Origin of the sequence: Paracoccus sp. 08 (genome assembly GCF_024105395.1) — a bacterium.
In the GTDB taxonomy this organism is placed as follows: domain Bacteria; phylum Pseudomonadota; class Alphaproteobacteria; order Rhodobacterales; family Rhodobacteraceae; genus Paracoccus; species Paracoccus marcusii.
This window is the reverse complement of the sequence record NZ_WEKR01000005.1, coordinates 1-176,128: the sequence shown is the minus strand read 5'-3', so window position 1 is coordinate 176,128 and position 176,128 is coordinate 1. Positions and strand designations below refer to the sequence as shown.

The following is a 176,128-nucleotide window of genomic DNA, read 5'->3' as shown; positions in this document are numbered from 1 at the left end:
TCCGACGCTGAGCGTTTCTTTCCTGGTCTGGTGGCCCTAGCGCGAGCAAAACACCCGATCCCATCCCGAACTCGGCCGTTAAGTGCCGCTGCGCCGATGGTACTGCGTCTTAAGACGTGGGAGAGTAGGTCACCGCCAGACCTGGTAAGAAACGCAATATCTCTCTGATACGATGAAACAAACCCGATCAGGACAACCTTGGCGCGGGGTAGAGCAGCCCGGTAGCTCGTCAGGCTCATAACCTGAAGGCCGCAGGTTCAAATCCTGCCCCCGCAACCAGATTCCTTAAATATATCAGACGCTTAGAGCCCGACTTAAACAGTCGGTTTTTGCGTTGCTAATTCTTGTCAACACCTGGTCAACGTTTTACGAGGCCCCCTTCGACGGTGCGGATAATCGTCGCCCGAGCCAACCTTCACTTCGGAAGATCCTCCCGAAACCGGTCCATCTGGTGCATCCGCTCGTGCAGGATCGTCACGATGCCGACGTCCCCGTTCGACAGTCGCCGCCAGTACACGAAATGATGGACATGCCGGAAGTAGAAGCCTTCGACCCCGAACTCGGCCGGGATGGGGCGTGACGCGACGCCATGGCTTTCTATCTGGTCAAACGCCGCGAAGAGGTCGGTGAGGTACCGATCCGCTTGCTCGATCCCCCAACGTTCGCGGGTGTAACGGTAGATCTCGTCAAGCCGCAGCGATGCGGCCTCCTGGACGCGAACGACCACGTCGTCAGCCCCGGTTCCGGGCGATCACCTCGGCGGCGGTCAACGGGCGATAGCTTTCCTCTGGCGCTGCAAAAGCACGCGACAGCTCAGCCTTCAGACGATCAAACGCCTCCCGCTCCGCCCTCTCTTTGTCGCGGCGGATTAGGTCGCGCACGTACTCGCTGATGTTCTCGTAGGAACCGTTCTCGCCGACGTTCGACGCCACGAACTCGCTCAGCGCACCGCTGATGCGGACAGTCATCGTCGTGGTCTGGGACATAGTGGCCTCCGTCTAGTTGTATTCAATATAAGCAATAATGAAGACGGTAGCAAGATGCAGTCCGAACCGAAGCAGGGAACCAGCCCGTCCGGGAAAGCCTGGCCGTCAAGATGCTATGACGGTGGAATATTTTCGCCACCCACGCAAAAGTAGTAAGCTCTGCGTCCGAAGTTGCTTCCGTAGAAGTTCCTGGAAGCGCTCGTTTGTGGCGCGATGCGAAAAAATCCGATATCTAGGGGCTATCAGGGCGGACGCAGCGAAGTGCCATCGAAAGTCCGTCCAGGTTGGCGGCAATGCCCTTGTCAGTTCGGCTTCTGCTTCAAAGGTAGGTAAAGCATGGTTCCGGAGCTGAAGCTCTTTTTCACAGATTACCCTCGGCAGATCCTCGAAATGCAGGGGATGAGTCCAGCCGAGTTGCCTGCGGGCCTGATGGATCAGTTATTGGACTATCGGGAGCGCTCTCTCGCCATCCTTGATGACGCCCAGGTCTTCCGGATCGATATCGATGCCTACTGGATGATGAGCGAGCTTGTGAACGAGATGAAGCGGGAAGGGCTGGACGAGCTATTCTCTCAGGTTCAGCTGCCATTTCCGACCATGATTATCATGCCACCTCTCCTGGGGACGGATGGGATCATGCGACAGAATGACGGCTCGGTCTTCGGGCTCGTCGCGCAGGTCGGGGAAGAGATCTACACTCAGCGTTTCGCCATTCGCCAAAACACCGTCGGCCCAAGCGCCTGCTGCATGATCACCAAGGGCATGGGCGCCTCGGCCGTACCGACGCCCACCCAAAAGCTGTTCCAAGCTGTGGGCATGCCGGTTTCGGATGGCATGATCGATGATGAACTCGCCATGAATCGAAGCTTCCTTGGCTCGGCCGTAGCGATAGCCACCCTGCTGCGCCATGATGGCATGCTTGATGCGCAGCAGGTGTCGCTCCACCCACGGCATGAGAGACGCCAGGCTGAGCGGTCCGGCAAGGCGCTACCTGACACGCTCATCACGAAAATCAGCCTCGGCAAGGCGGGGCGCGGCCAAGTCGAGGCCATGAAGTACGAAACGTCTACTGTTGGCCGTAAAGGCATCCCTCGAAGGACCCATTGGGTCAGGGGTCACTATATGAAAAGCAGGTCTGGCAAGCTCGTCTGGCGCATGCCCCATCTTCGCGGAGCCGGACCGCTGGTCCCCCAGCTGCGGCATGTGACTAGCCCAGTCTTAGCCGGAAGCTTAACGACAACTCCCCAAGGCAATGATACTGAGTGAGATGTTTGAGAGGCTTCGCACCAATGACATATCTTGTGGAATGTGATCAGGGACTTAACGATTTGGCGACGGGGCTTTTCCGTGTCTTCGCCCAGTTTGAATATTGTCTGAAGGTAACAGGCCACTGCGTGGCTAGCAGTGGCGACGCCGCTAATCCCGACTGGACGCGCTTTGCCCGTGAACTGCCTCCCCTGACAGGATCGGCCGATCCGGGCGTTGCGGAAGCCATTTCCTACGTGCTTGGCAATCCTCCGAAAAAGCAGGTCTACGCGAACAATGTCCTTCAATGGCGCGTTGTTGCTCCACAGGCGGAGAACGAAAACGACCTCATACTACTGTACGTAAGACGCTTCCGAAACAACCTGTTTCACGGGGGCAAGTTCAACGGGCGCTTCTTCGATCCCGAGCGGAGCACCGAATTGCTGAAGCATTCCATCACGGTTCTGATGGCGGCGATTATAATGTCGCCCGTTATGTTGGAAGCCTACGAGAACAGAACCGACTAATGACCTGAGGGCGCTGCAGGCACCTTGCCTTACCAGCCGCCTATTTCGTTATTCAGCATCCGCACCTGTGCTTCGCGGAGTTCTTCCATCGTCTGGATCGTCGGATTGATCTGGAGCTCATACATTGGGAGCTGCCATCGCTCATGCAGGGTGCCCACGTCCCTATCCTCTGCGCTATCGGGGATCAGACCTGCAGCCTCCATCTGCTCCAGCGTTGCCTGAGTCAGTGCTTTGGCTATGCGCGGGGTTTGTTCGTCGGAGAACCGAGTCCCGCTCCATACGGATGCGATAACTCGCAGACCGGCGAGGCTAAGCATCCCGAGCCGATGCATGGCATTGATAACGCGCAGCGCATCCGATTCTTCGGGCCCGAACAGCGACGGACGGGTTCGCGGTTCATGCCAAGCGAGTTCGCCATCGTCATGTAACTGAATATCCGCGTACAGTGCGCTTTCGCGTTCGTGCACCGGACCGCCCGGCAGAATATACTCCCCGGCGAAGCCCTCCAGGGTGTGCTCCTCACATTCTGTTTGCACATAGCGCTAGAGTTGGCCAACGTTCATAGGCTTCCAACTCGTCGCCTTCGCGTAGACGAGCCGCGCTAGGTGATCATAGAACCATCGCATCAGCTTCCCGATGTGCTGATTTACTTGGGCAGGGGGGCAGCGGACAATGTCCAATAAGATCAGAATCTTTGCTGCTTCTTCATCCGCGAAGCTGACCATCACATCTTCTTCCCGAGGACGGTCGCGGAGGTGGGCGGCAGCATCCTGAAACCCCTGCGAACTGGCCAACAGGATAGGAAGGCCTTCAGCGATGAACGCTAGCCGGTCCTCGTGCCGCATCTGACACAATCTTCGCCCCTGTCTGAGGCCAATGTCGGGTCTTTTTGCCATCCTTCCTGCATAACAGGAAGCTGACTCAACCTGCGAGAAGGAATCGTGCCGAAATCACGCAGGGCTGTGAGACCTCCTCAATAGAGGCGCAGATAGATCTTCTTTCTGCGCATAGCTGTCTTTCATGTTCGCTGCAGCGAACGTCCGTGTCGTGCCCTTAGCTGCACGTTCGCGCCTGGTCGCGTAGCACAGCGTAGTCGCCGAGCATCCTGACGATTACGGCCCCTTCCGGCAGTGCATCGACCTCGTCTGCGGCCCGTGCCTGATCTTCAGCCGTGTAGCCGACTACCGGCGGGCAGGGCGCGCGGGTGTCAGAACCTGCCATCGCGCAACCGGTCAGCCAGAGCGTCACGATCAGCAGGGCGACGGGCGGCGGCTTCGAGCATCTGGCGGTGGACGGCATCGTTTCGCTCTCTTGCATCAAGCAGTTCGGCGGCACGCCCGGCGCGCTCGCCTGCGCGGCGGAGGTTCAGCAGGAACAACAGGATCGCTGCTGCGGTGAGGATGAGGCCCAGCGCTCTTCGCGCCGGGCCATGGGTCAGAAGCCAGCCGATCACCGCTGGCCCCGTTTCCAGTCGTCGAGCCGGGCGTGGATGGTGACGGCGATGCCGATCAGCGCGATGGCGATCAGCACCCAGCGCAGCGTGTCGAGGTAGGGCACCAGCGGCTGGATCGTTGACTGGGTTTCCGCAAGGACGTCCTGCAGCACTTCCACCCCGGCCGCGCCGACGGTGGCCGCCCCAGCCGCGCCGCCACCGCGCAGCGTGCGGCTTTCCGACAGGATTTCGCGCGCGGGCGGCAGTTCCGGGGCGAAGGGCACCGCGCGCGTCGCAAAAGGATCGCCCCAAGACCGGGCAGGACCAAGGTCGATGTGCATGAAGCCCGAGCGGGGGTAATAGCCGAACCCCAGGAACCCGACCGCCCGCGCCGCCGCCTCGAAGGCTGCGGGATCGTGGTTCGACATGGCGATGTCGAAGGCCGTGCCCTGCATGTGTTTCGAGGCAGGGGCCCCGCCGACGGCTCGGTTGTGTTCCGGGCTGCGATAGGCCGAGCGCACGATCAGCGGTTTGCCCAGCCGGTCTCGCAGGGCCTGCAGTTTGTCCATGGCCTCGGTGTTGATCTTGATCGCGCCGGTACCGCGACAGGCAATCTCGGCGGCCGAGAAGTTCGGCCAGCGCCAGGCAGTCGCGGGCACATCGCGCCAGTGGGGGTAAGTCAGGGTCGGCATGGTGGATCCTCCAGATGAAAAAACCCGCCCCCGCGCGGCAAGGCCGCGCAGACCTTAGGTTCTGGCGGGCATTGCCCGCCGGGGGCGGGGGATGTGGTCGTGGTGGTGTGGTCGCCAGGCGGTCAGTCGGATCGGCCGCGCTGGAAGGCGTCGAAGAGCATGTCCCGCATCGAGCGGATGTCGGTCTCGATCCGGTCGAGGCGGTCGCCATCGACCTTGCGATCTTCGCTGCGCTGCTTGTCGGTGCGGTCTCGTTCGGTAATGAGTTCCCGGTCGAGCCGGTCCAGCAGGGCCTCGTTGGTGAAGGCCTTGCGCGTGATCGCCGCGATCAAGGCCATGGTGCCGCCGATCAGGGCAGTCAGCGCGGCGGTGATCCCGTGGTCCCGAAAGGCCCGCGCGACCTCCCCGGCAAGAGTGGTCTGGTCGTTCATGATGGTCCTTTCATTGCGGCAGGCCGCGGTTGGTCAGAAGTCGGTTTCCAGGTAGACCCCGGCGCAGTCGTAGGCGACGGCGGCGGCCGTCGCCCCGGTGTTCATGAACAGCCGCGGCGACAGGAATTGCGTTGCGGCGGGCAGATCGGCGGTGATCTCCTGCTCGAAGACCGCGCCGGAGACCTCGTCCACCACCCGCACCCAGACTGAACTGCCGTTTGGCGGCGCAGCGATGAACAGCGTCAGCACACCGCCAGTCGCGATGGCGAAACTCGCACCCATGTCGGTCAGTGTCGGTGCGCCAGTGCCGTCGTTGGCCACGAGTTGCCAGCGTGTGTGGGTTCCGCGCTGGAAGCCGATACCGATGCAATTGATGGCTGCGGCCAGCGTCAGGGTGGCGGCCAGCGCGGCGGTCGATCCATAGAGGCCGAAGAAGCTCATGCCGGTCGCCTGCAGGGTCGTGAGCGAAATCCGCGTGACGAAGGTCCAGCCGCCTAAGCCCGCCGCGTTCCCGCGCCAGCAGGCCCAGCCTGCGGATCGCTGGTCGGCGACCGAGTCCACGACCGCCGCCGAGGTCAGACGCCAGCGGCGCATGCTGGCGGCAAGGTTCGTGGCTGCGAGGGTCGGGTGGGAGACCGTGCCGACCGAGGTGATCGGCAAGCCTTCGGTCGTGATCGTGGTGCTGACGGAGGGGGACCAGTTGGCGATGCGGTTCACCCCAAAATGCGGCTGGAGTGGAAAGTCCCGGCCGGAAGGGCGCATCACGTCGATCCATGGCGCGCCTGCGCGGTTGCGGGCGTAGACCGATGCCTTGCCGGTGGGCGGCGGCGATGGCGCAGCGCTGAGACCGGGCAGGACCGTCGGCTGCTGCAGTTCCACCTGACCACTGGTCCGGTCGATCCGGATCGCATCGAAGAAGGCCGACCCGTCCGGGCTGACCTTGAAGCTGAAATCGTCATTGCCCAAGAGACCGATCAGGGCACGGGCCGAGAAGCCGGTCTTGAAGGCGAAGGCAGCGTCACTCCCGGCGGCAGCCTTGTTCACAGTGGCTTCGATGCCCGCGCCTGCGTTATTCAACAGCATGGCCGGTGTGTTCACAGACAGCCGGTTGTAGCTATCGGCCGTCGCCCCGCCGAGGCCCAGAAGCTGCGCTGTCAGGTTCGCCTGCGGCATGCCGACCTGCGTGACCGCATTGGCGAAGGKCACGGTCGGCGTGTTGATGACAGTCGTACCGCCCGCCCCGGCGGTGGCCGAGCCGATGTTGACGACCGTGGTCGATCCGGACGCGCCGCCGGTGCCGAGGTTCACGGTCTTGGTCACGCCCGTGGTCGTGGCCCCGGTGCCAATCCCATAGGTGGCAGTCGTCGTTGCCGTGCCGATCGAGGCGCTGGCCGCCGAGACAGTGACGGTCCCGGACACCGTCAGAGTCCCCGAAAACGTCTTGTTGCCGGTGAAGGTCTGGGTGCCCGCCAGGATCGCCAGTTCCGAAGACGTGTTCGGCAGCGTGTAGCTGCGGGTCGTGCCGGTGCTGATGCCGGACAGCGAGAACACCGCCTTCTTCGTGGGATCGGCGTCGTTCACGAGGCWGAAGACRGCATCCGAGATGTCGCTCGGCTCGCCCATGACCTCCCAGGCGCTGCCGGTCCAGACAAGGAAGAGGCCCTCGGCCGCGACCCACACGAGCCAGCCGGTGCGCGGCACCAGCCGGATCCATGCGCCGTCGATCCAGAAGGCGATGTTCAGATCCCACCCGGCCCAGGGGCCTGTTGCGCCCGAGGCCACCAGATGGCGGTTCCCGTCGGCCGGGCTGGCGGGGGGCGCGGTGCGTGTGCGGTCGAGGACAGAGAGCTGCACCATGGCATCGAGCAGTCGCAGCGCCTCGTTGTGGGTGACATGCTTCTGGGCTTGGGCGGCCAGAAGATACGGCAGGCCCAGATGGGTTGTGGTGTCGGACATGGGAAATCCCGTCAAAACTGGAGGGTCACGGTCGCAGGCGTGCCGCGGCCGAGGCGGTTCGAGAGCTGGAAGTTGCGGATCGCCAGCGACTGGCCGGGGCCGAGTAACGCGCCCCAGTCGGCGGTCTGTTGCGCGGCGGTGTAGAGGACGGAGGTCGTGCTGCTGGTCAGGGTGCGCTTGACGGCGGCCCCGTCGAGGATCTGGACCTCGTAGCTTTCCACGTCCTCGGCCAGCGGCACCTCGACCTGCTCCCAGGCATCGGCCACGAGCGCCCGGGACCGCCGCGTCCAACGGATGGTCAGATCGCCCGGGTTGCGTGCTGTCCGCCATGGCTGCTCGACATGGACCGGGGCGAAGGGAACAAGCCCCCGGCCAGTGGGGGTGAAGCCCAGCGCGGCATAGCTTGCGTCACTGACAGAACGCGCGGCCGAGCCGACCCGCCAGTTCCAAGGCAAGCCAAGGTCAGCCTCGGCGACGGGCAGCGAGGCCAGCGTGGCGTCCAGGACCACAACCCGCGCTCCTGCCGGGGCCGGGTTGCCCATCGCATGTTCCGTCCCGCGCTGGCCGCGCAGGAGGCGGGTCAGGCGATAGCGGCCGGGCGCGATCAGTTCGACCGCGCCCGCCTGGACGATCTCCCACTGGCCAGCGGCACTCTCGACCGCAAGCGCATTGGCCCCGCCGAACAGGGCAACGTCCGTTACGCTTTCCAGCGTCCCGGACAGCAGATCGACGACCAGCGCGTTGCCGAGATCAAAGCGCGAGGTCGGCCCCGGAAAGAAGTCGAAGGCCAGCCTGCCGATCCGCGCGCGACTGCCGAAGATGGTCAGCAACGCGAACCCGTCGGTGGATGCGCTGCGGAACACGGCGATCTCGCCAGGCCATGGGCTGGCATGGGCGGCGATCAGGGGCCGATGTGCGGGCTGGTCTTCGCTGATCTGCGGCAGGTCCAGCATCACCACCTCGGGCGTGCCGAAGACGACGGGGCTGGCGAGCGAGGCCGGGCGCGGATCGCCGGGCGGCAGATCATAGGCGGCGCGGTCCTGGCGCACCGCCTCGATGCCCCGCGCCTCGGCATCGGCGACGGAGACCAGCCGGAACTCGACCTCCCGGCCATCATGCGCGAGCCGGATGACATCGGCAGGGTCCAGCGCCAACCGCGAGGGCGGCAGGCGGAAGGTGGCGCTTTCCCGGCCGATCCAGGCTTCCATCAGCGCGCGGCGGCAGCGGCGTTCCGCCTCCTCGGGCGGGATCGCCATCGGGAAGCTCTCCGAGGCGACCCGCGTCGTGTCGACGGTGATGCGGCGGGCTTCGACGAGGGCGGCATCATAGTCCTCGTCCGCCCGCGCGACCTGCCACTTCAGCGCCTGCGGCAGTTCGGTCTCCTGGCCCCTGGTCAGCTCGAAGGCCTCGCTTTCCCGGCTGGCCGCCAGATCATCCACCGCAAGCCTGAGGCTGGGCGCCCGCCCGCGCATCACGAAGCGGATCACGCCTTCGGTCTCGATGGCATCGAAGCCGAAGTGCCGTGCCAGCGTGGAGATCGAGGCGCGGGGGCTTTCCAGCGCGCCGATGACATAGCCTTCGACCGCGCCCCAGAGGCCGGAGACGTCGATCAACGCCTCATCAAGCCCAGCGCGAAGGCAGAGGTGGCGTACGAGCGCAGCCAATGACACGGCACCCAGCCGTCCGGTCAGCCAGTGACCCAGCCGCCAGTTCGGCCCATCCGTCCAGATGCCGGTGAGTTCGGGAAAGAAAGGATAGGGGCGCGCATCCCATGTCCAGGCGGCGCATTCGGGGACGTGGACCATCCGGCCGCCGTAGACCAACGACGTCGGGTTGTTCGCGCCCTGACCCCACCAGAGGTAGCTCGCCTCGAGATAGGCGCGCTGGATCGCATCGTCGCGCCAGCCGCGCGAGAAGTAGGGCGTGAAGCTCTCGGACGATTTCGGGTCGAAGAAGACGTTCGGCTGGTTTGTGCCCCGGTCGATGGAGGGGCAGCCCAGTTCCGTGAACCACACGGGCTTGGACTGCGGCACCCATGATGTGGCCAAGCCGATTTCCACCCCGCCCGGACGGTTGACATGCGGGTTCGACCACCAGGCGCGCAGATCCTTGTAGCGGAACACCCACGGTTTGCCCGCAGCGCCATCCGTGATCGGCGTCCGGATCTGGGCCGACCTGTCGGCGGCGGATGCATAAAACCAGTCGAAGCCCTCGCCCCCTGCGATGTTCGCCTGCAGGTAGCCTCGGTCATGGATCGCCGCCCAGCCTGCCAGCGCATCCGCATGGTCGAAGCCGTCGCGCCAGTCGGAGAGCGGCATGTAGTTGTCGATGCCGATGAAATCGACGTTCGCGTCCGACCAGAGCGGGTCGAGGTGGAAGAACACGTCCCCGGTCCCGTCCCCGGGTTGGTGGCCAAAATACTCCGACCAGTCCGAGGCGTAGCCCACCTTGGTGCCCGGCCCGAGGATCGACTTCACGTCCGCCGCCAGCGCCTTGAAGGCGGTCACGGCCGGATAGGCGCTGGCCCCCGACCGGATCGTGGTCAGTCCCCGCATCTCGGTGCCGATCAGGAAGGCATCGACACCGCCCGCGACGGCGCAGAGATGGGCGTAGTGCAGGATCATCCGGCGCAGGCCCCAATCGCCTGTGGGGCCGGTCCAGGTCACGTTGCCGCCCGCAATGGCGAACTGAGCCGGTGTGGCCGCGCCGAAGAAGCTGGAGACCTGCGTGGCCGCGGCGGCGGTCTTGTCGGCGGTCCCCGCAAAGCCTGCAGCCGGGGAACAGGTGATCCGCCCGCGCCACGGGAAGCTCGGCTGACCTGGCGTGGCGGCATTCGCACTGTAGGGGTTCGGCAGAGTGTTCCCGGGCGGGACGTCCATCAGCAGGAAGGGATAGAACGTCACTCGCAGCCCGCGCGCCCTCATCTCGCGGATGGCCTGCACCACCGCGAAATCCGCAGGCGTGCCGCCATAGACCGGGCGGTCCTCGGCGTCACGGCTGACCAGATGCGCACTCGCCCGCGCCACGCCATTCACGGACCAGACCTTCGGGCTGGTGACCTTGGTCGCCACCTCCACGCCCGGCTTGATCGTGCAGTTGCCCGCGCGCAGGTCGTTCCCGAACCAGGCGACAACGAGGCTGACACTCTCGACGGCCGGAGCCATGGCCTGCAGCCGATCGAGGGCCACAACGATGTCGGCCTCATCGGGCAGCGCGTTGCGGTTCTCGGCCGAGGTTGTGCCGCCGATGGTCTGGCCGAAGACCGTGGTGGATGCGCCTACCGTCTTGCGAACAGCCTCCGTCGCGTAGGTGAACTCGCCTGAGGCGGGGATCATGGTCACGGCCTTGACCAGCCCTTCGGCGGTGTCGGGATCGGCGAGCGGCCGAAACACCTCGAAGCTGAGCTGCGGCAGGCGGTTGCCGTAGGTGGCAAGCGCCAGTTCCTCGAAGACGACATAGGCGGTGCCGTGGTAGGCGGGCGTATTGGCCGCGCCCATCTTCGCCGCGATGAAGGGATCGGCCGCTTGCGCCTCGTCGCCGAGATACAAGCGCCAGGTGATCCCGGTCATGTCGAGCGGCTTGCCATCGGCCCAGATGCGGCCGATGCCGGTGATCGGGCCTTCGCACAAGGCGACCGCGAAGGACGCATAGTAGAGGTATTCCGTCGTCTGGACCCTCCCGCCGCCCCCGCCCTTGCCGCCGCCCTGCGTGGTGGTCCTCGTTTCCTCGCGGAAATCTGTGGCCCAGATGATGTTGCCGCCGATTCGCATGCGGCCGTAGAGGCGCGGGATGATCGCCCCCTCGGTCGCGGACGTGATCCGTAGGGAATCCAGCCGCTGGCCCTCGATCTTCTGCGCGGGCGCGAGCGAGGACACGATCCAGCTGTCCACCACCGAACCGATGGTGGAGCCGATGAAGCCACCGATGGCAGCCCCGGAAAAGCCGAGGATCGCGCCGCCAAAAGCCCCGCCGATGGCGGAACCGACGGCACCAAGGACAAGGGTGGCCATGGGAAAATCTCAGCGTGCGGGGAACAGGAAGGCGAAGGCGATGCGCCGCCGCCAAGTTGGGGTCAGCGGTTCCTCGATCACGCCGAGGCGTTCATAGGCGTGGAGGAAGGTGTCGGGGCCGGTGAGAATGCCGACATGCTTGGCGATGGCGCGGGGCGTCATGCGGAAGAGGACCAGCGCGCCGGGTGGGGCGTCGGCCGGTGCGATTTCCGGCATCATCGCCCGCGTGCCGTCAGCCAGCACCTCGCGCGGGCCGGTCTCGCCCCAATCCCGGCTGTAGGGCGGGATGGGAAATGGCTCCGGGCCGACGACCTCGCGCCAGACACCCCGCGCGAGGCCGAGGCAGTCGCAGCCAACCCCGCGCAGGCTGGCCTGGTCGTGATAGGGTGTGCCGAGCCAGGATCGAGCGGTGGCGATGACGCGGGCTGGATCGGCGGTCGGTGTTTGCGCGGTCACAGCACCGCCCCCTCATGGCCGCCATCCTTGGTGGCGTAGCGCAATACGGCGTCCTGGCCCGGGATGTGCGGGAAGCCCCGGAAGTTTGCGACATTGGCGAACTTCGTCCCGCAGGTCGCGATCCGCTTGTCGCAGCCCGCCCGGACCACGAAGGCATCCGTCGCCGCGATCGGTCGCACCGGCGCTTCCAGCAGCGTCAGGATCGCCACCGCGTCGACGAGGTCATGCGACAGCACCTCGACCCGCCGCCCGGCATTCGCGCCGGTCGACCATTCGACCAGCCCGAAGGCGAACCAGCCCGCCGCGAAACTGCCGAGGCCGGAGGCTGTAAAGGCACGGTCGCGCAGCACATCGATGATCGCGCCGCTGCCCTTGAAGGCCGGGGCGTCAAGGTTCACGCCGCAGCGCGCATCGCCCAGCGCGGCGTCGCAACTGGCCTGGAACGTCCGCCCGACGGTCTGGCCGAGGACATGGGCAAGGCTTCGCACCTCGGCCACGAAGGCCAACCGCCCGCGCCGGATCTGGCCGATGGCCCCGCGACGCAGAAGCACGCGCTGCGCCGGGACCGACCAGTTCACCCGCCAGACCTCGACCGCTGCATTATCCCATCGGCCATCGAGGATGTCGGTCTCGGTGATCCGGTCCGACGACAGCACGCCTTGCGCGTCCTGCGCATCGACCGAGAGGTCGGAGCCGGATCGCATCTCTGACGCCGTCAGACCGCTTTCCGGTTCGAACTCGGTGCCGTCGAACGACAGCGTTCGGTCATGGTCGGTGAAACCGAAAGTCACGCCATCGGCCCGGGTGATGCGCCAGCACCAGGCAAGCGTTGTCGTGCCGTCGTCGAGATGCGCCTGCAGCGCTTGGGTCAGGGCTTTCATGTGCGGATTTCCACGAGTGGGATCGAGGTGATCGACCCGAGGCGTTCGAGATCGAGGGTGACGTCGAGGGCATCTGTGTCGAAACGGACGGGAACGTCGAATTCGAACCCGGCGGTGATGGCCACGCCTGCGGCGGGGGCCGTGGTGAAGGTGATGAGGCCGGTGGTCGTGGAGACCGACCAGCCGGAGGCTTGGGGCGTGCCGTTCAGGGCGATGGTGACGGTGCCCGCGACAGGCTTGGTGATGGTCCGCGTCCAGGACTGCGCGCCGGAGGTGTAGCGTTTGGTCAGCTGAAACAGCGTGGCCGCCCCGTTGCCGATGCCGATCGGCTGGTTGGTCGGGCCTGGCGTTTGCGACGGCAGGCAGGACTTGAAGTCGGCCCAGTCCTTGAAGCGGAAGCCGTGGAGGCGGCCGTTGCGGGCCTCGAAGAAGGCGACGACTGCTGCCAGATCGTCAGCGCGGCGGATGCCGTAGGCCACATCATAGCGGCGGCGGCTGTTGGCCCAGCTGGCGTTGCGTTCCTCGGCCCCGCTTGCCAGCTCGACGATCTGGGTGCGCCGCTCCGGGCCGCCGCGCGCCCCGCGGCTGATGGCATCGGGGAAACGAACCTCATGAAACGCCATCACATCCCCCTCCGACCTAGCGACACAGCGCGTGCGATGTCGCTGGCAACCTGCGTCCGAGACTGGCGGAAGCTCTCTGCGTCGCGGGCGTTGATCGTGACGTTAACGGTGGAGGCAACCGACTGGCCGTATCCCGCAGCTTCCTTGCGCGAGAGGACGCGCTCCCCACGCTGCAGGATCGCGGGCACCTCGTCGGGCCGCAGACCGGCCCAGCCGCCGGAGTGCATGCGCGGCGCACCGACAAACGCCATGGCCGGGACCATCCGGCCGGGACCGGGGGCGCCGACCGTGCCGCCCGCATGCAGGATGTTGGCGAAGATCCCGCCCGCTCCGCCCAGCACGCCGGAAAGGACGTTCGCGATAGGGCCGAGGATGAAGCGGCGGGCCGCGAGCTTGGCAAGATCGGCGATCATAGACGTGACCAGGTCGCGGGAGTCGAGTTTGCCGGTCTTCACGAAGTCACCGATGGCATTCTCGGCGCTCTGGAAGGCCCCGACAAGCGCGCTGCCGATATCGCCACCGATGTCGCGCGCCTTGGCGGCATAGTCGGCGAGCGCCGCCGTGACGGCTTGCCAGCCGGAAAGGGACGTGTCCGCACCCTCGGCCGCCGCAGCTCCGGCGTCGCGTGCCGCGCCGCCTGCACCATCGGCGGCGGTGGCCGTGTCGTTCAGCCCGGAAGTCAGGGCATCCGCCGAGGCGGCGGCATCTGCCAGGGCGGTCTCGGCCTCGGTGCCCGTGCCGGTCACGGCATCCTTCAGCGCTTGCCAGCTGGCGAGCGGCCGACCGGCGGCATCGGCCAGCATCCCGGCCGCCTCGCGATAGCCGTCTGCCCGAGCGCGGGCATCGTCGGCCATCGCGCCGAGGCCAAGATCAGGCGGCTCGAGGTAGGTTCGCGACAAGGCTGCCGTGAAGGCATCCGCCGCCGCAGCCCCTGCGGCCGTTGCCGCACCTTCGAAGGGATTGCCGATGCGCCCCAGTTCCACCGGGTCGAGGATGCCGATGCGCACGCCTCCTTCGCCTGTCGCCCATTCCGGCAGCAGCGCAAGGGCAGCGTTCAGGGTCTCGATGAAGCTGTTGATGCGGGTGACGACGCCGTTCAGCATCGCCTCAACGCCGGAGATCAGCCCGTTCGCCGCCTGGAAGGCGAAGTCGCCGATGGCACCGGGCAGACTGCCCCAGATGGCGACGGCAGCGTCATAAGCCCCCTGGAAGATCGCCGCAGTCCGATCTCCGAAGCTGATGACGCCTGCGATGGTGCCTTCCAGCGCCGACAGCCCCGCCGCCTTCAGCCCCTCCCATCCGGCCGCCATCCGCGCGAGGGCCGCGTCCATGGACAGGCCGACGCGCGACCACACTTCGCGGGCCAGATCGCCGAGCAGGCGAAACGCCTCGCCCACGCCGCCGACCCGGGCGACCAGCTGCGAGAACTGGTAGACCAGCTCGCCTGCACCGACGATCAGCGCGCCGATGCCGGTCCGGATGAGGGCGCCACGCAGGAAGACCAAGGCCGTCGCGAGTCCGCGCACGGAGAGGGCCGCAGCAGCAAGGCCCGCCACCCAGCGCCCGGCCATGACAGCGGCGAAAGTGGCGGCATAGGACGCCAGCCTTCCAAGGTTGCCGATCAGCCCGTCGATGGCCGAGCGCAGGATGCCACCGTCGGAGGCGAGCGCCACGAAGGCATTGGCCAGCGCCTCGACGGTCGGGGCTACGGCGACGGCGATCCGGTTGCGCAGACCCTCGAAGACGAGGGAAACGGTGCCCAGCGCCAGTTGCGTGCGGCGCAGCGCCTCCAGCGCATCCCTGTCCAGAACCGCGCCAAGGTCGGATGCCTGGTCGCTAAGTCGGGCCATCTCGGCCCCGCCGTTCCGCAGAAGCGGCAAAAGGCGGGTGGCGTCCGAGGCCATGGCCTCGAGATAGAAGGTCATCTCCTGCTGGCTAAGCCCAGCGCGTTCCAGCGTGTCGACGTAAAGCTGCAGTGCCTCGGGGCCGGAGAGGCGCGCGAACTGGTCGGCCGTGACGCCAACGCGCGGGGCGACATTCTCGAAGAAGTCGGCCATCGGTCCGCCGCCGGTCTGCAGGAAATCACCGACCCGGTCGTTCACGTCCTTCAGGATATCGGCCAGCTTCTCCTGCTCGATCCCGACCGTCCGCGCCCCCGCCGACCAGCGCTGCAGGGCCTCCGGCGTCGCATTGGCGACCTGCGCGAACTGGCGGATCTGCGCGGCACTCTCGGCGGTGGATCGGACGATCAGCCCGAGCGAGGCTGTGGCGGCGGCAGCGGCGGCCCCAAGGGCAAGGCCAGCCCGGCGCGCAAAGGCCGCAAGCCGGGTGTTGGCCAGTTCCATCTCGCGCGAGAGGCGGCCGAAGCCACGGGCGCCAGCCTCGCCTACGCCCTCCAGTTCGGCGCGCACGCGGCGTCCGCCCTCCGCGACGAGGCGGACGGAGACCTTCCTTTCAGCCATTGCGGCGTCCTTCCATCTGCTCGTTGAATTTGCGCACCATCACCACCTCGATCTCGGGCAGCAGTTCGGCGGCGATCAGGGCATTGACGCCCAGCGCCTGCGCCAGTGCGAGGGCGGCGCCCATGTCCCATCCGATGACGGCGCCCGGCGCGATGCGCAGCTGGCCGCCAAGGCGCTGGGTCAGGTCCCAGACCTGCCAGCCCTCGACCGTCAGCGGCCGGTTCAGTCTTGCCGGGCAGTCCGGGCAGGGGCCTGCGCAGGCCGCGCAATAGCCGTCGCCCCCGCCGAAGGACCAGTCGGCAAGGGCGCGGAGGCGTTTTTTTCCTGATCCAGCATCAGGCCTCGGGCGACGTATTGCGCCTGGAAGGCCTCGAAGACGGGCCAGATTTCGAGAAGGGCGTCGATCCCGGCCGGGCTGACGGGCACGAGGTTGCCGTCATCGTCGCCGACGCCTTCCCAATCCAGCAGCGCGCGGCGGGCGACGGCCTTGGCCATCGCCAGTGCCATGTCCTCTTGGCTTGACGCCTCCGACAGGCCATCGATGGCGGGATCGGCGCGGGCGGAGACCATCAGCGCGGTAGTCAGAGGGGCCACGAGGACGCGCAGGCCGGGCAGCAGGTCCAGCCATTCGGGCCGGTTCGAAAGGTTCAGACGGATCATGGTCAGTATCCCGTGACGGTGTTGACGAGGACGGCGGTGCACATGCGGGCGGGGCTCGTGGCTTTCGCGGCCTGCCAGTCGAAGGTGGCCTGGATGCCTTGGGGCCCGGGGATCTCGATCCGCGGGACGGGCAGGTAGACGGCGTGGGCCGTGAAGGTGAAACTGGCATTCGCCCCGAGGCTCCAGGCGAACTCGAGCTCGCAGGGCGTGCCATCGATGGCTTGGGTCACCAGCGCCGAGTCTGCGAAACGCACCTCGATCCGGCCGGTTAGCGCCGCCATGCCGGGATCGGCGCCCTCGATCTTGCCGTCGTTTCGGATGGTCTCGATCCGGTCGAGGCCGTTGGCATAGGTGATCTCGGCTGAGACGACGTTGCCCAAGGCCGTGCCGTTGCGCTTCACCACCCCGTTGAAATGGCCGAAGCGTTGGAGGCCCAGCGAGGTCGGCGTGCCCGCGGCCGTGGTGGCAGCGATGGCCTCGCCCTGCGCGATCAGGCGGGCAGTCGCCGTCAGCAGCCCCGAACGGCTCATCTGCCAGCTGAGCTGGTCCATCACGCAGCCCGCATACATCGCGAACCGCGGCACCTCGGGCATTGCCACTTCGATGGCCATGGAGGGCAGCGTCCAGTTCCCCGACTGGAAGGTGTGGGTCTTGGGCGTGGTCCCCGTCGTGGTAGGGGTGCCGAAGGCGGCTTTCAGCCAGAAGCCGAAGGCCTCCACATCGATCGGCACCACCACCTCGCCATCGGCTGTGACCGCGTCCTTGATCGGGGCCAGGGGATCGCGGCCGTAGCCCAGCAGTTCGCTGTTCAGCAGCGGCTGTTCTGCACCGAGCGTGGTGCGGGCAAAGGGCATCAGCCGATAGCCGCTGGCGGGCGGGGTGCCGTAGACGGTTTCGAACGCAAGCGCCATCTGCGCCCGCGCGCCGTGTGCGCGTGCCATGTGGGTCTCCTATGTGGGGGTGTCAGGCCAGAGGGCCGGTGGTGGTGTAGTGCAGGACGACGGTGATCACCGCAGCCTTCAGGGCTGCGGCGCCCTCGACGGGCAGGTCGACCGAGGCCGGGGCCTCGGGTTCGACCCAGTCGCAGAGGCCCCCGAGGGTGCGATCAGCCTCCAGCGCCGCGCCGATGGCGCCGATCAGGTCGTCGAAGGCGCTGGCCCGGCCGCTGCCCGCCTGGACAACGACCTCCAGCTCGGCCCGGTGCTGGTAGTGATAGCGCAGCGGCGACAGCGTCACCTCTGGCTCGCCGGGCTGGCCGTCGCGCAGGATGATCAGCCCGGCCGCCGGGATCCGCTCGGGCAAGACCTCGTCACGCAGGGTGCGGGCGGCAAGCAGATGCAGGCGCGCGTGCAGCGCGGCGAGGATGGTTTCGCGGGTACTTGTCATTCTTGTTTCCGACACGTGCAGCTGCGGCATTTTTTGACTGGTACCCAAAGCAAGCTTGAGCCCGAAGGTTCGCACTCCAGCGCATCGCTCCGTGAGAGTAGAAACTTCAAGATATGCTAACGCTAAATGTGGGATATACTACGGGGCGTTAGCGACCGCCCTTGCCAAGCAGTGGCGTACCTTTGATTCGCAAGAGCGAGGTCCAAGTGTTATGAAACTGACCGAGGATACTACTTTAGCGCTGCCTGTCTCCTCATATTTTTTGCCACTCGCCGTCCTTGCTTCAGTCTTTCTTGTTTCTGGTCAAGAGGTCGCTGCGCAAGGCCTAACCACAGAGGAGGTGCAGGCTGCATTAACGCTATGCGCCGCTGGCTCGGACATTAGTTTTGACGCAGATTTGGCCGGTTCGATAGCTGGCATTTATCAGAATAGTGGTGGCCAAGTTGAGGGTACTGCTGATCTTGAAGTAGTGGCGACTTTTCTGAGCTCTCTGCCTGAGTCTGATCGTATTCAGGGTTATCAGCTTTACTTATCGTGCATCAAAGATGAAATGGCCAGAAGATCAGGCCAATATAGTGACCAAATGAATGAGATAATTTTTGCCGAGTGGGAAAGCTTTTCGGCCTATATTCCTGTTTCGACCGAATGTGGCTGTGTTGCAAGTTACCCATTTCCAAATACTCTCTATCCGGATTTGCCCGAAGGCCATGTCGCATTCAAGAATGAATGCGATGGAAATGTTTCCCTATCAGGAGAAAGGCCTTCTGGTGATCGCGTACCAAACCCAGAGTTCTCGGCGATTCCGGCTTTACCGTCTCCAGGTGAGGCTTCACCAAGAGTAGTTCCTTCACATATCTATTCTGACACTCAGTATCTGAATGTATCACTCGCTCCAGGGCAAGTTGCGTACGTTAACTTTGAGCCCGTTGCTTACCTGGCGCCGCCTTCGCGAGTGTTTATAGCAAGCTGTGGGAGCTAAAGATGACGAAGTCGCAGCAGCGGATTATCATGTTCTATTTCGCATTGATGGCAATATGTGTCTTGCTGGTGATAGTGGGACTTTTTGCAGGACCAACCGCACGGAGTGACCTTCTTCCGGTTGCGTCTGATGCCTTCAAGACGATCTTGGGCGCAACTATCGGAGCGTTGTCAGCGATACTTGGCACGACTACCAAAAAAGAGGAATGAGCCGCTCTTTTCGCGAATTTCAAAGCGGGGGACCATTTCATTCGCGGTCACCTAGGTTTAGAAATTCAACCGTGCCACTGCGCCACGATCAATCTTGGTACGCCGTCCACCGCCCGTTCCGCATCCCGCGCCAGATCCAGCCGCTTGCGAAGCTTGACCTGTGGGACCAGGAGGAAGATCGGCACGGTGGTCAGTCCTCGACCGCTCTTCGCGCGGGATGCCACAGCACGCCCCTTGCTGTTGAGCCGCCCTTCCGACACTAACAGGCTCGGACCGCGTCTCCGGTAGACGAAGCGCAAGCGCAGTCCCGTGCGGCGTTCCCATTCGCCAGGGGTGATGCGGCCGCCGCGGGTGGATTTGCCCGCGGCGGCGGTGGGGATCGCCAGCCAGAACCCGTTGCGCGACCGGATCAGCGGCCCGGTGTCATGCGCGCCGACGATCACCGGGGCGTTCGACCAGACCAGCGCCGCGGCGTTCAGGCTTTCGCCGCCCTTGGGATAGGCGGCGAGCCGGATCGAGTTTCCGAGCCGGGTGCCGAGCCCCGCGCCGGTGATCTGGCCGCGCCAGGCGGATTTGAGGCCCGTGCCTGCCTCGCGCATGGCGTTGGTGACGGCCTTCTCGCCCGCAGCGATTTCCGCCTGCATCAGGGCGGCGAGGTCGGGGCTGATTTCCAGCTTCAGCTTCATGCGGGCCTCAAATCGAGGGTCCAGATCAGCCGTTCGCGGTCGCGCAGCGGCTCCCCCTGGATCACATGGCTGTCCACGCCGATGACGATCACATCGCCCGGGCGCGGGGCGGGCAGGTCTGCCACGCGCACATCCACCACCGTGGCGTCGCTGACGAACCGCCCCGCGCCGAAATCGGTGACGCGGTCGGGCGCGCGGCGGATGATGCGGATCGGGCGTTCCTCGGAGGTGGCGGCCGAGATCCAGAGGGCCTGGGCCGCCATGGAGGCATGGGTGAAGATGCGGTCCATGGCGGCGGCGAAGACGGACATGGCGAACCCGTCAGTTTGACGTGTGCAGCCGGATCGCCAGCCGCGGCCGCTTGTTGACCGGCAGGATCGATGCCTCGGTCATCACGTCGATCCAGCGGCCCTTCTCGTCGAGATGCTGGCGGGCGTAGAGCGGCAGGCCGATGGTGTTGGCGGTTTCCAGGAGGTTCGCCGGGCCGCCGTAGGTCGTGAAGGTGTCCATCGTCCCGAGCGGGAAGGCGATGCCCTCGTTCGCCGGGACCAGCCGTTCGGTGGCCTTGGTGGAGAGGGTCACCGTACCGGAGTATTCCTCGAAGAGAATGCCGCCGAAGGGGAAGTTGCGCCGCACATCCTCGCGCAGCGGCTGGGCGCCGGTCGAGGCGTAGAACTTGTAGGCCTCCTCGGTCTTCGGATGCGCGATCAGCTTGTCGAAGAACTCGCGGCTGACCAGCGCATGGACGGAGGTCATCGCCTCGCCGAGCAAGTTGTCCTCGATCGCGCGCAGCACCTCGCGGACCTTGCCCTGCACGTTGGTGCCTGCGGTGCCGAGAACGAAGTCGACCGAGATTTGCGCCAGGCCGAATTCGGTGAAGTAGTTGTAGAGGGTGGTCCCGGCGCCGTCCTTCACGATGCCGCGGAGCGCGTTCATCTCCATGTACTCGCGGGTCTGGGCGTGCTTGCGCCGCATGAGGAGGAGCTTGCGGTTCATCACCTCGACGAGGGGATCGGCCGCATCGAACGCGCCGCCCAGCGCGGGCTGTCCCTGGATGTCGGCAGGCAGGACCACGTCGTCATGCGGGATCCACGGCAGGGCGAAGCTGCGCATCGACCGGCCTTCCCGGGTGCCGACCGTGGCGGGGCCGCCGAGGGGGACGGAGGGCAAGAGGCTCAGGACGCCCTCGTACTGTTCGATGATGACGGACCGTTGGCTGACCCCTTCGAAGCGGAAGAGGCCGATCTGGGCGAGGCGGGTGTAGAGGTTGGGCAGGATGTTGATGGCCTGCGTCATCTCGGCCAGCGAATAGCCGCCAGCGTCGAAGGGATTGCGGACAAGGGTCATGGTGGTGCTCCGGGGGATGAAGGTATGGGCGTGGCCGAGAGGGCAGCGTCAGACGCCGTCGCGGGCGACGATGCCTGCGGCGGCCAGCTGGCCGATCTTGGTGGTGATCTTGGCCGCGTCATCGACAGTGGCGTCGTAGGCGAGCTCTGCGCGCGAGACGATCGCGGGGCCGCGGACGATGACAATGCCTTCTGCGTCTGCCAGCGTTGAATCGACGGCATAGAGCAGGACGGCCGAGGCGGTTTGCGCGCCATCTGTGCCGCCGCTGGTCGCCAGCTTGTATTTGCCACTTGCCGTGATGCGGCCGAGGACGGCACCCATGGGGTATGGCATCCCTGCCGCCAGGGTGATCACCTCGCGGGTGTAGTTCGGGTTGACCTCATATTTGAGGACATCGCCCATGCTGGGCTGTTCCGTCAGGACGGGCATGGTTCAGTCTCCGGGATGTTGGGGGATGGGAAGGCGGGGCGAGGGCGCAGCAACAAATGCCGCCGGTGGCCAGCGCCAATGTCAGCGCGAGGCGGCGGCCGACTTTTTCGCGGCCGCGACGATGGGGCTTTCCTTCGCGCCTGCGGCCGGGGCGGTGGCGATGATGCCCGCGGCATCGCTGCGCGCGGCAAGATCGGCCAGGACCTTGGCGCGCAATGCTTCCGGCTTCACGCCCTTGGCGACCGCGTCTGCGGCGTCGATCTGGATGCCAAGGCGCGCGGCCTGCGCACAGACCTGCGCGACCTCGGCCGCCTCGGCGCGGATCGCCTCGGGCGACATGGCGGCCGCCGCCGTCTGCGGCGGCGCGCTTGCCGCGGGCGGGGCCGGTTCCGGCGGGGTGCTGGCGGCAGGCGCAGTCGCAGGCTGCGCATCGTCTTCGGGGGCAGTGGTCATCATCGGGCCCTTTCCCTTGGGGTTGGATTTGAGGGTGGATGTGCCGCGGGGTGCGGCGGCGAAAGCGCGGAAGGCGGTGACCGGATCGGCCACCTCGTCGGCGAGACCGGCGAAGACCGCCGCCTCTCCGCGGAACACGGCGGCCTCGGTGCCAAGCGCCCGAAGGGTGTCGAGGCGGCGGCCGCGCCCTTCGGCGACGGTTTCGGCGAAGAGCTGGCGGAGGTCTTCCAGTTCCCCTGCGATCCGGGCGCGGACGGCCTCGGGCAGGGGCTGGTAGGGGTTCGCATCGACCTTGCGGGCCCCGGCATGGATCAGCGTGACGGCGATCCCCTTCTGGTCGAGCGCCCCGCTCATGTCGCTGTGCATCGCCACGACACCGATGCTGCCGACAGCGCCGGTGCGGGGCAGGATGATCCGGTCGGCCTGGGAGGCCAGCGCATAGGCGGCCGAGAGGGCGTGATCGGCGACGAAGGCATGGACTGGCTTGACCTGACGCGCCGCGCGGATGCGGTCGGCGAGATCAAAGGCCCCGGCCACCTCGCCGCCGAAGCTGTCGATGTCGAGGGCGATGCCGCGGATCGCCGGGTCGGCGATGGCCGCCTGCAGCTGGGCCGCGATCCCTTCATAGGAGGTCAGGCCGGAGGATTGCCCGATCCAGGCGCCGCGATGCACCAGCGTGCCTGCGATTTCGATGACCGCGATCCCATCGACGACTGCGAAGGGCTGACCGCCATTCCGTGCCTGGCGGTTGGTCAGGTCGTCGCCGAAAAGAGAGGAGCGGGCAGGGAGGTTGGCGGGATCCCGGTCTTCGGCCGAGATTTCCAAACCTTCAACACTGACTTCCCGCCCGACGATCCGAGGACCAAGCCCGGTCAGGAAAGCCAGCGCCTTGACGGGATCGACCATCAGGGGTGTGTTGAAGACGCGCTGGGCGATCTGGGTGTGGTGCATCATCCGTCCTCCGCGGGCCGGGGTTCCCGGTCCTCGCCATCCTCTTCCTGATTGCTGTCCTCCTGCTGATCCTGTCGCTGGCCCTCGGCATCGACCGGCGCAGCGCCGCCACCCGCCGCCTGCGCGGGCGACCCCGGCCGCCGGAAGTCGAGACCAAGCTCGGCCTCGCGTTTGCGTTCCGCAGCGATTTCCCGGTCGACCTGCTCGGCGTCGTAGCCGCGCTCGGCGATAGCCTGCGTGCGGGATTTCAGGCCAGCCTCGATCTGCAGGATCTCCGCCGCCGCATCCTTTGCCGGATCGATCCAGTCCCATTTCGTCGGGAGCCAGTCACAGGCGAGGTATGCGCGCCGGTCGGTGGCAAAGCCCGGCAGGTCGATGGCGCCCGCAAGCACCGCCATGTCCATCCAGCGAGTCCAGACTGCGCGGCAGAGCTGATAGACCATCACCGAATGCTGGAAGGCCGAGATGCGGCGGCGGAAATCGACGAGCGCGATCCGCGTGTTTGAGAAGTTCCCCTTCGCTGTGTCACCAGTCAAATAGCCATAGGGCACGCCCAGCGCGGCCCCGATCTGTAGCAGTGTCCGGTACTGGAAGGGCTCATAGGTGCTGCCAGAGTCGGGGGTGGATGGGGTGGTGACGTCCTCACCGGGATCGAGCCGCACCACTTGACCGGGTTCGACCTCGAGATCATCCTCGGCGGGATCGAGGGCGGTTTCCGGGGCGGGGGAGGTGATGAACATCGCGAACATCGCCGCGGTTTTCTTTCGCTCCAGCTCCGCATCGTCGTAGAGATCGAGGGTGAAGAGCTTCACAACGGCGGCGGCAAAGCGCGACACGCCGCGCAGCTGCCCCGCCTCGACGGGGTCGAGGATGTGGATCACCTCCGAGGCTGGAACCCTGACGGTTTCGCCGATGAGCCCCGGATCGGTCATGTCGCCCGGATGGCGGCGCAGGAAGTGATAGGCCGCGCGGCGGCCGATCCCGTCGAACTCGATGCCCTGCCGGATCGATCCCGAGCCGGGCAGAACGCGGGTCATGTCCTGGGGCAGCATTTCCGAGGGGAGCATCTGCAGCTGCATAGGCACCGTCAGGCCGTCTTCCGGCCGCCGTGCGCGGATGCGCAGGAAGACCTCGCCTGCAAGAAACACCTCGCGGGCCGCCCGGCGCTGCAGGCCGAAGAAGTCGGTCAGCCCCTCGGCATCGGCCTCGTCGGTCCAGGCGAGCCAGAGCTTCTGAAGTTCCTCTTTCCGGGCCGCATCTGCGATCTTCGAGGACGGCTTGATCCCGTCGCCGACGACATGGTTGGCAAAGGCGTCGACCGCGTTGGCCGCGTAGCCGTTGTTCCGGACCAGCCAGCGGGCGCGGGCGGTGATGGTTTCGCCGGAAGCCGCGATCAGCGTGTTCACATGGGCGCGGGTCGCGCGGAAGCCGCGCATGCGGCGGTGAGATTGCGCCGCGTCAAACCCGCCGATGATGGACCCGAGCCGCGCGCGGAAGGCGTCGAGCACCATGGTCACAGACCCTTCGTGGCCACGGTGCCCCAGCGGCGACGCCGCGGCGTGGCAGAGGCGGTCGCGATCCGGCCTTCAAGATCCCTGATCGCCGTCGCCAGTTCGGCGTCCGAGCCATAGGTCACGGTCTTGCCGTCGTAGCTGACGCTGCGCAGCCCGGCGAAGCGGGCTTCCTGCAGTGCCGTGAGCAGGGCCTGCATGCGTTCCAGGTCCATCAGTCCCTCATGAAGTTCGGGGTGTAGGCCCGCCGTTTCCGGCGTGGCGTGGTCAGGGTTCCGGCCTTGGGTTGGGCCGGGTCTTGTGTGGCGATGTCGGTTGCGGTCGCCTTGGGCATGCGCGTTTCCACGCCCGCCTGCGCCTCAAGCCGCCGCCAGGTCGCCTCGTCCCATCGGTCTGCGCCGAGGATCCATGCCGTGGCACGGGCATAGACCCGGCAGTCCAGCGCCTCGTTCCGCTCGCGCATCTTTTGCCATTCCTGATGGGCATAGCCGCGCTTGTTGCGGATGGTGACCAATTGCTCGGCCACCAGCTGCTTCAGCCATTCGGTGTCGGCCCAGCCGGGCAGGTGGATCCTGCCGGGGGCGTCAAGTGTCCCGGTGGCTCGGTCCTCATCCGAGGGCCGTTCGATCCGCAGGAACCGGTAGGTCTCCGCCTTGAACGTCGCCGTTGCCACCGACCAGAGTCGCGCGCCGCGGCGCAGGCGTTTCCCGCCGATGGTGGTATCGACATAGGTTGGGCCAGAAACTGGGGCGGCGCGGTTGAAGCCCTCAAGCCCCTTCAGCGGGGCCACTTGCTCGAACCCGACCTTGCGCGACCAGGCATAGACCGCCGCGGCCTCGTAGCCGGTATCGACGCCAAGCCGTGCCACGGTCATGAAGGCGCCGTTGGCATGCTGCCACGACCGGCCGAGAAGGGCGGTCAGCTTGTCCCAGGCTGCCGGATCGTCAGGCCCGCCCGGAATGACGATGTGATCGACAAGCCAGGACTCGAGACCCCGTCCCCAAGCCCAGATGTCGACCTCGATCCGGTCCCTCTGCACATCGGCGCCCGCGGTCAGGAACAGACCCGCCACGGGCACCGTGCCCGGTTTCCAGGTTTCGCGCCTATCCGCCAGACGCTGCCATTCCGGCGCGTCGCCCGACTCGACCCATGTCTCGCCTAGAAGCGTGTTGCGCGCCGCGCGCAGCGTCTCGTCCGACCCTTGGGCCGCCAGCCATTCCCGTGCGACGTCGGACCAGCTTTTCCACCCGAGCGGCGAATAGAGCGCCGAGAGGTGGAAGCCGATGGCCTTCGGATCCCTGGAAACCGCTGTCGGTCGCCATTCGCCGCGGGCCAGCATCTCGGTCTTGTGATGCTCGGCGATGGTACGTTCGCAGCCTTCGCAGTGATAGGCCGCCGTTTCCGGCTTTCCCTTCGCCCAGCGCAGTCGGTCGAACTGAAGCCATTGCATCGCCCCGCAATGCGGGCAGGGGACGAAGTAGCGCCTCTGGTCCGATGCCTCGAACTCGCGCTCGATCCGGCTCAGCCCCCGGATCGTCGGGGTCGAGACCATGAACACCTTGCGCCGGTGCGAGAAGGTGGTGGTGCGGGCCTCGGCCAGCGTGACCGGATCGCCCTCTTCATCGGCCGAGGCCGGATAGGCGTCGACCTCGTCGAGGAAGACATAGCGCGCGGGCATCGACCGCAGGCCAGTGGCGCTGTTTGCCCCGGTCAGCACCAGGATGCCGCCGGGAAATTCCTTCGACAGCATCGAATTGCCCGCATCGCGGGATCGAGCCGGGTTCACCCGTTCGCGGAGCGCCGGGCTATCCGCGATCAGCGGGTCCAAACGCCCCCGTGAGGTGCGCTTCGCCAGTTCCAGGCTCGGCAGCACTGCCAGCATCGGCCCCGGCGCATGATGGATGACGAAGCCGATCCAGTTGTTCCCGGCCTCGGTCGCGCCAACCTGCGCCGCCTTCATGAAGGTGATGCGCTGCGCCGGATGGCTTGGCGACAGCGCATCCATGATCTCGCGCAGATAGGGCGCGCGGGCGGTGCGGTACCGCCCCGGTTCGGCCGCGCCGCGCGAGGACAGCCAGCGATGCTGATCCGCCCATTCCGACACCGTCAGGTTCGGATCGGGGCGCATCCCCTGTTGCCAGACCCGCAGCAGGTCTTCAGCGCCGTCGAAGCCAAGGTCGAGACCCGTGGTCAGGTCGTTGTCGTCATCCTCATCATGCAAGCGAGACCCGGAGGTCGGCGAGGGCGTCGAGCTGTTCGCGGACATGGGCTTCCAGCACCCTCTGCATGATCGCGGTCTCGATCGTCACCGATGCCCCGGATTGCCGTTCCACCTCCGCCATGATCTGTGCCGCCATAAGTGCTGCCACCCGTCCGGGCCAGGTCACCCAGACATCCCGTTCCTGCCGCGCCAGGCGAAACACCAGCGTTTCCGCCCGCGCGCGGTCGACCAGCGCGCCCTTCTTCTTCTGGACGGCCAGCTGACGTTCCTGCGCCGCGTAGACCGTCAGCGCTGTGCGCGCTTTGATATAGGACGTCGTCTCGCCCGGGCCGCTGGTCAGCCCGTCACCACCAAGAGACCGACGTTGCTGGTCGGGGTCGGTCATCTCGGCCCGCCGCACGTCCGAGGCCGCGGCATTGATCGACCCGTCGTCATGGACCACCAGCCGCCCGTTCTTCCGCGCCTTCTGCACCCCGCCGCGCGACAGCCCGGAATGCGCCGCGTACTCCCGCTCGCTCATGCCCTTCATGGCGCTGTGAAGCCTTTCAAGATATTGAGAATAAACAGGAAAGGACGATCATTCCCGTTGATTGTCTCCCCCTTCGGCGCGATTCTCTAGTCCATCAACAGGCTGCATCGCGCCGATCCCAGGAGGGCTTCATCATGACCACGACCACCATCCGCATCGACTATTCCACCCTTCCCGAGGGCTTCGACCTGAGCCGCCCGGATGCCATTGCTGAGGTCATCGAGCAGGCACTGCGCGAGAGCGGGATTCGGGCCGAGGCCTCCGATGTCCTGTCGCACCTGAAGATCGAACTGCCGACCGCCCAGCTTGGCGCTGCCAGTCGCACGCTGGCGGAGATGCGGCTGGTTTGAGCGGAATGATCAGAAAGCACTGATATTGCTCCGATTTGCCTACGATCATCCGCCCGACAGAACGATGGTGTTCGCACCAGAACGATGCAACTCACCGAAGGATGCCCCGCCATGACCACCCGCCGCGCTGCCCCGAACGACAAGGCCCTCGACGCCTTCATCACCGCCAAGGCCGAGATCGACACGATGCTGGAACGCCTGAAGGCCCTCAGCGACGACCACTTCGAGACCCACCCCGACGAGATCCATTGGGGGCACGTCGGGACGCTGAAGCACTACGCGGGCCTGCTGCGCCAGATCACCGACAGCGCCTTCAAGGAAGGCGAACACGCCGCCTGACGCGCCCATACGGCGCGACGGCCGCCCCGTCCGATGACGGGGCTTGCCTTCGTAGAAGGCGCGCACAGCGCGCGCCACAGCGCCCGGAGGCCCCGATGACCACCCCGTCCGACACCCAGTCCCTGATCCTGTCCCGCGCCGCGACGCGGCCGGGCAACCTCGCCCTGCCACTGCCCGAGGGGCTGGTCGGCGCCGCCGCCAAGATGGTGGTCGGCAAGATGATTGCCCGCGGCTGGCTCGAGGAGGTCGAGGCCAACCTGCGCCGCCATGAGCCGATGTGGCGCGAGACCGGTGACGGCCACGGCACCACGCTGATCGCGACCGAGGCCGGGCTGGAGGCCATCGGGATCGAGCCGGTGGTGGCCATCGCTGTCGCCAGCGCGCGGAAGGCGAAGCCGAAGCAAGAGGCAGAGCGCACGCCCGACGACACCGACAACGCGACGCCTGTCGCCATCCGCGCTGGCACCAAGCAGGCGCAGATCATCGCCATGCTCCAGCGCCCCGAGGGCGCGACGGTCGCCGAGATGGTCGAGGCCACCGGATGGCTGGCCCATACCGTCCGCGGCTCGATCTCGGGAGCCTTGAAGAAGAGGCTGAGCCTGCCCATCAGCGCCGAGAAAGACAAGGGCAGGGGAACCGTATATCGCCTCGTCAAAGAGGCAATTTCTTAGGCGGGAACCAAATGGGTTTCAGTGGGGCCCGCCTAGGTGCATAGGCCAGCCCAAGGGCGAACATGCCGCCACCACTCCAAAGGAGTGAGAACCCTGATCGGCAATAGCCTCAACTGGTCGCGCTTCTTGATAATTGTCCGCCGATCTCTTGTGCAAAAGACGTCACATTCGAGGCCGACGGCATTTCCAATCAGTTCCCGATCCGCTTTGTCGGGCAATCGGCGGGTGAAAGGAGCATCGATCATGCGCCGCCCGACCACGGAAGCGTAAGCGTTCGCTTCGTCTTCAGGCGAAATCAACTCTACAGCGAAGTCTCGCAGCCGCTGGCGGTGTTCGGGATCGGGCGTATTGTCAACCTCATCAAGCGTCTTTCGGGATGCCATGATCGCCCAGTTTGCCCGCCTGCCAACGTAGAAGATGTGCATAAGCGCTTCGAGGTCCTCTGCAAGTAACGCGTCCTCGATACTCGGTAGCGGCTGCTGCTCGAAAATCTGGTCTGGGTAATTCACGAGCAGGTTCACAACATTCGTGTCGAGAAAAATCCGCCCGGGTACGGCGTCATAGGGATAGGCCCTGCAATCCGCACTATGTTCGGCCTCACTGCGATAAAGGATCCAGCGCTGTCTGGTTTCATCCCAATGTTCGATTCCCAAGGATCCACCATCTCATCCGGAAGCTGATGACAGGGAGAATAGACTTGGTTTGAGGTTGATCCAAGCCTCCAAAGGCCCGCCAAAATGGCGCTACTCCACCGCCAATACAGCCTTCCGCCCAGTCGCCAGTTCCCACCGCCGCACCGCGACGTCGCAGTAGACCGGGTCCAGTTCCACAGCACAGCAGCGCCGCCCGGTGCGTTCCGCGGCGATCAGCTGGGTGCCGGAACCGCAGAAGGGCTCGAACACCAGGTCGCCGGGATCGGTGAAGGCTTCCAGCACCGCCTCGACCAGCGCCACGGGGAACACGGCCGGGTGCGATCCGGCGGCACCCAGCCCGCCCTTGTGGCGCATGATCCGGAACACGCTGTCCGGGATGCGATGGCTCTGAATGGCGTTTCCGAAGCCAGTCTTGCGATGGACCGTGCCGTCGGCCCCGCGCAACCCGCCGCCGCCCAGTGTTTCGCCCGCGTGCTTGCTCTCGACCGTCTTGTTCGGCTTTCGCGGCTGGCGGTTGAAGTGGAAGATGAACTCGTGCGACGGCGCCAGCCGCCCGTTCCAGTCGCCTGGCAGGCCCGGACCCTGGTCCCAGACATACCAGCCGAACCGCCGCCAGCCCTGCGCGCGCATCCAGTCGACCCAGCCCTCCCAATAGGGAATCCACTCACCGTCCCGGTGGACGAGGCCGAGATTGACCAGCAGTTGCGCATCGGCGGTGACGGGCGCTGCGGCGAAGACGCCCTGCATCAGCGCGTCCCAATCACCGACCTTTTCCTTCGCCGCCCCATAGTCGCGCTGCTTGGCATAGGGCGGGGAGGTGAACATCAGCGAGGCCTGCGCCCCGTCCATCAGCCGCACCACCACGGCCGGATCGGTCGCATCGCCGCAGATCAGCCGGTGATGCCCGAGCCGCCAGATGTCGCCTGGCTTGGTGATTGGTTCGACCGGGGCCTCGGGGATCGTATCCGCGGTGTCATCGTCGATGGGCGCGCGGTCGTCGGCGTCATGCAGCAGCGCGTCCAGCTCGTCCTCGGGAATTCCGATCAGCCCGAGGTCGAAGTCCTCGGCCATCAGCCCGCGCAATTCCTCGAGCAGCAGCGTCTCGTCCCACCCGCCCAGTTCGGTCAGCTTGTTGTCGGCGATCCGGTAAGCCCGACGCTGCGCCTCGGTCAGATGGCCCAACACGATGACCGGCGCCTCGGCCAGACCCAGCCGGGCAGCGGCCAGGACCCGGCCGTGCCCTGCAATCAACTCGCCGTCGGCGGCAACCAGGCAGGGGACGGTCCAGCCGAATTCGGCCATGCTGGCGGCGATCTTCGCCACCTGGTCGGCGTCGTGGGTCTTGGCATTCCGGGCGTATGGCCGGAGACGGGCCAGCGGCCAGTGTTCGATCCGGCCGGGCAGGAGGGGCACGTTCATGCCGCGAGCCGCTTCGCCTTGAGGGCGGCGAAGGTCTCGCCGGTTTCTGCCAGCACAGCCTCTTGGCCGGTGAAGGACTGCCAGCGCTCGATGGCGACATCGACATAGGCCGGGTTCAGCTCGACACCGAAGCAGATCCGGCCAGTCGTCTCGGCCGCGATCAGTGTTGTGCCGGATCCCATGAAGGGCTCATAGACCGCCTGGCCGGGGCTCGAGTTGTTCAGGATCGGGCGGCGCATGCATTCGACCGGCTTCTGGGTGCCGTGGACCGTGTCGGCGTCCTGATCCCGGTTGGCGATCTGCCACAGCGTCGTCTGTTTCCTATCCCCGGCCCAGTGACCCTTGCCCTTGGCGCGTACCGCATACCAGCAAGGTTCGTGCTGCCAGTGATAGTCCCCGCGGCTGAGGACCAGCCGGTCCTTGGCCCAGATGATCTGCGATCGGATGGCGAAACCTGCTGCGGTCAGGCTCTCGGCCACTGTCCCCGCATGCAGCGCGCCATGCCAGACATAGGCGACGTCGCCGGGGAACAGCGTCCATGCCTCGCGCCAGTCGGCCCGGTCGTCGTTCAGCACCTTGCCGGTGCGTTTCGTCTTGGCCGCGCCAGCCTGATTGCGCCAGGAGGGATCGTATTCGACGCCATAGGGCGGGTCGGTCACCATCAGCAGGGGGCGGACATCACCGAGCAGCCGCCCAACGACATCGGCCGCAGTGCTGTCGCCGCAGATCAGACGATGCGCGCGCAGCTGCCAGAGGTCGCCCGGCACCGACACTGGCGTGACCGGAAGTTCGGGCACATCGTCCTCGCCCTCGACCGGACCATCGTCGCCCAGCGCGTCGGGATCCCGCAGCAGCGCGTCAAGCTCATCGTCGCTGATGCCAAGCAGCGTCAGGTCGAAATCCTCGGCCAGCAGCCCCGCAATCTCGTCGCGCAGCAGGGCTTCGTCCCATTCGCCCAGTTCCGTCAGCTTGTTGTCGGCGATCCGGTAGGCCCGGCGCTCGGCCTCGTCGAGATGGCTGAGCCGGATCACCGGCACCTCGGTTAGGCCGAGCATGGTCGCGGCCAGCACCCGGCCGTGCCCCGCGATCAGTTCGCCGTCGTCGGCCACCATGCAGGGCACGGTCCAGCCGAACTTGGCCATGCTGGCGGCGATCTTGGCCACCTGATCGTCGCCATGCATCTTGGCATTGCGGGCATAGGGGCGCAGCCGGGCAATCGGCCAAGACTCTACCTGGCTCGGCGCGAAGACGAGGTCCATGGGATGGGGCTCGGGATGTGGGGGAGGAAAATGAAAAGCGCCCGCGAGGGGGTTACTCCGGGCGCAATTCTTCGATGATCAAGGGGTAGGTCAATGGGGGCAGGTCTGTCAACCCGAAAAGTGAAGCGGATTCAACGGCTTCTAATGAATTGGCTTTTCGGGGTGGCTTCTGCCCACCTGGCTTCCCCGAAGGTGGCTTCCCTGGCTTCCCGCCGGGAATCCACCCCGGCCAGATCGTGATTCCGCAAGCCGCTGATCTGACTCAAGATTTTCGGCTCCGGGTCGCAAGGTGGCTTCCGCCTGGCTTCCCCGGTGAAAATGCCCCCCGCTACCGAACCGCCGCGCTGCGCCCCCCCGCATACGTTCAGGGTCGGCGAGGAACCAGAGGAGGGGGGTCTTCGACCGCCTCGATCATCTCCCCTTGAGGAAGTCGTCGACGAACTCCGATACCGGTGTGACGCCCGTGACCAGCAGATGATCCCTCGCCCTCGTGCAAGCGACGTAGAGCAGGTGCCGTTCGGTATTGTAGACTTCCTCAAGGTCCGCGTCGTCGGCCACGGACTCGATACGTTCTGATTGCGGGATCACCTCGTCGTCGCAGGCCATGACCACCACCGACCGGAACTCCAGCCCCTTCGCGAAGTGCATCGTGCTGATGGCAACGGCGCCGTCCTCCACTTCGACCTTTTCGCTCAGTTCGACCGAACGAACGCCTGCAGCTTTCGCGGCAGCACGCGCACGTTTGAGTTCCGCGTCAGACCTGACGAAGATACCGACCTCGCGCGGTGCGCAGCCCTCCTTCAATCGATCCGTGATCCATCCTGCCACCGTGCGGCATTCGTAATCACTGTCGCTGCAGGCCATCACCATGGGCGGGGGGCCGTCGAACATCGACACCGTGCCGCGCCGCCCTTCGGTATTGCCGTCCACATCCGAAACGGTTGACGGCAGGAGCCGATCGGCATGGGTGCGGATCTGATGTGACGTGCGGTAGTTGATGCGAAGTGTGAAAGAGCGGCCGCGGACATCAAGGCCAAGCGCCTTCCACGAGAAGGGCTGCTGAAAGATGCGCTGGCCAAGATCACCGGCGAAGAAGAGGCCATCGCTGCGCCCCGCAGCCAAGGCGGCGAAGAACCGTGCCTCAGCCACGCCAAGATCCTGCGCCTCATCGATCACTGCAAAATCGTAAGGCCGAGTGCCACCCTGGGTGAAAGCATCCGCCAGCCGACCGAAGACATCCGACCACGTCACAGCGCCGCGGTCTCTCAACCCCGCACGGACACGTTCGAAGATGGCCCAAAGGGTCTCGCGCTGCTTGCCGCCGATCCGGGTTTTTCGCCCGAGGCGCGACACGTCGCGGTAATCCTCCCACGACCGAAGTTGCCAAGCGTCCACGACGTCGTTCCATTCTCCGATCAGGAACTGAGGCGAGAACCGGTGCCCCTCGACCTCGGCCGCTGCCTTATCGATCAGCGACTTGACCAGCGCGCTTGGGGCGATCTGGGGCTGTCCGAAACGCTCGGAATGAAGATCATACCCTACGGCCGAGACCGCCCTGACGATGATCCGCGCCGAAACCGTGGGCTCGTTGCCCACGAGGCTGGCCAATTTGGCTCGGAGGGCATTCGCCAGAGGTTTCGAGAATGTTGTCAGCAAGACCTTGGCAGAAGGATTAGCGCGGGCAAGATGGACCGCTCGATGCAGCGCCACGATGGTCTTTCCCGTCCCGGCCGAACCCGAAACCCGAGTCGGGCCGGAGAACGACCGTTCGACGAGGTCGGCTTGGGCCGGATGCAGGAACACCGCCCACTTGTCCCAGGGATAGTCGAGCGCCTGTTTCAGTTCTTCTGCGTTGGCCAGAACGCGGAAGCGGCGCTGAGCGTCCGGGTGAGCAAACGGATCGGCCTCGGCGGGCACAGGCTCTGGCGGTTGTGGTTTCTCGCCAACGGCGAGTTTCAGCAATGCTTCCTGCGCCTCTTGCGGCAAGTGCTCGATGATGTCGAACAGCGTGTCTTCGGTGGCTGTGCGAACGTCGTTAACCCATTCTTCGGGCACGCCAAAGGCCATCAGTTCGAACTTGCGCAGGTTGTCGAACAGGCGGGCCGCAGGTTTGGCAGCAGGGGCGGGTGTGGCGGCCACCTCGCGCGGTTTGAAGATTTCCACCTCTTCAACCCGCTCGCGTACCTCGACCAGCTGCATGGCACCGGTCGTCGGGTGGCGTTCGATCTTGCGCCGTTCGGCCCATTTGTAGGCGTCGTCGTGGTGATCGACATAGACGAGCAGGATGCTGGCGGCCGTGCGGTGGACGATGATCCGGATGTCGGCATTCACCCGCACCGACCAGAAATTCGAGTCCTTGGCGCGGTCCAGCTTGTGGAAGGACAATCCGTTCGAGGTCGGGTCCAGTTGCAGGTCGAAGGCGGTGGTTTTGGCCGCCTTCTGCTCCTGCGCCGTCAGGCGGCCAAGACTGTCGGTGAAGGTGTCGGCGATCCGAAATTCCATGTGTTCGCCAACCCCTATACCCAGTTGCCTGAATGCGGATGCCTGGTGCCCAGCATGTATACGCCCGAGTGCACGTCGGTCAGGCTCCAGTCCGCAAGCTGAGCGCAGAGCTCAGCAAACAGCCCATTGTTTTCATAGATTGCGCCAGGCTCGAATGATGCGTCGTCCAGCTCGCTGCCAGCCGGAGATTTGCTGAGGATACCGGTATTGTGAAGCAACTTGAGCCCGGCAAAAATTGGCCCCCCGGGCGGCAACATCGGCGGTGGTGATTTTTGCGAGATCGCTAGGGCAGGCTGACCGAACAAGGCAGTCATGAACATTGCCGTCGCGTTCCACGCGCCGATGTACGGCGGTCGTTCCTTGGGATTCAGTATGGGGCTGAGCCACCGCTCTTGCGCCCTGCCGAGTTTATCCAGCGTATCAGGCAGGGTCTTGGGAAGAGTGACCTTTCCGAACAGCATGTGTGCGCCCGTCAGCGACTGTTCGATGGGCGTCGGGCCCCGCTCGAGGTGGAAGCTCTTGGCGGTGTTAAGGTCAGCTGTGTTCCAGTCGGAGAGCACGTTGCAGACAGCTTCCGTGAACGCGAGGTCCAGTTGAGCCAGGTGGCCCCAGGACAGGCCAACGGCGAAGCAGACATGCCAGGGGTTGGCAGCGGGAAAGGCCGCCAGATGAGAGGTCATCTCGGAAGTGGCCATCTTGTTGAGAGACTGGCCCGACTCCTTCAGCAAAGCCAATACCTTGCCGCGGGCAGGGCCACCTTTCACCCCACCGCCCTTTTCGCAGAGCTCGTTGAACGCGCGCTGAGTGTCGTTGACCGGCTTGCTAATTGGCGCCTTCATTGAATCACTCCACCGCAAATACCTTCATCACCTCATCCCCAAGGTGATTGATGACCTTGACCGCGATCCGCCCTGACTTCGGCTTAACGAACGGCCGTGATGTGTCCGAATACAGGCTCTCCCAGGCTTCTTCGTCGATCTCGGCCTTCAGCGTGGTTTTCAGCGCCTTGTAGGGGTCGTTCGCCCCCAGGAAATAGGCGTGGCGAACGAAGAACGACTCCTCGTTGTAGTCGGTGTCCAGCATCCACAAGGCGATGCCGTCGGTGCCTTCGCTTTGCACCTCGCCGGTCTGGGGTTTGAACACGTCCACACCGAAGACCTGGACCTGAACCATATCGTCGCCTGCATCGGTGATGCGAATATCCGGCTCGCCGAAGATCACGAACAGGTTGCCCGCGCCGGTGGTTTTCAGGTCGGCGCCCATATGCAGGTCGGGGTTCATCCGGGCTTTCAGGATGCGGATGCGGCCCAGCTTGTCGAACTCGGAACTGTGGGCGTCGTAGTTGAAGGCACAGGCGATCAGCACGTCGAAACCGGCGTCGCCTGCCTCGCGCGCCGCGGCCACCAGGTCGGGGCGCGACACCGTGCCGAACTCTGGCCCGATGAACACGCCCGCGCGGCGCTGGGTGTCGCCTTCCATAAAGGTGCCCTCGGCAGCGATCCAGTTGCCGGGCCAGCCCTTGAGGCTGGTGAAGGTGATCCGGTCCTCCTTGTGCGCCTGCTGCACGCCCGCGGCTTTCAGGTTTTCCAGGATCATGTGGGCGAAGTCGGTGAAGTCGCGCGGACCCTCGGCCGCCTTGCGCTTGCCCTCGGCGGCCTCGTAGGTGTCGATCAGCTCGTCATCCCAATCGACGGCGAGGGTGCGGTGAGGCGAAAGGCTTTCCACGGTGAAGGGGCCGGCGACGCGAACCTTGGAATTGTCGGTGAAGGGCTTGTCGTAGAGGTATTCGAACTCGGCCTTGGCCGCGATGCTGGCGTCGATTTCGCGCTGGCGGGCGATGCGGGCATCCCAGAACCGCTTCAGGGCGGATTGCGCGGTGGCGGGCCAGCCAGAGGGAGCCTCGCGCGGGATTTCCCATTCCATCAGGCCGTTCGCCGGGGCCATCTCGCCAGAGGGGAGCTTGACCTCACCCCTCGCGGTGAAGTCGATCTTTGCGCCCGCGCGGCCGCCGGTTTCCACCTTGAAGGGGGTGGAGTGGCCTGCAAGTGCGGCGTTCAGGGCGGCGAGGGCATCCTCGACGGCGGGCTGGAGCCTGTCCCAGATCACGTCGATTTCGGCGTTGTTGGCGATGGATTTCAGCGTGATGTGCGGCACGCGGTCATAGACGAAGCCCTGACGGATGCTGCCGTGGGTGGGGGCGGATTTGGGCGGGGTGCGGGTGATCTCGCCTTCCTTTTGCTGCCCTTCCTTGCTGTCGGCCAACAGGTAATAGGGATAGCGCGCGCCCATCAGGCGGGAGCGGGCGAGGGCCACGGCGACGCGACTGGTGTCGATGGTGATCCAGCGCCGCCCCCATTGTTCGGCGACATAGGCCGTGGTGCCCGAGCCGCAGGTGGGATCGAGCACCAGATCGCCGGGGTCAGTGGTCATCAGGATGCAGCGAGCGATGACCTTCTGCGCCGTTTGAACAACATAGACTTTGTCTTCGGTGAAATTGCCAGTTTGCGTATCCGTCCACACGTTTGAAATTGGGATGGCGTCAAAGTCATCCAAGAACCGAACATACTGAACACTGTTCTTTGCAACCCAGATGCGGCCTCCTTTGGCCAGCCTCTTCAGGCCATTTTCATCACTTTTGAATGTCCCCTTCCCGGGTGGAAAGTTACGCCCTTGATGCTTAAACTGGCGAAGATCGCCGTCTCCAGCTGGACGGGAGCTTGTAATGTTATCTGGGCGAAATACCCGTTCATCTTGGCGCAAAGAAGCATCACGCAACCCACCGGACAAGCGTCGAGACACTCCATCTGGCAACATTGCCATTCTGTAAACTTGCTCCGTGGATGCGCCTGCTTCCTTGGGCTGGAGCGTTGCGCGAAACTTTAGGTTTTTTGAATCTTTTGCAAACCAAAGAATGTAGTTTGACGCGGAGGCCAGATTTGTGTTCGCGCGCCCAGTCGTGGTCTGGTAAGCAATCTGACTAACGCAATTCTCGTCCCCAAACACCTCATCCATCAGCGCCCGCACGCGGTGGACGTTCTCATCCCCGATCTGCACGAAGATGCTGCCGCTCTCGGCCAACAGATCGCGCGCCACGGTCAGCCTGTCGCGCAGGTAGGTCAGGTAGGAATGGATGCCGTCCTTCCAGGTGTCGCGAAAGGCGCGGACCTGTTCGGGCTCTCGCGTCACATGGGTCTTGTCGCCGTCCTTCACGTCGCGGCTGGTGGTGGACCACTGGAAGTTCGAGTTGAACTTGATGCCATAGGGCGGGTCGAAATAGATGCACTGCACCTGCCCGCGCAAGCCTTCACGCTCGGCCAGCGAGGCCATCACCGACAGGCTGTCGCCCGAAATCATCCGGTTCGACCAGTGCTGGTCGTGCTGATAGAACTCGGTCGCGGCCTCGGCATCCGGCAGGCCGTTGAAATCGGCGAACATGTCGAACTGCGGCGCGTCCTTGGCCGCCTTGGCGCGGTTCGCGCTTTCACGCTTCAGGTCGTCGATGATGACCTTGGGGTGGACCTTTTCCTGAATGTACAGCGGCGGCGCCTGAACGATCAGGTCAGACCAGTCCTGCTCATCCTTGCCGCGCCAGACAAGCTGCGGGTCAAGATCGCGGTTGCGGCGTTCGTAGGCCAGCTGGATCGGCGTCTTGTCCTGATCGCGCATCAGGCTTTCGAACTCGGCCGTCGGGATGTTCTTGCGCGTGGCGTCGTGGGTGAGGGTTTCGACCTCAATGGGTTTCTTGGCCATGGGTCAGGTATCCTTCTTGGGCGAGACCAGCTTGTGCGGGACCTCAAGCTGTTTTGCCAGTTCGTTCAAATAGCCGGGCAGCTTTTGCTCGGTGACCAATACGGCCGAAATGTCAGCGTCAGCGCGCGGGTCCATAGATTGCATTACGGCTCGATACTTGACGCACTGGTAGATGCCGCGGGTCAGGTCTGCCTCGTTCGAGTCCTTCGACTTCACTTCCAAGGCGATGGTGCGTTCTGTGGCATAGTAGACGACGTCAACGCGGTCGCCCGATAGCAGATCGACCTCCGTTTCCGTACGAGTGACCTTCAGCCTTGGGAAAACGGCAGTTGGATTGGCTTGCACCCACAGGCGAAGCGCCTTGTGGTTGGGGCCTTCTCCGCCTCGCCCCCTGGCAATGCCATCCTTCTCAGTGCCACCGGTCGGATTCGACGGTGACATGTTACTGGTGTCCGGCTGATATGGCCTTCCATAAACCGTTTGATAGACCTTCGGCCAATCTGGGAAGGCATAGACTTCCTCTGCTGCGCTCTCAAAGTATTCACGCCAGATCTTGGGTTTGCTGTCCCGAAAGCCGTCCTTCGCAAGCTTTGGCTCGCTGAAATGGGCGGCCATGAATCCGCCCGCACCGGTACTTGGCATATGATCGTCTTGCAGTACCAGCAGCGTATTCAAAAGCGGCGCATCAGGAAAATCGGCATGGATATTGTGCATAATTTGACCCGCGCAGTACCCTAGGCGTGTTGCGCGACCGATGCTTGAGAATCCCACCTGTTGCTCGAGGCGCAGCATCGCCTCCCCGTAAGTAAGATCTGTTCGGTTCATTGCGGCCTCGACAAGCCATCTGGCCAAGACTGGTTCGGCATGCTTGTCAAAGTTCTCGTTGGTTGGCTTGATAAGGCTGCTCGTCACTTCACAGGATCTCCACACAACCGAAGTTGCCGATCAGCTTTGCGAACTCCGCTTCCATCTCGTAAACCGCCGTGAACTCGGCGAACTCCCAGCGCCCGAACTTGCCGAGGTTGTTCACGCCAGGCACCCAGTAGGCGCGCATGGTGTTTGCCTTGTCCTTGGCATCCTCGCCGCGGTAGCCCTTGATCTCGACGATCAGGTTCAGTGGGTCGGGCTTGCCGTCCTCGGTGCGGCGGCCGTCATCGACCTGGACGATGAAGTCGGGCAGGTATTTGTGCGGGGTCGAGCCGGAGAGGTAGGGCACCTCGAGGCCAAGCCCCTGGTTCTTGACGTAGGACAGCACCCGCGGGTGGCCTTCGGCGACGCGGGCAAACTCGGCCTCCCAATCGCTGTCGCAGACCACCCAGTTGACATGGGATTTGTCAGGGCGGGTCTGCCAGCGCAGCGCCTTGGACGTGGTGAAGTTGACGTAGGCAGTCGTGCCGGTGGGATTGTAGGCGTCGAGGATCGCTTTGATCTGGTTTTCGCCCTTCAACGTTTCGGTGATGGCCGCCTTGATCCGCTCGGCTGCCATGTCGGCGATTTCCTTGTAGACCAGCTGCGCAGGATAGGTGCCGCCGGAGCATTTCAGGTAGCCGCCGTCCAGCCACTGGCGGGTGATACGTTTTAGCTGGCCGAAGAGATGCAGTTTCGGTTCCTCGCCGGGGTCGCGATACTTGGTGTAGAGAAGGTGCCGCGCCAGGTGGAACAGGATGGTGGACGAGCGCATGTCGTCCAGATGCTCCAGCGTCAGATCAACGCCTTCGCCGATGATGCCCTGGTTGGTGGTGGTGGAAGGGCCCAGAAGCTGGGGCGTCAGTTCCAGAACGTGATCGGGACCGAAATTGGCCTCAAGCCGTTCATCCGGCAGTTCGACCCGATAGCCTTCGACCCGGGGGAAGGTGATTTCCAGCGCGTCGCGGTCGGGCTTGACCGCGTGGACGCGGACAGTTTCACGCGGGGCGGCCGGGGGGGAGATCACCGGTTTCGCGGTGAAGTCAAAGGGGATGCCGAGGACGTCGGCATATTCGACGTTGAAGCGCCCCTCGTCGTTCAGGTCGTAGGACTGGCGGCGCAGCGCGCGACCGATCACCTGCTCGCACAAGAGCTGGGTGCCGAAGGCGCGCACGCCAAGCACATGGGTGACGGTGTTCGCGTCCCACCCTTCGGTCAGCATGGAGACCGAGACCACGCAGCGGATCTGTTCCCCAAGGCGGCCCTTCTTGCCGACGGTGTTCATGACCTCGCGCAGAAGGGTCGACTCGTCGATCTTGTCGCCTGCGGTTATGTCGCCGGTGCGTTCGATCATCTCGCGCTTGAACTGCTCGATCTCGACAGCCGCCATCTCGCGGAAATCCTTGTCGAGCGCCTCGCCGGACTCCAGCTGGGCGCTGTCGATCAGTATCGTGTTCGGCCGCGGCATCCGGTTGCCGAAGTCGTCGTAGTTCCGGAAGAGGGCAAGACGGCCGTTTTCAAGGGTGGTCTCGATGCCGTCGTCGCTGACCCGATCAAAGCCCGAAATGTACTTGTAGATCAGTTCCGACGTCGCCGTGTTGTTGCAGACGACGATGAACACCGGCGGAACGCCGATCCCCTTGTCCTGCCAAAGCAGGAAGGTCTTTTCGTAGTGACCATAAAGGGCTTCCAATGCGGTCAGCAGCTCGACCGGAAGGCTGAACGGATCGAGCGCCTTGCCCGCGGCGCGGCCCTTCTTGGGGAGCTTCTTGCCGATGTGGTCCCAGAGGTTGCGGAACTTCGGCGTATCGCCGCCCGGCACATTGTCGGCAATCGGCACGCGCGGCAGTTTCACGATGCCGCATTCAATGGCGTCCATCAGCGAAAAGTCGGACATCGTCCAAGGGAACAGCGTGCCCTCGATGTACCCTGACCCACGCAGGAAGAACGGCGTGGCCGACAGGTCGTAGACGAGGCTGATGCCGAGCTTCCGTCTGACCGCTTCCAGACCGGATATCCACATCCGGGCGGCCTCATTGTTCTCTTTCGCCTCGCTTTTCTCGTCGCCCTTCAGGTCTTCCTCGGTTTCGCCGACGGCGTCCTTCACCCGCTCGCGATAGCAGTGATGCGCCTCGTCGTTCAGAACGACGATGTTCTTCTGGCCCATCAGGTCGCCCATGACCCGCTGGATCATCTCGCCTTCGGTCTCCAGCGTCTGGACCTTGTCACCGCGCCAGCCCTCAAGCGCCTGCCTCGTGCCTTTGGCGATCACCAGTTTTTCGCGCAGCTTGAAAGCGTGATAGTTGGTGATGACGATCTTGGCGGCCTGGATGTCACGCAGCATGTCGGGCGGCGTGATCTCGCGTGAGCGATAGTAGCTTTCAGGGTCGTTCGGCAGCAGGACGCGCAACCGATCCCGGATCGTGATGCCCGGCGAGACGATAAGGAACCGGCTGGAGAACTGCTTGCTGTTCGGGTGGCGCACGGCGTTCACCGTCTGCCAGGCGATCAGCATCGCCATGACGGTGGTCTTGCCCGCCCCGGTCGCGAGCTTCAGCGCCAGGCGCATCAGTTCGGGATTGGCCTGCTCGTTGGCGCCCTTTATGTGCGCCCAGAACTTGGCAACGCGCGGCCCCATCTTCGGCGCGACCTCGGTCAACCAGATCGCGGTCTCGACGGCCTCGATCTGGCAGAAGAAGGGTCGAACGCCCTCGAACTTGTGGTGCCGCCAATGTTGCAGCAGGCGGGCCGTTTCCGGCGTAACCAGCCACTGGTCCGGGTTCGGAAGGTTGCGCCACGTTTCGACATATCCCCGGACTTCGTTGATGATCGGAGTGGGGTTGTATTCCTGATCTGCCGTTGAAAGTTCGTCATCCGCACCAAGCAGCAGAGCGCCCTGCTTCTGACTTTGCCGCTGCTTCTTCGTCTTGGGGACGGGCGTGATCAGGTCTGAGCGGCGCCTAGACTCGACAATGCGGTTCGTTGGCTGGCCATCATCGTCCAGTTCCCAATGGCGGCCAGGATATTCGTAAGGAGAGTTGAGGATCGGCTGTTCAAAGAACTGCTCAGACATTGGGGGCGTCCTTCCCGAGGTTCCCCTTTACGGCTGCCTTCTGTTCGTCGATCCACCGTTCGATGTCGTCGCGTTTGAATCGCCACTGGCCCCGGACCTTGAATGCCGGAATCTGGCCGGTTTGTGCCATCGTGTAGACAGTCTTCTCTGCAACCTTCAACAAAACGGCGACCTCTGGCAAAGTGAGAATGGGGTCCTCCATGGACCTGCTCCCCCTCAAATGTGATGCGGATGAAGTTGCCAAACTTTGCCAGACATTACTAGGGTATCATTGCTGCGGGTTGTAGGCAGCCTGATCATGCTCTTCAAATCCAAGGTGCGCTCTATCTCAGCCACGGCCGGGCTTTCGGCATCGCCGCCGTCACCTCGACCTCCCGCAGCATCCCGCCCTCGATCAGCCCCTCGCGGACCCAGCCCAGGGCCTGCCACCAGTCGTCATAGCCGCGCCGGGCGGAAGCGATCTGATGGGGATGGGGAGAGAAGGTGACGGGGCAGGCCAGGATGTCGATGGTCTTCCATGTGGCACGCACGCTCGGGCCACGCACCCGGACGCGCTCGGTGCCTACGACGATGGTCCCCGCATGCGTGCCGTGCTGGTTCTGTTTCACGATGGTCGGCACGCAGCGCGGGACGGCGCCGGGCATCCAGTCCGGGGTCAGCCCGGCGCGGGCCAATTCGGCAACGCGGATCGCCATGCGCTTGCCGCCGAGGCTGTCGGGGATCCCGGCGACCGCGGCGGCGATGACCTCGGCGTCCTCGTGGGTGTAGCCGCCGATCTTGTGCTGGCCGCCGTCGATCTTGCAGCCCAGCACGGCGCGCTGGAGGAGGACGTATTCCAGGCCGAAGCCGAAGCCTTCCTCGGTGACGTCTGGGGGGAGGGGTAGTTCCAGTTGCGCCTGTTCGATCCGGAACGCCCATTCCAGCGCCGCCTGCACGCCCAGCGCGCGCTTGATCCTGGTGCCGCTGACGCGGCCGTGGAAACTCATGGCTGCAATCCTTCAAGGAAATCCATCTGCGCCGGGCGCTGGGCAGCGTCCGTCGGCCGCCAGATCCACGGGCCCGAGGCCATGGGCAGCTGCGAGAGCGCGCCACGCATGTGCTGCTGCCAGAGGGTGAACTCCGTTCCCGAGCAGGCGCAGAGCGCGTGCCCGATGGGCCAACCCATCAGCCATCCGACGAAGAGTGGGTTCAGCCGCCGCCGCGACCGGCCCTTCAGGATCCGCCGCGAGACGGCGCGCCCATGCAAGGCAATCATCGAAGCCCAGAGCGGGCGCGAGATCGGGGCGTGTGGCAAGGACCGCGGACCACCCAGCAAGGTCGCCGGGGCCGGGCGGGTGAAGCCCTGCTCGGCTCGGTAGTGCAGCAGGTCCATCCGGGATTTGCCGTCGGTCCGGGTGATGCTGGCCTGGCTCGACCCCTTCCAGTTCTGGGCGGCCGGTGTCGGCCAGTGGTTCGGCAGGGCCTTCGCGATGCCCAGCGCCAGCGCCTCGGCCTTCCGGGTAAAGTCGCTGTTCCCGGCCGGGTTGTAGCGGCCAGTGCCGGGATGCAGGCTCATCGGTGTGGGCCAGGATGAAGATACGCAGCCGTTCATGCGGCGCGCCGACCTCTGCCGCCGAGAACAGGCCCGCCGCAGGCGTGTAGCCCAATCCCCAAAGCTCTCGCAGGACGGTTTCGAGGCCGAGGGTGACGTGACCGGCGACATTTTCGAGGAACACCCATTCGGGACGGCATGCCCCGATGACGCGGGCGACATCGGGCCACAGGTGGCGGGGATCGTCGGCGCCGCCGCGCCTTCCTGCCGCGCTGAAGGGCTGACAAGGGTATCCGGCCAGGACGGCATCGAAGGCGCCGCGGAAGGGCCGGGCATCGAAGCTGCGCAGGTCGGTCCAGATCGGGGCCGGGGCGAAGTATCCGGCTGCTTGCGCCGCGATGAGCACCGTCCTTGGCCAGTCCTCCCATTCGACGAAGGCGCGGGTGTGATAGCCGGGTTCGGCGAGCATGAGGCCCAGATCAAGGCCTCCGCCGCCTGCGCAGAGGGACAATCCGTGCCGGGGACGTGACACCATGCCATTCACCGCACCCCGCGCTCGCGCAGGCGTTCGGCCGTGACCAGTCCCCTCGCCAGCATGGCGTCGCGCATGGTGTTGGAAATCATGCTGGCTGGCAGGAAACGGTCGGAATTCACCAGATCGGCGTAGAAGGCGGGCAGGTCGGTGATCGGCTTTGCCGCCGGGGCGGGGGACGCTTTGGGCTTCCGGCGCTTGCGACCGGCATCCTCGACCTTGCGCTGGGCGGCGCGTTGCATCGCCCGGTCCAGCGCCTTGGGCCCATCGGGTGGTTCGGGATGCTCCTCGCGGGAGGCCTCGGCGGCAGCGATGATCTCCGCCTCGGTCAGGCCAAGTTCGTCTCGCCAGCGCTGGACGTGCAGGCGGGGCGGCCAGCCTTGCCACCAGCCGGGCAGGGCGTCGGGGTCGAGGCCCAGCGCGTCCAGCAGGTCTCCGAAAACCTCATCGGAAATCGCTGCGCGCGCCTTCGCGCCCTCCTCCTCCTTTACTGGTTTACTTAGAGGTTCCCTTACAGGGTTAGTGTCCGAATTCCGGACACGGCTTTCGGCATTTTCCGGACACGGGTTCCCCGGAAAATCGGACACGGCTTCCCGGCCATCCCCGTGTCCGAAATCCGGACACGGCAGGGTGTCGGCCGCGGTATCGAGGGGCGAACCCTCGGCCAAGTCAGCGATTTCCGCGCCCTCGTCCTCCCCGTGTCCGATTTCCGGACACGGCACCACAGCCACGGGTGTGAACCCCGGCTCGAACCCCAGGATGTAGCGGGTGGGCAGCTGGCGCTTGGTCACAGGATCGAGCCGCGGCACGCGCCGCAGCAGGCCCACGGCCTCCAGCTGGCCAAGGTGATCGTTCAGCGTCGACCGGCTGATCTCGCAGTCATGCGCAAGCCGATCCTGCGAGGGAAAGCAGCCATAATCCGGGTTGAACCGGTCGCAGAGGTGCCAAAGCACGATCTTCGTCGTCGGCTTCAGCCCGCGCTGCTTGATGGCCCAGTTGGTGGCCTCGTGGCTCATGGCGCGGGCCTCCGCGGGGCAGGGGCGATGCGCGAGGTGAAGCCATGATCGGCGAGCGCGCCCAGCGCGTCGTCGAGACTGCGCACCAGCGCCCAGCCGAACCCCTGCGCCAGAACGGCATCGCGGAACACCTCCTGCTCCGGCCGCAGCCGCCCCTTCGGCGCTTTCAATTCGAGGAACAGGACGCGGCCCTCGCACAGGACCATTAGATCGGCGAACCCGGCATGGACGCCCATGCCGACGAGGATCGCCTGGCGCTTGGCACCGCGGGGCCCGGCTTCGGTGACCTCGTTTGCGCAGTGATGGATGATGGCAGAGCGGGGGAGGGCGATGCGCAGCGCCTGCACCACGGCACGCTGAAGATCAGCCTCGGGGGTGCCACGGCGCTTCATCGCGCGGCCCTCCCCTGGTCTTCGCGCTGGGCACGCAGCACTGGCCGCCGTGCATCGACCACCACCAGCAATCGCTGCGCGTCCGCGCGTTCGGCCGAGGTCTCGCCATGCTGGACGAGCACGTTGCAGGCGAGCCGGATCAGGAGATCGCTGTGATGCGCGACGTCGGCGATCACGGCGCGGGCCTCGGCTACGCGGTCGGCGGGCCAAGTGGAACTGCGGGTGTGGATGGTCATGACCGCCCCCGTGTCTTGCGCACCGGGTGGGCCTGTTCTTGCGCCCTGATCCATTCCTGAATGGCCACGCGGCGATAGAAGGTCTTACGACCTATGCGTGTGCATGGCGGCCCCTGACGGCGGGCCTCCCACCGCGACAAAGTATCTGTGGTCAAGCCCAGCGCGCGGGCCAGCTGCTCGCGGCTGATCCAGTCGGCCAGGAGGTCAGGGACCTCCTCCACCGGGTCATCTTGCATGTCTTTCATGGGCTGCTCCGTTCGCCTCGCGCCCCTCTGCCGGGGGCGGTTTCAGCGAAGCAGAGCGCGAGGAGCGGAAGACAGGCGGAAGGTGGAATTGGCCGCTACCTCCCAATTCCACCCCTTGCTTTATTGGACTTTCAGCGGATAGCGCGCGACGCGACAAGCGTTGCCGCAGCCCTCGCAGCGCATCCCAAGCGCCGGTTCCTGGCGACAATCCGCACTTCGTCGCCATCGCTTCGTCAGCTTGGGGCTGATTGGGCGGCGCTGAGGCGGTTTCGCCGGTTTCTCAGGGACCGGAATTGTCGGAATGGACCGTTCCGGTCGGGTTCCGACGGTTCTGGATGATATCCACAAGTTCTTTTTTTGTTCCGGTGCGCCAGTGCAGGATTCTGGTTGATCGTTCGCCTTCCGGATGCGTAGATTCGTGGTTGAGCAGAACATAAGAATCGACAAGGCAACCGAAGCCAGGTGCCGCCCCTCTTGGGGTGGGGTGCCCAATTACAGGCAGTTTTCCTCGACGACGTGGGCTGCAGCCAGTCCACCCGCGTGCCTGGCACGGCGGGTTTTTGTATCCCGCAATCCAACGGCTTTGGCCGAAGGATGCCGTATGTCTGAGAGGAGTTCGTTCATGCCTTTGCCGCCCGTCGCCTTCTATTCCATCTACGAAATTGCCGTGCGCTGGGGATGTCCCCCGGCCGATGTCGCGGGCTGGGCCGCGGCAGGACACCTTCAGGTGTTGGCAGGCATTCCGCCGGTCAGCTGTGGAGACGAGACTGTCGCCGGTCTGGTCGAAGTGCCGATCGCCGAACTGATGCCGATGTTTAGAAGGATTGGCCCGAGCGACGAACAGGCACGGCTGCGGCGGGTGATGCCGCCCGGGTCCAAGACCTGGCTGAAGGTGACCGACCCTCCCGACGGCGTGCCGATCCGGTCATCGGACCTTCTCTTGTCGGCGGGATCCCTGCAGCAGTTCGAGGAAGAACGCGATCTGCTGCGACGACCGGCGTCCACCATCGGCGCCAGTCCTCGTTACGATTGGGATTCCATGTATGCATGGCTGACCGTTCTCCTGTTCGAGAAAGGCGTGCCCGACACCCAGACCGCGCTGGTTTCGCTGGTTCAAGACTGGTTCGTCCAGAATTCGAAGTCGGGCGAAGTGCCGGATGAAAGCACCATCCGCAAGAGACTGATGTCCCTCTGGCGCAAGTTGCGCGGCGAGGAGGCCGTGTGAGGGTCAGGCCGATTTCGGCAGGTCGGCCCCGTCCTGCGCCGCGCCATGCACGAGGCGCGGCCGCGGCCGCAGGAGGCTGGCCACCGTGTCGACGCCTGCGCGCAGGGGGGAATCCATCAGGTGCGCATAGCGCTGGGTGGTCTGCATCTGACTGTGGCCCAAGAGCTTGCCGATCATTTCCAGTGATGCGCCGCCGCTGACCAGAAGCGAGGCGAAGGTGTGGCGCAGGTCATGGATCCGGACGTCGGCCAGCCCGGCATTTTTCTGAGCCTTGGCCCAGAAGCGGCGGATTTCCCGCACCGGTTGCCCGACCGTGTCGCCGGGGAAGAGCCACGGGTTTCCCCGCGGTACCGCGTGCTGGCGCAGGCGCACGATGGCCGCTACGTCCTGCGAAATCGGGACGCGATGGATCTTTCGCTGCTTGGTGGTCGAGGCGGGTTTCGACCAGATCGCATAGTCGAGGTTGAACTGTTCGAACCGGGCCGTCCGGACCTCGCCCACCCGGGCGCCGGTCAACATGCACATGCGGATGATCGCCGCGGCGCGCTGATCCTCGGCCGCATCCAGCACAGCCGCCAGCCGGGTCAGTTCCTCGGGCGACAGGAAGCGTTCGCGGGCATGTTCGATGCGCCGATGGAACCCCTGCGCCGGGTTGTCCGTCCGCCATTCCCATTCCATCGCCAGCGTGAACATCTTGCGCAGCACCTCGCCCATGCGGTTGGCGCGGATCGGGGTGGGCTTGTGACCCTGCAGCCTGCGCGCCCGGTTGTTTGGTTTCGCCTTACAGGGACGGGGGCGCCCCTCGGCCACGAAATCGAGGAACTTCGCGACATCGGACTTGGTGATCTCCGTCACCAGCCGGTTGCCCCAGGCCGGTTCCACCATTTTCTTCAGCATCGAAACCTGGTCGCCCGCGTTGGTCTTGGCGAGTTTCGGCAGATGCTCGGCGATGTAGCGGTCGATCATGTCCGTGACGCGCGGGGCTCCGCGCCACTCGTCCCGCGCTGCCAGAGGATCCTGCCCCTCGTCGATGGCGCGCCGCAGTTCCTTGGCGCGTTCGCGCGCGGCCGTGACACTCCACTCCGGCCAGCGTCCGATGGTCATCCGCCGCTGCCGCCCTGCATGGCGGTAGTCGATGGTGAAGGTCCGCGCGCCCGAGGCCTGCACCCGGGCGGCGAAGCCGATCACTTCCGTGTCGAAGATCTGATAGCTGACGCCGGGCTTCGGCTCCGCCTCACGCAGGGTTTTCTCATTCAGTTTCAGTCTCTTGACCATCCATCCCGTCTCCTTGCCCGACGACACAGGCGTAGACCCGCGCCACTATCAAGTCGGACCACGGGGCCGGGACCGGAATACAGGCAGAAGGTGGAACTGGGGTGGGGAGGGGCGTTCCGGACAAGGGGATCAATGGGTTAGACGGTCGCGCCCTCGATCTCAGGAGTGGCTGGAACAGCCGACCGGTGTCGAATTTTTATCGACGTTCGCCTCATTCCGCGTCATCACTTGTAGAGGGTTACGGTTCAGGAGTTTTGAAAGCATAATGTTGGAGAATCTACGCGTAAGTGACATCGTCGTTCATGAAGTCTTCCAGAGGGGACAGGATCGCCGGATCCTACAGCCCGACTTTGGCACGCGCTTAGAGAATCTATCTGCCGAGGCGATGACCGCCTTTCGCCTTCGGGTTACCGACGCCTTGTCGGCAAAGTCCAAAGCGATAGAGATGCGGATAGTAAGAGCCGGAGCAGGATCGTTCCATGGTGATGCGGAGACGCTCGTGGCCTGCGCCACGCCTGAGGACTTCTTGGCAGAATCCAAAAGGATACCTACACGTCTTTCAGAAGCGCAAACATCCCAACAGATCCCTGGCGGGATCGTCATTGTGTTCCGAGGGGTGACCGGAAACCAGAATCTACCTTTTGTCGGAGCAATCAAAGCCGAGGTACAGGCCGGGTTCCGTCGTCGGCGGGATGGTGCAGCTATCATCACAGAGTTCGTGAACGACCTCTTTTTGACGCAGGCAACTCGTCTATACAAGATCGGTTTTATGGTTGCACCAGCTGTCCGCCAGGCCGATGCTTCAGGTTGGCGGGCTATCGTGTTTGACCACAAGATCGTCCCAAGCAATCGCGAAGCTGCGGCGATATATTTTTACGAATCCTTCCTTGGCTGTGGTTTTATGGAAGATAGCGCCTACGAGACGGCTAGATTCTTTAACCTTACTCAAGACTTTGCCAAGAGCAGAATTACAGATCGAGCGACGCGGCATGCTGTGCAAGATTCTTTGTACACCTACGTAAAGAACGATCAAGCGCCCACCTTCACGGTGGAAGAGTTCGCGGATCGACATGTGCCGCTGGAAATCAGAGACAACTATCGCGGCTTCATGGTCAGCAAGCAGTTTCCAGAACGGGCTATTCGAAGGGATACCGCCGAGCTCACTACTCGCCTCCGCCGCCGTAAGTTCAAATATGGGACCGATATAGAGTTTTCCGCGTCACCTGAAGCTATTGCTGATGGAAGAGTGACCATCGACACTTTGCCACCAGAAGACGGCTCAGCTGGAGCAGAAAAAACAGTGATCACGATTAGCGAGCCATTCGTCAGAGAGACATGACGAGCAGGGAACAAGACTTTATGGATCTCTGGCAGGCTGCAAAGCCTGCCTACCGCCGCTGGGGAGATTTGGTTCTCCAGCGGCTGCATCAACTTATTGCGTCACGCGTCCCGGCGTCCCAAGCAGGGCATTTTTCGCGCATCCCTACACAGCCACGTTTGAAGGACGATCAGTCCCTTCTCCAAAAGGCATTCTTTCGACCTGAGAAAAACTATCTCGATCCTTTCAATGACATAGAAGATAAGGTCGGTGTCAGGCTGGTTCTCCTCCTTGACGAAGATGTGCGGATGATGGCGCAGGCCATTGAAACTGAGACTGAGTTTTGGACCGCAGTTCGTGCGAGAGATCACGAGGCCGAGCGAGAGCTTCATCCGTATGAGTTCGTCTATCAGTCTGTTCACTTCGTCGTGCGATCGAAGCTAGGACTGTTTTTTGAGGATGGTACTGAACTCCCGGAGAATATCCCCTGCGAAGTGCAAGTGCGGACGCTTTTACAGCATGCCCACAGTGAGATCACTCACGACACACTGTACAAGCCGTCGATCAAAACGACTTCAAGTATGAAGCGCGCAGCCGCCAAGAGCATGGCGTTAATCGAAGCAACGGCGGACTATTTCAGCCAACTGAATAAGCTTATCGCTGAGCAAGTCGATCCGCTGAAGAATACAGTGCGGCATCTGTCAGAACAGTACATTGATATTGTTGCTCATCACCCTGGAAATGGCAACACGCCGCTCGATGGGCTAATTCTGGACCGGTACGCTGCCGACGTTGCGCTCGAAGATCTTACCACATGGCTTTCGGACAAGCGATGGATCGGCAGCCGGATTGCTGAGCATATGGAACTGCATCCGATATTCAAACTTCCGACAATCCTCTTGGTCTACTTCAAGGTTGGTATCGAGCCGATGACTGCTTCCGTAAACTGTCCAATCCCAGATCAGGATTTGCAGCTCATATACAGCGACCTCGGCATGTCGATGTACGGTTAGGCTGTTAGTGCGCTGTGCTCTGGCTGCTATCCCGAACTGATGATCGCGCGACCTTGTCAACGTCTGGTCAACCCGCGAGCGCTGCCTTGGCAACAGTTGAAGTCGTCGAATGACGGCGACGCGCGCTGGTTCCCCTCGAAGTAATTCGCCATTTCAAAGGCTTGTGTGGTAAGTCTCTGAAATCAAAGAAAGCTCGTTAAGCTGCTGCAGGTGGCTCATAACCTGAAGGTCGTAGGTTCAAATCCTACCCCCGCAACCAAAATCATACGCGTTATCAAACGCTTGAACGCCGCCCTCCGGGGCGGCGTTTGCGTTTCCAACACCCGTGGAAGCACTGTGGAAGCAAGAGGGCGCGAAGTCCTTCATATCGCCTCGAAAACCAAAAGCGGCGATTCGGGTGCGCTTCCATGCGCCCCCTTCGCGAATACCTCAAAGATCGAACACATCGCGTACCTGCTGCCGGATCTGTGCGGAGTCGATTGCGCCGTCCATGCGGTTCTCCGAGGTCACGAGCCGCTCACCCTTCTTGTTCTCGGGACCGTTCGGTTCGAGTTTCATCACCTCGTTGTACCACTTGAGCTTCTTCTCCCACCTGTTCGCGTACGTCGGGTCTGACAGCATCCCAAGATGCTCCCAGTATACCGTTACACCTGACGCCGGGTCTTCCGCCGTGAAGTCGGGATAGCGCTCGACACCGTCTGCACCGCGTAAACCCTTCTCGTAGTGATAGTCGATGCCCTCGGCATTAAGCGCATCGGCGACGACCACCTCGGAGATTGAGCGGACCAACTCGCCTCTGGCTGTCCGGTGAATTAGGCGACGTTCGAGGAATGTGCCGCTCGGATCGGCGAGCATGTCAGGGTCAGCGAACAGGTTCGTGTAGCGCCGCGCCACCTCCGAGTACTTCGCTGAAGTGTAGGCCCGAAGATCGGACGGTTGACCCTGAACGAAAAGCACAACCCGGTCGACTTGGCGCGTCAGAGCCGTGTAGATCAACTCTCTCCCCAAAATGAAGCACGGCTGCGGGATGACGACGAACACCTGTTTGAACTGGCTCCCTTGGCTCTTGTGCACGGTGAGTGCGTAGGCGAGCTCCAGTACGACCGTTCCGTCGTCGCCGAAGTCGCCGGGCCAATAGACGAACGTGTTGCCTGGCTGGGTGCGAAATTCGACTTCCAGTCTCTCAGGCGTGTTGTATTGTTGTTTCTTGAATTCGGTTCGACCAACGACAATTCCTACTTCTCCGTTTGAAACCAGCTCTCTCCGACCGCCGAGGACGCTGCGCTTCTTGTTGGTAGTTGAAATGACCTTGTCGCCGTAGATTATCCGCTCCGCGCCGTTCGGGCGCGGCGTGCGGGGCCGACGGCCTTCCGCAAACCTAAGCGCTTGCTTCCGAAAACGTTCGTGCAGGAAACGATTGAGTTCTTCAACGCCGTACCCCTTTCCACGAACAGGCGTAAGGAGCTGCCAGCTTTCGCATCGCGCAGCGGAACCGCTCCTGTTCCGTTCAGCCCATGTCGAGTTGAAAAAAACGCCCTTGTCGGTTCCTTCGCCTCCCAACGAGATACCAAAGCCGCGTTCATCTTCGTGATGTTCTATCTCGGGGACGTGTCGGACGAGCGCCTCCAGGAGCGCATCCTTCAGTTCTTCATCTGTCTGCCAGCGGCGAACTTCGACATGTCCGTCGGTCTTGCCGAGGGCCATGCGCGCCCAGATCTCGTCCGCTCCGGGATCTGGCGCTTCGTCGGTGAACCACGATGCCAAGAGTAGATCGTCGCGACCCGCTTTGCCTTTGCCGGTCTGTCGGCGATGCACAGTCAACTCTGTGTAGCTTGGCCCCACACGGGGGAAAGGGGGCTCCCGATCCTCGTCCCACGGCCTAAATTCTCTCGCCAGATCTACCAGAGGCCGACCGGCACCGATAGGTGGGAGCTGTCGATGGTCCCCTACGAGGATGATCCGCTTCGGGCCCTTGAGCGCGTCGAAGACTGCGGCAAGCATGTCCTCCGTGACCATCGAGGCTTCGTCGATGACCACGGTCCCAGCGCTCTCGACCTTTGGGGCGTCCGCGAGTCGATACTGCTGTGTTTCCGGGTTGAAGCGAGCTGGCAACAGGAACTGTGCGATGGTCAGAGCTTTCAGCCCTTCAATGTTCCTCTGCATCTGCACTCGCGCCTTGCCTGTCGGTGCCAAGAGGAGGATTCCGTCGCCGCGCACCTCCGGTAGGTCACAAAGCATCTGGAGTAGCCGGGTCTTTCCTGTTCCAGCAGGGCCCAGCAGCAGCGAGAACCGCGCCGAGAAAAGTTCTTGGAGCGCGGCTGCCTTTTCGGTCCTCGCAAGCTCCTCGATCGCGGCCTCGTCGTGGTCTTCGGGCATGTCGCCTAGAGATTTATCGACAAGGTGTCGCCATGCGTGTCCGGTGTCATGGCGCCGGCCCTTCCTCCGTCGGCTCACCTGCTGCCGCAAGAGATCGTCGATCCTGCGTCTCTCGCCAAACTGCCAAGCGCGCGTTCCGTTCGACAACGATGCATCGACGATCTCAGGCGCCATGACTGGGTTCAACAGCGGCAGTAAGTCCGTGCTCGGCCGGCAAGGCGGGTCGAGCTCGAGTTCACGGATGCTTTCGAGAACCTGGTCGACCGGTAGCAGAGTATGGCCTGTCGCCTCCGCACCTGAGAGGACGTGGACCGCCAGCGCCCTAACTCTCCTCGGGTCCTGGTCGCCTTCGAGGCGGCTGATTTCCGGCAATGGGAACGCCTCGCGCACCGACTGATCGGGAAACATGCCGCGGTCGATGGTTCCGATCGTTACCGCATCGAGCCTGTGTCTGTCGGTCTCGAAAAGCCGGTAAGGGTTCCGGAGGATATCCTCGTCGGTTAGACGCTCTCTGCTCTCGGTGTTGAAGAAGCGAGACGCCTGTTCGATCGTCAGGCCGAATCTGGACAAGAGCTTCAAGAGCTCCAATCGCTCTTGGGGCAGGGCAGATAGCCGCTTCCCGTCGAACGGCTGTATGTGGGAGGCGACCTGAGGAGACAGAACCGCGGTCGGATCCGCGAATGCGCGCGAAACAAGCGCCCACGGATCTTCCGTCCATCGTCCGTCGACGGAGTATCTCTGGGCGAGGTCCATCGCGAGCAACGTCCCATAGCGGATTTCAAACGCGTGCAGCGCGCTGCCGAGCCCCGGAAACGCCCCACGTAGCTGCCACAGCTCCGAAAGACGTTCGGAGATCCATTCGAGGTGACGGTCCCATGCGCCTGGAATGTGCTTGGCGATGACGCGCACCTTGTCTGCTAGCGAAAGAAGGCTCGCTATGGCAAGGTCGTGGTCGACGTGCTCTGCAACATTGCTGAACGCCTCGAAGCCTTCGTCAGGCGCGAAAGCGACGAATTCTGATGGGTCGATATTCCCATCGCGCTCTGCCAAAGCCAAGAGTTGCTGGTAGGGAAGCACGAAGCCGTCGAAGCCGTCAGGACGGATCGAGTGAGAAACCGGTCGTTCCCACATAAGGCCGCGCAATTTTCCACCCGCGTCGCCGCTGTAAGCATGCTCTTGCGCGGGCCCAACTGAGGTGATGCGTCCGACGCCGACCAGTACGCGGCGGGGGTCATCGGTCAATGGTGTGCGTTTGGTGTATAGAAAGACGAGCGACCTCTCAGGTGCCAGCGCACTGAAGAACGTGTCCAGAATTATCTGCTGATTGACAAAATCGTTGACCCAGACCGTCTCGAACGCCAGCTGCGGTTCGCGCGCAAGGTCGAAGGGTAGGGCGAGCTCGTCGGCGATGGCTTGTGCGTCTTCCTTGCGAGTCCAACGAAATGGAATGGTCTGCACGCTGTATGGAGGCAGGCGAAACTCGTTCTCGGCGAAATGGCCGTGGGTCGTGGCCGAGGAGCCGGCGAACGGATGGCGGCTGCGAAGGGAATAGGCCATGGCGTTCAGAGGTGCCCCGCGCTCCGCGAGGCATGCCGGTAGTTCAGCCTCGCTAAGATCAGCCCAAGCTCGGCCCGCGACTGCTTCCTCGGCAACTACCTCGCGCTCTTCTCGGATCCGCTTGAGGATCATGCACCAACTGTTCTTGGATGGCGCATTGCAGATGGTTCCAGTCCAGCCGCTGTCGTGCCAAGGCAGTCGAACCGAGAGGTGGCGTATTGGCAGTTGTCGCGCGCTGCTATGCATTCTGTCCCTCAATCGACACCAGGCCCAGCAGAGAATGCGGACCGTGACCAAATTTTCTCATGATAAAGAGGGGCATATTGGAGACGCTGATGTCCATAGCCTGGATAAAGATTGACAACCCAGCCCCTCTTGACGCATGTTCAAATCATCGCAGAGTTGCGCCCGGAGAGAAATCTCGCGGGCGTTTTTTCGTTTCAGGGGCCGGCACTGCGGAAGCAAGAGGGCACGAATGCCTGAGTAATCAAGCACATGGCAGATAAGCGTTTTCCATCACGCCGTGCCCAGGCTTGGTGTGCGCAACAGATCGGCGATCTGACGCAGGCATTCGAGGTCGCTGGTGTCGGCACCGAGGATCTCCATATCGGCATCGTCGACGTCGTGCGTCTTTTCGACGAGCCGCACCTCGAGGGTCTCAAGATACGATGCCATCGCGTCGCCTGAGAACAACTGTCTGACCCCTGCGACAAATGCGGGAAGCTGGGCCGCGAACTCCGGACGATCCTTTGCGGCGGAGACGAAGTTCAGAAGCTTCTCGCCCACCAGGTAATCGAAAGCTGCCTGCTCCCCATAGCGGGTCTTGACCGTTTCCGCAGCCTCGCACTGTTCGCGCCAGAGGTGTTCGAATTTCGACATGCTTTCGCCCTTGGGAGGTGAGAGCGCGGCCGGGCGCGCTCAGGCACGATATCCCGATGTCAGCCATTCCGCCAGCTTCGACCAGCGCCGGCGACCCGAGACGTTCTTCACGGCAATTGCGACGGCCTTCTTCTGGCCGACCAGCACGACCAGCTTCTTGCCGCGCGTGACGCCGGTATAGATCAGGTTGCGCTGCAGCATGGCGTAGTGCTGCGTCATGACCGGGATGACTACGGCCGGGTATTCCGATCCCTGGCTCTTGTGGATGGTTGCCGCATAGCCTGGCACCATCGTGTCAAGCTCGCCAAAGGCGAAGGTCACTGAGCGACCGTCAAAATTCACGGAGAGTTCGCCCTCGTCGAGGTCGACATCGTCGATCATGCCGATGTCCCCGTTGTAGACGTCCTTGTCGTAGTCGTTCTCGATCTGCATGACCTTGTCGCCCGGCGCGAAGGTCCAGCCAAATCGCTCGACGCGCTTGTCACCAGCCGGGTTAAGGGCCGCCTGCAACTCGATGTTGAGGGAACGGGCGCCCACGCCACCACGGTTCATGGGGCACAGGACCTGGATATCCCTGATCGGATCGAAGCCGAAGCGGCGCGGGATGCGCCTGGCGACGAGCTCGACGATCCGGGCCACCGCCTCTTCCGGATCCGCCGCTGGGACGAAATAGAAATCCGCCGCATCACTGGGGGGTGACAGATCCGGAATGTGCCCGGCATTGATGGCATGCGCCGTCGTGATGATCTTGCTCTGGGCCGCCTGGCGGAACACATCGGTCAGCCGCACCACCGGCACCGCGCCTGAGGCGATGATATCCGCCAGGACCTGGCCGGGGCCGACGGAGGGCAGCTGGTCGATGTCGCCCACGATCAGAAGCGCGGCATTGCTCGGCACAGCCTTCAGGAGCGATTGCATCAGCATCACATCCACCATCGAGCTTTCGTCAATCACCAACAGATCGCAGTCGAGCGGGTTGTCCTGGTCCCGCTTGAAGCCGAACGCCTTGGGGTCGAACTCGAGCAGCCGATGGATGGTCCTGGCCTCCATGCCGGTGGCTTCCGTCATGCGCTTGGCGGCTCGGCCTGTAGGCGCGCAGAGCAGGAGCCTGACGCCTTTGGCCGCCAGAATGCGCAGGATGGAATTCACGATGGTCGTCTTGCCGACGCCGGGACCGCCGGTGATTACCATCGACTTGGACCGAAGCGCCAGCCGGATCGCCTCGGCCTGGCTGGCTGCGAGCGTGAGACCCGTCTTCTGTTCGATCCACGGAAGCGCCTTGTTGGCATCGATTTCGGTCCAGGGCAAGTTGCCGGCGCGGATGCGCTTCAGCTGCTCGGCAATCCCACGTTCGGCGAGGTAGAGCCTCGTCAGGAAGATGCAGTCCGCTTCCCCGACACTGTCGGCCGTGACCGTCTCTTCGGCGAGTTCCTCGAGCAGGGCGCTCTCGATCAGCGGCGCGGGGACTTCGAGAAGTTTCTCTGCCAGGCCGATCAGCTCTGCGCGGGGCAAGCCGCAATGGCCGTCTCCCATGGCCTCGGTCAGCGCGTAGGAAATCCCGGCGCGCACCCGGATCATCGCGGTCTTTTCGATCCCGAGCTTGTCGGCGATCGTGTCAGCCGTCCGAAACCCGATGCCGCGGATGTCTTTGGCCAGCCGGTAGGGATTCTCGCTCATGACCTGCACGGCATCCGTGCCATAGGTCTTGAAGATCCGCACGGCGCGCGCGGTACCCACTCCATGCTGATGGAGGAAGACCATGATCTCCCGGATGGTCTTCTGGTCCGCCCACCCTGACGTGATCTTGGCAGCGCGGACGGGGCCAATGCCCTCGACTTCGCGCAGGCGCTCGGGGGTCGCCTCGATGATGTCGAATACGTCTGTCCCGAACTGCTTCACCAGTCGCCGCGCATAGACGGGTCCGATCCCGCGGATCATGCCCGAGCCGAGGTACTTCTCGATGCCCTCGATGGTCGACGGTGCCGATGTCTTCAGGAAATGCGCCTTGAACTGCAGGCCGTGATTGCGGTCGTTCAGCCAGCTCCCGGAGGCGGTGATCCACTCGCCGGCCGAGATCATCGCGGCGTGTCCGACCGTCGTGACCAGATCCCGATGCCCCCGTGCCTTCACGCGCAGCACGCAGAATCCGGTCTCGCTGTTGTGGTAGGTCACCCGCTCCACGAGGCCGGCGAGCACCTCGGTCGGGTTCTCGGCCTGTGACTTCATTCACCGCCTCCGGCGGCGGATGTCCGTGGGCGCTCAGATTTCCCGGCCATACCAGCGAACCCGTCCGATGATGTTGACCTCTTCGGAGGTGCGTTCATAGGGGCTGTAGTGAGGGTTGTCGGAGATGATGCGCACGCCGGGCGGGTCGCTATTCGGGATGTGCTCGAGCCGCTTGGCGACCAGCCCCATGCCGTCGTCCAGCACGAAGATGCCCGGTGGGTTGGGGGCACGGCGCGTCATGTCTACCAGCACCGTGTCGCCGCTCAGCAGCGTCGGCGCCATGCTGTCGCCCTGCACATGCATGATGCGCAACTGGGACGGGGTGGATTTCAGGTTGTGCCGGATCCAGGATCGTCGGAAGTGATAGGCCCGGCCGGGCGTGTCGCTGTCATCGGTCACGACCGCACCGCCCCCCATCGACGGCCGCGGCGTGGCATGCGCGATCGCCACGAATGTATCGTCCGGGTTCTCGACGAACGGTGAGGCGCCCTCCACCTCGCCGATGCCGTGGATCAGCCAGTCCCGATCCACCTTCAGCACACGGGCGATCCCGGCGAGACGGTCGAGACCGGGACGGGCCGAGCGTCCGCGCAGGATGTCGTAGACGAAGGAGCGGTTCACCCCAGCCAGCTCCGCGACATGAGCGGGAGCGAGGCCCAGCTGCGAGGCGCGCGCCCTGAGGCGGTCGGCGAGCGTATGGTGCTCGGGCATCGTGTCTCACCTGCCTGAGGATCTTGTTGGATCAAACAGGATTGATGAGGACACGTCAAGCAAGTTAGAACACAACCGGAACATGTGGTGCAAGGACCGAAGGGGAGCAGATGCACATCGACAAGCTCTATTTCACGCTCTCCGAGATTCTCGAGCGCTGGTCCATCTCCGAGTCCGACCTCATCTACCTTGCGGAGAACGACAAACTCCGTCTCTCGATCCGGATCCTCAACCTGCCGATCGAGTTCGGCGATTACGAGGAAACCGACGATGGCCGCTGCTTCGCGATTCCCTGCGAGCGGTCCTTGTTCAACGGTCTGCTCGACCTGCATGTTAGGGACGTCTTCCAGCTCTTCCGGGTCGGCGAAGTCAGCGTCTGCCACTTTCGCAGCGGGGCGCGGGCTATGCCTGCTTCTGGGGATCGCGCGAGCAGCTGATGATCCACAAGCTGGACCTGGTGCTGAGGCGTGAGGAACGCGACCGGCTCGAAGCGGAAATTGGGTTTGGCGCGGCGGCCGGCGTCGGGCGAAACGGTGGTTTTCACGCTTCCGCCGACTACCAGATCGTCCGCTGCAACGGTCGGGAGTTCCGGCTGGGACCGATCCAGGCGCAGGTGGTGCGGATCCTGCACGCAGCGGCGTCACGGGGCGAGCCCTGGCAGAGCGGGAAGGTCGTGCTTGCGGCGGCGGGATCGCGCAGTCTGAAGATGTCCGACATCTTCAAGTCGAAGCAGAACTGGTCGCTGCTGATCGAGTCGAATGGCCGGGGTGCCTATCGCCTCGCTGAGTCCTGATTCGAATCATCGTCCGCGCCGGCCTTCCCCTTCCGGACCCCCGCCGTGGGACGAGCTGGGGGATGGGGAGGGGGATGGAAGGGGATGACGATCGTCCCGACCGGTTTTTCCCCCGTCATCTGTTGGCTTCACTCATCCCCCTCCGCATCCCACGCTGATCCCGACGACATCCACCCATGGTGTCGTGCATCTCTCTCCCAACGGAACACCGGGAGAAAGCGATGCAGACCAAAACCCGCCTGAACCAGACCGAACTCGCCGCGCGCTGGACCATATCGGCGCGCACGCTCGAACGCTGGCGCTGGACCGGGGAGGGGCCAGCCTTCCTGAAAATCGGCGGCCGAGTGGTCTACCGTCTCGAGGATGTGCTGACCTATGAGCAGGCCCGCCAGCGCCACAGCACCACCGAGCAGGGCGCGGAATGATGGCCCGTCATTTCGCAATCCCCGTGACCGACGCCGTCTCGATCTTCGGCGCCGGCGGTCCCCCGCTCGACGAGGTGAGCTTTGCAGCCTGGATTGCGCAGGCCGCTCCGGGTGAGGCGCTGGTCTATCACCGCGGCTTTCTGGCCGTCGACACAATCGGCTCCGGCCTGAAGCTCGGCGTCAAACGCCAGGCGGAGCTGCGCAAACTCGCTGCCGCCGCTCTGCGGGCGGCCGAGAGCGACCTCGTCCATCTCGTGCAGGCCCGGCTCGGTCCCGACCACTTTGCCTACGTCGCGGTCGCCCGCCCGAGGCCGGAGCCTCCCGGCGTCGCCGTCCCGATGCGCCTGCTCAAGGCCGCCTGACATCATTCCCATCACGGAGACCCACATGTCTTTCCCGCAGAACACGCCTGGCATCGACGAACTGATCAACCTGACGGCAGGCGAGATCGCCCAGCTTCCGGTCGAGCTGCTCGCCGCCATGCAGCACGAGATCGATGCTGCAGCCAGGCACGTGAAAACCCTCACCGCGCGCTTCGCCACCGCCCTGGAGGTGCGCTACGCCGCCTCCGCCGCCGAGGACCGCCATGGTCTCGGCAAGGACACCGGCACCGTTCGGCTGCAGGACGGCCCGATCACCGTGGTCGCGGAGCTCCCCAAGCGCGTCGATTGGGACCAATCGTTGCTCGCCGCACTGGTCGGGCGGATTCTGGCTGATGGCGCTGATCCCGGCGAGTATGTCGACCTCGCGCTCAGCGTCTCCGAACGCAAGTACACCGCCTGGCCCAGGGACATCCGCGACGAGTTCGCGCCTGCGCGCACGGTTCGTACCGGCAAGCCGAAGTTCCGGCTGCTGCTCGGCGAGGAGGTGCGCTGATGGCCATCTCGCTCGCTTCCCTGCGCACCTCGACGATGCTTCGCCCGCCACGCGTGCTGGTCCACGGCGTTGCCGGCATCGGCAAATCCACTTTTGCCGCCTCTGCAGACAGGCCCGTGTTCGTCCTTACCGAGGACGGTCTCGGCAAGCTGCAGGTGCCGCATTTCCCGCTGGCGACGAGCTATGCCGAGGTCGCCGAGGCGCTCGACGCCCTGCTGGGCGAGGACCACGACCATGCGACGGTGGTTGTCGACAGCGTGGACTGGCTGGAACCGCTGATCTGGGCCGAGGCCTGCAAGCGCAACGGCTGGCAATCGATCGAAAGCCCCGGCTTCGGGAAGGGCTACGCCGAGGCGCTGAACATCTGGCGCGAATACATCGACAAGCTGAATGCGCTGCGCGACCGGAAGGGCATGGCGGTCATCCAGATCGCCCACACCGACATCAAGCGCTTCGACAGCCCCGAGCACGAACCCTACGACCGGTATGTGATCAAGCTGCAGGCCCGCGCGTCTGCGCTGCTGCAGGAGCACTCGGACGTGGTGCTCTTCGCCAACTACCGGATCTCGGTCAGCAAGTCCGACGTGGGTTTCAACAAGAAGGTCACCCGGGCGCTCGGGTCCGGTGCTCGCGTCATGCACACCGAGGAGCGCCCCGCCTTCCTCGCCAAGAACCGCTACGGCCTGCCGGAAACCCTGCCGCTCCAATGGTCGGAGTTCCTCGGCGCCATGACCCAATCCGCCTGATCAAGACTGAAAGGACAGCACGATGGCACGTTTCGACACCGCCTTTGACGCCGCCGGCATCGAGCCCACCACCGCCTACGAGATCCTGCCCGCGGGCAAGTACCGCGCCCAGATCGTCGAGAGCGAGATGCGCGTTACGAAGAACGGGATGGGGAAGTATCTCTGGCTTATGCTCGACATCCTCGAGGGGCCGCAGCAGGGCCGCAAGGTCTTCGACCAGCTGAACCTGGTGAACGCCAACCCGACCACGGTGGAAATCGCGCAGCGCACGCTGTCGGCGATCTGCCACGCCACGGGCAAGCTGCAGGTGAACGACAGCGAGGAGCTGCACCTGATCCCGATGACGATCCAGGTCGGGGTGAAGCCCCCGAAGGACGGCTACGGCGAGCGCAACACGATCCGCTACCTGGTGCCGGAGGCCCCGGTGCAGGCGATCCCGCCCAAGCCCGCCGCGACGCAGTCGGCCAGCGCGCCCGCCCGCCCGGCCACCGCGCCCTGGAACCGCAAGAGCTGACGCAATCGGCCGCGGCGGGCTGAAACTCGCTGCGGCCCGGACATCGCGAGACCCGAGAGACCGATCATGACAAACACCATCGACGCGGCCTGCGTGGCCGCGAACGCCCCCGGCTTGCCTGACGACACCCGCCGCCTGATCGAGATCGAGGACGCCATCGCGAAGATCCGCACGCAGATCGCGACCGCCGATCTCACGCGGCAGCGGACGGCCAAGCCGATCGACCCCGACTGGTTTCACCGCGCGCGCACGGCGCTGCGCCACCTCAACCGCGAGCGCGCCGAGATCGTCGCTCGTCAGGGTGGCCGCCGCCGGCGCGAACGGCTCAAGGACATGATCATCGCCGTCCTGCGCGAACGCCATGACAGTGCCGCCTGGACCGCGGTGCTGGCGGAGGCGCGGGCGCGGCTCGAGCGGGAGGAGGCGTGCTGATGGCCGAGCTTCCCGAGCCCCCGACGCCGACCCTGTCCGCGATCTACGCCTCCTACGAGGCGCGGCAGGGCGACGGCTTCCGCGACCACCTCGGCGGCTCGCTGATCGGCAAGTCCTGCGCCCGCGCGCTCTGGTACGACTTCCGCTGGGCGACGCCCGCGCGGCACACGGGCCGCATCCTGCGGCTGTTCGAGACCGGCCAGCTGGAGGAGGCCCGGCTCGTTCGCGACCTGCGCGCCACCGGCGCGACGGTGCTGGAGGTCGACCCCGAGAGCGGGCGGCAGTTCCGCGTCGAGGCCCATGGCGGGCACTTCGGCGGCTCGCTCGACGCCGTCGCCCTCGGGCTCCTGGAGGCGCCGAAGACCTGGCACGTTGTCGAGTTCAAGACGCATTCCGCGAAGAGCTTTGCCGAGCTGATCGCCAAGGGCGTTGCGCTCGCCAAGCCCCAGCACGCCGCGCAGATGCAGGTGTACATGCACCTGACGGGCATCACGCGGGCGCTCTACGTCGCGGTCTGCAAGGACACGGACGCGCTGCACATCGAGCGCGTCCCGGCCGACCCCGAGACGGGCGAGCGCCTGCTGGAAAAGGCGCGCCGGATCATCTTCGCCCAGCACCCGCCCGAGCGGATCAGCGCGGATCCCGCCTGGTTTGAGTGCCGATTCTGCGACCACCACGGGCTCTGCCACGGTGAGGACGCCGCGGCTGTCACCTGCCGGTCCTGCCTGCATTCGACGCCCACCGAAGGCGGCTGGCACTGCGCGCGCCACGACCGGCTGCTCGATCCTTCCGACCAGCGCCGAGCCTGCCCCCGGCACCTGTTCATCCCCGATCTCGTCCCCGGCGAGGTGAGCGACGCAGGCGAGGACTTCGTCTCCTACCGCATGCGCGACGGCGCGGCCTGGACCAACGACGCCCGCAAAGAGGAGGCCGCCGCATGCTGACCCTGCGCCCGTACCAGCAGGCCGCGATCGCCTCGATCTACGGCTATTTCGAGAAGGAGAGCGGCAACCCGCTCGTCGTGATCCCCACGGCCGGCGGCAAGAGCCTCGTCATGGCCGCCTTCATCCACGGCGTGCTGAAGGCCTGGCCCGACCAGCGCGTGCTCGTCGTCACCCATGTCCGCGAGCTGATCGCGCAGAACCATGCCGAAATGCTGGGGCTCTGGCCCGAGGCGCCGGCGGGCATCTACTCGGCCGGACTCGGCCGCCGCGATGCGCGGGCCCGGATTCTCTTCGCCGGCATCCAGTCCATCCACGACAAGGCGCCGCGCATCGGCCATGCCGATCTGGTGCTGATCGACGAGGCCCATCTGATCCCCGGCCGGTCGAACACGATGTATCGCCGCTTCCTCAATGACCTGCAGGCGATCAACCCCGCGCTGAAGGTGATCGGGCTGACGGCGACGCCGTTCCGGCTCGACAGCGGCATGCTGCACGAGGGCGAGAATGCGCTGTTCACCGACATCGCCCACGAGGTCTCGGTCCGCGACCTGATCGATCAGGGCTATCTCTCCCCGCTCATCTCGAAACAGACGAAGACCCGCCTCGACGTGACGGGCGTGGGATCGCGGGGCGGCGAGTTCATCGCGCGCGATCTCGAGGACGCGGTCGACCAGGACGCCATCACGCGCGCGGCCGTGGCCGAGGTGATCGCGCATGGCGAGACGCGCCGGTCCTGGCTCGCCTTCTGCTCGGGCGTCCGCCACGCCACCCATGTCGCCGAGGAGTTCCGCCGCCGCGGGGTCAGCTGCGCCATCATCTTCGGCAAGACGCCGAAGGACGAGCGTGACGCGATCATCGCCGCCTTCAAGCGCGGCGAGATCAGGGCGCTGGCCTCAATGGGCGTGCTGACGACGGGCTTCAACGCGCCGGCCGTGGACCTGATCGCGATGCTGCGGCCCACCAAGTCGGCCGGGCTGTACGTCCAGATGGCCGGTCGGGGCACTCGGCTTGCCGAGGGCAAGGAGAACTGCCTCGTTCTCGATTTCGCGGGGAATGTCCGCCGGCATGGCCCCATCGATCTGGTGCGGCCGAAACGGCCGGGTGGTCCGGGCGACGGGCCGCCACCCACCAAGATCTGCCCCGAATGCGGGACCATCGTGGCCATCGCCGCCCTCGAATGCCCCGGCTGCGGCTTCGAGTTCCCCGGTCGCGAGGTGAAGCTCGAGCCGACCGCCTCGACGCTGGAGGTGCTGTCGACCGGCAAGCCGCAATGGGTCGCCGTCACGGACGTGACCTACAGCCGTCACGAGAAGCGGAGCGGGCGGGTCTCGCTGAAGGTCACCTATCGCTGCGGTCTCGCCTTCCACACGGAATGGGTCTGCTTCGAACACGAGGGCTATCCGCGCCGGAAGGCCGCGAGCTGGTGGCGCGAGCGGGCGCCAGAGCTGGAAGTGCCCGAGTCCGTCCACGAGGCGCTCCTGCTGGCGGACCGGCTGCGTCGCCCGACCGAGATCGCCGTCCGCTCCGCGGGCCGCTTCACCGAAATCACCGCCTACAGGTTCGCCCCATGTCTTACAGCCGTGCCGGGCTCTGCGCCGTCTGCCATCGAGAACCCCGCGGCTGGGGCTGGTTCGACGCGCGCTTCCGCGTCTCCGACCCACGGCGCGACACGAGCCGCAGAGACCTCTGCAGCCGGGCTTGCCAGGACCTCTGCCACCGGAGGTCGGGCATGATCGATCCGACCCCCAATGAGACGGCGGCCATGGTCGAGGGCGGCAAGGCCGGTGGCGCCTATCTCGACAGCCTCGGCCGGACTGATCTTGCCCTGCTCAGCGAGGAGGAGTGGGACAGCTTCGTCGAGGTGATCGTCACCGGCTACTGCGATGCCTTGCGTGAGATGGCGGCGAAGGACCGCGCGCGGCTCGACGGTATGATCCCGGAGGTGCCCTTCTGATGGCGGACACCTCGTGGATGGCGCGCGTGGGCGCGCGCCTCGTGACCAACGGCTACGCGATCCTGCCGATCGCGCCCGGCACCAAGAAACCAGGCCAGTTCGCCCGCGCGGTCTGGCACGACTACCCGCAATGGAACCGGCATGGGAGCCGCGCCACGACCGAACTCGAGGTCACGACCTGGTCCAGCTGGCCCGACTGCGGCGTCGGGATCGTCGGCGGCGCGGTCGCCGCGCTCGACATCGACATCGCGGAGGATGGTGATCTGGCGCTGGACATCGAGCGGCTGGCCCGCGAGCGGCTGGGCGACACGCCCGCGCTCAGGATCGGCAAGGCACCGAAGCGGCTGCTGGTCTATCGCACGCGAGAGCCCTTCGCCGGGATCCGGCGCGCGCCGCTCGAGATGCTCTGCCTCGGACAGCAGTTCGTGGCCTATGCCAAGCATCCCGATACCGGCCAGCCCTATGCCTGGCCGGACGAGGGGCTCGCGGATCTCGACATCGAGAGCCTGCCCGAAATCGACGCCGGCCGGGCGGCAGCGTTCCTCGACGAGGCGCTGGCGCTGATTCCGCCCGAGATGCGCCCGAAGAGCCTCGGGCCGAAGGGGGTGAACCGGGCCGGGCACCCTTGTCTGCCGGCCCACGCACAGGCCGGCACGCTGGCGGCGATCCGGAGCGCGCTCGTCTGGCTGCCGAACGCCGAGCTCGACTATGACAGCTGGATGCGCATCGGCATGGCGCTGAAGGGCGCCCTGGTCGAGGAGGGCGCGACGCTCTTCGCCGACTGGTCGGCGCAGGCGGCCAAGAACGACCCGGCCGCGACGGCGAAGGCATGGACGAGCTTCAAGCCCGCGCGGATCGGCGCCGGCACGATCTATCACCTCGCCATGGAGAAGGGCTGGCGCCCCGATCCCAACCTCCTGCTCGACGGCAGTCAGAAGGTTTGCGCGAGCGACGAGCATCCCGCAGCCGGCCTCCTTGCGCGGCTCGCCCAACCCGAAGCCCCGATGCCGATCCTCCCGCCTGCGCCGTCGTTCACGCTGACGATCCCGGGCGGGCTGGTCGGCGATCTCGCGCGCTACATGATCGACACGGCGCGCAGACCGCAGCCGCTTCTCGCGGTGGGCGCCAGCCTCTGCGCCCTCGGCGCGCTGATGGGGCGGCGCTACCGCACGACGACCGACCTGCGCACGAACCTCTACATCGTCGGCATCGCGGACAGCGGGTCGGGCAAGAACCACGCCCGCGAGGTCGTCAACGAGCTGTTCTTCGCGGCGGGGCTGGCGCACCACCTGGGCGGCAACAAGATCGCCTCCGGCGCGGGGCTCCTGACCGCGCTGCACCGGCAGCCCGCGATCCTGTTCCAGATCGACGAGTTCGGGATGTTCCTCTCGGCGGCGGCCGACCGGAAGCGCAGCCCGCGCCACATCACCGAGATCCTCGACAACATGACCGAGCTCTACACCGCGGCCAACGGAATCTTCCTCGGTGCGGAATACGCGAACCGGGACGGCTCGAACGAGCGGCGCGACATCGTCCAGCCCTGCCTCTGCGTCTACGGCACGACGACGCCGCTGCATTTCTGGGGGGCGTTGCAGGGCGCCAACGTGGTGGACGGCTCGCTCGCCCGGCTCATCATCCTGCCGAGTGAAGAGGACTATCCGGACGAGAACCGTAGCGCCGGGCTCCGGAGATCGCCCCGGCCGCTGATCGAGGGGCTGCAGCGGCTCGCCGAAGGCGGCGGCCAGGCCAGCGGCAACCTCGCCGGCCGGACATCCGGACCAGAGACCGCGGTCGATCCGATGACCGTGCCGATGGACGACGAGGCGCAGCTTCGCTTCGACGCGCTCCGCGACGAGATCACCGCCGAGCTCAGGGCCGCGGCCGGCACATTTCAGACGCCGATGCTCGCCCGGATCGCGGAAAACGCGGCCAAGGTCGCGCTCGTCCTGGCCGTGGGGCAGGATGCGGTCCATCCCGTCATCCGGCTCGAGGATGCTGTCTGGGCGATCGATTTCGTGCGCCATTTCGCCCGGCGCACCATCGACGCCGTCGAGCGCCACGTCGCCGACACCGAGACAGAGGCGCATCTGAAGCGGGTGCGCGAGATCATTCGCAAGGCGGGGTCGGCAGGCGTCACCAAGTCCGAGCTGACCCGCGCCTCGCAATGGCTTCGGGCGCGCGACCGCGACGACATCCTGCTCACGCTGGTCGAGAGCGGAGACATCGTCACGGTCGAGCAGGAGACCGGGGGTCGGAAGGCCATGCGCTTCCGGGCGCTGCGGTGAGGGCCGGGACGATGCTTCCTTCAACAGCCCCCATCCTTCATTTGAAGGAAGTTTCCACCCAAACCCTCGTCCTGCAACGGAAATTCGGCGCGGCGGACTTCTTTCAATATTTCACGCAGAGACCCTCGCGCGCGTGGATGGGAAGGGGTGCCACACCCATACCCCATGAAATAACTGAAATATTGAAAGAAGAGATTTATACCCATTCTGCCAATGGCTTGCGGCCCCACTTCCTTCAAGCGGACGGGGTGAAGCCATTGAAGGAAGTGCCGGGCGCTCCCGGCATCGACAACGTGACCGTGACCAGACCTCGCGATCCCGGTCCGGGCGCGCGTGCTGCCCTCACCAGGCAGCCGTGCCGCCCCGGCCTCTCAATCGAAGAGGAGGTCGTCATGGACCGCTCCCCACACATCGCCGCGGTGCCCCGCATGGCTACCGCCACTCTCCACCGCTGCATTCTCGCGCTCGATCTCGGCACCTGCACCGGCTGGGCGTTGCGCGCGCCGGACGGACTGATCACCAGCGGGACTGCGAGCTTCAGGTCCGGCCGCTATGACGGTGGCGGCATGCGCTACCTGCGCTTCACCAACTGGCTCACCGAGATCGACCGCCTGTCGGGGCCGGTCGCCGCGATCTGGTTCGAGGAGGTGCGCCGCCACGCCGGAACAGACGCGGCCCATGTCTATGGCGGGCTCATGGCCACGCTGACCGCATGGGCGGAACTGCGTGGCGTGCCCTATGCCGGCGTTCCCGTCGGCACGATCAAGCGTCATGCCACCGGCAAGGGCAACGCGCCGAAGGAGGTGATGATCGCGTCCGCGCGGGCCCGGGGCTTCAGCCCCGCCGACGACAATGAGGCCGACGCCATCGCGCTCCTGCTCTGGGCGGTCGAGACGAACGGGGGTGTCGCATGAGGTTGCACCCCAAGGGCTACGGCGGCCATCGTCGGGATCCGGAACAGGTGAAACGCGAAGGCTGGCGCGAGCAGGGTCTGCTCGCCGTCTCGCTCGAGGACGCGCGGCTGACCTGGCCGGAACGCGAACTCGTTCGCCAGCTGGGCGAAAAGCTCTACGGGCCGCGCCCCTGCGACGAGGGAGGGCGCCATGGATAAGTGGACCCCGTCTCTCGTCGAAGCCCGTCTTGCCGAAGCGGCCTTCGTGCTCAAGCGCCTGCCCGAGCCGCGACGGCAGGGCTACTTCAGCACCTGGCCCGAGATCATCCACTCCTTCGCCGACAAGGTGGGCCAGGAGCCGAAGCCCATGCGGGTGCTGCCCTCGCCGCAGGCGATCAGCCGGATGGAGGAGACGCTGACCTGGACCGCCTGCCTCGACCCCGTCGACGGCAAGATCGTCTGGATGCGCGCCCACGGCGAGCGGTGGAAGACCATCTGCTGGACGGTCGGACTGCAGCGCTCGGCCGCCCACCAGCACTGGCTCTATGGGCTCTGCGTCATCGCGCTGAGGCTCAACCGGCGGCGGTTCAACCGCAACCTGTCGAAGCGGAAGGTGATCGAGCTGGCCGGTGGCGCGTAGCTCTGCGCGCCAGCGAAGAAGGTGTGCGGCGGACAGTTTTCGACGGGACAGAAAAGCGGCTCAGGGGCTAGGTTCGGGATAAGCTCGGGGGAGGCGCGCGCGGCGCTGCCCCGAACAAAACCATCCTTTCGTTGGCGAGAGTCGTTGGAAAAGGAAAGGCGCTGATCCTTTCCTTGCGGGCCGCTGTCCGCCCCCGCCAAGCCCCCTCAGCCGACTTCGCGGTTCCTTCTGCGCGACCTTCGTATGCTGGCGGGCGAAGCGCGGGACATCGCCAGCGACAGGGCCGGATTTTTGGGAACCCACCCGGAAGCCAGACCCATCAGTGCCCCGCGCAAACACCAATGAACGCTGGCCTTCCGACCGGACACCGCTGGTGGCCGCTGGACCCCATGTGGAGTCCGGCGCGGCATCCGGAGTCCGGAAGCCACCGGCATCCACCCGATCGAGGAACCTTGCCCACCATGACGCTGAGCTTCGCCCCGGACGCGATCGAGATGTGGCCGCTGTCGCGCCTCCAGCCCTACGCGAAGAACGCAAAGGCGCATGGCGCAGACCAGGTCGCGAAGATCGCCGCCAGCATGGCCGAGTTCGGCTGGACCGTGCCCTGCCTCGTCGGCGAGGACGGCGAACTGATCGCAGGCCACGGGCGCGTACTTGCCGCGACGCAGCTAGGGCTCACCGAGGCGCCGGTCATCGTGCTGGGCCATCTGACCGAGGCGCAGCGGCGGGCGTACCGGATCGCGGACAACAAGCTGACCGAACTCGGCACCTGGGACGAGGCGCTGCTGTCGGCAGAACTGAACGACCTGCTGGCCGAGGATTTCGACCTGTCGTTGGTCGGGTTTTCCGATGGCGAGTTGGACAAGCTGCTGGCCTTCGTACCGGAGGGGGACGGGGAAGAAGGTGGCGCCGGGGGCTCCGTGCCGCCGGTGACAATCCCCGAGCCCCCGCGCAACCCGGCCTCGCGCACGGGCGATCTCTGGATCCTAGGCGACCACCGCCTGCTCTGCGGTGACAGCACCAGCGCGACCGACGTGCGCCGTCTGATGAACGGCGAGCGGGCGATCCTGTTTGCGACAGACCCGCCGTATCTGGTGGACTACGACGGCTCGAACCATCCGACCCGCAACAAGGATTGGTCTGCCTCCTACGGCACGACCTGGGACGACAGCTCGCAGGGGGCCGAGCTTTACGACGGCTTCATCGCCGCGGCCGTGGCCGAGGCGATCACCGAGGATGCCGCCTGGTACTGCTGGCACGCCTCTCGCCGGCAAGGGATGCTGGAAGCCTGCTGGGAAAAGGCGGGCGCCTTCGTGCACCAGCAGATCATCTGGGTGAAGGACCGCGGGGTTCTGACCCGGTCGCATTACCTGTGGAAGCACGAGCCCTGCTTCATGGGTTGGCGCCGCCCGAACCGCCCGCCGAAGGTCGCCGAGCAGACGCTGCCCTCGACGTGGGAAATGCCGTCCTTCGCCAAGGACGAGCGCCCCGACCACCCGACGCCCAAGCCGCTGGACGCCTTCGGCATCCCGATGCGCCAGCACGTCGCGCGCGGTGGGCTTTGCTACGAGCCGTTCTCGGGCTCCGGTTCGCAGATCATGGCGGGCGAGGCCAACGGCCGCCGTGTGTACGCGATGGAAATCAGCCCGGCCTATGTCGATGTCGCCGTCGAGCGCTGGCAGGCCGATACGGGGCGTGAGGCGATCCTCGACAGCGACGGCCGGACCTTCGCGCAGGTGAGAATCGAGCGGCTGGGCGACGACACCGATACTCCGGACACGGACGCCGAACCCGAACCCGCGCGAAAGCGCCAGACCGCCGCGTGACATGCATGACCTGGCTTTACCTTCCTCCGGAGACGCTTCCGGGGCCGGAGACGCATGCCTCTTCGGCCTCTCTCTCTGCTCCGGCGCTGGCGGACTCGACCTCGGGCTCGCCATTGCCATCCCCGGATATCGTGCTGTGGGCCATGTCGAACGGGAAACCTACGCCGCAGCCACTCTCGTGGCGCGGATGGAAGACGCGTCCCTGGATCCGGCTGTTGTCTGGGACGATGTTGCAACCTTCGACGGCCGCCCGTGGCGCGGCGCGGTGGACATCGTCACTGCGGGCTATCCGTGCCAGCCATTCTCCGTCGCCGGAAAGCGCCGGGGCGTCGAGGACCCACGCCACCTCTGGCCGCACGTCGCCCGCATCATCGGCGAGGTCGAACCGCCCTTCGTGTTCCTCGAGAATGTCGCCCATCATCTCCGCCTCGGCTTCCCCGAAGTCGCCAGCGGACTGGTCGGCATGGGCTACAGCCTTGCGGCAGGCCTCTTCACGGCGGCGGAGGTCGGCGCGCCCCACAAGCGCGAGCGGCTGTTCATCCTCGGCATCCGCGAGGGGGACGAGCTGGCCGACCCCACGCGCCTGCTCTGGCACCCGGTCGAGTGGCGGGAACCGGACGGAACTTCTGCGGCTGTGGCCGACGCCTCGCGCCAGCGCCAACGAGAACCGGCAGACGAAGCCGACGCCGTCGCAGACAGCGGGCCAGCACGGCATGAACCTCGCGACTACGGCAGCACTTTGGCCGACGCCGCAGATCGACAGTTTCCGCAGCCGGGGTGGAGAGCGGAAGGACGAGAAGGGTCTGGACCGGATGGCGCGGGACTGGCCGACGCCGATGGCGAACGATGGCTGCAAGCCGAGCGCGGGCAACCGGCGGACAGCCGACCTGACCCATGCGGCCGGGATGTGGATGACGCCGACGGCGCGCGATCACAAGGACGGGGCGATGAGCCTCGCCAACACGCCGGTGAACGGCCTGCTTGGCCGCCAGGTCCTGGTGACGCCGACGGCTGGCAGCGATACCTCCGAGCCGCGCCGGACCTTGAACCCGCTGTTCGTCGAGGCGCTGATGGGCTGGCCCACCGGGTGGACCGGCTTCGCCTCTGTGGCAACGGCGTGGTCCCCTTGGTTGCGGCGCATGCGCTGCGAACTCTGGCGGCTGAACTGCTGGCCGATGGATGAGGCGGCATGAGAACGTGGACGATCCATGAGATCGCCGACGCCTGCGCCATGACGACGGGCGAACTGAGCCAATGGATCTCGCGTGGTCATTTCCGACCTTCCGTGGCTGTGCGGCCCGGTCAGCGTCGGCGGTTCGATTGGCGCGATCTCGCATGCCTTGCAGTCATGAGAATGCTGAGGAAGCACTCACTATCGTTAGACGGGATGGCGCTGATCGTCTCGGACCTGCGCGACGACCTCGCCGGGATGAACGACATCTCCGACATCTCGGGCAGGTCCTTCTTCTGCGCGGACTGGGGCAAGCAACAACCCTGTCCGACCGTGGGGCTCGTCACCGAAACGGATCTCTTCGCGGTGCTGAAACGGCGACCCGAGACCGTGATCATCGTGGACGTTGCGACCGTGTACCGTGATGCTGCTGGTGCAATCCCCGTCGTGACGGCCGCGGGAGGTACCGCGCAGTGAAGCAGAGCCGGATCATGTCGATGGTCGAGGCCGCGACGAATGTCGTCGTCGGCTATGTGCTGGCCATCGCCACGCAGATCGTCGTGTTCCCGTGGTTCGGGATCGAGACGGGGCTTGCGGAGCATCTGACCATCGGCCTCGCCTTCGTTGGCGTCTCGCTGGCGCGCGGCTACCTGCTGCGTCGGTTGTTCGAGGCGATCCGGGTCCGAAGCGCAGAATGAGACACCGCCGCCCAGAATGCGGGGCGGCGGCTCATGGGCATTGGCTGACCGATCTACGCGTCCCCTTGGCGGAGCGTGGCGTGGACCGCGCGCCAATCCACCCCTGCGTCCCTGAGGGCCTCGCGCAGCTCCTTGATGAGGCGCCATGGCACGCGGGCCTCGTAGGAATGCTCGTGCTTGCGGAGCGGGGGATATGCCGCCAGCTGCAGCGCGATCCCGAGGATGCGGTGCTGCGGGTCCGGGCGGTCGGCGGGGCTCAACGCCCCGCCCCCTCGGGCATGTCGCAGATGCGGTAGCGACGTGCGCCGCCATCGACCTTCTCGGAGGTGATGGTCAGCCCGAGCTTCTTTTTCAGGGCGCCGGACATCGCTCCTCTGACTGTATGACTCAGCCAGCCCGTTTCGGCGACGATCTCGTCGATGGTCGCGCCGCCCTCGGCGCGGAGCATCTCGATCAGGGTCTCCTGCTTGGTGCCCTTCCGGCGCTGGACCGGGGCGGTTGGCGTTTCGGCCTGCGTCGTTTCAGTCTGCTCGTCCGTGATCCCGAGGGTGCTGTAGGCCAGAGGGGTGGCGCGCAGCGTGATCGGGCCGCGCTCCTCGTCGTGCCGCCAGACCGTGTTGAGGTCCGTGGCGCCGATTTCCTCGATCAGGCCCTGCTTCAGAAGGCTCTTGCAGACGTTGCCGACGGCGCCGCCCTTAAGGCTGGCGGTGACGGGAAAGACCGCCCCGTCCTCGCGCGCGCAGGCGGTGGACAGGATGACGGCTTGGGCGTCGGAAAGCTGAATCTGAGTCATGGGGTCGTCTCCTTGCTCGAGGCCCGCGTCATGCGGCGCCTCCTACGACCCCGAGCCGCGCAGGGCGCGCGGCGGGAGTTCCGGCAGTGCCGGAGATCAGCGGGCGTGCTCGCCCTCGCCGAAGGCGCTGTCGGTGATGCGCTTCAGGAGGCTGGCGTAGTGTTCGAGGGTGCCGACATGGCCCCAGTTGATCTCGTCGGGGTGGGCGTTGAAGTGGTCGTCGCTCAGCGTCTGCAGCCGGGCGAGCATCTCGTCGATCTCGGCCTTCTTGCCGATGAAGGCCGCGAGCGCGGCTTCCTTATTCCGGCGCGCCTTCTCGGCGCGGAGTTCGTGGCGCGGGGTGGTGATCGGGTTCAGGCGCGTGGTCATCGTGATGGCTCCTTGGTGAGTTGCATCGTCCTTCTGAACGGACGTTCGCTCCGGTCGCGCTGCTTATCAACTCGATAAGAACATGATTTCGATAGATAATCGGAGCCGTCGATGCAGGGCATGAGCGAGCGCCAGTACGCCGCGCATGTCGGGCTGTCGCGGGGCGCGATCCAGAAGGCCAAGGCCGCCGAGCGGCTGGTCCTCTATCCCGACGGCAGCATCAACGCGGCCGCCAGCGACGCCAGACGTGCCGAGACGACCGACCCGTCCAAGACCCGCAAGCCGCCCACGCCGAAGCTGAAGCCCGTCCCCGAGGCGGCCGTGGCCGCTGTTGGCGACACGCTGCGTGAACAGGGGCTGGCAGTCCCGGCCGTCGGCGGCGGCACGACCTTCCTGCAGGCGAAGACCGCGAACGAGGTGCTGAAAGCGCAGGAGCGGCGCATCCGGCTCCAGAAGCTGAAGGGGGAGTTGATCGAGCGGGCCCGCGCGCTGGCGCTGGTGTTCCGGCTGGCGCGGGAGGAACGGGACGCGTGGGTGAACTGGCCTGCACGCGCGGCGGCGCTGATGGCGGCCGAACTGTCAGCCTCGTGCGCCGACGTGACCGGCCAGCAGATCACCGTGGAGCCAGCCGCGATGCAGAAGGTCCTGGAGAAACATGTACGCGCCCACCTCGACGAACTCGCCGAGGTCCGGCCCGACTTCCGGTGACGATGATGGCCTGATCGACTTCGACGGCGCGGGCGAGATCCTCCGCGCCTGGGGCAACGGGTTGCGGCCCGACCCGGACCTGACCGTTTCGGAATGGGCGGACCGGCACCGGATGCTCTCGGGGCGGGCTTCAGCCGAACCGGGGCGGTATCGCACCGTGCGCACGCCCTACATGCGCGAGATCATGGACCGGCTGTCGCCGGGGGATCCCACGCAGCGGATCGTGTTCATGAAGGCGGCGCAGGTCGGCGCGACCGAGGCGGGCAACAACTGGATCGGGTTCGCGATCCACCAGGCGCCGGGTCCGATGCTGGCGGTCCAGCCGACCGTGGAACTGGCCAAGCGCAACTCGCGCCAGCGCATCGACCCGCTGATCGATGAAAGCCCAGAGCTGCGGGAGCGGGTGAAGCCCGCGCGATCCCGCGATGCGGGCAACACGATGCTCTCGAAGGAGTTCGCGGGCGGCATCCTGATCATGACGGGCGCGAACTCGGCGGTCGGGCTTCGGTCCACCCCGGCGCGCTACATCTTCCTCGACGAGGTCGACGCCTATCCCGCCTCGGCCGACGAGGAAGGCGATCCGGTCACGCTCGCCGAGGCGCGCTCCCTGACCTTCGCCCACCGGCGCAAGGTGCTGCTGGTCTCGACGCCCACGATCCGGGGGCTGTCGCGCATCGAGCGCGAGTACGAGGCCAGCGACCAGCGTCGGTTCTTCGTGCCGTGCCCACAATGCGGCCACGCACAATGGCTGAAGTTCGACCGGCTGCGCTGGCAAAAGGGCCGCCCGGAGACGGCCGAGTATCACTGCGAGGGCTGCGACGCGGCAATCGCGGAACACCACAAGACGGCGATGCTGGAGGGCGGCGAATGGCGGGCGACCGCCACGGCCGCCGATCCGACCACGGTCGGGTATCACCTTTCGGCGCTCTATTCGCCGATCGGCTGGCTGAGCTGGGAGCGGATCGTGCGGTCATGGGAAGCAGCCCAAGGGTCGGACGAGGCGATCAAGGCGTTCCGCAACACGATCCTCGGCGAGACATGGGTCGAGACCGGGGAAGCGCCCGACTGGCAGCGGCTCTACGACCGGCGCGAACGCTGGAAATCCGGCACGGTGCCAGCAGGCGGGTTGTTCCTGACAGCCGGAGCCGACGTGCAGAAGGACCGGATCGAGGTCGATGTCTGGGCCTGGGGTCGCGGCTTGGAAAGCTGGCTCGTCGATCACGTCGTCATCGAGGGCGGGCCCGACCGGCACGACGCCTGGTCGGAGCTGACCGCGCTGCTGGACAGGTCCTGGCCGCATGAACGCCGCGCGCATCTCAGGATCGCGCGGCTCGCCATCGACACCGGCTACGAGGCCCCGGCGGTCTATTCCTGGTCGCGGGCGCAAGGCTTCGCGCAGGTGTCGCCGGTCAAGGGCGTCGAGGGGTTCAACCGCTCGAGCCCGGTGTCGGGGCCGACCTTTGTCGACGCGACCGAGGGCGGCAAACGCCTGCGGCGCGGGGCGCGGCTCTGGACCGTGGCGGTCTCGACCTTCAAGGCCGAAACCTACCGCTTCCTGCGGCTGGCACGCCCGACCGAGGAGGAGATGGCCGACGGGGCGGCGTTCCCGCCCGGCTCGGTGCACCTGCCGCACTGGGTCGAGAACGAATGGCTGAAGCAGTTCGTGGCCGAGCAGCTGGTGACGGTGCGCACCAAGCGCGGCTTCGCCCGGCTGGAATGGCAGAAGCTGCGCGAGCGCAACGAGGCGCTGGATTGCCGGGTCTACGCCCGCGCAGCCGCCTGGATCGCGGGCGCGGACCGCTGGCCCGACGAGAAATGGCGCGACCTCGAGGATCAGCTCGGGGCCGCCCCCACCGACACCGATCCCGCCGGGCAGATCAACCGGCCGGGACAGGCCCCGCAGGGCAAGCGCCGCTCCGACTGGCTCGGGCGGCGGGAGGGATGGTTCTGAACATGATCGACTGGACGGAAACCGAGCTTTCGGCGCTGCGCCGGGCCTATGCCAGCGGCACGACGCGCGTCAGCTATGACGGCAAGTCGGTGGATTACGGCTCGGCCGAGGATCTGCTCGCCCGCATCCGGACCATCGAGCGCGCCATCGCGGGCTTCAGCCGCCCGCTGCCCGTGGCGGGGCTCGCTGGCTTCTCGCGCGGGGATCGCTGATGTCGGCGACCTGGTTCGACCACGCCATCGCCACGGTGGCGCCGCGCATGGCGGCTCGGCGCGTGATGGCGCGTCAGGCATTCGAGACGCTGACGCGTGGCTATGACGGCGCGGCGCGCGGGCGACGGACGGACGGCTGGCGCGCGCCGGGATCCTCGGCCGACACCGAAATCGGCGTCGCCGGGGCGCTGCTGCGCGACCGCATGCGCGATCTGGTGCGCAACAACCCGCATGCGGCCAAGGCCGTGGCGGTGCTGGTCAACAACATCATCGGCGCGGGCATCATGCCCCGCGCCGCTAGCGGCGACGACAAGCTGGACCGGAAGGTCGATGCGCTCTTCGAACGCTGGACGGCGGACTGCGACGCCGATGGCCAGCTTGACTTCTATGGCCTGCAGACGCTGATCTGCCGGGAGATGGTCGAGGCGGGCGAGGTTCTGGTGCGCCGCCGCCTGCGGCGCGCGAGCGACGGCCTGCCGGTGCCGCTGCAATTGCAGGTGCTGGAAGCCGACTTCCTCGACGCCACCAAGTCCGGAGCCCTCGGCGCAGGGCGCCTCGTGCAGGGGATCGAGTTCGACCCGGTCGGGAAGCGCCGGGCTTACTGGCTGCATGCCGAGCATCCGGGCGACGCCTACGGGGCCTTGCAGAACGGGTTGCAGAGCCGCCCGGTCCCCGCGACCGAGATCGCCCATGTCTACGAGAAGCAGCGCACGCAAGCGCGCGGCGTCCCCTGGGGCGCGCCGGTGATCCGGTCGTTGCGTGATCTCGACGACTATGAAGTGGCCGAACTGGTTCGCAAGAAGACCGAGGCCTGCGTCACCGCCATCGTCTTCGGCGACGACGAGGCGCAACAGGGCATCGCGCCCTCCGTGGTCGATGCCGACGGCAACCGGGTGGAACAGTTCGAGCCGGGGCTGATCGCCTATGCCCGCGGCGGCAAGGACATCCGCTTCAACCAGCCCTCGGCGACGGGCGGCTACGGCGAATACAAGCGCGCGAGCCTGCACACGATCTCGGCAGGCTTCCGCGTGCCCTACGAGCTGCTGACGGGGGACCTGTCCCAAGTGAACTACTCCTCGATCCGGGCGGGTCTCGTGGAGTTCCGCCGCCAGATCGACGCCGTCCAATGGCAGCTGTTCATCCCGATGTTCTGCGCCCCGGTGTGGCGGTGGTTCACGGAAGCCGCATGGGCGGCGGGGCAGATCCCGTCGCCGATCGTGCCTGTGGAATGGTCGCCGCCGAAGTTCGAGGCGGTCGATCCGCAGAAGGACGCGATGGCGAACCTGCTGTCCATCCGCTCGGGCACCATGACGCTGGCCGAGGTGATCGCCCGGCAGGGCCGCAACCCCGACGCCGTGCTGGCCGAGATCGCGGCGACCAACGCCAAGCTCGACGCGCTGGGGTTGGTCCTCGACAGCGACCCTCGCCGCGTCACCAAGACCGGCAGCGCACAATCCAAAGACGGGGCCAGCGATCCGGCGAACGATCCGGCCGCCGACGAACCAGACGCCGACGACCCCTCCGCCGACGCGGATACAGACCCGGCGCAGGCCGACCAACAGGACTGACCTTCATGGACACGATGATCGAACTGCCGGCCATGCGCCGGTCGGCGGAGCTTGCGCCGAACACGGCCGATGCCGACAACCGCACCGTCGAGGTGGTCTGGTCGGCGGGCGCTCGCGTCCGGCGCGCGACCTTCTTCGGCGAGCCCTATGACGAGGAACTGAGCCTCGACCCGGCCCATGTCCGCCTCGACCGGCTGAACGCGGGCGCGCCGTTCCTGAAGGTGCACGAGCTCGACACGCTCGACGCGGTGATCGGCTCGGTCGTGCCGGGCTCGGCCCGGATCGAGAACGGACGGGGGATCGCGCTGGTGCGGATCAGCGAGCGGGCCGATGTCGAGCCGATCTGGCGCGACATCCAGGCCGGGCACATCCGCGCGGTCTCCATCGGCTACCAGGTCCACCGCTTCGAGGTCTCAAAACCCGAGGCCGCGCGCGAGCTTTGGCGGGCGGTGGACTGGACACCGTTCGAGGTCTCCGCCGTCGCGGTCGGCGCCGMCCCCGCCGCGGGCTTCCGAGCCCAGCACCCCCTTCACGACTGCGTCCTTCACCGCCGGGACGCCCGCACAGAGCAAGGAGCATCCCCGATGACGGACAAGACCCAGACCCCGGCGAGCGACGCCGCAACCCCCACCACCACCCAGCCGACCGAGCCGGTCGAAACCGAGGCCCCCCCCATGACCGAGCCAAAAGTGGCTGCGCCCGACCCGAAGGTCGCCGCCAGCGAGACCCGCAGCCAGCCGAAGACGCAGGCAGCTCCCGCGCCCGACACCGAGGCGGTCGCCACCCGCGCCCGCGAGGCCGAGCGCGACCGCGTCTCGACCATCTACGATCTGGCCGGGCGGCTGAACCTCGAGCGCGGCTTCGCCGAGGATCTGGTGAAACGCGGCGTCAGCGTGGACGAGTCCCGCCGCCTGATCCTCGACCAGGTCGCCGCGAAGTCGGACGAGACCCGGACCTTCCCGCATGTCTCCGTCCCCCTCGGCGGCCGGGACGAGCGCATCACCCGCCGCGATGCCGTGGCGAATGCGCTCCTGCACCGCTACAGCCCGACGCTGTTCCAGCTGGAGGACGTCGCCCGCCAGTATCGCGGCATGACGCTGCTGGAATTGGCCCGCGAGAGCCTCGGCAACGCCGGGGTCAACACGCGCGGCCTGTCGCGCGACGAGGTGGCGACGCGAGCCCTGCACTCGACCTCGGACTTTCCCGAGATCCTGTCGGCGGTCACCAACAAGACCCTCCGTCAAGCCTACGAGGCCTATCCGCGCACCTTCATGCTGTTCTGCCGCCAGGTGCTTGCCACCGACTTCAAGGCCATGCACCGGGTGCAACTCGGCGAAGCGCCGCAACTGCTCGAGGTCGGTGAGAGCGGCGAGTTCAAGCGCGGGACGCTCGGCGAGAGCAAGGAGAGCTACAAGGTCAAGACCTATGGCCGGGTCGTCGCGATCACCCGCCAGACGCTGATCAACGACGATCTCGACGCCTTCACCCGGATCCCGGCGATGTATGGCAATTCCATCGCCCAGCTGGAGTCGGACGTGGTCTGGGGCATCCTCACCGCCAACCCGGCGATGGCCGACGGCAACGCGCTGTTCCACACCACGCACAAGAACCTCGCGGGGACGGGTGCGGCGCTCGACGTGAGCAGCGTCGGCGCGGCCCGCGCGGCGATGGCCAAGCAGACCGGCCTCGACAAGAAGACGGTGCTGAACGTCCGCCCCGCCTTCCTGATCGTGCCGGCCTCGCTGGAGCTGAAGGCCGAGCAGCTGGTCGCGCAGAACCTGGTGCCCGCAGCGACGTCCAGCGTCGTGCCGCAGTCGATCCGCACGCTTGCGCCGATCAGCGAGCCGCGGCTCGACGCCGCCAGCGAGACCGCCTGGTATCTGGCCGCGAGCCCGAACCAGATCGACACCATCGAGTACGCCTATCTCGAGGGTCAGCAGGGCGCCTATATCGAGACGCGCAACGGCTTCGACGTCGACGGCGTCGAGATCAAGTGCCGCCTCGACTTCGGCGCCAAGGCCATCGACTGGCGCGGCCTCTACAAGAACCCGGGCGCATAACCAGCACCCATGCCGAACCCTGACATGCGGGCGGTCCTGACGGGCCGCCCGTCGTCTTTCCACGAGGATCACCCCCATGAAAAACTACGTCCAGCCCGGCAACACCATCACCCTGACCGCGCCCTATGCCGTCGCCTCCGGCGATGGCCTGCTCGTCGGCTCCATCTTCGGCATCGCCGCGGGTGCCGCCGCCATTGGCGAGCCCGTCGAGACCGCGCTCGTCGGCGTGTTCGACATCACCAAGGTCGGCTCCCAGGCGTGGACGGTTGGCGCCAAGGTCTATTGGGACGACACCAACAAGCGCACCACGACCGTCGCGACCGACAACACCCTCATCGGCGCGGCCGTCGAGGCGGTGGCGAGCGGCGCCGGCGACACCATCGGCCGGGTGCGCCTGAACGCGACGTTCTGATGTCGGCCTTCGCCGCCGCCATCGGCGCGCTCTTCGCCGATCCGAACATCGGCCGGGACGCGGTCTACATCGCCGACGGCGGTACACCCGTGCTGGTGCGTGCCGTCGCCCGTCGCGCCGACGCGGTCACCGACTTCGGCGACGCGCGGCTCTGGTCCGAAACCACCCGGATCGACCTGCGCGTGGCCGAGGTGGCGAACCCGCGTCCCGGCGACCGCATCGAGATCGACGGCGACGCCTTCCTCATACAGGGCGAGCCGGTCCGCGACCGCGAGCGGCTGGTCTGGACCGTCGACCTCGGGGCGGGTGAATGGGCCGTCACCGCCGCCATTCGCGAGGCCGGGACTGGGCTGAAGACGGCGTGGCGGTTGCAGATCACCGGCGCGGGGCTTGGTACACGGCTCGCCAACTCGATCCGGAGCCAGAACTTCCCGAGGTCGGGCGAGAGCCTTGAGGCTGCGGCGCTGGTCTGGTCGAAGGCGCCGGTAATCGTCGGTGCGCATGACACCGGGCCGCTGATCCGATCGAAGAACGGGTTCTGGCTGGCGATCCCGCTGCCCGCGGCGGGCAAATCCCTGCGCGGCGGCCGGATCACCCCCGGTGAATGGGAGCGGCGACGCGGCCTCCGCCTGCGTTTCGTCTATCGCCGGACGGGCCCCAGCCTGCTGGTCGCCGAGGGGCGGCTGAACACGAAAGGCCAGGCGGTGGTGTCGCGGTCGAAGACCGGGCGCGGAAAGGTCACTGCGCCGATCTTCCTGCTGGTGCCACAGGTCAAGCTGCCGAAGCGGCTGGATCTGGCGCGGGATGCAGACCGGGCGTTGGACAGCGTGCCGGGGCTGATCGTGGCGAACTGGGTGGGGGGTAGGTTGTGATCGCATCGATGCGCAATCTTGCTCGGCAGCCACGAAACCGACGGCTCGGGTCACCCCGCGCAGCACGACAGCTTCGCGACATCCTTGTCGAAGGTCTGCGCGGCGAGCTTCAGGCCCTCGACCGTGGTGAGATAGGGGAAGATCGTCTCGCCGAGCGCCTTTGTCGTCATGCCGAACTTCAACGCCAGGACAAGCGTCTGGACACTGTCGGCGCCCTCCGGCGCCATGATCACGCCGCCCAGCAGGCGGTCGGTCGCCCGGTCCGCGACCAGCTTGATCAGGCCGCGCGTGTCGCGGGCGGCGAGCGCGCGGGGTACGTTGTCGAGGGTCAGCACGCTGGTCTTGACGTCATGACCCGCCGCGCGCGCCTGCGCCTCGGTCAGGCCGACGCCGGCGACCTGCGGATCGGTGAACACCACCCAGGGCATCGCGGCGTTGTCGTAGCGCTCGGCCCCGCCCAGCACGGCGTTGCGGGACGCGAGCTTGGCGCCATAGGCGGCCATGTAGACGAACTGGTCCCGGTCCGTCACATCGCCCGCCGCATAGATGCCGGGGCGTGTCGTGGCCATGTCGTCGCCAACCTTGATCGCGCCGCGTCGATCGGTCTCGATGCCCATTTCGGCCAGACCCAGCCCTTCGGTGTTGGGCGCGCGCCCGGTGGTCAGGACAAGGTGATCCGCGGTCAGATCGCGTACGTTGCCGTCAACCGTTACCGTCAGAACGGCGCGGTCGCCGTCGCGCCGCGCGGCGTCATAGGTCACGCCGTCGAGGATCGTGAGACCTTCGGCACGCAAGACCTCGGCGAGTGCCCTAGAGACCTCCGGCTCTGCCCGCGGCAGCAGGCGCGAGCGGCAGACGATGGTGACGCGTGTGCTCATCCGCGCCATCATTTGCGCGAGTTCCACGCCGATATAGCCGCCGCCGAGGAGAATCAGGCTCTCGGGCAGCCGCTCCAGCTCCAGGAGCGACGTGCTGTCGAGCGTCGGGACGTCCAGGATACCGGGGATGTCGGGCACGGCGGGCCGCCCGCCGGTGGCGACGATGACTTTGGGGGCTGTGATCTTGCGCCCGCCGATTTCGACGCCGCCTTCGACCAGACGTGCCGGACCCTCGTCGAGATAAGTCACGCCATCGTAGCCCGGCAGCAGGTCGGCATATTTCTTCTGGCGCAGCGTCGAGACGAGATCGTCCTTGGCCGCGACCAGCGCCGCCCAGTCGGCGACCTGCGCCTCGCCCCTGAGGCCCGGGAACCGATGCGCCGACTGCGCGCCGTGGACAGCCTCGGCGGCACGGATCATCGTCTTGGACGGCACGCAGCCCACGTTCACGCAGGTCCCGCCGATGGTGCCATGACCGATCAGGGCAATCCGCTTGCCTCCTTCGGCGGCGGTGATCGCGGCCGAGAACCCGGCCGAGCCGGCACCGATCACGGCAAGGTCGAAATCGTCTTTCGGGGCGCAGTCGTCTTTCATGGGGTCATCCGTCCGTTCGAGTGTTCAGTCGCCGCTGCCGCCGTCAGACAGCCTAGACCTGTAAAAGGCGCCCAACAGGCACCCGCTGCGAGCCATCCCTTTCGGGCCGGGCGATCCGCGGTCGGGCTGTCCGTTCGGTCGTCTGCAAGCTCCCCGTCGCGTACCTCTCGTCTGCTATTGATGAGAGGTGTAAGGTCTGTAGCAACTACAGGCTCAAGGGGAAACTGGCCGATGACCGATCACGAGAGCGAGAGCGGCCTTACACGCGGAGACCTAGCTCGGACGACCGACTGCAACATCGAGACGATTCGCTATTACGAGAAGACTGGCCTGCTGCCCGACCCGCCCAGGACGGGCGCAGGCTACCGCATCTACTCCTCTGTGCATGCCACGCGCCTGCGCTTCATCCTGCGCGCGCGCGAACTCGGGTTCTCGATGGAGGACATCCGCGGATTCATGGGGCTCGAAGACGGTGCCGCGCCAACTTGCGCAGAGGTCAAGGAGCGGACCGAGCGCCACCTTGCCGATGTCCGCGCGAGGATCGCGGATCTCAGGCGCATCGAAATCGTCCTCACCGAGACCGCATCCAAGTGTTCGGGCGCCGAGGTTCCGGACTGTCCGGTGCTCGACGCAATTTCCAGGTCCGCCAATCCATGACCCCTCGCGAAACCATCCTCGCCGCGCTGCACACGCGGCTCTCGGCGCTGCCTGCCACCGCCCTGCGCGGAGAGGTGCTGCCCGAGCGCGTACCGACCAATGGCTTGCTGATCCTGCGCGATGGCGAGCCGGGAGAGCCCGAAGTGACGCTGTCGCCGCTCGCCTACCACTATCAGCACCGCGCCGAGATCGAGGCGGTCGTGCAGGGCACCGACCGTGACGCTGACTTCGACACGCTGATCGCCAGCATCGGGGCTGCGCTCTCGATCGACCGCACACTCGGCGGCCTCTGCGACTGGGTCGAGGCGGAAGCGCCGCGCCCGGTCGATCTGCCGGTCGAGGGCGCGGCCAGCCTGAAGGCTGCCGTCATCCCGGTGGTGCTGCATTATTCCACGGCCGACCAGCTGGCCTGACCCAACCGATCATAGGAGACGAACATGGCACGAGCCCAGGGGGCGCGGGCGCTGATGGCGCTTGCGTTCGAGACCACCTATGGAACGCCGCCCGCCAGCGGCTTCACCCGCATGCCCTTCGCCAGCACCTCGCTCGGCGCGGAGCAGCCGCTGCTGAACTCGGAACTGCTCGGCTACGGACGCGATCCGCTGGCGCCGATCAAGGACGCGGTGACGGCCGACGGCGATGTCGTGTTGCCGCTCGACGCAGAGGCCTTCGGCTTCTGGCTGAAGGCGGCCTTCGGCACGCCGACGACCACCGGCGCGGAAGCCCCATACAGCCACGAGTTCCAGTCGGGGTCCTGGACGCTGCCCTCGATGTCGATCGAGACGGGCATGCCCGAGGTGCCGCGCTACGCGATGTATTCGGGCTGCGTCCTCGACCAGATCACCTGGCAGATGCAGCGCTCGGGGTTGCTGACCGCGACGGCGCGGCTGGTCGCGCAGGGCGAGACGGTGGGCACGACCACCAGCGCGGGAACTCCTGCCGCGCTCGAACTGAAACGCTTTGGGCATTTCAACGGCGCGATGACCCGGAATGGCTCCCCGCTTGGCAATGTGGTCTCGGCCGACATCACCTACGCGAACAACCTCGACCGGATCGAGACCATCCGGAACGACGGTCGCATCGACGGCGCGGACCCGTCCATCGCGGCACTGACCGGCTCCATTGAGGTGCGCTTCGCCGACAGCACGCTGGTGACGCAGGCCATCAACGGCGAGGCCTGCGAACTCGAGTTCGGTTATTCGCTACCCTCCGGAGAGAGTTTCACCTTCACCGTGCACGCCGTCTACCTGCCGCGCCCGCGCATCGAGATCTCGGGGCCGCAGGGCGTTCAGGCCACCTTCGACTGGCAGGCGGCGCGCGACAGCGTCGTTGGCCGGATGTGCACCGCAACCCTGATCAATGACATTGAGGTGTACTGATGCTCACGCTCGACCTGACCAACGCGCCCCGCTGGCACGACCTTGCCCCGGGCGTGCGGGTGCAGCTGCGCCCGCTGACCACCGCCCTGATGGTCGCGACCCGGAGCGATCCGGCCGTCGAGGCCATGCCGGACAATGCCTCCGACGAGGAACGCGCCGTCGCCTTCGCCAAGGCGCTGGCGCGGCGGGCGGTGCTCGCCTGGGAGGGCATCGGCAACGCCGACAGCAAGCCTATCGACCCGAGCCCGGAGGCCATCGACGCGCTGCTCGACATCTGGCCGATCTTCGAGGCGTTCCAGCTGACCTACGTCTCGAAGGGCCTGCTTCTGGAGCAGGAAAAAAACGCCTCCGCGCCCTCGCCGAATGGTCCTTCGGCGGGGGCGAGCGCTACTGCGAAGCCTGCGCGCAAACCTGCCCGGACTGCCCGACGCGGCTGAACCGTCCGGAAACGCCGGAGGGTTGGCAGGTCTGGGACCTGGTCGGCCGTCTCGGCGGCCAGCTGCGTGTGCTGCCCGGCGCTGTGATCGGCTGGGACATGTCGGCGGCGCTGGCGCTCGGTGACGCGCTCGGCGTGCCGCCGCTCGCCATGGCCGAACTGCTGCCCGTCCTCGAAGCGGTGATGGTCGGCAAGCTCAACGAACAGATGGATCACTCCCATGGCGGAAAAACGAGTTAGCGTCCGCCTCGCGGCCGTGGGCGGACGGCAGGTGCGCGCCGAACTGGAGGGTGTCGGCGAGGCCGGATCGCGTGGCTTCGGGCGGCTCAGCCGCGAGATGGAGGCGGCGAACGCCCGGCTCGCGGCTTTCTCACGGCGGGTGCGTGTGGCCGCCGCTGCCGCAGTTGCCCCCGCGACCGCCGCTGGCGTGGCGATGATCCGGTCCGGCCTGCAGACGGTGGATGCGCAGGCCAAGCTCGCCCAGTCGCTCGGCACTACCGTCGCCTCGATCCAGACGCTGGAGCGCGCGGGCGAGCTGGCGGGCGTGTCGATGTCCGGCATCGAACAGGCCACGAAGGATCTGACGCGCCGTCTCAGCCAGGCGGCCGCCGGGACAGGCCCCGCCGCCGATGCGCTGGACCGGCTGGGGCTCTCGGCCAACGAACTGATCGCGCTGCCGCTGGACCAGCGGGTCGGAGCGATCAACGCAGCCATCGAAAGCTTCGTGCCTGCCGCCGAGCGCGCGGCAGTTGCGGGCCAGCTCTTCGGCGAGGAAGGCTCCATCGCCATGTCGCGGATCGACACCGCAACGCTGCGCCAGGCGACCGAGGACGTCCTCGCCTTCGGTGTTGTCGTCTCCGAGCAGGATGCCGACCAGATCGAGCGGACGAACGATGCGATCTCGCGGCTCGGGCTGATCTGGCGCGGGCTGTCGAACCAGCTGGCGGTCGCCGCAGCGCCGGCGTTGGAAGCCGTCGCCAACGCCATGGCGGCGGTCGCCAGTCGCACGGGCCCGCTCGGCATCGCGATCCGGGGGCTCTTCGACAATATCGGCCGCCTGACCACCTACGCCGCGACCTTCGCGGCCTTCCTCGCGGGCCGCTGGGTGGCTGGCATGGCCGCTGCGGCGCTCTCCGTCCGTGGCCTCGCCACGGCGCTGGTCGTCCTGCGCGGGGCGCTCATCCGCACCGGCATCGGGGCGCTGATCGTCGGCGCGGGCGAGCTCGTCTACCAGTTCACCCGTCTCGTCTCCGGTGCGGGCGGTTTCGGCGAGGCCATGTCGCTCCTGAAGGACCTCGCCGTCGAGGTCTGGGAGCGGATCAGGATGGGAGCTGCCGCGGCGGGCGCAGCCGCCACTGCGATGTTCTTCGATCTGAAGGCCGACGCCGCCTCGGGCATGCAGAGCGCCATCGAGAGCGTCGTCGGTTTCGGCAACACGGCGGCGAATACGTTCGAAGGCGCCTACGAGGCGATCAAGGCGATCTGGGGTCTGCTGCCCGCCGCCATCGGCGATCTCGCGTTCCAGGCGGCGAACAGCCTCGTCGACGGCGTCGAGGCGATGCTGAACGGCGTGGTCTCGCGCATCAACGGCTTCATCGGCGGCATCAACCAGGGGCTCGAAGCGCTCGGGTCGGACCGCCGCATCGCGGTGATCCCCGATCTCGACCTTGGGCAGATCGAGAACCGCTTCGAGGGTGCTGCGACAGCCGCGACCACCGCGGCGCAGGCGGCCTTCGACCGGGCCTTCGAGGACAATCCGCTGACCGCGCCCGATCTCGGCCTGACCGAGGCGGCGAACCGGGCGCTCGAGTCCGCGAACCTCTACCGTGGCGCGGCCCGCGATCTGGCCGAGAGCGCCCGCGCCCCTCTGGAAAGTTGGCAGGCGTTGCGCGATGCCGTGCGCGGCACCGACGAGGCGAGCGCGGATGCCCTGACCGAGGCCACAGGCGCGGCCGAGCGGCTGGAGACGGCGCTTGGTGAAGCCGGACGCGCTGCGACAGGTGCGGGCGCAGCCGCCGGAGCTGCTGCCGCTGCGGCAGAGCCCGCGACCGATGCAGCCGTCACCGGCTGGCAGGCGGTCACGGCGGCGCTATCGGACTACGCCAGCAATGCGCGCGAGATCGGTGGCGATATCGGCCAGAGCCTCGTCGGGGCTTTCCAGTCGGCGGAGAACGCGGTCGGCGATTTCGTGAAGACCGGCAAGCTCGACTTCCGCGACATGGTCACGTCGATGATCGCCGACCTCGCCCAGCTCGCGGCGCGGCGGTTCATCCTCGGGCCGATCGCCAATGCGCTCTCGGGCGTGTTCTCAGGGGCGGGCGGTATCTTCGCCAACGTCCTGCATGCGGGCGGGATGGTCGGATCGGCCGGACCCTCGCGGATGGTCCCGGCCATGGCCTTCGCAGCTGCCCCGCGAATGCATTCAGGCGGCATGGCGGGGATACGCCGTGACGAGGTGCCCGCGATCCTGCAACGCGGTGAGCGCGTGCTGTCCCGACGTGAGGCGCAGAGCTACGGCACTGGTGGCGGGGTCAACGTCACCATTATGGCGCGTGACGCCGAGAGCTTCAGGCAGTCCCGCACGCAGGTCGCGGCCGACATCGCCCGCGCCGTGTCGCTCGGGCGGAGGGGCATGTGATGGCGTTCCACGAGGTCCGGTTTCCCGACAACATAAGTCGCGGTGCCCGCGGCGGGCCGGAACGGCGCACGCAGATCGTCGAGCTCGCCTCGGGCGACGAGGAGCGCAACGCCAGCTGGGCGAACAGCCGCCGCCGCTACGATGTCGCCTATGGCATCCGCCGCGCCGACGATCTGGCGGCGGTCGTCGCCTTCTTCGAGGCGCGCAACGGTCGGCTCCACGGTTTCCGCTTCAAGGACTGGGGCGACCACAAGTCCTGCCTGCCCTCGGGCACGCCATCGCCGACCGATCAGGCCATCGGCACCGGCGACGGCGCGACGGCCGCTTTCCAGCTGGTGAAGCGCTACGCCTCCGGTGCGCAATCCTGGACGCGGGCCATTGCCAAGCCGGTGACCGGAACCGTGCGCATCGCGCTCGCCGGGGTCGAGCAGCCCTCCGGATGGTCGGTCGACACCGCCACCGGCGTCGTCACCTTCAGCATCGCGCCGGGCGCTGGCGCCGCCATCACCGCGGGCTTCGAGTTCGACGTGCCGGTCCGCTTCGACACCGACGTGCTCGACGTGACGCTCGACCTCGAGCGGCTCGGCTCGATCACCTCCATTCCGCTTCTGGAGATCCGGCGATGAACGACACCGGCAGCTTCATTGCGGCCGTGCTGCGCGAGCTCGCAGCCTCGACCGCCGTGATCCTCGCCGCCTGGGGCGCGCTCGGCGGCGCCACGAACGCACTGACCACGAAGATGCGGCTGCGCGATGCGCTGCGGCACATCCTGCTCGGAGGGCTGATCGCGGCCGGGATGGGGAGCCTCTCCATGGCCGTGATCACCGCCTGGCTGGGCCTTCCGTCCGAGGCGATCCCTGCGGGCGGAGCGGCGGGCTCGGCGGCGTATCTCGTCGGGGTCTTCGGGCCGGCCTTCATCGAGATGCTGCTCGCCCGGCTACGCCGCGCCAAGCAGGGCGACGGCGATGAATGAACTTCTCCGCCTCGCGCGCTCCCTCCGTTGCGATCCGGGCGATCCACTGCAGGCTTTCGCCCATCGCCTGCGCATCGGCCTTGCCGTCGCGGCGCTGATTCTGGTCCTCTCGCTTCTCCGGTAATCCCATGCACATGACCGACCGGGGCCTGCTGGCCCTCGTCCGGCACGAAGGAATCGTGCCCGGGCCCTATCTCGATGTGAAACAGGTCTGGACCTTCGGCATCGGCCACACGGCCGCGGCCGGGCCGCCCAATCCGGCCACGATGCCGCGCGGCATGCCCGCCGATCTCGACGCCGGGATCCGCGAGGCGTTCCGGGTTTTTCGGGCCGACCTCGCGCGCTACGAGGCCGCCGTCCTGCGCGCCGTGAAGGTGCCATTGGCGCCGCACGAGTTCGATGCGCTGGTCAGCTTTCACTACAACACCGGGGGCATCGCGAAGGCCGCGCTGACCCGGCACCTCAATGCCGGCAATCGCGTTGCCGCCGCCGACGCGTTTCTCAACTGGCGGCGACCGGCCTCCATCGTCCCCCGCCGGGAGGCCGAGCGCGATCTGTTCCGGCATGGCCGCTATCCCGGCGGCACGATCCCGGTTTGGTCCGTGGACCGCATGGGCCGGGTGGACTTCTCGCGGCTGATCCGTCGCCTGACCGAGGATGAGGCTCTGGCCTTGGCTCGCGGGCCGTTGCCGACGCCGCCGGTCTTCGAGCCTGAACCCAACTCGCCGACCGGCTGGCTCGCCCGGCTGGCCGCCTTCTTCTCCACCCTGATCCAGAGGGCCTGACCCATGCGCTACGTTCGCCCCACCTCGCTCACCTGGTGGGCGGGACTGCTCGCCATGCTCACCGGCATCGCCTCCCTCGTGCTGCCCGCCACCGGGCCGCTCGGCGAGGTCTCACGCTTGGTCGCGCTCCTCGCCGGCTCGGGCGATGCCTCGCCCGCAGGGCTCATGTTCCTCGGCCTTGGCCTGATCGGCCTGCGCGACCGGATCGAGCGCGGGTTCCGCGGCGATGCTTGAGTTCTTCGCAGGTGTGTTCGTGGGCGGCTTTCTCGGCGTCTTCGTCGTCGCCCTCTGCGTCGCCGCAGCCCGCGGGGAGCGGGACGATGGCTGATCTCCTGATCTGGCTGGTCGCGGCTCTGGGCGCGGTCGGAGGTGTCTTCCTCGGCCGAGTCTGGGGGCGCGTGGAAGGCGAGCGTGCTGGCAAACGGGAGGCTGAACGCGATGCCATGGAAGACAAGAACAAGCGCGTCGAGCGCGGGCGCGACGCAGTTCGTAACGGCCGCGGCGCTGGCGATCCTGCTGACCGGCTGCGCCGCAACGATGGGCGCTGGTGATGCGGGCTGCGCCTCCTACGCCGAGGCGCGGCTCGTCCGGCCGCCTGCCAACACGGTCGCCGCCGTTCCGCCGCACTGGGCGAACTGGATCGCCGATCTCGACGACCGCATGACGGGAACCTGCCGATGAAATCCCTCTCGCCCGCGCTGCAGGCCCATCTCGACGAGGGCACGACGACGCTCGCCTGGTGCTGGCGGATCGCCCGCGCGGACGGCGTCACCTTCGGTTTCACCGATCACGACCAGACGCTGAGCTTCGACGACACGGACTTCGAGCCCGAAAGCGGACTCACGGCCTCCGAGGTCCGCTCGGGCTCCGACCTCTCAGTCGATGCACAGGATGCCGAGGGCGTGCTGACCTCCGACCGGATCACCGAGACCGACATCCTGGACGGCCGCTGGGACAACGCGGCGGTCGAGGTCTGGCGGGTGAATTGGGCCGACACCGGCCAGCGCGTGCTGATGCGGCGCGGGGCCATCGGCCAGATTCGGCGCGGGCGGCTGGCCTTCGTCGCCGAGGTGCGATCGCTCGCGCATGTATTGGGCCAGACGGTCGGGCGGACGTTTCAGGCGACCTGCGATACCGCGCTCGGCGATGCGCGCTGTGGGGTCGATCTGGAGGATCCGACCTACAAGGGCACCGGTGCGGTGATCGACCTTCTGCGCGACCGCGCCTTCACCGCATCGGGGCTCGGCGGGTTCGAGCTCGGCTGGTTCACCTTCGGGATCATCGAATGGACCAGCGGCACGAATGCGGGGCGTCGCGCGGAAGTGCTGGGCCATGACGTGACGGACGGCATCGCGGTGCTGACGCTGCTCGAAGCGCCGGTGCGCGCGATCGCCGAGGGCGACGGCTTCACCATCCGCGCGGGCTGCGACAAGCGCATCGAGACCTGCGGGGCCAAGTTCGCCAATACCGCCAACTTCCGCGGCTTCCCGCACATCCCGGGCCAGGACGCCGTTCTCCGCTACGCCACCAAGGATGGCGGGCACGAAGGGTCCGTGTTGTGACCTCCGCCGATCCCACCCGCGTCATCGCCATCGCGCGCTCCTGGCTCGGCACGCCGTACCACGACCAGGCGAGCCTGCGCGGTGTCGGCTGCGATTGCCTCGGGCTCGCCCGGGGCGTCTGGCGCGAGGTTGTGGGTCCAGAGCCGTTCCCGATCCCGGCCTACAGTCGCGACTGGGGCGAGACCGGCCCGCGCGAGGTGCTGGCCGAGGGTGCGCGCGCCATGATGATCGAGATGCCGCTCGCCGAGGCGTGTCCGGGCGCGCTGGTCCTCTTCCGCATGAGGCCCCGCGCCATCGCCAAGCATGTCGGGATCCTGACCGGGCCCGACAGCTTCCTCCACGCCTACGAGCGGCTCGGCGTGATCGAGGAACCGCTCACCCCATCCTGGCGGCGGCGCATCGCCTTCGCCTTCCTGTTTCCGCAACGCTGAGACCCCCGACATGGCCACCCTTGTTCTCGGCGCGGCCGGCGCCGCAATTGGCGGCAGCATCGGCGGTGCGATCCTCGGCGTCAGCGCCGCCACCATCGGCGGCTTCATCGGCTCCAGCATCGGCTCGGTCGTCGACAGCTGGATCATCTCGTCGCTGGCGCCGACGCAGCGCATCGAGGGCGCGCGGCTCGATAGTCTCCGGATCACCTCGGCCACAGAAGGCGCGGTGATCCCGCGGCTCTACGGCCGGATGCGCATGGGCGGCAACATCATCTGGGCGACGGATTTCCGCGAGGAGACCAAGACCACCACGCAGGGCGGCGGCAAGGGCGGCGGGGGCGGCAAGGTCAAGACGACCGAGTATCTGTACTACGCATCCTTCGCCGTGGCGCTCTGCGAGGGCCCGATCACCGGCATCGGGCGCATCTGGGCCGACGGCAAGCCGATGGACCTCTCCGGCGTCACCTGGCGCTGGTATCCGGGCGACGAGACGCAGACCGCCGACCCGTTCATCGCGGCGAAGATGGGTGCGGCGAACMCCCCCGCCTATCGCGGCACCGCCTATGTGGTCTTCGAGGAGCTGGCGCTCTCGACCTACGGCAACCGCCTGCCGCAGCTCTCTTTCGAGGTGTTCCGGCCGCTGGCCGATCCCGACACCGCCGAAGGGCTGACCCGCGCCGTCACCATGATCCCGGCCTCGGGCGAGTTCACCTATGCCACGCAGGCGATCCGCAAGACTGATGGCGGCGCGACGGTGCCCGAGAACCTGAACGCGTTGGCCGACTCCACCGACATGGTGGAGGCGCTGGACAGGTTGCAGGCGATGGCGCCGAAGGTGGAGAGCGTCAGCCTCGTGGTGGCGTGGTTCGGCGACGACCTGCGCGCGGGATCGTGCAAGGTCCGGCCGGGCGTCGAGGTGTCGGCCAAATCCACCACGCCGGCCAGCTGGTCGGTCAATGGCGTCAGCCGCGCCAACGCCTTCCTCGTCAGCCGCGACGATCAGGACCGCCCGGTCTATGGCGGCACGCCGTCCGACTTCGCCGTGGTGCAGGCGATCCAGGAGATGAAGGCGCGCGGGCTGCGCGTCACCTTCTATCCGTTCATCCTGATGGACGTGCCGCCCGGCAACACGCTGCCGAGCCCGTACTCCGACAACGCCGCCGCGACCGGCCAGCCCGCTTTCCCCTGGCGGGGGCGGATCACCTGTTCGCCTGCAGCGGGGTTCGCAGGGACCGTGGACAAGTCCGCGACGGCCGCAAGCCAGGTCGCGGCCATGTTCGGTGCAGCCACGCCCTCCAGCTTCAGCGTTTCGGGTCAGTCGGTTTCGTGGACCGGAACGCCCGGCGACTGGGGCCTGCGCCGCATGGTGCTGCACTATGCCCATCTCTGTGCGGCGGCAGGCGGGGTGGACGCCTTCCTCATCGGCACCGAGATGCCGGGGCTGACCACCATCCGCTCGGGCGCGTCCACGTATCCGGCGGTGCAAGCCTATCGGGACCTCCTTGCGGATGTGCGGTCGATCCTCGGGCCCGGGACCAGGATCGGCTACGCGGCCGACTGGAGCGAGTATTTCGGGCACCAGCCGGGCGATGGTTCGGGCGACGTGTTCTTCCACCTCGATCCGCTCTGGGCCGATCCGGAGATCGATTTCGTCGGGATCGACAACTACATGCCGCTGTCGGATTGGCGCGACGGGTTCGAGCATGCGGACGCGGCAGAGGGCTGGCCCGCGAGCTACGACCGGGCCTACCTGCAGGGGAACATCGCGGGCGGGGAAGGCTTCGACTGGTTCTACGCCAGCGCCGCCGATCGAAGCGCGCAGGTCCGCTCGCCGATCACGGACGGCGCGGCGGCCAAGCCGTGGGTCTTCCGCTACAAGGATCTGCGCGCCTGGTGGTCGAACGCGCATTACGACCGCCCGGGCGGGGTGGAGAGCGCGACGCCGACGGCGTGGGCGCCGCGGTCGAAGCCGATCTGGTTCACCGAGCTCGGCTGCCCGGCCATCGACCGGGGCACCAACCAGCCAAACGTCTTCTTCGACCCGAAGTCGTCCGAGAGCTTCACGCCGCATTTCTCGCGGGGCTGGCGGGACGACGCGATCCAGCGCGCCTATCTCGAGGCCACGTATCTCTGGTGGGGCGTCCCGACGAACAACCCGGTGTCCTCGGTCTACGGCGGCCGGATGGTGCACGTCCCCGAATGCGCCGCCTGGACCTGGGACGCGCGGCCTTACCCGTTCTTCCCGGCGCTGACCGATGTCTGGACGGATGGCGCGAACTGGCGGCTCGGGCACTGGCTGACCGGACGGCTCGGGGCGGTCTCGCTCGCGGCTCTTGTCCGCCACCTCTGCCTGCGCGCGGGCCTGCCCGAGACCCGGATCGACGTCACTGGCCTCTGGGGCGCTGTCGAGGGCTACGCCATCGGCGCACTCGAAAGCCCGCGCGCCTCGATCACCACGCTGTCGCGACACTTCGGCTTCGACGCCGTCGAGACCGAGGGGGTGATCCGGTTCGTCATGCGCGGTCGGGCGTCCGTCGCCACCCTCGGGCCCGACGATCTGGTGGCCGCCCGCGAGGGCGATGTGCTGGAACTGACGCGCGGCCAGGAGACCGAACTGCCGCAGGCGCTGAAATGGCAGGTCGCCCGCGCTGACGAGGATTACGAGGCCGCGCAGGTCGAGGCACGGCGCATCACCGTGGACACGACCCGGATCGCCTCCGAGTCCTTCCCGATGGCGGTGCCGCCTGAGGAGGCCGAACGCCGCTGCCGCCGCGCGCTCATGGAAGCGTGGGTGGGGCGCGAGACGGCGGCGTTCCGTCTGCCGCCCTCGCGCCTCGCGCTCGACCCCGCCGACGCGATCCGGCTGGAGCATGACGCGCGGCTGGTCGATCTGCGGCTCGTCTCCATCGCCGACGCCGAGGCGCGCGGCATCGAGGCGGTCCGCCAGGATCGCGCGACCTACGATCTGCCGCCCGGCAATCCCCGCGCGGCGTCGCTGACGCGGGCCGTCGTGTTCGGCGCACCGGATGCGGTGCTGCTTGACCTGCCGCAGCTCACCGAAGACCAGCCCGCACATCGACCCTTCGCGGCCGCGCACGCGGTTCCCTGGCCGGGCGAGATGGCGGTCTTCCGTAGCCCGTCGACGGACGGCTTCGAACTGCTGACCACCTTCGGCAGTCGCGCACGGATCGGTGCGCTGGTCTCGGACTTCTTCGCGGGCCCCACCTCGCGCTTCGACCTCGGCAATGCGCTGGTGGTCGATCTGCTGACCGGGACGCTGGAAAGCGTCACCGACCTGACGCTGTTCGGCGGTTCCAACGCGCTGGCCATCGAGAGCGCGCCCGGCGTCTGGGAGATCGTGCAGGCGGGCACGGCCGAGCTGCTCGCGCCCGGCCGGTATCGGCTGACCCGGCTCCTTCGCGGCCAGCGCGGGACCGAAGGCGCCATGAGCAACCCGGCGCCTGCTGGCGCACGGGTGGTTGTACTGGACGACAGTCTCGCGTCGCTGCCCATCGCCGAGGCCGATCTCGGCATCCCATGGAACTGGCGCATCGGCCCGGCGAGCCGTCCGGTCAGCGACGAGACCTATGTCGCGAAGGCATTCACGCCGGTGGGCGTGGGGCTTCGGCCGTTCTCCGTCGCCCATGTCGAGCAGCCGTGGCGCAAGCCGCGCACGCCCGGCGACCTGACGATCCGCTGGACGCGACGATCCCGCGCGCTCGCCGCCGACAGTTGGGGCGGGCTGGAGGTGCCGCTCGGCGAGGAACTGGAAGCCTACGAGGTGGAAATCCTCGACGGTCCTACTGTGAAGCGGGTGCTGAGCACGACCACGACCAGCTCGCTCTACACCGCCGCCCAGCAAACCGCAGACTGGGGCGGGCCGCTCGGGACCGGCGACACGCTCGACATCCGCATCTCCCAGCTCTCCGCCCTCGTGGGTCGGGGCGCGCAGAAAACCGTCACGCTGACACTCTGAAGGCCATCCCATGTCCGACGCCACGACCCATCTCCTGCTGCCCTACATTCTGGCGGCGCAGGCCCAGAAGCACGTCACCCACAACGAGGCGCTGCGGATCCTCGACGGGCTCGTCCAGCTTTCCGTCCTCGACCGGGATCTGACAGCGCCGCCCGGAAGCCCCGCCGATGGCGATCGCTACATCGTCGGCTCGGGCGCGACGGGCGACTGGGCCGGCTGGGACCTCAACGTCGCGCTCTGGACCGATGGCGCCTGGCTGCGCCTGCCGCCGCGCACCGGCTGGCGGGCGTGGGTCGAGGGCGAGGGTTTGCTGCTGGTCTACGACGGCGCGGGCTGGGTCGGGACTACGCCCGCGGCGTTGCAGAACATGGCGCTGCTCGGGCTGGGGACGACGGCCGATGCCTCGAACCCGTTCTCGGCCAAGCTCAACGCCGCGCTCTGGACGGCGAAAACGGTGGCCGAGGGCGGCACCGGCGATCTGTTCTACACCATGAACAAGGAGGCGGCCGGGGACGATCTCGGGCTGACCCTGCAGACCGGCTTCGTGACCAAGGCGCTGGTGGGGCTGTTCGGTTCCGACCGCTTCCGCCTCGCAGTCTCGGCCGACGGCAGCACGTTCTTCGACGGGCTCAGCGTGGACAACGCCACCGGCATCGTCGACCAGCCCCGGCTGCCGCGGTTCAAGGCGTACACCAACTACGACAACTATGTCGGCGTCGGCACCTGGACGAAGATCGGTCTGAACAACACCGACTACAACGACCAGGGGGTCTTCGACGCCACGAACAACCACTTCGTCGCCCCCGTGGACGGCACCTACCTCTTCGGCGCGACGCTCCTCTACAAGATCAACGCCAGCGCCACGGCCCGCATGCGCGGGCGGCTGGTCCTGAACGGCACGACCGAAATCCGCGGCTCCCTCGGCGAAATCTCCGCCACCCACGTCTCGCTCGCCACCGCGATCTGGCTGCAGACCATGGTGCCGCTCACCGCGGGCGATACCGTCGAGCTGCAGGGGTACTTCCGGGTCGCGGATGGCTATTTCGCGGCCGATCACACGTCCTTCTGGGGCGCGAAGATCGGCTGAGGGAGGCACGCCATGGCACTCCAACGATCCGAGGACGGCTTCGTCCGCCTGGCGGAACAGGACGCAAGGGTTCAACAGAGCAGTGATCGCTCTTGGCCCATGGCAATGCCGGCTAGTTGCATCCGCTTTGAGCCCATCGTGGACTTATCTTAACTCACTGATTTTCCACTGGACTATGCGATTCAGTCACGCCTGTTGTGCATGTGACTGCGGCAAGGACTTCCCACCATGACCCCGAAGCATCCTGACATCAAAGTCGCGCTGACAGGACACGACGGCAACGCTTTTACCGTTCTTGGCCGATGCTGTCAGGCGGCACGGGAGGCCGGCCTCTCCGAGAACGAGATTGCCGCATTCATGGCGGAGGCGACGTCGGGCGACTACGATCACCTCCTCCAGACCGCGATGCGCTGGTTCGAAGTCGCGTGAAGGTAAGCGGCTTCCTCTGGCGCTTCGACAGGGCTAACTGTTTTTTCTCTTGCTTGCGAGCGCGGGTAGGAGTCAGGCAGCGTCGACCGCGTCAAGGAGAACGTAGAGGCAGCCAACGTCAGATCGAGTGCCGAGCGGCTCGAAACTGATGACATGACAACGGGTCTTCCGTAGTTACGAGTAATAAAGAGAAATTTGGAGTCCCTGCATGAAGGCCGCTGAAACCCGCGTAGACCGATTTCTGGCCAGCAGCGAGACGGCGTTCGCCATCCCCGTCTACCAGCGGAACTACGATTGGACGCGGGTTCAGTGCCAGCAGCTGTTCAATGATATTCTCACCGTCGGTGCAGATGAGAACCTCTCGGGTCACTTCATCGGCAGCATCGTGTATGTGCATGACGATGTTTACACCGTCTCAGGGCTTCGTGAGCTGACAATCATCGACGGGCAGCAGCGGCTGACCACGCTGACCCTGATCTTCATCGCCCTGTATCGTCATGCCATCGCCGCCGGACGGGAGCAGCAGGCCCAGCGTATCTATAAGACGTTCCTGATCAACGAGTTCGCCGAAGATGCCGAGAAGCTGAAATTGAAGCCAACGGACAACAACAAGGTCGCACTCGCTCAGATCATGGATCCGAAGGAAGCCGTGAAGGTCAGTGGATACTCGCGGCTGGTTGAGAACTTTCGCTTCTTCGAGAGCCACATCGACGAAGCCAATTTCGACATCGTGCAAAAGGGGCTGACGAAGCTGATCTTCGTCGACATCGCGCTGGAGCGCGGCAAGGATAACCCGCAGCGCATCTTCGAGAGCCTGAACTCGACAGGTCTGGAACTTTCCCAGGCCGACCTTATCCGTAACTACATCCTGATGGGATTGCCGAGGAAGGAGCAGGAGCGGGTTTTTCGCAAGTTCTGGGAGCCGATTGAGGCCAATGCGCGGAACTTGGACGTCAACGACAGCCGAGTTTCGGACTTCATCCGTGACTTCCTGACGCTGAAACAGAAAGACATCCCAAACAAAGGGGCTGTCTACGAGAAGTTCAAGGAACGCTATCCCCTTCCGAACTCACCGGACCTGATGGAAGCGCTGGATGAGCTGCGCGAGCTCTCTAACGTCTATGCGCGGCTCCTGAACCCGCCGCTCGAGAAAGACACGGTGATCAGCCGCGAATTGAACTATATCCGGACGCTGGAAATCAACGTCGCGTATCCGTTCCTGATGCCCGTCTACCGAGACTTCGTGGCCGGGGTCATCTCGCGAGATGAGTTCGCCTCGGTCCTGCGCCTGGTGCAAAGCTACGTTTGGCGCCGATTCATCCTAGGTCTGCCAACGAATGCGCTGAACAAGATCTTCATGAGCCTGTACGACCGTGTCGACCACGGGGACTACCTCGGCTCGATCGAGCGATCCCTGATGCAGCGGAGCGGCTCCCAACGATTCCCGCGTGATGCTGAAGTCCTTGCGATGCTGAAGGACAAGGACTTGTACAGCACCAAGAGCCGCACCCGCACCTATTTCTTCGACCGGCTCGAGAACCACAACAACCGCGAGCCCGTGGATGTCACGATGCCGGGCATCACGGTCGAGCACATCTTCCCGCAGAACCCGGAGTCCGGCTGGCGCAGTGCGCTCGCCCCGGATGAGTATGCCCTGCTGGGCGAGAAGTACCTGAACACGGTGGGGAACCTCACCTTGTCCGGAAACAATGGGCGTCTCGGGAACAAGACCTTCCTCGACAAGAGGGACATGAACGAGAACGGGGGCGAGCAGGGGTATCGGTTCAGTCGCCTCTGGCTGAACCGCGACCTGCAGGGCCTTGAGCGGTGGGGAGTGGAGCAGGTCGAGGCGCGCGCCGAACGGATCGCCCAGCGCTTCCTGGAGGTCTGGCCAGCACCTAGCGTTGGCGTTGCGGCCGATGCCGACACCGACGAAGTTAACATCTTCGACGCCGAGGAGCCGCGCCACAAGCGGCTTGAGTACGCCGTGTTCTTCGGCAGCCGCTTGGAGGTGACCCAGGTTGCAAGGCTGTATGCCGAGGTGTTCGAGCAGCTTCTTGTGCTCCAGCCCGAGGCATTCCATGGCACGAGGCTGGGCGAGCGCGTTCAGCTGACCTCAGATCCCGGGTTTCTGCGGCAGGCCATTCAGGTTGCGGACGGACACTTCATCGAGGGGAACATAGACAATAAGGGCAAGTTCGACAGGCTGAAGCTGGCGCTTTCAGAGCTTGGTCTCGAGGAAGAACTCTTCGTCAAATACGCCTAGCCCCGACCGTTCAGCCTCTAACCAGCTTGGGCGTCAAGCGCCTGTTGGTCATGAAGCTGCGGCGATAAGGTCTGCTGCGTCGTCGGCATCCTCGGCGGCGTAGACGGCGGACTCGAAATCGGCCCAGGCCTGCCCCCGGGCGTTCGCGGCGTCCTCTCGTTTCTGTTGAGCCGCAGCCTGCCCTGCGAACAACTTGTCAATCATGTCCTGTTGTTCGGGAACTGTCGGAAGCGGCAGCGGGAAGCCTCCAACCTCCTTGCTGTTGATCGAGGCAAGGTTCGTGGTGCGCTTGGCCTTGGACCGGAAATAGGCCTGGCCGTAGCTGGAGTTGATCACCGACAGCACGAACTCAGGCAGCGCCTTGGTCTGATCGAGACGCACACGCAGCACGTGGTTCTGGTGAACGCAATCAGGGATTTCATCACGCCAGATGGCACCGCGCCCGACCAGATCGGGGCTGTTGCCCTCGCAGAGCAGCACGTCTCCGTATTCCAGCCGATACTTTGGCATGTCCTCATCGGGGACGCTGATCATCTTGATTTTGTTCAGCTCCAGTCGCCACCGCTGGACGTTGACCACCGCAAGGTAGGGCCGTGCATGGGACGTCGGCCGGTTCGCCGGAGACTTCTGAAGCCCGTAGCTCACCTTTCCGACGCTTGCCAATGGCGTGGCGGCATACTTGGGTGCAGGATCCTCGATATGCAGAACGGAGCGAAGGATGCCGTCATGGCTCCAGCGCTCGATGTCCTTGAAGTTCGCTACGAAAACCGGGCGGTCCGGTAGTGGCGGCGGCGGGACAATGCCTAGCGCAGCCTCGAACGCCTCGGCGGCCTTTGCCTCAGCCTCGGCGGCCTCCTGCTCCAGCGACGCAGCCTTGTCTAGCGCCGCGCGCCAGGCGGCGACGATTGCCTGTTGCTCGGGGAGTGGCGGCAGCGGGATGCGCAGGTCCTGGAACGCCTCGGGCGTGATGCGCTTGCGGCCGCTGGTGCCGCTGGCCTTGCGTCGCAGGGCTTCGATGAAACCGCCGGTGCGCAGAACCAGCTTCACGAACTCGCCGTCCAACCGCGCGGGGTCGGCGGTGAACACCGGGAATTCCGGCGTGACGACCGCCTTCCCGATCTCGGCGGGCAGCATGCCGATGGCGCCGCTGCGCGCATCGATCTTCGAAAAGACAATGTCGCCCGGATATGCCGCGAACATGCTGCCCTTGTAAGGGGCGGTCCTGTCGCGCGCGGAAATCTCGCCGGTCAGGTGTACCGTGATCGGCGTCCAGTCGCCGAAGCTGTCGGTGACGACCACCGCCTCGCGTCGCTGGGTCATCAGCTCGCGCAGCGGTGTCGGCGGGAAGTGCGAGTGCTGGTGCTCGACGTCTTCGGCGGTGATCCAGGGCTCAAGAGCCCTCCACTGACGGATCAGGCAGCGGAGGGCAGGAGAAAACCCGGCGTGTCCTCGGGATTGGCTCCTGCCTCGACCCATCCCTCGAAGGCGCGATAGGCTTCCAGCAGCGCGGGCAACTCGTTCGGCACGCTGTCCCCGGTGTCGCCGGTCGAGGTGATGCCCACCGATTTCGGCGCGGCGACGAAGACGGGATAATCGAATTCCTCGCGCACCGTTGCCCAGAGGGCGGCGTCATGTGCCGCGTCGATGGCGCGGAGCCCAGCAGTCAGTTCGCGCCAGAATGCGTCAGACCGCTTCTGCGTATCCGCATCGAAGGCCGCCATGTAGTCGCGCTTGAGCTTGGTCGCTTCCTTAGCGTTGCTCGCCGTGCCGTTCCATTTCGGCTTGCCGATCTTCGTCGACCCGATGCCGCGCGGATAGTCGGGCTCGGGCCCTGCTGTCCATGCCGGGGTGGAGCGCTCGACACCCAGCTTTGCGAGTTCGGTGAGGATGTACTCCACGTTGGAGTCCTCGGCGGTGACGACCCTGCGGCCGAGATCACCGCAGAGGGTGTCGCGCTGCGCGTTGAAGGTGGCATCTTGGTCGGCGTGCGCCTTGGCCCACGCGGCCTCCCATGCCGTCTCGTCTGCCTCGGTGAACCGTCGCAGGAACACGAGCGACGCCTTCACTGTGGCCTTGGCCGAGCTGAACGTTTCCTCGGGCAGGCTGACCACACCAAGGATGCGCGCCTTGCCCTCGCACCAGCGGCGCAGCCATGTCAGCGACGGATTGTTGAGGTTGCCGTCGGGCAGGACGATGCCCATCCGCCCGCCCGGCTTCAGCAGGTTCAGGCAGCGTTCGACAAACACGATCTCGGTGGCGCGGTTGTTTTTTCCCTTCCCGATCTCAAACAGATCTAGAATCTTGGTCTTCGATTTCTCTGCGGCAAGCATCCGGTCGTGGTTGGCTTCCCATTCGTCGCCGTATCTTTTGCGGCACCGCGCGCGGTAGGCGGGGTCGTCGCGGACGCTGGTCTCCTCGCTTCCTCCGACCTGTTGGTCGCGGCCGACATTCGCGCCGAAGGGTGGATTGGTGATCAGAATGTCGAACCGCTCAGGGAAGATGCCGTTTATGTCGATGAGCCCATCGTGGTAGTGAATCCCACCGTGGCCATCACCGTGCATGATCATGTTCATCTTGGCAGTGCGTGCTGCACGAGGTTCCGCATCGCAGCCGAAGACGCAGTTCCAGGCGAGCCGGCCCACTCGGGTGTTGATGGGCGAATTGTCGTCGCCCGAGGGGAGGAGCTCATGGTTGAGACGGGCAAACGCCTCGTCGATCAGTTTCTCTTCTTCCTCAGGGTCGAGCCCGCGCGCCTCAATTTCGGCACGTGCACTATCCTTCTGGCGCTGGATGTCGGCGGAAACGGCGTCGCGCACATGTTCGAACGCTCGAATAAGGAAGCCCCCCGAACCGGCGGCCGGATCGCAGATCAACTCGTCCTCTTGCGGGTCGAGCAGGCTGACCATGAATTCGACAACCGGGCGCGGTGTGAAGAACTGCCCCAGTTCCCCCCGGAAAGTGTTTCCAAGGAACTTCTCGAAGGCAAGCCCCTTGATGTCGTCACCGGTTTTTGACAAATCGAAGCGCTCAAGTTTCTTCACGATCCTCTGGAAAGTCGCCTCTGATATTTCAAGCCTGTCGCCTGCGGCAAAAAGGTCGTCACTTCTGTAGTATTCTTTGGTTTCTTCAAAGAGTTCCTCGTGGAGGGCCCCCGTAGACTTTGTCCGGTATTTCTTCCGGCCCTCGATAAAATCGGTCGTGAAGGTGCCGTGGCTTCCTGAACGTTCGATGTACATCTTTACAAAGAGAATCTTCGAGATCGTGTCGAATGCACGTCCGGGGTCCATTTTGTGGACGTCCCGAAGAATGTTGTGGCAATCGAGAAGTAGATCCTGAAACTCTTTCCTATTGAATGCCCGAAGCTTGTTCTTGATCTCTTCGATGCGTTTTGCGTCACCCCAATCGGATGCCTTGGCGATCTCGTTGATCTGGACGAAGTCCCCCGGAAGGCCTGGGACCAACTTAAAAATTGCCGTGAAACGATTGTTGTGAGCAATGAAGAACTCGCAGCCAACGGCGCGAGTGTAGCTCTCACCCTGATAGTAGTCCCTGATGTTGATATCGACGTTCTCAGCCTTGCACTCGATCACGAGGACGGGTGTCTTGTTGTCAGCCTTGGCTTCGGGAGTTTCCCATATGACGACATCAGCCCGCGGGCTTTTGTGCCCGTGCATCGTGCGTCTTTCCTGATCCATCTGAGCGAGAGAATAGGCATATCCGTCACAAAGGTGACGAATGAACTTCTGTCTCACCAACTCTTCTGGTTTCGAGGAAACATCCCGCCACTCACTTCGCAGCGGGATCCAGAGCCAATCACCCTCCCGGTGCAGTTCGTCAGCTTCGTCGGGCCAAGGCGTCGCTGGGGCCGATTTCGGCTTCTTCGTTCCGGCCATGGTCAGTCTCCTTCGGGAACAGGTCTCGCCGCCGTCCGCTCGGTCGGGATGAGCGATTTCAGGCGTTCGAATTCTTCGACGGCGAGGACGACCACGACTGGACGACCGTGTTTCTCGATCACGACCGGCTCCGCGCGCGCGGTGTCGATCAGCAGGCCGAATTGATGCTTGGCATCACGGGCCGACATGGTCTTCATGGCCGCCTCCCCATATTCGGGTCACTGTGACCATAAGAGTCCGAAGTTTCAATCGGTCATTTGCTCGTTGAGGACTTACTACGCGAGCAGATTCCGGAGAGGCCAATCAACCGAGATGGCGGCTCAAGTCCTGAGCCACTGAGTCCGCTGCCATCCGCACCGGCTCGGCCGCGAGGTGGGCATAGCGCGCCGTGGTCTGGACCTGCGTATGACCGAGCAGCTTGCCGATCATCGGGAGACCCTGACCGGATGCGACGGCCGTGGAGGCGAAGGTGTGGCGCAGGTCGTGGATGCGTACGTCCTTCACCCCGGCGCGGGCACGGACGCGCCGCCAGAAGGGCTGCAGGTCGCTCAGGCGCTTGCCGGGCAGGGTGCCGGTGATGACCCACCGGTTGCCCTCGATGGGCTGGGCGTCGCGGAGCAGTTCGACGGTGGGCTGGCCGAGATGGACAACCTTGGCACCGGACTTTGAGTCCGGAAGGCGCAGCACGCGCTCCGCCAGATCGACGTGCGCCCACTGCAGCGTCATGATCTCATTCAGCCGACAACCGGTCAGGATCAGCAGGCGGGCGGCGAGGATGGCCGAGGGCAGTTCGATCCCCTCCGCCTCCATCTCTCGCAGCACCTCGCCGATGCGGCGGAGTTCGGCCGCGCTGAGAAAGCGCTCGCGCTTCTCCTCGGGGTATTTCCGGATGTGCTTTCGCGGATTGGTGCCGTCCGGACGTAGGCCCCACATCTCGGCGAGGCTGAACATCTTCGAGACCACCTCGAGGCAGCGGTTTGCCTGATAGGGGATGTGGCGGAGGTCGTGGTGGAACTTGGCCACGTCCGCCCGGGTGATGCCCGTGACCGTGAGCGGGCCGAGCGCGGGCAGGATGAAGCGTTCGAGGTTCCGGCGATACTCCTTGGCCGTGCTCGCCTTCACGCGGATCGCGATGTGTTCCTTGTCGAACCGCTCCGCCAGCTCCTTCACCGTGATCGCCTTGCGTCCCGCGTCCCGCTCGGCGGCGGGGTCCGCGCCGTTGCGCGCGGCGGCGACGATTGAGATGGCGCGGTTGCGGGCCTGCTCGCAGGTCAGCACCGTGCTGGGCCCGAGGCTGATCCTCCGGGACCGGCGTCCGGCGCGGTACTGGACCACGTAGCCCTTGCGCCCGCTCGGCAGCACCCGCAGCCCGAAGCCAGGGATCTCACTGTCCCAGACGAAGTATTCGGCGGAGCGAGCTTCTGCGGCGTCGACGAGGCGTTTGGTGATCTTGGGCATGGCACTCTTCGGTGGTTCTTTCGCCGTTCCACAGTGCTGAAGCGCGAGCGACAGTCAACGAACACATTGAAATCGCGAAGAAAAAGGAAATGCCTCGCGGTTCCGCGCAAGGCGTTTCGGCGCGATGGTGCGGGAAATCGACGAGCCGCGCGAATCAGAACGCAGGTTCCGGTGCCCGCGGGCTGCTGTTAGGCTCGGGGAAAAGAAACTGGCGATCCGATGGCTTCCAAGACCACCCTCAATGCGAAGAACCTCGAAGCGCTGGGCGCAGAGCGCCTGGCGCAACTACTGATCGAGATCAGCACCGGCAACGCGGCCGCCAAGCGCAAGCTGCGGCTCGCGCTGGCGGGAGCCCAGAGCCCGAGGGAGGCGGCGCGGGAGATCGCCAAGCGGCTGACCAGCATCGCCCGCGCCCGCAGCTTCATCACCTGGAAGAACCGCAAGGCGCTGGTCACCGATCTCGAAACCCAGCGACGCGCCATCGTCGAGCAGATCGCGCCGGCCGATCCGGATGAGGCGCTGGCGCTCATGTGGCGGTTCATCGCGCTCGCCACGCCCGTCTTCGAGCGCTGCGACGACTCCAGCGGCACTGTCATCGGCATCTTCCACCAGGCCTGTGCAAATCTGGGTCAGCTCGCCGAGAAGGTCCGGCCGGATCCGCAGGCGCTCGCCGGCACTGTTCTCGATGCGCTGCAGGACAACGGCTATGGCCAGTATGATGGTCTGGTCGGCATCATGGCGCCAGCGCTCGGCGACGAGGGGTTGGCGGCCCTGAAATCGTTGGCCGAGGACCTCGGTCGCTCGCCCGCGCCGGTGCCGCCGAAGGACCAATGGAAAGCGGTGGGCTGGGGCACGGGCGGCACGACCTACGAGCACGAGATGCGGGCGCGTGAGCGCGCGAGCACGGTCGCCATGGCGCTCAAGGACATCGCCGACGCGCAGGGCGACGTCGACGGCTTCATCGCACAGTACGACCCGAAGACCCGCAAGGTGCCGCAGATCGCGGCGGAGATCGCGCAGCGCCTGCTCGCGGCCGGCAGGGCAGGCGAGGCGCTGGGGTTCCTCGAGCGCGCGGAGCTCGGCGACGGGTTGCGGGTTCCACTGGCCTGGCAGGACATTCGCCTGCAGACGCTGGAGGCGCTGGGTCGTGGCGAGGAGGCGCAGGTATTCCGATGGGACTGCTTCGAGCGCACGCTCTCCGACAATTACCTGCGGGCGTATCTCAAGCGGCTTCCCGATTTCGACGACATCGAGGCCGAGGAGCGGGCGATGGCGCACGCCATGGCCTATCCAAGCCTTCTCCACGCCCTGCAGTTTTTCCTCGACTGGCCGGCTCTGGATCGCGCCACAGACCTCCTGGAGGCCCGGCATGACGAGATCGACGGGGATCACTACGAGTATCTCGCCCCCGCGGCCGAGGCCCTGTCAGAACGTCATCCGCTGGCTGCGACGCTGGTACTCCGCGCGATGATCGACTTCACGCTCACCCGATCACGGGCGAAGCGGTATCGCTATGCCGCCGAGCACCTGGCCAGCTGCGCCCGGCTCGCGCGCGACATCCCGGACTTCGGCGCGTTCGAGACGCACGACGCTTATGTGACCCGGCTGAAGGAGGGGCATGGCAGGAAGTTTGGGTTCTGGAGCGTTGCTAAGTGAGCGGCCAGAATCGAAGCAAGATGGAAAGTTTGTCGTGGCCCTGAATTTGCTGGTCTTCCTCGGCTCCGTGCGGGACAGCACGCCGCCGCGCCCTGCACGGTTGGGGGAGCGGGTGGCCCGGGCTTGCCGGGGCTTGCTCGAGGCTGAGGGCCACGAAGTCGGGCTGGTCGATCCGCTGGATTTCGACCTCGGCGGGGCATTCAAGCCGCATTTCGCCCATGCGCAGGGCAAGGCGCCCGCGGCGCTCGAGGATCTGGCGCGGCGGATCGAGGCGGCGGACGGCTTCGGCATGGTCAGTCCGGAATACAATCACTCGATGAGCCCTGCGCTTGCGCATCTGCTGAACCATTTCGGCAGCTCGCTCTACGCCTACAAGCCGAGTGCGATCGCCACCTATTCCGCCGGGCAATGGGGTGGGGCGCGCGCGGCGGTGAACATGCGCACCTTCCTGTCGGAGCTTGGCTGCTTGCCGGTCTCGGCGATGATCCATGTGCCCAACGCGCAGGAGGTCTTTGCGGAGGACGGCGGCTACGCCCCTGGCGTCGATGGGGAGAGATGGGACGGCTATATCGGCCGGACCCTCACGCAACTGATCTGGTGGGCCGAGGCCGCCCGCCGCCAGCGCGCGGAAGGCGGGGCCGGCCGCCCCGCCGCCTTCACCCGCGACCCTTCGCAGCGCAACGCGCCGTGAGCCGGGGTACCGCCTGGGTGACCATCACAGGCGTTTTCAGGGCGATGCGCGCCAGTTGATCACCCTGCTACCGCGACCATCACCCGGCCCGCACATGGAAGCATTGTGGAAGCAAGAAGGGACAAAGTGCTGCCAGTTTCCGCGCAATCGTGCGGACGCGATCCGCGGGGCAGGGGGCTCGAAGTGTCGGAAATTGCGCAACAACTCGCGCTTCAGCGCAATCGTTCATGGTCCGTTCGACACGACTCATAACCTGAAGGTCACAGGTTCAAATCCTGTCCCCGCAACCACAGAAACACACCCAACACCAGCCCCGGCCAAACGCCGGGGCTTTCGCATGTTTGCCTGTTCAGAACAAACTTGGCATTCCGCAAGGCAAAGACTCGCCGCAAGCTCACTCACCTGTTCCACATGGCACCTGCCTGATGCAGTCGGATCAGGCAACTAATCGCCATTGCGCCGTACTACTTTAATCTGACACATCCTCCTCGGATGCTCTCTGGTCATAAACGGAAAAAAACGTCGCTAGTCGGTCAACTCTAAATCGTAACCTTTGAACTCAACGAGTGTGCGACCGGACATGGAGAGCGCGGACCTGTCGTGCAAACTCCTCGACAGGGCCATCGACCGGCGTATCGCTGATCACGTCGCGGATGGGCAACGGGCGAACCCGGAACGCGGGGACGCCCAGTTCGGAAAGCCACGCCGTCATCTGGGCTGCAGAGCTTGCATACACAATTCTACCAAGCCCCACCCAGCCATGGGCGGCGGCGCACATCGGACAGTGTTCGCCAGACGTGTAGACCGTGGCCTTGGCGCGATCCTGAACGTCCATGTTGTTTGCAGCCCATCGGGCGATGGCGAACTCCGGGTGCTGGGTGTGGTCACCCCCGCCGATGCGGTTGTAGTCCTCGAACAGCACCTCACCCTTGGACGACACAAGCACCGATCCGAAGGGCTCGTTGCCGCGGTCCAGCGCTTCGGATGCCAAGTCGACACAGCGCTGCAGGTGCTTTCGATCCATGTCATCGATCATGATACGCCTTTCCTTTCAACGGACCTGATCTGCCTTTCGAATGACCGGGCGCAACTCTCCTGAGACGGCCTGAGGGCATAAGACGGTCGCGGGACCATCACTCCAAGGCCTCGGAGATGGCGTCGAACACGACCAGCGGATCGACCGGTTCGCGTCCGACGGGCTTCGGTTGCGCCATATGCGTCGCGATGACGACGTTCCGCGTGGGGTTGATGTAGATGTTCTGCCCCTGGATGCCGATGGCGGCAAAGGCACCGTCCGCGATGGACGGTTCGGTCCAGCCCGGCCACCACATGTACCCGTAATCGATCGTCTCGCCGCTTTTCAGCTTCTGCGGTTGGCCGGCGGTCTCTGTCCATCCGTCGGGCAGGATGGTGCTGCCGTCGATCACGCCGCCTTCCAGAAAGAACTGCCCGAAGCGGGCGAAGTCGCGCAGTGTGGCGGACAGGCCGCTGCCGCCGATCTCGACCCCGTCGGGGCTGTCCAGCCACCAGTTCGCGTCGGCCTCCATCCCGTAGGGCTGCCAGATCTTTTCCGCCAGATAGTCAGACAACGGCTTGCCGACCGCGCCGTGGACGACCTCGCCCAGAACCTGCGTCTCGCCGGTGGAGTAGGTGTGGTGGGTGCCGGGTTCGTGCGCGCGGGGCAGGGCGGCCATCACCTCCATCGCGGCGCCGGGGCGCTGTTCGATCTGCGCACGCAGCAGGTCGCGGCGGTCGGACTGGGGGTCGGTATAGGTCTCGTTCCAGTCGACGCCCGACGCCATCAGCAGGATGTCGCGGATGCTGACCCCGTCATAGGCGCTGCCGGCCAGTGCGGGGACGTAATCGACCACCATGTCGTCCACGCCGCCGATATGGCCATCGACGATCGCCGCGCCGACCAGGGTCGAGGTGATCGACTTGGCCACCGACATCGACATCCAGCGCGTGTCAGCCGTGTTGCCGCGCTGATAGGTCTCGTAGACGACCTTGCCGTCCTTCAGCACGATCATCCCGGTGACATTGTCCAGCGACAGAAAGTCGTAGAGGTCATAGGGTGCGTCATCGACCTGATAGGTCACCATTTCCGGCAGATCGACCAAGGCCTCCGGCAGGTCGCGGGGCGTGTCGCCGGCCGGGATGGCCCGGGTGGGGAACAGCCGGTCGATGTTGCGGAAGGTACTGACCGCCAGGTCCGGCGTCAGGTGGCCGTCATAGACGTCCTCGACCGTGCCGATGGGTTCGTCCGCGTGCGGATAGTCCTGCGCCTGCACCGTGCCGGGCAGGGCCAAGCACAGGCCCCCCAGGGTCAGTAGGAACCGCGTCCGGTGAAGCGGCCTCAGGGTCATGACATCCTCCCATCCGTTTCGATCCATGAAAGGGCAGTTTTGCAGCATGTGCAAGGCTGGTCACGTCCGAACGAGGGGCCGTCAGGTTGGCCGATCGGCGCTGGAACGGTTGCGGCGCGTGCTGGCGCGGGGGATCAGCTGAAACCCCAGGTCGACCGCATGGCCGCGGGGCGCATCCTGTCCGGCAAGGCGCGCGCGGATCAGGCGGATCGCCTGAGCGCCCATCGCCCGCCGATCGGTGGCGACCGAGGTGATGGGCGGTTCGGCCGCGGACATCATCTCGTGGTCGTTGAACCCGCAGATGCCAAGACGGGTGGGCACCGTGATGTTGCGTCGACGCGCCTCGAACAGGACGCCAAGCGCCAGATCGTCGTTGTTGCACAGGACCGCATCCGTTTGCGGCAGGCGCGCCATCAGATCCGCGAACAGCCGGCACCCCAGGCTGACCGAGGACGGCTCGGGTGTGGTGACGACGGGATCGTCGCCCCCCAGCCCGGCGGCCTCCAGGCAGGCGCGGAACCCTGCCAGGCGGCGCTGGCTGCGCGGGTCCATCTGAGCACCCAGAAAGGCCGGCGCGCGGTATCCCTGCGCCAGCAGATGCTCGGCGGCGGCCCGCGCCCCGTCGAAATGTGACAGGCCGACGGCCAGGTCGATGGGATCGGGGCCGACCTCCATGATCTGCACGACCGGGCATTCCGCCCCGGCCAGCAGGGCGCGGGCGGCGGGGGATTGATCGTGGCCCGCGACGATCAATCCGGCCGGGCGCTGTGACAGGAACACGCGGATCAGTTGCTCCTCGGTCAGGGGGGAATAGCGCGTGGTGCCCAGCTGCACGATCAGCGGGCTGCCCTGCAGACCTTCGTCGATGCCGCGCATCACGTCGGCGAACACGTTGTTGCTGACCGACGGGATGATGACCCCCACGATATCGGTGCGCCCCGATGCCAGCGCGCGCGCCGCAGGGTTCGGCACATAGCCTAGTTCGCGGATCGCCCGGTCTATCCGGTCGCGGGCCAGCGGCGACACCTTGGACGGGTCCCGCAGCGCGCGCGACACGGTGATAGGGCTGACATCGGCGGCCAGCGCCACATCAGACAGGGTGATCCGCGAGGTTTTGTTCATGACGCGCGCAGATTACGCCATCGCCGCGCAAAGAAAAGGGGCTTGACCGATGACAGCGCTGTCATCCATGATTGCGCTGTCATCGGGAGGAGACACCATGGACGCGCGGCCGATTCTGGTCATGGGCATCTGCGGCACGGGCAAGTCGACCGTGGCCCGTGGCATCGCCGACCGCATCGGCGGCAGCTTCATCGAGGCGGACCTGTATCACGACGAATCCAGCGTAGCGCGCATGCGGGCCGGGCTGCCCCTGACCGACGACATGCGGTGGGGGTGGCTGGACCGCCTGGCGGCGGCGACGCGTGCGACGCCCCATCGCGCCGTTCTGGCCTGCTCGGGGCTCAGCCAGGCGCATCGTGACCGGCTGCGGGCCGGGGCAGGGGCGATGGACATCGTGTTCCTGCACGGCGACCGCGACCTGATCGCGGCGCGCATGGCGGCACGGCGCGACCACTACATGCCCGCCAGCCTGATCGACAGCCAGCTGGCCGCGCTGCAGCCCCCCGATCCCGCCGCCGAAGGCGCGCTGTGGATCGATGTGGCGCTGCCGCCCGACCAGATCATCGACCGCGCGGTCGCGGCCCTGTCCGACCCGCGCCCAGTTTCAACCGGAGGAGAGACACCATGACCAAGATGACCCGTTTCCTGATGTCGGCCAGCGCCGCGATGGCCTTGGCCGCGCCCGCCATGGCCCAGGATCACAGCTTCCGTTTCCAGTCGTCCGACCCGTCGGGCAATCCGAACTTTGTCCTCCAGCAGGGCTGGGCCGCGGATGTCGCGGAAAAATCCGGCGGCCGCATCGCCATCGACCTGCTGCCGGTCGAATCCATCGTCGCCCATAACGAAACCCAGGATGCGATCGCGACGGGCATCCTGGACGGTCACGTCACGGACCTGTCGTATTTCTCGGGACGCGATCCGGCCTTCGGCCTGATGGGCAACCCGGTCGGCGCCTGGTCCGACCCCGAGCAGATGCTGGATTTTGTCGAGAACGGCGGCGGGGCGGAGCTGCTGAACCAGATCATGAACCCCTATGGCCTGCAGTTCATCGGCGCCACCACGCCGGGCCTGGAGGCGCTGGTCAGCGCCGTGCCGCTGGACGGGGTCGATGATCTGGCCGGCGTCAAGATCCGCGCGCCCGAAGGCCTGGTCCAGTCGGTCTTTGCCGCCGCCGGCGCATCGCCCGTGAACCTGCCCGGCTCCGAGGTGTTCACATCGCTGGACAAGAAGGTCATCGACGCGGCCGATTACAGCGTCTTTTCGACCAACCAGGCCCAGGGCCTGAACGAGGTCGCGCCCCATCCGGTCTATCCCGGCTTCCACTCCATGCCCCTGGTCGAGATCTCGATGAACAAGGAGAAATGGGATGCCCTGCCCGAGGACCTGCAGCAGGTCATGACGCAGTCGGTGCGCGATTTCGCCCGCGTCCAGGTCGCAGCCCTGGCCGAGGCCGACGCGGCCGCCGTGGCGGAGGCAGAGGCCGGCGGGACGATCACCGTCCACGACTGGTCCGACGAGGAGCGCACCAAGTTCCGCAGCATCGCGATGGGCGAATGGGAAAAGGTCGCCGGACAGTCGCCCGCGGCGCAGCAGGTCTATGACGCGCTGACCGCGTACCTGACCGAAAAGGGCCTGGTGCAGTAAGCGCCGCAGGATCGGGCGTTCGCGCCCGGTCCCTTCCAGGGAGGAGGACATGATGGACGCATCCGAAGCCATTCCGCGCGAGGAACACGAGGCCGTGCCCCAGTCGGGGCGCCTGGGTCGCGTGATCGACCGCCTGGCGATCATCCCGGCCCTGGGCCTGGTGGTCGCCATGCTGATCCTGATCCAGGAGGTCGTGCTGCGTTACGTGTTCGGCCGCCCGACGAACTGGGCGCACGAGACGACGGTGTTCCTGTGCGCGATCTCGTTCGTCTACGGGGGCTTGCTGTGCACCGCGCGCGACCGGCACATCCGGGTCGTCCTGGTCTATGACCTGCTGCCGCCAGCCGCGCGGCGCGTGGCCGACATCCTCATCTCGGCAATCTGCGGCCTGTCCTCCGGCGCCTTCGCCTGGGCGGCCTGGCAGATGGTCAAGCGGTCCGCCTGGCGCCCCGACGGCAGCTTTCACCTCGAGACTTCGGGTTCGGCCTGGAACCCGGCCTATCCGGGCGTGCTCAAGGTTCTGCTGATGGTGGCGCTGGCGATCATGGCCCTGCAATTCGCCATCCTGACCGTCAACTATGCCCGCGGGCACAAGGGAGCCCGCTGATGGAGATCTTCGGTTCGCTGCAATCCCTGGGGATCGAGGCCGGGACGGGCCTTCTGTTCGCGCTGCTGCTGCTTTTGCTGCTGACGGGCATCCCGCTGGCCTTCGTCACGCTGCTGGTCACGCTGATCTTTGCCCTGGGGTGGTTCGGCCCGAACGTCGTGCCGCTGATCACCAGCCGCGTCTATACCTTCGTGTCCAGCTTCGTCTTCGTGTCGGTGCCGATGTTCGTGCTGATGGCCGCGATCCTGGACCGCAGCGGCATCGCCCGCGACCTGTTCGAGGCGATGCGCCTGGTCGGCGGCCGCATCCGCGGCGGCGTGGCGGTCCAGACGATCTTCGTGGCCGTCATCCTAGCCGCCATGTCCGGCATCATCGGAGGAGAGGTCGTGCTGCTGGGCCTGATCGCGCTGCCCCAGATGCTGGCCCAGGGCTATGACCGCAAGCTGGCCATCGGGGTCGTCTGCGCGGGCGGCAGCCTGGGGACCATGGTGCCGCCTTCGATCGTGCTGATCATCTATGGCCTGACCGCGAACGTCTCGATCGGCGACCTGTTCACGGCCGCCTTCGTGCCGGGCTTCATGCTGGCGCTGCTCTATGTGGCCTATGTGCTGATCCGTGCCTGGCTGACGCCGGGCGACGTCCCCCCGGCCGTCACCGCCCGCGTCCCGCGGGACGAAAAGCTGCGCCTGCTCAAGGGCCTGTTCCTGCCGATCCTGGTCGTGATTATGGTGCTGGGCTCCATCTATGGCGGCATCGCATCCGTGACCGAGGCCAGCGCCGTGGGCGTGGCGGGCGTGCTGATCTCGACCGTGATCCGCGGCGAATTCACCTGGGGCCTTCTGCGCGGCGCGGCAATGCAGACGCTGCAGACGGTCGGCATGATCGTCTGGATCGGCATCGGCGCATCCGCCCTGGTGGGCGTCTTCAACCTGATGGGCGGCATCAACTTCGTGTCGGAACTGATCACCGGCATCAGCGACAACCCGACGATCATCATCCTGTTCATGATGGCGATCCTGTTCGTGCTAGGCATGTTCCTGGACTGGGTAGGCATCGCGCTGCTGACCATGCCGATCTTCGTGCCGATCATCGTCAGCCTGGGATACGACCCCGTCTGGTTCGGCGTGCTGTTCGCGATGAATATGCAGGTCAGCTTCCTGTCGCCGCCCTTCGGGCCCGCCGCCTTCTACCTGAAGTCGGTGACCCCGCCGGACATCTCGCTGGGAGAGATCTTCCGCGCCCTGCTGCCCTTCATAGGGTTGCAGATCCTGGCGGTGGGCCTGCTGATCCTGTTCCCGGCCCTGGCGATCTACTGATCGCCTGCCGTGGATCGGGGGGCATGCCGGATGCGGCGTGCCCCCTTTTCGTTCGGGGACAGGAATGTTGCACCGGCAGGCGGATTGACGGACAATCGGGATCCGTCACCCAAGGCTGACCCAACCATGCACGACCCCGAACCCGTCCCCCGCCCGGACCTGTTCACGAACAAGGACCATGACGCCTGGCTGGAGCAGTTCCTGTTCCTGCGTTACACCCTGCACATGCCGGCCGAACGCATCGCCCAGATCGACTACGGCCTTGATCCCGACCATCCCGACGCCCCGATCGCAGGCCTGTTCTGGGGCAGTCAGATCGAGCGGGACTATCCCCGGCTGGACCTCCGCCACCTGTGGCGAAAGAGGCCCGGCCAGGTTTGAAGCCCTGCGGTGTCAGGCGCCCCATCGCCCGGCGGTCTGAGGTCCTGCATCCGTCCCCCCCGTCCATGCCACCGATCCTTCCCTAGCAGGGAGGACCGCGACCAATGTCCTGACCCCGCAGGGCGCCCGCGCGTTCGGCCAGCGGCGCACCGGTCGCCGGGGTCAGGCTGGCATAAGCCGTGGGTGTCGCAGTGCGTCGGCCGTGGTGGCCGGGTCGGCTGCGGGCTGCTTGCCGCGGCGGTTGACTTTGTCCCAACCTGGCGGCATTTCCGTCCGTGATGGTTCCCGTGCCGGCCAAGGCCCCGGCAGGGTGAAAAGGGAACGTGGTGAGGTGTAGCCATCAGGCGCCGAATCCGCGACTGCCCCCGCAACTGTAAGCGGTAGCCGACCCCATGATGCCACTGGCGCCCCCTGCGCCGGGAAGGCGGGGAAGGCCGCGATCCGCAAGTCAGGAGACCTGCCATCATGACTTGAACCAACCCGGGCGGGGTGCCCCGGAGAAAGACCGCATGCGCCGATCCACGGCCTTCGTCCGACGCGACCGCGAAGGCGGGTGGGACCCCGGTGACGCCGCTGCGCCTTTTTCAGCCCCGTCCTTCGTTTCATGAAGGACGACCATGACGACCAGAATCTTCCTGACGACCGCGGTGGCGCTGGGCCTGGGCCAGGCGGCCCTTGCCGCGCCGACCGACTATCCGCTGGTGATCGACAATTGCGGGCACCGGGTGACCATCCCCGCGCGTCCCGACAACGTCGTGTCGATCGGCCAGTCCACGACCGAGATCCTGTATGCGCTGGGCCAGGCGGACCGGATGGCCGGGACCGCGCTGTGGTTCACCCCGGTGCTGCCCGCCTTTGCGGAGGATGACGCCACGGTGGACCGCATCAGCGACGACACGCCCAGCTTTGAATCGGTGGTGAACCGGCGCCCCGGCTTCGTGCCGACGATGTTCGCCTGGATGATCGGGGACCAAGGGGCGGTCGGCACGCGCCGACAGTTCGCCGATCTGGGCATTCCGGCCTATGTCATGCCCACGGACTGCCAAGGCAAGGACAACAGCGTGGGCGCCGACGGCACCCGCCTTGCGCCCTTCGACATCGCGACGCTGTGGGACGGCATCGACCAGATCGCGCGGGTCATGGACGCGCAGGACGCGGGCCGTGCGCTGATCGCCGACCTGCAGGCCCGAGAGGCGGCGGTCGTGGACCGCGCCCGGGCGATGGACCTGCCGGATGCGTCCGCGGCGGTCTGGTTCTCCTCGGCCGATCTGGCGCTGGACCCCTACATGGCGGGCGGGATGGGCGTCCCGGCCTGGATGATGGACCGCCTTGGCCTGCGCAACGTTGTGACCTCGGACGAGGAATGGCCCGCCGTGGGGTGGGAGACGATCGCCCGTGCCGACCCCTCGGTGCTGGTGATCGCGCGCATGGACCGCCGCCGCTTTCCCGCCGACGATGTCGAGGCAAAGCTGCGCTTTCTGAAGACGGACCCGGTCACGCGCCGGATGACCGCCGTGCGCCGGGATCGCGTCGTCATCCTGGACGCCGAGGCGCTGCATCCCGGCATCCGCATGATCGACGGGCTGGAGGCCTTGGCGGCGGGCATGGACGGGCTGTCCGAATGACCGCCGATGTCGGGGTGCCGACCGTCCGCCGCCCCTTGGCCCCGGTCTGGCTGTGGGTGTCGCTGCTGATCGTGGCGGCCCCCCTGGTCGGCACCGCCCTGGGGGAAACGCCGATCCCCCTCTCGACGGTCTGGCAGGCGCTGGCCAACCAGATGCTGGGTGCGGGCTATCCGCTGGACCCGATCGATCAGGGTATCGTCTGGGCTTACCGCCTGCCGCGCGCGTTGGTGGCGGGGGCCTGCGGAGCGGGGCTGGCGATCTCGGGGCTGGTCCTGCAGACGCTGTTGCGCAACGCACTGGCCGACCCCTATTTGCTGGGCATCTCGGCGGGGGCGTCTACGGGGGCCGTGACGGTCGCGGTGGCGGGGATCGGCGCGGGGTTCGTGCCGATGTCGGCGGGCGCGCTGCTGGGCGCGATCGCGGCCTTTGCGTTGGTGGTGGGGTTGGCGCGCCTGTCGGGCGGCGGTCCGGGGGCGCGGGGTGCCGCGCAGATCGTGCTGGCAGGCATCGCCGGGTCGCAGCTGTTCAACGCCCTGACCAGCTTCATCATCGCGCGGTCGGCCAGCGCGGAACAGGCGCGCGGCATCATGTTCTGGCTGTTGGGCAACCTGTCGGGCGTCCGGTGGAACGATGTCGGCCTGTCGCTGGCCGCCGCAGTGACCGTCCTTGGCGCGGCCGCATGGCACATCCGCGCGCTGGACGCCTTTGCCTTCGGCACGGAATCGGCGGCGTCCCTGGGTGTGCCGGTCCGGCGCGTCCAGGCCGTGCTGATCCTGGCGACCGCCATGGCCACGGCGGTCATGGTGTCGGTCACCGGTGCGATCGGCTTTGTCGGGCTGGTCGTCCCGCATGCGGCACGGTTCCTGGTGGGCACGCGCCACGCGCGGCTGGTGCCCGTGTCGGCGCTGATCGGCATGGTCTTCCTGATCGCCGCGGACGTGATCGCGCGGATGCTGGTGCCCGGCCAGACCCTGCCCATCGGCGTCGTGACCGCGCTGGTCGGCGCGCCGGCCTTTGCGGCGATCCTGATCCGCGGGCGGTCCGCGTCATGATGCTGACCGCGCGTGATCTGACCCGCCGCCTGCGCGGACGCGCCCTGGTGGCCGGCGTCACCCTGGACATCCGCCCCGCAGAGATGCTGGGCCTGATCGGCCCGAACGGGTCGGGCAAGTCCACGCTGCTGCGGATGCTGGCCGGGTTGGTCCGCCCCGACGGCGGCCAGGTCGCGCTGGACGGCCGGCCGCTGCGCACCATGCCTGCGCGCCAGGTCGCCCGCCACATCGCCGTGGTCGCCCAAAGCGCCGAGACGTCGGACCGCATCACGGTCCGCGACGCCGTGGCCTTGGGGCGCACCCCCTGGCTGGACGCCCTGCGGCCCTGGTCCCCGGCGGACGAGGCGCATGTGACGCAGGCGCTGGCGCGGGTCGACCTGGCGCATCTGGCGGGGCGCGACTGGTCGACCCTGTCGGGGGGCGAACGCCAGCGCGCCCATATCGCCCGTGCGCTGGCGCAGGCGCCGCGGATCTTGCTGCTGGACGAGCCGACGAACCACCTGGACATCCGTCATCAGCTGGCGATCCTGGATCTGGTGGGCGGCCTGGGCCTGACCACGGTGATCGCCCTGCATGACCTGAACCAGGCGATGCGCTGCGACAGGCTGGCGGTGATGCAGGACGGTCGGTTGGTGGCCCTGGGCCCGCCAGACCGTATCCTGACCACGGACCTGCTGGCGCGCGTCTTTCAGGTGCGGGCAAGCACGCTGACCGATCCGCAGGACGGCAGCCGCGTGATGCGGTTTCATCCGGTCGTCTGATGCAATGAGAGGGATTGGAGCGGGTGACGGGAATCGAACCCGTGTCTCTAGCTTGGAAGGCTAGGGTCTTACCATTACACAACACCCGCGCGGGGATCGGTATAGTCCGCCCGCGCGGCAGGTTCAAGCGGTCGCGTCACCGTCGTTGCGCAAAGAACCGCCGCAGCAGGTCGCGCGATTCAGGCGCGGCCAGGCCGTCATAGACCTCGGGGCGGTGATGGCACTGCGCGTGCCGGAACACCTGCGCGCCATGGGCGACGCCCCCCATGCGCGGGTCCGACGCCCCGTAATACAGCCGGGCGATCCGCGCGGCTGAGATGGCCGCCGCGCACATCGGGCAGGGCTCCAGCGTGACCCACAGGTCGTGACCGGGCAGGCGTTCGGACCCCAGGGCCGCGCAGGCCGCGCGGATCGCCAGGATCTCGGCATGGGCGGTCGGGTCGGACAGTTCGCGCGTGCGGTTGCCCGCGGCGGCCACCACGCGGCCCCGCGGGTCGGTCACGACGGCGCCCACCGGCACCTCTCCGCGCAGGGCGGCGTCGCGGGCCTGGGACAGGGCAAGCGCCATATGGGTGGTGAAGGGGACCATGACCGTCTTGTCGCAATCCCCCGCGCGGCGCGCAAGCCGGGGAAAGAAACGCTTCCCACACGGCCCGCTTGGGCGTATGCACCCCTCTTTGCCCCGCAGCGATGCGAAGGAGACGCGCATGACCGACGATCAGATTCCCGACCGCAAGGCCCCCCAGGTCGCCCCCCGCACCGAAGCCGACCGCATCGCCAAGGTGATGGCGCGCGCCGGTGTCGCCAGCAGGCGCGAGGCCGAGCGGATGATCATCGAGGGCCGCGTCAGCGTGAACGGCAAGAAGATCGACAGTCCCGCCTTGGACGTTCTGCCCACCGACCGGATCACCGTCGACGGCAAGAAGCTGGAGGAGCCGCAGGAGACGCGGCTGTGGCTGTACTACAAGCCCCTGGGCCTGATCACGTCGGAAAACGACGAGCTGGGCCGCCAGACCGTGTTCGACGCGCTGCCGCGCGACATGCCGCGGGTGATGACCGTTGGGCGTCTTGACCTGAACTCCGAGGGCCTGCTGCTGCTGACGAACGACGGAGAGCTGAAGCGGCGGCTGGAGCTGCCGGCGACGGGCTGGCTGCGCCGGTACCGCGTCCGGGTGAATGGCACGCCTTCGGACATGACCTTCGACCCGCTGCGTCGTGGCGTCACCATCGAGGGAGAGGACTTCGCCCCCATGGAGATCAAGCTGGACAGCCAGCAGGGCGCGAACGCCTGGATCAGCGTGGGCATCCGCGAGGGCAAGAACCGCGAGATCCGCCGCGCGATGGCCCATGTCGGCCTGCAGGTGAACCGCCTGATCCGTATCGGCTATGGTCCGTTCAAGCTGACCGGCATGGACAAGAACCAGGTGACCGAGGTCAAGCGCAAGGTCCTGCGCGACCAGTTGGGCGGCCTGCTGACCGGAGAGGTCGAGGACAAGCCGCGCGAGATGCGCCCCCGCGGGGCCGCCGGCGAACGCGCCGCCCGGTCCGGCGCACGCCCGCGCTTTGGCGCCCGCGACGATTCGGCTGGCGGTTTCGGCGACCGTCCCCGGCCCGCAGGCGACAAGCCGCGCTGGAAGAAATCCGGCCCCGGCGAAGGGGGCGGCCGCATGTCCGGTCAGGGCGACGATGCCCGCCCCGCGCGCTTTGCCGGCAAGCCCGGAGAGGCGCGCAAGCCCTATGGCGCACCGCGCGGCGAGGGTGGCGAAGGCCGCAAGCCGTTCGGCGGTCCGCGYCCKGAGGGSAAGYCYTTCGGCAAGCCCCGCGCCGATGGCGACCGCAAGCCYTATGGCGCACCGCGCGGCGAAGGTGGCGAAGGCCGCAAGCCGTTCGGCGGYCCGCGTCCGGAGGGGAAGCCCTTCGGCAAGCCCCGCGCCGATGGCGACCGTAAGCCCTATGGCGCAGCGCGTGGCGAAGGGGCCGAGGGTCGCAAGCCGTTCGGCGGTCCGCGTGGTGATGCGGGCGGCAAGTTTCAGGGCAAGCCGCGGCCGGGCGGGGCCAAGCCGTTCGGCGCTCCGCGCGGAGATCGCCCGCAGGGCGGCGGCCGCCCCGGCGGCAAGCCCCGCGGCTGACAGGCGCCAGCACGCATGACAAAAGGGCCGCCCGAGAGGGCGGCCCTTTTGCCTAGGTCGATCGACTATTTCGTCAGGATCAGCTTGCCCGCGCGGGTGATCCGCAACTGATAGACCTGCTCGTCCAAGACGATCAGCGCCTGGTTGCCGCCCTGCGTGAGGGCGGTGGCGTCATGCTGCGGCATCCGGGCCAGGATGGCGGTGCCGGGACGGGTGAAATCGGCGGGGCGCGTTGCGGTCATTGTCAGCCTCATGCTGGGACAGTGATGATGCCCCAATGCTGACAAATTCGTTCAGGTTTGTCAAAGTAAAATAGTCAGGATTTTTCACGATCGGATTTCGACCCGCTGACAGGTGGTCTGGACCGCCGCGAAGGCGGCCCGGACGGGCGATCACTGGTCGGCAAGGCAATCGACGATGGTGTCGGCCATCTGGGTCAACAGAACCTCGTACTGGCCCGCGCCCGGGGACAGCGTGCCGCCCTCAGGGCTCAGTTCGCCGCCGGTGCGGATATCGCTGCCCTCGGTCACGGTGGTGATCAGGCCGGCATCATGGGCGTATTCCGGAAAGGCGCAGACGGCTCCGGAATCAGCGATCTGGGTGCGGATCTGGTCGATGCGCGCCGCGGACGGGGTCGAGGCGTCCCCAAGCGACACGGCGATCGCAGGCTGCAAGCCAAAGTGATCTGTGAAATGGCCATAGGCGTCGTGGAACACGACGAACCGGTCCTGCGCATGCGGGGCAAGGCGTTCGCGCAACGTGTCGTCCAAAGCGGCGATGCGTTCGGCCGCCGCATCCGCATTGGCGCGATAGGTGGCGGCGTTCTGGGGGTCCTGTTCGGACAGCGTCGCGACGATGGCGTCAAGCCAGGGCGCCGCGTTGGCGGGGTTCAGCCAGGCATGGGGATCGGTGCCGGCATGGACATGATCATGCCCCGCATGGTCCCCGTGGTCGTGGTCGTGGTCGTGGTCGTGGTCGGCATGATCGCCGTGATCGTGACCGGCGTGATCCGCGTGGTCGTCATGACCCGCATGGTCGCCATGGTCCGCGTCACCCTCCGACGCCGCACCGGCATAGTCGCGCAAGGCGACGCCCTCGACCTCCAGCAGGCGCAGCTGCGTGGCCCCCGACAGGGTGTCCGACGCCCGCGACAGCCAGGGCGTCAGCTCGGGTCCCATCCAGATCACCACATCGGCACCCTGCAGCGCCTGGGCGTCCGACGGGCGCATCTGGTAATGATGCGCGCTGGCCCCCTGGGGCAGCAGGACGCGCACCTCGGCCAGATCGCCCATGACCTCCTGGATCAGGGCGCCGGTGGGGACCAGGTCTGTGACGACCTGCGGGGCGGCCAGGGCAGGGGCGGCGGTCAGTGACAGGATGGCGGCAAGGGATGCAGGGCTGCGCATCGGGATCTCCTTTGCAGGGCGGGTTTGTTGCGATGGCAGGGTTCTGTGTGTTACAGGGTAACAAGTCAACCGCATTGTAATAAAGTAACGCATCGCTGCGTGAAGGACCCCCGTGCCAGACCACGACCACGACCATGTCATCGCCGCGACCTTTGCGCCGCATGACCACCGCGAATGCGCGCACCGTGCGCTGGACGAGGCTGCGGCCCGGCTGGCCGAGCAGGGCGCGCGCCTGACCCCCGTCCGCCGCCGCACGCTGGAGATCCTGCTGGAGAGCCACCGCGCGATGGGCGCCTATGAGGTGCTGGACCGCCTGGCGACCGAAGGGTTCGGCCGCCAACCCCCCGTCGCCTATCGCGCGCTGGAGTTTCTGGTCACGCATGGGCTGGCCCACCGCCTGCAGCGGCTGAACGCCTTTGCGGCCTGCCTGCATCCGGGGCACGACCATCATCCGGCCTTCCTGATCTGCCGCAGTTGCGACAAGGTCGCAGAGGCCGCCGCCGCCCCGATCCGCGATGCGCTGACCGCGGTCGCGGCCCAGGGCGGGTTCCGCGTCGAACGCGCCACGATCGAGGCGCTGGGCCTCTGCGCCACCTGTGCCGCCGAAGGCGTCGCATGACCCCGCTGATCGAATCCCGCGCGCTGACGATCCATCGCCCCGGCACGACCGAACCGGTGCTGGCGCRGGTCGATTTCCGCATCCGCCCCGCCGAGATCGTGACCGTCGTCGGCCCGAACGGGTCGGGCAAGTCGTCGCTGATCCGGGCGCTGTTGGGGCACATGCCGCTGGCCTCCGGCGCGGTGACGCGGCGGCAGGGACTGCGCATCGGTTATGTGCCGCAGCGGGTTCAGCTGGACACGGCCATTCCGATGACCGTGCGCCGGTTCCTGTCGCTGCCCGTGCGCGTATCCGACGACCAGGCCGAGGATGCGCTGGTCCGCACCGGCGTTCCGGGCCTTGGTGCGCGGCAACTGACCCAGCTGTCGGGCGGCCAGTTCCAGCGGGTGCTGCTGGCGCGGGCCTTGCTGGCGGACCCGCATCTGCTGGTCCTGGACGAACCCACGCAGGGGCTGGATCAGCCGGGCATCGTGGCCTTCTATCAGCTGATCGAGGAGGTGCGCCGGCAGACCGGCGCGGCCGTGCTGATGGTCAGCCACGATCTGCTGGTGGTCATGCGGTCGTCGGACCGGGTGGTCTGCCTGAACGGGCATGTCTGCTGCGAGGGCACGCCCCAGCATGTCAGCACCGCCCCCGAATACCGCGCCCTGTTCGGCGCCGGGGCCGAGGGCACGCTTGCGCTGTACCAGCACCGCCACGACCACGACCACGACCTGACGCCGCATGTCCACGGGCCGGGATGCGGCCATGACCACGCCGACCGGGCGCAGGGGTGACCACCGATGCTTGACGATTTCTTCATGCGCGCCGTTCTGGCGGGGTTGGGGCTGGCCCTGGTGGCGGGACCGCTGGGCAGTTTCGTGGTCTGGCGGCGGATGGCCTATTTCGGCGATTCGACCGCCCATGCCGCCATCCTGGGCGTCGCGATGGCGCTGGCCTTCGAGGTGTCGATCTATGCCGGGACACTTGCGGTTGCGGTGGCGATGGCCTGCCTAGTGTCGGCGCTGGTGACGCGCGGCCAGGCGATGGACACGATCCTAGGCGTGCTGTCGCATTCCGCGCTGGCCGTCGGCCTGGTCGCGATCAGCTTCGTGCCTGCGGCGCGGTCCGATCTGTCCAGCTATCTGTTCGGCGACATCCTGGCGGTGGGCCGTGCCGACCTGGTGCTGATCTGGACGGGGGCGGCGCTGGTTCTGGCGGTCCTGGCCCTGCGTTGGCAACGGCTTGTGACCAGCAGCCTGAACGAGGAGCTGGCCATGGCCGCGGGGATCGACCCGCGGGTCGAGCGCCTGGTCCTGTCGCTGGCGCTGGCCGTGGTGGTCGCGCTGGCGATTCGAGTGGTGGGCTCGCTCCTCATCTCGGCGATGCTGATCGTGCCGGCGGCGGCGGCCCGCACATGGGCCCGGACCCCCGAGCGGATGGCCGCCGGCGCCGCCCTGATCGCCGCCGCATCCGTCATCCTGGGGTTGTGGGCCAGTTTGCGACTCGACACGCCGGCGGGTCCCTCGATCGTGACCGCGGCGGCGATCTTTTTCATCGTCTCACAGGCACTTCGCCGGGCATAGTGCCGAATTGTCACAGTTTTTCCGGGGGTTTGCGGGGGCCGGAACCAAGTGCCGAAACAGGTGTTGGCCAATATGCAACAGTGGTTGCAAGCCCACGGGGGAATCAATTCAATGCTGCTTTTCAACTGTTCGGGTTTGTGTAACTGTCGCCTCGATGTTGCCAGAAATGGCAGCCGTCAATCGAAACGGAGCATGATCATGACCAAATTCGCTACTTTCGCGGCCGCTCTCGGCCTGACCGCAACCTCGGCTCTGGCCGGTGGCTATGTCGCCCCCGTCGTGGAAGTCGAGCCCGTCATCGTCGAGGAGCAGCCCGCTTCCTCGAACGCTGGCCTGGTCGTCCCCGCCCTGCTGCTGCTGGGCGTCATCGCCGCAGTCGCTTCGGACGACGACGACAGCTGATATCGGATCGGATCGTTCGCACGGTCCGAGCCACAAGGGGCTGGCCTTTGGCCAGCCCCTTTTTCGTTGTCTGCAGGCCTGCCCGCCATGGCACCCGCGCATGAAAAAACCGGCCCCGCAAAGGGCCGGTCTTTCCGTTCCGGTGTTGCCTGTCAGGGACGCAGCGTCTGGATGGTCACATAGCCCATGCCCGGCCCGATCCATTGGCGCGATACGGGGATCTGCCCGTTCTGGACCAGATAGTTGTTCTGGAAGGTCGCACCATGCCCTTCGCAGGTCTCCAGGATCACGCCGGGGTTGGGGCCGGGCGCAGTGGTGCAGGAAAACTGCAGCGGCCGTTCCAACCCGTCGCCTGACAGATAGCGCATGACGCGCGTGCCGCTGCCGGACTGGCCCGCCCGGATCAGCGCCTCGGTCCCCGGTTCCGCCACCGACAGGTCGCGGCCCAGACCGCGCGTGCCGATCAGCATGCCGCCGCGCAGGATCACCGCCTGTTCGTCGGGGGTCATGTAGGTGCGCATGGCGCCGTTCGTCCCCGTCAGCGCCAGGACCTGCGTGCGGGCAGGGCTTTCGAAGGTCGCCTGGATCAGCGGGCCGGGATTGACGCGCAGCGCCTCGGCCGCGGCCTGCTGGGGGTTGCGGGCGGGTTGCGCCGGCTGGGTCGCCCCGCGGGCCGTGATGGCCTGGGTCGCGGTCTGGGCCAGAACCGACAGCGGGCTGGCCCCGGCCTCGTCCGCGCCGGTATTGCCGCAGGCCGACAGGGCGGCCAAGGCCACCCCGGCCAGGATTGCGCGCGTCTGCATCGCTCTGCTCATCGCCAGAACCTCCCCCAGCCTTCGTAAAGATCGACGGTGTGGCTTTCGCGAACACGGTCGTACAGGCGTCCGTTGACATTGACCCGCGATCCGCCGTCGCGCGACAGCGAGCGGATGTTGGTCGACACGCGGTCGCGGCTGGCCTGGCCCGTGGCCCAGCCAAGCGGGATCGACAGGGTCACGCCCTTGTCGAAGCTGCCCTCGCCGAACTCCTCTGCCGACAGGTCGGTCTTGGTGGCATAGGCGCCGATCTGCCAGCCGTTCGCGAACTCGCGCGCCAGGGTCACGGTCGCACCGACGTCCCCCGCCAGGTACTGGCCGACATCCAGCTGGGCGGTGAAGCCTTGCGTGAACTCATAGTATGCCGAAACGTGGCCGGTCGTGACCTCATAGTCGCGAAAGTCGAACAACTGGTCGAAGTCGCGCTTGCGGACGCGGTTGATCTCGGCGCCAAAGCCCAGGGGCGAATTGGCGGGCTTCCACAGCGCCTCGGCCGAGACGCCGCCATAGGCGCGTTCCAGCAGGCCCACGGTCACGCGGGTATAGATCGCGTCCGACGGCTTGGCGTACCAAGCCAGCGTCAGTTCCGGGATCACCGGGCTGGAATTGCCCGTGTACATCCGCGTGTCGGACCGCACCCGCGGCACGCCCTGCGGCGTGGTTTCCAGGGCGGGGTTCGATTCATACTCGTCGGGGCTGTAATATTCGCCCCGCTGGCCCGGAATGCCCGGACCGCGCTGACCGATGTCGCCGAAGGCGCGCTGGCGCAGGGCGCCGGTGGCGATCAGGCCGGGCATCAGCTCATAGCTGGCACGCGCCTCGGCGCCGACCTCGTGGGTCAGTCCGTCCTCGGCGCTGAAGATGCCCAGGTCCAGATAGGGCTTCACCGACCAGCGGAACCGCGGATAGAGGCCCTGGCTGGCCACCAGCCCCGGCACGCCCGGTGCGGCGTCCGACAGGGTGGATGCGGCGGCGATCTGCCCGGCCTCGGTGTTCTCCAGCCGCTCGACATCGCTGCGGCGCAGGGTCACCGACGAGGTCGGCATCCCGTCGCTGGTCGAGGTGATCACGAGGGTCTCGACCGACGGGGGCAGGGCGCGGGTCATCAGGCGCGCGGTGCGGCCCACGGCCTCGGCCTGGTTGATATAGCGCTGATTGCGCAGGCGGACCTCGGCGCGGGTCGGCGCCAGGGCCATGCTTTCCAACAGCATCCCCTCGTCCGCCATGCCGTCGCCCAGGGCCTTCTGGATGGCGGGCTGGGCGGTCGGGTCCTGCGACCAGCTGCCCGACCAGCCGTCGGGGTCCTGCGCGGGCGCCGGCCGCGGACGCACCGGGGCCGGCGCGCTTTCCAGGCCCGACGGATAGGTGGCGTCGCGCGGGTTCAGCGCGATGGTGAACTGCGCGCCGATCGTCTCTCCGCCGATGGTATAGAGCCCGGCCTCGTAGTTGCGTCCAAAGCGATAGTTGGCGGCAAGGTTGATGTTGCTGCCCGGCTCGTCGCCCTGCTGGTATTCGTTGCCGTCGCTGTAGCGGGCGCGATAGATGTCGTTGGAGTATTCCGCGACCAGGTTCAGGCGGTCGTTGACCTGCCAGCTGACCGAGGCGAAGGGCTTGGCCCCGCCGGTGAACCAGTCCTCGACATTGGGCGTCCCGCCCTCGTCGCCGACGTCGATGATGCGCGGCTTGCCCGCCAGCGTGCCCCAGCCCAGGCCGACCGATGCGCGCACCGTCGGCGTCACGTTGCGCGTCGCCACGATGTATTCGCCCGAATAGACGCCGGTGCCCAGGAAATCCTGGAGGCCGACGGCCACCGCGGGGCGCCAGCCGTCCTCGTCCACGATCTGATAGCGCAGGTCCAGCGAGCGGTCCGAGATGAACCCCTCCTGCCGGTAATCGTTGATCCCGTCGACGCGGCCATAGCGCAGGACCGTCGTCAGCCCCGGTAGCGCCTGGAAGAAGACGTTGCCGCGTCGGGCATAGTCGGACAGCGACAGCGTCGCGCCCAGGCTGCCGTCGGGCATCGTCTCGGCCGTGGGCGTGTCGATGCCGCCGGGCAGGCCATAGGTCGACATGTTGCGCCCCAGCATCGGGTCGGCGGTCGCGACGCCGACGCCCGACCCCACGATCAGGGCCAGGGGCAGGGTGGTGGCCATCAGCTGGCGGGTCAGTCGCGAGCGGCGCATCGGCGGCTTCCTTTCGGCGGCAGGATCAGGGCGGGCAGGGCAGGATCGTCAGGCGCAGTGGCAGGCTTTGCGGCACGGATCGACACACGAATGCGTGAGCCGTGCGCGCGCGTCAACCGGCGGCGGCCGGTGCGGCCTCGGCTGTGGCGGGTGCGGCCGGGGCGGCGGGCTGTGCACAGCCGAGCTGGGTCTGACCGTTCACGGTCAGGCGTGCGGTCAGCGGATAGGTCTCGTCGACCATGCTGTCCTTGCATTTCGCCGCCCGCAGGTTCAGCACGAAGGGCCGCCCGCCCAGCACCCCGATGTATTCGACGCCCTGGCTGAAGACCAGGCGGTTCACCGGGATCTGGCGCCCGGCCTGGTTGTCGGCCGTGCGATAGACGGCCGTGTCGCCGCTGACCTGGACGTTCCAGGCCGGTTCGTTCCCGCCCGCGACAAAGGCGGTGGTGCGATAGGKCACAGGTTCCGCGGTTGGCACGACGCGCCCGACCGTGCCCGTCTCGATCGGCTGTTCCAGCGGAGAGACGGCGGGCGGGCGCGGGCCGGTCGGCTCCTCGGGCTGGGCTGCGGCGTCGTCCAGGCCGACCCCGCGTCGCAGGTCGGTCATCACCTGGGTGTCGCAGGCGGCCAGGGGCAGGGTCATCAGGGCAAGGATGGCAAGGCGGGGGAACATGGGGCTTTGGCCTTCTGGTTCTGGGCGGATTTGTCGCGGGATCACTGTCTGCCAAGCGTTAGCAACCGCAGCCACAGGGGGCAAGCGTCACGCCCCCGTCCCGGCATGTCGCCGCCGCATGGACCGGCCGCACCGGACGGTTCACCTTGTTGATAAATGATGAATATTGGTGCGAAACCGGCTGCATCGAGGGTTATTCGTTGAATATCATACGGGAACCGGCATAGGTATCGGTGATGTTCTCTCTGGTGGCACCCACATGACGGGATCGGCACAGCACGCCCGGGGGCCCGCCGCGCGGCCCGAACCGGCGCGATTTTCCTGGGACGACGGGCCGATGGCGCGTGCGACCGGAAACTTTGACTGGCAGGCCACGCCCCTGGGGCCGATCTCGGGCTGGTCGGTCGCGCTGACGACCGCTGTGCGGATGATGCTGGCGCAGCGGCATGCGTCCTGCATGTTCTGGGGCCCCGAGCTGATCATGCTGTACAACGACGCCTATGCGCCCGTCCTGGGCCGCAAGGAGGCGCGGGCCCTGGGTCAGCCCTTCCAGCAGATCTGGGCGGATGTCTGGGACGACGTCAAGCCGCTGGTCGACCAGACGCTGTTAGGCCGCGGCACCTACTCCGAGGAGATGCGCCTTGTCATGACCCGCAACGGGTTCGACGAGGAGACGTTCTGGACCTTCAGCTACAGCCCGCTTTACGACGACGACGGCAGCGTGGCGGGTCTGATGAACATCACCGTGGACATGACTGCGCTGGTGCTGGCACGCCGCAACCAGCAGGTCATGCAGGAAGAGCTGCTGCACCGGATCAAGAACATCCTGTCGGTGACCTCGACCGTGGTGTCCTCCAGCCTGCGCAACGCGACCAGCATCCAGGAGGCCCGCGACACGGTCGGCGCGCGCATCATGGCGCTGGCCAAGGCACAGGGCCTGTTCACGGGCCTGGGCGAAAGCGCCGACATCACCGAGGTGATGGCCCGATCCATTGGCGCCCATCTGGTCGGGAACGACCGCATCCGCCTGTCCGGCCCGCCCGTGCCGCTGAGCAGCCAGCAGGCAGTCGGCCTGTCGCTGGCCCTGTACGAACTGGCGACGAATGCGGCAAAATACGGCGCGCTGGCCAGCCCGCTGGGCATGGTCGACCTGACCTGGTCGGTCATGGGCGACGACTTCGCGCTGGACTGGCAGGAGACCGGCGGTCAGGTCGTGGCCGCGCCCACGCGCGAAGGGTTCGGGTCGCGCTTGGTGAACATGATCGTCCCGGCCTATTTCAACGGCGAGGGGCAGGCCGAATTCCTGCCCCAGGGCCTGCATTACACGCTGCGCGGGCAGCTGACCCCCTAACAGTTCGGGACGTTCACGGCCAAGCCGCCAAGCGACGTCTCCTTGTACTTTTCCGACATGTCGCGACCGGTCTGGCGCATCGTCTCGATCGCGGCGTCCAGCGGCACGATGTGGCTGCCGTCGCCGCGCAGCGCCAGGCTGGCGGCCGCCACGGCCTTGATCGCGCCCAGCCCGTTCCGCTCGATGCAGGGCACCTGGACCAGGCCGCGCACCGGGTCGCAGGTCATGCCCAGGTGATGCTCCAGCGCGATCTCGGCGGCGTTCTCGACCTGCTGGGGGGTGCCGCCCAGGACGGCGGCCAGGCCCGCGGCGGCCATCGCGGCGGCCGATCCGACCTCGGCCTGGCAGCCGCATTCCGCGCCCGAGATCGAGGCGTTGTGCTTGATCAGCCCGCCCACCGCCGCCGCCGTCAGCAGGAAATCGGGCAGCAGCCGTTCGGACGCGCCCGGCACATGGTCCAACCAATAGCGGATCACCGCGGGCACCGTGCCGGCGGCGCCATTCGTGGGTGCGGTGACGACCTGACCGCCGGCGGCGTTCTCCTCGTTCACGGCCATCGCATAGGCCGACATCCAGTCGTTGATGACATGGGGCGCGGTCATGTTCAGGCCGCGTTCCTCGACCAGCTTGGCGTGGATCGCGCGCGCGCGCCGACGCACGTGCAGCCCGCCGGGCAGGACGCCGTCCGTCGACAGGCCGCGGTCCATGCAGTCGCGCATCGCGGTCCAGATGCGGTCCAGGCCCGCCAGCATGTCGGGCCGGGACCGAAAGCACAGCTCGTTGGCCTCCTTCATGCGGGCGATCGACTTCCCCGAGGCCTGGGCCATCTCCAGCATTTCGGCCGCGCTGGCAAAGGGATAGGGCACGCTGGACGTGGCATCGCTGCGCACCGCGCCCGCCTTGTCGGCCAGTTCCTGGTCGGTCATTACGAAGCCACCGCCGATCGAGTAGTAGATCTGGTGATAGATCACGTCGCCCTGCGCGTCGGTCGCCGACAGGGTCATGCCGTTGGCATGGCCGGGCAGGGTGTGGTCGTAATCGAACCGCAGGTCGCGTTCGGGGTCGAAGACCAGCGGGCCCAGCCCCTGCGGTTCCAGTAGGCGGGTCTCTCGGTTGCGGGCCAGCGCGGCCTCGGCCGCGTCCATGTCCATGCTGGCGGGGGTAAAGCCCGCAAGACCCAGGATCGTCGCGCGGTCGGTTGCGTGACCCTTGCCGGTGAACGCCAGGCTGCCATGCAGGCTGGCGCGCAGCCCATGCGCCCGGAACGGCTGCACCCGCAGGGAATCGAGGAACCGCTGGCCGGCCACCATCGGCCCCATCGTGTGCGAGGAGGAGGGCCCCACCCCCAGCTTGAACAGATCGAACACCGACAGAAACATGGCACCCCCTTGCATTTCCGCGCCCATCCAAGCACGACGCAGGCCCCGCCGCCACCACCGTCCACGTCGCTTCCGGTTCCGGTTGCGACATCGGCCCGCTTGCAGCCTTGGCGCGCGGTCTGCTTAAGATGATTGCAACATGCCCGGTTTGCAGGCAACCGGGACGCGCCTGCGATTTGGGCAGGCCAGCCGCCCCCTGCCGTTCTTGCGGGCGGTCTGCCCCGGGGTGAAGGAACAGAACATGCGATTGCCCGACCCGATCATGCTTGGTGACACACCTCTTGGCCCGCCGGTCTTCCTGGCGCCGATGGCCGGGATCACCGATGTCCCCTGCCGCCGCGCGGTCGCGCGGTTCGGCGCGGGCCTGATGGTGTCCGAGATGGTCGCCTCGACCGAGATGGTGACGCCGCGCCCGTCGACCCGTGCCGCCGTGCGCGCCAAGGCGCTGACCGAAGGGGCACTGCCCGTCAGCGTCCAGATCGCGGGCCGCGAAGCCGCACCCATGGCCGAGACCGCGCGCATCGTGGCCGGCATGGGGGCGCGTGTCATCGACATCAACATGGGCTGCCCCGCCAAGAAGGTCACCGGCGGGCTGTCCGGCGCGGCGCTGATGCGCGACCTGGATCACGCGATGACGCTGGTCGATGCGGTCGTGGGGGCGGTCGACGTGCCCGTCACGCTGAAGATGCGGCTGGGCTGGGACGACGACTGCCTGAACGCGGCCGATCCCGCCGCTGGTGGCCAATGGGGACGTCGTCGATGCCGCCAGCGCCCGTGCGGCCCTGGCGGCGTCGGGGGCGGATGCGGTGATGGTTGGTCGCGGCGCGCAGGGGCGGCCCTGGATCCTGGCGCAGATCGCGCATGACCTGTGGGGCACGCCCGCGCCCGACGTGCCGCAGGGCGCGGCGCTGGCCGATCTGGTGGCCGAGCATTACGAGGACATCCTGGACTTCTATGGCACCGATCTGGGCCTGCGCGTCGCGCGCAAGCATCTGGGCTGGTATGCCGATGCGAACGGCGCCCCGCTGCGCGACCAGATGATGCGGGCCGACACGCCCCGCGCGACGCTGGACCTGATCGCCCGTGCCTTCGGCGATGCCGCGGGGGTGGCCGCATGACGCCTCGGCCGCGCGATTTCCGTGAGGCGGCCCCCGGACCGGGCTGGGCGGCGCTGCCGCTGCCCGCGCTGATCCTGGACGCCGACGGACGCGTGGCCGCGATGAACGACGCCGCCGAGATCTGGCTGAACCTGTCGCGCAACTCGACCCTGGGCCGCGCGCTGGACGGGGACGAGATGTCGATGCGCCTGCGCCTGCAGCCCGGCCTGGGGCCGCTGCTGGCCCGCGTGCGTGCCAGCGAGGAGGCGCTGTACCAGACCAGCGTCCAGTTCGAGATCGGCGACCGGACCGGCAACCACCAGGCGCGGCGTCGGTGTCGCTGCTGATCGTGCCGCAGGACGATGAKGGCGCGCACCAGGCCCGCCATGTCCGCAGCGCCGCCCGCAGCGCCATCGGCATGGCCGAGATGCTGGCCCACGAGATCAAGAACCCCCTGGCGGGCATCCGTGGCGCGGCCCAGCTGATGGCCATGAACGCCACCCCCGAGGACCGCGAGATGGCCGAGATGATCGTCGCGGAATCGCGCCGTATCGTGGCGCTTCTGGACCAGGTCGAACGGTTCGGGGACACCTCGGCCCCGCGCCTGTCGGCGCTGAACGTGCACGACGTGCTGGAACAGGTGCGCCGGTCGGCCAAGGCGGGCTTTGCGCGCGACGTGCAGATCGTGACCGATTACGACCCCTCGCTGCCTGCGGCGCTGGCGGATGCGGATCAGCTGGTGCAGGTCTGCCTGAACCTGGTCAAGAACGCGTCCGAGGCGCTGGACGGCAAGGCCGGCGGCGCGATCCGCCTGCGCACCCATTACGACCACACGCTGCGCCGTCCCCCCGACGAGACCGATCCCACGGGCCGCCCGCTGCCCCTGCAGATCGAGATCGAGGACAACGGCCCCGGTTTCCCCCCGGCCATCGCCGACCAGGTGTTCGAGCCCTTCGTCTCGGGCCGCGAGAACGGCACCGGGCTGGGCCTGGCGCTGGTCAGTAAGATCATCACCGACCACGGCGCGCTGATCCGGGTGGACAGCCGCCCCGGTCGCACCGTGTTCCGCATCTCCCTGCCCAAGGCATAAGGACCTGAACCCATGGACGGCACCGTTCTGATTGCTGACGACGATCGCACCATCCGCACGGTGCTGACGCAGGCGCTGACCCGCGCGGGATGCCGCGTCCACGCCACGGGCAGCCTGGCGCAGCTGTTGAAATGGGTCGAGGAGGGGCGCGGCGACCTGGTCATCACCGACGTGATGATGCCCGACGGCAACGGCATCGACCGCATCCCCGCCATCCGCGAGGCGCGGCCAGACCTGCCGGTGATCGTGATCTCGGCCCAGAATACCATCGTCACCGCGATCCGCGCGACCGAGGCCGAGGCGTTCGAGTACCTGCCCAAGCCCTTCGATCTGCCGGACCTGATGTCCAAGGCGAACCAGGCCCTGTCGCGCCGCCCGCGCAAGTCCGACCCGATCCCCGAACCGCTGCCCGCCCCGCGCGAGGCGGCGGACCCTGCCATGCCGCTGATCGGTCACGCACCATCGATGCAGGCGCTGTTCCGCATGGTCGCGCGGGTGCTGAACGCCGACCTGCCGGTGATCATCGCCGGAGAGGCGGGGGTGGGCAAGACCACCATCGCCCGCAGCTTTCACGAGCTGTCGGACCGGCGCGACCGGGGGCTTGCGGTCCTGACCTCGTCCGACGCGACCGAGGAGGCGATCGCGCGCGCCGCCGACAAGGCCCGCGGCGGCACGATCATCATCGAGAACCCGGCGGGGTTCGACACAGGCGCGCAGGCGCGCCTGATCGGCCTGATCGAGACGATGGAGGCCGGCCCCGACCGCGCCCATGCGCCCCGCATCGTGGCAACCACCGGGTCCGATCCGCAGGCCGACGTGGCGGCGGGCCGGTTGCGGTCGGACCTGTATTACCGCCTGGCGGGCGTCACCGTCAGCGTGCCGCCCCTGCGCGCGCGGGTTGACGACATCCTGCCGCTTGCGGCGCATCTGCTGGCCCGTGCCGCCGCGCAGGGCCTGCCGGAGCGGATGCTGTCGGACGATGCGGCCGCCATGCTGCGCGCCCATCCGTTCCCGGGCAACGTCCGCGAGCTGGAGAACATGATGCGCCGCCTGGCCCTGACCGCCAGCGGCCCCGCCATCAGCACCGCCGAGATGCGCGAGGCGCTGTCCCAGCAGTCGGGCCACCGCACCCCCGCGGCGGCGCCGGTATCGGCCCTTGCCCCCGCGCCCGAACCCGCGGGCGTCGTCAGCCTGCCGCAGGTCGGATCGCGCCTGTCGGATTCGGTTGAGGCGCATCTGCAGCGCTATTTCGACCTGCATGGCGACGCGCTGCCACCGCCGGGCCTCTATGACCGCATCCTGCGCGAGGTGGAACGCCCGCTGCTGCAGGTGGCGCTGGATGCGACCGGGGGAAATCAGCTGCGTTGTGCCGATCTGCTGGGGATCAACCGCAATACGTTGCGCAAGAAACTGACCGAGCTGAATATCGAGGTGACACGGAGGCGCAAACTGATGTAAAACCGCCACAGGGACCAGCGCGAAGGACACGCGCGCCCGCAACAAAAGCCGCGAAAGACGGCAAGTGGGGGATATGGCAGGTTTGGCATCGGGGCTCAGCTGGGACAGGCTGGCCCGTATCCGATTGCCCCGACCGTGGCGCGGGGCGCTGACCTGGGGCATCGTGCTGTCGGGCGTGGCACTGGCCGTGGCGACGCTGGCGGTGATGGGGCCGTTCGGTCGGGGCATGCAGGGCGCGACCCTGCGGGTGGTCCTGCTGGCGGACCTGGCCTTTCTGATCGTGCTGATCGGGTTCATCGTCGCGCGCATGGCGCGGCTGATCTCGGCCCGGCGCAGCACGGCGCCCGCATCGCGCCTGCATGCACGGCTGGTCGCGATCTTTGGCGGGCTGGCGCTGGTGCCCACGGTGCTGGTCGCGCTGTTCGCGGGATTTCTGGTCAACATCGGGCTGGAGGGATGGTTCTCCGACCGCGTGCAGCAGGTCGTGACCACGTCCCAGGCCGCGGCCGAGGCCTATCACGCGGAACATCGCGGCGATCTGACCGAGGATGCGCGCGCGCTGGCCAGCATCCTGACCCGTGCAGGGCGCGCCAATCCCCTGATCGAGGACGGAGAGATGCGCGAGCTGCTGGTGCAGGGCCAGGGCCTGATCCAGCGTGGCCTGCGCGAAGCCTATATCATCAATGGCGCCGGAGAGATCCGCGCCCGGGGCGAGCGGAGCTATCTGTTCTGGTACGAGGCGCCGGGTGCCGACCAGCTGGACCGCGCGCAGGCCGACGGCATCGCCCTGATCGAGGATTGGGCGAATGACGAGTTCCGGGCGCTTGTCGCGCTGCCGCCGCTGGCCGACCGATACCTGTACGTGACACGCGACGTGGATGGCGACCTGTTGGGGCTGGTGGACGACACGCGGGCGACCGCGGGCGATTACCGCCAGCTGGAGGCGATGCGCAGCCAGGTCCTGCTGGAGTTTTCGCTGGTCTATCTAGGGTTCGCGCTGCTGCTGGTGGCGGCGGCGATCTGGCTGGGGCTGTGGTTCGCGTCGCGCCTGTCGCGGCCCATCGGCCTGTTGGCGCAGGCGACCGACCGGGTGGGGCGCGGCGATCTGGACGTGCAGGTCCCCGAGGTCCGCACCGGCGACGAGATCCAGACCCTGGGCCAGGCCTTCAACCGCATGACCCGCCAGTTGAAGACGCAGCGCGAGGAGCTGGTCGAAAGCTATCGCCTGTCCGATGACCAGCGGCGGCTGTTCGACAACGTGCTGACCTCGGTCACGTCGGGGGTCATCGGGCTGGACGCGGCCGGAGAGATCGACTTCGTCAACCGCTCGGCCAGCCGGCTTCTGGGGCTGGATGCGAAACGCGACATCGATGCCCTGCTGTCCGAGGTGGTGCCGGAATTCGCGCCGCTGTTCGCGCGCCTGTCCGCCTCGGTCGCCGAGACGATCCAGGACGAGGTCCGCCTGATGCGCGAGGGCCGGGTAGAGAGCCTCTTGGTCCGCATGGCCGTGCGCCGGGGCGCGGACGGCGCGCTGGAGGGATACGTGGTGGCCTTCGACGACGTGACCGAGCTGGTCAGCGCGCAGCGCATGGCCGCCTGGGGCGACGTCGCCCGCCGCGTGGCCCACGAGATCAAGAACCCGCTGACGCCCATCCAGCTGTCCGCCGAACGCCTGCGCCGAAAGTTCGGCCCGCTGGCGGCCGAGGGCGACCGCGCCGCGCTGGACCAGTACACCGAGGTGATCATCCGCCAGACGAACGATCTGCGCCGGATCGTGGACGAGTTCAGCCGCTTTGCCCGGATGCCCGAACCCGACCGGGCCGAGACGGACCTGGCCGCGCTGCTGCGCCAGGTGCTGCTGTTGCAGCAGGATGCCCTGCACGCGACCATCGTCCGCGACATTCCGGAGGAGCCGGTGATCGTCGACTGCGACGCGGGGATGATGCGCCAGGCGCTGACCAACCTGCTGAAGAACGCCGGAGAGGCCATCGACGAACAGGCCGCGCAGGCGATCCCCGGCTGGACGCCGAAGATCGCCGTCGCGCTGGAGGTGCAGCCCGAATCCGTCTGCATCCGCATCACCGATACCGGGCCGGGCCTGCCCGCCGACCGGTCGCGGCTGTTCGAACCCTATGTGACGCTGAAAAGCCACGGCACCGGGCTGGGCCTGCCCATCGTCAAGAAGATCGTCGAGGAACATGGCGGCAGCCTGTCCCTGACCGATGCGCCCGATCCGCCGGGCGCCATGGCCGAGATCCGGCTGCCCCGCGAACGCCATCCCGTGCGGGGGCCCAAGACCAAGAGCAGACAAGAAAAAGACGAGGCGACACCATGAACGACATCCTGATCGTCGATGATGAACGCGACATCCGCGAACTGATCGCCGACATCCTGCGCGACGAGGGCTTTGACACCCGCATGGCCGCGAATTCGGACGAGGCCGTGGCGGCCCTGAACGACCGCGAGCCATCGCTGATGATCCTGGACATCTGGCTGAAGGACAGCCGCATGGACGGGATCGACATCCTGAAACAGGTCAAGCGCAACAATCCCGACGTGCCGGTCATCATCATCTCGGGGCATGGCAACATCGAGATCGCGGTCGCCGCGATCAAGCAGGGGGCGTACGATTTCATCGAGAAGCCCTTCAACATCGACCAGCTGATGGTCGTCATCAACCGCGCGATGGAGACCGCCCGCCTGCGCCGCGAAAACAGCAGCCTGCGGCGCGGCGGCGACCGCGTGGCCGACATGCTGGGCCAGTCCGCGGCCTTCAAGCGGCTGCGCGACGCGCTGGACAAGGTGGCGCGGTCCAACGGCCGGGTGATGCTGGCGGGCGAGCCGGGCACCGGCAAGGAGAGCGCCGCGCGCTATATCCACGCGCACAGCCCGCGCGCGTCGGCGCCCTTCGTCACCGTTCCCTGTGCCACGATCGAGCCCGAGCGCATGGAGGAGGTGCTGTTCGGCCGCGAATCCCCCGAACGCGGGATCGAGCCGGGCCTGCTGGAGCAGGCGCATGGCGGCATCATCTATTTCGACGAGGTGGGCGACATGCCCATGGGCACCCAGCCCAAGATCCTGCGCGTGCTGACCGAACAGCAGTTCGTGCGCGCGGGCGGCGCGGACAAGGTGCGGGTCGACCTGCGGGTGCTGTCGTCGACGAACCGCGACCTGGTGGCGGAAATCGCCGCCGGCCGATTCCGGCAGGAGCTGTTCGACCGGCTGAACGTGGTGCCCATCGCGGTGCCGTCCTTGGCCGACCGGCGCGACGACATCGCGGCCCTGGCTCGTCATTTCATCGAGCAGTTCCACAAGAACCAGGGCCTGACCCCGCGCGATCTGCCCGAGGAGACCGTGGCCGCGCTGCAGTCGATGCGCTGGCCCGGCAACATCCGCCAGCTGCGCAACGTGATCGAGCGCGTGCTGATCCTGGCGGAAAGCCACGGGCCGATCCTGCCGTCCGAGCTGGAGCCCCAGGGGGCCACGCCGGACAACAGCGACACGCTGAGCCTGGGGCCGTCGGTCACCGCGATGGCGCTGCGCGAGGCGCGCGAGCTGTTCGAGCGCGAATACCTGGTCGCCCAGATCAATCGGTTCGGCGGCAACATCAGCCGCACCGCGCAGTTCGTCGGCATGGAGCGCAGCGCGCTGCACCGCAAGCTGAAGTCGCTTGGGGTCGTCGGCGGGATGCGCGGCGAGGACGAGTTGATGATGGGCAAATAGCCTGTTGCTTGCGCGGACCGCGCGCCCGGCTTAGGCAAGGGGGCGCGGGACAGGAAGGGTGACGCATGAAGATCATCATCTGCGGGGCAGGGCAGGTCGGCTGGCAGATCGCGCGCCACCTGTCGGGCGAGCGCAACGATGTCACCGTCATCGACAACAATCCCGACCTGGTGCGCCGGGCCACGGAATCGCTGGACGTGCAGGGGGTGACGGGTTTTGCCAGCCATCCCGACATCCTGGACAGCGCCGGCGCGCGCGACGCCGACCTGATCATCGCCGCGACCCATTCGGACGAGGTGAACATGGTCACCTGCCAGGTCGCGCATTCGATCTTCCAGGTGCCGCGCAAGATCGCGCGCCTGCGGTCGGGTGCCTATCTGGACGCGATCTATTCCGATCTGTACCGCACCGAGCACCTGCCCATCGACGTGGTCATCAGTCCCGAACGCGAGGTCGCGCTGGCTGCCCTGCAGCGCCTTTCGGCGCCGTCGACCTTCGACGTCGAGACCTTCATGGACGGCAAGATCCAGCTGCTGGGGATCGACCTGGAACCGGACTGCCCGGCGCTGAACACGCCGCTGCGCCAGCTGACCGAGCTGTTTTCCAGCCTGCGTGCCATCGTGGCGGGGGTGCGCCGCAAGGGGCGGCTGTTCGCGCCCGAACCGGGCGATCAGCTGTTCGCCGAGGACCAGATCTATGTCTTCTGCCACATCGACGACGTGGCGCGCACGCTGGACATCTTTGGCAAGCCCGCCCGCAAGCAGGAGCGCGTGACCATCATCGGGGCGGGCAACGTGGGCCTGGCCGTGGCGCAGGCGCTGGAGGCGCGGCCGGACCGCATCCGCGCCAAGCTGATCGAACGCGACCGGGGGCGTGCCGAATTCGCGGCCGACCGTCTGGAACGGACCATCGTGCTGAACGGCGACGGTCTGTCGGCCGAGATCCTGGACGAGGCCGCCGTCCCCCAGGCCGACGCCGTCCTGGCGGTCACCGACGACGACAAGACCAACATCCTGGCCTCGGTACGCGCCAAGCAGGCGGGGGCGAAAATGGCCATCGCACTGATCAACGACCCCACGCTGGTGCCGCTGATGGGGGCGCTGGACATCGACGCCTATATCAACCCGCGATCGACGACCGTGTCCACGATCCTGCGCCACATCCGCCACGGGCGCGTGCGCGACATCTATTCCGTCGGCGATGCCGAGGCCGAGGTGATGGAGGCGCAGGTCCTGTCCACCAGCCCCATGGCGGGCCGCGCGATCCGCGACATCGACTTCCCCGAAGGCGCGCTGCTGGGTGCGGTCCGCAAGGGCGATCGGGTGGTCAAGCCGCTGGCCGACACCCGCATCGACGAGGGCGACATCGTGCTGATCTTTGCCCTGACCAAGGACGTCCCCGAAGTCGAGCGCCTGTTGCAGGTCTCGATCGACTTCTTCTGAGGGGCGGGGGATGACGGGCTTTCTTCTGCGGATGCCGCTGCTGGTGCTGCTGGTCGGGCTGGCGGCGGTGCTGATGCTGGCGCCCGCGGGCTTTGCCTCGGTCACGGGATACGCCGCAATCGCGCGCAACTTCTTCTATGCGGCGCTGCTGACGCTGACCTTCTGCGGGCTGATCGGGCTTGCGGCGCAGGCCAACCCCCGCGGCCAGACCGCGCGAGAGATGCTGCTGCTGATGCTGGGGGTCTATGGGCTGCTGCCGCTGCTGCTGGCCGTGCCCTTTGCGGAAAGCCAGCCCGACACGGGGTTCTTCAACGCCTGGTGGGAGATGGTGTCGTCGCTGACCACCACCGGGGCGTCGCTTTATTCGGCCGACCTGCTGCCGCTGCCGCTGCATCTGTGGCGGTCGATGGTGGGCTGGATGGGGGGCTTTTTCGTGCTGGTGGCGGCGGTCGCGATCCTGGCGCCGCTGCGCGTCGGCGGGTTCGAGATCATGTCGAACCCCTATGGCCGCGAGGAATACCGCGAGCACCTGCCACCGTCGGACCAGCCGCGCCGCCCGGTCCTGCACCTGTCCGATCCCAGCTTCGACACGCAGCTGGCGGATCCCGCCAGCCGGCTGGGCCGCGCCGCGCTGCAGGTGGGCCCGCTCTATCTGGGCTTCACGCTGGTGCTGTGGGTGGGGCTGCTGATGCTGGGCGATCCGTCCTTCGTGGCGCTGACGCGGGCGATGGGGACGCTGTCGACGTCGGGCATCTCTCCGGTGATCGGGCCGTCGGGCGAGGCTTCGGGCATTCCCGGAGAGATGCTGGTCTTTATCTTCCTGATCCCCGCCCTGTCACGGCGCTTCTGGCCCGGGGGCGCGGAACTGAGCGCGACCGAGCGGCTGATCGAGGACCCCGAACTGCGCATGGCGCTGGGCCTGGTTCTGGGGGTGGGCGTGATGCTGTTCCTGCGCCATTTCCTGGGCGCGATCGAGGTGGACCGCGCGGCGCCCCCCGATCCGACCGGCATGGCCGAGGTCGGGCGCGCCCTGTCGGCCATGTGGGGCAGCATGTTCAGCGCGCTGAGCTATCTGACCACGACCGGCTGGACCTCTGTCGCCTGGGCGGGGGCGCGGTCCTGGTCGGGGCTGGACGCGCCGGGGTTGGTCCTGGCGGGGCTGGCACTGATGGGGGGCGGGATCGCCACGACCGCGGGGGGCGTCAAGCTGCTGCGCGTCTATGCGCTGGCCACCCACGGCCAGCGCGAGATGGAGCGGATCATCCACCCCCATTCCGTGTCCGGTGGCGGGCGAATCGCTCGCAGGTTGCGTCGCGAAGGCGCCTATCTGGCCTTCATCTTCTTCATGCTGTTCGCGATTTCGATCGCGCTGGTGGTCAGCCTGGTGTCCATCCACGCCATCGAGTTCGAGACCGCGACCATCCTGTCCATCGCCGCGCTGACCAATGCCGGCCCGCTGGCCAGCGCCATTCCCCTGACGCCCGCCTTCGAAGGTACCGCCGGCATCGCCTCCGCGCCGTGGGAGGGTTGGTCGGGCCTGCCCGATTTCACCAAGGCGGTGCTGGCCTGCGCGATGGTCCTGGGCCGGATCGAGACGCTGGCGGTGCTGGCGCTGTTCTCTCCGGAGTTCTGGCGCCGCTAGGTGTGGCCCAAATGTTGCCTTCGCGTTTTCGCGAAATCCGCCATGCTTGCATGGGGTGGGGCATCGGCTTAGATGTTGAACGGACAGGGACAGTGAAAAACGGACGATAAACAAATGGCTGGCGACAAGCAGAACCTGCAGGATGCGTTCCTGAACCATGTCCGCAAGGCCAAGGTGCCCGTCACCATCTTTTTGATCAACGGTGTCAAGCTGCAAGGCGTCATCACCTGGTTCGACAACTTCTGCGTCCTGCTGCGCCGCGACGGACAGTCGCAACTGGTCTACAAGCATGCGATCAGCACGATCATGCCGGGCCAGCCCATCACCCTGTACGAAGGCGAGGATTGATTGGCCGAACTGACGGAAACCGCAGCCAAGCCGACACGCGCCTATGTGATCCACCCCGATCTGGGCCGCGCCCGTACCCAACGGCGCGAGCCCGAGCATGCGTTGGCCGAGGCCGTGTCGCTGGCCCTGGCCCTGCCGGGCATCGAGATGGTCGGATCCGAGGTCGCCAACCTGCGCGAGCCCAATGCGGGCAAGCTGTTCGGCAAGGGCAAGCTGGCCGAGATCAAGGAGCGCCTTGGCGCGTTGGAGGTCGAACTGGTGCTGATCGACGGGCCGGTGACCCCTGTCCAGCAGCGCAACCTGGAGAAGGATTGGGGCGTCAAGCTTCTGGACCGGACCGGGCTGATCCTGGAGATCTTCGCCGACCGTGCACGCACCCGCGAGGGCGTCCTGCAGGTCGAGCTGGCGGCGCTGTCCTATCAGCGCACGCGGCTGGTTCGGGCCTGGACCCACCTGGAGCGTCAGCGCGGCGGGTTGGGCTTCGTGGGCGGTCCCGGCGAGACGCAGATCGAGGCCGACCGTCGCGCCATCGACGACCAGATGACGCGCCTGCGCCGGCAGCTGGACCGCGTGGTCAAGACCCGCAGCCTGCACCGCGCATCGCGTGCGAAGGTGCCCTATCCGATCGTCGCGCTGGTGGGATACACCAACGCCGGGAAATCGACGCTGTTCAACCGGCTGACCGGGGCGGACGTGTTCGTCAAGGACATGCTGTTCGCGACGCTGGACCCCACCATGCGGGCGATCCGCCTGCCTGACGCGCAGGGCGCGAATTCGGGGCGCAAGGTGATCCTGTCGGACACGGTGGGCTTCATCAGCGATCTGCCGACCGAGCTGGTCGCGGCCTTTCGCGCCACGCTGGAGGAGGTGCTGGAGGCCGACCTGATCCTGCATGTGCGCGACATCAGCCACCCCGAGACCGAAGAGCAGGCCCATGACGTGGCCGCGATCCTGGACAGCCTGGGCGTGGACGAGGACGTCGCCGCGATCGAGGTCTGGAACAAGATCGACGCCCTGGGCGACGACACCCGGGCGGCCCTGCGTCGCACCGATGCTCGCACCGAGGGCGTGCAGGCGGTCAGCGCCCTGTCGGGCGAGGGGCTGGACGACCTGATCGCCGCCATCGACCGTCAGCTGGGCGAGGTTCTGGACGAGCCGCGCGTGGAGGGGCAGGTGGTGCTGGATTTTGCCGATGGGCGCAGCCGTGCCTGGCTGCACGAGGCCGGCGTGGTCGAGCGCGAGGAGGCAGGCGAGGACGGGCTGCATCTGGATCTGCGCTGGACCGCGCGGCAGAAAGGCGCGTTCGAGGCGTTCACCGGCACGGCCACCGAGGCCGACGAGGATGACGAACCCGAAGAGCCGCGCAGCGGCGGGTGGCACCCGGCGGACTGAGCCCCTTGCGTCCCGCGACGGAAGGGCGGGGGGCCAGCCCCCCGCACCCCCCCCGCCGGGATGGGGCTGCGCCCCTCCCGGACCCTCCCCCAGATCAGGCAGGCATTTCGTGTGACCAGGGCGGGTTTGCGCCGGGGCGCGAGACGGTGACGGCGGCGGCCTGCGCGCCGAGCGTCAGCGCCGCGTGGATCTGGGCGGGGGTGATCGCCGCGATGGCGTCCTTGGTCAGCAGGCCCTGGCGGTCCAGCGAGGCCAGCACACCCGCGTTGAACGTGTCGCCCGCGCCGATCGTGTCGGCCACGGTGGCGCGCACCGCGGGGGCGTGGACTGTCTCTCCGGCCCAGATCGCCTTGGCGCCGGCCTCTCCTCCGGTCTGCAGGACCAGCTTGGGGCCGGTGGTCAGCACCGCGCGGGCGGCGTCTTCGGGCGACAGATCGGGGTGCAGCCATTCCAGGTCGTCGGCCGACAGCTTGACGATGTCGGCCATGGGCATTAGCCGGGCCAGCCGCGCACGATAGGCGCCCGCATCGGTGATGAAGAACGGCCGGATGTTGGGATCGATCATCACCGGCAGGCGGTCCTGATGCTGCGCGATCAACGCCTCGATGGTGCCGCCGCAGGGGTCGGGCACCAGGCTGATGCCGCCGGCGAAGAGCGCGGTCACCGTCTCGGGCAGCGGCCCGATATCCTCGGGCAGCAGCATCCGCCCGGCGGAGCCCTCGTCGTAGAAGGAATAGCGCGCCTCGCCGTTCGTCAGCGTCACCAGCGCCAGCGTGGTCAGCCGGTCGGTGCGGGGGCACAGGTCGGTGTTCACCCCGGCCTCGGCCAGCGGCCGCAGGATCTGGTCGCCGAAGGGGTCGCGGCTGATCGGCCATAGATAGCCCGTGTCCTGGCCAAGCCGCCCAAGCGCGATGGCGGTGTTGTAGACCGCGCCGCCGGCCAGCGGGCGGAAGGTGCCGTCGGACGGCACCATGTCGATCAGCGATTCGCCTGCGCACAGGATCATGGTCGGTCCCCCTTGGTTCGGCCCTATCGGGTCAGATACAGGATGGCTGCTAACGCTACCAGTGCCACGGCGACGGCCCCGGCGATTTTCCATGCCGAATATGGGCGTTCGCCCATGACCTTGCCGGTCTGGCCATTGACCACGAAGCGGTAGCTTGCGCCGTTGTAGCGATAGGCCGCCGCCCAGATCGGCAGCAGCACGTGCTTGAAGGTCTCGTTCACGAAGCGGCTGTCGACGTGATCGACGCGCTGTTCCGCGCCGCCGATGCTGCGGCGGGCGTCCTGGTGGATGACCTGCGCCATCTGCTGGCGCGCGGCCCCGTGCCCGTCCGCCAGGGGGACGGTGTACCCCTCGGCCTCGAACCCCGACAGGAAGCGAGGATCGTATTCCGCCACGGCCGACAGGTCCCAGGGTTTCATCGCCTCGGAGAAGCGCGGCGGCAGCGCGGTCGATGCGGGGATCAGCACGTCATTGAACTGGCGCGCGACCTGACCCGACACCGGGGTCCAGCGGATGCGGCGTTCCTGGCGGCTGACCGTCTGCGTCCGGCCGTTCACGGTCTGGGTGCCTTGGACCATGACGTAATACGCATCGCCCCTCTGGCCGCGATAGCGCGACGTCGTGTCGGCGTCGAAGGTCCAGAAGGGGGAATAGATCCCGCTCAGCCGCCGATCCTTGCGCGCATAGGCCGTCAGGCCGGACGGGGCGAACCACAGGCTGCCCAGCCACGCCTTCATCGCGGCGCGGGCCTGCGCCTCGGTCAGGGTAAAGGGCATCACCCCCTGCGGTTTGATGCGGCGGGTGGGGCCGGTGTCGGTGACGACCGGCGTCGCGCAGAAGGGGCAGGCGCTGGCGTGATGGTCGGCGTCCAGATCGACCTGTGCCCCGCAGTTCGGACAAGACAGGGTGCGGACGGTTTGCACGATGTCCGCGGCACCCTGGGACAGATCCAGCCCCTCGGCCAGGGGGATCTCGCGAAGCGCGGGGCCCGGCGCGCGCGGGCCCTCGGACCATTGCAGGGCGGGGTCGGCGCTGCTGTCATCGGCCTTGCGCCCCGGCGCGCGGGCGGGGCCGGGGCCGATGGTTTGCCGGTGGCCGCACCAGTCGCAGACAAGCTCCTGCTGGCCGGGGCGAAAGGTCAGGCTGGCCCCGCATTGTCCGCAGGGAAAGCGGTGTTCGGCCGGGATCATCCGGTCCTCAGCGCGGCAGGGGCGGCGGCGTCGCACCAAGGATGGCGGCCAAGGCCGGGACCTGACCAGCCTCCAGCCAGCCATCCTGCCCTTCGGTCCAGACCAGCGTGGCAGGGGTCAGGCGCCCCTCGGCCACAAGCCGCGGCAGATCGGATTGCGCAAAGGGCCCCGAGGCCGCGCCGTCGATGGCCACATGCCAGCGTGGTGCCGTGCCGCCGGGCAGGGGCGGCGGGGACGCAGGCGGCGCTGCGGGCTGCGGGGCGGCCGAGGGCATGGCGCCCCAGGGTCCGCGCATCGTGGCGCCCATGGCGGCCCCCATTGCGGCGCCCAGGCCGGCACCGGCGCCCCCCTCGTTCCGCGCGGCCGCCAGCATGGCCTCGGACGCGGCATACTGGCCGAAACGATCCAGATCGCCGATGATCCCCATGCTGGTGCGCTTGTCCAGCATCGCCTCGACCTCGGCGGGCAGGCTGATGTTCTCGATGTAGAATTCCGGCAGGACCAGGCCATAGGCCTCGATCACAGGGGCGATGGCCTTGGCGACCAGCGCACCCAGCTGGTCGGTGTTTGCGGCCATGTCCAGAACGGGAATGTTCGACGCGGCGATGGCGCGAGAAAACTCCTGCACGATCACGTTGCGGATCTGGAAGGTGATCTCGTCGCGGGTGAAGTCGCCATCGGTGCCGACGATCTCGGACATGAACCGGGCGGGGTCGCCCACGCGCATCGCATAGGTGCCGAAGGCCCGCAGGCGGACCGGGCCGAATTCGGGGTCGCGTGCGATGATGGGGTTGCGGGTGCCCCATTTCAGATCGTTGAAGCGGGTCGTGCTGACGAAATAGACCTCGGACTTGAAGGGGCTGCGAAAGCCGTGGTCCCAGTGCTGCAGGCGCGTCAGCACCGGCAGGTTGTTCGTCTCCAGCAGGTACAGGCCGGGGCCGAACACGTCGGCCAGCTGGCCCTCATGAACAAAGACGGCGGCCTGACCCTCGCGGACGGTCAGCTTGGCGCCGTACTTGATCGCCCGCCCGACCGTGTCGAAGCGCCAGACCATCGTGTCGCGGTCGTCGGCCGTCCATTCGATGATCTCGATGAATTCGCCGCCCAGGATGTCGAAGATGGACATAGGTGCCTCCCGCTGACCTCGCCCCTTTCTAGGGGCGGGCCGGGGACGGGATCAAGCGTTCTCGCCCAGCAGCTCGGTCGCGATGCGGCGGACGATGGGCGCGGCCTCCGCCTCGGACATGCCAGGACGCAGGCGGGGATCATAGAGGATCCGCAGCAGCAGTTCGTCATGGCGCGTCAGCAGCGCGAACTCCTCGTCGTCGTTGAAGATCGACGGACGCGCGCCGGGGCTGTCATTGGCCAGCCCCATTCCCTGCGCCAGCTCCTCGTGGATGCAGGACGTGCGCAGCAGCGGCGGCAGTTCGGCCCGGATCACCGCCACGGCGCGGGCATAGTCGGCGGCCGCGCCCTGCGAATAGGCGAAGACCGCGCAGCTGATCGCGGCGGGCAGGTCCGTCATGATGGACACGTCCTGCGCCGGGATGCCCGGCACAAGCTGGGCCAGGCGCGGGCCGATGGCCCGGCGCTCATCCTCGGTCAGGACCAGGATGGTGAAGTTGCCGCCCTCGGCCGTCAGCGATACGGGATGGCGCGTGGCGTCCGACAGGCGGCCCGCGAAATCCGCGACCTCCGACCGCCAGGCGGGGCGGGCGGCCATGTCGGTCGAGGCGCCGAACTCCAGCTGCATCCGCACCGGACCCTGCCAGCGGCGCAGGGGCGCCGCGCGGGACTGCGACACCAGCCCGCCGTCGGTCTGGCTGTATTCGTCGCGCAGCGCGATGTCGATGAAGTTGCGGGTCAGGATCTCGGCGTCGATCGGCGCGTCCAGCGGGGTCCGGTCGCGGCGCAGGCGACCCTGCGCCACCAGCCGCCGTTCCGCCGCGGCATAATAGTCGCGCTGCGACTGGCTGGCTTGGCTGGGCGAGGCGGAGGCCTGGCGCGCGACGGCATTCGCGGCGCGGTTGCGTTCGGCCCGCGCGCGGCGCAACTCGGCCTGGCTCTGCGCGGCCGAGGTGGCCTCGGGACGTGCCTGCGGGCGCGGAGAGCCGGGCGTGTCCGTGAACGGATCGGGGGCGCAGCCGCCCAGCAGCAGCGCCAATCCCAGGGCGGGGGCAGCCAGGCGCCGCATCAGCGCCGCCCGCCGGGGCCGGTGACGGCCGCAGGCTGCCGCGAGGATGCCGCCGCCAGCGCATCGCGCAGTTCGGCCTCCATCCGCACCAGTTCGGTCTCGGCCGAGGCGCGCCGCGACCGACCCTCGTCGGCGATACGCAGGCTGTCCTCGATCGTGGCGATCAGCTGGGCGTTGGCGGTCTGTACCGCCTTGATGTCAAAGACGCCGCGTTCCGTCTCGGCCCGGATCTGGGCGTTCGCCTGACGCAGGTTGTCGGCGTTGCGCGTCAGCAGCTCGTTGGTCAGGTCGTTGGCCTCCTTGACCGCGCGGGCGGCCTCGGCGCTGCGCTGGATGGTGACGGCCTGGGCCAGCTGCGTCTCCCACAGGGGCACCGTGTTCACCAGGGTCGAGTTGATCTTGGTGACCAGCGACTTGTCGTTCTCCTGCACCAGCCGGATCGAGGGCAGCGACTGCATCGTCACCTGGCGCGTCAGCTTCAGGTCGTGGACGCGGCGTTCCAGGTCGTCGCGCAGGGTGCGCAGGTCGCGCAGCTCCTGCGCCTCGATCACCTGGTCGGGCTGCGCCTTTGCGGCCAGTTCGGCCTCCTTGGCGGGGATCGTCTCTCGGTCCAGCTCGGCCAGCTTTTCGGTGCCGGCGGCGATGTACAGGGCCAGCTCGTCATAGAAGGTCAACGTGCGGTCATACAGGATGTCCAGCGACTTGATGTCCTTGAGCAGCTTCTGCTCGTGCCCCTCCAGCTCGGCCGTGATGCGGTCGATCTGGGTCTGGACCTGTTCATAATTCGCCACGAACTTGGCAAAGGGCGCCGACCGGCCCAAAAGCTTTTCCCACCAGCTGCGGCTGCGGCGCATGTCCAGCTCGCTGGTCGAGAATCCGCGGATCGTGGTCACGACCTCGCGCAGGCTGTCGCCGGCCGGGCCGACCTCCTTGGCCTTGACATCGGCCAGCATGGACTGGCTGATCTGCTGCAGATCGGCCTGAGCACGGGTGCCGAAGCGGAGGATGGAATTGCTGTCCTTCAAGTCGATCTCGGCCATGCGGGCGCGGATCTGAGCCTGAACGGCGGGGTCGGCATCGGACAGGGACTGCGCCGCAGGAGCAGGCTCGGGCAGCGGGGCCGAGGCGATCGCCTCGATCTGGGCCTGGGCAGCTTCGGCGCGGCGTTTCGTCTCGTCACTCATCGGCATGTCCCCTTGTCGGCCATCCGCCCGTCGGGCGGTTCCGTTGTCGCAGCATATGACTAATTTCCGCGGCTTCAACGACGGCCAGACCGGAAAGTTTCGTCACATGGCAGGGCGGACACAGCGGGTGGTGCGGATGGGCCACAAGCGCGGCCCATCCGGTGGTGTCAGGCCGCGGCCTTGCGCCCGTAGAAGCTGTCACCCTTGGCGGCCATGTCGCGCAGCATCTGCGGCGCCTTGAAGCGGGCACCATGCGCGGCCTCCAGCCGGTCGCAGATCTCGACCGCCTTCTGCGCGCCCAGGATGTCCAGCCAGCCGAAGGGACCGCCCGACCAGGGCGCAAAGCCCCAGCCCAGGATGGCGCCCACATCGCCTTCGCGGATGTCCTCCAGCACGCCGTCCTCCAGCGCGCGAACGGCCTCCAGGCTTTGGGCGAACATCAGGCGGTGCTGGATCTCGTGCAGGTCGGGCTGATCGGCGCTGCGCGGGTACTGCGCGTCCAGACCCTCCCACAGGCCCTGCCGCTTGCCGTCCTCATAGGCATAGAAGCCCGCGCCGCCCTTGCGGCCCATCCGCCCCTGGTTGGCCATCCAGAACAGCACGTCGTCGACCGCGCCGTCGGGATAGGCGTCGCCCATCGCGGCCTTGGTCGCCTTGGCGATCTTGACGCCCAGGTCAATCGAGGTCTCGTCGACCAGCTGCAGCGGACCGAGCGGCATGCCCATCATCTTGGCGGCGTTCTCCACCAGCGTGGGGTTCACGCCCTCGGCCACCATGCGGATGCCTTCGTTGATATAGGGGATGATGCAGCGGTTGGCATAGAAGAACCGCTCGTCATTCACGACGATGGGGGTCTTGCGGATCTGGCGCACGAAATCCAGCGCCTTGGCGACCGCCACGGGACCGGTTTCGCGGCCCTTGATGATCTCGACCAGCAGCATCTTGTCGACCGGGCTGAAGAAGTGGATGCCGATGAACTGTTTGGGGCGCGCGCTGGCACGCGCCAGATCGCTGATCGGCAGGGTCGAGGTGTTGGTGGCAAAGATCGCGTCCTGCGGGATCACGGCCTCGGCCTTCTTCGTCACCTCGGCCTTGACCGACGGGTCCTCAAAGACCGCCTCGACGATCAGATCGCAGCCCTGCAGGGCGGCGTAGTCCGTGGTGGCGGTGATGCGGTCCAGCACCTGGGCCTTCTTCTCCTCTGTCGCCTTTTTGCGGCTAATGGCCTTGTCCAGAAGGCCCGTGGAATAAGCCTTGCCGCGGTCAGCGCTGTCTTGGGCCGCGTCGATCAGCACGACCTCGATCCCGGCCATGGCGCTGACATAGGCGATGCCCGCGCCCATCATGCCCGCGCCCAGGATGCCCACCTTGCGGACGGTCTGGTCCGGGGCCTCGGGGCGGTTCGCGCCCTTCTCAAGGGCTTCCTTGTTGATGAACAGGCTGCGGATCATTGCGGTGGACGACGGGTTCATCAGCACGTTGGTGAACCAGCGCGCCTCGATCTTCAGCGCCTGGTCGAACGGCACCATCGATCCCTCATAGACCGCCGACAGCAGCGCCTTGGCCGCCGGATAGACGCCCATCGTCTTGCCATGCACCATCGCGGATGCGCCCACGAAGGTCATGAAACCCGCCGGGTGGAACGGCTCTCCGCCCGGCATCTTGTAGCCCTTGGCATCCCACGGCTTGACCAGGTCGGCCTCCTTGGCCTCCAGCACCCAGGCCTTGGCGGCGGCCAGCGGGTCTTCGACGACCTCGTCGATCAGCCCGGCCGATCTCGCCTTTTTGGGGTCCGACAGCTTGCCTTCCAGCAGGAAGGGTGCGGCCATCATGGCGCCCAGCTTGCGCGTCAGGCGGGTGGTGCCGCCGGCGCCGGGAAAGATGCCGACCATGATCTCGGGCAGGCCGATCTTGGCCTTGGCATTGTCGGCTGCAAAGATGCGATGCGTGGCCAGCGGCAGTTCCAGCCCGATGCCAAGCGCGGTGCCGGGCAGGGCGCTGGCGATCGGCTTGCCGCCCTTCTTGGTCTTGGGGTCCATGCCCGCCAGCTCGATCTTGCGCAGCAGGTGGTGCAGCGTCATCACGCCGTCGAACACGCCCTGCGCGCCGTTCGCGTCCTTCATGCCCGCGATGACCTTCAGGTCCATCCCGGCAGCAAAATCCTTCTTGCCGCTGGTGATGACGATGCCTTTGACGGCATCGTCGGCCAGTGCGTCGTCGATCAGCCCGTTCAGGGCGGTCGCGCCGTCCATCGACAGCACGTTCATCGACTTGCCCGGCACGTCCCAGGTGATCACCGCGACGCCGTCGGCGCCTTTTTCCATCGTGAAATCGGTCATGTCCGGGCTCCTCACACGCGTTCGATGATGGTGGCCGCGCCCATGCCGGACGCGATGCACAGGGTCGCCAGACCCATGGTCTTGTCCTGCCGCTCAAGCTCGTCCAGCAGGGTGCCGATGATGATCGCGCCGGTCGCGCCCAAGGGGTGGCCCATGGCGATTGCGCCACCGTTCACGTTGACCTTGGAATGGTCCACGTCGAAGGCCTGCATGAAGCGCAGCACCACGGATGCGAAGGCCTCGTTCACCTCGAACAGGTCGATGTCGCCGATGGACAGGCCGCTGTCCTTCAGGATCTTCTCGGTCACGGGAACCGGGCCGGTCAGCATGATCGTGGGGTCGGTGCCGATCTTGGCGGTGGCGCGGATGCGCGCGCGGGGCTTCAGGCCATGGGCCTGCCCGAATTCCGCGTTGCCGATCAGCACGGCGGCGGCGCCGTCGACGATGCCGCTGCTGTTGCCGGCATGGTGGATGTGATCGACATGGGTCAGGTGCGGGTATTTCAGCATCGCGACCTTGTCAAAGCCGGGCATCATCTCGCCCATCTCCTTGAAGGCCGGGCGCAGCTTGGCCAGATCGTCCGCCGTGGTGCCGGGGCGCATGTATTCGTCGCGATCCAGGATGGTCAGGCCGTTCTGGTCCAGCACCGGGACGATGGATTTGGCAAAGCGGTTGTCGGCCCAGGCCTGCGCCGCGCGGCGCTGGCTTTCCAGCGCCAGCGCATCGGCGTCTGCGCGGCTGAAGCCGTATTCGGTGGCGATGATGTCGGCGCTGATCCCCTGCGGTACAAAGTACGACCGCATGGCCAGTCCCGGATCGACCGCGATGGCCGCCCCGTCGCTGCCCATGGCAACGCGGCCCATCATCTCTACCCCGCCGGCGATATAGGCCTGACCCGCGCCGCCCTTGATCTGGTTGGCAGCCAGGTTCACGGCCTCCATGCCGGATGCGCAAAAGCGGTTGATCGACAGGCCGGGAATGCTCTGGTCCAGGTCCGATGCCAGCACGGCGCTGCGCGCCAGGCAGCCGCCCTGTTCCTTGACCTGGGTCACGTTGCCCCAGATGACATCCTCGACCGCGTGGCCTTCCAGCCCATTGCGGTCCTTGACGGCGTTCAGCAGGCGCGCCGACAGCGCCAGCGAGGTGACCTCGTGCAGGCTGCCATCGGGGCGGCCCTTGCCGCGCGGCGTGCGGGCGGCGTCATAGATGAATGCGTCGGTCATGTGTCCTCCTTGGGCGCCCGGTCGGATGGGTTGCCGGGCATCAGATCATAGGGGTGTTTCCAGCCGGGCAGGGCGACGATGCCGTCCAGCCAGCGGGCGATATGGGGCCAATCCCTGCGGTCGAATCCGAAGGGCTCGGGGTAGTACAGGTATCCGCACAGCGCGAAATCGGCGATGGTCGGGCCGCCGGGTGCGACCCAGTCGCGGTCCGCCAGATGCGCGTCCAGCACCTGATAGGCCCCTTTCAGCCGCCCCTGCAGATATTCCGCGGCCCCTGCCGGCCGCTTGTCCGCGGGCAGGAAGTTTAACAGGAACCGCGCCGGCCCCGCTTGGCCCGAGACCTTGTGGTTGTCGAACATCAGCCAGCGCAGCGTCTCGTTGCGGTCGCTGCCCAGGAACCTGCCGGTGCGTTCCGCGACGTGCAGCTGGATGACGGCCGATTGGGTCAGGGCCACATCGCCCTCACGGAACACCGGGACCTCGCCCATCGGGTTCAGCGCCCGAAATGCGGGGCTGCGCCCCTCTCCGTTGAAGAAATCGACATAGACGGGCTGCCAGTCATAACCCGCCACTTGCATCGTCAGGGCCGGTTTGTAGGCGTTCCCGGATTCGCCAAAGCACCAGAGTTGCGCGGTCATCTTTCCTCCTCGACGCCGGGGGGCTGCGCGCCCCCCGGACCCCCCGCGGGGTATTTGGGCAAAGAAGAAGCGGCGTTAACCACTTCTTCAACTGAGCGGCATTAGTCTGGTCCTGCGGTACAGGCTGGGGAGCCGATGACCGCCAAAGGAGAAGTCGCCCCGGCCTGTGGGCCGATAACGCCTGACCCGACAACAATCGGGAGAGGTCGGGGCGCATCCTGCTTCTTCTTTGCAAAAATACCCAATGCGACCTTTCCGCCCTTGATGTCGGATCAGAAGGCTTCTGCCTCCAGTTCCATCACCGTGGCTGCTCCGGATTGGATGCGGGCCAGATGCGTGGCGGTCATCGGCAGCTGCCGCTTCATGTAGTAGCGGCCGGTTGCCAGCTTGGTCTTGTGGAACGCCGGGTCCGCGGTGCCCGCATCCAGCGCCGCCTGTGCGGCGACCGCCATCCGGGCCCACATGTAACCAAGGGTCACGTGACCAAACAGGTGCATGAAGTCGTAGCTGCCCGACAGCGCATCGTTCGGGTTCTTCATGCCGCGTTCCATGAAGAACATGGACGCCGCCTGCAGGTCCTTGGACGCGGCCTTCAGCGGTTCGATGAAGTCGGCCGCCAGTGCCTGATTGCCGGACTGTTCCTTGCAGAACGATTTGACCATGTCGAAGAAGGCCATCACATGCTTGCCGCCATCCTGGGCCAGCTTGCGGCCGACCAGGTCCAGCGCCTGCACGCCATTCGCACCTTCGTAGATCATGGTGATGCGGGCATCGCGGACGAACTGGCTCATGCCCCATTCCTCGACATAGCCGTGGCCACCGAAGACCTGCTGGGCCAGCACCGTCGCCTCGAAGCCCTTGTCGGTCAGGAAGCCCTTGATGACCGGGGTCATCAGCGACACCAGCCCCTCGGCGTCCTTGTCGCCGGCCAGGTGGCCGCGGTCGATCAGATGCGCGCCCCACAGCGCCAGGGCGCGAGCACCCTCGATGAAGCTCTTCTGGTCCAGCAGGCTGCGGCGGATGTCGGGATGCACGATCAGCGGATCAGCGGCGCCCTGCGGATTCTGCACGCCGGTCACCGCACGGCCCTGCAGGCGATCCTTGGCATAGGCCAGAGCGTTCTGATAGGCGGGCACCGCCGCGGCATAGCCCTGCAGGCCCACGCCCAGACGCGCCTCGTTCATCATGGTGAACATGGCGCGCATGCCCTTGTGCAGATCGCCCAGCAGCCAGCCTTTCGCGCCGTCATAGTTCATCACGCAGGTCGCGTTGCCGTGGATGCCCATCTTGTGCTCCAGCGCGCCCACCGACACGCCGTTGCGGTCGCTCAGAGAGCCGTCCGCGTTCACCAGGAACTTCGGCACGATGAACAGGCTGATGCCCTTGGTGCCCTCGCCGCCGCCGGGTGCCTTGGCCAGGACCAGATGGATGACGTTCTCGGCCATGTCGTGATCGCCGGCCGAGATGAAGATCTTCTGGCCCGTGATCAGGTAGCTGCCGTCGTCCTGCGGTTCCGCCTTGGTGCGCAGTAGGCCCAGATCGGTGCCGCAATGCGGTTCCGTCAGGTTCATCGTGCCGGTCCAGTCGCAGCTGACCATCTTGGGCAGATAGGTCTGCTTCTGGTCGTCGGTGCCGTGGGCATGGATCGCGGAATAGGCGCCGTGGGTCAGGCCCTGGTACATGTTGAAGGCCATGTTGGCCGACACGAACATCTCTCCGGTGGCCACGCCCATGGTGTAGGGCATGCCCTGACCGCCGTATTCCGGGTCGCAGTCCAGCGCGGTCCAGCCGCCCTCCTTGACCTGCTCGAACGCCTCGCGGAAGCCCTTGGGCGTGCGGACGACGCCATTCTCCAGAACGCAGCCCTCCTGGTCGCCGGACAGGTTCAGGGGAGCCAGCACTTCGGCGGACAGCTTGCCGGCGGCTTCCAGCACGGCCTCGGTAAAGTCGGGGGCCAGTTCGTCATGGCCGGGCAGGTCGGATTGCGACAGCTTCAGAACGTCGTGCAGGACGAACTGCAGGTCGCGGATCGGGGGCGTGTACGAAGGCATGTCGGGATCCTTTACGGCTGTTCTGTGGGGGCTGCGGAAAGCCGGCCCTCGGCATCCGAGATCTGCTGGCGAAGGTCGGCGATCGCCTCGCTCAGTTCGGCATATTGCCGTTCCATGTCCGCCAGGCGGTCGCGGCCGACATCGATCGTGGCCGCGATCTGCGCGCGGTTCGTGCCGCCGGGTTCGTACAGCTGCAGCAGCTGGCGGATCTGTTCCAGGCTGAACCCGAAGCGCTTGCCGCGCAGGATCAGGATCAGCCGGGCCCGGTCGCGCCGGTCATACAACCGGTGCTGGCCGCGGCGCTGGGGAAAGATCAGCTCTCGTGCCTCGTAGAACCGCAGCGTGCGCGGGGTCACGTCAAAGGCGTCGCACATCTGGCGGATGGTCATCAGATCTTCGGACATGGGTGCGGCTCCTCCTCAAACCGGCTTTCCGTCCTTCCCTGAACATAGCCCCAAGTTGACGCGAACGTAAGCAGGACGCGGCGTCACAAGGGCGCGTGCCGCCGCGTCAGCCCATCTTGGCCAGTTCGGCCACGGTGGTCTGGCGCAGCTGGTCCAGGTCCGCCCGCGCCGCCGTCAGGTCGGCGATCTGCCCGTCCAGCACGGCCAGCTGGCGGTCGGCCATGTCGATCCAGACCTGGTACTGCTCGCGAGAGCCCTTCTTGTCATAGATCTGCAGCCACTGGCGGATCTCCTCCAGGCTGAAGCCGAAGCGCCGCCCGCGCAGGATCAGGGTCATGCGCGCGACCTCGCGCGGGCCATAGAACCGGGCGCGGCCTTCCTTTCGGGGCTGCAGCAGTTCGATGTATTCGTAATAGCGCAGCGTGCGGGGCGTCACCTCGAACCGTGCGCACATGTCCTTGAAGCTGATGCGGTCTTCGGTCACCCGGCACCTCCCTGGAAGATTTCCCTTGGCGTCAACCTAAGCGCAGCCGCATCCTTTCTCAACCGAATCGCGCGCCGGGGCTTGATCCGGGTCCCGACCGGACGCTACCCCTCGCGCAAAGAAGGACGCCCCATGACCGATCCCGACGATCACGCCCGCATCGCCCAGCAGTTCATCGAGGCGATCCCCCATGCGCGCGCCCTGGGCATGCGGGTCGAGGAGATTGGCGCCGGCCGCGCCACGATCAGCATGCCTTGGGCCGAACACCTGGTCGGCGATCCGCGCACCGGGGTGATCCACGGGGGTGTCGTCTCGGCGCTGATGGACACCTGCTGCGGGGCGGCGGTAATGGCGCATCCGACGAACCCGCGATCGACCGCGACGATCGACCTGCGCATCGACTACATGCGGGCCGCGACGCCGGGGCAGCGGATCACCGCGCGGGCCGAATGCTATCACATGACCCGCAGCGTGGCCTTCCTGCGCGCCGTGGCGCTGGACGAGGACGAGGCCAATCCCGTCGCCGCCGCCACCGGCGCCTTCACGGCGGAGCGGTGATCATGGGCGACCGCAACGAACCCCTGCACCAGATCAAGTCGCGCCGCGATTCGGCCCTGGCGGCGATGGTCACCGGCGTGCCCTACATGACCTGGCTGGGCATCCGCTTCGACCGGCGCGGGGACGAACTGACCGCGATCCTGCCCTATGACGACAAGCTGATCGGCAACCCGATGCTGCCTGCGATCCATGGTGGGGTCACCGCGGCCTTCCTGGAGGTCACGGCGATCATCGAGCTGGGCTGGGCCGCGATGTGGGAGGATCTGGAATCAGGCCGCATCGCCCCCGACGCGGCCGTTCCCGACAGCCTGCCGCGGCTGCCCAAGACCATCGATTTCACCGTCGACTACCTGCGCTCGGGCCTGCCGCGCGACGCCTATGCCCGCGCCCGCGTGGTGCGGTCGGGACGCCGCTATGCGTCCGTCCATGTCGAGGCGTGGCAGGACAACCGCGTCCGCCTGATCGCCCAGGCCACCGGTCACTTCCTGATGCCGCAGCCTTGAGCCTGCTGACCCACCGCCGGGTGCTGCAGATCGCGGTGCCCATCGTGCTGTCCAACCTGACGGTGCCACTGCTGGGGCTGGTCGATACCGGCGTGGTGGGCCAGCTGGGCCAGCCGCAGGCCATCGGCGCGGTGGGGATCGGCGCGATCATCCTGACGTCCATCTATTGGGTGTTCGGGTTCCTGCGCATGGGCACGTCCGGTCTGGTGGCGCAGGCGCATGGCGCGGGCGACGCGCCCGAGGTCGGCGCCCATCTGCTGCGCGCGCTGGCCATCGCCGCCGCCGCGGGGCTGGTCTTCATCGCGCTGCAGGCGCCGATCTTCTGGGCGGCCTTCCGGCTGGCCCCCGCCTCGGATGCGGTCGAGGCGCTGGCGCGCGACTATCTGGCGATCCGCATCTGGGGCGCGCCTGCGACCATCGGATTGTACGCGATCACCGGCTGGCTGATCGCGGTCGAACGCACCCGTGCGGTGCTGGCGCTGCAGCTGTTGCAGAACGGGCTGAACGTCGCGCTGGATGTGTGGTTCGTGCTGGGCCTGGGGCTGGGCGTGGCGGGCGTCGCCTGGGCCACGCTGATCGCCGAACTGTCCGGCGTGGCGCTGGGCCTGTGGCTGGCGCGGCACGTGCTGGGACAGGCGCGGCGCGCGGCGGGGCTGTGGGCGCGCGACCGGCTGACGCGGCTGGCGCGGGTGAACGGCGACATCATGATCCGGTCGGTCCTGCTGCAGGGCTGCATGACCAGCTTCCTGTTCCTGGGGGCGGGGCAGGGCGACGTGCCCCTGGCCGCGAACCAAGTGCTGCTGCAGTTCGTGGCGCTGACCGCCTATGCGCTGGACGGGTTCGCCTTTGCCGCCGAAAGCCTGGTGGGACAGGCCGTGGGCGCGCGCCGGCCGGACCGGGTGCGGCGGGCGTCGCTGCTGACCTCGGCCTGGGGGCTGGGGGGTGCGGTCGTGATGGGGCTGGTCTTCATCGTCGCGGGGGGCGCGATCATCGATCTGCTGACCACCTCGGACGCGGTGCGGCAGGCGGCGCGCATCTATCTGCCCTGGCTGGCGCTGGCGCCCCTGATCGGGGTGGCGGGCTGGATGCTGGACGGCATCTTCATCGGGGCCACGCTGACGCGGGACATGCGCAATGCGATGATCCGGTCGGTGGCGGTCTTCGCGGCCTGCGTGCTGATCCTGCCGCCCTTCTGGGGCAACCACGGCCTGTGGGCGGCGCTGATGGCGCTGAACCTGGCCCGCGCGGTGACGATGCTGCGCCGCTATCCCAATGCCGAGGCCGCCGCCGCCTAGCCCGCCATGCGGCGCAGCAGGCGGTCGCGCAGCACGATCTGGTGGAACAGCGCCATCGCGATATGGCCCAGGATCAGCACGCCCATCACCCAGGCCAACTCTCCATGAAAGTTCGACCCGATGTCGGTGGCGGTCTTGACGACCTGGTCCGGGGCGCGCGGCGCAAAGATCTGGAACCCGAAGGGCGCAAAGCCCCGTTCCCCGCCCCAGGCCCGCAGCAGCGCCGCCGAGGGAACCGCCAGCATCAGCGCATAGAGCGCGACATGCCCCAGCCTTGCCGCATAGCCCAGCAGGCCCGCCCGGCGGGGCGGGCGACGATCACGGTTCAGGGCGGCCCAGACCACGCGCAGGACGATCAGCACGAACAGGATGGTTCCGACCTGGGTGTGGTTGGCGGTCAGTGCGACGGCCAGGGGCGCCTGGTCGCCCAGCAGGCTTTCGGACAGCATGCCGCCGAACTGCCACGCCATCAGGGCGGCGATTCCCCAGTGAAGCGTCCGAGTCACGGCTCCATAGCGGTCCTGATTGTCCCAAAGCATGTTCCGGCATCCTGTCGTTGATAGGGCAGAGCCTTTCATCCCATGGTTCGGCAGGAACGCGACGGCAAAAATGCCGGGTCACCAAAGCTTGACCCCGGCTGCCTTGCGCGCGTGCAGGAATGGAAAAGAGGGGCGCGATGCCCCCCTGATCCGGTCTGCTGACGATGGCGGCTCAGGTCTCGTCGATGACCTGGCGGCGGGCCTCGTCCATCAGGCGGGCCATCTGCGCGCGGATCGTTTCTGCATCGGCGACGCCGGTCAGGTCGGCCTCGACCTTGCGGAAGACGTCCTCCTCTCCGGGCTCGGCGAAATCGGCGCTGACGACGGTCATGGCATAGGCGCGGGCGTCGTCGCCGGTCTTGCCCAGCTGTCCGGCCGCCCATTCGCCCAGCAGGCGGTTCCGGCGCGCCTCGGCCTTGAAGCGCAGGTCGGCGTCATGGGCGAACTTGGATTCGTAGGCGCGCTCTCGATCGTTGAACGTGGTCATCGGGCCCTCCTGTGCGGCGTCTGGGACAAGATATGCCCATCGGCATGCCTTGTCGCAAGGCTCGTATTGCCCCCGACCGGCAATCCGGGGTAAGCGGCATCTTCAGGGACATGCGAAAGGACGGTGGGCCCATGGCACCGCGGCGCAAGAAAGTTTACGAAGGCAAGGCCAAGATCCTCTACGAGGGCACGGAACCCGGCACGCTGATCCAGTACTTCAAGGATGACGCGACCGCCTTCAACGCGCAGAAGCGCGCCACCATCGAAGGCAAGGGCGTGCTGAACAACCGCCTGTCCGAGTTCTTCATGAACGGGCTGACGAATATCGGCGTCCCGAACCACTTCATCCGCCGCATCAACATGCGCGAGCAGCTGATCCGCCAGGTTGAGATCATCCCGCTGGAAGTGATCGTGCGCAATTTCGCGGCCGGGTCGCTGTCCAAGCGCCTTGGGCTGGAGGAGGGCACGGCCCTGCCGCGGCCCATCGTCGAATACAGCTACAAGAACGACGAGTTGGGCGACCCGATGGTGTCCGAGGAATACATCATCGCCTTCGGCTGGGCGACCCAGCAGGACCTGGACGACATCGTCAGCCTGGCGCTGCGGGTGAACGACTTCCTCTCGGGGGTGTTCTACGGCGCCGGCATCAAGCTGATCGATTTCAAGATCGAGGTCGGGCGGGTCTGGGACAATGATTTCATGCGCCTGATCGTGGCCGACGAGATCAGCCCCGACAGCTGCCGGCTGTGGGACGTCAAGACCGGGCAGAAGCTGGACAAGGACGTGTTCCGCCGCGACCTGGGCAATCTGACCGACGCCTATACCGAGGTGGCGCGCCGGCTGGGCCTGATGCCCGCCAACACGACCAGCCTGAAACCGACCGCGATCAACTGAGAGGGACTGCCGCCATGAGAGCACGTGTCACCATCATGCTGAAGGACGGCGTCCTGGACCCCCAGGGCGAGGCGATCCGCCATGCCCTGGGCGGGCTTGGCCACCAGGACGTCACCGGCGTCCGCCAGGGCAAGCTGATCGAGCTGGACCTGGCCGCCACCGACGCCGAGGCAGCCCACGCCGAGGTCGCCAGGATGTGCGAGGGCCTGCTGGCCAACACCGTGATCGAGAAATACTCGATCGAGATTGCGTAAGCGTTCGGCTGACGCTGCGGCAGCCTGCCCTTATCGGCAGGTTGCCCCCTGCACCCCGTTGCAAAACGCGCGCGTTTGACGCCCAATGTGCGGATGATGAACCAGACCCCGACCCCTCACAGCGCCGCCCCGGTCATTTCGATCAACGGGTTGCACAAGTCCTATGGTCCGCTTGACGTCCTCAAGGGTGTGTCCATGACCGCCCCGCGCGGCCATGTGGTCAGCCTGATCGGGTCGTCCGGGTCGGGCAAGTCCACGCTGCTGCGCTGCTGCAACCTGCTGGAGAACAGCCAGGCCGGAGAGATCCTGTTCGAGGGCGAACCGGTCCGCTGGAAGGGGCAGGGGCAGGGCCGCCATCCCGCCGACCGCGCCCAGGTCACGCGGATGCGCACCAACCTGTCCATGGTGTTCCAGCAGTTCAACCTGTGGGCCCACATGACGATCCTGCAGAACGTGATGGAGGCCCCGGTCACCGTGCTGGGCGAGGATCGCGCCGCCGTCGAGTCCCGCGCCCGCGATCTCTTGGCCAAGGTCGGCATCGGCGACAAGGCGGACGCCTGGCCCGCACAGCTGTCGGGCGGCCAGCAGCAGCGTGCCGCCATCGCCCGCGCGCTGTGCATGCAGCCCAAGGCGCTGCTGTTCGACGAACCCACCAGCGCGCTGGACCCCGAACTGCAGCAGGAGGTCGTCCGCGTCATCAAGGATCTGGCCGGAGAGCATCGCACGATGATCCTGGTCACCCATGACATGCGGCTGGCCGCCGATGTCAGCGATCACGTCGTGTTCCTGCATCAGGGCGTGGTCTGCGAGGAAGGCCCGCCGGATCGCCTGTTCGGGAACCCGCAGACCGACCGTCTGCGCCAGTTCCTGTCCGCGACCATGGCGACATAAGAAACCAACAGGAGAGACCCCGAATGAAATCCCTGACGATCGCGGCCGCCGCGCTGATGCTGACCGCGGGCCTGGCCCAGGCCCAGACCATCCGCATGGGCACCGAAGGCGCCTATGCCCCCTACAACTTCATCGACGACGCCACCGGCGAGGTCACCGGCTTCGAGATCGAGCTGGGCAACGAGCTGTGCAAGCGCGCCGAGCTGGACTGCACCTGGGTGCGCAACGATTGGGATTCGATCATCCCGAACCTGGTCTCGTCGAACTACGACACGATCATGGCCGGCATGAACATCAACGCCGAACGCCAGGCGGTCATCGCCTTCACCCAGCCCTACACCCCGCCGACGCCGTCGGCCTATGCGGCGCTGGCGGCTGACGTCGACGTCGAGGGCGGCATCGTCGCGGCCCAGACCAGCACCATCCAGGCCGGCTATGTCGCCGAGAGCGGCGCGACGCTGATCGAGTTCCCGAACCCCGACCAGGCCGTCGCCGCCGTCCGCAACGGCGAGGCCGACGCGATCCTGGCCGACCGCGACTTTCTGGCCCCTATCGTTGAGGAATCCGGCGGAGAGCTGGTCTGGGTCGAGGGCATGGACCGCGTCGCCCTGGGCGAGGGCATCGGCATGGGCCTGCGCCAGTCCGACACCGAGCTGCTGGAGAAGTTCGACGCGCAGATCACCGCGATGAAGGAAGACGGCAGCCTGAACGACATGATCAAGAAGTGGTTCGGCGACGACGCGCTGCTGTTCGAATGATCTGACCCGCCGCCGCGGACCCGTGCCGCGGCGGCCCTTCGGGAAGTCCCATGTTCGCATATTGCACCGATCCGTCCCTGCTGCAGGGGCTTGCCTGGCTGTCGTGCTACCTGACATCGGGCACGCATCTGCTGTTCTATGCCAGCTTCGGGACGGTGCTTCTGCTGTTGGCGATCACCGCGCCCATCGCGCTGCTGTTCGGCTTTGGCGGCGCCATGGCCAGCCGCTCGCGCATCGCGCCGCTGCGGTGGTTCGGGGGGATCTACACCTCGATGGTGCGGGGCGTGCCGGACATCATCTTCTTCCTGTTCGTGCCGATCGCGCTTGACCAGGGCTTCGAATGGGTGCGCCATCAGGTCCTGTGCGACAGCGATGCGCCGGTCCGGCAGGGCAACGATTTCGTCGTCTGCGCTGCGGCCAAGCTGCCGCTGAACGACGCCGCGCCCTGGGTGCATGACGTCTATGGCATCTTCCTGGCGGTCATCGCCTTCTCGATCGTCTTCGGTGCCTTTGCCGCGAACGTGCTGTCCGGCGCCATGGCGGCCGTGCCCCGCGCCCAGCTGGAGACGGCCGAGGCCTATGGCATGTCGCCCGCGCAGGTGAACCGCCGCGTGCTGATACCGCAGATGTGGACCTATGCCCTGCCGGGCCTGTCGAACCTGTGGATGATCCTGATCAAGGCCACGCCGCTTCTGTTCCTGCTGGGGGTCGAGGACATCGTCTATTGGGCGCGCGAGCTGGGCGGGTCCAAGACCAGCGCCTTCACCTATCCGCATCCGGACTGGCGGCTGTATTACTTCCTGAGCATCCTGGTGTTCTATCTGTGCATGACCTGGATCTCGGAACGCGTGCTGGGCCGCGTCACGCGGCGGCTGTCGCGCGGCCAGGCCACGCTTGGCGGCGAGGCCGAGCGCAAGGGAGCCCCGGCATGAGCTGCGTGCAGACCATCCAGGACTATGCCCTGCGCTCGATCGGCTATGGCGAACGGCTGTTGCCGCGCGAGGGATATGACCTGTGCCAGCAGGCGGTGCTGATCGGGTCGGGCCTGATCTGGAACCTGTACTTTGCAGTGCTGGCGTTGTCGGTCGGCTTCTTCATCGCGACGGGGTTGGCGCTGGCCAAGGCCAGTGCCAACCCCTGGCTGCGCAAGCCCGCGAACGCCTTCATCTTCGTCTTCCGCGGCAGTCCCTTGTTCATCCAGTTCTTCATCGCCTATGAATCGCTGGTGCTGCTGCCGCGGGCGGGCATCGACGTCCTGGGGATGACCATCCAGACCAGCTGGCTGACGCGGGCCTGGGCCGGGGCGCTGATCGTGCTGATCCTGAACACCGCGGCCTACAGCGCGCAGATCTTTCATGGCGCGCTGATGTCGGTCCCCAAGGGAGAGGTCGAGGCCGCCGACGCCTATGGCCTGACTGGGTGGAAGCGGTTCCGGCGGATCGTCTGGCCCACCATGCTGCGCCTGGCCTGGCCCAGCTACACGAACGAGGCGATCTTCCTGTTCCACGCCACGACGCTGGTCTATTTCAGCGGCTTTCCGGCGTTCCAGCAAAAGGGTGACGCGCTGTACTATGCCAGCTACTTCGCGGACCGGACCTTCAACCCCTTCGTCGCCTATCCCATTGCCGCCGCTTATTTCATCGCTGCCACCTTGGCATTGATCTGGCTTTTCGGCAGGGTGAACAGGCGGCTGAACCGGCATCTGCCGGGTGCGTCCAGCCGCGTCCGGTACCGTCCCCAGTTGATGAGATAATCCCATGGAATGGCTGCGCGAACACCCCGAGGTCAAGACGATCCGCGTCGCGGCAGCAGACCTGAACGGTGTCGCGCGCGGCAAGCGCGTGCCCGCCCGCTATGCCGGCAAGCTGCTGGAGGAGGGGACCAAGTTTCCCTATTCGGTCCTGAACCTGGACATCTGGGGCGAGGATGTCGAGGACAGCCCGCTGGTCTTCGAATCCGGCGACCCCGACGGGCTGCTGCTGCCCACCGAACGGGGGTTCCTGCCCATGCCGTGGCTGGACGCGCCCACGGGGCTGCTGCCCTTGTGGATGTTCCATCCCGACGGCACCCCCTATGACGGCGACCCGCGCCAGGCGCTGGCCCGCGTGGCCGAACGCTATGTCGCGGCCGGGCTGGTACCGGTGGTGGCGACCGAGCTGGAATTCTTTCTGATCGACGACAGCGGCAAGACGCTGCGCGTGCCGCCCAGCCCGAAATCCGGCAAGCGGCGCACCGGCGGCGAGGTCCTGTCGCTGCGCGCCCTGGACGCGTTCGACCAGTTCTTCACGACGCTCTATGACGCCTGCGAGGCGATGGACATTCCCGCCGATACCGCCATCTCGGAGGCGGGGCCGGGACAGTTCGAGATCAACCTGATGCATCAGGCCGATCCGCTGAAGGCCGCCGACGACACCTGGCTGTTCAAGATGCTGGTCAAGGGCATCGCCCGGACCTACGGCTTTGCCGCCAGCTTCATGGCCAAGCCCTACGAGATGTTCGCGGGCAACGGGATGCACATGCATTTTTCGATCCTGGACCGGGCCGGGCGAAACATCTTCGACAATGGCGGAGAGGAGGGGACCGAGGCGCTGCGCCAGGCTGTCGCCGGCTGCCTGCGCGCCATGCCCGGATCGACCCTGCTCTTTGCCCCGCACGAGAACAGCTTTGACCGCCTGGTTCCCAACGCCCATGCCCCGACCGGCATCGGCTGGGCCTATGAGAACCGCACCGCCGCGATTCGCATCCCCTCATCGGGCCCCAAGGCCCGGCGGATCGAGCATCGCGTGGCCGGCGGCGACGTGAACCCCTATCTGACCATCGCCGCCATCCTGGGGGCCGCGCTGAACGGGATCGAGGACCAGCTGGTCGCCCCCGCGCCCTTCAAGGGCAACGCCTATGACCAGAAGCTGGCGCAGCTGCCCGGCGACTGGGGCGCCGCGATCGAGGCGTTCGACAGCTGCCCCGAGATCCGCCGCATCCTGCCCGCGCATCTGGTCGACAACTATCTGATGACCAAGCGCCAGGAACTGCATTACATGGCCGAGCTGTCCGACGAGGAGACGGTCGAGCTGTACCTGGACACGGTCTGATCGCGACGATGGCCCGCCCGCCTGTTTCCGGGCAGCAGGGCCGTGGGAAATGTTCGCCGTCCGTGACGGCAAGTGAGGCGGTGGATGAGCAGGCCAGGCCTTGATGCGACCGACATCCGCATCCTTGCGGCCGTGCAGCAGCACGGGCAGCTGAGCAAGGCGCGACTGGCCGAGCTGGTGAACCTGTCGCCCACCCCCTGCTGGGCGCGGCTGACGCGGCTGCGCGAGGCCGGGCTGATTCGGGGATACCGGGCCGACATCGCGCTGGAGCGCATTGCCAATGTCACCCAGGTCGTCGTCACCGTATCGCTGGCGCAGCACCGCAAGGTCGATTTCGACCGGTTCGAAAGCCATATTGCTGCCCTGCCGGAGATCACCGAATGCATCGCGACCGGCGGCGGGATGGATTATGTCCTCAAGGTCATCACCCAAAGCCTGACGGCGTTCCAGGCCCTGATGGAATCGCTGCTGGAGGCCGATCTGGGGATCCAGCGCTATATGACCTATATCGTCACGCGACAGGTCAAGGCGGCACAGCCCGACCTCAAGGCGCTGACGCGCGCGCCCGCGCACCCCGCCTGACCCGGCGCGGGATTCTCCGGCCAAGACCGTCCGGTCTGCAGTCCACCCCAAGAACAGCCCGACCGGCCTGTTTGCGCGCCGGATTTGGCCCGTGCGTCGTCCGCATCCGCGCTTAGATGGCAGATGTCCCGCCCCGGCCACCGGCCCATTTTCGTGGAAGAAGACGTCAGATGACCCAGATCCAAGATTTCGGTTTCGGAACCCAGATCCGCAAGTCCCCCTATTTCGACGCGACCGTCCGATGGGGCGCCACGGGGTTCTCGGTCTATAACCACATGTACATCCCGCGCGACTTTGGCGATCCGGTGCAGAACTTCTGGAACCTGATCAACGACGCGATCCTGTGCGACGTCGCCGTCGAGCGTCAGGTCGAGATCACCGGCCCCGACGCGGCGCGGTTCGTCCAGACGCTGACCCCGCGCGACCTGTCCACGATGGCGGTCGGACAGTGCAAATACGTGCTGATTACGAATGCCCAGGGCGGCATCCTGAACGACCCGGTCCTGCTGCGGCTGGCGGAAAACCATTTCTGGATATCGCTGGCCGACAGTGACATCCTGCTGTGGGCGCAGGGGGTCGCGGTGCATTCGGGAATGGACGTCACGATCAGGGAACCGGACGTGTCGCCCCTGCAGCTGCAGGGGCCCAAATCGGGTGCGGTGATGCGGGCGCTGTTCGGCGACGCGATCATGGACCTGCGCTATTACTGGTTGCGCAGGGTCGATCTGGACGGCATCCCGCTGATCGTGTCGCGCACCGGCTGGTCCAGCGAGTTGGGATACGAGCTGTATCTGCAGGACGGCAGCCGCGGCGACGCGCTGTGGGAGCGCATCATGGCCGCGGGTGCGCCCCTGGGGCTGAAGGCGGGCCACACCTCGTCGATCCGCCGGATCGAGGGGGCGATGCTGTCCTATCACGCCGATGCCGACATCGATACCAATCCCTATGAGCTGGGTCTGGACCGGCTGGTGGACCTGGACATCGAGGCCGATTTCATCGGCAAGGATGCGCTGCGCCGGATCAAGGCCGACGGCCCCGCCCGCCGCCAGGTCGGCCTGGTGATCGACGGCGCGCCGCTGAAGGGGCCGAACACGACCTTCTGGCCCGTCACCCGTGACGGCCAGGTCGTGGGCAAGGTCACCTCGGCGATCCATTCGCCGCGGCTGGATCGCAACATCGCGCTGGCGATGCTGTCGGCCGGATCGGCACAGATGGGCGCCCAGGTTCAGGTCCGGACCCCGGACGGCACGCGGTCCGCGACCATCGTCGAACGGCCCTTTCACGACCCCAAGAAGACCATCGCCGTCGCCTGACCCTGCCCCCGGATCACGGAGCTTCAGACATGTCCGATCTGTCCTGCCCCCCGACGCGGATGGTGCCTCTGTCCGGGGACCGCCGCGTGCTGATGCCTGGGGATGCAGATGCCCGCTAAGGCGATGTCGTTCCAGCCCCCCGGGGCAGGGCGCACCTTTCCGGCGACGCGTGGTGCATTGTCGCCCTGCGCCCGCAAGGGGCTGGTCGCATGCGGGCGGGTGATCAGGGTTGCCCCGGTGCGTCGCAGGTCTGGCACCCGGCGAACACGCCCGACCAGTTCAATCACCCCGCCCGATCGGAATGCGCGTGCTGCGCGATCGGGTCGGGCGACTGAACGCGGCGACATGATGGGCAACCGGCCTTCCCTGCGGCGGGGCGGATAGCATGTACCACCTTCGCCGTCTTGCCGTCCGTCATGCCCGCGCCTTCGAATGGGTCTATGTCCGGTTCGAGGCCGCTCTGGTCGCCCTGGACCCGCTGTTCCGGCGCATCGGGTATCACCGGCTGGAACGCCCCGTCGCCGCGGTCGAGCGGTTGACCAAGGGCCTGCTGTTCGACTGCCGGATGTGCGGGCAATGCGTGCTGTCCTCGACCGGCATGTCCTGCCCGATGAACTGCCCCAAGACATTGCGGAACGGTCCCTGCGGCGGCGTGCGCCCCGGCGGCTTCTGCGAGGTCGATCCGCAGATGCGCTGTGTCTGGGTGATGGCGTGGGAGGGGGCCGCCCGGATGCGCGACGGCGCGCGAATCGGCGACGTCCAGCCGCCCGTGGACCGCAGCCTGCAGGGGTCGTCGTCCTGGCTGCGCGTGGCGCGCGAAAAGGCGGCGCACCCGGCCGGGCCGCCCGACGCCCCCCGCGGCACCATCGCCCGCGCCTTTCCGCAGGCCCGCGCCCATGAACCGGCGGCCGCGCCCCTGGCGGTCGAGCCGCGACCGGCCGACCGGGGGCCGCGCCGATGACCGACATCCCGCCCGTCGATTTCGACCGCTGGCAGCCGTCCTATGACCCGCCGCCCCCCGGCCACGTGTCGGGCAGCCGGTTGGAGCGCGTGCTGCGCCAGGGTCATTTCGCGGTCACCGCCGAACTGAACCCGCCCGACAGCGCAGACCCCGCGGATGTCTTTGCCGCCGCGCGCCCGCTGGCCCGGGTCGCCGACGCGATCAACGCGACGGATGCGTCGGGGGCCAACTGCCACATGTCGTCGATCGGCATCTCGGCCCTGCTGACGCGGGCGGGGATCGGGACGGTCTATCAGATATCCTGCCGCGACCGGAACCGCATCGCGATCCAGGGGGACGTGTTGGGGGCGGCGGCGATGGGCGTGCGCAACGTGCTGTGCCTGACCGGCGACGGTGTGGGGGTGGGCGATCAGCCCGGTGCGCGGCCGGTCTTCGATCTGGATTCGATCTCGCTGCTGCGCACCATCCGGACGATGCGCGACGATGGCATGTTTTTGTCGGGCCGCCGCATCACCAGCCCGCCGCGCATGTTCCTCGGCGCGGCCGAGAACCCCTGCATCGCGCCGTTGGACTGGCGTCCCGACCGCCTAGCCAAGAAGGTCGAGGCGGGCGCGGATTTCATCCAGACGAACTATATCTTCGACGTCCCGACCTTCGCCCGCTTCATGGCGCGGGTCCGCGACCTGGGCCTGGACCGGCGGGTGTTCATCCTGGCCGGGGTCGGCCCGCTGGCCTCGGCCAAGGCCGCGCGCTGGATGCGCAGCAACGTTCCCGGCGTCCATATCCCGGACGCGGTGATCGCCCGGATGGAGCGGGCCGCGGATCCCGGCGAGGAGGGCAAGCGCCTGTGCATCGAGCTGATCCAGCAGATCCGCGCGATTGCGGGCGTCAGCGGCGTGCATGTCATGGCCTATCGCCGCGAACACCTGGTGTCCGAGATCATCGCCCAGTCCGGCGTGCGCGAGGGGCGCCCGGCGGACTGACCGCCGTCAGCGATGCGCCAGGTATTCTGCCGCCACATAGCCCGAGACGCTGGGCCGGTCGGAAAGCATCACCCTGCACCAGACCTTGCCGTCGGTGGTCACGCAGTTCTGCCGCGTCAGGCGCGTGCCGTCGGGCAGGCCGATGATGATCCTGTGGTTCAGCCCCGGCCCCTCGCGCAGCTTGAGAAGGTCGTCGGGGCCGGCACCCTGCACCACCGCGCCGGAGCCGACCGCGCAGGCCGTGACCGTCATGAGCGCAAGAAAGGCGGCAAGATATGGTCGCATTGTAGGTCCCTGATCGTTTCGCCGCCAATACGACACCATCGCGCCCATGACGGCAATCGGGTTCGCACCGGTCGCGGTCGATTGACGCTGCTTTGGATGCCGGGAAGGTGGCGTTGCTCAAAGCATTGGGGCCACCGGTCAAGGGACGAACCCTTGACGGAAATTGTGTGCAAGGCGAGTTGGGTGGCCGATACTATTATTCGTCGATGCCCTTTCTGCACGTTGAACGGCGATACCAGATCGTCTGCGCCGCTTTACAGCAAAAATATTGTATGCATTATCTGAAGGCGCCGGCGCTCGGGGAGGAGCGGCCGGATCACGGCGAGGGGCCGGGAGTATCAGGGAGGAAGTGATGAAACACGCGATAGCGGCTGCCGTCATGAGCGGCGCGATGTGCCTGATGGCCGGGGATGCGTCGGCCGAGCGGACCTTGCGCATGACCGTCCAGGTCGGTGCCAACCATCCCGTCGGCGCGAACACCCATTATTTCGCCGAGCAGCTGAACGAGATTTCCGGCGGCGAGATGACCGTGCGCGTCTTTGACAGCGCGTCGCTGTTCAAGGGGCAGGAGGTGCCGCAGGCGATCTCCAGCGGCGCGATCGACATGGGCATCGTGCTGGCCGACGAATATGCGGGGTCCGTCCCGGCAGCCGGCATCTTCTCGGTCGCGTTCATGTTCCCGGACTATCAGATCCTGGCGCGCGCCGCCGACCGTGAGGGCGCGTTCCGCACGACCTTTGACAACCTGCTGCTGGAGGCCGGGTCCAAGGTGCTGTGGTGGCAGGATTACGGCCCGGTGCAAATGCTGTCCAAGGGCGCGCCGGTCGTCTCTCCGGATGACATGCGCGGCAAGATGGTGCGTGCGACCGGCAAGCCGACGGGCGATCTGATCGAGGCCGTGGGCGGATCGGCGGTGGTCGTCGGCGGCGCCGAGCAGTTCGTGGCCTATCAGCGCGGCCTGGTCGATATCGGGATGAGCGGGACCACCGCGGTCAAGTCGCGTGCGCTTTATGAGGTGATGGATCATGTCACCATGACCAGCCACGGCCTGGCCGAATTCATCGCGGTCATCAACCCGGCCCTGTGGGACAGCATGTCCGAACAGGAGCAGGCCTGGATGACCGAGGCCGCCATCCGCGCCGAGGAGAAGATGCGCGCCGAGACCGAGGCCGAGAATGTCGAGGCCGCGCAGTGGCTGGCCGAGAACGGCCATGCGACCGTCACCGAACTGACGCCCGAGCAGATCGCCGTCTGGCAGGAGGCCACCCGCCCCGCGGTCGAGCAGTTCCGCCAGGAGGCGGGCGAGGCGGGAGACCAGCTTCTGACGGCGCTGGACGCGCTGCGCTGAGGGCAGGGGCATGACTGCATCCCGTGGCGCGCTGCGCCTGGCGGACGGGCTGTCGCTGATCGCGGCGCGCCTGTCCGAGGTGGGCATCGTCGCCATGACGATGCTGCTGACCTATGAGGTGGTGGCGCGCTATGTCTTTCGCGCCCCCACGCATTGGACATCGGACGTCGCGACCACAGTGATGATCTGGCTGACCTTCCTGGCGATGGGGTATTGCCTGCGCGACGGGCACATGATCCGCATCACCGCCGTCATCGGGCAACTGCCCCCCGCAGGCCGCAAGGCGGCCGAGGCGCTGAGCCTTGTGGCGATCCTGGGGTTCTCGATCTTTGTTCTGTGGGTCGCCACGGGATCGACGCTGGACTCGATCGCCTTCGGGCGGCGCCAGCCCTCGATGCTGCGGATGCCGACCTGGATCGCCGAACTGCCGATCATCCTTGGCTTTGCGATCCTGGCCTTGCAGGCGCTGGCGGACCTGATCCGGCTGCCGGGCCGTCCCGCCCCCGATTTCGCCAGCAGCACCGAACAGGAGCTGTCGCACAACGCTCCTGGGGAGGCCGGACGATGACCCCGTTCCTGATCTTCGGCGCGCTTCTGGCGCTGCTGATGACCGGCATTCCGGTGGCCTTCACGCTGGGCATCCTGGGTGCGGGGCTGTTGGCCATCGACGGGTTGCCGCTGTCGATGGTCGCCAGTACGCTGTTCGGCGGCATCAACGATTTCGTGCTGCTGGCCATCCCGCTGTTCCTGCTGATGTCGAACCTGCTGCTGCGCGGGGGGATCGGGCGCGACCTGTTCGTCGCGATGCAGAGCTGGGTCGGGCATTGGCCCGGCGGCCTGGGCATCGCGGCGCTGCTGTCCTGCGGGGTCTTCTCGGCCATTTCGGGCAGCTCGATCACCACGGCCGCGACCGTCGGCACCGTCGCCATCCCCGAGATGGTCAAGCGCGGCTATTCGCGCAGCCTGACATTGGGCCTGATGGCGGCAGGCGGCACGCTGGGGATCATCATTCCGCCCTCGGTTCCGCTGATCATCTATGGCGCGATCACCGAACAAAGCATCGGTCAGCTGTTTCTGGCCGGCGTCGGTCCGGGCATCCTGCTGATCGTGCTGTTCGGCGTCTATGTGGTCATCGCATCGGCGATTCAGGGCACCCATCAGGCGATGCCGCGCGCGACCTGGCCCGAACGCTTGGCCGCGACGCGGCGCGCCCTGCCGACGCTGCTGCTGGCGGGCACGATCCTGGGCGGCATCTATGGCGGGATCTTCACCCCGACCGAGGCCTCGGGCATCGGCGCATCCGTCGCGTTGCTGATCCTGGCGGCGGGCGGACGGCTTAGCCGTGCGGTGTTCCTGGGCGCGGTGCGCGACACGGTCAAGACGACGACGGTCATCTTCCTGATCGTCATCGGCGCCAAGATCTTCGGCCAGGCGATCACCCTCTATCAGCTGCCCGCGCAACTGGCCTGGCTGTTCGAGGACTACTTCAACACGGCGACGCTGGCGCTGCTGCTGATCGCGGTCATGCTGATCTTCATCGGCTTCTTCCTGGAGAGCATGTCGATGCTGCTGATCATGGTGCCGGTGCTGATGCCGACGGTGATCGCGCTTGGCATCGATCCGATCTGGTTCGGCATCTTCTTCGTGCTGCTGATCGAGGTCGCGCTGATCACCCCGCCGGTCGGGCTGAACCTGTTCGTGATCCAGTCGCTGGACCGTGCGCCATTGTCGGTGGTGGCCAAGGGCGCGCTGCCCTTCGTCGCGATCATGCTGGGGTCGGTGTTCCTGATCGCGCTGTTCCCGCAGATCGTCCTGGCGATACCGGGGCTGTAGTGATCGGCGCCCGGCCGGACGGCCGGGCGCCGATGCAGGTCAGGCGCCGAACCAGCCTGCGCGGGCCAGCTGGCCGGTGATCTTGTCCGGCACGCGTTCGGCCAGCCACTCCACCAGCAGGGCCAGCCGGTCGTGATCCAGGCCGGTGTCGATCCCCTCGCGGTGCAGCAGGTAATGCACGTCCTCGGTCGCGATGTTGCCGGTGGCGCGGGGCGCGAAGGGACAGCCGCCAAGCCCCCCGATGGACGCATCGATGATGCCGGCGCCGCGTTCCAGCGCGGTCATCAGGTTGGCATAGCCAGTGTTGCGGGTGTTGTGCAGGTGCACGCCCCAGGCAATGCCGTCCAGCGCGTCGCGGCAGGCGTCATGGACCCGCGCGATGTCGCGGGGGGCGGCGACGCCGATCGTGTCGGCCAGCACGATCCGGTCGGCGCCCGCCGCGCGCAGCGCCTCTGCCATCTGCGCGATCCGCGCGGGCGCGATCTCTCCCTCGAACGGGCAGCCATAGGCGGTGGCGATCACGCCGGTCAGCTGCCGCCCGGCCTGGCCGACCATCGGCGCCACGGCGGCAAAGGCCGCGAGGCTGTCGTCGCTGCCCATGTTCTGGTTGCGCCGGCAGAACGTGTCCGACGCGACGACCGCAAAGCGCAGTTCGCGCACCCCGGTCGCCAGGGCCCGTTCGGCCCCCATGCGGTTCAGGACCAGGGCCGACAGCTGGACCGCCGGCAGGGGCGGCAGCGCGTCCAGCACCGCCTCGGCATCCGCCATCTGCGGGACGCGGGCCGGGTTCACCATGCTGACGGCTTCGATCTGGCGCAGCCCCGCGGCCGCCAGTTCGGCGATCAGATGCGCCCGCTCCTGAACCGAGAACAGGCGCGGCAGGTTCTGCAGCCCGTCGCGCGGGCCGACCTCGCAGATCGTGACGCTCATATCACGCCCCGCGCCTTGAGATCCTCGATCGTCTCCTCGCCAAGGCCGATCCGGGCATAGATCTCGGCGTTGTGCGCGCCCACCTGCTGCGGGCCCAGCCAGGCGATGTCGCCGGGCGTCTCGGACAGGACCGGGAAGACGCCGGGGACGGTGATCGTGCCGAAGTCATCGTCGTGATGGTCACGCACCATGCCGCGTTCGCGGAAGTGCGGGTCCTGGACCACCTCGGCGATCGAGTTGATCGGGCCGAAGACCACGCCGAACTGTTCCAGCCGCGCGGTCAGGTCGGCCACGTCCAGCGACGCGGACCAGGTCGCGATCATCGAATCCAGCAGCTCCGCGTTCTCGCCCCGCGCGATATGGGTCACGAAGCGCGGATCGTCCGCCAGATGCGGCTGGCCCATCGCCTGCGTCAGACGGCGGAACATCGCATCCACATTGGCCGCGATCACCACATAGGTGCCGTCCCTGGCCGGATAGATGTTCGACGGCGCGATCTTGGCAAGCCCGGTGCCGGACGGCTGGCGGACCTCTCCGGCCTTGGAATATTCCGTGACCGTGCTTTCCAGCATTGCAAAGCAGCTTTCGGTGATGGCCGCGTCCACCACCTGGCCGCGCCCGCCGTTCCGGTCGCGGTGATACAGCGCCATCATCATCCCCTCGAACGCGAACAGCGCCGTCAGCGTATCACCAAGCGAGATGCCATAGCGCGGCGGCGGCATGTCCGGATAGCCGTTGATATAGCGCAGGCCCGACATCGCCTCGCCCACCGACGCAAAGCCGGGTCGCGCCGCATAGGGGCCGGTCTGGCCAAAGCCCGAGACTCGCACGATCACCAGCCCGGGGTTCAGGGCGTGCAGCTGCTCCGGGCTCATGCCCCACCGTTCCAGGGTGCCGGGCTTGAAGTTCTCGATCAGGACATCGGCCTGCGCGATCAGCGACCGCGCCAGCTCCTGCCCCTCGGCGGCACGCAGGTTGATCGAGACCGATTTCTTGTTGCGTGCCATGATCGGCCACCACAGCGTCTTGCCCTCGTGCTGCAGGCGGCCCCAGCTGCGGATCGGATCGCCGCTGCCCGGCGCCTCCACCTTGATGACCTCGGCCCCGAAATCGGCGCAGCGGCTGCCGACGAACGGTCCCGCCAAAAGCTGCCCCATCTCGACGACCCGCAGACCCTGCAGCGGCCCGAACGGTGCTTTCCCTGTCATCGCCATCCCTCCCTGATGCGTTCATGACGGTTTTAATCCGCGCGGCCTGAAATTTGTATCCATTTTTTAGTCTGAAGATTGATTTTATACGGTTCCAGTGAAGCATGCCAGCTTTCCTGCACTCATTGCCGGGGATTGTAATGCCCCCGACCAGATGATGAACTGCGCCCCAGCAGCACGTGGCGGAAGGGTTCAAGATGCAGCCGGAATCAGCGGAAAGTGCGTCCAGGCGGGCCTATCGCGAACTGCGCCAGGCGATCCTGGAGCGACGCCTGCCGTCCGACCGCAAGGTGACCGAGGTCGGGCTGGCCGAGGACCTGGGCATCTCGCGCACGCCCATCCGCGAGGCGATCAAGCGCCTGCTGCTGGAGGGACTGCTGGAGCGTCGCAAGGGGCAGGGGCTGTGGTGCGTGGTCCCCGACGCCGACGAGGTCCGCGAGATCTTCGAACTGCGGTTGCGGCTGGAATCCTATGCCGCCGCCAAGGCCGCCGAACGCGCGACGCCCGCCCAGATCGAGGCGCTGACCGCCTCCGCCCACCGCATGCAGGCGCTGGCGCAGGTCGCCGAGGACAGCGAGGCCCTGATCGCCGGCATCGACCAGGAAAACGCCCGGTTCCACGCGCTGATCGCCGAGGCGACGCAGTCCCCCAGGCTGATGCACCTGATCCGCGCGACGGTCGACGTGGCGCTGGTCACGCGCACCTTCCGCCGCTTCACCCCCCAGCAGCGGCGCCGTTCGGCCCAGCACCACCTGGAGATCGCCGCCGCTATCGCCGCCCGCAAGCCGCACTGGGCCGAACGCATGATGCAGGTCCACATCCTGTCCGCCGAGGATACGATGGACAGCGATCCCGCCCCGGACGCGTCCGCCGAAAGCCTGTTCCAGGCTGGCGGCCATGACTGATCGCACCCGACCAATCATCGGAACGCGGCCATCTGCGGTGCCGGTATCCTGCCGGATTTGCGGCGTATGACCTGGTTGCCGGTGGGCCCACACGCAACGTCCCGATCAAAGGCGATGGCATGAGATTTCGCCTGGCCAAACCGTAAAACGCCCCAGAGCTTACCGCCATTTCGATTACGGTCTGGCAGGGCATGACTAGCACCGTCTTGGAGATAACCAGACCGGCTGCTAGCATTTGTAGTGAGCCCTGACGAACTTAAATATGCGGTAGAGGCGTTTTTAAATTTCTAAGGGACATTAGTGCTGTGTTTACACACACCAAGCATCTGTGATGCAAATAGGTACAAGAGATGCAGTTGAACGCTAAAGCCGTATACCCGCGCAAACGTAATTTGCTGTGTCAAGCATAATTAGAAACGGCAATCTTGTCGGCTCTGATAGCTTGCATTAGGCGTTCATCGTTTTCTGGAAATGATCAATCATAAAACTGTTGCCGACACTTTGGACGCTGGCGCAACTAGGCTCCAGTCTCGTTAATTTTCAAAGCCAGGAGATGACAGTTGCGGCGAGAGCGATGGCGGACAGAAAGCCCTTCGGGCACCTGTCGTAGCGGGTCGCGACGCGGCGCCCGTCCTTGAGCCTGCCGGACATGATCTCGATACGATTGCGCCGCTGGTAGCGGCGTTTATCGTATGTGACGGGCTTGCCTCGGGATTTCCGGCCAGGAATGCATGGCGTGATGCCCTTGTCCTGCAATGCTTCACGA

The 176,128-nt window shown here is 66.7% G+C and carries 175 protein-coding genes, 2 tRNA genes, 1 rRNA gene, 5 pseudogenes and 1 riboswitch; of the genes and pseudogenes, 101 read left to right on the top strand and 82 right to left on the bottom strand.

Going from position 1 to position 176,128, the window contains the following annotated elements; genetic code table 11:
• Window positions 1-26: 26 nt before the first annotated feature.
• Window positions 27-141, top strand: a 5S ribosomal RNA gene (gene rrf / locus GBO37_RS03045).
• Window positions 142-202: 61 nt separating this feature from the next.
• Window positions 203-279 (top strand) — tRNA-Met (locus GBO37_RS03040).
• A 136-nt stretch (window positions 280-415) separates the two neighbouring features.
• Here the strand turns inward: GBO37_RS03040 and GBO37_RS03035 are convergent.
• Window positions 416-727, bottom strand: coding sequence for a type II toxin-antitoxin system RelE/ParE family toxin (locus GBO37_RS03035; RefSeq protein ID WP_028720912.1), 312 nt, complete (start codon window positions 725-727; stop codon window positions 416-418).
• Between the two features lie 4 nt (window positions 728-731).
• The gene (locus GBO37_RS03030) at window positions 732-986 is read right to left on the bottom strand and encodes an addiction module antitoxin (RefSeq protein ID WP_028720911.1); all 255 of its coding nucleotides are present in this window, start codon (window positions 984-986) and stop codon (window positions 732-734) included.
• A 336-nt stretch (window positions 987-1,322) separates the two neighbouring features.
• Between GBO37_RS03030 and GBO37_RS03025 the strand changes: the two genes are divergently transcribed.
• Both GBO37_RS03025 and GBO37_RS03020 read left to right on the top strand, forming a co-directional pair.
• A complete protein-coding gene (locus GBO37_RS03025; RefSeq protein WP_252927113.1) occupies window positions 1,323-2,252 on the top strand; it encodes a hypothetical protein in 930 nt (309 codons plus the stop codon).
• Between the two features lie 23 nt (window positions 2,253-2,275).
• Window positions 2,276-2,758 carry a hypothetical protein gene (locus GBO37_RS03020; RefSeq protein WP_252927111.1) on the top strand — a complete coding sequence of 161 codons (483 nt, stop codon included), beginning with the start codon at window positions 2,276-2,278 and terminating at the stop codon, window positions 2,756-2,758.
• A gap of 29 nt (window positions 2,759-2,787) precedes the next feature.
• Here the strand turns inward: GBO37_RS03020 and GBO37_RS03015 are convergent, their stop codons facing one another.
• The 15 genes from GBO37_RS03015 to GBO37_RS02945 all read right to left on the bottom strand — a co-directional run bounded on the left by GBO37_RS03015 (window position 2,788) and on the right by GBO37_RS02945 (window position 17,747).
• Window positions 2,788-3,225: a hypothetical protein gene (locus GBO37_RS03015; protein WP_252927110.1), complete on the bottom strand. Its 438-nt coding sequence runs from the start codon at window positions 3,223-3,225 to the stop codon at window positions 2,788-2,790.
• Window positions 3,226-3,300: 75 nt separating this feature from the next.
• Window positions 3,301-3,603, bottom strand: coding sequence for a hypothetical protein (locus GBO37_RS03010; protein ID WP_252927109.1), 303 nt, complete (start codon window positions 3,601-3,603; stop codon window positions 3,301-3,303).
• Window positions 3,604-3,965: 362 nt separating this feature from the next.
• A complete protein-coding gene (locus tag GBO37_RS03000; protein WP_371927458.1) occupies window positions 3,966-4,211 on the bottom strand; it encodes a hypothetical protein in 246 nt (81 codons plus the stop codon).
• The gene (locus GBO37_RS02995) at window positions 4,208-4,882 is read right to left on the bottom strand and encodes a D-Ala-D-Ala carboxypeptidase family metallohydrolase (protein ID WP_252927107.1); all 675 of its coding nucleotides are present in this window, start codon (window positions 4,880-4,882) and stop codon (window positions 4,208-4,210) included. Before GBO37_RS02995 ends, GBO37_RS03000 begins: the two co-directional genes overlap by 4 nt.
• A gap of 122 nt (window positions 4,883-5,004) precedes the next feature.
• Complete coding sequence (locus GBO37_RS02990) at window positions 5,005-5,313, bottom strand: hypothetical protein (RefSeq protein ID WP_068767754.1); 309 nt, start codon at window positions 5,311-5,313, stop codon at window positions 5,005-5,007.
• A 33-nt stretch (window positions 5,314-5,346) separates the two neighbouring features.
• A complete protein-coding gene (locus GBO37_RS02985) occupies window positions 5,347-7,269 on the bottom strand; it encodes a DUF2793 domain-containing protein (protein WP_252927105.1) in 1,923 nt (640 codons plus the stop codon).
• Window positions 7,270-7,280: 11 nt separating this feature from the next.
• Window positions 7,281-11,279: a glycoside hydrolase TIM-barrel-like domain-containing protein gene (locus GBO37_RS02980; RefSeq protein WP_252927103.1), complete on the bottom strand. Its 3,999-nt coding sequence runs from the start codon at window positions 11,277-11,279 to the stop codon at window positions 7,281-7,283.
• 9 nt (window positions 11,280-11,288) lie between these two features.
• Window positions 11,289-11,735, bottom strand: a complete 447-nt coding sequence (locus GBO37_RS02975) for an NlpC/P60 family protein (RefSeq protein ID WP_252927101.1) — start codon at window positions 11,733-11,735, stop codon at window positions 11,289-11,291.
• Complete coding sequence (locus GBO37_RS02970) at window positions 11,732-12,616, bottom strand: DUF2163 domain-containing protein (protein ID WP_252927099.1); 885 nt, start codon at window positions 12,614-12,616, stop codon at window positions 11,732-11,734. The genes GBO37_RS02975 and GBO37_RS02970 overlap by 4 nt, the downstream gene beginning before the upstream one ends.
• Window positions 12,613-13,239 (bottom strand): DUF2460 domain-containing protein, encoded by a 627-nt coding sequence (locus tag GBO37_RS02965; RefSeq protein WP_252927097.1) that lies wholly within the window; start codon window positions 13,237-13,239, stop codon window positions 12,613-12,615. The genes GBO37_RS02970 and GBO37_RS02965 overlap by 4 nt, the downstream gene beginning before the upstream one ends.
• A complete protein-coding gene (locus GBO37_RS02960) occupies window positions 13,239-15,701 on the bottom strand; it encodes a phage tail tape measure C-terminal domain-containing protein (protein ID WP_252927094.1) in 2,463 nt (820 codons plus the stop codon). The genes GBO37_RS02965 and GBO37_RS02960 overlap by 1 nt, the downstream gene beginning before the upstream one ends.
• Entirely contained in the window at window positions 15,694-15,825 is a 132-nt protein-coding gene (locus GBO37_RS21405) for a hypothetical protein (RefSeq protein WP_256479533.1), read from the bottom strand. Before GBO37_RS21405 ends, GBO37_RS02960 begins: the two co-directional genes overlap by 8 nt.
• 98 nt (window positions 15,826-15,923) lie before the next feature.
• Window positions 15,924-16,361 (bottom strand): hypothetical protein, encoded by a 438-nt coding sequence (locus tag GBO37_RS02955; protein ID WP_252927091.1) that lies wholly within the window; start codon window positions 16,359-16,361, stop codon window positions 15,924-15,926.
• Between the two features lie 2 nt (window positions 16,362-16,363).
• Complete coding sequence (locus GBO37_RS02950) at window positions 16,364-17,302, bottom strand: phage tail tube protein (protein WP_252927089.1); 939 nt, start codon at window positions 17,300-17,302, stop codon at window positions 16,364-16,366.
• A 22-nt stretch (window positions 17,303-17,324) separates the two neighbouring features.
• Window positions 17,325-17,747, bottom strand: coding sequence for an acyl-CoA transferase (locus GBO37_RS02945; RefSeq protein WP_252927086.1), 423 nt, complete (start codon window positions 17,745-17,747; stop codon window positions 17,325-17,327).
• Window positions 17,748-17,958: 211 nt separating this feature from the next.
• Between GBO37_RS02945 and GBO37_RS02940 the strand changes: the two genes are divergently transcribed.
• Window positions 17,959-18,726, top strand: coding sequence for a hypothetical protein (locus tag GBO37_RS02940; protein WP_252927083.1), 768 nt, complete (start codon window positions 17,959-17,961; stop codon window positions 18,724-18,726).
• 2 nt (window positions 18,727-18,728) lie between these two features.
• Window positions 18,729-18,935 (top strand): hypothetical protein, encoded by a 207-nt coding sequence (locus GBO37_RS02935; protein WP_252927082.1) that lies wholly within the window; start codon window positions 18,729-18,731, stop codon window positions 18,933-18,935.
• A gap of 65 nt (window positions 18,936-19,000) precedes the next feature.
• Here the strand turns inward: GBO37_RS02935 and GBO37_RS02930 are convergent, their stop codons facing one another.
• The 9 genes from GBO37_RS02930 to GBO37_RS02890 all read right to left on the bottom strand — a co-directional run bounded on the left by GBO37_RS02930 (window position 19,001) and on the right by GBO37_RS02890 (window position 27,062).
• Complete coding sequence (locus tag GBO37_RS02930; protein WP_252927080.1) at window positions 19,001-19,621, bottom strand: DUF6441 family protein; 621 nt, start codon at window positions 19,619-19,621, stop codon at window positions 19,001-19,003.
• On the bottom strand, window positions 19,618-19,932 hold the full coding sequence (locus tag GBO37_RS02925) for a hypothetical protein (RefSeq protein ID WP_252927078.1): 315 nt from the start codon (window positions 19,930-19,932) through the stop codon (window positions 19,618-19,620). Before GBO37_RS02925 ends, GBO37_RS02930 begins: the two co-directional genes overlap by 4 nt.
• 10 nt (window positions 19,933-19,942) lie before the next feature.
• The gene (locus GBO37_RS02920; RefSeq protein ID WP_074556081.1) at window positions 19,943-20,968 is read right to left on the bottom strand and encodes a major capsid protein; all 1,026 of its coding nucleotides are present in this window, start codon (window positions 20,966-20,968) and stop codon (window positions 19,943-19,945) included.
• Between the two features lie 48 nt (window positions 20,969-21,016).
• Window positions 21,017-21,397, bottom strand: coding sequence for a head decoration protein (locus tag GBO37_RS02915; protein ID WP_252927076.1), 381 nt, complete (start codon window positions 21,395-21,397; stop codon window positions 21,017-21,019).
• 81 nt (window positions 21,398-21,478) lie between these two features.
• Window positions 21,479-22,801 carry a S49 family peptidase gene (locus GBO37_RS02910; RefSeq protein ID WP_252927126.1) on the bottom strand — a complete coding sequence of 441 codons (1,323 nt, stop codon included), beginning with the start codon at window positions 22,799-22,801 and terminating at the stop codon, window positions 21,479-21,481.
• A complete protein-coding gene (locus GBO37_RS02905) occupies window positions 22,801-24,312 on the bottom strand; it encodes a phage portal protein (protein ID WP_252927074.1) in 1,512 nt (503 codons plus the stop codon). Before GBO37_RS02905 ends, GBO37_RS02910 begins: the two co-directional genes overlap by 1 nt.
• A gap of 2 nt (window positions 24,313-24,314) precedes the next feature.
• Entirely contained in the window at window positions 24,315-24,527 is a 213-nt protein-coding gene (locus GBO37_RS02900; RefSeq protein ID WP_128515404.1) for a phage head-tail joining protein, read from the bottom strand.
• Window positions 24,527-26,578, bottom strand: coding sequence for a phage terminase large subunit family protein (locus tag GBO37_RS02895; RefSeq protein ID WP_252927072.1), 2,052 nt, complete (start codon window positions 26,576-26,578; stop codon window positions 24,527-24,529). The genes GBO37_RS02900 and GBO37_RS02895 overlap by 1 nt, the downstream gene beginning before the upstream one ends.
• Window positions 26,526-27,062, bottom strand: coding sequence for a hypothetical protein (locus GBO37_RS02890; RefSeq protein WP_252927070.1), 537 nt, complete (start codon window positions 27,060-27,062; stop codon window positions 26,526-26,528). Before GBO37_RS02890 ends, GBO37_RS02895 begins: the two co-directional genes overlap by 53 nt.
• Before the next feature lie 134 nt (window positions 27,063-27,196).
• On the opposite strand from GBO37_RS02890, the gene GBO37_RS02885 reads away from it, so the two are divergent.
• From GBO37_RS02885 to GBO37_RS02875, 3 genes are all read left to right on the top strand, one after another.
• Complete coding sequence (locus GBO37_RS02885; protein WP_252927068.1) at window positions 27,197-27,412, top strand: hypothetical protein; 216 nt, start codon at window positions 27,197-27,199, stop codon at window positions 27,410-27,412.
• A gap of 111 nt (window positions 27,413-27,523) precedes the next feature.
• The gene (locus GBO37_RS02880) at window positions 27,524-27,751 is read left to right on the top strand and encodes a hypothetical protein (RefSeq protein WP_252927066.1); all 228 of its coding nucleotides are present in this window, start codon (window positions 27,524-27,526) and stop codon (window positions 27,749-27,751) included.
• Window positions 27,752-27,846: 95 nt separating this feature from the next.
• Window positions 27,847-28,422: a DUF3489 domain-containing protein gene (locus GBO37_RS02875; RefSeq protein ID WP_252927063.1), complete on the top strand. Its 576-nt coding sequence runs from the start codon at window positions 27,847-27,849 to the stop codon at window positions 28,420-28,422.
• A gap of 32 nt (window positions 28,423-28,454) precedes the next feature.
• Here GBO37_RS02875 and GBO37_RS02870 read toward each other — a convergent pair whose 3' ends face one another.
• The 16 genes and pseudogenes from GBO37_RS02870 to GBO37_RS02795 all read right to left on the bottom strand — a co-directional run bounded on the left by GBO37_RS02870 (window position 28,455) and on the right by GBO37_RS02795 (window position 45,936).
• Window positions 28,455-29,075, bottom strand: coding sequence for a hypothetical protein (locus tag GBO37_RS02870; RefSeq protein WP_252927059.1), 621 nt, complete (start codon window positions 29,073-29,075; stop codon window positions 28,455-28,457).
• Window positions 29,076-29,165: 90 nt separating this feature from the next.
• A complete protein-coding gene (locus GBO37_RS02865) occupies window positions 29,166-30,494 on the bottom strand; it encodes a site-specific DNA-methyltransferase (RefSeq protein ID WP_252927056.1) in 1,329 nt (442 codons plus the stop codon).
• A complete protein-coding gene (locus tag GBO37_RS02860) occupies window positions 30,491-31,753 on the bottom strand; it encodes a DNA methyltransferase (RefSeq protein ID WP_252927054.1) in 1,263 nt (420 codons plus the stop codon). Before GBO37_RS02860 ends, GBO37_RS02865 begins: the two co-directional genes overlap by 4 nt.
• Window positions 31,754-32,164: 411 nt before the next feature.
• Window positions 32,165-34,255: a 3'-5' exonuclease gene (locus GBO37_RS02855; RefSeq protein WP_252927051.1), complete on the bottom strand. Its 2,091-nt coding sequence runs from the start codon at window positions 34,253-34,255 to the stop codon at window positions 32,165-32,167.
• Between the two features lie 14 nt (window positions 34,256-34,269).
• Complete coding sequence (locus tag GBO37_RS02850; protein ID WP_252927049.1) at window positions 34,270-35,094, bottom strand: hypothetical protein; 825 nt, start codon at window positions 35,092-35,094, stop codon at window positions 34,270-34,272.
• Window positions 35,095-35,098: 4 nt separating this feature from the next.
• Window positions 35,099-38,005 carry a site-specific DNA-methyltransferase gene (locus GBO37_RS02845; RefSeq protein ID WP_252927047.1) on the bottom strand — a complete coding sequence of 969 codons (2,907 nt, stop codon included), beginning with the start codon at window positions 38,003-38,005 and terminating at the stop codon, window positions 35,099-35,101.
• Between the two features lie 3 nt (window positions 38,006-38,008).
• Window positions 38,009-38,797 (bottom strand): hypothetical protein, encoded by a 789-nt coding sequence (locus GBO37_RS02840; RefSeq protein ID WP_252927045.1) that lies wholly within the window; start codon window positions 38,795-38,797, stop codon window positions 38,009-38,011.
• Window positions 38,798-38,918: 121 nt separating this feature from the next.
• A complete protein-coding gene (locus tag GBO37_RS02835; protein WP_252927044.1) occupies window positions 38,919-41,984 on the bottom strand; it encodes a BPTD_3080 family restriction endonuclease in 3,066 nt (1,021 codons plus the stop codon).
• Window positions 41,977-42,186 (bottom strand): helix-turn-helix domain-containing protein, encoded by a 210-nt coding sequence (locus GBO37_RS02830; protein WP_252927041.1) that lies wholly within the window; start codon window positions 42,184-42,186, stop codon window positions 41,977-41,979. Before GBO37_RS02830 ends, GBO37_RS02835 begins: the two co-directional genes overlap by 8 nt.
• A 121-nt stretch (window positions 42,187-42,307) precedes the next feature.
• On the bottom strand, window positions 42,308-42,970 hold the full coding sequence (locus GBO37_RS02825; RefSeq protein ID WP_252927037.1) for a hypothetical protein: 663 nt from the start codon (window positions 42,968-42,970) through the stop codon (window positions 42,308-42,310).
• Window positions 42,967-43,539 carry a DNA methyltransferase gene (locus GBO37_RS02820; RefSeq protein WP_252927034.1) on the bottom strand — a complete coding sequence of 191 codons (573 nt, stop codon included), beginning with the start codon at window positions 43,537-43,539 and terminating at the stop codon, window positions 42,967-42,969. The genes GBO37_RS02825 and GBO37_RS02820 overlap by 4 nt, the downstream gene beginning before the upstream one ends.
• 52 nt (window positions 43,540-43,591) lie before the next feature.
• A pseudogene (locus GBO37_RS21545) lies at window positions 43,592-43,984 on the bottom strand (DNA cytosine methyltransferase); the annotation flags it as partial.
• Between the two features lie 71 nt (window positions 43,985-44,055).
• Window positions 44,056-45,063 (bottom strand): helix-turn-helix domain-containing protein, encoded by a 1,008-nt coding sequence (locus GBO37_RS02810; protein ID WP_252927028.1) that lies wholly within the window; start codon window positions 45,061-45,063, stop codon window positions 44,056-44,058.
• Window positions 45,060-45,455, bottom strand: a complete 396-nt coding sequence (locus GBO37_RS02805; protein WP_252927025.1) for a VRR-NUC domain-containing protein — start codon at window positions 45,453-45,455, stop codon at window positions 45,060-45,062. The genes GBO37_RS02810 and GBO37_RS02805 overlap by 4 nt, the downstream gene beginning before the upstream one ends.
• Window positions 45,452-45,691 carry a hypothetical protein gene (locus tag GBO37_RS02800; protein WP_252927023.1) on the bottom strand — a complete coding sequence of 80 codons (240 nt, stop codon included), beginning with the start codon at window positions 45,689-45,691 and terminating at the stop codon, window positions 45,452-45,454. Before GBO37_RS02800 ends, GBO37_RS02805 begins: the two co-directional genes overlap by 4 nt.
• Window positions 45,688-45,936, bottom strand: coding sequence for an AlpA family transcriptional regulator (locus GBO37_RS02795; protein ID WP_252927020.1), 249 nt, complete (start codon window positions 45,934-45,936; stop codon window positions 45,688-45,690). The genes GBO37_RS02800 and GBO37_RS02795 overlap by 4 nt, the downstream gene beginning before the upstream one ends.
• A gap of 622 nt (window positions 45,937-46,558) precedes the next feature.
• Here GBO37_RS02795 and GBO37_RS02790 point away from each other — a divergent pair.
• Window positions 46,559-47,161, top strand: coding sequence for a hypothetical protein (locus GBO37_RS02790; RefSeq protein ID WP_252927017.1), 603 nt, complete (start codon window positions 46,559-46,561; stop codon window positions 47,159-47,161).
• Window positions 47,162-47,164: 3 nt separating this feature from the next.
• Here the strand turns inward: GBO37_RS02790 and GBO37_RS02785 are convergent, their stop codons facing one another.
• Window positions 47,165-48,436, bottom strand: a complete 1,272-nt coding sequence (locus tag GBO37_RS02785) for a site-specific integrase (protein WP_252927123.1) — start codon at window positions 48,434-48,436, stop codon at window positions 47,165-47,167.
• A 385-nt stretch (window positions 48,437-48,821) separates the two neighbouring features.
• Here GBO37_RS02785 and GBO37_RS02780 point away from each other — a divergent pair, with 385 nt between their 5' ends.
• Both GBO37_RS02780 and GBO37_RS02775 read left to right on the top strand, forming a co-directional pair.
• Window positions 48,822-49,775: a nucleoid-associated protein gene (locus GBO37_RS02780; protein WP_252927014.1), complete on the top strand. Its 954-nt coding sequence runs from the start codon at window positions 48,822-48,824 to the stop codon at window positions 49,773-49,775.
• 20 nt (window positions 49,776-49,795) lie between these two features.
• Window positions 49,796-50,767, top strand: coding sequence for a GTP pyrophosphokinase family protein (locus GBO37_RS02775; RefSeq protein WP_252927011.1), 972 nt, complete (start codon window positions 49,796-49,798; stop codon window positions 50,765-50,767).
• A gap of 429 nt (window positions 50,768-51,196) precedes the next feature.
• Here GBO37_RS02775 and GBO37_RS02770 read toward each other — a convergent pair whose 3' ends face one another.
• From GBO37_RS02770 to GBO37_RS02755, 4 genes are all read right to left on the bottom strand, one after another.
• Window positions 51,197-54,832, bottom strand: coding sequence for an AAA family ATPase (locus tag GBO37_RS02770; RefSeq protein ID WP_252927009.1), 3,636 nt, complete (start codon window positions 54,830-54,832; stop codon window positions 51,197-51,199).
• A 384-nt stretch (window positions 54,833-55,216) separates the two neighbouring features.
• Window positions 55,217-55,579: a hypothetical protein gene (locus GBO37_RS02765; protein ID WP_252927007.1), complete on the bottom strand. Its 363-nt coding sequence runs from the start codon at window positions 55,577-55,579 to the stop codon at window positions 55,217-55,219.
• 39 nt (window positions 55,580-55,618) lie between these two features.
• The gene (locus GBO37_RS02760) at window positions 55,619-57,805 is read right to left on the bottom strand and encodes an ATP-dependent RecD-like DNA helicase (protein WP_252927005.1); all 2,187 of its coding nucleotides are present in this window, start codon (window positions 57,803-57,805) and stop codon (window positions 55,619-55,621) included.
• A 33-nt stretch (window positions 57,806-57,838) separates the two neighbouring features.
• Window positions 57,839-58,516 carry a LexA family transcriptional regulator gene (locus GBO37_RS02755; protein WP_252927003.1) on the bottom strand — a complete coding sequence of 226 codons (678 nt, stop codon included), beginning with the start codon at window positions 58,514-58,516 and terminating at the stop codon, window positions 57,839-57,841.
• 110 nt (window positions 58,517-58,626) lie between these two features.
• Here GBO37_RS02755 and GBO37_RS02750 point away from each other — a divergent pair, with 110 nt between their 5' ends.
• The 20 genes and pseudogenes from GBO37_RS02750 (at window position 58,627) to GBO37_RS02655 (ending at window position 72,712) form a co-directional block, all read left to right on the top strand.
• Window positions 58,627-58,953, top strand: coding sequence for a hypothetical protein (locus tag GBO37_RS02750; RefSeq protein WP_252927001.1), 327 nt, complete (start codon window positions 58,627-58,629; stop codon window positions 58,951-58,953).
• Window positions 58,953-59,309, top strand: a complete 357-nt coding sequence (locus tag GBO37_RS02745) for a hypothetical protein (protein WP_252926999.1) — start codon at window positions 58,953-58,955, stop codon at window positions 59,307-59,309. The genes GBO37_RS02750 and GBO37_RS02745 overlap by 1 nt, the downstream gene beginning before the upstream one ends.
• Window positions 59,310-59,530: 221 nt before the next feature.
• The gene (locus tag GBO37_RS02740) at window positions 59,531-59,734 is read left to right on the top strand and encodes an AlpA family transcriptional regulator (RefSeq protein WP_252926997.1); all 204 of its coding nucleotides are present in this window, start codon (window positions 59,531-59,533) and stop codon (window positions 59,732-59,734) included.
• Window positions 59,731-60,096: a hypothetical protein gene (locus GBO37_RS02735; protein WP_252926995.1), complete on the top strand. Its 366-nt coding sequence runs from the start codon at window positions 59,731-59,733 to the stop codon at window positions 60,094-60,096. The genes GBO37_RS02740 and GBO37_RS02735 overlap by 4 nt, the downstream gene beginning before the upstream one ends.
• Window positions 60,097-60,121: 25 nt before the next feature.
• The gene (locus GBO37_RS02730) at window positions 60,122-60,610 is read left to right on the top strand and encodes a hypothetical protein (protein WP_252926992.1); all 489 of its coding nucleotides are present in this window, start codon (window positions 60,122-60,124) and stop codon (window positions 60,608-60,610) included.
• Complete coding sequence (locus GBO37_RS02725) at window positions 60,610-61,356, top strand: ATP-binding protein (protein WP_252926989.1); 747 nt, start codon at window positions 60,610-60,612, stop codon at window positions 61,354-61,356. The genes GBO37_RS02730 and GBO37_RS02725 overlap by 1 nt, the downstream gene beginning before the upstream one ends.
• 22 nt (window positions 61,357-61,378) lie before the next feature.
• Window positions 61,379-61,870: a DUF669 domain-containing protein gene (locus tag GBO37_RS02720; RefSeq protein ID WP_252926985.1), complete on the top strand. Its 492-nt coding sequence runs from the start codon at window positions 61,379-61,381 to the stop codon at window positions 61,868-61,870.
• Window positions 61,871-61,936: 66 nt separating this feature from the next.
• Window positions 61,937-62,302, top strand: coding sequence for a hypothetical protein (locus tag GBO37_RS02715; protein ID WP_252926982.1), 366 nt, complete (start codon window positions 61,937-61,939; stop codon window positions 62,300-62,302).
• Window positions 62,302-63,246, top strand: a complete 945-nt coding sequence (locus GBO37_RS02710) for a PD-(D/E)XK nuclease family protein (protein ID WP_252926979.1) — start codon at window positions 62,302-62,304, stop codon at window positions 63,244-63,246. Before GBO37_RS02715 ends, GBO37_RS02710 begins: the two co-directional genes overlap by 1 nt.
• Entirely contained in the window at window positions 63,240-64,979 is a 1,740-nt protein-coding gene (locus GBO37_RS02705) for a DEAD/DEAH box helicase (protein WP_252926977.1), read from the top strand. Before GBO37_RS02710 ends, GBO37_RS02705 begins: the two co-directional genes overlap by 7 nt.
• Window positions 64,976-65,200: a DUF6511 domain-containing protein gene (locus tag GBO37_RS02700; RefSeq protein WP_252926975.1), complete on the top strand. Its 225-nt coding sequence runs from the start codon at window positions 64,976-64,978 to the stop codon at window positions 65,198-65,200. The genes GBO37_RS02705 and GBO37_RS02700 overlap by 4 nt, the downstream gene beginning before the upstream one ends.
• Window positions 65,200-67,485 (top strand): PriCT-2 domain-containing protein, encoded by a 2,286-nt coding sequence (locus GBO37_RS02695; protein ID WP_252926973.1) that lies wholly within the window; start codon window positions 65,200-65,202, stop codon window positions 67,483-67,485. The genes GBO37_RS02700 and GBO37_RS02695 overlap by 1 nt, the downstream gene beginning before the upstream one ends.
• Window positions 67,486-67,913: 428 nt before the next feature.
• The gene (locus GBO37_RS02690) at window positions 67,914-68,399 is read left to right on the top strand and encodes a crossover junction endodeoxyribonuclease RuvC (RefSeq protein WP_371927461.1); all 486 of its coding nucleotides are present in this window, start codon (window positions 67,914-67,916) and stop codon (window positions 68,397-68,399) included.
• Window positions 68,396-68,596, top strand: coding sequence for a hypothetical protein (locus GBO37_RS02685; RefSeq protein WP_252926972.1), 201 nt, complete (start codon window positions 68,396-68,398; stop codon window positions 68,594-68,596). Before GBO37_RS02690 ends, GBO37_RS02685 begins: the two co-directional genes overlap by 4 nt.
• A complete protein-coding gene (locus GBO37_RS02680; RefSeq protein WP_252926971.1) occupies window positions 68,589-69,017 on the top strand; it encodes a DUF6362 family protein in 429 nt (142 codons plus the stop codon). The genes GBO37_RS02685 and GBO37_RS02680 overlap by 8 nt, the downstream gene beginning before the upstream one ends.
• Before the next feature lie 461 nt (window positions 69,018-69,478).
• The gene (locus GBO37_RS02675) at window positions 69,479-70,843 is read left to right on the top strand and encodes a site-specific DNA-methyltransferase (protein WP_252926970.1); all 1,365 of its coding nucleotides are present in this window, start codon (window positions 69,479-69,481) and stop codon (window positions 70,841-70,843) included.
• A 1-nt stretch (window position 70,844) separates the two neighbouring features.
• Window positions 70,845-71,354: pseudogene (locus tag GBO37_RS02670) on the top strand (DNA cytosine methyltransferase); the annotation flags it as partial.
• 202 nt (window positions 71,355-71,556) lie between these two features.
• Complete coding sequence (locus GBO37_RS02665) at window positions 71,557-72,036, top strand: hypothetical protein (protein WP_252927134.1); 480 nt, start codon at window positions 71,557-71,559, stop codon at window positions 72,034-72,036.
• Window positions 72,033-72,491 (top strand): MerR family transcriptional regulator, encoded by a 459-nt coding sequence (locus tag GBO37_RS02660; protein ID WP_252926968.1) that lies wholly within the window; start codon window positions 72,033-72,035, stop codon window positions 72,489-72,491. The genes GBO37_RS02665 and GBO37_RS02660 overlap by 4 nt, the downstream gene beginning before the upstream one ends.
• Window positions 72,488-72,712, top strand: coding sequence for a hypothetical protein (locus GBO37_RS02655; protein WP_252926965.1), 225 nt, complete (start codon window positions 72,488-72,490; stop codon window positions 72,710-72,712). Before GBO37_RS02660 ends, GBO37_RS02655 begins: the two co-directional genes overlap by 4 nt.
• 256 nt (window positions 72,713-72,968) lie before the next feature.
• Here GBO37_RS02655 and GBO37_RS02650 read toward each other — a convergent pair whose 3' ends face one another.
• A complete protein-coding gene (locus GBO37_RS02650) occupies window positions 72,969-73,505 on the bottom strand; it encodes a DUF3489 domain-containing protein (protein WP_252926962.1) in 537 nt (178 codons plus the stop codon).
• Window positions 73,506-73,601: 96 nt separating this feature from the next.
• On the bottom strand, window positions 73,602-73,874 hold the full coding sequence (locus GBO37_RS02645) for a hypothetical protein (RefSeq protein ID WP_028720222.1): 273 nt from the start codon (window positions 73,872-73,874) through the stop codon (window positions 73,602-73,604).
• 111 nt (window positions 73,875-73,985) lie between these two features.
• Here GBO37_RS02645 and GBO37_RS02640 point away from each other — a divergent pair, with 111 nt between their 5' ends.
• The 8 genes and pseudogenes from GBO37_RS02640 (at window position 73,986) to GBO37_RS02605 (ending at window position 81,657) form a co-directional block, all read left to right on the top strand.
• Window positions 73,986-74,582: a hypothetical protein gene (locus GBO37_RS02640; RefSeq protein WP_028720223.1), complete on the top strand. Its 597-nt coding sequence runs from the start codon at window positions 73,986-73,988 to the stop codon at window positions 74,580-74,582.
• A complete protein-coding gene (locus tag GBO37_RS02635; protein ID WP_083548831.1) occupies window positions 74,530-76,533 on the top strand; it encodes a phage terminase large subunit family protein in 2,004 nt (667 codons plus the stop codon). The genes GBO37_RS02640 and GBO37_RS02635 overlap by 53 nt, the downstream gene beginning before the upstream one ends.
• Window positions 76,524-76,745: a phage head-tail joining protein gene (locus GBO37_RS02630; protein WP_221288083.1), complete on the top strand. Its 222-nt coding sequence runs from the start codon at window positions 76,524-76,526 to the stop codon at window positions 76,743-76,745. Before GBO37_RS02635 ends, GBO37_RS02630 begins: the two co-directional genes overlap by 10 nt.
• Complete coding sequence (locus GBO37_RS02625) at window positions 76,745-78,313, top strand: phage portal protein (protein ID WP_127898515.1); 1,569 nt, start codon at window positions 76,745-76,747, stop codon at window positions 78,311-78,313. The genes GBO37_RS02630 and GBO37_RS02625 overlap by 1 nt, the downstream gene beginning before the upstream one ends.
• Window positions 78,314-78,318: 5 nt before the next feature.
• Window positions 78,319-80,373, top strand: coding sequence for a prohead protease/major capsid protein fusion protein (locus GBO37_RS02620; protein WP_252926959.1), 2,055 nt, complete (start codon window positions 78,319-78,321; stop codon window positions 80,371-80,373).
• Between the two features lie 76 nt (window positions 80,374-80,449).
• Window positions 80,450-80,785, top strand: coding sequence for a DUF2190 family protein (locus tag GBO37_RS02615; RefSeq protein WP_252926956.1), 336 nt, complete (start codon window positions 80,450-80,452; stop codon window positions 80,783-80,785).
• Window positions 80,785-81,084: pseudogene (locus tag GBO37_RS02610) on the top strand (hypothetical protein); the annotation flags it as partial. The gene GBO37_RS02615 and the pseudogene GBO37_RS02610, both read left to right, overlap by 1 nt.
• Window positions 81,064-81,657, top strand: coding sequence for a DUF6441 family protein (locus tag GBO37_RS02605; RefSeq protein ID WP_252927119.1), 594 nt, complete (start codon window positions 81,064-81,066; stop codon window positions 81,655-81,657). The pseudogene GBO37_RS02610 and the gene GBO37_RS02605, both read left to right, overlap by 21 nt.
• Window positions 81,658-81,707: 50 nt before the next feature.
• On the opposite strand, the gene merA is transcribed toward GBO37_RS02605, so the two are convergent.
• Window positions 81,708-83,129 carry a mercury(II) reductase gene (gene merA / locus GBO37_RS02600; protein ID WP_165054030.1) on the bottom strand — a complete coding sequence of 474 codons (1,422 nt, stop codon included), beginning with the start codon at window positions 83,127-83,129 and terminating at the stop codon, window positions 81,708-81,710.
• Window positions 83,130-83,360: 231 nt separating this feature from the next.
• Between merA and GBO37_RS02595 the strand changes: the two genes are divergently transcribed.
• The 18 genes from GBO37_RS02595 to GBO37_RS02510 all read left to right on the top strand — a co-directional run bounded on the left by GBO37_RS02595 (window position 83,361) and on the right by GBO37_RS02510 (window position 99,748).
• Entirely contained in the window at window positions 83,361-83,786 is a 426-nt protein-coding gene (locus tag GBO37_RS02595; RefSeq protein WP_165054027.1) for a helix-turn-helix domain-containing protein, read from the top strand.
• Window positions 83,783-84,199, top strand: a complete 417-nt coding sequence (locus tag GBO37_RS02590; protein ID WP_252926953.1) for an acyl-CoA transferase — start codon at window positions 83,783-83,785, stop codon at window positions 84,197-84,199. The genes GBO37_RS02595 and GBO37_RS02590 overlap by 4 nt, the downstream gene beginning before the upstream one ends.
• A 24-nt stretch (window positions 84,200-84,223) precedes the next feature.
• Window positions 84,224-85,165, top strand: coding sequence for a phage tail tube protein (locus GBO37_RS02585; protein WP_197644520.1), 942 nt, complete (start codon window positions 84,224-84,226; stop codon window positions 85,163-85,165).
• Window positions 85,165-85,602 (top strand): hypothetical protein, encoded by a 438-nt coding sequence (locus GBO37_RS02580; RefSeq protein WP_197644516.1) that lies wholly within the window; start codon window positions 85,165-85,167, stop codon window positions 85,600-85,602. The genes GBO37_RS02585 and GBO37_RS02580 overlap by 1 nt, the downstream gene beginning before the upstream one ends.
• 98 nt (window positions 85,603-85,700) lie before the next feature.
• A complete protein-coding gene (locus tag GBO37_RS02575; RefSeq protein ID WP_252926951.1) occupies window positions 85,701-85,841 on the top strand; it encodes a hypothetical protein in 141 nt (46 codons plus the stop codon).
• Entirely contained in the window at window positions 85,822-88,239 is a 2,418-nt protein-coding gene (locus GBO37_RS02570) for a phage tail tape measure C-terminal domain-containing protein (RefSeq protein WP_252926948.1), read from the top strand. The genes GBO37_RS02575 and GBO37_RS02570 overlap by 20 nt, the downstream gene beginning before the upstream one ends.
• Window positions 88,239-88,865 (top strand): DUF2460 domain-containing protein, encoded by a 627-nt coding sequence (locus GBO37_RS02565; RefSeq protein ID WP_252926945.1) that lies wholly within the window; start codon window positions 88,239-88,241, stop codon window positions 88,863-88,865. Before GBO37_RS02570 ends, GBO37_RS02565 begins: the two co-directional genes overlap by 1 nt.
• Window positions 88,862-89,212, top strand: a complete 351-nt coding sequence (locus GBO37_RS02560) for a hypothetical protein (RefSeq protein ID WP_252926943.1) — start codon at window positions 88,862-88,864, stop codon at window positions 89,210-89,212. The genes GBO37_RS02565 and GBO37_RS02560 overlap by 4 nt, the downstream gene beginning before the upstream one ends.
• Window positions 89,213-89,340: 128 nt before the next feature.
• Window positions 89,341-89,997 (top strand): lysozyme, encoded by a 657-nt coding sequence (locus GBO37_RS02555; RefSeq protein WP_252926942.1) that lies wholly within the window; start codon window positions 89,341-89,343, stop codon window positions 89,995-89,997.
• A gap of 3 nt (window positions 89,998-90,000) precedes the next feature.
• Complete coding sequence (locus GBO37_RS02550) at window positions 90,001-90,231, top strand: hypothetical protein (protein ID WP_252926941.1); 231 nt, start codon at window positions 90,001-90,003, stop codon at window positions 90,229-90,231.
• The gene (locus GBO37_RS02545) at window positions 90,224-90,325 is read left to right on the top strand and encodes a DUF3789 domain-containing protein (RefSeq protein WP_252926940.1); all 102 of its coding nucleotides are present in this window, start codon (window positions 90,224-90,226) and stop codon (window positions 90,323-90,325) included. The genes GBO37_RS02550 and GBO37_RS02545 overlap by 8 nt, the downstream gene beginning before the upstream one ends.
• Entirely contained in the window at window positions 90,318-90,548 is a 231-nt protein-coding gene (locus GBO37_RS02540) for a hypothetical protein (RefSeq protein WP_252926938.1), read from the top strand. The genes GBO37_RS02545 and GBO37_RS02540 overlap by 8 nt, the downstream gene beginning before the upstream one ends.
• 126 nt (window positions 90,549-90,674) lie before the next feature.
• The gene (locus GBO37_RS02535) at window positions 90,675-91,559 is read left to right on the top strand and encodes a DUF2163 domain-containing protein (protein ID WP_252926936.1); all 885 of its coding nucleotides are present in this window, start codon (window positions 90,675-90,677) and stop codon (window positions 91,557-91,559) included.
• On the top strand, window positions 91,556-91,990 hold the full coding sequence (locus GBO37_RS02530; protein WP_252926934.1) for an NlpC/P60 family protein: 435 nt from the start codon (window positions 91,556-91,558) through the stop codon (window positions 91,988-91,990). The genes GBO37_RS02535 and GBO37_RS02530 overlap by 4 nt, the downstream gene beginning before the upstream one ends.
• A gap of 10 nt (window positions 91,991-92,000) precedes the next feature.
• Complete coding sequence (locus GBO37_RS02525; RefSeq protein WP_252926932.1) at window positions 92,001-95,966, top strand: glycoside hydrolase TIM-barrel-like domain-containing protein; 3,966 nt, start codon at window positions 92,001-92,003, stop codon at window positions 95,964-95,966.
• Between the two features lie 10 nt (window positions 95,967-95,976).
• Window positions 95,977-97,053, top strand: a complete 1,077-nt coding sequence (locus GBO37_RS02520) for a DUF2793 domain-containing protein (protein ID WP_252926930.1) — start codon at window positions 95,977-95,979, stop codon at window positions 97,051-97,053.
• A gap of 228 nt (window positions 97,054-97,281) precedes the next feature.
• Window positions 97,282-97,482, top strand: coding sequence for a hypothetical protein (locus GBO37_RS02515; protein ID WP_252926927.1), 201 nt, complete (start codon window positions 97,282-97,284; stop codon window positions 97,480-97,482).
• Window positions 97,483-97,690: 208 nt separating this feature from the next.
• On the top strand, window positions 97,691-99,748 hold the full coding sequence (locus GBO37_RS02510; protein ID WP_252926924.1) for a DUF262 domain-containing protein: 2,058 nt from the start codon (window positions 97,691-97,693) through the stop codon (window positions 99,746-99,748).
• Window positions 99,749-99,796: 48 nt separating this feature from the next.
• Here the strand turns inward: GBO37_RS02510 and GBO37_RS02505 are convergent, their stop codons facing one another.
• The 4 genes from GBO37_RS02505 to GBO37_RS02490 all read right to left on the bottom strand — a co-directional run bounded on the left by GBO37_RS02505 (window position 99,797) and on the right by GBO37_RS02490 (window position 105,099).
• On the bottom strand, window positions 99,797-101,068 hold the full coding sequence (locus tag GBO37_RS02505) for a restriction endonuclease subunit S (RefSeq protein ID WP_252926921.1): 1,272 nt from the start codon (window positions 101,066-101,068) through the stop codon (window positions 99,797-99,799).
• Between the two features lie 92 nt (window positions 101,069-101,160).
• Window positions 101,161-103,641, bottom strand: coding sequence for an N-6 DNA methylase (locus GBO37_RS02500; protein WP_252926918.1), 2,481 nt, complete (start codon window positions 103,639-103,641; stop codon window positions 101,161-101,163).
• Between the two features lie 2 nt (window positions 103,642-103,643).
• The gene (locus GBO37_RS02495; RefSeq protein WP_252926916.1) at window positions 103,644-103,838 is read right to left on the bottom strand and encodes a type II toxin-antitoxin system Phd/YefM family antitoxin; all 195 of its coding nucleotides are present in this window, start codon (window positions 103,836-103,838) and stop codon (window positions 103,644-103,646) included.
• 106 nt (window positions 103,839-103,944) lie between these two features.
• Entirely contained in the window at window positions 103,945-105,099 is a 1,155-nt protein-coding gene (locus GBO37_RS02490; RefSeq protein WP_252926913.1) for a site-specific integrase, read from the bottom strand.
• Window positions 105,100-105,318: 219 nt separating this feature from the next.
• On the opposite strand from GBO37_RS02490, the gene GBO37_RS02485 reads away from it, so the two are divergent.
• Window positions 105,319-106,755: a DUF6880 family protein gene (locus tag GBO37_RS02485; RefSeq protein ID WP_252926911.1), complete on the top strand. Its 1,437-nt coding sequence runs from the start codon at window positions 105,319-105,321 to the stop codon at window positions 106,753-106,755.
• Between the two features lie 34 nt (window positions 106,756-106,789).
• Complete coding sequence (locus GBO37_RS02480) at window positions 106,790-107,446, top strand: NAD(P)H-dependent oxidoreductase (RefSeq protein ID WP_252926909.1); 657 nt, start codon at window positions 106,790-106,792, stop codon at window positions 107,444-107,446.
• A gap of 559 nt (window positions 107,447-108,005) precedes the next feature.
• Here GBO37_RS02480 and GBO37_RS02475 read toward each other — a convergent pair.
• The 3 genes from GBO37_RS02475 to GBO37_RS02465 form a co-directional block, all read right to left on the bottom strand.
• Window positions 108,006-108,482, bottom strand: coding sequence for a nucleoside deaminase (locus GBO37_RS02475; protein WP_252926907.1), 477 nt, complete (start codon window positions 108,480-108,482; stop codon window positions 108,006-108,008).
• 97 nt (window positions 108,483-108,579) lie between these two features.
• Window positions 108,580-109,812 carry a serine hydrolase gene (locus GBO37_RS02470; protein ID WP_252926905.1) on the bottom strand — a complete coding sequence of 411 codons (1,233 nt, stop codon included), beginning with the start codon at window positions 109,810-109,812 and terminating at the stop codon, window positions 108,580-108,582.
• Between the two features lie 81 nt (window positions 109,813-109,893).
• Window positions 109,894-110,934: a LacI family DNA-binding transcriptional regulator gene (locus GBO37_RS02465; protein WP_252926903.1), complete on the bottom strand. Its 1,041-nt coding sequence runs from the start codon at window positions 110,932-110,934 to the stop codon at window positions 109,894-109,896.
• A 97-nt stretch (window positions 110,935-111,031) separates the two neighbouring features.
• Between GBO37_RS02465 and GBO37_RS02460 the strand changes: the two genes are divergently transcribed.
• From GBO37_RS02460 to GBO37_RS02425, 8 genes are all read left to right on the top strand, one after another.
• Window positions 111,032-111,562, top strand: coding sequence for a gluconokinase (locus GBO37_RS02460; RefSeq protein WP_204245741.1), 531 nt, complete (start codon window positions 111,032-111,034; stop codon window positions 111,560-111,562).
• Entirely contained in the window at window positions 111,559-112,578 is a 1,020-nt protein-coding gene (locus GBO37_RS02455) for a TRAP transporter substrate-binding protein (protein WP_252926901.1), read from the top strand. Before GBO37_RS02460 ends, GBO37_RS02455 begins: the two co-directional genes overlap by 4 nt.
• A 49-nt stretch (window positions 112,579-112,627) precedes the next feature.
• On the top strand, window positions 112,628-113,185 hold the full coding sequence (locus tag GBO37_RS02450; protein WP_045982565.1) for a TRAP transporter small permease subunit: 558 nt from the start codon (window positions 112,628-112,630) through the stop codon (window positions 113,183-113,185).
• Window positions 113,185-114,501 (top strand): TRAP transporter large permease subunit, encoded by a 1,317-nt coding sequence (locus GBO37_RS02445; protein ID WP_045982566.1) that lies wholly within the window; start codon window positions 113,185-113,187, stop codon window positions 114,499-114,501. The genes GBO37_RS02450 and GBO37_RS02445 overlap by 1 nt, the downstream gene beginning before the upstream one ends.
• A gap of 126 nt (window positions 114,502-114,627) precedes the next feature.
• The gene (locus GBO37_RS02440) at window positions 114,628-114,882 is read left to right on the top strand and encodes a hypothetical protein (protein WP_217845496.1); all 255 of its coding nucleotides are present in this window, start codon (window positions 114,628-114,630) and stop codon (window positions 114,880-114,882) included.
• 262 nt (window positions 114,883-115,144) lie between these two features.
• A riboswitch (cobalamin riboswitch) is annotated at window positions 115,145-115,362 on the top strand.
• Between the two features lie 137 nt (window positions 115,363-115,499).
• Entirely contained in the window at window positions 115,500-116,507 is a 1,008-nt protein-coding gene (locus GBO37_RS02435) for an ABC transporter substrate-binding protein (RefSeq protein ID WP_252926899.1), read from the top strand.
• Entirely contained in the window at window positions 116,504-117,559 is a 1,056-nt protein-coding gene (locus GBO37_RS02430) for an iron ABC transporter permease (protein ID WP_252926896.1), read from the top strand. Before GBO37_RS02435 ends, GBO37_RS02430 begins: the two co-directional genes overlap by 4 nt.
• On the top strand, window positions 117,556-118,320 hold the full coding sequence (locus GBO37_RS02425) for an ABC transporter ATP-binding protein (protein ID WP_252926893.1): 765 nt from the start codon (window positions 117,556-117,558) through the stop codon (window positions 118,318-118,320). The genes GBO37_RS02430 and GBO37_RS02425 overlap by 4 nt, the downstream gene beginning before the upstream one ends.
• Window positions 118,321-118,335: 15 nt before the next feature.
• Here GBO37_RS02425 and GBO37_RS02420 read toward each other — a convergent pair.
• Together GBO37_RS02420 and GBO37_RS02415 are read right to left on the bottom strand one after the other, a co-directional pair.
• A tRNA-Gly gene (locus GBO37_RS02420) sits at window positions 118,336-118,409 on the bottom strand.
• A gap of 47 nt (window positions 118,410-118,456) precedes the next feature.
• Entirely contained in the window at window positions 118,457-118,909 is a 453-nt protein-coding gene (locus tag GBO37_RS02415; protein ID WP_252926891.1) for a nucleoside deaminase, read from the bottom strand.
• Between the two features lie 118 nt (window positions 118,910-119,027).
• On the opposite strand from GBO37_RS02415, the gene GBO37_RS02410 reads away from it, so the two are divergent.
• Window positions 119,028-120,449 carry a pseudouridine synthase gene (locus tag GBO37_RS02410; RefSeq protein ID WP_252926889.1) on the top strand — a complete coding sequence of 474 codons (1,422 nt, stop codon included), beginning with the start codon at window positions 119,028-119,030 and terminating at the stop codon, window positions 120,447-120,449.
• 65 nt (window positions 120,450-120,514) lie between these two features.
• On the opposite strand, the gene hemP is transcribed toward GBO37_RS02410, so the two are convergent.
• Together hemP and GBO37_RS02400 are read right to left on the bottom strand one after the other, a co-directional pair.
• Window positions 120,515-120,691: a hemin uptake protein HemP gene (hemP, locus tag GBO37_RS02405; protein WP_064503568.1), complete on the bottom strand. Its 177-nt coding sequence runs from the start codon at window positions 120,689-120,691 to the stop codon at window positions 120,515-120,517.
• A 150-nt stretch (window positions 120,692-120,841) separates the two neighbouring features.
• Entirely contained in the window at window positions 120,842-121,855 is a 1,014-nt protein-coding gene (locus tag GBO37_RS02400) for a zinc ABC transporter substrate-binding protein (protein WP_252926887.1), read from the bottom strand.
• A 112-nt stretch (window positions 121,856-121,967) separates the two neighbouring features.
• On the opposite strand from GBO37_RS02400, the gene GBO37_RS02395 reads away from it, so the two are divergent.
• The 4 genes from GBO37_RS02395 (at window position 121,968) to GBO37_RS02380 (ending at window position 124,441) form a co-directional block, all read left to right on the top strand.
• Window positions 121,968-122,474, top strand: a complete 507-nt coding sequence (locus GBO37_RS02395) for a Fur family transcriptional regulator (RefSeq protein WP_369799443.1) — start codon at window positions 121,968-121,970, stop codon at window positions 122,472-122,474.
• On the top strand, window positions 122,471-123,250 hold the full coding sequence (locus tag GBO37_RS21540) for an ATP-binding cassette domain-containing protein (protein WP_371927457.1): 780 nt from the start codon (window positions 122,471-122,473) through the stop codon (window positions 123,248-123,250). Before GBO37_RS02395 ends, GBO37_RS21540 begins: the two co-directional genes overlap by 4 nt.
• 6 nt (window positions 123,251-123,256) lie before the next feature.
• Window positions 123,257-124,039: a metal ABC transporter permease gene (locus GBO37_RS02385; protein ID WP_252926886.1), complete on the top strand. Its 783-nt coding sequence runs from the start codon at window positions 123,257-123,259 to the stop codon at window positions 124,037-124,039.
• Between the two features lie 198 nt (window positions 124,040-124,237).
• A complete protein-coding gene (locus tag GBO37_RS02380; protein WP_369799442.1) occupies window positions 124,238-124,441 on the top strand; it encodes a hypothetical protein in 204 nt (67 codons plus the stop codon).
• Window positions 124,442-124,593: 152 nt separating this feature from the next.
• Here GBO37_RS02380 and GBO37_RS02375 read toward each other — a convergent pair whose 3' ends face one another.
• From GBO37_RS02375 to GBO37_RS02365, 3 genes are all read right to left on the bottom strand, one after another.
• Complete coding sequence (locus GBO37_RS02375; protein ID WP_252926884.1) at window positions 124,594-125,244, bottom strand: YjbF family lipoprotein; 651 nt, start codon at window positions 125,242-125,244, stop codon at window positions 124,594-124,596.
• 8 nt (window positions 125,245-125,252) lie between these two features.
• A complete protein-coding gene (locus tag GBO37_RS02370) occupies window positions 125,253-127,439 on the bottom strand; it encodes a YjbH domain-containing protein (protein ID WP_127899055.1) in 2,187 nt (728 codons plus the stop codon).
• A gap of 112 nt (window positions 127,440-127,551) precedes the next feature.
• The gene (locus GBO37_RS02365) at window positions 127,552-128,112 is read right to left on the bottom strand and encodes a hypothetical protein (RefSeq protein ID WP_252926883.1); all 561 of its coding nucleotides are present in this window, start codon (window positions 128,110-128,112) and stop codon (window positions 127,552-127,554) included.
• 259 nt (window positions 128,113-128,371) lie between these two features.
• Here GBO37_RS02365 and GBO37_RS02360 point away from each other — a divergent pair, with 259 nt between their 5' ends.
• Window positions 128,372-129,463, top strand: coding sequence for a sensor histidine kinase (locus GBO37_RS02360; RefSeq protein ID WP_252926882.1), 1,092 nt, complete (start codon window positions 128,372-128,374; stop codon window positions 129,461-129,463).
• Here GBO37_RS02360 and GBO37_RS02355 read toward each other — a convergent pair.
• The gene (locus tag GBO37_RS02355; protein WP_046001118.1) at window positions 129,460-130,842 is read right to left on the bottom strand and encodes an L-serine ammonia-lyase; all 1,383 of its coding nucleotides are present in this window, start codon (window positions 130,840-130,842) and stop codon (window positions 129,460-129,462) included. The two genes, GBO37_RS02360 and GBO37_RS02355, sit on opposite strands and share 4 nt — an antisense overlap.
• Window positions 130,843-131,083: 241 nt before the next feature.
• Between GBO37_RS02355 and GBO37_RS02350 the strand changes: the two are divergent.
• The 9 genes and pseudogenes from GBO37_RS02350 to hflX all read left to right on the top strand — a co-directional run bounded on the left by GBO37_RS02350 (window position 131,084) and on the right by hflX (window position 143,034).
• A pseudogene (locus tag GBO37_RS02350) lies at window positions 131,084-131,960 on the top strand (tRNA dihydrouridine synthase).
• Window positions 131,957-133,029: pseudogene (locus tag GBO37_RS02345) on the top strand (nitrogen regulation protein NR(II)). Before GBO37_RS02350 ends, GBO37_RS02345 begins: the two co-directional pseudogenes overlap by 4 nt.
• Before the next feature lie 12 nt (window positions 133,030-133,041).
• On the top strand, window positions 133,042-134,487 hold the full coding sequence (locus GBO37_RS02340) for a sigma-54 dependent transcriptional regulator (RefSeq protein WP_252926881.1): 1,446 nt from the start codon (window positions 133,042-133,044) through the stop codon (window positions 134,485-134,487).
• A 73-nt stretch (window positions 134,488-134,560) separates the two neighbouring features.
• On the top strand, window positions 134,561-136,822 hold the full coding sequence (locus GBO37_RS02335; RefSeq protein WP_148911917.1) for a PAS domain-containing sensor histidine kinase: 2,262 nt from the start codon (window positions 134,561-134,563) through the stop codon (window positions 136,820-136,822).
• On the top strand, window positions 136,819-138,210 hold the full coding sequence (locus tag GBO37_RS02330; protein WP_045982010.1) for a sigma-54 dependent transcriptional regulator: 1,392 nt from the start codon (window positions 136,819-136,821) through the stop codon (window positions 138,208-138,210). Before GBO37_RS02335 ends, GBO37_RS02330 begins: the two co-directional genes overlap by 4 nt.
• Before the next feature lie 65 nt (window positions 138,211-138,275).
• Window positions 138,276-139,652: a Trk system potassium transporter TrkA gene (trkA, locus tag GBO37_RS02325; protein ID WP_045982009.1), complete on the top strand. Its 1,377-nt coding sequence runs from the start codon at window positions 138,276-138,278 to the stop codon at window positions 139,650-139,652.
• A 10-nt stretch (window positions 139,653-139,662) separates the two neighbouring features.
• Entirely contained in the window at window positions 139,663-141,294 is a 1,632-nt protein-coding gene (locus GBO37_RS02320; protein WP_252926880.1) for a TrkH family potassium uptake protein, read from the top strand.
• Window positions 141,295-141,408: 114 nt separating this feature from the next.
• The gene (gene hfq / locus GBO37_RS02315) at window positions 141,409-141,642 is read left to right on the top strand and encodes an RNA chaperone Hfq (protein WP_042250201.1); all 234 of its coding nucleotides are present in this window, start codon (window positions 141,409-141,411) and stop codon (window positions 141,640-141,642) included.
• A complete protein-coding gene (gene hflX / locus GBO37_RS02310) occupies window positions 141,643-143,034 on the top strand; it encodes a GTPase HflX (RefSeq protein WP_252926879.1) in 1,392 nt (463 codons plus the stop codon).
• A gap of 94 nt (window positions 143,035-143,128) precedes the next feature.
• Here hflX and GBO37_RS02305 read toward each other — a convergent pair whose 3' ends face one another.
• The 11 genes from GBO37_RS02305 to GBO37_RS02255 form a co-directional block, all read right to left on the bottom strand.
• Complete coding sequence (locus GBO37_RS02305; protein ID WP_252926877.1) at window positions 143,129-144,040, bottom strand: carbohydrate kinase; 912 nt, start codon at window positions 144,038-144,040, stop codon at window positions 143,129-143,131.
• Window positions 144,041-144,063: 23 nt separating this feature from the next.
• A complete protein-coding gene (locus GBO37_RS02300) occupies window positions 144,064-145,230 on the bottom strand; it encodes a zinc ribbon domain-containing protein (RefSeq protein WP_252926875.1) in 1,167 nt (388 codons plus the stop codon).
• 7 nt (window positions 145,231-145,237) lie between these two features.
• On the bottom strand, window positions 145,238-146,356 hold the full coding sequence (locus GBO37_RS02295) for an SPFH domain-containing protein (protein WP_252926872.1): 1,119 nt from the start codon (window positions 146,354-146,356) through the stop codon (window positions 145,238-145,240).
• Window positions 146,357-146,407: 51 nt separating this feature from the next.
• The gene (locus GBO37_RS02290; protein ID WP_252926868.1) at window positions 146,408-147,424 is read right to left on the bottom strand and encodes a DUF2927 domain-containing protein; all 1,017 of its coding nucleotides are present in this window, start codon (window positions 147,422-147,424) and stop codon (window positions 146,408-146,410) included.
• Window positions 147,424-148,608, bottom strand: coding sequence for a toxic anion resistance protein (locus GBO37_RS02285; protein WP_148911923.1), 1,185 nt, complete (start codon window positions 148,606-148,608; stop codon window positions 147,424-147,426). The genes GBO37_RS02290 and GBO37_RS02285 overlap by 1 nt, the downstream gene beginning before the upstream one ends.
• 167 nt (window positions 148,609-148,775) lie before the next feature.
• Window positions 148,776-150,947 (bottom strand): 3-hydroxyacyl-CoA dehydrogenase NAD-binding domain-containing protein, encoded by a 2,172-nt coding sequence (locus GBO37_RS02280; protein WP_252926864.1) that lies wholly within the window; start codon window positions 150,945-150,947, stop codon window positions 148,776-148,778.
• A gap of 11 nt (window positions 150,948-150,958) precedes the next feature.
• Window positions 150,959-152,170 (bottom strand): acetyl-CoA C-acetyltransferase, encoded by a 1,212-nt coding sequence (locus tag GBO37_RS02275; protein ID WP_127899040.1) that lies wholly within the window; start codon window positions 152,168-152,170, stop codon window positions 150,959-150,961.
• A complete protein-coding gene (locus GBO37_RS02270; RefSeq protein WP_252926861.1) occupies window positions 152,167-152,808 on the bottom strand; it encodes a glutathione S-transferase family protein in 642 nt (213 codons plus the stop codon). The genes GBO37_RS02275 and GBO37_RS02270 overlap by 4 nt, the downstream gene beginning before the upstream one ends.
• Before the next feature lie 272 nt (window positions 152,809-153,080).
• Window positions 153,081-154,859 (bottom strand): acyl-CoA dehydrogenase C-terminal domain-containing protein, encoded by a 1,779-nt coding sequence (locus tag GBO37_RS02265; RefSeq protein ID WP_252926858.1) that lies wholly within the window; start codon window positions 154,857-154,859, stop codon window positions 153,081-153,083.
• Window positions 154,860-154,870: 11 nt separating this feature from the next.
• Window positions 154,871-155,263, bottom strand: a complete 393-nt coding sequence (locus GBO37_RS02260; RefSeq protein ID WP_045981991.1) for a MerR family DNA-binding transcriptional regulator — start codon at window positions 155,261-155,263, stop codon at window positions 154,871-154,873.
• 106 nt (window positions 155,264-155,369) lie between these two features.
• Window positions 155,370-155,717, bottom strand: coding sequence for a MerR family DNA-binding transcriptional regulator (locus tag GBO37_RS02255; RefSeq protein ID WP_206692757.1), 348 nt, complete (start codon window positions 155,715-155,717; stop codon window positions 155,370-155,372).
• Between the two features lie 162 nt (window positions 155,718-155,879).
• On the opposite strand from GBO37_RS02255, the gene GBO37_RS02250 reads away from it, so the two are divergent.
• The 3 genes from GBO37_RS02250 to GBO37_RS02240 are packed head-to-tail and all read left to right on the top strand — an operon-like array spanning window position 155,880 to window position 158,103.
• The gene (locus tag GBO37_RS02250) at window positions 155,880-156,305 is read left to right on the top strand and encodes a PaaI family thioesterase (protein ID WP_045981990.1); all 426 of its coding nucleotides are present in this window, start codon (window positions 155,880-155,882) and stop codon (window positions 156,303-156,305) included.
• Window positions 156,306-156,307: 2 nt separating this feature from the next.
• Window positions 156,308-156,808, top strand: a complete 501-nt coding sequence (locus GBO37_RS02245; protein ID WP_252926855.1) for a PaaI family thioesterase — start codon at window positions 156,308-156,310, stop codon at window positions 156,806-156,808.
• Entirely contained in the window at window positions 156,805-158,103 is a 1,299-nt protein-coding gene (locus tag GBO37_RS02240; protein WP_252926852.1) for an MATE family efflux transporter, read from the top strand. The genes GBO37_RS02245 and GBO37_RS02240 overlap by 4 nt, the downstream gene beginning before the upstream one ends.
• Here GBO37_RS02240 and GBO37_RS02235 read toward each other — a convergent pair.
• Together GBO37_RS02235 and GBO37_RS02230 are read right to left on the bottom strand one after the other, a co-directional pair.
• On the bottom strand, window positions 158,100-158,642 hold the full coding sequence (locus tag GBO37_RS02235; RefSeq protein ID WP_252926849.1) for a cytochrome b: 543 nt from the start codon (window positions 158,640-158,642) through the stop codon (window positions 158,100-158,102). The two genes, GBO37_RS02240 and GBO37_RS02235, sit on opposite strands and share 4 nt — an antisense overlap.
• Before the next feature lie 172 nt (window positions 158,643-158,814).
• The gene (locus GBO37_RS02230; protein WP_046001099.1) at window positions 158,815-159,129 is read right to left on the bottom strand and encodes a DUF1476 domain-containing protein; all 315 of its coding nucleotides are present in this window, start codon (window positions 159,127-159,129) and stop codon (window positions 158,815-158,817) included.
• 131 nt (window positions 159,130-159,260) lie between these two features.
• Here GBO37_RS02230 and purC point away from each other — a divergent pair, with 131 nt between their 5' ends.
• The 11 genes from purC (at window position 159,261) to GBO37_RS02175 (ending at window position 168,853) form a co-directional block, all read left to right on the top strand.
• Window positions 159,261-160,022 carry a phosphoribosylaminoimidazolesuccinocarboxamide synthase gene (purC, locus tag GBO37_RS02225; RefSeq protein WP_045981986.1) on the top strand — a complete coding sequence of 254 codons (762 nt, stop codon included), beginning with the start codon at window positions 159,261-159,263 and terminating at the stop codon, window positions 160,020-160,022.
• 14 nt (window positions 160,023-160,036) lie between these two features.
• The gene (gene purS, locus GBO37_RS02220; protein ID WP_252926847.1) at window positions 160,037-160,276 is read left to right on the top strand and encodes a phosphoribosylformylglycinamidine synthase subunit PurS; all 240 of its coding nucleotides are present in this window, start codon (window positions 160,037-160,039) and stop codon (window positions 160,274-160,276) included.
• Window positions 160,277-160,369: 93 nt separating this feature from the next.
• Entirely contained in the window at window positions 160,370-161,167 is a 798-nt protein-coding gene (locus GBO37_RS02215) for an ABC transporter ATP-binding protein (RefSeq protein WP_305884477.1), read from the top strand.
• Window positions 161,168-161,190: 23 nt separating this feature from the next.
• Window positions 161,191-161,925 carry a transporter substrate-binding domain-containing protein gene (locus GBO37_RS02210; protein WP_045981983.1) on the top strand — a complete coding sequence of 245 codons (735 nt, stop codon included), beginning with the start codon at window positions 161,191-161,193 and terminating at the stop codon, window positions 161,923-161,925.
• A 50-nt stretch (window positions 161,926-161,975) separates the two neighbouring features.
• Window positions 161,976-162,857, top strand: coding sequence for an ABC transporter permease (locus GBO37_RS02205; protein WP_252926844.1), 882 nt, complete (start codon window positions 161,976-161,978; stop codon window positions 162,855-162,857).
• Window positions 162,854-163,678 (top strand): ABC transporter permease, encoded by an 825-nt coding sequence (locus GBO37_RS02200; protein ID WP_252926841.1) that lies wholly within the window; start codon window positions 162,854-162,856, stop codon window positions 163,676-163,678. The genes GBO37_RS02205 and GBO37_RS02200 overlap by 4 nt, the downstream gene beginning before the upstream one ends.
• A 4-nt stretch (window positions 163,679-163,682) precedes the next feature.
• A complete protein-coding gene (locus GBO37_RS02195) occupies window positions 163,683-165,014 on the top strand; it encodes a glutamine synthetase family protein (RefSeq protein ID WP_046001093.1) in 1,332 nt (443 codons plus the stop codon).
• Window positions 165,015-165,098: 84 nt separating this feature from the next.
• On the top strand, window positions 165,099-165,596 hold the full coding sequence (locus GBO37_RS02190; protein ID WP_252926838.1) for an Lrp/AsnC family transcriptional regulator: 498 nt from the start codon (window positions 165,099-165,101) through the stop codon (window positions 165,594-165,596).
• A gap of 170 nt (window positions 165,597-165,766) precedes the next feature.
• Entirely contained in the window at window positions 165,767-166,909 is a 1,143-nt protein-coding gene (locus GBO37_RS02185; RefSeq protein ID WP_252926835.1) for a glycine cleavage T C-terminal barrel domain-containing protein, read from the top strand.
• 385 nt (window positions 166,910-167,294) lie between these two features.
• The gene (locus GBO37_RS02180; RefSeq protein WP_148911936.1) at window positions 167,295-167,870 is read left to right on the top strand and encodes a methylenetetrahydrofolate reductase C-terminal domain-containing protein; all 576 of its coding nucleotides are present in this window, start codon (window positions 167,295-167,297) and stop codon (window positions 167,868-167,870) included.
• Window positions 167,867-168,853 carry a methylenetetrahydrofolate reductase gene (locus GBO37_RS02175; RefSeq protein WP_252926833.1) on the top strand — a complete coding sequence of 329 codons (987 nt, stop codon included), beginning with the start codon at window positions 167,867-167,869 and terminating at the stop codon, window positions 168,851-168,853. Before GBO37_RS02180 ends, GBO37_RS02175 begins: the two co-directional genes overlap by 4 nt.
• A gap of 6 nt (window positions 168,854-168,859) precedes the next feature.
• Here GBO37_RS02175 and GBO37_RS02170 read toward each other — a convergent pair whose 3' ends face one another.
• The gene (locus GBO37_RS02170; RefSeq protein WP_252926832.1) at window positions 168,860-169,138 is read right to left on the bottom strand and encodes an SH3 domain-containing protein; all 279 of its coding nucleotides are present in this window, start codon (window positions 169,136-169,138) and stop codon (window positions 168,860-168,862) included.
• A gap of 352 nt (window positions 169,139-169,490) precedes the next feature.
• On the opposite strand from GBO37_RS02170, the gene dctP reads away from it, so the two are divergent.
• Genes dctP through GBO37_RS02155 form a run of 3 tightly spaced genes read left to right on the top strand, consistent with a single transcriptional unit; the run spans window position 169,491 to window position 172,319 of the window.
• A complete protein-coding gene (gene dctP / locus GBO37_RS02165; protein WP_194886321.1) occupies window positions 169,491-170,486 on the top strand; it encodes a TRAP transporter substrate-binding protein DctP in 996 nt (331 codons plus the stop codon).
• A gap of 10 nt (window positions 170,487-170,496) precedes the next feature.
• The gene (locus GBO37_RS02160) at window positions 170,497-171,054 is read left to right on the top strand and encodes a TRAP transporter small permease (protein WP_252926831.1); all 558 of its coding nucleotides are present in this window, start codon (window positions 170,497-170,499) and stop codon (window positions 171,052-171,054) included.
• Entirely contained in the window at window positions 171,051-172,319 is a 1,269-nt protein-coding gene (locus GBO37_RS02155; protein ID WP_045982975.1) for a TRAP transporter large permease, read from the top strand. The genes GBO37_RS02160 and GBO37_RS02155 overlap by 4 nt, the downstream gene beginning before the upstream one ends.
• A 39-nt stretch (window positions 172,320-172,358) precedes the next feature.
• Here the strand turns inward: GBO37_RS02155 and GBO37_RS02150 are convergent, their stop codons facing one another.
• Both GBO37_RS02150 and GBO37_RS02145 read right to left on the bottom strand, forming a co-directional pair.
• Window positions 172,359-173,249 carry a hydroxymethylglutaryl-CoA lyase gene (locus GBO37_RS02150; RefSeq protein ID WP_252926830.1) on the bottom strand — a complete coding sequence of 297 codons (891 nt, stop codon included), beginning with the start codon at window positions 173,247-173,249 and terminating at the stop codon, window positions 172,359-172,361.
• The gene (locus GBO37_RS02145; RefSeq protein WP_148911941.1) at window positions 173,246-174,457 is read right to left on the bottom strand and encodes a CaiB/BaiF CoA-transferase family protein; all 1,212 of its coding nucleotides are present in this window, start codon (window positions 174,455-174,457) and stop codon (window positions 173,246-173,248) included. Before GBO37_RS02145 ends, GBO37_RS02150 begins: the two co-directional genes overlap by 4 nt.
• 197 nt (window positions 174,458-174,654) lie before the next feature.
• Here GBO37_RS02145 and GBO37_RS02140 point away from each other — a divergent pair, with 197 nt between their 5' ends.
• Window positions 174,655-175,362, top strand: coding sequence for a GntR family transcriptional regulator (locus GBO37_RS02140; RefSeq protein ID WP_045982973.1), 708 nt, complete (start codon window positions 174,655-174,657; stop codon window positions 175,360-175,362).
• Window positions 175,363-175,902: 540 nt separating this feature from the next.
• Here GBO37_RS02140 and GBO37_RS02135 read toward each other — a convergent pair.
• Window positions 175,903-176,128 (bottom strand): transposase (locus GBO37_RS02135; protein ID WP_252926829.1); only part of this gene is annotated, 226 nt, incomplete at its 5' end.

What these genes read in the sequence shown, in the direction of transcription:
- GBO37_RS03030 (WP_028720911.1), bottom strand. Translation starts at nt 986, where the DNA reads ATGTCCCAGACCACGACGATGACTGTCCGCATCAGCGGTGCGCTGAGC.
- GBO37_RS03025 (WP_252927113.1), top strand. Translation starts at nt 1,323, where the DNA reads ATGGTTCCGGAGCTGAAGCTCTTTTTCACAGATTACCCTCGGCAGATC.
- GBO37_RS03020 (WP_252927111.1), top strand. Translation starts at nt 2,276, where the DNA reads ATGACATATCTTGTGGAATGTGATCAGGGACTTAACGATTTGGCGACG.
- GBO37_RS03010 (WP_252927109.1), bottom strand. Translation starts at nt 3,603, where the DNA reads ATGCGGCACGAGGACCGGCTAGCGTTCATCGCTGAAGGCCTTCCTATC.
- GBO37_RS02995 (WP_252927107.1), bottom strand. Translation starts at nt 4,882, where the DNA reads ATGCCGACCCTGACTTACCCCCACTGGCGCGATGTGCCCGCGACTGCC.
- GBO37_RS02990 (WP_068767754.1), bottom strand. Translation starts at nt 5,313, where the DNA reads ATGAACGACCAGACCACTCTTGCCGGGGAGGTCGCGCGGGCCTTTCGG.
- GBO37_RS02980 (WP_252927103.1), bottom strand. Translation starts at nt 11,279, where the DNA reads ATGGCCACCCTTGTCCTTGGTGCCGTCGGTTCCGCCATCGGCGGGGCT.
- GBO37_RS02970 (WP_252927099.1), bottom strand. Translation starts at nt 12,616, where the DNA reads ATGAAAGCCCTGACCCAAGCGCTGCAGGCGCATCTCGACGACGGCACG.
- GBO37_RS02965 (WP_252927097.1), bottom strand. Translation starts at nt 13,239, where the DNA reads ATGGCGTTTCATGAGGTTCGTTTCCCCGATGCCATCAGCCGCGGGGCG.
- GBO37_RS02960 (WP_252927094.1), bottom strand. Translation starts at nt 15,701, where the DNA reads ATGGCTGAAAGGAAGGTCTCCGTCCGCCTCGTCGCGGAGGGCGGACGC.
- GBO37_RS21405 (WP_256479533.1), bottom strand. Translation starts at nt 15,825, where the DNA reads ATGGGCGCCGCCCTCGCACTGGCGCAGGCGCTGGGCGTCAATGCCCTG.
- GBO37_RS02955 (WP_252927091.1), bottom strand. Translation starts at nt 16,361, where the DNA reads ATGATCCGTCTGAACCTTTCGAACCGGCCCGAATGGCTGGACCTGCTG.
- GBO37_RS02950 (WP_252927089.1), bottom strand. Translation starts at nt 17,302, where the DNA reads ATGGCACGCGCACACGGCGCGCGGGCGCAGATGGCGCTTGCGTTCGAA.
- GBO37_RS02945 (WP_252927086.1), bottom strand. Translation starts at nt 17,747, where the DNA reads ATGACAAGTACCCGCGAAACCATCCTCGCCGCGCTGCACGCGCGCCTG.
- GBO37_RS02940 (WP_252927083.1), top strand. Translation starts at nt 17,959, where the DNA reads ATGAAACTGACCGAGGATACTACTTTAGCGCTGCCTGTCTCCTCATAT.
- GBO37_RS02935 (WP_252927082.1), top strand. Translation starts at nt 18,729, where the DNA reads ATGACGAAGTCGCAGCAGCGGATTATCATGTTCTATTTCGCATTGATG.
- GBO37_RS02930 (WP_252927080.1), bottom strand. Translation starts at nt 19,621, where the DNA reads ATGAAGCTGAAGCTGGAAATCAGCCCCGACCTCGCCGCCCTGATGCAG.
- GBO37_RS02925 (WP_252927078.1), bottom strand. Translation starts at nt 19,932, where the DNA reads ATGTCCGTCTTCGCCGCCGCCATGGACCGCATCTTCACCCATGCCTCC.
- GBO37_RS02920 (WP_074556081.1), bottom strand. Translation starts at nt 20,968, where the DNA reads ATGACCCTTGTCCGCAATCCCTTCGACGCTGGCGGCTATTCGCTGGCC.
- GBO37_RS02915 (WP_252927076.1), bottom strand. Translation starts at nt 21,397, where the DNA reads ATGCCCGTCCTGACGGAACAGCCCAGCATGGGCGATGTCCTCAAATAT.
- GBO37_RS02910 (WP_252927126.1), bottom strand. Translation starts at nt 22,801, where the DNA reads ATGCACCACACCCAGATCGCCCAGCGCGTCTTCAACACACCCCTGATG.
- GBO37_RS02905 (WP_252927074.1), bottom strand. Translation starts at nt 24,312, where the DNA reads ATGGTGCTCGACGCCTTCCGCGCGCGGCTCGGGTCCATCATCGGCGGG.
- GBO37_RS02900 (WP_128515404.1), bottom strand. Translation starts at nt 24,527, where the DNA reads ATGGACCTGGAACGCATGCAGGCCCTGCTCACGGCACTGCAGGAAGCC.
- GBO37_RS02895 (WP_252927072.1), bottom strand. Translation starts at nt 26,578, where the DNA reads ATGTCCGCGAACAGCTCGACGCCCTCGCCGACCTCCGGGTCTCGCTTG.
- GBO37_RS02890 (WP_252927070.1), bottom strand. Translation starts at nt 27,062, where the DNA reads ATGAAGGGCATGAGCGAGCGGGAGTACGCGGCGCATTCCGGGCTGTCG.
- GBO37_RS02885 (WP_252927068.1), top strand. Translation starts at nt 27,197, where the DNA reads ATGACCACGACCACCATCCGCATCGACTATTCCACCCTTCCCGAGGGC.
- GBO37_RS02880 (WP_252927066.1), top strand. Translation starts at nt 27,524, where the DNA reads ATGACCACCCGCCGCGCTGCCCCGAACGACAAGGCCCTCGACGCCTTC.
- GBO37_RS02875 (WP_252927063.1), top strand. Translation starts at nt 27,847, where the DNA reads ATGACCACCCCGTCCGACACCCAGTCCCTGATCCTGTCCCGCGCCGCG.
- GBO37_RS02865 (WP_252927056.1), bottom strand. Translation starts at nt 30,494, where the DNA reads ATGAACGTGCCCCTCCTGCCCGGCCGGATCGAACACTGGCCGCTGGCC.
- GBO37_RS02860 (WP_252927054.1), bottom strand. Translation starts at nt 31,753, where the DNA reads ATGGACCTCGTCTTCGCGCCGAGCCAGGTAGAGTCTTGGCCGATTGCC.
- GBO37_RS02855 (WP_252927051.1), bottom strand. Translation starts at nt 34,255, where the DNA reads ATGGAATTTCGGATCGCCGACACCTTCACCGACAGTCTTGGCCGCCTG.
- GBO37_RS02850 (WP_252927049.1), bottom strand. Translation starts at nt 35,094, where the DNA reads ATGAAGGCGCCAATTAGCAAGCCGGTCAACGACACTCAGCGCGCGTTC.
- GBO37_RS02845 (WP_252927047.1), bottom strand. Translation starts at nt 38,005, where the DNA reads ATGGCCAAGAAACCCATTGAGGTCGAAACCCTCACCCACGACGCCACG.
- GBO37_RS02840 (WP_252927045.1), bottom strand. Translation starts at nt 38,797, where the DNA reads ATGCTGCGCCTCGAGCAACAGGTGGGATTCTCAAGCATCGGTCGCGCA.
- GBO37_RS02835 (WP_252927044.1), bottom strand. Translation starts at nt 41,984, where the DNA reads ATGTCTGAGCAGTTCTTTGAACAGCCGATCCTCAACTCTCCTTACGAA.
- GBO37_RS02830 (WP_252927041.1), bottom strand. Translation starts at nt 42,186, where the DNA reads ATGGAGGACCCCATTCTCACTTTGCCAGAGGTCGCCGTTTTGTTGAAG.
- GBO37_RS02825 (WP_252927037.1), bottom strand. Translation starts at nt 42,970, where the DNA reads ATGAGTTTCCACGGCCGCGTCAGCGGCACCAGGATCAAGCGCGCGCTG.
- GBO37_RS02820 (WP_252927034.1), bottom strand. Translation starts at nt 43,539, where the DNA reads ATGAGCCTGCATCCCGGCACTGGCCGCTACAACCCGGCCGGGAACAGC.
- GBO37_RS02810 (WP_252927028.1), bottom strand. Translation starts at nt 45,063, where the DNA reads ATGAGCCACGAGGCCACCAACTGGGCCATCAAGCAGCGCGGGCTGAAG.
- GBO37_RS02805 (WP_252927025.1), bottom strand. Translation starts at nt 45,455, where the DNA reads ATGAAGCGCCGTGGCACCCCCGAGGCTGATCTTCAGCGTGCCGTGGTG.
- GBO37_RS02800 (WP_252927023.1), bottom strand. Translation starts at nt 45,691, where the DNA reads ATGACCATCCACACCCGCAGTTCCACTTGGCCCGCCGACCGCGTAGCC.
- GBO37_RS02795 (WP_252927020.1), bottom strand. Translation starts at nt 45,936, where the DNA reads ATGAAAGACATGCAAGATGACCCGGTGGAGGAGGTCCCTGACCTCCTG.
- GBO37_RS02790 (WP_252927017.1), top strand. Translation starts at nt 46,559, where the DNA reads ATGCCTTTGCCGCCCGTCGCCTTCTATTCCATCTACGAAATTGCCGTG.
- GBO37_RS02785 (WP_252927123.1), bottom strand. Translation starts at nt 48,436, where the DNA reads ATGGTCAAGAGACTGAAACTGAATGAGAAAACCCTGCGTGAGGCGGAG.
- GBO37_RS02780 (WP_252927014.1), top strand. Translation starts at nt 48,822, where the DNA reads ATGACCGCCTTTCGCCTTCGGGTTACCGACGCCTTGTCGGCAAAGTCC.
- GBO37_RS02775 (WP_252927011.1), top strand. Translation starts at nt 49,796, where the DNA reads ATGGATCTCTGGCAGGCTGCAAAGCCTGCCTACCGCCGCTGGGGAGAT.
- GBO37_RS02770 (WP_252927009.1), bottom strand. Translation starts at nt 54,832, where the DNA reads ATGATCCTCAAGCGGATCCGAGAAGAGCGCGAGGTAGTTGCCGAGGAA.
- GBO37_RS02765 (WP_252927007.1), bottom strand. Translation starts at nt 55,579, where the DNA reads ATGTCGAAATTCGAACACCTCTGGCGCGAACAGTGCGAGGCTGCGGAA.
- GBO37_RS02760 (WP_252927005.1), bottom strand. Translation starts at nt 57,805, where the DNA reads ATGAAGTCACAGGCCGAGAACCCGACCGAGGTGCTCGCCGGCCTCGTG.
- GBO37_RS02755 (WP_252927003.1), bottom strand. Translation starts at nt 58,516, where the DNA reads ATGCCCGAGCACCATACGCTCGCCGACCGCCTCAGGGCGCGCGCCTCG.
- GBO37_RS02750 (WP_252927001.1), top strand. Translation starts at nt 58,627, where the DNA reads ATGCACATCGACAAGCTCTATTTCACGCTCTCCGAGATTCTCGAGCGC.
- GBO37_RS02745 (WP_252926999.1), top strand. Translation starts at nt 58,953, where the DNA reads ATGATCCACAAGCTGGACCTGGTGCTGAGGCGTGAGGAACGCGACCGG.
- GBO37_RS02740 (WP_252926997.1), top strand. Translation starts at nt 59,531, where the DNA reads ATGCAGACCAAAACCCGCCTGAACCAGACCGAACTCGCCGCGCGCTGG.
- GBO37_RS02735 (WP_252926995.1), top strand. Translation starts at nt 59,731, where the DNA reads ATGATGGCCCGTCATTTCGCAATCCCCGTGACCGACGCCGTCTCGATC.
- GBO37_RS02730 (WP_252926992.1), top strand. Translation starts at nt 60,122, where the DNA reads ATGTCTTTCCCGCAGAACACGCCTGGCATCGACGAACTGATCAACCTG.
- GBO37_RS02725 (WP_252926989.1), top strand. Translation starts at nt 60,610, where the DNA reads ATGGCCATCTCGCTCGCTTCCCTGCGCACCTCGACGATGCTTCGCCCG.
- GBO37_RS02720 (WP_252926985.1), top strand. Translation starts at nt 61,379, where the DNA reads ATGGCACGTTTCGACACCGCCTTTGACGCCGCCGGCATCGAGCCCACC.
- GBO37_RS02715 (WP_252926982.1), top strand. Translation starts at nt 61,937, where the DNA reads ATGACAAACACCATCGACGCGGCCTGCGTGGCCGCGAACGCCCCCGGC.
- GBO37_RS02710 (WP_252926979.1), top strand. Translation starts at nt 62,302, where the DNA reads ATGGCCGAGCTTCCCGAGCCCCCGACGCCGACCCTGTCCGCGATCTAC.
- GBO37_RS02705 (WP_252926977.1), top strand. Translation starts at nt 63,240, where the DNA reads ATGCTGACCCTGCGCCCGTACCAGCAGGCCGCGATCGCCTCGATCTAC.
- GBO37_RS02700 (WP_252926975.1), top strand. Translation starts at nt 64,976, where the DNA reads ATGATCGATCCGACCCCCAATGAGACGGCGGCCATGGTCGAGGGCGGC.
- GBO37_RS02695 (WP_252926973.1), top strand. Translation starts at nt 65,200, where the DNA reads ATGGCGGACACCTCGTGGATGGCGCGCGTGGGCGCGCGCCTCGTGACC.
- GBO37_RS02690 (WP_371927461.1), top strand. Translation starts at nt 67,914, where the DNA reads ATGGCTACCGCCACTCTCCACCGCTGCATTCTCGCGCTCGATCTCGGC.
- GBO37_RS02685 (WP_252926972.1), top strand. Translation starts at nt 68,396, where the DNA reads ATGAGGTTGCACCCCAAGGGCTACGGCGGCCATCGTCGGGATCCGGAA.
- GBO37_RS02680 (WP_252926971.1), top strand. Translation starts at nt 68,589, where the DNA reads ATGGATAAGTGGACCCCGTCTCTCGTCGAAGCCCGTCTTGCCGAAGCG.
- GBO37_RS02675 (WP_252926970.1), top strand. Translation starts at nt 69,479, where the DNA reads ATGACGCTGAGCTTCGCCCCGGACGCGATCGAGATGTGGCCGCTGTCG.
- GBO37_RS02665 (WP_252927134.1), top strand. Translation starts at nt 71,557, where the DNA reads ATGAACCTCGCGACTACGGCAGCACTTTGGCCGACGCCGCAGATCGAC.
- GBO37_RS02660 (WP_252926968.1), top strand. Translation starts at nt 72,033, where the DNA reads ATGAGAACGTGGACGATCCATGAGATCGCCGACGCCTGCGCCATGACG.
- GBO37_RS02650 (WP_252926962.1), bottom strand. Translation starts at nt 73,505, where the DNA reads ATGACTCAGATTCAGCTTTCCGACGCCCAAGCCGTCATCCTGTCCACC.
- GBO37_RS02645 (WP_028720222.1), bottom strand. Translation starts at nt 73,874, where the DNA reads ATGACCACGCGCCTGAACCCGATCACCACCCCGCGCCACGAACTCCGC.
- GBO37_RS02640 (WP_028720223.1), top strand. Translation starts at nt 73,986, where the DNA reads ATGCAGGGCATGAGCGAGCGCCAGTACGCCGCGCATGTCGGGCTGTCG.
- GBO37_RS02635 (WP_083548831.1), top strand. Translation starts at nt 74,530, where the DNA reads ATGTACGCGCCCACCTCGACGAACTCGCCGAGGTCCGGCCCGACTTCC.
- GBO37_RS02630 (WP_221288083.1), top strand. Translation starts at nt 76,524, where the DNA reads ATGGTTCTGAACATGATCGACTGGACGGAAACCGAGCTTTCGGCGCTG.
- GBO37_RS02625 (WP_127898515.1), top strand. Translation starts at nt 76,745, where the DNA reads ATGTCGGCGACCTGGTTCGACCACGCCATCGCCACGGTGGCGCCGCGC.
- GBO37_RS02615 (WP_252926956.1), top strand. Translation starts at nt 80,450, where the DNA reads ATGAAAAACTACGTCCAGCCCGGCAACACCATCACCCTGACCGCGCCC.
- merA (WP_165054030.1), bottom strand. Translation starts at nt 83,129, where the DNA reads ATGAAAGACGACTGCGCCCCGAAAGACGATTTCGACCTTGCCGTGATC.
- GBO37_RS02595 (WP_165054027.1), top strand. Translation starts at nt 83,361, where the DNA reads ATGACCGATCACGAGAGCGAGAGCGGCCTTACACGCGGAGACCTAGCT.
- GBO37_RS02590 (WP_252926953.1), top strand. Translation starts at nt 83,783, where the DNA reads ATGACCCCTCGCGAAACCATCCTCGCCGCGCTGCACACGCGGCTCTCG.
- GBO37_RS02585 (WP_197644520.1), top strand. Translation starts at nt 84,224, where the DNA reads ATGGCACGAGCCCAGGGGGCGCGGGCGCTGATGGCGCTTGCGTTCGAG.
- GBO37_RS02580 (WP_197644516.1), top strand. Translation starts at nt 85,165, where the DNA reads ATGCTCACGCTCGACCTGACCAACGCGCCCCGCTGGCACGACCTTGCC.
- GBO37_RS02575 (WP_252926951.1), top strand. Translation starts at nt 85,701, where the DNA reads ATGTCGGCGGCGCTGGCGCTCGGTGACGCGCTCGGCGTGCCGCCGCTC.
- GBO37_RS02570 (WP_252926948.1), top strand. Translation starts at nt 85,822, where the DNA reads ATGGCGGAAAAACGAGTTAGCGTCCGCCTCGCGGCCGTGGGCGGACGG.
- GBO37_RS02565 (WP_252926945.1), top strand. Translation starts at nt 88,239, where the DNA reads ATGGCGTTCCACGAGGTCCGGTTTCCCGACAACATAAGTCGCGGTGCC.
- GBO37_RS02560 (WP_252926943.1), top strand. Translation starts at nt 88,862, where the DNA reads ATGAACGACACCGGCAGCTTCATTGCGGCCGTGCTGCGCGAGCTCGCA.
- GBO37_RS02555 (WP_252926942.1), top strand. Translation starts at nt 89,341, where the DNA reads ATGCACATGACCGACCGGGGCCTGCTGGCCCTCGTCCGGCACGAAGGA.
- GBO37_RS02550 (WP_252926941.1), top strand. Translation starts at nt 90,001, where the DNA reads ATGCGCTACGTTCGCCCCACCTCGCTCACCTGGTGGGCGGGACTGCTC.
- GBO37_RS02545 (WP_252926940.1), top strand. Translation starts at nt 90,224, where the DNA reads ATGCTTGAGTTCTTCGCAGGTGTGTTCGTGGGCGGCTTTCTCGGCGTC.
- GBO37_RS02540 (WP_252926938.1), top strand. Translation starts at nt 90,318, where the DNA reads ATGGCTGATCTCCTGATCTGGCTGGTCGCGGCTCTGGGCGCGGTCGGA.
- GBO37_RS02535 (WP_252926936.1), top strand. Translation starts at nt 90,675, where the DNA reads ATGAAATCCCTCTCGCCCGCGCTGCAGGCCCATCTCGACGAGGGCACG.
- GBO37_RS02520 (WP_252926930.1), top strand. Translation starts at nt 95,977, where the DNA reads ATGTCCGACGCCACGACCCATCTCCTGCTGCCCTACATTCTGGCGGCG.
- GBO37_RS02515 (WP_252926927.1), top strand. Translation starts at nt 97,282, where the DNA reads ATGACCCCGAAGCATCCTGACATCAAAGTCGCGCTGACAGGACACGAC.
- GBO37_RS02510 (WP_252926924.1), top strand. Translation starts at nt 97,691, where the DNA reads ATGAAGGCCGCTGAAACCCGCGTAGACCGATTTCTGGCCAGCAGCGAG.
- GBO37_RS02505 (WP_252926921.1), bottom strand. Translation starts at nt 101,068, where the DNA reads ATGACCCAGCGACGCGAGGCGGTGGTCGTCACCGACAGCTTCGGCGAC.
- GBO37_RS02500 (WP_252926918.1), bottom strand. Translation starts at nt 103,641, where the DNA reads ATGGCCGGAACGAAGAAGCCGAAATCGGCCCCAGCGACGCCTTGGCCC.
- GBO37_RS02495 (WP_252926916.1), bottom strand. Translation starts at nt 103,838, where the DNA reads ATGAAGACCATGTCGGCCCGTGATGCCAAGCATCAATTCGGCCTGCTG.
- GBO37_RS02490 (WP_252926913.1), bottom strand. Translation starts at nt 105,099, where the DNA reads ATGCCCAAGATCACCAAACGCCTCGTCGACGCCGCAGAAGCTCGCTCC.
- GBO37_RS02485 (WP_252926911.1), top strand. Translation starts at nt 105,319, where the DNA reads ATGGCTTCCAAGACCACCCTCAATGCGAAGAACCTCGAAGCGCTGGGC.
- GBO37_RS02475 (WP_252926907.1), bottom strand. Translation starts at nt 108,482, where the DNA reads ATGATCGATGACATGGATCGAAAGCACCTGCAGCGCTGTGTCGACTTG.
- GBO37_RS02470 (WP_252926905.1), bottom strand. Translation starts at nt 109,812, where the DNA reads ATGACCCTGAGGCCGCTTCACCGGACGCGGTTCCTACTGACCCTGGGG.
- GBO37_RS02465 (WP_252926903.1), bottom strand. Translation starts at nt 110,934, where the DNA reads ATGAACAAAACCTCGCGGATCACCCTGTCTGATGTGGCGCTGGCCGCC.
- GBO37_RS02460 (WP_204245741.1), top strand. Translation starts at nt 111,032, where the DNA reads ATGGACGCGCGGCCGATTCTGGTCATGGGCATCTGCGGCACGGGCAAG.
- GBO37_RS02455 (WP_252926901.1), top strand. Translation starts at nt 111,559, where the DNA reads ATGACCAAGATGACCCGTTTCCTGATGTCGGCCAGCGCCGCGATGGCC.
- GBO37_RS02450 (WP_045982565.1), top strand. Translation starts at nt 112,628, where the DNA reads ATGATGGACGCATCCGAAGCCATTCCGCGCGAGGAACACGAGGCCGTG.
- GBO37_RS02445 (WP_045982566.1), top strand. Translation starts at nt 113,185, where the DNA reads ATGGAGATCTTCGGTTCGCTGCAATCCCTGGGGATCGAGGCCGGGACG.
- GBO37_RS02440 (WP_217845496.1), top strand. Translation starts at nt 114,628, where the DNA reads ATGCACGACCCCGAACCCGTCCCCCGCCCGGACCTGTTCACGAACAAG.
- GBO37_RS02435 (WP_252926899.1), top strand. Translation starts at nt 115,500, where the DNA reads ATGACGACCAGAATCTTCCTGACGACCGCGGTGGCGCTGGGCCTGGGC.
- GBO37_RS02430 (WP_252926896.1), top strand. Translation starts at nt 116,504, where the DNA reads ATGACCGCCGATGTCGGGGTGCCGACCGTCCGCCGCCCCTTGGCCCCG.
- GBO37_RS02425 (WP_252926893.1), top strand. Translation starts at nt 117,556, where the DNA reads ATGATGCTGACCGCGCGTGATCTGACCCGCCGCCTGCGCGGACGCGCC.
- GBO37_RS02415 (WP_252926891.1), bottom strand. Translation starts at nt 118,909, where the DNA reads ATGGTCCCCTTCACCACCCATATGGCGCTTGCCCTGTCCCAGGCCCGC.
- hemP (WP_064503568.1), bottom strand. Translation starts at nt 120,691, where the DNA reads ATGACCGCAACGCGCCCCGCCGATTTCACCCGTCCCGGCACCGCCATC.
- GBO37_RS02400 (WP_252926887.1), bottom strand. Translation starts at nt 121,855, where the DNA reads ATGCGCAGCCCTGCATCCCTTGCCGCCATCCTGTCACTGACCGCCGCC.
- GBO37_RS02385 (WP_252926886.1), top strand. Translation starts at nt 123,257, where the DNA reads ATGCTTGACGATTTCTTCATGCGCGCCGTTCTGGCGGGGTTGGGGCTG.
- GBO37_RS02380 (WP_369799442.1), top strand. Translation starts at nt 124,238, where the DNA reads ATGACCAAATTCGCTACTTTCGCGGCCGCTCTCGGCCTGACCGCAACC.
- GBO37_RS02375 (WP_252926884.1), bottom strand. Translation starts at nt 125,244, where the DNA reads ATGCAGACGCGCGCAATCCTGGCCGGGGTGGCCTTGGCCGCCCTGTCG.
- GBO37_RS02370 (WP_127899055.1), bottom strand. Translation starts at nt 127,439, where the DNA reads ATGCGCCGCTCGCGACTGACCCGCCAGCTGATGGCCACCACCCTGCCC.
- GBO37_RS02360 (WP_252926882.1), top strand. Translation starts at nt 128,372, where the DNA reads ATGACGGGATCGGCACAGCACGCCCGGGGGCCCGCCGCGCGGCCCGAA.
- GBO37_RS02355 (WP_046001118.1), bottom strand. Translation starts at nt 130,842, where the DNA reads ATGTTTCTGTCGGTGTTCGATCTGTTCAAGCTGGGGGTGGGGCCCTCC.
- GBO37_RS02340 (WP_252926881.1), top strand. Translation starts at nt 133,042, where the DNA reads ATGGACGGCACCGTTCTGATTGCTGACGACGATCGCACCATCCGCACG.
- GBO37_RS02335 (WP_148911917.1), top strand. Translation starts at nt 134,561, where the DNA reads ATGGCAGGTTTGGCATCGGGGCTCAGCTGGGACAGGCTGGCCCGTATC.
- GBO37_RS02330 (WP_045982010.1), top strand. Translation starts at nt 136,819, where the DNA reads ATGAACGACATCCTGATCGTCGATGATGAACGCGACATCCGCGAACTG.
- trkA (WP_045982009.1), top strand. Translation starts at nt 138,276, where the DNA reads ATGAAGATCATCATCTGCGGGGCAGGGCAGGTCGGCTGGCAGATCGCG.
- GBO37_RS02320 (WP_252926880.1), top strand. Translation starts at nt 139,663, where the DNA reads ATGACGGGCTTTCTTCTGCGGATGCCGCTGCTGGTGCTGCTGGTCGGG.
- hfq (WP_042250201.1), top strand. Translation starts at nt 141,409, where the DNA reads ATGGCTGGCGACAAGCAGAACCTGCAGGATGCGTTCCTGAACCATGTC.
- GBO37_RS02305 (WP_252926877.1), bottom strand. Translation starts at nt 144,040, where the DNA reads ATGATCCTGTGCGCAGGCGAATCGCTGATCGACATGGTGCCGTCCGAC.
- GBO37_RS02300 (WP_252926875.1), bottom strand. Translation starts at nt 145,230, where the DNA reads ATGATCCCGGCCGAACACCGCTTTCCCTGCGGACAATGCGGGGCCAGC.
- GBO37_RS02295 (WP_252926872.1), bottom strand. Translation starts at nt 146,356, where the DNA reads ATGTCCATCTTCGACATCCTGGGCGGCGAATTCATCGAGATCATCGAA.
- GBO37_RS02290 (WP_252926868.1), bottom strand. Translation starts at nt 147,424, where the DNA reads ATGCGGCGCCTGGCTGCCCCCGCCCTGGGATTGGCGCTGCTGCTGGGC.
- GBO37_RS02285 (WP_148911923.1), bottom strand. Translation starts at nt 148,608, where the DNA reads ATGAGTGACGAGACGAAACGCCGCGCCGAAGCTGCCCAGGCCCAGATC.
- GBO37_RS02280 (WP_252926864.1), bottom strand. Translation starts at nt 150,947, where the DNA reads ATGACCGATTTCACGATGGAAAAAGGCGCCGACGGCGTCGCGGTGATC.
- GBO37_RS02275 (WP_127899040.1), bottom strand. Translation starts at nt 152,170, where the DNA reads ATGACCGACGCATTCATCTATGACGCCGCCCGCACGCCGCGCGGCAAG.
- GBO37_RS02270 (WP_252926861.1), bottom strand. Translation starts at nt 152,808, where the DNA reads ATGACCGCGCAACTCTGGTGCTTTGGCGAATCCGGGAACGCCTACAAA.
- GBO37_RS02265 (WP_252926858.1), bottom strand. Translation starts at nt 154,859, where the DNA reads ATGCCTTCGTACACGCCCCCGATCCGCGACCTGCAGTTCGTCCTGCAC.
- GBO37_RS02260 (WP_045981991.1), bottom strand. Translation starts at nt 155,263, where the DNA reads ATGTCCGAAGATCTGATGACCATCCGCCAGATGTGCGACGCCTTTGAC.
- GBO37_RS02255 (WP_206692757.1), bottom strand. Translation starts at nt 155,717, where the DNA reads ATGTGCGCACGGTTCGAGGTGACGCCCCGCACGCTGCGCTATTACGAA.
- GBO37_RS02250 (WP_045981990.1), top strand. Translation starts at nt 155,880, where the DNA reads ATGACCGATCCCGACGATCACGCCCGCATCGCCCAGCAGTTCATCGAG.
- GBO37_RS02245 (WP_252926855.1), top strand. Translation starts at nt 156,308, where the DNA reads ATGGGCGACCGCAACGAACCCCTGCACCAGATCAAGTCGCGCCGCGAT.
- GBO37_RS02235 (WP_252926849.1), bottom strand. Translation starts at nt 158,642, where the DNA reads ATGCTTTGGGACAATCAGGACCGCTATGGAGCCGTGACTCGGACGCTT.
- GBO37_RS02230 (WP_046001099.1), bottom strand. Translation starts at nt 159,129, where the DNA reads ATGACCACGTTCAACGATCGAGAGCGCGCCTACGAATCCAAGTTCGCC.
- purC (WP_045981986.1), top strand. Translation starts at nt 159,261, where the DNA reads ATGGCACCGCGGCGCAAGAAAGTTTACGAAGGCAAGGCCAAGATCCTC.
- purS (WP_252926847.1), top strand. Translation starts at nt 160,037, where the DNA reads ATGAGAGCACGTGTCACCATCATGCTGAAGGACGGCGTCCTGGACCCC.
- GBO37_RS02215 (WP_305884477.1), top strand. Translation starts at nt 160,370, where the DNA reads ATGATGAACCAGACCCCGACCCCTCACAGCGCCGCCCCGGTCATTTCG.
- GBO37_RS02210 (WP_045981983.1), top strand. Translation starts at nt 161,191, where the DNA reads ATGAAATCCCTGACGATCGCGGCCGCCGCGCTGATGCTGACCGCGGGC.
- GBO37_RS02205 (WP_252926844.1), top strand. Translation starts at nt 161,976, where the DNA reads ATGTTCGCATATTGCACCGATCCGTCCCTGCTGCAGGGGCTTGCCTGG.
- GBO37_RS02200 (WP_252926841.1), top strand. Translation starts at nt 162,854, where the DNA reads ATGAGCTGCGTGCAGACCATCCAGGACTATGCCCTGCGCTCGATCGGC.
- GBO37_RS02195 (WP_046001093.1), top strand. Translation starts at nt 163,683, where the DNA reads ATGGAATGGCTGCGCGAACACCCCGAGGTCAAGACGATCCGCGTCGCG.
- GBO37_RS02190 (WP_252926838.1), top strand. Translation starts at nt 165,099, where the DNA reads ATGAGCAGGCCAGGCCTTGATGCGACCGACATCCGCATCCTTGCGGCC.
- GBO37_RS02185 (WP_252926835.1), top strand. Translation starts at nt 165,767, where the DNA reads ATGACCCAGATCCAAGATTTCGGTTTCGGAACCCAGATCCGCAAGTCC.
- GBO37_RS02180 (WP_148911936.1), top strand. Translation starts at nt 167,295, where the DNA reads ATGTACCACCTTCGCCGTCTTGCCGTCCGTCATGCCCGCGCCTTCGAA.
- GBO37_RS02175 (WP_252926833.1), top strand. Translation starts at nt 167,867, where the DNA reads ATGACCGACATCCCGCCCGTCGATTTCGACCGCTGGCAGCCGTCCTAT.
- GBO37_RS02170 (WP_252926832.1), bottom strand. Translation starts at nt 169,138, where the DNA reads ATGCGACCATATCTTGCCGCCTTTCTTGCGCTCATGACGGTCACGGCC.
- dctP (WP_194886321.1), top strand. Translation starts at nt 169,491, where the DNA reads ATGAAACACGCGATAGCGGCTGCCGTCATGAGCGGCGCGATGTGCCTG.
- GBO37_RS02160 (WP_252926831.1), top strand. Translation starts at nt 170,497, where the DNA reads ATGACTGCATCCCGTGGCGCGCTGCGCCTGGCGGACGGGCTGTCGCTG.
- GBO37_RS02155 (WP_045982975.1), top strand. Translation starts at nt 171,051, where the DNA reads ATGACCCCGTTCCTGATCTTCGGCGCGCTTCTGGCGCTGCTGATGACC.
- GBO37_RS02150 (WP_252926830.1), bottom strand. Translation starts at nt 173,249, where the DNA reads ATGAGCGTCACGATCTGCGAGGTCGGCCCGCGCGACGGGCTGCAGAAC.
- GBO37_RS02145 (WP_148911941.1), bottom strand. Translation starts at nt 174,457, where the DNA reads ATGACAGGGAAAGCACCGTTCGGGCCGCTGCAGGGTCTGCGGGTCGTC.
- GBO37_RS02140 (WP_045982973.1), top strand. Translation starts at nt 174,655, where the DNA reads ATGCAGCCGGAATCAGCGGAAAGTGCGTCCAGGCGGGCCTATCGCGAA.